Annotated in this window: 226 protein-coding genes (2 of these 226 only partly in view); 123 read left to right on the top strand and 103 right to left on the bottom strand. The window is 56.6% G+C overall.

Annotated elements, in window-relative coordinates:
• Window positions 1-139, bottom strand: the 5' portion of a protein-coding gene (locus CU100_RS21500) for a hypothetical protein (protein WP_146141887.1). It extends 53 nt beyond the left edge of the window; the window shows 139 of its 192 coding nt (coding positions 1-139); its start codon is at window positions 137-139; its stop codon lies off the left edge, out of view.
• A gap of 239 nt (window positions 140-378) precedes the next feature.
• Between CU100_RS21500 and CU100_RS21495 the strand changes: the two genes are divergently transcribed.
• Window positions 379-1,311 (top strand): cell wall hydrolase, encoded by a 933-nt coding sequence (locus tag CU100_RS21495; protein ID WP_245419156.1) that lies wholly within the window; start codon window positions 379-381, stop codon window positions 1,309-1,311.
• A gap of 30 nt (window positions 1,312-1,341) precedes the next feature.
• On the opposite strand, the gene CU100_RS21490 is transcribed toward CU100_RS21495, so the two are convergent.
• The 5 genes from CU100_RS21490 to CU100_RS21470 all read right to left on the bottom strand — a co-directional run bounded on the left by CU100_RS21490 (window position 1,342) and on the right by CU100_RS21470 (window position 5,226).
• Window positions 1,342-1,734, bottom strand: coding sequence for a DUF930 domain-containing protein (locus CU100_RS21490; RefSeq protein ID WP_106718601.1), 393 nt, complete (start codon window positions 1,732-1,734; stop codon window positions 1,342-1,344).
• A gap of 100 nt (window positions 1,735-1,834) precedes the next feature.
• Window positions 1,835-2,527, bottom strand: a complete 693-nt coding sequence (locus CU100_RS21485; RefSeq protein WP_106718600.1) for a hypothetical protein — start codon at window positions 2,525-2,527, stop codon at window positions 1,835-1,837.
• A gap of 17 nt (window positions 2,528-2,544) precedes the next feature.
• Window positions 2,545-3,135, bottom strand: a complete 591-nt coding sequence (locus tag CU100_RS21480; RefSeq protein ID WP_106718599.1) for a protein-S-isoprenylcysteine O-methyltransferase — start codon at window positions 3,133-3,135, stop codon at window positions 2,545-2,547.
• The gene (locus tag CU100_RS21475; protein WP_106718598.1) at window positions 3,132-4,322 is read right to left on the bottom strand and encodes a hypothetical protein; all 1,191 of its coding nucleotides are present in this window, start codon (window positions 4,320-4,322) and stop codon (window positions 3,132-3,134) included. Before CU100_RS21475 ends, CU100_RS21480 begins: the two co-directional genes overlap by 4 nt.
• 142 nt (window positions 4,323-4,464) lie before the next feature.
• On the bottom strand, window positions 4,465-5,226 hold the full coding sequence (locus CU100_RS21470; RefSeq protein ID WP_106718708.1) for a 3-hydroxyacyl-CoA dehydrogenase: 762 nt from the start codon (window positions 5,224-5,226) through the stop codon (window positions 4,465-4,467).
• A 324-nt stretch (window positions 5,227-5,550) separates the two neighbouring features.
• On the opposite strand from CU100_RS21470, the gene CU100_RS21465 reads away from it, so the two are divergent.
• The 6 genes from CU100_RS21465 to CU100_RS21440 all read left to right on the top strand — a co-directional run bounded on the left by CU100_RS21465 (window position 5,551) and on the right by CU100_RS21440 (window position 11,187).
• A complete protein-coding gene (locus tag CU100_RS21465; protein ID WP_106718597.1) occupies window positions 5,551-7,158 on the top strand; it encodes an ABC transporter substrate-binding protein in 1,608 nt (535 codons plus the stop codon).
• A gap of 113 nt (window positions 7,159-7,271) precedes the next feature.
• Window positions 7,272-8,276 (top strand): ABC transporter permease subunit, encoded by a 1,005-nt coding sequence (locus CU100_RS21460; RefSeq protein ID WP_106718596.1) that lies wholly within the window; start codon window positions 7,272-7,274, stop codon window positions 8,274-8,276.
• A gap of 24 nt (window positions 8,277-8,300) precedes the next feature.
• A complete protein-coding gene (locus CU100_RS21455; protein ID WP_106718595.1) occupies window positions 8,301-9,212 on the top strand; it encodes an ABC transporter permease subunit in 912 nt (303 codons plus the stop codon).
• Window positions 9,213-9,214: 2 nt separating this feature from the next.
• The gene (locus CU100_RS21450) at window positions 9,215-10,069 is read left to right on the top strand and encodes an ABC transporter ATP-binding protein (RefSeq protein ID WP_106718594.1); all 855 of its coding nucleotides are present in this window, start codon (window positions 9,215-9,217) and stop codon (window positions 10,067-10,069) included.
• Window positions 10,066-10,899 carry an ABC transporter ATP-binding protein gene (locus CU100_RS21445; RefSeq protein ID WP_106718593.1) on the top strand — a complete coding sequence of 278 codons (834 nt, stop codon included), beginning with the start codon at window positions 10,066-10,068 and terminating at the stop codon, window positions 10,897-10,899. Before CU100_RS21450 ends, CU100_RS21445 begins: the two co-directional genes overlap by 4 nt.
• A gap of 27 nt (window positions 10,900-10,926) precedes the next feature.
• A complete protein-coding gene (locus tag CU100_RS21440) occupies window positions 10,927-11,187 on the top strand; it encodes a hypothetical protein (RefSeq protein WP_106718592.1) in 261 nt (86 codons plus the stop codon).
• A gap of 7 nt (window positions 11,188-11,194) precedes the next feature.
• On the opposite strand, the gene choV is transcribed toward CU100_RS21440, so the two are convergent.
• The 3 genes from choV to CU100_RS21425 form a co-directional block, all read right to left on the bottom strand.
• On the bottom strand, window positions 11,195-12,238 hold the full coding sequence (choV, locus tag CU100_RS21435; RefSeq protein WP_106718591.1) for a choline ABC transporter ATP-binding protein: 1,044 nt from the start codon (window positions 12,236-12,238) through the stop codon (window positions 11,195-11,197).
• A complete protein-coding gene (gene choW, locus CU100_RS21430) occupies window positions 12,235-13,077 on the bottom strand; it encodes a choline ABC transporter permease subunit (protein ID WP_106718707.1) in 843 nt (280 codons plus the stop codon). Before choW ends, choV begins: the two co-directional genes overlap by 4 nt.
• A gap of 80 nt (window positions 13,078-13,157) precedes the next feature.
• Window positions 13,158-14,099 carry a choline ABC transporter substrate-binding protein gene (locus CU100_RS21425; protein WP_106718590.1) on the bottom strand — a complete coding sequence of 314 codons (942 nt, stop codon included), beginning with the start codon at window positions 14,097-14,099 and terminating at the stop codon, window positions 13,158-13,160.
• 189 nt (window positions 14,100-14,288) lie between these two features.
• Here CU100_RS21425 and CU100_RS21420 point away from each other — a divergent pair, with 189 nt between their 5' ends.
• From CU100_RS21420 to CU100_RS21395, 6 genes are all read left to right on the top strand, one after another.
• Window positions 14,289-14,897, top strand: a complete 609-nt coding sequence (locus CU100_RS21420; RefSeq protein ID WP_106718589.1) for a thymidine kinase — start codon at window positions 14,289-14,291, stop codon at window positions 14,895-14,897.
• A 120-nt stretch (window positions 14,898-15,017) separates the two neighbouring features.
• Complete coding sequence (locus CU100_RS21415) at window positions 15,018-16,106, top strand: coiled-coil domain-containing protein (RefSeq protein WP_106718706.1); 1,089 nt, start codon at window positions 15,018-15,020, stop codon at window positions 16,104-16,106.
• A 3-nt stretch (window positions 16,107-16,109) separates the two neighbouring features.
• The gene (locus tag CU100_RS21410) at window positions 16,110-17,261 is read left to right on the top strand and encodes a hypothetical protein (protein WP_106718588.1); all 1,152 of its coding nucleotides are present in this window, start codon (window positions 16,110-16,112) and stop codon (window positions 17,259-17,261) included.
• Window positions 17,262-17,300: 39 nt separating this feature from the next.
• A complete protein-coding gene (locus CU100_RS21405) occupies window positions 17,301-19,211 on the top strand; it encodes an AAA family ATPase (protein WP_106718587.1) in 1,911 nt (636 codons plus the stop codon).
• Window positions 19,211-20,494, top strand: a complete 1,284-nt coding sequence (locus CU100_RS21400) for a DUF6638 family protein (protein WP_106718586.1) — start codon at window positions 19,211-19,213, stop codon at window positions 20,492-20,494. The genes CU100_RS21405 and CU100_RS21400 overlap by 1 nt, the downstream gene beginning before the upstream one ends.
• Window positions 20,495-20,674: 180 nt before the next feature.
• A complete protein-coding gene (locus CU100_RS21395; RefSeq protein WP_106718585.1) occupies window positions 20,675-21,808 on the top strand; it encodes a DUF2333 family protein in 1,134 nt (377 codons plus the stop codon).
• A 19-nt stretch (window positions 21,809-21,827) separates the two neighbouring features.
• On the opposite strand, the gene CU100_RS21390 is transcribed toward CU100_RS21395, so the two are convergent.
• Complete coding sequence (locus CU100_RS21390; RefSeq protein WP_106718584.1) at window positions 21,828-22,289, bottom strand: Lrp/AsnC ligand binding domain-containing protein; 462 nt, start codon at window positions 22,287-22,289, stop codon at window positions 21,828-21,830.
• 109 nt (window positions 22,290-22,398) lie between these two features.
• Here CU100_RS21390 and putA point away from each other — a divergent pair, with 109 nt between their 5' ends.
• From putA to CU100_RS21350, 8 genes are all read left to right on the top strand, one after another.
• Window positions 22,399-25,491: a bifunctional proline dehydrogenase/L-glutamate gamma-semialdehyde dehydrogenase PutA gene (putA, locus tag CU100_RS21385; RefSeq protein WP_106718583.1), complete on the top strand. Its 3,093-nt coding sequence runs from the start codon at window positions 22,399-22,401 to the stop codon at window positions 25,489-25,491.
• Between the two features lie 98 nt (window positions 25,492-25,589).
• Window positions 25,590-27,269, top strand: coding sequence for a formate--tetrahydrofolate ligase (locus CU100_RS21380; RefSeq protein WP_106718582.1), 1,680 nt, complete (start codon window positions 25,590-25,592; stop codon window positions 27,267-27,269).
• A 234-nt stretch (window positions 27,270-27,503) separates the two neighbouring features.
• Window positions 27,504-29,687, top strand: a complete 2,184-nt coding sequence (locus tag CU100_RS21375) for an anthranilate synthase (RefSeq protein WP_183635467.1) — start codon at window positions 27,504-27,506, stop codon at window positions 29,685-29,687.
• Window position 29,688: 1 nt separating this feature from the next.
• Window positions 29,689-30,597, top strand: a complete 909-nt coding sequence (locus CU100_RS21370) for a cation diffusion facilitator family transporter (protein WP_106718580.1) — start codon at window positions 29,689-29,691, stop codon at window positions 30,595-30,597.
• Between the two features lie 19 nt (window positions 30,598-30,616).
• Entirely contained in the window at window positions 30,617-31,198 is a 582-nt protein-coding gene (locus CU100_RS21365) for an NUDIX domain-containing protein (RefSeq protein WP_106718579.1), read from the top strand.
• Window positions 31,199-31,483: 285 nt separating this feature from the next.
• Window positions 31,484-32,434: an alpha/beta hydrolase gene (locus CU100_RS21360; RefSeq protein WP_146141886.1), complete on the top strand. Its 951-nt coding sequence runs from the start codon at window positions 31,484-31,486 to the stop codon at window positions 32,432-32,434.
• A 297-nt stretch (window positions 32,435-32,731) separates the two neighbouring features.
• Entirely contained in the window at window positions 32,732-34,429 is a 1,698-nt protein-coding gene (leuA, locus tag CU100_RS21355) for a 2-isopropylmalate synthase (RefSeq protein WP_407070358.1), read from the top strand.
• A gap of 131 nt (window positions 34,430-34,560) precedes the next feature.
• The gene (locus CU100_RS21350; protein ID WP_106718703.1) at window positions 34,561-35,193 is read left to right on the top strand and encodes a hypothetical protein; all 633 of its coding nucleotides are present in this window, start codon (window positions 34,561-34,563) and stop codon (window positions 35,191-35,193) included.
• On the opposite strand, the gene CU100_RS21345 is transcribed toward CU100_RS21350, so the two are convergent.
• Window positions 35,190-36,122 (bottom strand): metallophosphoesterase family protein, encoded by a 933-nt coding sequence (locus tag CU100_RS21345; RefSeq protein WP_106718578.1) that lies wholly within the window; start codon window positions 36,120-36,122, stop codon window positions 35,190-35,192. The genes CU100_RS21350 and CU100_RS21345 overlap by 4 nt on opposite strands.
• Window positions 36,123-36,207: 85 nt before the next feature.
• Between CU100_RS21345 and CU100_RS21340 the strand changes: the two genes are divergently transcribed.
• Window positions 36,208-36,678, top strand: coding sequence for an NUDIX domain-containing protein (locus CU100_RS21340; RefSeq protein WP_106718577.1), 471 nt, complete (start codon window positions 36,208-36,210; stop codon window positions 36,676-36,678).
• 3 nt (window positions 36,679-36,681) lie between these two features.
• On the opposite strand, the gene CU100_RS21335 is transcribed toward CU100_RS21340, so the two are convergent.
• Window positions 36,682-37,659, bottom strand: coding sequence for a glutathione S-transferase family protein (locus tag CU100_RS21335; protein WP_106718576.1), 978 nt, complete (start codon window positions 37,657-37,659; stop codon window positions 36,682-36,684).
• Window positions 37,660-37,971: 312 nt separating this feature from the next.
• Here CU100_RS21335 and CU100_RS21330 point away from each other — a divergent pair, with 312 nt between their 5' ends.
• The gene (locus tag CU100_RS21330; protein WP_106718575.1) at window positions 37,972-38,484 is read left to right on the top strand and encodes a GNAT family N-acetyltransferase; all 513 of its coding nucleotides are present in this window, start codon (window positions 37,972-37,974) and stop codon (window positions 38,482-38,484) included.
• 3 nt (window positions 38,485-38,487) lie between these two features.
• On the opposite strand, the gene CU100_RS21325 is transcribed toward CU100_RS21330, so the two are convergent.
• Genes CU100_RS21325 through CU100_RS21310 form a run of 4 tightly spaced genes read right to left on the bottom strand, consistent with a single transcriptional unit; the run spans window position 38,488 to window position 45,322 of the window.
• Window positions 38,488-40,569, bottom strand: a complete 2,082-nt coding sequence (locus tag CU100_RS21325) for a hypothetical protein (RefSeq protein WP_106718574.1) — start codon at window positions 40,567-40,569, stop codon at window positions 38,488-38,490.
• 3 nt (window positions 40,570-40,572) lie between these two features.
• On the bottom strand, window positions 40,573-43,404 hold the full coding sequence (locus CU100_RS21320; protein WP_106718573.1) for a DUF4159 domain-containing protein: 2,832 nt from the start codon (window positions 43,402-43,404) through the stop codon (window positions 40,573-40,575).
• Window positions 43,401-44,315 carry a DUF58 domain-containing protein gene (locus tag CU100_RS21315; protein WP_106718572.1) on the bottom strand — a complete coding sequence of 305 codons (915 nt, stop codon included), beginning with the start codon at window positions 44,313-44,315 and terminating at the stop codon, window positions 43,401-43,403. Before CU100_RS21315 ends, CU100_RS21320 begins: the two co-directional genes overlap by 4 nt.
• Entirely contained in the window at window positions 44,315-45,322 is a 1,008-nt protein-coding gene (locus CU100_RS21310) for an AAA family ATPase (RefSeq protein WP_106718571.1), read from the bottom strand. Before CU100_RS21310 ends, CU100_RS21315 begins: the two co-directional genes overlap by 1 nt.
• A gap of 139 nt (window positions 45,323-45,461) precedes the next feature.
• Here CU100_RS21310 and CU100_RS21305 point away from each other — a divergent pair, with 139 nt between their 5' ends.
• From CU100_RS21305 to CU100_RS21295, 3 genes are read left to right on the top strand one after another with little or no spacing between them, the layout of a single operon-like run.
• Window positions 45,462-46,070, top strand: coding sequence for a DUF1285 domain-containing protein (locus tag CU100_RS21305; RefSeq protein WP_106718570.1), 609 nt, complete (start codon window positions 45,462-45,464; stop codon window positions 46,068-46,070).
• On the top strand, window positions 46,067-46,708 hold the full coding sequence (locus tag CU100_RS21300) for a CoA pyrophosphatase (protein WP_106718569.1): 642 nt from the start codon (window positions 46,067-46,069) through the stop codon (window positions 46,706-46,708). Before CU100_RS21305 ends, CU100_RS21300 begins: the two co-directional genes overlap by 4 nt.
• On the top strand, window positions 46,705-47,976 hold the full coding sequence (locus tag CU100_RS21295) for a CCA tRNA nucleotidyltransferase (RefSeq protein WP_106718568.1): 1,272 nt from the start codon (window positions 46,705-46,707) through the stop codon (window positions 47,974-47,976). The genes CU100_RS21300 and CU100_RS21295 overlap by 4 nt, the downstream gene beginning before the upstream one ends.
• On the opposite strand, the gene CU100_RS21290 is transcribed toward CU100_RS21295, so the two are convergent.
• Entirely contained in the window at window positions 47,977-48,159 is a 183-nt protein-coding gene (locus CU100_RS21290) for a DUF1059 domain-containing protein (protein ID WP_106718567.1), read from the bottom strand.
• 125 nt (window positions 48,160-48,284) lie between these two features.
• A complete protein-coding gene (hemF, locus tag CU100_RS21285) occupies window positions 48,285-49,199 on the bottom strand; it encodes an oxygen-dependent coproporphyrinogen oxidase (protein WP_106718566.1) in 915 nt (304 codons plus the stop codon).
• 154 nt (window positions 49,200-49,353) lie between these two features.
• Between hemF and CU100_RS21280 the strand changes: the two genes are divergently transcribed.
• Both CU100_RS21280 and CU100_RS21275 read left to right on the top strand, forming a co-directional pair.
• Window positions 49,354-49,629 (top strand): hypothetical protein, encoded by a 276-nt coding sequence (locus tag CU100_RS21280; RefSeq protein WP_106718565.1) that lies wholly within the window; start codon window positions 49,354-49,356, stop codon window positions 49,627-49,629.
• A gap of 216 nt (window positions 49,630-49,845) precedes the next feature.
• On the top strand, window positions 49,846-50,949 hold the full coding sequence (locus CU100_RS21275; protein WP_106718564.1) for an ABC transporter substrate-binding protein: 1,104 nt from the start codon (window positions 49,846-49,848) through the stop codon (window positions 50,947-50,949).
• Between the two features lie 51 nt (window positions 50,950-51,000).
• Here CU100_RS21275 and CU100_RS21270 read toward each other — a convergent pair whose 3' ends face one another.
• Window positions 51,001-51,492, bottom strand: a complete 492-nt coding sequence (locus CU100_RS21270; protein WP_106718702.1) for a tRNA (cytidine(34)-2'-O)-methyltransferase — start codon at window positions 51,490-51,492, stop codon at window positions 51,001-51,003.
• A 38-nt stretch (window positions 51,493-51,530) separates the two neighbouring features.
• Between CU100_RS21270 and CU100_RS21265 the strand changes: the two genes are divergently transcribed.
• The 5 genes from CU100_RS21265 to CU100_RS21245 all read left to right on the top strand — a co-directional run bounded on the left by CU100_RS21265 (window position 51,531) and on the right by CU100_RS21245 (window position 57,066).
• Window positions 51,531-53,378 (top strand): ABC transporter ATP-binding protein, encoded by a 1,848-nt coding sequence (locus CU100_RS21265; protein WP_106718563.1) that lies wholly within the window; start codon window positions 51,531-51,533, stop codon window positions 53,376-53,378.
• Window positions 53,379-53,650: 272 nt separating this feature from the next.
• Window positions 53,651-54,214 carry a ubiquinol-cytochrome c reductase iron-sulfur subunit gene (petA, locus tag CU100_RS21260; RefSeq protein WP_106718562.1) on the top strand — a complete coding sequence of 188 codons (564 nt, stop codon included), beginning with the start codon at window positions 53,651-53,653 and terminating at the stop codon, window positions 54,212-54,214.
• 21 nt (window positions 54,215-54,235) lie between these two features.
• On the top strand, window positions 54,236-55,534 hold the full coding sequence (locus tag CU100_RS21255; protein ID WP_106718561.1) for a cytochrome b: 1,299 nt from the start codon (window positions 54,236-54,238) through the stop codon (window positions 55,532-55,534).
• Window positions 55,535-55,554: 20 nt separating this feature from the next.
• Window positions 55,555-56,418, top strand: coding sequence for a cytochrome c1 (locus CU100_RS21250; protein WP_106718560.1), 864 nt, complete (start codon window positions 55,555-55,557; stop codon window positions 56,416-56,418).
• Window positions 56,419-56,520: 102 nt separating this feature from the next.
• Entirely contained in the window at window positions 56,521-57,066 is a 546-nt protein-coding gene (locus CU100_RS21245; protein WP_106718559.1) for an adenine phosphoribosyltransferase, read from the top strand.
• A gap of 2 nt (window positions 57,067-57,068) precedes the next feature.
• Here CU100_RS21245 and CU100_RS21240 read toward each other — a convergent pair whose 3' ends face one another.
• From CU100_RS21240 to lgt, 11 genes are all read right to left on the bottom strand, one after another.
• Window positions 57,069-57,542, bottom strand: coding sequence for a MaoC family dehydratase (locus CU100_RS21240; RefSeq protein WP_106718558.1), 474 nt, complete (start codon window positions 57,540-57,542; stop codon window positions 57,069-57,071).
• Window positions 57,539-58,009, bottom strand: coding sequence for a MaoC family dehydratase (locus tag CU100_RS21235; protein WP_106718557.1), 471 nt, complete (start codon window positions 58,007-58,009; stop codon window positions 57,539-57,541). The genes CU100_RS21240 and CU100_RS21235 overlap by 4 nt, the downstream gene beginning before the upstream one ends.
• Before the next feature lie 13 nt (window positions 58,010-58,022).
• The gene (ychF, locus tag CU100_RS21230; RefSeq protein WP_106718556.1) at window positions 58,023-59,126 is read right to left on the bottom strand and encodes a redox-regulated ATPase YchF; all 1,104 of its coding nucleotides are present in this window, start codon (window positions 59,124-59,126) and stop codon (window positions 58,023-58,025) included.
• A 12-nt stretch (window positions 59,127-59,138) separates the two neighbouring features.
• The gene (pth, locus tag CU100_RS21225; RefSeq protein ID WP_106718555.1) at window positions 59,139-59,864 is read right to left on the bottom strand and encodes an aminoacyl-tRNA hydrolase; all 726 of its coding nucleotides are present in this window, start codon (window positions 59,862-59,864) and stop codon (window positions 59,139-59,141) included.
• Between the two features lie 30 nt (window positions 59,865-59,894).
• On the bottom strand, window positions 59,895-60,533 hold the full coding sequence (locus tag CU100_RS21220) for a 50S ribosomal protein L25/general stress protein Ctc (protein ID WP_106718554.1): 639 nt from the start codon (window positions 60,531-60,533) through the stop codon (window positions 59,895-59,897).
• Window positions 60,534-60,735: 202 nt separating this feature from the next.
• Window positions 60,736-61,668, bottom strand: a complete 933-nt coding sequence (locus tag CU100_RS21215) for a ribose-phosphate pyrophosphokinase (protein WP_106718553.1) — start codon at window positions 61,666-61,668, stop codon at window positions 60,736-60,738.
• 144 nt (window positions 61,669-61,812) lie between these two features.
• Window positions 61,813-62,205 (bottom strand): hypothetical protein, encoded by a 393-nt coding sequence (locus CU100_RS27365; protein WP_245419153.1) that lies wholly within the window; start codon window positions 62,203-62,205, stop codon window positions 61,813-61,815.
• A gap of 316 nt (window positions 62,206-62,521) precedes the next feature.
• On the bottom strand, window positions 62,522-63,673 hold the full coding sequence (locus CU100_RS21205) for a M24 family metallopeptidase (protein ID WP_106718551.1): 1,152 nt from the start codon (window positions 63,671-63,673) through the stop codon (window positions 62,522-62,524).
• Between the two features lie 2 nt (window positions 63,674-63,675).
• Window positions 63,676-64,470, bottom strand: coding sequence for a peptidoglycan editing factor PgeF (gene pgeF, locus CU100_RS21200; protein ID WP_106718550.1), 795 nt, complete (start codon window positions 64,468-64,470; stop codon window positions 63,676-63,678).
• A gap of 72 nt (window positions 64,471-64,542) precedes the next feature.
• Window positions 64,543-65,622, bottom strand: coding sequence for a class I SAM-dependent methyltransferase (locus CU100_RS21195; RefSeq protein WP_106718549.1), 1,080 nt, complete (start codon window positions 65,620-65,622; stop codon window positions 64,543-64,545).
• Window positions 65,619-66,470 (bottom strand): prolipoprotein diacylglyceryl transferase, encoded by an 852-nt coding sequence (gene lgt / locus CU100_RS21190; protein ID WP_106718701.1) that lies wholly within the window; start codon window positions 66,468-66,470, stop codon window positions 65,619-65,621. Before lgt ends, CU100_RS21195 begins: the two co-directional genes overlap by 4 nt.
• A 167-nt stretch (window positions 66,471-66,637) precedes the next feature.
• Here lgt and CU100_RS21185 point away from each other — a divergent pair, with 167 nt between their 5' ends.
• The 3 genes from CU100_RS21185 to CU100_RS21175 all read left to right on the top strand — a co-directional run bounded on the left by CU100_RS21185 (window position 66,638) and on the right by CU100_RS21175 (window position 68,298).
• A complete protein-coding gene (locus tag CU100_RS21185; protein WP_106718548.1) occupies window positions 66,638-66,955 on the top strand; it encodes an accessory factor UbiK family protein in 318 nt (105 codons plus the stop codon).
• Between the two features lie 478 nt (window positions 66,956-67,433).
• Window positions 67,434-67,934: a type III secretion system chaperone family protein gene (locus CU100_RS21180; protein ID WP_106718547.1), complete on the top strand. Its 501-nt coding sequence runs from the start codon at window positions 67,434-67,436 to the stop codon at window positions 67,932-67,934.
• Between the two features lie 25 nt (window positions 67,935-67,959).
• Entirely contained in the window at window positions 67,960-68,298 is a 339-nt protein-coding gene (locus tag CU100_RS21175) for a tRNA-binding protein (protein ID WP_407070357.1), read from the top strand.
• Between the two features lie 74 nt (window positions 68,299-68,372).
• On the opposite strand, the gene CU100_RS21170 is transcribed toward CU100_RS21175, so the two are convergent.
• The 3 genes from CU100_RS21170 to CU100_RS21160 form a co-directional block, all read right to left on the bottom strand.
• Window positions 68,373-69,944 (bottom strand): GMC family oxidoreductase, encoded by a 1,572-nt coding sequence (locus tag CU100_RS21170; RefSeq protein ID WP_106718545.1) that lies wholly within the window; start codon window positions 69,942-69,944, stop codon window positions 68,373-68,375.
• 42 nt (window positions 69,945-69,986) lie between these two features.
• Window positions 69,987-70,559, bottom strand: coding sequence for a gluconate 2-dehydrogenase subunit 3 family protein (locus CU100_RS21165; RefSeq protein WP_245419151.1), 573 nt, complete (start codon window positions 70,557-70,559; stop codon window positions 69,987-69,989).
• A 97-nt stretch (window positions 70,560-70,656) separates the two neighbouring features.
• The gene (locus tag CU100_RS21160) at window positions 70,657-71,052 is read right to left on the bottom strand and encodes a VOC family protein (protein WP_106718544.1); all 396 of its coding nucleotides are present in this window, start codon (window positions 71,050-71,052) and stop codon (window positions 70,657-70,659) included.
• A 219-nt stretch (window positions 71,053-71,271) separates the two neighbouring features.
• Between CU100_RS21160 and CU100_RS21155 the strand changes: the two genes are divergently transcribed.
• Window positions 71,272-71,592, top strand: coding sequence for a ribbon-helix-helix domain-containing protein (locus tag CU100_RS21155; RefSeq protein WP_106718543.1), 321 nt, complete (start codon window positions 71,272-71,274; stop codon window positions 71,590-71,592).
• On the opposite strand, the gene CU100_RS21150 is transcribed toward CU100_RS21155, so the two are convergent.
• The 3 genes from CU100_RS21150 to CU100_RS21140 form a co-directional block, all read right to left on the bottom strand.
• The gene (locus CU100_RS21150) at window positions 71,589-72,884 is read right to left on the bottom strand and encodes an ATP-binding protein (protein ID WP_407070369.1); all 1,296 of its coding nucleotides are present in this window, start codon (window positions 72,882-72,884) and stop codon (window positions 71,589-71,591) included. The genes CU100_RS21155 and CU100_RS21150 overlap by 4 nt on opposite strands.
• Window positions 72,885-73,044: 160 nt before the next feature.
• Window positions 73,045-73,773: a response regulator gene (locus CU100_RS21145; protein WP_106718542.1), complete on the bottom strand. Its 729-nt coding sequence runs from the start codon at window positions 73,771-73,773 to the stop codon at window positions 73,045-73,047.
• A 29-nt stretch (window positions 73,774-73,802) separates the two neighbouring features.
• On the bottom strand, window positions 73,803-74,306 hold the full coding sequence (locus tag CU100_RS21140; protein WP_106718541.1) for a MarR family winged helix-turn-helix transcriptional regulator: 504 nt from the start codon (window positions 74,304-74,306) through the stop codon (window positions 73,803-73,805).
• 239 nt (window positions 74,307-74,545) lie between these two features.
• Here CU100_RS21140 and CU100_RS21135 point away from each other — a divergent pair, with 239 nt between their 5' ends.
• From CU100_RS21135 to CU100_RS21125, 3 genes are all read left to right on the top strand, one after another.
• A complete protein-coding gene (locus CU100_RS21135) occupies window positions 74,546-75,436 on the top strand; it encodes a branched-chain amino acid aminotransferase (RefSeq protein ID WP_106718540.1) in 891 nt (296 codons plus the stop codon).
• Window positions 75,437-75,570: 134 nt separating this feature from the next.
• Window positions 75,571-75,882, top strand: a complete 312-nt coding sequence (locus CU100_RS21130) for a hypothetical protein (RefSeq protein WP_106718539.1) — start codon at window positions 75,571-75,573, stop codon at window positions 75,880-75,882.
• Between the two features lie 113 nt (window positions 75,883-75,995).
• Window positions 75,996-76,637 carry an MBL fold metallo-hydrolase gene (locus CU100_RS21125; protein ID WP_106718538.1) on the top strand — a complete coding sequence of 214 codons (642 nt, stop codon included), beginning with the start codon at window positions 75,996-75,998 and terminating at the stop codon, window positions 76,635-76,637.
• Between the two features lie 48 nt (window positions 76,638-76,685).
• Here the strand turns inward: CU100_RS21125 and CU100_RS21120 are convergent, their stop codons facing one another.
• The 3 genes from CU100_RS21120 to CU100_RS21110 all read right to left on the bottom strand — a co-directional run bounded on the left by CU100_RS21120 (window position 76,686) and on the right by CU100_RS21110 (window position 78,864).
• Window positions 76,686-77,081 (bottom strand): BA14K family protein, encoded by a 396-nt coding sequence (locus CU100_RS21120; protein WP_106718537.1) that lies wholly within the window; start codon window positions 77,079-77,081, stop codon window positions 76,686-76,688.
• Between the two features lie 325 nt (window positions 77,082-77,406).
• Complete coding sequence (locus CU100_RS21115) at window positions 77,407-77,622, bottom strand: cold-shock protein (RefSeq protein WP_106718536.1); 216 nt, start codon at window positions 77,620-77,622, stop codon at window positions 77,407-77,409.
• A 375-nt stretch (window positions 77,623-77,997) separates the two neighbouring features.
• Window positions 77,998-78,864 carry a lytic transglycosylase domain-containing protein gene (locus CU100_RS21110; protein ID WP_106718535.1) on the bottom strand — a complete coding sequence of 289 codons (867 nt, stop codon included), beginning with the start codon at window positions 78,862-78,864 and terminating at the stop codon, window positions 77,998-78,000.
• 129 nt (window positions 78,865-78,993) lie between these two features.
• Between CU100_RS21110 and CU100_RS21105 the strand changes: the two genes are divergently transcribed.
• Complete coding sequence (locus CU100_RS21105) at window positions 78,994-79,695, top strand: HAD family hydrolase (RefSeq protein ID WP_106718534.1); 702 nt, start codon at window positions 78,994-78,996, stop codon at window positions 79,693-79,695.
• Here the strand turns inward: CU100_RS21105 and CU100_RS21100 are convergent, their stop codons facing one another.
• The 5 genes from CU100_RS21100 to CU100_RS21080 form a co-directional block, all read right to left on the bottom strand.
• Window positions 79,696-81,216, bottom strand: coding sequence for an ATP-binding protein (locus tag CU100_RS21100; RefSeq protein ID WP_106718698.1), 1,521 nt, complete (start codon window positions 81,214-81,216; stop codon window positions 79,696-79,698).
• Between the two features lie 241 nt (window positions 81,217-81,457).
• Complete coding sequence (gene uvrB, locus CU100_RS21095) at window positions 81,458-84,148, bottom strand: excinuclease ABC subunit UvrB (protein WP_407070368.1); 2,691 nt, start codon at window positions 84,146-84,148, stop codon at window positions 81,458-81,460.
• Between the two features lie 228 nt (window positions 84,149-84,376).
• Window positions 84,377-85,291: an HNH endonuclease gene (locus tag CU100_RS21090; RefSeq protein ID WP_106718532.1), complete on the bottom strand. Its 915-nt coding sequence runs from the start codon at window positions 85,289-85,291 to the stop codon at window positions 84,377-84,379.
• Between the two features lie 130 nt (window positions 85,292-85,421).
• Entirely contained in the window at window positions 85,422-85,679 is a 258-nt protein-coding gene (locus CU100_RS21085; protein ID WP_106718531.1) for a SemiSWEET family sugar transporter, read from the bottom strand.
• Between the two features lie 114 nt (window positions 85,680-85,793).
• Window positions 85,794-86,990, bottom strand: coding sequence for a mandelate racemase/muconate lactonizing enzyme family protein (locus CU100_RS21080; RefSeq protein ID WP_106718530.1), 1,197 nt, complete (start codon window positions 86,988-86,990; stop codon window positions 85,794-85,796).
• A 221-nt stretch (window positions 86,991-87,211) separates the two neighbouring features.
• On the opposite strand from CU100_RS21080, the gene CU100_RS21075 reads away from it, so the two are divergent.
• Entirely contained in the window at window positions 87,212-87,550 is a 339-nt protein-coding gene (locus CU100_RS21075; RefSeq protein ID WP_106718697.1) for an acyl-CoA thioesterase, read from the top strand.
• On the opposite strand, the gene CU100_RS21070 is transcribed toward CU100_RS21075, so the two are convergent.
• Entirely contained in the window at window positions 87,547-87,969 is a 423-nt protein-coding gene (locus CU100_RS21070; protein ID WP_106718529.1) for a VOC family protein, read from the bottom strand. The two genes, CU100_RS21075 and CU100_RS21070, sit on opposite strands and share 4 nt — an antisense overlap.
• A 279-nt stretch (window positions 87,970-88,248) precedes the next feature.
• Between CU100_RS21070 and CU100_RS21065 the strand changes: the two genes are divergently transcribed.
• On the top strand, window positions 88,249-89,439 hold the full coding sequence (locus CU100_RS21065; RefSeq protein ID WP_106718696.1) for a low temperature requirement protein A: 1,191 nt from the start codon (window positions 88,249-88,251) through the stop codon (window positions 89,437-89,439).
• Between the two features lie 8 nt (window positions 89,440-89,447).
• Here CU100_RS21065 and CU100_RS21060 read toward each other — a convergent pair whose 3' ends face one another.
• Complete coding sequence (locus CU100_RS21060) at window positions 89,448-90,446, bottom strand: extensin-like domain-containing protein (RefSeq protein WP_106718528.1); 999 nt, start codon at window positions 90,444-90,446, stop codon at window positions 89,448-89,450.
• Window positions 90,447-90,652: 206 nt separating this feature from the next.
• Between CU100_RS21060 and CU100_RS21055 the strand changes: the two genes are divergently transcribed.
• Window positions 90,653-91,003 carry a DMT family protein gene (locus tag CU100_RS21055; RefSeq protein WP_106718695.1) on the top strand — a complete coding sequence of 117 codons (351 nt, stop codon included), beginning with the start codon at window positions 90,653-90,655 and terminating at the stop codon, window positions 91,001-91,003.
• Here the strand turns inward: CU100_RS21055 and CU100_RS21050 are convergent.
• Both CU100_RS21050 and CU100_RS21045 read right to left on the bottom strand, forming a co-directional pair.
• Window positions 90,993-91,883, bottom strand: a complete 891-nt coding sequence (locus tag CU100_RS21050; protein ID WP_106718527.1) for a DMT family transporter — start codon at window positions 91,881-91,883, stop codon at window positions 90,993-90,995. The two genes, CU100_RS21055 and CU100_RS21050, sit on opposite strands and share 11 nt — an antisense overlap.
• Before the next feature lie 88 nt (window positions 91,884-91,971).
• Window positions 91,972-93,111: a PQQ-dependent sugar dehydrogenase gene (locus CU100_RS21045; protein WP_106718526.1), complete on the bottom strand. Its 1,140-nt coding sequence runs from the start codon at window positions 93,109-93,111 to the stop codon at window positions 91,972-91,974.
• Between the two features lie 278 nt (window positions 93,112-93,389).
• Here CU100_RS21045 and greA point away from each other — a divergent pair, with 278 nt between their 5' ends.
• From greA to CU100_RS21030, 3 genes are read left to right on the top strand one after another with little or no spacing between them, the layout of a single operon-like run.
• Window positions 93,390-93,863 carry a transcription elongation factor GreA gene (gene greA / locus CU100_RS21040; RefSeq protein ID WP_106718525.1) on the top strand — a complete coding sequence of 158 codons (474 nt, stop codon included), beginning with the start codon at window positions 93,390-93,392 and terminating at the stop codon, window positions 93,861-93,863.
• Between the two features lie 5 nt (window positions 93,864-93,868).
• The gene (locus CU100_RS21035) at window positions 93,869-94,930 is read left to right on the top strand and encodes a glycosyltransferase family 4 protein (protein WP_106718524.1); all 1,062 of its coding nucleotides are present in this window, start codon (window positions 93,869-93,871) and stop codon (window positions 94,928-94,930) included.
• Window positions 94,927-95,649 carry a glycosyltransferase family 25 protein gene (locus tag CU100_RS21030; RefSeq protein ID WP_106718523.1) on the top strand — a complete coding sequence of 241 codons (723 nt, stop codon included), beginning with the start codon at window positions 94,927-94,929 and terminating at the stop codon, window positions 95,647-95,649. The genes CU100_RS21035 and CU100_RS21030 overlap by 4 nt, the downstream gene beginning before the upstream one ends.
• Here CU100_RS21030 and CU100_RS21025 read toward each other — a convergent pair.
• On the bottom strand, window positions 95,646-96,116 hold the full coding sequence (locus tag CU100_RS21025; protein ID WP_106718522.1) for an Lrp/AsnC family transcriptional regulator: 471 nt from the start codon (window positions 96,114-96,116) through the stop codon (window positions 95,646-95,648). The genes CU100_RS21030 and CU100_RS21025 overlap by 4 nt on opposite strands.
• 260 nt (window positions 96,117-96,376) lie before the next feature.
• Here CU100_RS21025 and trxB point away from each other — a divergent pair, with 260 nt between their 5' ends.
• The 4 genes from trxB (at window position 96,377) to CU100_RS21005 (ending at window position 99,279) form a co-directional block, all read left to right on the top strand.
• Entirely contained in the window at window positions 96,377-97,351 is a 975-nt protein-coding gene (gene trxB / locus CU100_RS21020) for a thioredoxin-disulfide reductase (RefSeq protein ID WP_106718694.1), read from the top strand.
• Between the two features lie 59 nt (window positions 97,352-97,410).
• Entirely contained in the window at window positions 97,411-98,307 is an 897-nt protein-coding gene (locus CU100_RS21015) for a LysR family transcriptional regulator (protein WP_106718521.1), read from the top strand.
• 404 nt (window positions 98,308-98,711) lie between these two features.
• Window positions 98,712-98,960 carry an AbrB/MazE/SpoVT family DNA-binding domain-containing protein gene (locus CU100_RS21010; RefSeq protein ID WP_342588320.1) on the top strand — a complete coding sequence of 83 codons (249 nt, stop codon included), beginning with the start codon at window positions 98,712-98,714 and terminating at the stop codon, window positions 98,958-98,960.
• A 1-nt stretch (window position 98,961) separates the two neighbouring features.
• Complete coding sequence (locus tag CU100_RS21005) at window positions 98,962-99,279, top strand: type II toxin-antitoxin system PemK/MazF family toxin (RefSeq protein ID WP_106718520.1); 318 nt, start codon at window positions 98,962-98,964, stop codon at window positions 99,277-99,279.
• Between the two features lie 523 nt (window positions 99,280-99,802).
• Here CU100_RS21005 and CU100_RS21000 read toward each other — a convergent pair.
• Window positions 99,803-101,005, bottom strand: a complete 1,203-nt coding sequence (locus tag CU100_RS21000) for a pyridoxal phosphate-dependent aminotransferase (protein WP_106718519.1) — start codon at window positions 101,003-101,005, stop codon at window positions 99,803-99,805.
• 289 nt (window positions 101,006-101,294) lie between these two features.
• On the opposite strand from CU100_RS21000, the gene CU100_RS20995 reads away from it, so the two are divergent.
• Together CU100_RS20995 and CU100_RS20990 are read left to right on the top strand one after the other, a co-directional pair.
• Window positions 101,295-101,909: a glutathione S-transferase family protein gene (locus tag CU100_RS20995; protein ID WP_106718518.1), complete on the top strand. Its 615-nt coding sequence runs from the start codon at window positions 101,295-101,297 to the stop codon at window positions 101,907-101,909.
• Between the two features lie 87 nt (window positions 101,910-101,996).
• Window positions 101,997-102,671, top strand: a complete 675-nt coding sequence (locus tag CU100_RS20990) for a type 1 glutamine amidotransferase domain-containing protein (RefSeq protein WP_106718693.1) — start codon at window positions 101,997-101,999, stop codon at window positions 102,669-102,671.
• Window positions 102,672-102,757: 86 nt separating this feature from the next.
• Here CU100_RS20990 and CU100_RS20985 read toward each other — a convergent pair whose 3' ends face one another.
• A complete protein-coding gene (locus CU100_RS20985) occupies window positions 102,758-102,970 on the bottom strand; it encodes a cold-shock protein (RefSeq protein WP_106718517.1) in 213 nt (70 codons plus the stop codon).
• Window positions 102,971-103,303: 333 nt separating this feature from the next.
• On the opposite strand from CU100_RS20985, the gene CU100_RS20980 reads away from it, so the two are divergent.
• A complete protein-coding gene (locus CU100_RS20980; protein ID WP_106718516.1) occupies window positions 103,304-105,088 on the top strand; it encodes an ABC transporter ATP-binding protein/permease in 1,785 nt (594 codons plus the stop codon).
• 20 nt (window positions 105,089-105,108) lie between these two features.
• Here the strand turns inward: CU100_RS20980 and vapC are convergent, their stop codons facing one another.
• The 3 genes from vapC to carB all read right to left on the bottom strand — a co-directional run bounded on the left by vapC (window position 105,109) and on the right by carB (window position 109,313).
• Window positions 105,109-105,507, bottom strand: a complete 399-nt coding sequence (gene vapC, locus CU100_RS20975; protein ID WP_106718515.1) for a type II toxin-antitoxin system tRNA(fMet)-specific endonuclease VapC — start codon at window positions 105,505-105,507, stop codon at window positions 105,109-105,111.
• Window positions 105,507-105,740 carry a type II toxin-antitoxin system VapB family antitoxin gene (gene vapB / locus CU100_RS20970; protein WP_106718692.1) on the bottom strand — a complete coding sequence of 78 codons (234 nt, stop codon included), beginning with the start codon at window positions 105,738-105,740 and terminating at the stop codon, window positions 105,507-105,509. The genes vapC and vapB overlap by 1 nt, the downstream gene beginning before the upstream one ends.
• A gap of 87 nt (window positions 105,741-105,827) precedes the next feature.
• Window positions 105,828-109,313, bottom strand: a complete 3,486-nt coding sequence (gene carB / locus CU100_RS20965) for a carbamoyl-phosphate synthase large subunit (protein WP_106718691.1) — start codon at window positions 109,311-109,313, stop codon at window positions 105,828-105,830.
• Between the two features lie 325 nt (window positions 109,314-109,638).
• Here carB and ypfJ point away from each other — a divergent pair, with 325 nt between their 5' ends.
• A complete protein-coding gene (ypfJ, locus tag CU100_RS20960) occupies window positions 109,639-110,568 on the top strand; it encodes a KPN_02809 family neutral zinc metallopeptidase (protein WP_106718514.1) in 930 nt (309 codons plus the stop codon).
• Window positions 110,569-110,622: 54 nt separating this feature from the next.
• On the opposite strand, the gene CU100_RS20955 is transcribed toward ypfJ, so the two are convergent.
• Window positions 110,623-111,342, bottom strand: a complete 720-nt coding sequence (locus tag CU100_RS20955; RefSeq protein WP_106718513.1) for an aspartate/glutamate racemase family protein — start codon at window positions 111,340-111,342, stop codon at window positions 110,623-110,625.
• Between the two features lie 145 nt (window positions 111,343-111,487).
• On the opposite strand from CU100_RS20955, the gene CU100_RS20950 reads away from it, so the two are divergent.
• The gene (locus tag CU100_RS20950; protein WP_106718512.1) at window positions 111,488-111,952 is read left to right on the top strand and encodes an Lrp/AsnC family transcriptional regulator; all 465 of its coding nucleotides are present in this window, start codon (window positions 111,488-111,490) and stop codon (window positions 111,950-111,952) included.
• 300 nt (window positions 111,953-112,252) lie between these two features.
• Window positions 112,253-113,524, top strand: coding sequence for a TCR/Tet family MFS transporter (locus CU100_RS20945; protein ID WP_106718690.1), 1,272 nt, complete (start codon window positions 112,253-112,255; stop codon window positions 113,522-113,524).
• A gap of 34 nt (window positions 113,525-113,558) precedes the next feature.
• Here CU100_RS20945 and CU100_RS20940 read toward each other — a convergent pair whose 3' ends face one another.
• Together CU100_RS20940 and carA are read right to left on the bottom strand one after the other, a co-directional pair.
• Entirely contained in the window at window positions 113,559-114,032 is a 474-nt protein-coding gene (locus CU100_RS20940; protein ID WP_106718511.1) for a nuclear transport factor 2 family protein, read from the bottom strand.
• A gap of 23 nt (window positions 114,033-114,055) precedes the next feature.
• Complete coding sequence (gene carA, locus CU100_RS20935) at window positions 114,056-115,300, bottom strand: glutamine-hydrolyzing carbamoyl-phosphate synthase small subunit (RefSeq protein ID WP_170113915.1); 1,245 nt, start codon at window positions 115,298-115,300, stop codon at window positions 114,056-114,058.
• 234 nt (window positions 115,301-115,534) lie between these two features.
• Here carA and CU100_RS20930 point away from each other — a divergent pair, with 234 nt between their 5' ends.
• The gene (locus tag CU100_RS20930; RefSeq protein ID WP_106718510.1) at window positions 115,535-115,984 is read left to right on the top strand and encodes a GatB/YqeY domain-containing protein; all 450 of its coding nucleotides are present in this window, start codon (window positions 115,535-115,537) and stop codon (window positions 115,982-115,984) included.
• Between the two features lie 157 nt (window positions 115,985-116,141).
• On the opposite strand, the gene CU100_RS20925 is transcribed toward CU100_RS20930, so the two are convergent.
• On the bottom strand, window positions 116,142-117,038 hold the full coding sequence (locus CU100_RS20925; protein ID WP_170113914.1) for a LysR family transcriptional regulator: 897 nt from the start codon (window positions 117,036-117,038) through the stop codon (window positions 116,142-116,144).
• A gap of 151 nt (window positions 117,039-117,189) precedes the next feature.
• On the opposite strand from CU100_RS20925, the gene CU100_RS20920 reads away from it, so the two are divergent.
• Window positions 117,190-117,843, top strand: a complete 654-nt coding sequence (locus CU100_RS20920) for a hydrolase (RefSeq protein ID WP_106718688.1) — start codon at window positions 117,190-117,192, stop codon at window positions 117,841-117,843.
• 282 nt (window positions 117,844-118,125) lie between these two features.
• Here CU100_RS20920 and CU100_RS20915 read toward each other — a convergent pair whose 3' ends face one another.
• Window positions 118,126-118,662, bottom strand: coding sequence for a DUF1003 domain-containing protein (locus CU100_RS20915; protein ID WP_106718508.1), 537 nt, complete (start codon window positions 118,660-118,662; stop codon window positions 118,126-118,128).
• 111 nt (window positions 118,663-118,773) lie between these two features.
• Between CU100_RS20915 and CU100_RS27000 the strand changes: the two genes are divergently transcribed.
• On the top strand, window positions 118,774-118,938 hold the full coding sequence (locus tag CU100_RS27000; protein ID WP_170113913.1) for a hypothetical protein: 165 nt from the start codon (window positions 118,774-118,776) through the stop codon (window positions 118,936-118,938).
• 21 nt (window positions 118,939-118,959) lie between these two features.
• Here the strand turns inward: CU100_RS27000 and CU100_RS20910 are convergent, their stop codons facing one another.
• Window positions 118,960-120,630, bottom strand: coding sequence for a Na/Pi cotransporter family protein (locus CU100_RS20910; RefSeq protein ID WP_106718507.1), 1,671 nt, complete (start codon window positions 120,628-120,630; stop codon window positions 118,960-118,962).
• 364 nt (window positions 120,631-120,994) lie between these two features.
• On the opposite strand from CU100_RS20910, the gene dnaG reads away from it, so the two are divergent.
• Together dnaG and rpoD are read left to right on the top strand one after the other, a co-directional pair.
• Window positions 120,995-122,962: a DNA primase gene (dnaG, locus tag CU100_RS20905; RefSeq protein WP_106718506.1), complete on the top strand. Its 1,968-nt coding sequence runs from the start codon at window positions 120,995-120,997 to the stop codon at window positions 122,960-122,962.
• Window positions 122,963-123,275: 313 nt separating this feature from the next.
• The gene (rpoD, locus tag CU100_RS20900) at window positions 123,276-125,303 is read left to right on the top strand and encodes an RNA polymerase sigma factor RpoD (RefSeq protein WP_106718505.1); all 2,028 of its coding nucleotides are present in this window, start codon (window positions 123,276-123,278) and stop codon (window positions 125,301-125,303) included.
• A gap of 110 nt (window positions 125,304-125,413) precedes the next feature.
• Here the strand turns inward: rpoD and CU100_RS20895 are convergent, their stop codons facing one another.
• Together CU100_RS20895 and CU100_RS20890 are read right to left on the bottom strand one after the other, a co-directional pair.
• Window positions 125,414-125,938: a TIGR00645 family protein gene (locus tag CU100_RS20895; RefSeq protein ID WP_106718504.1), complete on the bottom strand. Its 525-nt coding sequence runs from the start codon at window positions 125,936-125,938 to the stop codon at window positions 125,414-125,416.
• Between the two features lie 121 nt (window positions 125,939-126,059).
• On the bottom strand, window positions 126,060-128,078 hold the full coding sequence (locus tag CU100_RS20890; protein ID WP_245419149.1) for an OmpA family protein: 2,019 nt from the start codon (window positions 128,076-128,078) through the stop codon (window positions 126,060-126,062).
• Between the two features lie 269 nt (window positions 128,079-128,347).
• Here CU100_RS20890 and CU100_RS20885 point away from each other — a divergent pair, with 269 nt between their 5' ends.
• Together CU100_RS20885 and CU100_RS20880 are read left to right on the top strand one after the other, a co-directional pair.
• Window positions 128,348-128,803 carry a YcgN family cysteine cluster protein gene (locus CU100_RS20885; protein ID WP_106718686.1) on the top strand — a complete coding sequence of 152 codons (456 nt, stop codon included), beginning with the start codon at window positions 128,348-128,350 and terminating at the stop codon, window positions 128,801-128,803.
• 107 nt (window positions 128,804-128,910) lie between these two features.
• On the top strand, window positions 128,911-129,252 hold the full coding sequence (locus CU100_RS20880) for an antifreeze protein (protein WP_106718503.1): 342 nt from the start codon (window positions 128,911-128,913) through the stop codon (window positions 129,250-129,252).
• A gap of 52 nt (window positions 129,253-129,304) precedes the next feature.
• Here CU100_RS20880 and CU100_RS20875 read toward each other — a convergent pair whose 3' ends face one another.
• A complete protein-coding gene (locus tag CU100_RS20875) occupies window positions 129,305-130,036 on the bottom strand; it encodes an SIMPL domain-containing protein (protein ID WP_106718502.1) in 732 nt (243 codons plus the stop codon).
• Window positions 130,037-130,183: 147 nt separating this feature from the next.
• Here CU100_RS20875 and CU100_RS20870 point away from each other — a divergent pair, with 147 nt between their 5' ends.
• From CU100_RS20870 to CU100_RS20860, 3 genes are all read left to right on the top strand, one after another.
• Entirely contained in the window at window positions 130,184-130,477 is a 294-nt protein-coding gene (locus CU100_RS20870) for a hypothetical protein (RefSeq protein WP_106718685.1), read from the top strand.
• A gap of 141 nt (window positions 130,478-130,618) precedes the next feature.
• Window positions 130,619-131,935, top strand: coding sequence for an NAD(P)H-dependent oxidoreductase (locus CU100_RS20865; protein ID WP_106718501.1), 1,317 nt, complete (start codon window positions 130,619-130,621; stop codon window positions 131,933-131,935).
• A gap of 182 nt (window positions 131,936-132,117) precedes the next feature.
• Complete coding sequence (locus CU100_RS20860; protein ID WP_146141885.1) at window positions 132,118-132,477, top strand: hypothetical protein; 360 nt, start codon at window positions 132,118-132,120, stop codon at window positions 132,475-132,477.
• A 5-nt stretch (window positions 132,478-132,482) separates the two neighbouring features.
• Here the strand turns inward: CU100_RS20860 and kynA are convergent, their stop codons facing one another.
• On the bottom strand, window positions 132,483-133,322 hold the full coding sequence (kynA, locus tag CU100_RS20855; protein WP_106718499.1) for a tryptophan 2,3-dioxygenase: 840 nt from the start codon (window positions 133,320-133,322) through the stop codon (window positions 132,483-132,485).
• A complete protein-coding gene (gene kynU, locus CU100_RS20850; RefSeq protein WP_245419147.1) occupies window positions 133,319-134,587 on the bottom strand; it encodes a kynureninase in 1,269 nt (422 codons plus the stop codon). Before kynU ends, kynA begins: the two co-directional genes overlap by 4 nt.
• A 123-nt stretch (window positions 134,588-134,710) precedes the next feature.
• On the opposite strand from kynU, the gene CU100_RS20845 reads away from it, so the two are divergent.
• The 4 genes from CU100_RS20845 to CU100_RS20830 all read left to right on the top strand — a co-directional run bounded on the left by CU100_RS20845 (window position 134,711) and on the right by CU100_RS20830 (window position 138,397).
• A complete protein-coding gene (locus CU100_RS20845; protein WP_106718498.1) occupies window positions 134,711-135,685 on the top strand; it encodes an ABC transporter substrate-binding protein in 975 nt (324 codons plus the stop codon).
• A gap of 161 nt (window positions 135,686-135,846) precedes the next feature.
• Entirely contained in the window at window positions 135,847-136,629 is a 783-nt protein-coding gene (locus tag CU100_RS20840; protein ID WP_106718683.1) for an ABC transporter ATP-binding protein, read from the top strand.
• A 3-nt stretch (window positions 136,630-136,632) separates the two neighbouring features.
• Window positions 136,633-137,544, top strand: coding sequence for an ABC transporter permease (locus tag CU100_RS20835; protein WP_106718497.1), 912 nt, complete (start codon window positions 136,633-136,635; stop codon window positions 137,542-137,544).
• A gap of 19 nt (window positions 137,545-137,563) precedes the next feature.
• Window positions 137,564-138,397: an alpha/beta hydrolase gene (locus CU100_RS20830; protein ID WP_106718496.1), complete on the top strand. Its 834-nt coding sequence runs from the start codon at window positions 137,564-137,566 to the stop codon at window positions 138,395-138,397.
• Between the two features lie 76 nt (window positions 138,398-138,473).
• On the opposite strand, the gene CU100_RS20825 is transcribed toward CU100_RS20830, so the two are convergent.
• The gene (locus CU100_RS20825) at window positions 138,474-138,740 is read right to left on the bottom strand and encodes a helix-turn-helix domain-containing protein (RefSeq protein WP_106718495.1); all 267 of its coding nucleotides are present in this window, start codon (window positions 138,738-138,740) and stop codon (window positions 138,474-138,476) included.
• Between the two features lie 265 nt (window positions 138,741-139,005).
• Here CU100_RS20825 and CU100_RS26635 point away from each other — a divergent pair, with 265 nt between their 5' ends.
• Window positions 139,006-139,188, top strand: coding sequence for a hypothetical protein (locus CU100_RS26635; RefSeq protein ID WP_146141884.1), 183 nt, complete (start codon window positions 139,006-139,008; stop codon window positions 139,186-139,188).
• A gap of 43 nt (window positions 139,189-139,231) precedes the next feature.
• On the opposite strand, the gene CU100_RS20820 is transcribed toward CU100_RS26635, so the two are convergent.
• Window positions 139,232-139,873 carry a 3-oxoacid CoA-transferase subunit B gene (locus tag CU100_RS20820; RefSeq protein ID WP_106718494.1) on the bottom strand — a complete coding sequence of 214 codons (642 nt, stop codon included), beginning with the start codon at window positions 139,871-139,873 and terminating at the stop codon, window positions 139,232-139,234.
• A 1-nt stretch (window position 139,874) separates the two neighbouring features.
• Complete coding sequence (locus CU100_RS20815) at window positions 139,875-140,597, bottom strand: CoA transferase subunit A (protein ID WP_106718493.1); 723 nt, start codon at window positions 140,595-140,597, stop codon at window positions 139,875-139,877.
• Window positions 140,598-140,676: 79 nt separating this feature from the next.
• Between CU100_RS20815 and CU100_RS20810 the strand changes: the two genes are divergently transcribed.
• Window positions 140,677-141,264 carry a PAS and helix-turn-helix domain-containing protein gene (locus tag CU100_RS20810; protein WP_245419144.1) on the top strand — a complete coding sequence of 196 codons (588 nt, stop codon included), beginning with the start codon at window positions 140,677-140,679 and terminating at the stop codon, window positions 141,262-141,264.
• Here CU100_RS20810 and CU100_RS20805 read toward each other — a convergent pair.
• Both CU100_RS20805 and CU100_RS20800 read right to left on the bottom strand, forming a co-directional pair.
• Complete coding sequence (locus tag CU100_RS20805; RefSeq protein ID WP_106718491.1) at window positions 141,250-142,374, bottom strand: Fic family protein; 1,125 nt, start codon at window positions 142,372-142,374, stop codon at window positions 141,250-141,252. The two genes, CU100_RS20810 and CU100_RS20805, sit on opposite strands and share 15 nt — an antisense overlap.
• 68 nt (window positions 142,375-142,442) lie before the next feature.
• A complete protein-coding gene (locus CU100_RS20800; RefSeq protein ID WP_106718490.1) occupies window positions 142,443-143,657 on the bottom strand; it encodes an ROK family transcriptional regulator in 1,215 nt (404 codons plus the stop codon).
• A gap of 182 nt (window positions 143,658-143,839) precedes the next feature.
• Here CU100_RS20800 and CU100_RS20795 point away from each other — a divergent pair, with 182 nt between their 5' ends.
• The 6 genes from CU100_RS20795 (at window position 143,840) to CU100_RS20770 (ending at window position 150,023) form a co-directional block, all read left to right on the top strand.
• Window positions 143,840-145,078, top strand: a complete 1,239-nt coding sequence (locus CU100_RS20795; protein WP_106718489.1) for an extracellular solute-binding protein — start codon at window positions 143,840-143,842, stop codon at window positions 145,076-145,078.
• Between the two features lie 167 nt (window positions 145,079-145,245).
• Window positions 145,246-146,127: a carbohydrate ABC transporter permease gene (locus CU100_RS20790; protein WP_106718488.1), complete on the top strand. Its 882-nt coding sequence runs from the start codon at window positions 145,246-145,248 to the stop codon at window positions 146,125-146,127.
• Entirely contained in the window at window positions 146,127-146,972 is an 846-nt protein-coding gene (locus CU100_RS20785; protein WP_106718487.1) for a carbohydrate ABC transporter permease, read from the top strand. The genes CU100_RS20790 and CU100_RS20785 overlap by 1 nt, the downstream gene beginning before the upstream one ends.
• Entirely contained in the window at window positions 146,969-147,991 is a 1,023-nt protein-coding gene (locus tag CU100_RS20780; RefSeq protein WP_106718486.1) for an SIS domain-containing protein, read from the top strand. The genes CU100_RS20785 and CU100_RS20780 overlap by 4 nt, the downstream gene beginning before the upstream one ends.
• Before the next feature lie 5 nt (window positions 147,992-147,996).
• Window positions 147,997-148,932 carry a PfkB family carbohydrate kinase gene (locus CU100_RS20775; protein ID WP_106718485.1) on the top strand — a complete coding sequence of 312 codons (936 nt, stop codon included), beginning with the start codon at window positions 147,997-147,999 and terminating at the stop codon, window positions 148,930-148,932.
• Window positions 148,929-150,023, top strand: coding sequence for an ABC transporter ATP-binding protein (locus CU100_RS20770; RefSeq protein WP_106718484.1), 1,095 nt, complete (start codon window positions 148,929-148,931; stop codon window positions 150,021-150,023). The genes CU100_RS20775 and CU100_RS20770 overlap by 4 nt, the downstream gene beginning before the upstream one ends.
• Before the next feature lie 79 nt (window positions 150,024-150,102).
• Here CU100_RS20770 and CU100_RS20765 read toward each other — a convergent pair whose 3' ends face one another.
• Together CU100_RS20765 and CU100_RS20760 are read right to left on the bottom strand one after the other, a co-directional pair.
• On the bottom strand, window positions 150,103-150,477 hold the full coding sequence (locus CU100_RS20765; RefSeq protein WP_106718483.1) for a YbaN family protein: 375 nt from the start codon (window positions 150,475-150,477) through the stop codon (window positions 150,103-150,105).
• A 162-nt stretch (window positions 150,478-150,639) separates the two neighbouring features.
• Window positions 150,640-151,332 (bottom strand): antifreeze protein, encoded by a 693-nt coding sequence (locus tag CU100_RS20760; protein WP_106718482.1) that lies wholly within the window; start codon window positions 151,330-151,332, stop codon window positions 150,640-150,642.
• A gap of 475 nt (window positions 151,333-151,807) precedes the next feature.
• On the opposite strand from CU100_RS20760, the gene CU100_RS20755 reads away from it, so the two are divergent.
• Window positions 151,808-152,743: a hypothetical protein gene (locus tag CU100_RS20755; protein WP_106718481.1), complete on the top strand. Its 936-nt coding sequence runs from the start codon at window positions 151,808-151,810 to the stop codon at window positions 152,741-152,743.
• Between the two features lie 37 nt (window positions 152,744-152,780).
• Here the strand turns inward: CU100_RS20755 and CU100_RS20750 are convergent, their stop codons facing one another.
• Window positions 152,781-153,245: an Lrp/AsnC family transcriptional regulator gene (locus CU100_RS20750; protein ID WP_106718480.1), complete on the bottom strand. Its 465-nt coding sequence runs from the start codon at window positions 153,243-153,245 to the stop codon at window positions 152,781-152,783.
• 105 nt (window positions 153,246-153,350) lie between these two features.
• On the opposite strand from CU100_RS20750, the gene CU100_RS20745 reads away from it, so the two are divergent.
• Window positions 153,351-154,046, top strand: a complete 696-nt coding sequence (locus tag CU100_RS20745) for a LysE family translocator (protein WP_106718479.1) — start codon at window positions 153,351-153,353, stop codon at window positions 154,044-154,046.
• Window positions 154,047-154,530: 484 nt separating this feature from the next.
• On the opposite strand, the gene CU100_RS20740 is transcribed toward CU100_RS20745, so the two are convergent.
• Both CU100_RS20740 and CU100_RS20735 read right to left on the bottom strand, forming a co-directional pair.
• On the bottom strand, window positions 154,531-154,926 hold the full coding sequence (locus CU100_RS20740) for a VOC family protein (protein WP_106718478.1): 396 nt from the start codon (window positions 154,924-154,926) through the stop codon (window positions 154,531-154,533).
• A 115-nt stretch (window positions 154,927-155,041) separates the two neighbouring features.
• On the bottom strand, window positions 155,042-155,716 hold the full coding sequence (locus tag CU100_RS20735) for a FadR/GntR family transcriptional regulator (RefSeq protein ID WP_106718477.1): 675 nt from the start codon (window positions 155,714-155,716) through the stop codon (window positions 155,042-155,044).
• Between the two features lie 255 nt (window positions 155,717-155,971).
• On the opposite strand from CU100_RS20735, the gene CU100_RS20730 reads away from it, so the two are divergent.
• From CU100_RS20730 to CU100_RS20705, 6 genes are all read left to right on the top strand, one after another.
• Window positions 155,972-156,961, top strand: a complete 990-nt coding sequence (locus CU100_RS20730; RefSeq protein ID WP_106718476.1) for an ABC transporter substrate-binding protein — start codon at window positions 155,972-155,974, stop codon at window positions 156,959-156,961.
• Window positions 156,962-156,968: 7 nt separating this feature from the next.
• Complete coding sequence (locus CU100_RS20725) at window positions 156,969-157,808, top strand: ABC transporter permease (RefSeq protein ID WP_106718682.1); 840 nt, start codon at window positions 156,969-156,971, stop codon at window positions 157,806-157,808.
• Between the two features lies 1 nt (window position 157,809).
• Window positions 157,810-158,616, top strand: a complete 807-nt coding sequence (locus CU100_RS20720; RefSeq protein ID WP_106718475.1) for an ABC transporter ATP-binding protein — start codon at window positions 157,810-157,812, stop codon at window positions 158,614-158,616.
• A gap of 5 nt (window positions 158,617-158,621) precedes the next feature.
• Complete coding sequence (locus tag CU100_RS20715; protein WP_106718474.1) at window positions 158,622-159,374, top strand: ABC transporter permease; 753 nt, start codon at window positions 158,622-158,624, stop codon at window positions 159,372-159,374.
• A complete protein-coding gene (locus CU100_RS20710; RefSeq protein WP_106718473.1) occupies window positions 159,374-160,081 on the top strand; it encodes a fumarylacetoacetate hydrolase family protein in 708 nt (235 codons plus the stop codon). The genes CU100_RS20715 and CU100_RS20710 overlap by 1 nt, the downstream gene beginning before the upstream one ends.
• Before the next feature lie 116 nt (window positions 160,082-160,197).
• Window positions 160,198-161,031, top strand: coding sequence for a sulfite exporter TauE/SafE family protein (locus CU100_RS20705; RefSeq protein WP_106718681.1), 834 nt, complete (start codon window positions 160,198-160,200; stop codon window positions 161,029-161,031).
• Between the two features lie 38 nt (window positions 161,032-161,069).
• Here the strand turns inward: CU100_RS20705 and CU100_RS20700 are convergent, their stop codons facing one another.
• A complete protein-coding gene (locus tag CU100_RS20700) occupies window positions 161,070-161,975 on the bottom strand; it encodes a LysR family transcriptional regulator (protein WP_106718472.1) in 906 nt (301 codons plus the stop codon).
• 99 nt (window positions 161,976-162,074) lie between these two features.
• On the opposite strand from CU100_RS20700, the gene CU100_RS20695 reads away from it, so the two are divergent.
• From CU100_RS20695 to CU100_RS20630, 13 genes are all read left to right on the top strand, one after another.
• Entirely contained in the window at window positions 162,075-162,941 is an 867-nt protein-coding gene (locus CU100_RS20695; RefSeq protein ID WP_106718471.1) for an SDR family NAD(P)-dependent oxidoreductase, read from the top strand.
• Window positions 162,942-163,203: 262 nt separating this feature from the next.
• Window positions 163,204-164,529, top strand: a complete 1,326-nt coding sequence (locus CU100_RS20690) for an ABC transporter substrate-binding protein (protein ID WP_106718470.1) — start codon at window positions 163,204-163,206, stop codon at window positions 164,527-164,529.
• Between the two features lie 103 nt (window positions 164,530-164,632).
• Window positions 164,633-165,592, top strand: coding sequence for a carbohydrate ABC transporter permease (locus tag CU100_RS20680; RefSeq protein WP_170113912.1), 960 nt, complete (start codon window positions 164,633-164,635; stop codon window positions 165,590-165,592).
• Window positions 165,589-166,542 carry a carbohydrate ABC transporter permease gene (locus tag CU100_RS20675; RefSeq protein WP_106718467.1) on the top strand — a complete coding sequence of 318 codons (954 nt, stop codon included), beginning with the start codon at window positions 165,589-165,591 and terminating at the stop codon, window positions 166,540-166,542. Before CU100_RS20680 ends, CU100_RS20675 begins: the two co-directional genes overlap by 4 nt.
• A complete protein-coding gene (locus tag CU100_RS20670; protein WP_106718466.1) occupies window positions 166,539-166,745 on the top strand; it encodes a hypothetical protein in 207 nt (68 codons plus the stop codon). Before CU100_RS20675 ends, CU100_RS20670 begins: the two co-directional genes overlap by 4 nt.
• A 3-nt stretch (window positions 166,746-166,748) precedes the next feature.
• Window positions 166,749-167,846, top strand: coding sequence for an ABC transporter ATP-binding protein (locus CU100_RS20665; protein WP_106718465.1), 1,098 nt, complete (start codon window positions 166,749-166,751; stop codon window positions 167,844-167,846).
• Window positions 167,839-168,846, top strand: coding sequence for an ABC transporter ATP-binding protein (locus CU100_RS20660; RefSeq protein WP_106718464.1), 1,008 nt, complete (start codon window positions 167,839-167,841; stop codon window positions 168,844-168,846). The genes CU100_RS20665 and CU100_RS20660 overlap by 8 nt, the downstream gene beginning before the upstream one ends.
• A 64-nt stretch (window positions 168,847-168,910) precedes the next feature.
• The gene (locus CU100_RS20655; protein WP_106718463.1) at window positions 168,911-170,569 is read left to right on the top strand and encodes a dihydroxyacetone kinase subunit DhaK; all 1,659 of its coding nucleotides are present in this window, start codon (window positions 168,911-168,913) and stop codon (window positions 170,567-170,569) included.
• The gene (gene dhaL / locus CU100_RS20650; protein WP_106718462.1) at window positions 170,559-171,173 is read left to right on the top strand and encodes a dihydroxyacetone kinase subunit DhaL; all 615 of its coding nucleotides are present in this window, start codon (window positions 170,559-170,561) and stop codon (window positions 171,171-171,173) included. The genes CU100_RS20655 and dhaL overlap by 11 nt, the downstream gene beginning before the upstream one ends.
• Window positions 171,170-171,571 carry a dihydroxyacetone kinase phosphoryl donor subunit DhaM gene (gene dhaM / locus CU100_RS20645; protein WP_106718461.1) on the top strand — a complete coding sequence of 134 codons (402 nt, stop codon included), beginning with the start codon at window positions 171,170-171,172 and terminating at the stop codon, window positions 171,569-171,571. Before dhaL ends, dhaM begins: the two co-directional genes overlap by 4 nt.
• The gene (locus CU100_RS20640) at window positions 171,568-171,912 is read left to right on the top strand and encodes an HPr family phosphocarrier protein (protein ID WP_106718460.1); all 345 of its coding nucleotides are present in this window, start codon (window positions 171,568-171,570) and stop codon (window positions 171,910-171,912) included. The genes dhaM and CU100_RS20640 overlap by 4 nt, the downstream gene beginning before the upstream one ends.
• Window positions 171,913-171,978: 66 nt before the next feature.
• Window positions 171,979-172,389, top strand: coding sequence for a hypothetical protein (locus CU100_RS20635; RefSeq protein ID WP_106718459.1), 411 nt, complete (start codon window positions 171,979-171,981; stop codon window positions 172,387-172,389).
• A 276-nt stretch (window positions 172,390-172,665) separates the two neighbouring features.
• Complete coding sequence (locus CU100_RS20630; protein ID WP_106718458.1) at window positions 172,666-173,670, top strand: dihydroxyacetone kinase subunit DhaK; 1,005 nt, start codon at window positions 172,666-172,668, stop codon at window positions 173,668-173,670.
• Between the two features lie 253 nt (window positions 173,671-173,923).
• Here CU100_RS20630 and CU100_RS20625 read toward each other — a convergent pair whose 3' ends face one another.
• Complete coding sequence (locus tag CU100_RS20625) at window positions 173,924-174,775, bottom strand: sugar phosphate isomerase/epimerase family protein (RefSeq protein ID WP_106718457.1); 852 nt, start codon at window positions 174,773-174,775, stop codon at window positions 173,924-173,926.
• A 328-nt stretch (window positions 174,776-175,103) separates the two neighbouring features.
• Here CU100_RS20625 and CU100_RS20620 point away from each other — a divergent pair, with 328 nt between their 5' ends.
• Genes CU100_RS20620 through CU100_RS20605 form a run of 4 tightly spaced genes read left to right on the top strand, consistent with a single transcriptional unit; the run spans window position 175,104 to window position 178,911 of the window.
• On the top strand, window positions 175,104-175,991 hold the full coding sequence (locus tag CU100_RS20620; RefSeq protein ID WP_106718456.1) for a sugar phosphate isomerase/epimerase family protein: 888 nt from the start codon (window positions 175,104-175,106) through the stop codon (window positions 175,989-175,991).
• 58 nt (window positions 175,992-176,049) lie between these two features.
• Window positions 176,050-177,219 (top strand): mandelate racemase/muconate lactonizing enzyme family protein, encoded by a 1,170-nt coding sequence (locus CU100_RS20615; RefSeq protein WP_106718455.1) that lies wholly within the window; start codon window positions 176,050-176,052, stop codon window positions 177,217-177,219.
• 2 nt (window positions 177,220-177,221) lie between these two features.
• Window positions 177,222-177,920 carry a FadR/GntR family transcriptional regulator gene (locus CU100_RS20610; protein ID WP_106718680.1) on the top strand — a complete coding sequence of 233 codons (699 nt, stop codon included), beginning with the start codon at window positions 177,222-177,224 and terminating at the stop codon, window positions 177,918-177,920.
• Window positions 177,921-177,936: 16 nt separating this feature from the next.
• Window positions 177,937-178,911 carry an NAD(P)-dependent oxidoreductase gene (locus tag CU100_RS20605; RefSeq protein ID WP_106718454.1) on the top strand — a complete coding sequence of 325 codons (975 nt, stop codon included), beginning with the start codon at window positions 177,937-177,939 and terminating at the stop codon, window positions 178,909-178,911.
• Window positions 178,912-178,992: 81 nt separating this feature from the next.
• Here CU100_RS20605 and CU100_RS20600 read toward each other — a convergent pair whose 3' ends face one another.
• From CU100_RS20600 to CU100_RS20570, 8 genes are all read right to left on the bottom strand, one after another.
• Window positions 178,993-180,069 (bottom strand): ABC transporter ATP-binding protein, encoded by a 1,077-nt coding sequence (locus CU100_RS20600; protein WP_106718453.1) that lies wholly within the window; start codon window positions 180,067-180,069, stop codon window positions 178,993-178,995.
• On the bottom strand, window positions 180,069-181,178 hold the full coding sequence (locus CU100_RS20595; protein WP_106718452.1) for an ABC transporter ATP-binding protein: 1,110 nt from the start codon (window positions 181,176-181,178) through the stop codon (window positions 180,069-180,071). The genes CU100_RS20600 and CU100_RS20595 overlap by 1 nt, the downstream gene beginning before the upstream one ends.
• Entirely contained in the window at window positions 181,175-181,378 is a 204-nt protein-coding gene (locus tag CU100_RS20590) for a hypothetical protein (protein ID WP_106718451.1), read from the bottom strand. Before CU100_RS20590 ends, CU100_RS20595 begins: the two co-directional genes overlap by 4 nt.
• The gene (locus CU100_RS20585) at window positions 181,375-182,334 is read right to left on the bottom strand and encodes a carbohydrate ABC transporter permease (RefSeq protein WP_106718450.1); all 960 of its coding nucleotides are present in this window, start codon (window positions 182,332-182,334) and stop codon (window positions 181,375-181,377) included. The genes CU100_RS20590 and CU100_RS20585 overlap by 4 nt, the downstream gene beginning before the upstream one ends.
• A 1-nt stretch (window position 182,335) precedes the next feature.
• Complete coding sequence (locus CU100_RS20580; RefSeq protein ID WP_106718449.1) at window positions 182,336-183,241, bottom strand: carbohydrate ABC transporter permease; 906 nt, start codon at window positions 183,239-183,241, stop codon at window positions 182,336-182,338.
• Between the two features lie 157 nt (window positions 183,242-183,398).
• On the bottom strand, window positions 183,399-184,709 hold the full coding sequence (locus tag CU100_RS20575; protein ID WP_106718448.1) for an ABC transporter substrate-binding protein: 1,311 nt from the start codon (window positions 184,707-184,709) through the stop codon (window positions 183,399-183,401).
• A gap of 114 nt (window positions 184,710-184,823) precedes the next feature.
• Complete coding sequence (locus CU100_RS26630; protein WP_146141883.1) at window positions 184,824-185,072, bottom strand: hypothetical protein; 249 nt, start codon at window positions 185,070-185,072, stop codon at window positions 184,824-184,826.
• A complete protein-coding gene (locus tag CU100_RS20570) occupies window positions 185,069-185,710 on the bottom strand; it encodes a TetR/AcrR family transcriptional regulator (RefSeq protein ID WP_170113910.1) in 642 nt (213 codons plus the stop codon). The genes CU100_RS26630 and CU100_RS20570 overlap by 4 nt, the downstream gene beginning before the upstream one ends.
• 97 nt (window positions 185,711-185,807) lie before the next feature.
• Between CU100_RS20570 and CU100_RS20565 the strand changes: the two genes are divergently transcribed.
• From CU100_RS20565 to CU100_RS20550, 4 genes are read left to right on the top strand one after another with little or no spacing between them, the layout of a single operon-like run.
• The gene (locus CU100_RS20565) at window positions 185,808-187,004 is read left to right on the top strand and encodes a Tm-1-like ATP-binding domain-containing protein (RefSeq protein WP_106718446.1); all 1,197 of its coding nucleotides are present in this window, start codon (window positions 185,808-185,810) and stop codon (window positions 187,002-187,004) included.
• A 15-nt stretch (window positions 187,005-187,019) separates the two neighbouring features.
• Window positions 187,020-187,862: a phosphoenolpyruvate hydrolase family protein gene (locus CU100_RS20560; RefSeq protein ID WP_106718445.1), complete on the top strand. Its 843-nt coding sequence runs from the start codon at window positions 187,020-187,022 to the stop codon at window positions 187,860-187,862.
• Between the two features lie 26 nt (window positions 187,863-187,888).
• Window positions 187,889-188,302 (top strand): cupin domain-containing protein, encoded by a 414-nt coding sequence (locus CU100_RS20555; RefSeq protein ID WP_106718444.1) that lies wholly within the window; start codon window positions 187,889-187,891, stop codon window positions 188,300-188,302.
• A gap of 57 nt (window positions 188,303-188,359) precedes the next feature.
• Window positions 188,360-189,523, top strand: a complete 1,164-nt coding sequence (locus tag CU100_RS20550) for a M24 family metallopeptidase (protein ID WP_106718679.1) — start codon at window positions 188,360-188,362, stop codon at window positions 189,521-189,523.
• A 188-nt stretch (window positions 189,524-189,711) separates the two neighbouring features.
• Here CU100_RS20550 and CU100_RS20545 read toward each other — a convergent pair whose 3' ends face one another.
• From CU100_RS20545 to CU100_RS20535, 3 genes are read right to left on the bottom strand one after another with little or no spacing between them, the layout of a single operon-like run.
• Window positions 189,712-190,545 carry an alpha/beta hydrolase gene (locus tag CU100_RS20545; RefSeq protein ID WP_106718443.1) on the bottom strand — a complete coding sequence of 278 codons (834 nt, stop codon included), beginning with the start codon at window positions 190,543-190,545 and terminating at the stop codon, window positions 189,712-189,714.
• 23 nt (window positions 190,546-190,568) lie between these two features.
• Window positions 190,569-192,050 (bottom strand): NAD-dependent succinate-semialdehyde dehydrogenase, encoded by a 1,482-nt coding sequence (locus CU100_RS20540; protein WP_106718442.1) that lies wholly within the window; start codon window positions 192,048-192,050, stop codon window positions 190,569-190,571.
• Window positions 192,051-192,073: 23 nt separating this feature from the next.
• A complete protein-coding gene (locus tag CU100_RS20535; protein WP_106718678.1) occupies window positions 192,074-193,300 on the bottom strand; it encodes an iron-containing alcohol dehydrogenase in 1,227 nt (408 codons plus the stop codon).
• Between the two features lie 130 nt (window positions 193,301-193,430).
• On the opposite strand from CU100_RS20535, the gene CU100_RS20530 reads away from it, so the two are divergent.
• The 5 genes from CU100_RS20530 (at window position 193,431) to CU100_RS20510 (ending at window position 198,410) form a co-directional block, all read left to right on the top strand.
• Complete coding sequence (locus CU100_RS20530; RefSeq protein ID WP_106718441.1) at window positions 193,431-194,138, top strand: GntR family transcriptional regulator; 708 nt, start codon at window positions 193,431-193,433, stop codon at window positions 194,136-194,138.
• Window positions 194,139-194,203: 65 nt separating this feature from the next.
• Window positions 194,204-195,727, top strand: coding sequence for a sugar ABC transporter ATP-binding protein (locus CU100_RS20525; RefSeq protein ID WP_106718677.1), 1,524 nt, complete (start codon window positions 194,204-194,206; stop codon window positions 195,725-195,727).
• Window positions 195,724-196,716 carry an ABC transporter permease gene (locus tag CU100_RS20520; protein ID WP_106718440.1) on the top strand — a complete coding sequence of 331 codons (993 nt, stop codon included), beginning with the start codon at window positions 195,724-195,726 and terminating at the stop codon, window positions 196,714-196,716. Before CU100_RS20525 ends, CU100_RS20520 begins: the two co-directional genes overlap by 4 nt.
• Window positions 196,717-196,773: 57 nt before the next feature.
• A complete protein-coding gene (locus tag CU100_RS20515; protein WP_106718439.1) occupies window positions 196,774-197,724 on the top strand; it encodes a substrate-binding domain-containing protein in 951 nt (316 codons plus the stop codon).
• A gap of 98 nt (window positions 197,725-197,822) precedes the next feature.
• Window positions 197,823-198,410 (top strand): DJ-1/PfpI family protein, encoded by a 588-nt coding sequence (locus CU100_RS20510; protein ID WP_106718438.1) that lies wholly within the window; start codon window positions 197,823-197,825, stop codon window positions 198,408-198,410.
• A gap of 198 nt (window positions 198,411-198,608) precedes the next feature.
• On the opposite strand, the gene CU100_RS20505 is transcribed toward CU100_RS20510, so the two are convergent.
• On the bottom strand, window positions 198,609-199,517 hold the full coding sequence (locus tag CU100_RS20505) for a LysR substrate-binding domain-containing protein (protein WP_106718437.1): 909 nt from the start codon (window positions 199,515-199,517) through the stop codon (window positions 198,609-198,611).
• A 110-nt stretch (window positions 199,518-199,627) separates the two neighbouring features.
• Between CU100_RS20505 and CU100_RS20500 the strand changes: the two genes are divergently transcribed.
• Entirely contained in the window at window positions 199,628-200,335 is a 708-nt protein-coding gene (locus CU100_RS20500) for a glutathione S-transferase family protein (protein WP_106718436.1), read from the top strand.
• A gap of 163 nt (window positions 200,336-200,498) precedes the next feature.
• Here the strand turns inward: CU100_RS20500 and CU100_RS20495 are convergent, their stop codons facing one another.
• From CU100_RS20495 to CU100_RS20485, 3 genes are all read right to left on the bottom strand, one after another.
• A complete protein-coding gene (locus CU100_RS20495; RefSeq protein ID WP_407070367.1) occupies window positions 200,499-201,476 on the bottom strand; it encodes a L,D-transpeptidase family protein in 978 nt (325 codons plus the stop codon).
• 131 nt (window positions 201,477-201,607) lie between these two features.
• Window positions 201,608-202,813: an MFS transporter gene (locus tag CU100_RS20490; protein WP_106718435.1), complete on the bottom strand. Its 1,206-nt coding sequence runs from the start codon at window positions 202,811-202,813 to the stop codon at window positions 201,608-201,610.
• 61 nt (window positions 202,814-202,874) lie between these two features.
• Entirely contained in the window at window positions 202,875-203,864 is a 990-nt protein-coding gene (locus CU100_RS20485; RefSeq protein ID WP_106718434.1) for an AraC family transcriptional regulator, read from the bottom strand.
• Window positions 203,865-203,955: 91 nt separating this feature from the next.
• Between CU100_RS20485 and CU100_RS20480 the strand changes: the two genes are divergently transcribed.
• Together CU100_RS20480 and CU100_RS20475 are read left to right on the top strand one after the other, a co-directional pair.
• Complete coding sequence (locus tag CU100_RS20480; RefSeq protein ID WP_106718433.1) at window positions 203,956-204,546, top strand: TetR/AcrR family transcriptional regulator; 591 nt, start codon at window positions 203,956-203,958, stop codon at window positions 204,544-204,546.
• Window positions 204,547-204,616: 70 nt separating this feature from the next.
• A complete protein-coding gene (locus tag CU100_RS20475) occupies window positions 204,617-205,243 on the top strand; it encodes a hypothetical protein (RefSeq protein WP_106718432.1) in 627 nt (208 codons plus the stop codon).
• Window positions 205,244-205,512: 269 nt separating this feature from the next.
• On the opposite strand, the gene CU100_RS20470 is transcribed toward CU100_RS20475, so the two are convergent.
• Window positions 205,513-205,905: an ester cyclase gene (locus CU100_RS20470; protein ID WP_106718431.1), complete on the bottom strand. Its 393-nt coding sequence runs from the start codon at window positions 205,903-205,905 to the stop codon at window positions 205,513-205,515.
• A gap of 345 nt (window positions 205,906-206,250) precedes the next feature.
• Here CU100_RS20470 and CU100_RS20465 point away from each other — a divergent pair, with 345 nt between their 5' ends.
• Entirely contained in the window at window positions 206,251-207,123 is an 873-nt protein-coding gene (locus CU100_RS20465; protein WP_106718430.1) for a lipid kinase, read from the top strand.
• 106 nt (window positions 207,124-207,229) lie between these two features.
• Here the strand turns inward: CU100_RS20465 and CU100_RS20460 are convergent, their stop codons facing one another.
• From CU100_RS20460 to CU100_RS20410, 10 genes are all read right to left on the bottom strand, one after another.
• Window positions 207,230-209,143: an adenylate/guanylate cyclase domain-containing protein gene (locus tag CU100_RS20460; RefSeq protein WP_106718429.1), complete on the bottom strand. Its 1,914-nt coding sequence runs from the start codon at window positions 209,141-209,143 to the stop codon at window positions 207,230-207,232.
• A gap of 285 nt (window positions 209,144-209,428) precedes the next feature.
• Window positions 209,429-210,178, bottom strand: coding sequence for a response regulator transcription factor (locus CU100_RS20455; protein WP_106718428.1), 750 nt, complete (start codon window positions 210,176-210,178; stop codon window positions 209,429-209,431).
• A gap of 322 nt (window positions 210,179-210,500) precedes the next feature.
• Complete coding sequence (locus tag CU100_RS20445) at window positions 210,501-210,731, bottom strand: hypothetical protein (protein WP_106718426.1); 231 nt, start codon at window positions 210,729-210,731, stop codon at window positions 210,501-210,503.
• A gap of 185 nt (window positions 210,732-210,916) precedes the next feature.
• Complete coding sequence (locus tag CU100_RS20440; protein ID WP_106718425.1) at window positions 210,917-212,284, bottom strand: FGGY-family carbohydrate kinase; 1,368 nt, start codon at window positions 212,282-212,284, stop codon at window positions 210,917-210,919.
• Entirely contained in the window at window positions 212,281-212,595 is a 315-nt protein-coding gene (gene rhaM / locus CU100_RS20435; RefSeq protein ID WP_407070366.1) for an L-rhamnose mutarotase, read from the bottom strand. The genes CU100_RS20440 and rhaM overlap by 4 nt, the downstream gene beginning before the upstream one ends.
• A 5-nt stretch (window positions 212,596-212,600) precedes the next feature.
• Window positions 212,601-213,602 carry an ABC transporter permease gene (locus tag CU100_RS20430; protein ID WP_106718423.1) on the bottom strand — a complete coding sequence of 334 codons (1,002 nt, stop codon included), beginning with the start codon at window positions 213,600-213,602 and terminating at the stop codon, window positions 212,601-212,603.
• Complete coding sequence (locus tag CU100_RS20425; protein WP_210280547.1) at window positions 213,599-214,600, bottom strand: ABC transporter permease; 1,002 nt, start codon at window positions 214,598-214,600, stop codon at window positions 213,599-213,601. Before CU100_RS20425 ends, CU100_RS20430 begins: the two co-directional genes overlap by 4 nt.
• A 9-nt stretch (window positions 214,601-214,609) precedes the next feature.
• Window positions 214,610-216,130, bottom strand: coding sequence for a sugar ABC transporter ATP-binding protein (locus CU100_RS20420; RefSeq protein WP_106718674.1), 1,521 nt, complete (start codon window positions 216,128-216,130; stop codon window positions 214,610-214,612).
• Between the two features lie 66 nt (window positions 216,131-216,196).
• Entirely contained in the window at window positions 216,197-217,192 is a 996-nt protein-coding gene (gene rhaS, locus CU100_RS20415; RefSeq protein WP_106718673.1) for a rhamnose ABC transporter substrate-binding protein, read from the bottom strand.
• Window positions 217,193-217,242: 50 nt separating this feature from the next.
• Window positions 217,243-218,052, bottom strand: coding sequence for a DeoR/GlpR family DNA-binding transcription regulator (locus tag CU100_RS20410; protein ID WP_106718422.1), 810 nt, complete (start codon window positions 218,050-218,052; stop codon window positions 217,243-217,245).
• Between the two features lie 220 nt (window positions 218,053-218,272).
• Between CU100_RS20410 and CU100_RS20405 the strand changes: the two genes are divergently transcribed.
• The 6 genes from CU100_RS20405 to CU100_RS20380 all read left to right on the top strand — a co-directional run.
• The gene (locus CU100_RS20405) at window positions 218,273-220,369 is read left to right on the top strand and encodes a bifunctional rhamnulose-1-phosphate aldolase/short-chain dehydrogenase (protein ID WP_106718421.1); all 2,097 of its coding nucleotides are present in this window, start codon (window positions 218,273-218,275) and stop codon (window positions 220,367-220,369) included.
• 25 nt (window positions 220,370-220,394) lie between these two features.
• The gene (rhaI, locus tag CU100_RS20400) at window positions 220,395-221,687 is read left to right on the top strand and encodes an L-rhamnose catabolism isomerase (protein WP_106718420.1); all 1,293 of its coding nucleotides are present in this window, start codon (window positions 220,395-220,397) and stop codon (window positions 221,685-221,687) included.
• Window positions 221,688-221,831: 144 nt separating this feature from the next.
• The gene (locus tag CU100_RS20395; protein ID WP_106718419.1) at window positions 221,832-223,361 is read left to right on the top strand and encodes an ABC transporter substrate-binding protein; all 1,530 of its coding nucleotides are present in this window, start codon (window positions 221,832-221,834) and stop codon (window positions 223,359-223,361) included.
• Between the two features lie 85 nt (window positions 223,362-223,446).
• On the top strand, window positions 223,447-224,388 hold the full coding sequence (locus CU100_RS20390; RefSeq protein WP_170113909.1) for an ABC transporter permease: 942 nt from the start codon (window positions 223,447-223,449) through the stop codon (window positions 224,386-224,388).
• Window positions 224,388-225,257 (top strand): ABC transporter permease, encoded by an 870-nt coding sequence (locus CU100_RS20385; protein WP_106718418.1) that lies wholly within the window; start codon window positions 224,388-224,390, stop codon window positions 225,255-225,257. Before CU100_RS20390 ends, CU100_RS20385 begins: the two co-directional genes overlap by 1 nt.
• A 2-nt stretch (window positions 225,258-225,259) precedes the next feature.
• Window positions 225,260-226,417, top strand: partial view of an amidohydrolase/deacetylase family metallohydrolase gene (locus CU100_RS20380; protein ID WP_106718417.1) — the 5' portion only. The gene runs 69 nt beyond the window's last position; only the first 1,158 of its 1,227 coding nucleotides appear in the window; the start codon lies at window positions 225,260-225,262; its stop codon lies off the right edge, out of view.

The raw sequence follows: 226,417 nt of genomic DNA, 5'->3' as shown, positions 1-226,417 counted from the left end.
CAAGAAGATCGAGATCGACCGGACCGATCGTGCAGAGGACAGGTGCTACGTCTTCAACCGGAACTTGCAACGCCATCAATTCGACGAGCGCTGCCATAACTGATTCGCGGGTGTCGTAACGGACAGAGTGATTGCGCATGAGCATGCCTGTCGAGCTTGTTCGATTGGATAAAGTTTAAGGTACAGTCGGTAAACAAATTCTTAATTCTGACATTATTGAAATTTTTTTGCTGTTATGAAGCAGAAAATAAGCCCATAATTTCAAAAGGATGGTAAACTCCTCCATCATATTAGTTATGCCTGCCATTCTTTGGCCCCAAATCGGATCATTCTGTCAGCAACTTCACCAGCAGGAAAAACAGCGATGAGAATTGCTTCGTGATCGGCTTCGGTAAGTGGAAGATCCACTCAGTCGTGTGTATCGTTGCGGCCGCGGGTCTTATCAGTGGTTGTACTACGAGCCAGAACACGAGCAAGCTCTCGGCCGGTCTCACAAGCCATTCCGGTACCAGCAAATCAACTTCATACGCCTATACGCCCAAGGACAAGGAGTGCCTTGAACGGGCGATGTTCTTCGAATCGAACCGCTCCAGCAAGGAAGGTCTGATCGCGGTAGGTACCGTTGTCATGAACCGCCTCGATTCCGGCAAATGGGGCAACTCGATTTGCGGTGTGGTTGGACAGAAGAACCAGTTCGCGCCTGGAGTATTGACACGGCCAATGCGTTCGGCAGCATTACCGGACGTGCAGGCGGCCGCGGATGCCGTGCTCAAGGGCGAGCGTAACCCGAGAGTAAAAAATGCAATGTTCTTCCACACCGCTGGTCTGAAATTTCCATACAAGAACATGCATTACACGGTCGTCGCGGGCGGTAACGCCTTCTACGAAAAGCGGGACCGATATCACTCTGCCGATATCGCATCTAACGATGCGAGCCGTGCAATAGCTAACGCCTACATCGCCAGCACGAGAATGGCTGGCGGCAACGTGCAGGTCGCGAGCGCTGCTGCGCCGACCGCTGCGACCATATCTACGCCGACGTCCGGCCGTGTTGTGAAGGACACAGGCCAGCAGCCGTTCCTCGTTGCCCAGGCGGACCTGCCTTCGCCGCCGCGGATGGCGTTTGCCAGCGATAGGGTAGCGGTGCCAATCGATCCGCCGGCTCAGGCTATGGAATACACGGCTCCGTCTCCGGTAACACAGCCTGCACAGGCGGCTTCGGGCAACGGCGTACTCGCGTATGAGGCGCCGACTGCAAAGAAGGTCGACGCAATCGGGCAGATGCTGCTGGCGCAAGATCGGCCCAATTGACTTAACTGAATGTTGAGCGTCCTCGAAGGTTTATTCGGACACAAGATAGTGATGCGACCACTCACTATGGGGGACGATCTGACCAATCGAATATTGGAACGATGTTACCGTCATATGATCGGGCGAGGTCGCGCAGGTGTAAGACAGGTGATACCACTCGCCTTTGCTGCGGAAAGCCGCGCCTGTCGAGCGGATCTTGTCACCTTTGATCGTGGGCTCCTCAAAAGCATAGGCGACGAGTTCATCGGCAACCAGCCTGGGTGGATCCTTGTGGATACGTTCCATCGCCTCGAGATCACATCGTTGTTCCAGTCGTGTCTGCGGATCAAGCCTTTTCAGTTCTTCCGCAGCGCCGCTGTCCATTGCAAGCGCCGGATTTGCCAGAACGACCGGCAGCAAAAGCATGGCGCTCAATATTCTCATCGTGCAAGCTCTCATGTGAAGGTGGCGTGATTCAGCCGCCTTGATGCCGAAGCCGCATAGATATCAAGTGGATTGGGACCAAATTATGAAAGGCGGGGAGTTAGCTTGCTGGCTTTCGGGCCCTGTCCCCGTTTGCGTCGATATAGGCATAAATATAGGAGAACGATGGTTGCGTTCGGTTTGCGGGCTCCACCAGACCCGCAACATTGCCCAGCGATGCCGCGTAGTTGTTGCAGTTGTATCCGAACATCCGCCACATGGGGGGGCTGGCAAGGTTCGCGCGGACCTTGCCCAGCAATTGCTGATATTGTGCTTCGCTCAGGGATACCCGGTAGGCGGCGTTGGCTGAAAAGTGGCAGTCGGAATAGCTTGGTTTCAGATCCGCAGGTATGGGTACTATGGCGCCACCATAAAGCCCAACCAGACTGCCTTTGGGGAAGAGACCGATATATTGGCGGGTTACAGGGTCGCCACTCTGATCGAGCCGACCAAAAACGACGAAAAGGTGACCGCTTGGCAAGCCGGGCGAAAAGCGTTGACGGAATTCGATATAGGCGGGATCACCGCGCCTCGTGCGGTTGGCAGTGAGTTTGGCCGCCACGCCGCCGGGATTGCCGTGAACGGCACAACTGAGATCGGGGATCTCCGGTGCATAGGCCGAAATCAGAGCCGTACCGACCGGTGCGTAGGCGGAAACCGTAGTTGTGCTCGTCGGTGCGGACACCGATTGACATGCCGCCAGCGCGAGCGCGGTAGCATTGGCGGCGATGGCTTTTGAAAATCCTGAAAACAAGGTCAGCTTCTCTGTGGTCAGTAGATGTAGGGCAGGACACGCCAGGTGTGGGTGCGATATTGGCTATACTCTTCGCCGAAGGCCTCCTGCATCATTGCCTCTTCAGGACCTATGCGTGAAAAGAACAGAAAACCGAAGCCGAGGAGACCAGCCGGCCCGGCCACATAGTTGGGCAGCAGCAGGGCCTGGGCCAAAGCCATCAGCCAGAACGCGCTATACATCGGATGACGAAGGCGTTTGTAAATTCCGGTGGTGACGAGCTTATGGTCCTGTTTCAGCTGAAGCGACACCGACCACATTTTTCCAAGCGCCTTGTGCGTGAGACGGAAAAGAATCAGTGCCGATACGCCCGAGACGGTCCCGAGCGCGAAAAGCCAAGGGCTGGGGGCGTAGGAGGCAAAGGCGGGCTGTCCCGTGAATACGTAGACCGCAGGAAGGATGCCGAGCCCCATAAGTGAAATCCCGAGCCGGATTGAGTCAGCGCCCTTCTTCCGGTCGACGCGCAAACTGGACTTTCGAGCCCGCCGGTCGAATGGACGACGCAGCACGTACCAGCCGATGACGTGGAGGAGCCAGAACAGCTTGCCGGCGAACACCAGTGAAATCATGTGGTTGCCGTTCCGGCGATGTTGAGCTTTGCCGTGGGAACTGTCGTCCGGTCGCAGCGCAGACCGCCCCGTGCGGCGACATCTGCAAATAATTCCGGACCGCATAAAATGGCGTGCCATGAATAATGGGTGCGTTTCTCGACACCGAAAACAAACTGGCGATGGACCCGAAAGAAATCACGCTTGATAGCTTTGTATGCCTCGTCGCATAGCTGGTTGCGAAAACGCACCCTTACGAGGATTGGCGACGTTCCGCTTTGAATCCCGAGGTCCCGCACGGGGTCGGACTGGTAAAAATTCATTGGGTCCGTCAGTGACTGAACGTCGATCCAGATGGTCCTGCTGTCCGCTACCGTTTCGACGCTACGGCGCAGCGACCGGGCGGCGGGGTGCAGGGCAACCTTCAACAGGCTGGAACCGACGGTGAGAAGTCCGCAGCGTCGAGAACTGTCTTTCTGGAGGGCGGCGTCCAGAAGCGGGATTGCACAGACTGCGCCGAGGCTATGTGCTGCCACGACGATCTCTGTTTCAGGCGGCGCATCGTTGATCCGGGCTGCAGCGTCGGCAATAACCCGGTCGAGTTTCCGCATCACATCTGGTCGTTTCCCACGAGCCATGTCGCGGGCAAATGTCCAGTCGTCCATCAAGAGCAGGAAGTGAAATTTCGACGCTGCGACCCAAAACAAAAGTACGGCAACAATGACCGCAACAAGCACGCCAACGGGCACGCCGTTATAAATAGACGCAAACTTGCCGGTGCCCGCTGCCGCGGCGAGTACGACACAGCAGATCAGTAGCGGATAAATGAAAAAGAGAGCGTAGCGCCAGCTCGTCGTAACGAACCGGAAGAACGCGCCTGTGGCCACGAAATCGACGAGTGCCAACAATCCGCTTGCCAAGCGCCGCAAGGGGTTTCTGGAGGCGTAGAAGAGCGTGATGTCACCAAGGCCGTAAAGGATGAAATCGGTCGTGGCGGACCAACCTTGGCCCGTCGCGTGAAGGCTGAATTCGCCAGTTGCAACGGCACCGTCGGTCGAAGAAAGGCGAAGAGGCTCCGACTCGGTCACCGACATGTCATATACGGGCGCAGTCTTGGCGGCCTCGCGTATGAAGCGCCGATGGTGAGCCTCCACGGGCATATGCTCAAACCCTGGCAACAACACGACCAGACGATTGATATTGGACATCTGCTACCTTTTTCACGATCGGTTCAATCGGTGTCAGTGGTCTGTGACTACTCAAAAGGAATTTAGATGACCGACGTTAACAGAACATCGCCGGCACGTAAAAGTTGCAACCACAAATTCCATTTGTGCGTCAACTTGCCTCTTATTTGGGGGTCATGCGGATAGCGCCATCGAGACGAATGGTTTCACCGTTCAACATGGGATTTTCAATGATGTGCAGCGCGAGCGCGGCATATTCCTCCGGTCGGCCAAGCCGCGACGGAAACGGGATTGAAGCAGCAAGCGAATCCTGAACGTCCTGGGGCATGGCGAGCAGCATTGGCGTTCCAAAGATGCCGGGGGCGATCGCCATAACCCGAATGCCGAACCGCGCAAGTTCGCGCGCCGCGGGCAAAGTGAGACCGGCTATACCCGCTTTTGAGGAGGCGTACGCTGCCTGACCGATCTGACCGTCAAATGCGGCTACCGACGCTGTGGAGATTATCACGCCGCGTTCGCCCGTTTCCAGTGGCTCGAGCTTTGCGGCGGCGTCGCTGACGAGCCGAAGCATGTTGAAAGATCCGATCAGATTAACCTCGATTACGCGTCGGTAGAGTTCGAGGTCGTGAGGTCCGTCGCGGCCGACGATACGCCCTGCGTTGGCGATACCGGCACAGTTTACGAGTATGCGCGGTGCACCGAGTTTTTCCGTGATGCGTGCGACTGCCGCCTCGGCATCGCCTGCATTGGCCACGTTGCAACTCAGTGCGAGTCCGCCAATCTGATCGGCGACCTGCTGCGCCGCGTCAAGATTGATATCAAGAAGCGCAACTTTGGCGCCTTTTTCCGCCAGTGCACGCGCGGTGGCGGCTCCCAAGCCGGAGCCCCCGCCCGTCACAATCGCTATTTGTTCCTCGATGTTCACCATAATCTCCTTGTGCTGGGTTCCTGGCTTCTTGCACGGGTCAGGTTATTTCACCATCCTACTACAGCTTTTTTCTGCAATGAGCACATCAGCCATCAGGGCTACGCGACTGGACATACTGGATGCGAGTGGACGGATTTTCAGGGATTTTCACCTTTTTTATAGAATCTATCGAGGATTTCTCCGGAATCCGGTATTATGGGCCGTTCCCTGGGTTGACTGCGAATAAATCTGCTTGCATTGCGACATGGCAAAGGCTTCCATGCGACCTTCGTTGTAGGCATGGGAGCCTGCAACACAAAAAAACCTCTGAAGGTGGAAAAAATGAATACCTACAAGAAACTCCTTGCGGCGACAGCGCTCGCAATGCTGACAGGTGGGCTGATGGCGGGTGGAGCCGCGGCCAAGACTTTCGTATATTGCTCGGAAGCATCGCCGGAAGGCTTTGATCCAGGACTCTATACCGGCGGCAATACTTTCGATGCCGCGGCACATACGGTCTACAATCGTCTGCTCGAGTTCAAGCCGGGAACGACCGAGCCTGAGGCAGGTCTGGCCGAAAGCTGGACGATTTCAGATGACGGTTTGCAGTACACGTTCAAGCTTCGTCCTGGCGTCAAGTTCCAGACAACCGAATGGTTCACACCGACGCGCGAACTCAACGCCGATGATGTGGTCTTCTCCTTCGAACGTCAGTGGAAAACCGACAATCCCTGGCACAGCTATGTCACAGGGACGTCGTGGGAATATTTCGCAGGCATGGGGTTCCCCGAGTTGCTGCAGTCGATCGAAAAGGTCGACGATATGACTGTCAAGTTTACGCTCAAGCGCAAGGAAGCACCGTTCCTCGCCAATGTGGCCATGCCCTTCATCTCCATTCTTTCGAAGGAGTATGCCGACAAGCTGCAGGCTGACGGCAAGATGAACGAAATGAATCAGAAGCCGGTCGGCACAGGTCCATTCACTTTCGTCGCCTATCAGCAGGACGCGGTCATCCGCTACAAGGCCAATCCGGACTATTGGAACGGCAAGCAGAAGATCGACGATCTGGTTTTCGCAATCACGACGGAAGCATCGGTACGATATCAGAAGCTCAAGGCTGGCGAATGCCACTTGATGCCTTACCCGAACCCCAGCGACGTGGCCGCAATGAAAGCGGATCCAGAGCTGAAGGTAATGGAACAGGAGGGCCTGAACGTCGCCTACCTAGCCTACAACACGCTTGTACCGCCGTTTGACAAGGTTGAAGTGCGCAAGGCCCTCAACATGGCAATCAACAAGAAGGCGATCGTCGACGGCGTATTCCAAGGGCTGGCAACACCTGCCAAAAACCCGATCCCGCCGACAATGTGGTCCTACAATGATGCGGTCGAGGACGACAAATACGATCCGGATGCAGCCAAGAAAATGCTGGAAGACGCAGGCGTCAAGGATCTTTCCATGAAGATCTGGGCGATGCCGGTTGCCCGTCCTTACATGGTCAATGCCCGTCGCGCTGCAGAACTGATGCAGTCCGATCTGGCGAAGATCGGCGTCAAGGCCGAGATCGTGTCCTATGAATGGGCGGAGTATCTCGACAAGTCCAAGGCAAAGGACCGCGACGGCGCCGCTATTCTTGGATGGACCGGCGATAATGGCGATCCCGATAACTTCCTCGACACTTTGCTTGGATGCGACGCTGTCGGCGGTAACAACCGCGCGCAGTGGTGCAACAAGGAATTCGATGAACTGGTGACCAAGGCCAAGGAAACCACTGATATTGCCGAGCGTACAAAGCTGTACGAGCAGGCGCAGGTGGTCTTCAAGAAAGAAGCTCCCTGGGCAACGCTTGATCATTCGATATCGCTGGTACCAATGCGCAAGGGCGTCGAGGGCTTCCACCAGAGCCCACTTGGCGATTTCGCATTCGACGGTGTTGATATCACCGAATAATAGCGGCTAACTGAATATGAGGGTGCCCGCTGGACGGGCGCCCTTTTTGCTTCCGCGAAACAGGTCAGAATACCGGAAGACGCAGCCGCGAAAAAGCGGCAAGAAGGTACGGAATGCTCAGATTTATTACGGGACGCGTAGCGGTCATGGCCCTGACTTTCGTCGGGGTATCGATCATCGCCTTTTCTTTTATCCGCATGTTGCCGGGTGATCCGGTTGCGCTGCTATCCGGTGAGCGAGTGATGTCTCCGGAACGTCATGCCGCGATCTCGCATGCGCTCGGCTTCGACCGCCCGATCGTCATCCAGTATCTGGACTATCTATGGGGCGTGCTCCGGGGTGATTTCGGGACCTCGATCGTGACCAAGCAGCCGGTCCTTGATCAGTTCTTCCAGCTTTTCCCGGCAACACTTGAGCTTTCGCTCTGCGCCATAACCTTCGCGGTCCTGCTCGGGATCCCGGCCGGGGTGTTCGCGGCGATCAAGCGTGGCTCTTTCTTCGATCAGGCAATCATGGGAACTGCGCTGATAGGTTTCTCGATGCCGATCTTCTGGTGGGGCTTGCTCCTGATCATGCTGGTTTCCAACACCTTGCACTGGACGCCCGTTTCAGGACGAATTTCGCTCTTGTTCTTCTTTCCGCCGGTCACTGGCTTCATGCTGATCGACTCGCTGATCTCGGGTCAAGCAGGAGCCTTCAAGTCCGCGGTCAGCCACCTGGTTTTGCCGACAATCGTGCTCGGCACCATCCCGCTTGCTGTCATCGCGCGCCAGACCCGCTCTGCCATGCTCGAAGTCTTGTCGGAAGATTACGTTCGCACCGCCCGCTCGAAAGGGTTGTCGCCGTTTCGCGTCATCGGGGTGCATGCACTGCGAAACGCCATGATACCTGTGGTCACAACCATCGGCTTGCAGGTTGGCGTCATGCTTGCCGGTGCAATCCTGACGGAGACGATTTTCTCGTGGCCGGGTATCGGCAAATGGCTGGTCGATTCGGTCAGTCGCCGTGATTATGCGGTTATTCAAGGCGCTCTACTCATCATTGCTGCCACTATCATGTTGGTCAATCTGGCTGTCGACTTGTTGTACGGCCTGATCAATCCGCGCATTCGGCACTAGCGCCAAACCATTTGAGGATAGATCATGGCCGATACAACTGTTCCAGGTGGCACATCCACCGAGTCCTCGCTCTGGCGACGGATAGCTGAGTTCTGGTATTACTTCTCCGAAAATCGGGGCGCTGTCATAGGCCTCTGCTTCTTCGTGCTTTTGGTCATCATCGCTCTGCTGGCGCCATTGATCGCGCCGCACGGGCCGGCCGACCAGTATCGCGACGCCGTCCTGGTGCCTCCCTACGGACAAGAAGGCGGTAGATTGACCTTCCTGCTTGGCACGGACGCGGTGGGGCGAGATATTCTCTCGCGCTTGATCTATGGCGCCCGCTATTCGTTGTTCATCGGCGTCATCGTCACCACTATCGCACTCATCGGCGGTATCTTCCTTGGCGTGATCGCCGGCTATTTCCGTGGCTGGGTCGATTCAGCCATAATGCGCCTGATGGACATCATTCTTGCCTTTCCTTCGCTGCTTCTGGCGCTCGTGCTGGTTGCCGTGCTCGGACCTGGCCTGGTCAATGCGATGATCGCCATCGCGCTGGTGTTTCAACCGCATTTCGTTCGGCTCACGCGCGCCGCTGTCATGTCGGAAAAGACGCGCGATTATGTTATCGCAGCAAAAGTTTCTGGTGCGGGGCATTTACGCCTCATGTTCAAGACAATCCTGCCCAATTGCATGGCCCCTTTAATTGTGCAGGCCACCCTTTCATTTTCCAATGCTATTTTAGACGCCGCAGCGCTAGGGTTCCTTGGCTATGGCGCGCAGCCCCCTACTCCCGAGTGGGGTACGATGCTCGCGGACGCGCGTGAGTTCATTTCGAGTGGCCATTGGTGGGTCGTAACCTTGCCTGGTCTTGCAATCCTGATCACGGTGCTTGCGATCAATCTCGTCGGTGACGGTTTGCGCGACGCGCTCGATCCAAAATTGAAGAGGAGCTGATCATGGCGCTTCTTGAAATCAAGAATCTCTCTGTTGGCTTCGACACCAGCACTGGCCAGTTCATGGCCGTGCAGGGGATCGATCTTTCCGTGGACGCTCGCGAAGTACTGGCGATTGTCGGAGAGTCCGGTTCGGGCAAGTCGGTGGCAATGCTAGCGGTCATGGGCCTGTTGCCGAAGGCGGCGACGGTGACGGCAGACAGCATGATATTCGACGGCCATGACATGTTGACCATGAGTGGCAAACAGCGGCGCGAAATAATTGGCCGCGACGTCGCGATGATCTTCCAGGAACCGATGGCAAGCCTCAACCCCTGTTTCACAGTTGGTTTCCAGTTGGAAGAGGTTTTGCGCTTCCATATGAAGATGGACCGGCCGACACGGCGCAAGCGGGCGATCGAACTATTCAAGCAAGTGGGTATCCCGGCGCCGGAAGAGCGGTTGAACTCTTTTCCGCATCAAATGTCCGGCGGGCAGTGCCAGCGTGTGATGATCGCCATAGCCATTGCCTGCAATCCGAAGCTGCTGATCGCTGATGAGCCAACGACGGCTTTGGACGTGACAATTCAGAAGCAAATTCTCGATCTTCTCGTCAGCCTGCAGGCAAAGCACGGCATGGGACTGATCATGATCACGCACGATATGGGCGTGGTTGCGGAGACGGCCGACCGTGTGATTGTCCAGTACAAGGGTCGGAAAATGGAGGAGGCCGACGTACTTTCTCTATTCGAAGCACCGAAGAGCCCCTATACGCGCGCACTTCTTTCTGCGCTGCCTGAAAACGCCACTGGTGACCGTCTGTCGACTGTGGCCGATTTCATGAAGAATGAGGCGGCCAGCGCGGGAGTTGCACCATGAGCGAGATCGTTCTTGAAGGGCGCAACATCGTCCGTGATTATCACGTTGGTGGCAGTCTATTTGCCAAGGCCAAGGTTGTTCACGCGGTCAAAGATGTCAGTTTCACGCTGGAGAAGGGCAAAACTCTTGCCATTGTCGGCGAAAGCGGCTGCGGAAAATCGACCCTCGGGCGAATTCTCACATTGATCGATCCGCAGACTTCCGGGGAACTGCTGATCGACGGAAAGCCGATCAATATCGCCAAAGACCGCATCACTCCCGAGATGCGGCGCAAGGTGCAGATCATCTTCCAGAACCCCTATGGCTCACTTAACCCGCGCCAGAAGATCGGCGAAGTGCTTGGTGAACCATTGTTGCTGAATACGAACAAAACCGCAGCGGAACGCCGGGAACTTGCCATGCAGATGCTGGTAAAGGTTGGTCTCGGCCCCGAACATTACAACCGCTATCCGCACATGTTCTCCGGTGGTCAGCGCCAGCGTATCGCTATCGCACGCGCGCTTATGTTGAGTCCGAGCCTGCTTGTCCTGGACGAGCCAGTTTCCGCGCTCGATCTGTCGGTTCAAGCACAGGTTCTCAATCTGTTGGCCGATCTGCAGGATGAATTCGACTTGACCTACGTCTTCATCAGTCACGATCTTTCGGTGGTACGATATATCGCCGATGAGGTGATGGTGATGTATTACGGCGAGGTGGTTGAGTACGGAACCCGAGAGGAAGTATTCTCCAATCCGCAGCACAGCTATACAAAGACGTTGTTTGCAGCGACGCCGAAGTCCGATGTGGAAAGCATCAGGGCAAGGCTGGCGAGGAAGAAGGCGGCCGCCTGAGTTCTCACCAATTGCCAGGGAGACAGCATGAGCAAGAACCAGCCCATTTCAACGGCGCCCAAGGATGGCAGCAAGATACAGGTGTTCTGGACCGACGAGGACGGACAGGAAAATCAGTCCATCGGGCAATATCGTTCGGTGGACCGGCTAAAAGCTGGCGGCGGCGAGTGGGACGAGACGGATGCAGGCTGGTGGATATTCACGGATTCCCAAACGCAGAAGAAAGTTTCGCCGCATTCGTGGCAACCGGCCGGCAAGACCGGCGATGAGGATCCGGAAGAAGACTAGCGCCCGTCTAGTGCTTCTGGTGCTTCAACAGTCCACGCACGATATCGTCGGCGGAAATCATCCCGAGTATCGCACCGTTTTCGACGACGCCCACATCGCCATTGTTTTTTGCGACGGCCTGCATGATCTCCCGCACCGGAGTTTGCGGGCGCGCGGTTGCGGCGAAGGGCCGGCCAGGGGGGCGCGTTCTGTCAAGCGGCACCATGATATCCGCAGCAGTGAGGACGCCAAGCGGATTCATGTTGGCGACGAAGTCGGCAACGTATTCGTCGGCCGGATTGAGCAGGATGTCTTGCGCAGTCCCGCACTGGATGATCCTGCCGCCTTCCATGATGGCGATGCGGTTGCCAATCTTCATGGCCTCGTCAAGATCGTGGCTGACGAAGACGATGGTCTTCTTCAGCCGCTCTTGCAGGCTTAGTAGTTCGTCCTGCAGCCGCGTCCGTATCAATGGATCGAGAGCCGAAAAGGGCTCATCCATCAGCAGAATGGGTGCACCGGTTGCGAAGGCGCGCGCAAGTCCAACACGTTGCTGCATGCCACCGGAAAGTTCGCCTACCTTGCGTTTGGCCCAGTCCTTCAGATTGACCAATTCGAGCTGTTGCTGCACAGCCTTCGCGCGCTCTTCCTTTGACACACCCGAGAGCTCCAGGCCAAACCCGACGTTCTCTTCGACGGTTCGCCAAGGCAGGAGGCCGAATTGCTGGAAGACCATCGATACAACATGCTTGCGCAGGTCTCGCAGGGTCGTCTTGTCGGCCTTGCCCACGTCGATGGAGCGTCCATTGCTATGGACGACGACAGCGCCACGCGAGATAGGGTTGAGACGATTGATAGCGCGTAGGAGAGTTGACTTCCCTGAACCGGAAAGGCCCATCAGAACAACTATCTCGCCTTCGGCGATGGTAAGGGTGCAGTTGTGAACGCCAAGTACGTGACCTGTTTCAGCCTGGATATCTGAGCGGCTTTTTCCTTGATCAGCAAGGAACAGTGAACCATCGGTCTTCTTGCCGAAGATAATGCAGACATTATCCAGTGTGATCGCGGTCATTCACCTGGCTCCTTGCCGGGACGGAATATACGGTCGAGTATGATGGCGACGACCACGATAACGAGGCCTGCTTCAAAGCCGAGAGCTGTGTTCACGGAGTTCAATGCCCGTACGACGGGAACACCGAGCCCGTCCGCTCCAACAAGCGCCGCTATGACCACCATGGAAAGCGACAGCATGATCGTTTGTGTGAGCCCGGCTAGGATTTGCGGCATGGCGTAGGGTAGTTCAATCTTCCACAGCAGCTGTCTGGACGACGCACCAAATGCCTCTCCTGCCTCGATCAGGTGGCGGGGGGTGGACGAAACGCCAAGATGGGTGAGGCGAATTGGTGCGGGTAGCACGAATATCGCCGTTGCGAGCAGTCCGGGGACCATTCCAATCCCGAAAAAGACGATGGCGGGTATGAGGTAGACGAAGGTAGGAAGTGTCTGCATGAGGTCCAGGACGGGACGGATCGCGGCATAGAACTTCGGACGATGCGCAGCGATGATGCCGATTGGAACGCCAATGCCCATGCACAGGATGCACGAGGAAAGAACGAGCGTCAGGGTTTCCATCGTCTCCTGCCAGTATCCCTGGTTAAGGACAAAGAGAAAGCCGAGAACAGTAAGGATCGTGACGGCGATGGAGCGCCGCAAAGCATAGGCGATGGCTGCGAAAATCACGATCATGATCAAGGGATGCGGATACTTCAACACGAACATGAGGCCGTCGATGAACGCTTGCATGACAGCCGCCAATCCATCGAAAAACCCGGCGAAGTTGGTGGTGAGCCAATCGACAAATGCCTTTGCCGTCCTGCCAACAGGAATCTTGTCTTGCGTTAACCACTCCAAGCGGACCATCCCCTCTGTACTATAAGTGGAAGACGTCCGGCCGATGGGCCGGACGGTACTTATCTTAATGTAACAAGGTGCTAAAGTCCCATCGACGACTTGACCGCCGGTAATCCTTCCTTGCCATCGAAAGTCGTGACGCCTGCGAGCCAGGTGTCAAGGATCGCCGGATTGGCCTTCAACCATTCGTTGGCTGCCTTAGCGGCATCCTCACCATCGTCGAGGATCTTCCCCATGATCTCATTTTCCATCTGGAGGTTGAACTTGAGATTGGTCAGGAATTTGCCGACATTGGGGCACTCGGTCGTATACCCGGCACGGACGTTGGTGTGAATGACAGCGCCGCCAAAATTGGGTCCGAACACATCATCACCGCCCGACAAATAGGCAATCTTGAAGTTCGAGTTCATCGGGTGCGGCTCCCATCCAAGAAAGACGATCGGCTTTTCGCTTTTCGTTTGCTTGGCTACCTGAGCCAGCATCCCTTGCTCGGACGATTCGGCCAGCTGGAAATCCTTTAGTCCGAACTGATCTTTCGAGATCATGTCGAGGATGAGACGATTGCCATCATTGCCTGGTTCGATGCCGTATATCTTGCCGCCGAGCTCGTCCTTGAACTTGGCGATGTCCTTGAAGTCCTTCAGCCCCTTGTCATGAAGATATTGCGGAACTGCAAGCGTGTACTTCGCGCCTGTCAGGTTGGGGCCGAGGTCGTCGACGGTCTTGTTATCGAGGTACGGCTTGATATCGGCAGACATCGTCGGCATCCAATTGCCGAGGAAAACATCTATGTCCTTCTTGCCGAGAGAGGCATAGGTCACCGGCACGGAAAGGACCTTTGTGTCAGTGGAATAACCCAGCGCCTTCAACACTTCGCTTGCCGTTGCCGTTGTAGCTGTGATGTCAGTCCAGCCAACATCTGCAAATCGGACAGTCTTGCACGACTCGGGTTCCGCAGCGAATGCTGTGCCTGCGCAAAGAACCAAAGCCAAGGAAATGGTAAGTTTGGATAGAGCTTTCATCATAGTTCTCCCCTTCCGGTTTTTACCGGTTTTTCAATGTCATGAACCAAGCACCAATCGAAAGCGCATTCAAGCATAGGCGCGCATAAATCGGGTCAAATAGCGACAGTTGTTGATATTCCACCAAAAGCAGCGGGAGACCGCATTGCGAGGGTTCATGCGATGGGCCAACTCTGATTAAAGCGTCTTATGGCAAAACTTTATTTCAGTTATTCGGCGATGAATGCCGGAAAGTCCACTCTGCTGCTGCAGGCTTCTCACAACTATCAGGAGCGTGGCATGCGCACGATGTTGTTTACAGCCGCGCATTATGCCGAAAACGGCGTCGGACGAATCACCTCGCGGCTCGGCGTCAGTGCGGAGGCGCAGCTTTACCGCGAAAACGACGATTTGCTCGCGCTGATCACCGAAGCGCAGCACAAGAATCGCCTGAGTTGTGTCTTCATCGACGAGGCACAGTTTCTGACAAGGGATCAGGTCTGGCAACTAGCGCGTGTTGTCGACCGGCTCGACGTGCCGGTGATGTGTTTTGGCCTGCGTACGGATTTTCAGGGGAAGCTGTTTCCTGGTTCCGCTGAACTTCTGGCGATCGCCGACACGCTGCGTGAAATCAGGACGATTTGTCATTGCGGCGCGAAGGCGACAATGGTGGTGCGTCACGGTTCGAAAGGGGAGGCCTTGCTCGAGGGCGATCAGGTTGCGATCGAAAAATCTGTCTACGTCTCGCTCTGCCGCAAGCACTGGGAAGAAGAGACCGGGCGCATTGATCCGCGTCAGCCCGGCGAACCTCAAACATAGAAATCTCTACCTGCGTTGGCGACATTGAACCTGTCACCTTTTCGGAGGCTTTTTTTCGCAATGGTACGTGTCTATATTCGACCGGCGCGGCAGATCATTTTTACAATCAAGGGAACCCACATGGCGAGTTTGCAGAACTTCGATTCCGAGATCGAGAAGACCAGGACGATGGTCGACGATATGCGGACGAAAATCGATCAGTCGACGGTTGTTCTCGACAAATTCGCCAAGGCCGACGAGAAGATCGGCGCGTCGGATTTCGATATAGAGAATGCCCGCATTGAGGATGTTTTGCGCCAGCAGAAAGTAATGGAGGGCAATATTGCAGAACTGATAATCGGGCTTGAGGACGCGACCAACGTGTTCGGTTCCGAATTCGAAAGCATGAAGGGTTATTCGGGTTGGGAAAAGTTTATCGGGGTTTTCTCTAAGCAAAGAATGCAACGCCTGCGTTCGGACCGCGTCCGCAATATGTCGCTTGCGGGCAACCTCCAGGAGCTTCTCTCGAAGTCGGATCGTATCGTCGGAATTTTGAAAGAGCAAAAGGCCGTACTGGATGAGCGCTACAAGACATCCGAGGCGAGCCTTGCCACCGTTATCGAACGCCGCAAGTCCACGATAGCAAACCTGGAAGCCACGCAAAAACGCATCGAGGAACTTAACCCCCTGTTGCTGGATATCGAGAACAGGATCGCGGCGTCGACAGATCAGAGCACGCGCACGGAGCTTGAAGGGCAACGGTCAAAGCTCGCAACAGAATATAACGAGCGGCAAGCCAAGGAACAGGAGCTTCTTGCGGAGAGCCAGACGCTGGAACGCTACACATCCATGTTCCAGACCTTCGTCGATTCACTTAACAACCAGATCGCGGCGCAGAGCACGCTGATAAACAAATTGTCGATCGACACTGAGCAACGCATTGTTCTTTACAAGGCGCTGGAAGATTCGTTGAAAACGGCAGCACAACAGGATGTGGCGCACAAGATCAACACGCTTGGAAGCAAGGTCGATACTGCGGCCGAAGAAACAATGGCAGGTGTTGGAGCAGCTGCTCAGAAACACATTGGCGATCTGCTCGAGATGCACGAGAGAAACATGGTCAGTTCACAGGACATCCAGCGCCGCAAGAAGCTGGCAGATGATGCTTTCTCGCGCAGGTTCTCGGAAGTACTGAAAAAGCATAACTCGGCCGACTACGTGAAGAGCTAATCCATGCCAGGCAATGCAGATCAGACGGCGGCGGAGCGTTATTTCAGCTCCATAAGTGCTGCATTGGACGGTCTCGGCGACTTTTTGGCCAACCAGGACTCGCCGCTCTACAAGCATGATCTGGTCGCGCAGACCGTTTCCGAATATTTGCAGCGCCTGAATGCGTCGTTCGAATGCTGGCGTAACAGGCTTGGTTTTGCCGAGCGCTTTCGCATATCGAAGGCAGAAAGCGGTTTTCCCATCTTCCAGAATGTTCTGGAACTGGAGAACGACAAGAAGGATGCGTCCACCCGGCTTGCGGCCATTCCGCCAGCAAACGCACTTCGCGGCGAAATGGCAGATTTTATTCTACGCAATCGCGAGTTCCCCCGCGCTTTGCAGAAATCGATGGCGGAACGGATCTATCTGGAAACTGTCGACAAGGGCGAGGTCTTCTCGCCTTTCCTGCTGCCGACGACTATTCGCGTTTCGGTTAATCCCAAGACGGGGCGACCCTTCTACGTGGTGCACTGGGGCGCATTCGATGGAGCTTCCAACCTGCCATTGATCTATATGGCCGTCATCGAGGATTCATCGGAATCCATGGTTGAGGCGCTGGTGGTCGAAGGCGCCAAGCTTAACAACAAGGTCAAAATCCCATTGCCAGTTGGCGGTCTTCTGAACCCGGACCTCGCACGCAGGTTCGACGACTTCGCCGCGAAAAATTCTGCGTACTCACTGTCTCCCGTCACTATCGCCACTGCACTCGACCAGGATTTTCCGGAGCTGCATCCCAAACAGCTACGCCGGATCGTTCTCGGACCATTCTATACGGCTGGTATTACGGAGCATAATCAGAAAGTTGCGGATGTCCTGGAGAGGGTACGCAAGCCCGAGGATGCTTGGCTTCTGACCTGGACGTTGCAGGAGGTTTTCTCAACGGCCGAACGGCCCGGCAAGCGGGGGTTATGGTCGTCGGAGCCGGCGCGCGAGGAGTTTCACATCAACACCGATGACCTCGAAGCCGCAAGACAGGGCGTCAGTCACTATGAGCAGCATGCCCTCGTACCGCATGAGGCCTATCAGGCTCTTTACGCCTCGGGTGATGCCGCAAAGATTTTCACGGGATTTAACACCCATATCCTGTCCAATGGACAGGTCATCAGCGGCATTTGAGAAACAGATACGGCCGAAACGGCCGGAAAGGGCTCTAGTATGGATGTCGGTCTGACCACGCTCGATGAAAAGGACATTGCCAAGCATCTAGCCGTCGCACAGGCAATGGTGACGAGATTCGTCTCGCTGGATAGTGGCGATGCCAAGCCGGGGGCGGAGATCGCAGGAACAGGCAGGCGTTTTGTCTCAACTGTCTCAACGGGGGGGCTGCGAAAGACGCGCGAGGTAGAGCTTGCCAAGACCATCGGCGCGGTGCGTCCCGACGACCAGATGATGTCCATTGCCCAACACACATTGCTTTACCGGGCGCGTCGTGGCGCGGCAGTTGCGCTGGCAGTCGCCGATCTCTTCGGCCGCCAGAGCGATCTTGAAGCTCTGATGCGCCGCAATGCCTCGGCGCCGTTGCAGGGCGAGGAGGCAAGTCATTTCAAACGGCTTCTTTCTGCCGCGTCATACATAGCCGCTTTTTCCCTCGCCGCTTACCTTGCCCAGATGATCGAGGCAGATTCTGAGCCTGCCAATGATGTCAGAGAGCCGGATTATGTATTCGATACTGCGCAGGACGCCTTGAAGTCGGTGATTGCAGGTCTTGATCGCGCAATTTCGGGCGCAGCCGATGAACAAGTGATGCTGTCGCGTGCCAAAGCATTTTCCGCACTTGCAATCGAAGGGCTTTTGCAGCGCAAGGGGCGGTTCGACGGGCTCGGAAGTTTCGAAGACACCCATCTGCGGCTCGACAGTGACGACTTTACGCTGGATGGGTTCGATGTGGCGCCCTCCAAGAAGCGCACACCGCTGGTGATGACCTTCAAGAAGCCGAATGAGGTCGTTGGCAACCATATTGCCAAATATCAGGCGCTCAAGCTCTCGAAAATGCTGATGGCCTACGATTTCGACCGGCAGCTCAATCCATTCGTCGAATTAGGTGGTTTCCTGTTCACGTTTATCGGCGATGGCGCCCCCGGTACTGGCAAAACGACACTGATCCAGATGATTGCAGGCCTGGTCAACGACTATTGTCAAATTGCCGGCTACGCCTTCCATTACGAGAATTTCGGGGTGGACCAGATATCATCCTATCAGGGCAAATCCGGACAGAACTGCAAGCAGTTCGTAACCAATGTGCTCAATCCGCGCGTGATCGGGTTTGGCACGATCGACGACATCGATCAGGTGGCGGCAAAGCGCTCGGACGACCGCGCCTCCTCGGGCCAGCACGAGATTACGGGTGTGCTGATGGAAGCCTTTTCCGGCGCATCGACAGTCGTGCGAGGCAATTGCTCGTTCGGGATGTTTTCCAACTACCCCGAGAATGTCGACGATGCCTTGAGGCAACGCGCCGGTGCGCGCTGGCTGGTCGATGGTCCGCAAACTCGCGATGATTACATTGATATTTTCGCGCTGCTTGCCGGCAAGAACCACAAGATACCGCTCGGGGACCACAAGCTTTTCGAAGCGCAGCAGATCGAAAGAGCGGTGGAGACGGCGTATGGCGAATTGTCGAAGCCGCAGGAAGATGGACTCAGGGCTGTCTACGACCGCTTCATTGCCGAAAACGGGGAGCCGAAGACGCTGTCCGATATTGGTACTTACCTGCATATGATCAAGGAGCGTGAGCCGCGCTTCACCGGCCGCGCCATCAAGAACGTCACCGACGCCATCAAGATGCGAGCAATGGATGTAGAACTGCCGGATGAATGGTTCGAAAAGCCGGAAACCTTCATGCACAAGAGCTACGATGACAAGAAAGCGATGATCGAGCAACTTCGAAAGCCCTTTACGATGGAGATGGTGCTGCAGGAGACGAACAGGTATGCAGATTCGGAATTCCGCTACGCTGACAAGTCCGACGATGCGGCCGTGGATAAGATGGTGCGGGACGCCAGATTGCGCGAACGGGCGGTGCGGGAGGTCGAAATGCTCAAAGCCAAGGGTCAGTGGGACGTCTGATGGAGCTTCTTTACGAAAGCGAGCTGATCTATGGGCGCTTGCTGGCGATCGACCAGCCGCATCTGATCGAGCGCTATAACCGCGCGCTGAAGTCCTTTGGCTTTCCCGCGACCGAACTGCAGAAGTTCAACATCGACAGGACAGGGTTCTCGCCGGAAATCGCTAGGGAACTGAAAGACCCATCCTATCTCGACCCGAACGGGGTCAACCGCAGGTTTATCATTCTGACGCCCGCGCAGGCGGATTTGCCGGTCGTGCACACGCAATTTTCCAATACTTCGCAGCTGATGTACGAGTTTTTTGCCAGCAATTCCCGTGCCATAAATGCGCTGACGATCAAGGACGTGATTTACGGCGAGATTGAAGACTCCGTCTCGGTCGTCAACGACATCGAGGACCTGCTATCGATCAATCAGGTTGAGTTCCGGGTGCTTTCCGCGCAGAACGTCATGGGGCAGGCGGCGGAATTGCGGTTGCTGGTCGATCGACTTCAGGACGAGCCTGACGCCTGGCGCAACGACGAACTCATCAACCGCATGGTGGAACTCGCCAAGGTGACGGGGGATATCCGGGCGAATTCTCTAGTGCCGGATAAGGTCATATTCCGGCACAACGCATTTTGGACAAGCCATTTCGGCGGCCTCTTCGTCTTCGTCGATGATAACACGACGACAGTTATAGGTGATCCCGCTGCGCCGGGCTTCCGTCGGTCGCGCCCGTGGCAGGTGAACTATATCTCCATCAAGGATGCCGACCAGGTTTTTCAGTTTCTGAGCACAACAGGGCGCATCGAACTGCCGCGCGCCTCCTGGATCGAGCAATCCGGCTATCTGGAAAACCGCGGCGAGATGATCATTCGCCATCTGATCCAGTCGCTGGAGCCCAATCGCGATCTGACCAACATCGATCGCATCTGGCTGCAAACATGGATTCACGCCAATGCCAGCCTCATCAATCATGACGGCACATGGCCGTTTCTCAATGCGGTAAAACGCGAGATTGGCCAGACCGGGCAGCTCAACATGGCGGAGATCGATCCGAAACGCCGGTTTCTTGTGATACGCGCCTTGCCACGCCACCCGGACGCCTGGCTCGTCAATCATTTGATCAGCGACTTCGTGCCATGGGATTTCCTCTCACGCTATGTCTTCAACAAGCCGGGATTCTACGCGGATTATCAGGGCTGGAGCCCTCCCTATCAGGCCCACGTCGTCGATACTCTGAAGACGGTTTATTTGAAGGACAAAGAAGGGCTGCGGAAGCGGTTATATGGGCTGGCTTGAATGTAACGGCGTTAAGGCTCGTACCGTTGATACGTCCGTTGTGGTGCATTAATCGGGGGTCTATGGAACGACCAAATCTCTATATCGCAGGAACACGTTGTCGATTTCCCAAAAACAACCTATTTGACGAGGAGAGGCTGAGAAGCCTGCCCAAGGACTTGAACAGTAACGAGGAACAGGATGCTCGAGCCCGTGATCAATTTTTTCAGCAGGATTTTCTACTATGTCGGGCGCGGTATCGGCTTTGTTATCGGTATTATTCTGTGGCCCTTCATGTGGGCGGGAAGCTGGTATGTCCAACGCAGCCTTATTCTGAAGGCAGTTCTCGGCCTCGCATTGCTCGTGTGGCTCGGTCTGTACGGCTACTTCTTTTACACGACGCAGGTCTGGAAGAACTTCAACCCCGATTACATCACGTCGTACAATTTCAAGAACCTGACTGTTCCGGTGGGTGAGCCGGTTCCATCGCCAACACAAGCGGTCGATACAGGTGGAGCAAAGACTTGTGCACGCTCAGCTATCGTGCAGGTTACGGCCGACCTGACAGATTTCAACGTCAACCAGAATGCCTGGATTTCCTCCATGCTTCTGTACAAACTTGGGTTCTTCGGTGTCGATTGGGATAATACGCCTTTCCTTGACAACAAGGCATCCTTCCAGCGCGGCATCAACTCCGCAGTGCGCCGCACAGCTGTCGAACTGGTCGATACGCTTGGACGCGTCCGCGGTACGTCGCAGATCGATGCCGACCTGCAGAAAGCGCGCGGAAATCTCCAGTTTACCGAAGACGCGTGGTATTTCGGGGTAAACCCCTTTGGGCCCAAGACTCCTACGCCGAGTTACTACCGTTCGGCGGTGAGGGATTTGCGGACATTCAACACGAAACTTGAGTCTTGCAACGCCATTTTCGACGCACGAGCAGACAATCTCATTCAGTTCATCGACCGAATCGCCAACGATATCGGCGCAACATCTGCCATATTGAAGGACCGCTCGGAGAACAACAATTATGGCTGGTTCGATACGCGCGCCGACGATCGTTTCTGGTTCGCCTATGGGCAGCTATACGCGTACTACGGATTGATGAACGCGGCACAGGTGGATTTCAAGCAGGTATTGGATGAAAAGCACTTGATCCCGCTGTGGGATGCCATGGACGGCCAGCTTCGCTCGGCGCTGAACATCAAGCCGTGGATCATCGCCAATGGTAGCGAGGGCGGTTGGCTCTTGCCGAACCACTTGACGACAATGGGGTTTTATATTCTGCGCGTTCGTTCAAACCTCATCGATATCAAGCAGGTGCTGCAGCAGTAGTAAAGGAGAACCTGCCGGTCTAAACCGGCAGGCTCGACGTTTCCTTGACCTCTTCCATCACCGCATATGTGTGACTTTCCCTTACACCCGGTAGGGAAAGCAACATGTCGGAGAGAAAGCGCCGGTAATGTTCCATGTCGGCAACGCGTGCCTTTATCAGATAATCGAAGCCGCCAGCGACCATATGGCACTCCATGACGTCCGGGTTGCGGCGCGTGGCGGCGGCAAAGGTTGCGAAGACGTCCGGGGTTGTGCGGTCAAGCTTGATCTCTACGAACACAAGCATTGCGCGATCAAGCTTTTTAGGCGACAATTTTGCGGTGTATCCGAGGATATAACCATCGCGGGTCAGTCGCTTGACGCGTTCCGTGGTAGCGGTTTGTGACAGGCTGATACGCTCGGACAACTCAGTGTTTGTAAGGCGTCCATCCTTCTGCAGCTCGCGCAATATTCTGCGGTCGAGGCTGTCCAAATTCTTCATCGCTAAAATATTCCCTATATTTAGTTTTTTGCGCCAGTGAAACCGAATTCATTGGCGAGAATAACTACATGGATTAGATTATATGGAAAAATCAATAAGGGGAAGCCTGATGACCGTCCAGTTGCCATCTACCGGAAATTTTTCTGCGCCATATGCAGTCGACGACCAAAAGCTCGTGGCTTCGTTGCTCAAGTCGATTACATTGCCGGAGGAGGTCAATCGCCGCATCGATGCGCGGGCCAGTAAATACATTACGACGATTCGCAAAGAAGCGAGCGGCATTGGCGGTGTCGAGGATTTCCTGCGTGAGTACGGACTTTCGACCCGCGAGGGTCTGGCACTGATGGTGCTTGCTGAAGCTTTGCTTCGTGTGCCAGATGCGGCCACGCAGGACAAGCTCATCGAGGACAAGCTCAAGCAAGGTCACTGGTCGGAACATGAGCCGAGCGGCGATACGTGGTTCGTATCCGCATCTGCCTGGGCTCTGGGACTTTCGGCCAAAGTTATCAAGCCCGGTGAGACCCCAGAGGGCGTGCTTTCCTCGCTCGTCAAGCGGATCGGCCTGCCGACTGTGCGTACCGCCACCAAACAAGCCATGCGTTACCTGGGGCACCATTTTGTTCTGGGTGAAACGATCAAGGATGCGTTGAAACGCGCTGGTTCAAACGAAGCCAAAGGCTATCGCCATTCCTTCGACATGCTGGGCGAGGGCGCTCGGACGCGTAAAGACGCACGGGGTTATTTCAAGTCTTATTCCGATGCCATCGATGCGATTGGCCGCGCGACGGGAAACAAGAAGCTCCCGGATCGCATGGGGATTTCGGTCAAGCTTTCGGCACTGCACCCGCGTTACGTGGCCACGCATCACGACCAGGTCATGGCAGAGTTGGTGCCCGACCTATTGGCCCTCGCGCAAAAAGCGAAAGCTTACGACCTCAATTTCACTGTCGATGCGGAGGAGGCGGACCGTCTCGAACTTTCACTTGATGTCATCGACAGGGTCTTTGCCGATCCATCGCTTGATGGGTGGGACGGCTTCGGGCTTGCAATTCAAGCCTATCAGAAGCGGGCACTCGACGTCATCGAGCACATCGATCGGCTTGCCGCAAGGCACAACCGCACTATGATGGTTCGCCTCGTCAAGGGCGCGTATTGGGACACGGAGGTAAAGCGGGCGCAGGAACGTGGGCTCGACGATTATCCAGTCTTTACACGCAAGGCAGCCACGGACGCATCTTATCTTGCATGTGCAAAGCGCATGTTGGATGCGCGGCCGCGTATCTTCCCGCAATTTGCCACCCACAATGCCTTGACCGTGGCCATGATTCTGGAAATGGCAGGCGCCGACAAGAGCGGCTTCGAGTTCCAGCGGCTGCACGGCATGGGCGAAAGCCTCTACAAGCAGATCACAGAAAAAAACGACAAAATTGCCTGCCGAATTTATGCGCCTGTTGGCGGCTATCGAGACCTGCTTGCCTATCTGGTGCGCCGTCTCCTGGAAAACGGAGCGAATTCCTCGTTTGTTTCGGTTGTAGGCGACAATGATGTGCCGATCGCCGATTTGTTGGTGAGGCCGGCGGAAAAGCTCAATGATGGCCGGGGGTATCGACATCCGAATATTCCGTTGCCGGCCAAACTCTATGGCAAGCGCCCGAATTCTACTGGGATAGAACTGGGCGATCGCAAAGCCTTGACAGACCTTCTAAAGGGAATTGCCAAGGCGCGGACGGCAGTAACTGCGGTTCCGCTAGCTGCCAGAGTCAAAGTATCTGGCAAAGCGCAAGACGTGATTTCGCCGGCCGATGGTTCAGTTGTTGGGTCGGTTGTCTTCGCTACCGCCGATGAAGCTGCAAAAGCCGTTGATGTTGCTCGCGAAGGCTTCGCATCTTGGTCACGCGTGCCAGTGGAAACAAGGGCAAAAACGCTGGAGAAGGCTGCGGAACTTCTGGAAGATAACCGGCACTACCTCCTTGACCTTCTGTCGCGCGAGGCCGGCAAGACGATCGATGACGGCATCGCCGAAATTCGCGAAGCGGTGGACTTCTGTCGCTATTATGCCGCCGAAGCGCGCAGACAATTTGCCGTCGACAAGGTAATGCCAGGGCCGACCGGCGAGGACAACAAACTGCGCCACCGCGGTCGCGGCGCCTTCGTTTGCATAAGTCCCTGGAATTTCCCTTTGGCAATCTTCCTCGGGCAGGTGACGGCAGCACTGGCGGCTGGCAATACTGTCCTCGCAAAGCCGGCCGAACAGACCCCGCTTATCGCCTTCGAGGCAGTAAAAATTCTCCATGAAGCAGGTGTGCCGAAGGATGCTGCAATTTACCTGCCGGGCGACGGATCTGTTGGCGCGGCATTGACGGCTCATCCGGGGATCGCAGGGGTCGCATTCACAGGTTCGACCGACACCGCATGGGCGATCAACCGGAGCCTTGCTGCCAAGAAGGGCCCCATCGTGCCGTTGATTGCTGAGACCGGTGGACTCAATGCGATGATCGTGGACGCGACAGCGCTATCAGAACAGGTTGCCGACGATGTCGTCATGTCTGCATTCCGCTCAGCGGGACAACGCTGCTCAGCACTTCGTATCCTCTATCTGCAGGAAGATATCGCAGACAATATGCTTGAAATGATCGAAGGTGCAGCGAGGGAACTCACGCTGGGCGATCCTTCATCGCCATCGACTGACGTGGGTCCGATCATCGATGAGGCACAGCGCGAAATGCTGACAAATCATATCGCGACGATGCGGAAGACGCAGAAAGTGCGTTTTGCCGGTGAGGCTCCCGAGAGTGGCCTGTTCTTTGCGCCCCATATCGTTGAGCTTGATCGGCCGGAGGCGTTGGAACGTGAGGTGTTTGGCCCTGTGCTGCATGTCGTACGGTGGAAGGCGAGAGACCTTGACAAGGTGCTCGACCAGATTGCCTCGACGGGATACGGATTGACGTTCGGCCTACACACCCGCATCGAAGCGACGGTGACCAAGGTTATCGACCGGCTTGATATCGGCAACGTCTATGTCAACCGCAATACGATCGGTGCGGTCGTAGGTACGCAACCCTTCGGCGGTTCCGGCCTTTCCGGCACTGGTCCAAAGGCTGGCGGACCGGCCTATCTTGCGCGCTTTGCGCTCGAACAGGTCGTTTCGGTGAACACCGCTGCGGCAGGCGGCAATGCCAGCCTCATTGCCATGGGTGAGTAAGCGTTTTTCAAAGTTGCAACTGGGGATAGTCCTGCCGGGCTATCCCCATTTCGCTTGCAGGATGCTATTGACGTTCTTGAAGCATTGAGGAAACGTCTGTGGCTATCGTCCCATCCGATATCGAGATTGCGCGCTCCGCGGTGAAAAAACCGGTAGTGGAAATAGGCGCGAAGATCGGAATACCACCGGAACATCTCGTACCTTATGGACATGACAAGGCCAAGCTCTCGGCGGAATTCATCCAGTCGAGACGCGGCGCAAAGGACGGCAAGCTCATACTCGTAACAGCGGTAAGCCCAACGCCTGCCGGCGAAGGCAAAACCACGACGACAGTCGGGCTTGGCGATGGGCTCAACCGGATCGGCAAAAAGGCCATTGTTTGCATTCGCGAAGCTTCGCTAGGTCCCTGTTTTGGTACCAAGGGTGGTGCAGCCGGAGGCGGTCACGCGCAGGTCATCCCGATGGAAGATATCAACCTGCATTTTACAGGCGATTTCCATGCCATTACTTCCGCCCATAACCTGCTGGCGGCCATGATTGACAACCACGTCTATTGGGGAAACGAGCTCAATCTCGATACGCGCCGCATCACATGGCGGCGGGTCATGGACATGAATGACAGGGCATTGCGTGATATCGCGTCTTCACTGGGTGGTGTGGCGAATGGGTTTCCGCGAGAATCCGGCTTTGACATTACCGTTGCCTCGGAAGTGATGGCTATCCTGTGCCTTGCCAATGATCTGAAGGATCTGGAGGATCGACTGGGGGAAATCATTATCGGCTACCGCTTCGACAAGAGTCCTGTCTACGCTCGCGATCTGAAGGCGGATAAGGCAATGGCCGTTCTTCTCAAGGATGCGATGCAGCCCAATCTCGTGCAGACCCTGGAGAACAATCCAGCCTTCGTCCATGGTGGCCCTTTTGCCAATATTGCGCATGGTTGTAACTCAGTCGTGGCGACGACGACCGCTCTCAAACTTGCCGATTATGTCGTTACCGAAGCAGGTTTCGGCGCGGATCTCGGTGCAGAGAAATTCTTTGACATCAAATGCCGCAAGGCGGGCCTCAAACCGGCAGCGGCGGTCATTGTAGCAACAATACGTGCCATGAAGATGCATGGCGGCGTGGCTAAGGAAGATCTAGGCGAGGAGAACGTCGCTGCTGTAAAGTCCGGATGCGCCAATCTCGGCCGCCATATGGAGAATGTCAGGCAGTTCGGTGTGCCGGTGGTGGTCGCTATCAATCATTTCACTGCCGATACCGAGGCAGAGATTGCGGCTGTGAAGACGTTCGTTGCAACGCATGGTGCTGAGGCTGTCCTGTGCAAGCACTGGTCGGAGGGCTCCGCGGGCATCGAAGAACTCGCACACAGGGTGGTTGCGCTGGCGACGAGCGGTTCGGCGCAGTTTTCGCCGCTTTACGAGGATGAATTGTCCCTGTTCGACAAGATCGAAACGATTGTCAAGCGCATCTATCGGGGTGCGGAAGCCGACGCGGATGCCAGCGTGCGTGAGCAATTGCGTCAATGGGAAGCGGCCGGATATGGCCACCTCCCGGTCTGCATGGCAAAGACCCAGTATTCATTCTCAACCGATCCGCATCTGCGGGGTGCGCCGGTGAACCATGTAGTTCATGTGCGAGAAGTGCGCCTTGCCGCGGGTGCAGGATTCATCGTGGCAATCTGCGGTGAAATCATGACGATGCCGGGCCTGCCGAAGTCGCCTTCTGCTGAGCGAATCCACTTGAACGCAGAAGGGTTGATCGAAGGACTCTTCTAGACGTTCGTAGCGGCTCTGATTTTTGCTGTTGCAAGCGCAACAATGTAACGCTAACAATCACCCCATGAACACACACATTCTTTCAAATGGCTGGTGGTGGGCTCGCTGATAGCGGCCACGCAGCCTTTTGCATGTTTGTGAAAAAGGGACAGGGCCGCGACGGGTTTTCCGGGCGGCCTTTTTGTTTGACCCGTCGGACGCCCGCAACGCCAGATGCAACAAGGGAAATCGATGATGCATAGAATTGAGGGCGACGTTGAAATCTTCGACACCAAAGGTGGTGTCACGATTACGCGGTCACGTGTTGCAACTGCCTATGCCAGCGCGATCGACAGCTATGTCGATGCACTCGATGAGCGGCGCGGTGCAGTTTTCTCGTCAAATTACGAGTATCCGGGCCGCTATACGCGTTGGGATACGGCGATCGTAGATCCACCAGTCGCGATCACGTCGAACGGCCGGCATATGACCGTCGAGGCCTTGAACAGGCGTGGCGAAATCCTCCTCGTGCCGATCAGGCAGACCATTGCGACCCTGGAAGAGGTTTCGGTGAAGGCGGCGGGTGCAACCAGGCTCGAACTGGAGATTGCTCTGCCAAACCGCACATTCACGGAGGAAGAACGTTCACGCATTCCTTCGGTTTTCACCGTACTGCGTGCGATCGTCGGCCTGTTTTTTACGGAAGATGACGCCAATCTGGGTCTATATGGTGCATTCGGATATGATCTGGCTTTTCAGTTTGACGCGGTGCAGTACAAGCTGAAGCGCCCTGACGATCAGCGTGATATTGTTCTGTACCTGCCCGACGAAATTCTTGTCGTCGATCATCATGCTGCCAAGGCTTGGCTCGACCGCTACGATTATTCTTTCGGGGGCATGTCCACCGAGGGCTTGCCTCGCGATACGGTAACAGAGCCGTTCAGGCCGACAGATAAAATTCCCGGTCGCGGCGACTATAGTCCAGGCGAGTATGCGGAACTGGTCAAGAAAGCCAAGGATAGCTTCATGCGCGGCGATCTGTTCGAAGTCGTGCCGGGGCAGACATTCTATGAGCGTTGTGAAACCAAACCCTCCGTCATCTCGCGCCGCCTGAAAGCCATCAACCCGTCCCCATATTCATTCTATATCAATCTTGGCGACAATGAATATCTCGTCGGCGCCTCGCCCGAAATGTTCGTGCGCGTGGTCGGAAGGCGCATTGAAACTTGTCCTATCTCGGGAACGATCAAGCGCGGCGAAGACGCGATCGCCGATAGCGAGCAGATCATCAAACTGCTTAATTCGAAAAAGGACGAATCCGAACTGACGATGTGCTCGGACGTCGATCGTAACGACAAGAGCCGTGTGTGCGAGCCGGGTTCGGTCCGGGTCATCGGCCGTCGCCAGATCGAAATGTACTCACGGCTCATCCATACCGTCGATCATATCGAAGGCCGCCTTCGAGAGGATATGGATGCATTCGACGGGTTCCTGTCGCACGCTTGGGCCGTCACTGTGACCGGTGCGCCAAAACTCTGGGCCATGCGATTTATCGAAGCAAACGAGCGCAGCCCTCGCGCCTGGTATGGCGGTGCCATCGGCATGGTGAATTTCAATGGTGATATGAACACGGGTCTCACCCTGCGAACGATCCGTATCAAGGACGGCATCGCGCAGGTTCGTGCAGGTGCGACGTTGCTCTACGATTCAGTGCCGGAGGAGGAAGAGGCCGAGACCGAACTCAAGGCTTCGGCAATGATCGCGGCAGTTCGGGATGCCCACAAGAGCAATGTCTTGCCCGAGGAACGTGCTGTCGCACGAGTGGGAGAGGGACTGTCGATTCTGCTGGTCGACCATGAGGATTCATTCGTTCACACGCTGGCCAACTATTTCCGCCAGACCGGTGCAACAGTGACGACCGTGCGTACACCGGTCGCCGACGAAATCTTCGAGCGAGTAAAGCCGGATCTTGTGGTCCTTTCACCGGGGCCCGGAACGCCGGAAGACTTTGATTGCAAAGCGACAATCAAGAAAGCCCGCAAGCGTGACTTGCCGATCTTTGGTGTCTGCCTCGGGCTACAAGCGCTTGCGGAGGCATATGGTGGATCGTTGCGACAACTGCATGTCCCGATGCATGGGAAGCCTTCGCGCATCCGTATTACGAAGCAGGGCAAAATCTTTTCGGGTCTTCCCAAGGAGGTGACCGTGGGCCGCTACCACTCGATCTTTGCCGATCCTGTACGCTTACCGGACGGTTTCGTTGTCACCGCTGAAACGGAGGATGGCGTCATAATGGCTTTCGAGCACAAAAGCGAACCGATCGCGGCGGTCCAGTTTCATCCCGAGTCGATCATGACCCTTGGTCACAACGCCGGGATGCGAATGATCGAGAACGTCGTGGCGCATCTGCCACGACGGGTGAAAATACGAGCGGCATAGAATGGCGCAAGACACCACAGTTCAGCGCATTGCTTTCTGGTCAATCTTCATTGGAATGACTGTGCTCGCGCTGAAATATGGTGCCTACCACGTGACAGGCTCTGTCGCGCTCTATTCGGATGCTTTGGAATCCATCGTCAATGTCGTTGCCGCAATGGCCGCCTGGTGGGCCATCCGTGTCAGCTACAAGCCCGCAGACCAGAACCACCCTTTCGGCCATCACAAGGCTGAATATTTTTCTGCTGTGCTGGAGGGAGTGCTGATCGTCGTTGCGGCGCTGCTCATCCTGCGGGAAGTGTGGATTGCCTGGGAAACGCCCAGAAATCTGGCTCAGCCCTGGCTGGGCCTCGCGATCAATGGCGGTGCATCGATCATCAATGCGTTCTGGGCTTCGCTCCTCATCAGCCGGGGCCGAAAGCACAAATCTCCGGCGTTGCTCGCAGACGGCAAGCACATCATGACTGATGTGGTGACCTCGGCCGGCGTATTTGCCGGTCTTGTAGGTGCCGTCCTGACGGGCTGGACGATCCTCGATCCCATACTCGCGATCGTTGTTGCACTTAACATTCTCTGGCAGGGTTGGAATGTGATTGGCAACTCTGTTCAAGGCTTGATGGATATGGGTGTCGCGACCGAGGAGACCATGCGGATCCGCGATGTCATCTCGGCAAATGCAGGGGGCGCGCTAGAGGTTCATGACCTCAAGACACGTATCGCAGGGCGTGTGACCTTCATCGAGTTTCATCTTGTGGTCGATGCTTCGATGAGCGTGGGCGATGCGCACATCATCTGCGACCGCATCGAGAACGCGCTGATGCAAAATATACCCGATGCCAGCGTGGTTATTCACGTTGAACCCGACGACGAGGCCAAGCTACCTATCGGCACGGCGGCCATACCTTTTGCCTGAATTCCCCGGAGAATAGTCCATGAGTGATGCTCCTGTTCGCATGAAATCCGTCGAACTCCTTTCTGACAACTGGGGGACTCTCAAGAAGTACAGCTACGACTTCTTGCGTCGCGATGGGCGGAAGGAACCGCATACGCGAGAAGTCTACGATCGTGGCAATGGCGCTGTTGTTTTACCCTATGACCCGGAGCGGAACACAGTGCTGCTTACAAGGCAGTTCCGCTTGCCGGCGTTTGTAACGGGCCATACTCCGATGCTCATCGAAGCGTGCGCCGGGCTGCTTGATGATAATGACGCAGAAACGACGGCACGCAAGGAGACGGAGGAGGAGCTTGGATACCGCCTGCGCCATATCGAGCGCGTCTTCGATGTATTCATGAGCCCAGGCAGCGTTACTGAACGTCTGGTGTTTTTCGTTGCAGCGTATAACGCGTCGGACCGCATTTCGGATGGCGGCGGTCATGAAGGCGAAGGTGAGGATATCGAAGTTTTGGAGATGACACTCGACCATGCGCTCTCCCTGGTGCGCAAGAGCGAGATCGTTGATGCCAAGACCATCATGCTATTGCAGCATCTGAAACTGAACGGTCTTACCGGCTGATGTCAGTCCCATCGATGCATGGCGGCAACAATTGTAACGAAATGTTTCTAACGGTCATGATTTCGTTACAATCCTGTTGACATAGATGGCTCGCCGGGTGACATGTCATCCAGCAATGCAATTCTCCACAATCGACGCGACGCAAGGCGCACGTCAGGGGACCATAATTGGCGCCACGCAACACTTCCGTTTGGAAGAACGAGCGGCCAATGCGCAGGGCAGCGCCGAGCGGACGACCGCGGCTGTTTACAATCTTAGTTAACCTTAGTCTGCCAGGATTAACCTATGAGTAAACTATTTCTTTATGCACTTGTTGCGGGTTTCTCTGTCGTCGCGGCACCACAGATCGCCAGCGCGCGAAGCACTGCAGATTGTGAGAAAATCCAATCCGGTAAAGCGGAAGTGTTATCCAGTACCATTGATCCTCAGCCGGATGTCGATAAAAGTAGCGATGCCGACGCTTGTCCTGAAAAGGATCGGACGGTGGTGCAGCAGCCAACGGTAGCTGCACCAGTTAAGCTCGATACGACAGGCAGTGGCACTATTTTGAAGAAGGCAGTCAAGGGCGACATTCTTCCGCAAAGTGAAGGCTCGCTTCATGAAAATCTGGCGTTCAAGTATCGCGTGTATCGTCCGGAAACCCGGAACGGTGACACGATGGTGCTCATGCATGGCTCTGGACAGGATGAAACCAGCCTTGTTCCATTCGCCTCCAAGATCGCGCCCAATGCCACGTTGATAGCGGTGCGCGGGCGTGTTGTGCAGGATGGTTCGACTCGCTGGTATCGCCGGCTGACACCCGTCAGTTTCGATCAGCAGGACATTCGCTCAGAGGCAAAAGCATTCGCGGGCTTTCTCAAACAAGTCGCGCAGGAATATAAGTTCGATCCCAAACGCACGACATTCCTCGGCTATTCCAACGGCGCCAACCTGATCAATGCCGTGATGATGCTTTACCCCGACTTGGTGCAACAAGCCGTACTCCTCCGTTCGATGCCTGTTTTGAGGGAATCGACTGAGGCTAATCTTGCGAATGCCCGAGTATTGACAGTATCCGGCGCTTCGGATCAGCTCTACGCTCCCTATGCGTCTGCGCTCGAGGACCTTCTTCGCTCCCACGGGGCGCGGGTTGAAGCGCGTTCGATCAAGTCTGATCATGGGCTTGGCAAGGATGACGTTAGAGTCGTCAGTGAATGGCTGTCGGGCGGCGCCACAGCTCAGCTTAAGAACAACTAACTTCAAAGCCCTCTTGCGTCGGGCTTTGCAGTCGTTTAATTGTCAGACCATGAAAACGCGCCAGACCTTCAAGTCTTTTGCTCAGCCCGCTTCCGCGGACGCGGCCAAACGCGCATTTCTCCTTCCGCTTCTTCTTAACCTTACTGGCGATCGCCGGGCTCGTTAAGAGGAGCGTCCGGCGGTCGAATTCGCCGCCAGGCAGTCGCTCCTTATTCCCTTACAATTGACTGTAACGCCTAAGAAGAGTGCCAGGATTGCGCCAAATTTGATGCGCATCGGGCCGGAAACGAGAACCAGATGACCAACATGATTCAACGGAACATGGGCATGCCCTATGCGGCCAAGAAATACGAACCTTACCCCATCGTCGATCTGAAAGATCGCCAGTGGCCCTCGAAGCGTATCGAGAAGGCGCCAATCTGGTGTTCCGTCGATTTGCGTGATGGCAATCAGGCGCTAATCGACCCGATGGGGCACGACCGCAAGGTGCGCATGTTCGCGCTGTTGCTCGATATGGGATTCAAGGAGATCGAAATCGGATTTCCTTCAGCCTCGCAAACAGATTTTGACTTTGCGCGCTGGTGTGTAGAGGAGGGCAACCCTGGAGAGGACGTTTCCCTGCAGGTGCTGGTGCAGTGCCGCCCGGAATTGATAACCCGCACCTTCGAATCTCTCGAAGGCGCGCACAAACCGATCGTGCATTTCTACAACTCTACCAGTGAGTTGCAGCGCCGCGTGGTATTCAACAAGGACGTTCACGGCATCAAGACAATCGCTACGGACGCTGCCAAGATGATCACGGACATGGCGGCAAAAGCCGGTGGCGGCTACCGCTTCGAATATTCGCCCGAAAGCTTTACCGGCACGGAACTCGAAGTGGCGTTGGAGATTTGCAACGCTGTGACGGAGATCGTCAATCCAACGGCCGACAACAAGTTGATTATCAACTTGCCCTCCACAGTCGAAATGTCGACGCCCAACATCTATGCCGACCGAATCGAATGGATGTGCCGCCAACTCGACAGTCGCGAAAATCTGATTATTTCGCTGCATCCGCACAATGATCGTGGGACTGGCATCGCCACAACCGAACTCGGCCTGATGGCTGGGGCCGACCGCGTCGAGGGCACGTTATTCGGCAATGGCGAGCGCACGGGAAATGTCGACATCGTCACGCTTGCGCTGAACATGTTCACCCAAGGGGTCGATCCTGAACTCGACTGTTCCGACATCAATCGCATGAAGGAGGTCTATGAGTATTCTAACCAGCTCGCTATTCCAGAGCGCCATCCTTATGTCGGCGAACTTGTCTATACAGCCTTCTCAGGATCACATCAGGACGCCATCAACAAGGGCATGAAGGCAATCAAACAAGCCAACAAGACACTTTGGGAAGTGCCTTACCTGCCTATCGATCCGCAAGATGTGGGGCGCAGCTACGAAGCGATCATCCGCATCAATTCGCAATCCGGCAAAGGCGGCATAGCCTATATTCTGCAAGCCGATTACGGACTGAACCTGCCGCGCGGCATGCAGGTGGAATTTCGTGACGATATTCAGCAGATCACGGATGAAGGCGGAAAGGAGGTTTCCTCGAAGCAGATTTATGAGCGCTTCCAGGAGCTTTACGTCAACCAACCTGACGCCCGTCTCAAGTTCGTCGATCATCACACCTATCCCGACACGGAGCGGAAGGGTGTGCGTGTGGTATCTGCTGAGATTACCGATCGCGGCGAAACGAAACGAATCGAGGGCAGGGGTACCGGCCCCGTGGACGGCTTCATCGATGCTCTCTCGCACTACCTGGGCATTAAGCTATCAGTTGCAAACTATTCGGAACACTCCTTGCAGCATGGTTCCGATGCGGCTGCCATCAGCTACATGGAAATTGAGCACCCTGGCGGCAAGATATTCGGTGCTGGTATCAACAAGAACATCGTGACCGCCTCGCTTGAGGGAATCGTGTCGGCAGCAAATCGCATCATCGGCAAGTGATGCAGGGGCCCCTTTTGGGGCCCTTCAGCCATTCGGGAACGAAATTCGCTGCGCCGAAGTTTTCTGATGAAACGGTCTGTCCAATATGGTTAATGATACTTATCCTGACGACAGCTTTGCTGGAATGGCCAATGAGTGAGTTGCGAGAAAAGATCACCCCGAAAGATGGCCGGCCCAAACTTGCTGATGCGGTAAGGGGCGCTCAGATTGCCGCAGCTGATCGAGGCGATGTCGTGGTTGACATGAAAGAGGCGGATCTGGCGCGGATTGAAATGCTTGCTCAGGATTTGAAACCTGTTTTCGACGAAGTGCCTGCGGATGATCTACAATGGGATTTTGCGATCTCGAAGGGGCAGCAGCCCAGATTGTGGATCGACTCTACCTCGCACGTCATGATGGGCCGCGACCGGCGAACATATCGTTTCGTCCGTGATACAAGGTTGGGGCGCATCGTGGTGGAGGAATCAACTGACGTCCGTCCGATATCGGACGCTGTGACCAATTATATCGCTGAACGCATCGTCGAACGGCAGCGATTGATGGACGGTGAGAGAATCAGCCTTCGGTCTGACACCGTCGTTCGATCCGCAAGCGAACATCCTGCGGTTGGGCGTTCGTCATCTCGAGGATCGATTATCGCGTCTGCACCTCGATCCATCGTCAGCGAAATCATCACTGTTTTTACCTGGTTCGCCATCGGGGCGCTGACCGGTGCAGGCGTGCTGCTGGCTTTGTTTTGGGATCGGTTATCACCGTACTTTTAGTTTTCGACCGGAGCCATGATTGCCCCGACCGCGAGCTCCTGTTCGCGAATTGTCCGGATAGTCATCTGATCATCGACCACCCCCCGCTCCAGCATGTGGCACGACCAGCCGATATTGGTTTTCTCGATAGAAAACAGGTTGAACGCCGCCGGCGGCTTGTGATTTCCCCCGAAGCTCTGGCTTGCTGAAGGAACGCAGATCACTGGTATTTTCCAGCCCGGACCGTCAATTTCGTAACGGGTTGCAAGGTGGGTATGACCATGGAGAACCAACTCTCCTCCATGCTGGCGCACCGTCCTTTGAAAAAGGCCGATTCCGAGAAGGCGCTTGTGCGAAGGCGCAGCACCCCGCACTGGAGGATGGTGAATCATTATTACGCGAAACAGGCCACTTCTTCCGGTCTCGTCGAGGATTTCACCCAGCTTGCGGGCCTGCCGCTCGCGTATGTCACCGGTCGCCATGAAAGGGGCCGTAGCTCGCGCCGAGGAAACCCCGATAAGAGCTACGTCGCCGCGGACACGAAGATACGGGAATTCTACTGGGTTGTTTGCACTTGCCTGCGCGTCGCCGAGCATCCAGGGCTGCCAGTAACGGCGGGTTTTTTTGAGCGCACCGGGGACATAAGCATCATGATTGCCTGGAACAACAGAAACGTTAGCGGGGTCCCCAAGCGTCTTGAGCCAGCGCTGTGCTGTCTCCAATTCCTCGTCCAGGGCGAGATTGACGAGATCGCCGGTGACAGCAATATGATCGGGAGACTGTGCCTTCATATCGTCCACAAGAACATCCAGTGTACCGCCGGTCATGGAGCCCTTGCGGTTAGATCGCCAGTTGATATAGCCAGTAATGCGTTTGGAGATCAATTCGCGCAAAGTCAGCGCGGGCAAAGGCGACAGGTGTATGTCGGAGATATGAGCGAGACGGAACATCAACCCGGTTTTATGAGACAATCGGCGCGGAATCCAGTGCTAGAACAGTCGCATGCCGGAACAGTTCTGGCCAAGGTCATGCAGAATGGCTGAAAAACCTTCGAAATGGCGTCATCGTCTGTTTCATACATATTTTCTGCTCCGCCGACCGATGACGCTAGGAGCGCGGGGCGTGGTGATCGATGAGAAGGAACAGTCGGTTTTCCTCATTCGTCATACCTATGTTCCGGGCTGGCAGTTTCCCGGCGGCGGCGTCGAAACAGGCCACACGATCGAGCAGACGCTTGAAAAGGAGCTGATGGAGGAAGGCAATATCGAGCTGACAGGAAGGCCTGAGCTCTTTGCCATCTATCACAACGCCCACGCTTCGCGCCGCGACCATGTCGCGCTTTACGTCTGCCGTTCTTTCCGCCAGACGAGCCCTTTCATCGCGACCAGGGAAATTGCCGACGCTGCTTTCTTCAAACTCGACGCTCTTCCCGAGGGTACGACACCATCGACGCGGAAAAGGCTCGCGGAAATCTTGGATGGTGCGGAGGTTCCACTCGACTGGTAGCAGTCAGAAGCGGTCGCGATCGTGCGGGGCCGAGTAGTCGAGGTCCGGCCCTACCGGAATTATCCCGGTCGGATTGATGTTCTTGTGGCTGCCGTAGTAGTGAGCCTTGATATGCGTCAGGTTCACCGTAGCTGCGACCCCTTGGACCTGATAAAGTTCGCGTGTGTAATTCGACAGGTTTGGATAGTCGCTGATGCGCTGACGATTGCACTTGAAGTGGCCGACATAGACAGGATCGAAGCGCAACAGAGTGGTGAACAGGCGCCAATCAGCCTCCGTGATCCGATTGCCGACGAGGTAGCGTTGCCGGGATAGTCGTTGCTCGATCTGGTCAAGCGTAGTGAAGAGTTGGGTAAACGCTTCTTCGTAAGCCTCCTGCGTCGTGGCGAAGCCCGCCCGGTAGACGCCATTGTTGATGTTTGGGTAGACCAATGCGTTGATCTCGTCGATCTCCTCTCGGAGTGCTTCCGGATAGAAATCGAGGGAAGCATCGCCATAGTCATCGAACGCCGAATTGAGCATGCGGATAATTTCTGCAGATTCATTCGATACTATGGTGTTTTTTTGTTTGTCCCAAAGCACCGGTACTGTGACTCGGCCTGAATATCCGGGATCGGCACGCGTATAGACATCATGTAAGCGTTTGTAACCAAAAAGATGATCCGCAGTCGCTCCGTCCCTCTCGTAGAATGTCCAGCCTTCTCCTCCCATGTAGTGGTCCACGACCGATACCGAGATAACATCCTGCAATTGCTTCAGTGCCCGGAAAATCAGTGTGCGATGTGCCCAAGGACAAGCATAGGAAACGTATAGGTGGTAGCGCCCGGGCTCTGCTTTGAACCCCGCGCTGCCGGTGGGCCCGGCAGCACCGTCGATGGTCACCCAATTGCGGAACTGCGACTCAGCGCGGATAAAACGACCATTGCTGTCCTTTGTATCATACCACTGGTTGTGCCAAATGCCGTCAATCAATAGTCCCATGATGCTGCTCCTGAATCACGCACCAGCTGCGGCGCGCGTGCCTCTTCGTTAGTATACTTATGCGCAATTTTTCTCAGATCCATGACCGCGGGGTGAACAGAGTGTCATGTTTTGATTGGCAGAAAGGATTTTCGGTTTACGACGCTTTCGTTTGATGTTACGCGGATTGAAAGGGAGAATTTTGTGACAGGAATCTTGTTCATCCGACGATGAAACCGGACCGGCGCTTGGAACAAGCGGCGGCATTCCTTGTATTGGCCAAGACCAACCTGGTCCAGCCTATTGTCTACTCCTTTGAAAAAAGACCCCAGCATGCTTACCCATGTCGTGACCTACGCACCCGAAGAAGCAGTCCATGACGCTGCCATAGAAGACATCAACAAGGAAGCTTTCGGGCCAGGCCGCTTTGCCCGGGCTGCTTACCGGATCCGAGAAGGCGGCCCGCATGACCGTAGCCTGTCTTTCGTGGCGCTCATTGGCGAGCATGTGGTCGGATCGGTGCGGCTTACTCCGATAACCATTGGAGTTGCTGCGGCGATGCTGCTTGGGCCGCTGGCAGTCCGTCCTGCGTGGAAAAAACAGGGTATCGGCGCAGCACTGATGCGCACCAGCATGGATGCGACTCGCTTGGCAGGCCACCGTCTCGTCATTCTCGTTGGCGACGAACCCTATTATGCTCCTTTCGGCTTTCGTGCGATCTCGGGTCACCAGATCGAGATGCCGGCGCCGGTCGATCCTGCACGATTTCTCGCTTGTGAGTTCACACCGCGCGCACTGGAGAATGTCCACGGACGCGTGCGTCATGCAGCAATGAGCGAAGGCTGAACGTTATTTGCCTTCGCGGTACCACATACCGCCGAGTACCAGAATCATTGCAGCCAGACCAAGAAAACCCGAAAATAACGGCAACCGGTCGACGCTTTTTAGAACGGTTTCATTCGTTGGGCGGAGGCCGATCCAGTTGTCGCCACTTGCGCTGGCCATACCGCGTGAGGCAACGATGTTCGGGACCTCGATCCCGCTCTGATCTGCCGTTACGCGCAGCCGGCGCGTACCGCCCCCTGTCTCACGTGCGAGCGGATCAAGTTTGGTGGTCGTCGAAACATTGTCGCTGAATTCCGGTGCATCGACCGGACCGACATGGGCGAGCGTTGTCAATTCGCCATTGGCAACCTGGTAAAGACCGATTTCATCAGTCGTTACGGAAGCTGTAAAGACTCCCGGCTCTGTCTCGGTAAGCGGAATGGATCGCGTCTTGCCGGATGGCGTGATTATACTGGCAGGATTGGCGGTCTTCTGCATGGTCTGCCGCCGAATTTCGAGATTTCGGCCGCTGCCGTTTGCTGTCAGCGCCTCTTCTTCCAATTCCGGCTCTTTCATGAGCCAGTGCGCGATGCGCCGGTAAAGCGCAGCATGCGGGCCGCCGCCCTCGAAGCCTCGCGCCCATAGCCAGCCCTGATCGGAAAGGAACATCCCGACGCGGCCTTCGCCAACGTGATTAAGCACCAGCAACGGTTTGTCGCCGGCGTCCATGACCGTGGTGCCTTCAGGCTGATTGACATCGATGACTCGGAACCAGCGGCTCCAGCGGGGCGGCTCTTGCGTGCTGCCTTCGAGGCCGCGCGTCACGGGGTGACGCTTACCCAATTCGCTCAGGCGTGGATAAAAAGCTTTATCTTCGATGTTGCCGGTAGGGGTAGCGGGCAGTACGGACAAAAGGGGCGTATTCGCGATAGACATGTTACCGGCATATTCGGGACCCGCGGCGATAAGCAGTGCTCCGCCTTTTTGAACGTAGTCGTTGATATAATCATAATAGAGCAGCGGCAGCACGTCCCGGTGCTGGTAGCGATCGAAAATGATGAGATCAAATTGTTCTATTTTATCGACGAACAGCTCCCGTGTCGGGAACGCGATCAACGAAAGTTCGTTGATCGGGGTCGAATCCTGCTTCTCGGGAGGGCGCAAAATCGTGAAGTGTACGAGGTCAACGGACGCGTCAGACTTCAGGAGGTTGCGCCATGTGCGCTCGCCATTGTGCGGCTCGCCTGAGACAAGAAGAACGCGGAGATTTTCACGAATACCATCGACCATGGCGACGGCGCGGTTGTTCACTAGCGTCAGTTCATCGGGCACCGCGTCCACGACGATCTCGACAATGTTGATCCCGGCGCGCGGCAGTGTGACCTCAAGCGGCATCTCTTGCCCTATAATGGCGTCCTGGCTGCTTACCTCATTGCCGTTCACACGAACCTCGACGCGCGCCCGGGCTCCGTCGGCCTCGCCTGCTGCGGTGACCTTGTATGTCATCTGCTGCGGTTTACCCGTCAATCCGAAACGTGGGGCGCGAACAAACTGAATACGCCGGTCGATCTCACTTGGAGTTCCGGTAATCAATCCATGCACCGGAGCGTTGAACCCGAGGCCGCCTATATTGGCCGGGATGTCGTGAACCTGACCGTCGGTTATCATTATGGCGCCGCCGATGCGCGTGGGTGGTACATCGCGCAATGCGCCGTTCAACGCCTGGAACAGGCGCGTCGAGGTTGCGTCATCGTTCTCCGTTGGGCGTCCAGTTTCAACTGTTCGAACTTCGAACTGCGGCAGGCGTCCGAGCTCGGATTGAACCTCCTTCAGGGCTGCATCAGTATCTGCCGTGCGATCGCCGATAGCCTGGCTCTGGCTCCGATCAGCTATTACCGCAACAACGCTCTTCACCGGTTCGCGTTCTTCATTCACGACAATCGGATTGAACAGTGCCATACCAAGTGCGACCACGGCCAACAGTCGGACCAGGCTGCCGCGCTGGCGGAAATAGATCCCGGCCAAGGTCAACGCAATGAGCGGCACCAGCAAAAGTACCAGGAGGGTATCTGAAACGAGAGGCTGGAAATCAAGAGAAAGGTACATGTTCTAGTTTCCCAGCCGTTGCAGGAGGTCCGGAACGTGTACCTGGTCAGATTTGTAGTTGCCCGTAAGCATGTACATGACGATATTGATGCCCGCCCGGTATGCGTAAACACGTTGCATCGGGTCATTGGGGATGGTCGGATAAAGCGGTGAGCCTTCGGCGTTTGCAGCCCATGCTCCAGCGAAATCATTTCCCGTTATCATGATGGGCGTGACACCATCGCCGGCACGTACTGGTCGGTCGGCGCGGGGTTCGGCGGGCTGCGATGCCTGTACCCACAAGGGACTGCCACGATAGCGGCCTGGAAAATCTTGCAAGATGTAAAAAGATTTGGTCAGCACGTGGTCGCTGGGAACGGGCTCAAGCGGTGGTATATTGAGCCCGGAGAGGATGTCGCGCAGTCTTTGATTGGCTGGCGTGGTGGAATTGTCGAAGCTGACAGCTGCGGCATCCTGGTCGCGCGTATCGAACAAAACAGTTCCGCCCTGCTGCATATAAGCATCAATTTTGGCAATCGCCTCCGGCGCGGGCATTCTGGCTGCAGGGTCGACGGGCCAGTAGATCAAGGGGTAGAAGGCGAGGTCATCAGTTGCCGGGTTGACTCCGATCGGTTCACCCGGTTCAAGCGCCGTACTGTCTGAAAGGGCCTTCGAAAGGCCAAGCAGGCCCGCCTTGCTGACATCGTCCACCGCTCCATCCCCAGTGATGACGTAGGCGAGGTGGGTTACATTCACCGCGTCCAGAATAGATTGATCCCCGGGTTTCTCATCATTGTGCTGGGCAAAAGCGGGAGACGGTCCAAAGACAAGAAAGGCCGGTAAAAGGAGTACTGCGAGTGAGGCCGCTGCAGCGGTGCGATAGCGGCGGCGCAAATGACCGCCCAACCAAAGGATTGCGATCGCATCGAGCGCCAGCAACAGCGCTGCCAGGGCGAGAAGCGGGCCGCGCAGTGGCAAGGATTCATCCACGGCGTATCGCGCGGTCGTCACGGGAAACTGCAATTCAGGCCGAACCAAGGGCGTTATTTCGCCGTCTGGCTTGAAGAGATTCAATGCCGTCATAGCGTCCTCGACACCATAAAAACCAGGAGGATTGTCGAAAGTAACCTGAGGACTTGCACCACTTTTGAGGAGTAACGGCTTGGTGTCGCCTTTTGGCGGCGTCAAAGAGCCGTCCGCGGCCAATGTAAGATAGGGCGGCAGAGCCCGTGAGCCACTAGCGCTATTGTCATTCGCCAAGGGACCAGTTGCGTTCGACAAGGAAACGAGGCGGTGCAGCATGTCGACAAAGCTTCCGCTAATCGGAAGGTTCGACCACGTTGCCTGAGGCGTAACATGAAATAGAACCAACTGACCGCGTTCTCGTGTCTCTCCGGTCACAAGGGGAGTGCCGTCGGCAAGATTGGCCCAGCTCTTGTCGTAAAGATCCGATGATGGTTCCGCCAATACCTGCCGCGTTACCGTTACGTCCTGAGGGGTGGGAAGTCCGGCGAAAGGCCCATTTTCTGGAAAAGCTGCAACGGGTTGCGATTCCTTCCATGACAGAGTGCCGCCCAATGAGCGCTCTCCCTTCCGCAACGTGACTGGCAGCAGCGGATCCTCGTCGCTGTTGCCGGCGAGGCGCGGACCTGCGAAGCGGATCAGCGTTCCGCCCTTGTTGACCCAGTCGCCCAAGGCTCTCTCTGCCTCTGGAGGAAGCTTGCCGATATCGGCCATAATGACCACAGATGGCTTTTGTTCAAGAAGTTCAGGCACAGCGCGTACGAGCTCAGGACTTCTGGGCCGGAGAAGATCCGCAAACGGCTCTAAAGCCCTTGAAATATAATAGAGAGGCGAGAGCAGGGGCTGCGACAGATCCGCCTCTGATCCGGAAAGCAAGGCAACCCGCCTGCGTTTGTTGTTCTCGTCGATGAGATAAGTCGCCCCTGCTTGCGCAGTGCCGTCGACGCGCAAAGTGTGGAAGTCGTTGCGCAATTCATAGGGCGCATTGATAACGGCTTCCGCTGTTGTCTCGCCCGCAGCGAAAACAAGGCCCGTTTCAGCGATCCTACGGCCTTTTTCATCGAAGGCTCCGATCGTGATGCCGTTCTGACCTCGGTCATCGCTGGCGCGAACCGCACGGACAGTCAGCCCGTTGGCATTGTTGATGGTCTGACGCAGGGCGACCAATGATGTTATCGAAGGCTGGTACCAGAGCATGGAGCCGACGTTTAAACTCTCGAGCGACTTGATGGCGTCGGCTGCCCGGGGCGTATCAACGCCATCGTTCAGGTAGGCAATTCTTGTGCGGGGAGCGTTCGCCAATGTCGTTTTCAACCGTGCGAACGCCGCTTGCCGGTCAACGGGAATTGAGCGCACCGCCATGGCCCGCACCCGCTCAAGTGCAGTATTGGCATCGAACGGGCCGATATCGGTATTGACCTTTTCAGCCGTGCCTAGGATGTAGATCAGCGCTCCAGACTTTTCCGCATCGGCAATCAGCCGCTCGGCCGAATCCTTGCGCGCGGTCCACTCCTCATTTGAGGCCCAGCCATTGTCGAGAACGATTGCGACCGGGTCGTTGCCGGTCAATGTTTCGGCACGCGGATTCCATACCGGCTCCGACAGCGCGAATATGACGGACGCTGCAAGCAATAGCCGAAGCAGCGTCATCCACCATGGAGTTTTATTGGGTGTCTCTTCCTTCTTCAGAAGCTGCGCCAAAATCTTGAGAGGCGGGAATATTTCCGTAACCGGCCGAGGAGGGGTAACTCGTAGCAGCCACCAGATAATCGGAAGGGCGATTAGTCCGGCGAGGATAGCGGGAGCTCCAAAGGCCAAGGGCAGTGCATTCATGCGCCGTTCCCTTCATAGCCGATGCTCGCAGTCATATTCATGTGAACCGACACGAGTGCATCGGAAGCCAGACGATCGGTACGGTTCGCCGTGTAGCTCCAGCCGAGACGTCTGCAGAAGTTGCTGATTGTTTCGCGCCGGGCATAAAATAAGCGCCGATAATCCTCCGCGTAGTCCTCAGCTCGCCCGAACGTTAGCGATTCACCTGTTTCCGGATCAAGAAATTCGGTTCGCCGCTTATAGGGGAAATCTTCTTCAGCTGGATCATAGACCTCTATGAGGTGTGCGCGGGCGCCTGCCTGAACCAAACGCTGAAGAAGAGCCAGCGTATCTTCGACAGGCTCGAGAAAATCGCTGACAAGCACTACATCGGAAAAACGCCGCACTTTGCTAAAATCGGGCTGTGGCTGCAGAGTAGACGTGTGGGCGAGCAACGTTGCCAGACGCTCGGCGCCGTTTCGAGCAGAGATAGGATCCGTAACGCCCGGGAACCCGATGCGCTCACCACTGCGCGACAAAAGCTCGCACAAAGCCAGCACTAGTACGAGCGCGCGGGATTCTTTGGAAACAGGCGCGTGTTCTGACTTGTAGAGCATGGAAGGGGAAGAATCGGCCCACAGCCACACTGTGTGGGCGGCTTCCCATTCCTGATCGCGGATATAGGTTCGGTCGTCACGAGCAGAACGACGCCAATCGATACGCGAGATCGCCTCGCCCTGAGCGTAAGGTCGGAACTGCCAGAACGTTTCACCAACGCCGCTCTTGCGCCGGCCATGCCAGCCGGTGTTGACGGTATTCAGAATGCGGCGTGCTTCAACGAGGAGGTCAGGTAGCAGAGCAGCGCGTTGACGGGCTCGCGCAAGAGAGTCTCCCGTCTCGGCCCTTTGAACCTGCGCGCCAATTGCTGCCATCAGAGGGCAACTTTGGTGAGATTGCCGATAACATCGCGAATGTTCATTCCGTCGGCACGCGCGGCGAATGTCAAGGCCATCCGGTGCTGGAGCACAGGTTCTGCGAGCGCTTTCACATCGTCGACTGATGGGGCAAGACGCCCATCGTAGAGCGCGCGGGCGCGGGCACAAAGCATCAAGGCTTGGCTCGCGCGAGGACCGGGGCCCCAGGAAATGAATTTCTTCGCAATATCGTTGTCTGCTCCGGGCCGGGCAGAACGGACGAGTTTGAGGATGGCATCAACCACGCCTTCCGGTACTGGCATGCGGCGGATCAGCTGCTGCATATCGCGGAGGCGTTCCGCGTCAATCGTCTTTTCTGCCCTGGCATCGGATGTGCCGGTCGTTTCAATCAGCACGCGGCGTTCGGCTTCGAGCTCGGGATAAAGAATATCGATCTGCATCAAAAAGCGATCGAGCTGCGCCTCGGGCAACGGATAGGTGCCTTCCTGCTCCAGCGGGTTCTGCGTTGCCAACACGTGAAAAGGTTGCGGTAAGTCGTGCCGCTCGCCTGCAATCGTGACATGGTATTCCTGCATGGCCTGCAGGAGCGCCGACTGCGTTCTAGGTGAAGCGCGATTAATTTCGTCCGCCATGAGCAATTGAGCAAATATGGGGCCCTTCACATAGCGGAAATACCGTTTTCCATTGTCGTCCTGTTCCATGACTTCGGAACCAAGAATGTCTGACGGCATAAGGTCCGGTGTGAACTGTATGCGGCGATCGTCGAGCCCCAAAACGGTCCCGAGCGTTTCCACCAGCTTCGTCTTCGCCAAGCCTGGAACACCCACGAGAAGAGCGTGTCCGCCCGCGAGCAATGCGACGAGCGTGCGTTCTATCACACTCTCCTGACCGAATATCACAGTCCCGATGCCCGCCTTGATCTTTGCTATATCTGCAAGGGCTCTCTCTGCCTCGGCAATCATTGCCTTGGGATCTGACGGTACCTCAGGTTTGATCATGGTCATCGGGTCACCTCACCACTGGTATCTGTTCAGAGTCTGCCTTAGATGACTCTAGCTAAAAATAACTCTAAGTCACTATGACATGCTGACAAGCAGCCCAACGTTGACTATTTCGTGACGTGTAGAGAAATAAGGTCGGTTCATGACACAGCCAGACAGCAGTTTGCACGCTGCCACGGGACTCGAAGCACTCGTCTCTCGTGCTGTTACCGGAACCAAGGGTTTACCGCCCGTTGACAAGTGGAATCCTCCCTTTTGTGGTGATCTCGACATGGAGATCAGAGCAGATGGTACCTGGTTCTACATGGGAACTCCGATAGGGCGACAGCCGCTTGTGCGCTTGTTTTCGACCGTCCTGCGGAAGGACGCTGATGGACGGACCTATCTGGTAACACCTGTCGAGAAGGTTGGTATCCGCGTCGAAGACGCGCATTTTCTGGCTGTCGAGCTTAATGTTTCCGGTGAGGGTGTTGAGCAGGTGATGACGTTTCGCACAAATGTCGGTGACATAGTCGAGGCGGGTCGGAGCAACCCGCTGCGCTTCGTTATCGACGATGAAAATGGTGGGTTGAAACCCTACATATTGGTCCGGGGGCGGCTTGAAGCACTGCTTGCCCGGCCAGTCATGTATGAACTCATCGCCCATGGCGAGGAAATAGATGTCGACGGAACGCCAATGTTTGCGCTCCGCTCGAAAGGCGAAGTGTTCCCGATTATGGCGGCAGGTGAACTGGAAAAGCTGACCCGATGAACCAGATCACACCATTGGATGAAGGTTTTTCCGCCCGCGCCTTCGCGAGGCGCGTAGCGCTCAAGGGTAAGGAATCTCTGGACCGGGACCACGGAGATCATCTGCTCAATCCCGAACTTGATGCCCTCATATCGGCCAATCCGCTACGTGACGCGGCGGTGCTCGTGCCGATTGTGGATCGGGGCGATGAGGCGGGCGTGATACTCACTCTCCGCAATGCAAACATGCGCAAGCATTCAGGGCAGGTTGCCTTCCCAGGTGGCGCGATCGATCCCGAAGATGATTTTCAGCCGGAAAAAGCTGCGCTGCGCGAAGCGCATGAGGAGATCGGGCTTGAAGGGCGCCACGTAGAAGTCATCGGGCGTTTGCCGCGCTATCTGACCACCACAGGCTATTCCATCACGCCGGTTCTCGGCCTTGTGAAACCTCCTTTCGACCTTGCGCCGAATCCTGATGAAGTTGCCGATGTTTTCGAGGTTCCCTTGTCTTTCCTTATGAACCCGGAAAACCATCGTCGCGAAAGCCGGGTTTGGCAGGACAAGGAACGGTTCTATTATACGATGCCATTTGGCGACCGCTTCATCTGGGGCGTGACGGCCGGTATTATTCGGACACTTTATGAAAGGCTCTATTCTTGAGCAGTACTGTTTCAATTGCCGGCAAAGCTGACTGGCTTGAAGACCCGTCGTTGCAACGGTTGCTATCCGCGCTCGCTGCTGACGGCGAAGCCGCGCGCATCGTGGGTGGCGCGGTCCGTAACACTCTCTTGGGGCAGGAAGTATCTGATATCGATATCGCGACGACCTGTCCCCCCGGCGAGACATCACGACGTGCGGCAGTTGCCGGCTTCAAGGTCGTGCCAACTGGCATTGATCATGGGACTATCACGGTTGTTGCAGATGGAAAGGCCTTCGAGGTTACCACCTTGCGGGCTGATCTCGAAACCGACGGGAGGCATGCAGAGGTGGCCTACGGCCGCGACTGGCATGCGGACGCGTCGCGGCGAGATTTCACCATCAATGCATTATACGCTGACGCCGATGGAACCGTTGTCGATCTCGTAGGCGGACTTGCAGACATCGAGAGCCGCACACTGCGTTTCATCGGAGATCCCGAGCAGCGAATTCGAGAAGATTATCTACGCATCCTGCGCTTCTTCCGTTTCTTCGCATGGTATGGACGCGGCAGACCCGAAAGCGAAGGCTTGAAGGCCTGCGCGCGAATGAAGGACGGCCTGACGCGACTTTCCGCAGAACGGATCTGGACAGAACTGAAGAAATTGCTGTCGGCGCCGGATCCTTCGCGCGCGCTGTTATGGATGCGGCAAGCTGGCGTTCTGACAGTCGCTTTGCCGGAAAGCGAGAAATGGGGCATAGACACGATCCATGCATTGGTAAAAGCCGAACAGGATCTCAAGTGGGAAGCGGATGCGCTCCTTCGCCTTGAAAGTATCATCCCGCCACAGCCTGACCGTATCGCAGATATCGCGGAGAAGCTCAAACTGTCCAATAGCGAGCGCGGACGGCTGGAGGCCTGGGCGGCAACGACATCGCCTCAGCCGGATATTTCCGAGCCGGCTTTCGCCAAGATATTATACCGCTGCGACAAACAGGGCATGCGCGACCGCCTTCGGCTTGCGCTGGTTACTGCACGTGCCGGGGCGCTCAACGACGATGCGGCCATGAGGAGAGCAGGCTACTTATCCAAACTGCTCGACTATCTGGAGATTTACGAAAAGCCGATATTCCCGATCTCCGGAGGAGATATTGTCGCTGCGGGTTTCAAAAAAGGGCCAGAGATAGGCGCAGTTCAACGCGCCCTGGAGGATGAGTGGATTCGATCCGGTTTCACCCTCGAGCGGGATAAATTGCTGAACAAAATTCCCGAGTATGCGGGAAAGGCCTGATCAGGCGGCTTGGCCCTTGGAAGGCACAATATTCGCCTTGATGGTTTCGAGCATAGACTCGCGGATGACCTGTTCGCCGTGCGTGTCCCGCAAGTGCTCGGTTGCGCGGCGAATGATTTCAGAGTCGGTGTCGTGGCGTGTGTGCCACTGGCACCCGGGGACAATGCAATCGAGTTCTCTCATGGCGTTTCTCCCTGTTGTGAGCTCGCAAAAGAAGCGTGCCCGGTTCACAACAGCACGGCGCATCAGCCGCACCAAGCGGGTAGCATAACGCATGAAGGATCAGATTGATCCCCCGAATGTCGTGGTCAGGGCCATTTGACCGTAGGCGGCATCGATGAAAGAATGGATTCGACGTTCCCACCGGTTTTCAGCCCGAAGATTGTCCCACGATCATAAAGCAGATTGAATTCAACATAGCGCCCGCGGCGTACAAGCTGCTCCTGGCGGTCGGCATCTGTCCAGTCCAGATTGAAATTCTGCCGCACGAGATAGGGATAAACTACGGAGAAGGCTCTTCCTACATCGCGCGTAAAGTTGAAGTCCGCAGCGTAGCCCCCGGTTTCTTCCGGAGAATGCAGCCAGTCGTAGAAAATTCCACCCGTCCCACGTGGTTCCTTGCGATGAGGAAGATAGAAATATTCGTCGCACCACGACTTGAATTTTTCGTAGTCGGCGGACGTCGAATGCTTGTCGCAAACAAATTTCATCGCCTTGTGAAATGCCAGCGTGTCCGGGTCGTCCTGGGATCGCTTTCGCTCGAGAACAGGCGTCAGGTCGGCGCCACCCCCGAACCACTGCCTCGTTGTCACAACCATACGCGTATTCATATGCACTGCCGGGACCAAGGGACTTTGAGGATGAGCAATCAAAGAAATGCCCGATGCCCAGAAGCGTGGGTCCTCGTCGGCTCCTGGAATCTGTTTGCGGAACTCCTGCGAGAACTCGCCATGCACTGTAGAGGTGTGAACACCAACCTTTTCAAAGACGCGGCCGTGCATCAGCGACATAACGCCCCCGCCGCCCTTTCCCTCGTCACGCTGCCAAGGCGTCTGTTTGAAGCGGCCCGGTTCCCGATCCGAGAGTGGCCCTTGCAGTTCGTCTTCAAGCTGCTCGAAGCTGGCGCAAATCTTGTCACGCAATTCCATGAACCAAGCAGTGGCTTCGGCTTTTTTCTCATCGAGCGCATCGGGAAGCGCGGCGGGAATGTCTGGACGATCCATTGCAAAGAATCCTTTTTCGCCCCGACATTATCACATCAACGCGGAGCCAAAAGGAAGGCCCTGCCGCTCATTCCTCACATCCTTGAAAAAATGACTCGTTTTCCGGCCACACAGTACATAATCTAATGATTGTAGGGTTCAGTGAGGGATAGATATGGTCTCCAAAGCCCCCCGGTCGCAATACCCGAAACCGCCGCTAGACGGTTTACGCAGGAGATTGAAGGAAAGCCGCGAAGGCTCATCCAGCCAGCAACGCGGTGCATTCGTTCGTGAGAGCTTCAAGTTGCCAAGGATCGCGGCCAGGGAAAAGGCTCGCGAGTGGTTCGAACAATATCCTAAAGCGGCCTATTGGACGGAAATCGAAAGCTGGTACGAACGTCCGGGCGACATCATAGAGTTCACGATGCGTCGCCTGCCGAACGCCGAGTGAACGAAAAAGTACCGTTTCAACAATAAAATTGATGATATTTCGCAAGGAATTGATCTATCCCGCGATTTAGAGGCCAATTCCAAAAATAAATAAGTATTTTCGATCGTTTTGTAGGTTTTAGCCTTGTTCACGGCTGACAGGCATTTTCAAAGCCAGTAGAACTTTCCCAGCACCGGAGAATCGTCCGGGACGCATAAGAAATCCAAGGAGGAAACAATGCGCTTATCGTTGATCTCTAGCGTGGCATTAGCTGCCGTAGTGGCTATGACGTCGTTTGCGAAGGCAGACATCGTCGTCGGCATCATAGCGCCTGTGACTGGACCAGTTGCGGCTTATGGGCTGCAGGTGAAGAACGGCGTCGAAAGTGCTGCAGAAGCCATCAATGCCGCCGGCGGTATCAAAGGCGAAAAGATCGTGACGAAGGTCTTCGACGACGCGGGCGAACCCAAGCAGGGTGTGTCGGTCGCCAATCAGGTCGTGGGGGAGGGTATCAAGTTCGTAGTTGGTCCCGTTACCTCGGGCGTCGCCATGCCGGTGTCGGACGTACTGGCTGAAAACGGCATCGTTATGGTTACACCAACGGCCACCACGCCGGATCTGACGACGCGTGGTCTTGAAACCGTGTTCCGCACCTGCGGCCGCGATGATCAACAGGCTGATGTCGCCGGCAAATATATGCTGGACAAGTTCAAGGATAAACGCATTGCCATTGTCTATGACAAAACACCCTATGGGACGGGTATTGCCAATGGGTTGAAAGCCGTACTCAACAAAGGCGGGGTCACCGAAGTGGTGTTCGAAGGCATCAACGCTGGTGAGAAGGACTACAGCGCGCTCATTACCCGCATCAAGTCCGAAAAAGCAGACGTGATCTATTTCGGCGGCTACCATGCCGAGGGCGGGCTTATTGCACGTCAGTTGAACGATCAAGGCATCAAGGCTCAGCTCGTCGGCCCTGATGGCTTGTCGAACACCGAATATTGGGCCATCGGCGGAGAAGCCGCGGCAGGCACATTGTTCACCAACAGTGCCGATCCGACCAAGAACCCTGCAGCATCGAAGGTCGTGGAAGCGCTCCAGGCCAAGAACATTCCGGCCGAAGCCTTCACGCTCAATGCCTATGCCGCTTTGCAAGTCATCGCAGGAGGCATAGAAAAGGCCGGTTCGGCTGAGCCAACCGAGGTTGCAGCAAAGATCAAGTCGGGTGAAGCATTTCCGACAGTGGCAGGCGACCTCAGCTATTCCAGCACAGGTGATCTGAATACACCGGCTTTTGTCTTCTATAAATGGGAAGGCGGCAAGGCCACCCAGATCGACTGACAAGGACTGCTTGGAAAGGTGATCCGCCGGCCAGCAATGGCTGGCGGATTGTCAGCGGAGGCAAGAAAACTGCCTTTGAGCTTCGGCCGTGGCAATTGCTGCTGAAAGCGCCAGATTGAGTGAACGGGCACCGGAAACCATGGGGATGATCAGCCTCGCGTCTGCGGACTGGTGAACGTCCTCCGGAACACCTGCTGATTCCCTGCCAAACAGAAGAATGTCGCCGGGCTTGAATGTGAACTGTGTGTAAGCCTCTGCTGCCTTGGTGGAGAACAGCAGAACTCGGCGTTTCTCACCGAGCCGCCATTCCTGGAACTGCCGCCAATTGGCGTGACGGGTCAGGGTTGCCTGTTCAACGTAGTCCATGCCGGCTCGCTTCAGCGCACGATCAGAGATGTCGAAGCCAGCCGGTTCGATGATGTCTACGCCAATGCCAAAGCAAGCCGCCATGCGCAGTATAGTGCCCGTGTTGCCCGGGATGTCAGGCTGATAGAGTGCGACGCGAAGGTCGCCATGTGATGAAGTCAAAGATATATTCTCCATGAAGTCGACGCCGCCGACAGTGCCATGAGGTTTTAACAATGTTTCGCTGGTTTGAAGAGAGGCTCGAGCCATTTCCCCCCGCAGAACCGGCTGAGCCGCCAAGGACTCTTGTCGCATTTTGCTTCCACTACACCCAGGGGGCTTGGCGGTGGATCGCCATTATGGCTGTCTGCACGGCGTTGATCGCTGTGCTCGAAGTCTCGATGTTTGCTTTCATGGGCAATATCGTCGATTGGCTTTCCAGTCATTCGCGCGAAACATTCCTGGCAGATGAAGGGCTGAAACTCGCTCTCATCGCAGGCGTGGTGCTGATCGTGATGCCCGGTGTCGTGCTACTGGATTCGCTGATCATTCATCAGACTTTGCTCGGGAATTATCCAATGCGCATCCGCTGGATGGTGCATCGGTACCTTATCCGGCAGTCCATGACTTTCTTCCAGGACGAATTTGCCGGACGCGTTTCAACCAAGCTCATGCAGACATCGCTGGCGGTTCGGGAAACCGTCATGAAACTGCTTGACGTTCTTAACTACGTCATTGTCTATTTCACCGGGACGTTGATCATTGCAGCTGCGGCGGACCTGCGGCTCATGCTGCCTTTCGTCATCTGGCTTCTCGTCTATATCGGCCTGCTTCGCTACTTCATCCCCAAAATTCGCCTGGTTTCAGAACGGCAGGCAGACGCGCGTTCCACGATGACTGGCAGAATTGTCGACAGCTATACAAACATCGCGACAGTGAAGCTGTTTTCTCACTCCAAGCGCGAAGAAAGCTATGCGCGAGAGGGTCTGGAGAATTTTCTTACAACCGTTCACCGGCAGATGCGGCTGGTGACGAGCTTTCACTTCTCTCTTTATGCAATGAACTGTCTGCTGCTTTTTTCCGTCGGTGGCATCGCCATCTGGTTGTGGCTCGGTTCAGCGATCTCGGTTGGTGCCGTAGCGGTGGGTATCGGCCTGGTTCTTCGTCTCAACGGCATGTCGCAATGGATCATGTGGGAGATGTCGGCTCTGTTCGAGAACATAGGAACCGTCGAGGATGGCATCACTTCCATCTCCTTGCCTCGTCTTGTCCCGGACGCGCCAAACGCACCGGAACTCAAGGTAACTGCCGGCGCGATCAGGTTCGATTCGATCGGCTTCCACTATGGCAAGGGCGCCGGTATCATCGACCGTCTGTCACTCGACATTCGCCCCGGCGAGAAAATCGGCCTGGTGGGGCGATCCGGTGCTGGCAAATCAACCTTGGTCAATCTATTGCTGAGGTTCTATGATCTTGAAAGCGGACGCATACTTATCGATGGGCAAGACATTTCGAAGGTCTCACAGGATTCGTTGCGCGCGCACATAGGAATGGTGACCCAGGACACATCGCTCCTGCATCGGTCGGTCCGCGACAATGTGTTATATGGTCGTCCTGACGCGTCCGAAGAAATGATGTTGCGAGCTGTGACAAATGCCCAAGCCGATCGCTTCATCGAGGAACTCTCCGATGCCAAGGGCAGGCGCGGCTTTGATGCTCATGTCGGCGAGCGAGGCGTAAAGCTTTCCGGCGGGCAGCGCCAGCGGATTGCCATTGCCCGCGTTATGCTCAAGGATGCTCCTATCCTCATCATGGACGAGGCAACGTCAGCGCTCGATTCGGAGGTGGAGGCGGCGATACAGGACAATCTCTATCGGCTCATGCAGGGGAAAACTGTTATAGCGATTGCGCATCGGCTATCCACCATTGCGGCCCTTGACCGGCTCATCGTGATGGACAAGGGGCAGATTGTCGAAAGCGGAAGCCACGAGCAACTCATCGCCGCCAAGGGAATTTACGCCTCGCTGTGGGCGCGTCAATCAGGCGGATTTTTGGGCGTCGATGACCAGGAAGCCGCGGAGTAGCTGGGATAGGGTTTTTGACATGCATTGCGGTGATATCTGACAGCTCTGTCCCGCTCAATCGGCGTGCTTTGAAGGGCATGACCTGTGTAGCGGCATATCCCTGCGACATCCTGCCCTTGTGACGCTGTCAGGCTGGACAAGCTCAAGCGACATGCTTAGAAACCACGCCATATGTTGGGGATTCCGCAGTGCTCAGTTCTTGGGCCAGTCTTCTATTGTGCTGACAAAACGGAGTCTTCTGCTGCGTTGTTATTCGGAAAGGAACAGGCCCCGTGAGCGCACACGATACGACCGAGCCGACACGGCGTGACTTCCTCTATATTGCGACTGGTATGGCCGGTGTGGTCGGTGCGGGAGCTTTTGCCTGGCCATTCATCGATCAGATGCGGCCAGACGCGTCGACCTTGGCGGTCTCGTCCATCGAAGTTGATGTTTCGGCTGTTCAGCCCGGCATGTCACTGACGGTGAAGTGGCGTGGAAAGCCGGTCTTCATTCGCAACCGGACGCCGCAGGAAATTTCTGATTCAAAAAACACCCAGCTGAGCCAATTGAAGGATCCGATCGCTCGCAACGCCAACCTGCCGAGCGACGCGCAGGCAACCGACGCGGACCGTGCAGCTGCCAAGGACAAGGAAAACTGGCTGGTAATGATTGGTGTATGCACCCATCTCGGCTGTATTCCGCTTGGTCAGCAGGGAGAGTTCGGCGGTTGGTTCTGCCCTTGCCATGGTTCGGTATACGATACTGCCGGACGCATTCGCTCGGGCCCGGCGCCGGAAAATCTACCAGTCCCGCCACTTACTTTCACTTCCGACACCGTCATCAAGATCGGCTAAGGTTCCACGGGGAGACACGACATGAGCGGTGGACATTCATCCTATACGCCGGGCACCGGCATCGAGAAGTGGATCGACGCGCGACTGCCATTGCCGCGCCTGGTCTATGATTCTTTTGTCGCCTATCCAGTTCCGCGCAATCTGAACTATGCCTATGCATTTGGTGGCATTCTGGCGATCATGCTGGTTTCACAGATACTGACCGGCGTGGTTTTGGCGATGCATTACGCTGCGGACGTCGGGCTGGCATTCAACTCCGTGGAAAAGATCATGCGCGATGTCAATTCGGGCTGGCTCCTGCGGTATCTACACTCGAACGGCGCATCCATGTTCTTCCTGGCGGTGTACGTACATATCTTCCGCGGGCTTTATTATGGCTCCTACAAAGCGCCACGCGAACTGTTGTGGATTCTTGGAGTGATCATACTCCTCCTGATGATGGCGACCGCCTTCATGGGTTATGTCTTGCCATGGGGACAGATGTCCTTCTGGGGTGCAACAGTCATCACTGGATTTTTCACGGCATTCCCCGTTATAGGCGACCCGATCCAGCAGTTGCTCCTTGGTGGCTTTGCCGTGGACAATCCCACGCTCAACCGGTTTTTCTCGCTGCACTATCTGCTGCCGTTCATGATTGCAGGTGTTGTTGTCCTGCACGTATGGGCCTTGCACGTCACTGGTCAGACAAATCCTACTGGCATCGAGGTCAAATCCAAGACCGACACTGTTGCCTTCACGCCCTATGCGACCGTCAAGGATGCATTTGGGATGGTGATTTTCTTCATCCTCTTCGCCTACTTTGTCTTCTATCTACCGAATTACATGGGCCACCCGGACAATTACATCCAGGCTGACTCTCTAAAAACGCCTGCTCACATCGTCCCTGAATGGTACTTCCTGCCGTTTTACGCGATGCTGCGCGCGATCACCTTCAACATCGGGCCGATCAACTCCAAGCTCGGCGGCGTCCTGACGATGTTCGGTTCGATCGCAATCCTGTTCATTGTGCCGTGGTTAGACACATCGAAGATACGTTCTGCTGTCTACCGCCCTTGGTATAAGCTGTTCTTCTGGCTCTTCGTCGCCAATGCCATCATGCTTGGCTGGCTGGGATCGCGTCCTGCCGAGGGCTTGTACACATTGTTCTCCCAGCTTGGCACTGCCTACTACTTTGGCTTCTTCATTGTCCTGATGCCGCTCCTTGGTCTGATCGAAACACCGCGGCGCTTGCCCAACTCGATCACCGAAGCGGTGCTTGCGAAAACCAGGAGTGGCGGCCAACCGGCCGGTGTTGCGGCCGCTCCGGAAACCAGGGCTTGAGAATCGTGAAGGGCTCAAACATGAAAAAACTCCTCCTCGGTCTCGCTGCTGCCGGCCTCGGTGTTGTGCTGGCGCTTGGCACCGTGAATGCTGCCGAAGAAGCACACAATGCTGCTGAACCAACGCATTTCCCGATCAAAGAGCCGGAAGAGATGCAGTGGTCTTTTGCCGGTCCATTCGGTCACTACGACAAGCAGCAGCTACAGCGCGGTCTGAAAATCTACAAGGAAGTGTGCTCTGCTTGCCACTCGATGCATATGGTCGCTTTCCGTTCACTTGAAGAACTTGGCTATTCGGAAGCTCAGGTGAAGGCTTTTGCCGCCGAGTACGAAGTGCAGGATGGCCCCAATGCCGAGGGTGAAATGTTCACTCGCAAGGCACTTCCATCCGACTATTTCCCCTCACCATTTCCGAATGCGCAGGCGGCAGCTGCAGCTAACAACGGTGCTGCGCCGCCTGATTTCTCTCTCATTGCCAAGGCGCGCGCAGTTGAACGCGGCTTTCCGCGTTTCATAACCGACATTGCCACGCAATATCAGGAAGGCGGTCCTGACTACATTCACGCCCTCCTTACCGGCTATGGTGAGACTCCGCCCGAAGGTATGCAGATACCCGAGGGTACGCACTATAATCCCCATTTTATCTCTGCTAAGTCGCTTGCGATGGCACAGCCTCTGCAGGATGGCCAAGTGACCTACGATGATGGCGCACCGCAAACCCTGTCTCAGTATTCTCAGGACATCGCAGCGTTCCTGATGTGGGCTGCAGAACCGCATCTGGAAGAGCGCAAGAAGACGGGTTTCCGCGTCATGGTCTTCCTTATCCTTTTCGCAGGTCTGGTCTATGTGGCCAAACGCAGGATCTGGGCCGACGTCGAACATTGATCGACGGAAGATGCCGAGTTTGAAGGGGGCGCGCTGCGCCCTTTTCTTTTGAAGGCAGATTATTAGATTATCGTGTCTATCGACGGTATGAAGGATTGAGAGATGGATTCAACGCTGAAGCAGACGCTGTTTGAGGCTATCCGCAACATTCCTGATTATCCAAAACCCGGTGTTATGTTTCGCGACATTACGACTTTGCTCGGTAATGCACGCGCCTTCCGGCGGGCGGTTGATGAGCTGGTGCATCCTTATGCTGGCGGTAAGGTGGATAAGGTGGCGGGTATCGAAGCGCGAGGCTTTATCATCGGCGGGGCAATGGCACACCAGCTTTCCTCCGGATTTGTGCCTATACGCAAGAAGGGCAAGCTCCCGCACGATACGGTGCGAATTGCCTACAGTCTTGAGTACGGTATCGACGAGATGGAAATGCACCGAGACGCCATTGTGCCTGGCGACAAGGTCATACTGGTGGACGACCTTATTGCAACCGGCGGTACCGCGGAGGGGGCAGTGAAGCTGTTGCAGCAAATGGGTGCGGATATAGTCAGCGCTTGTTTCATCATTGATCTGCCGGAACTCGGCGGCCGCCGAAAGCTCGAAGCTCTAGGCGTGAATGTTAGAACTCTGATTGCCTTCGATGGCCACTGACCTTATTCCGGCAGCGCAATAAGTGCCGCACTATCGAATTCCAGCACCTTTTCGTCCCGCTGATTATAGGCCGCCGAGTACATTTGCATCATGGACCACCCAGGACGGGACTTAAGTGCTCGGACGTTCTTTATAGTACGTGTGAAGCGGATCGTATCGCCGGCGTAGACTGGCTTCAGCCATTTGAGATTTTCAAAACCGGGAGAGGGCCCGAATTGTGGCGGCTTCTCGCCGCGCGCCATAGCGGCCTTGACCACGGACTTCATGTCCTCGACGTTCAGCCGCATCCAGACCGCGGTGGTATGCCAGCCAGAGGCGCAAAGTGCCCCGAAATTACTCTTCCTGGCAGCTTCAGGATCGACGTGAAAGCGCTGGGGATCGTACTTTGTGGCAAATTTGACGATCTCGTCTGCCGTGAACGAGTATGTGCCGAGGTCACGTTCAACGCCGATAAATTCTTCGATCCATTCGTTCATATCGAAGACGGCTCCCGCAGAGAAAACATCGCGGTGTGCTCCAGTTCGCAAACGAGCACATCGTTCTGGTTGAATAGGGCATGATGCAGCTTGACGAACCCCAACGACGGTTTGGACTTGGACAGCCGTCGCTCTAGGATCGTCGTCTTGCCGATGAGTGTATCACCGGCAAGAACCGGTTGTTTCCACTTCACGTAATCAATCCCGGGAGCGCCTTGCGACGTTGAATCCAGAAGGTACGCGTCACACAGCATACGCATGAACATGGACACCGTGTGCCACCCAGAGGCGGCCAGGCCTCCGAGAATGCTGGCCTTTCCTGCTGCTTCATCAAGATGAAAAGGCTGCGGGTCGAACTGGGTGGCGAAATCGATGATCTCTTCAGCCGTTACGAGCTTGGCTCCCAGCGGCCAATCACTACCGGGAACGAAATCCTCATAGGCATAGCGCGGAGAATGCTCTCTCATGTAACGCCTGACGTTAAGTGTTGAACCTGAAAAGCATGATGTCTCCATCTTGCACGACATATTCCTTGCCTTCGTCGCGCGCCTTGCCAGCTTCCTTCGCAGGTACTTCGCCGCCGAGCGCAACATAGTCCTGATAGGCAATCGTCTGGGCGCGAATAAAGCCCCGTTCGAAATCCGTGTGGATAACGCCCGCCGCCTGTGGCGCCTTTGACCCGCGTTCTACAGTCCAGGCGCGCGCTTCCTTCGGACCAACCGTGAAATAGGTAATTAGGTGAAGCAATCTGTACCCTGCGCGGATGAGGCGGTCCAGCCCGGGCTCATCAAGATTCATGGCTTCAAGATATTCCTTCGCCTCTGGCTCCGGCAGTTGCGCGACCTCAGCTTCGATGGCCGCAGAGATCGTTACGGTCTCGGCGCCCTGGCCTGTAGCCATCTCTTCTACAGCCTCAGTATATTCATTGCCTGTGGCTGCATCCTCCTCTGCAACATTGCATACGTAAAGCACGGGCTTGGAGGTCAGGAGGTTCAAATCCTGTAGAATAGCAAGGTCCGCTGCAGAAATGCCGTTCAACATAAACCGGACAGGTTGGCCGTCTTGTAACAGCGCCAGCGCCTGTTCCATGACAGGCAGCACGGTCAGCGCCTCCTTATCCTTGCTGCTCGCACGCTTGCGGAATTGGACAATGCGACGTTCCAGACTTTCCAGGTCCGACAGCATGAGTTCGGTTTCGACGGTCTCTGCATCGGAAACAGGATCGATACGCCCCTCGACATGGGTGATGTCGTCATCTTCGAAGCAACGCAGGACGTGGATAATCGCGTCGACTTCGCGAATATTGGCCAGGAACTGATTGCCCAGACCTTCGCCCTTTGAGGCACCACGTACAAGACCGGCGATATCAACAAAGCTGATGCGCGTGGGCACGATATTGGCAGATTTGCCGATCTTGGCAATCGTCTGCAAGCGGGGATCTGGTACGGCAACCTCACCGGTATTCGGCTCGATCGTACAGAACGGATAGTTTGCAGCTTGAGCAGCAGCAGTTTTGGTCAAGGCATTGAAAAGCGTCGACTTACCGACATTGGGCAGCCCAACTATGCCGCACTTGAAACCCATAATATGCGATCCTTATTCTTTCTTGCCGAAAAGTTTGTTCAGCATTTCGGCCATGGGGCCGGATTTTGGAATGGCGATAGCAGGTTTTTGGCTTCTCGCCTGTCGGATGTGACTTTGGCCCGTAGATTTTGAAATCAGCTTTTCAGCCTTTTCCCGATCAAACTTGCTGCCTGTGCCGACAGCCAGCGAGACGCGGTTCATGAAACCAGCATCGTCCTTCTTGGCAAGCAAACCCGCATTGGCTGCAATTGCATCGAACAGCGGTTGCAGCCATTCATTGTCTGACTTGGCAAAATTGCCGAGTACATGGTTTGTGACCATTTCCTTGGCGCCCGGATGACCAATGCCGATACGGACGCGGCGATAGTCTTTTCCGCAGTGGGCGTCAATTGATTTGATGCCATTGTGCCCGCCGGAGCCACCGCCCGTCTTTACACGCACTTTGCCAGGCGCCAGATCAAGCTCATCATAAATGACAACAAGATCGTGCAGGGCGAGCTTGTAGAAGCGCATTGCTTCACCAACAGCTTGGCCCGAAAGATTCATGAAGGTCTGCGGCTTGATAAGAATGGTTTTTTCGCCGTCGATGGTCCCGTCGGCGATGAGGGACTGAAACTTCTTGGTCCAGGGAGAGAAGCTGTGGCGGCGATGTATTTCATCCGCCGCCATGAAGCCGATATTGTGCCGGTTGGCAGCATATTGGGAGCCCGGATTGCCAAGACCTGCGATGAGCAGCACGTGCCTAGCTCCCAATATCAAAGAAGACGATTACTCGCCTTCTTTTTCCGCAGGTTCAGCGGTTTCGGCTACTGCTTCAGTCGTCTCTTCCTCAGCGGCGAGAACAGCGGGAGCCGCAATCGTAGCGATGGTGAAGTCCCGATCCTGGATGACCGATGTTACGCCCTTTGGCAGGGTAACGGCGGAGATGTGAATCGAATCGCCAATTTGCGTGCCAGTCAGGTCGATGTCGATGGCGTCCGGAATGGCATTGGCCGGGGCATGAAGTTCAATATCGTGACGTACGATATTGAGAACACCACCGCGCTTGATGCCTGGCGAAGCTTCCTCGTGAAGGAAATGGATCGGTACATGCACGTTTACGACCGACTTGGCCGTTACGCGCAGGAAGTCGACGTGCACTGGCTTGTCACTGACAGGATCAAGCTGGAAGTCCTTGGGAAGGACCTGGATCGACTTGCCATCCAGAAGGATATTGGCAATCGTCGTCTTGAAACCGCCGCCGTGAATTTTGTAGTATAGCGTCTTGTAGTCGAGGGTGATCGAGACTGGTGCCTGCTTGTCACCATAGATGACAGCTGGCACTTTACCGTTGCGGCGAATTTCCCGGGAGGACCCCTTACCAACCCGTTCGCGCGCCTCGGCCTTGAGCTCGTATGCTTCGCTCATGGCATTTCCTTTCGAGGTTCAAATCTGGAGTGTTCTTCGACTGCCGTATCGGCTGTTGAAAAAACATGAAGCGGTCGCACGCTCATCCGAACCGGATGAAATGACCGCTCCATTCCGCGTTGCCTCCAAGGGTGTCTACGCGGATGGCGGCTCTATAACGGAAAGCAGACCGATGTGCAAGTTTGTTGCTGGCGTTTATGGCCTAGTCGAACAGGCTGGATACGGATTCTTCCGATGCCGTGCGCGAGACAGCCTCGCCGATGAGATCGGATATCGACAATACGCGTATGTTGGCAGCAGCCTCGATCGCAGGGGTTGGTTGAATGGAATCTGTGATTACGAGTTCCCTGAGCTTGGAACTTGTGATGCGCGCGACCGCTCCGCCTGAGAGTACACCATGGGTGATATAGGCGGTAACGCTGGTGGCGCCCTTTGCAAGAAGCGCCTCGGCAGCATTGCAAAGAGTGCCGCCGGAATCGACAATGTCGTCGAACAACAGGCAGTCTTTGCCGCGCACGTCACCGATTACGTTCATGACCTCCGACTCTCCCGGACGATCACGGCGCTTGTCGACGATAGCAAGCTGTGCGTCGATGCGTTTGGCAAGTGATCGCGCACGCACCACGCCGCCTACGTCGGGCGAAACGACCATGACATTGGATTTGCCATAATGTGCACGGACATCGCGCGCGATAACCGGTACGGCGTAGAGATTGTCGGTCGGTATATCAAAGAACCCCTGAATCTGCCCTGCATGGAGGTCAAGTGTAAGGACCCTGTTTGCGCCGGCTTCCGTGATCAGGTTGGCAACGAGCTTGGCGGAAATAGGCGTGCGCGGTCCGGGTTTGCGGTCCTGCCGCGCATAGCCGAAATAGGGAAGGACGGCTGTGATGCGCTTTGCCGAGGAACGGCGGAACGCGTCGATCATTATCAGCAGTTCCATCAGATGGTCATTTGCCGGAAATGACGTCGACTGCATGACGAAGACATCCTCGCCGCGCACATTCTCTTGAATTTCGACGAAGATTTCCTGATCGGCAAAGCGCCGAACGCTCGCCTTTCCAAGCGGAATGTTGAGATATTTGGCCACAGATTCGGCAAGAACCCGATTGGAATTGCCCGCGAAGAGTTTCATTCCGTCTTTTCCCCACGTCTTTTTCAGAGCGTAGCCAATTAAAGGATATGGCGGGCCTTTTACTGCGCCTGACGCAGTTTGCAAGCCGGCAGCCGGGATTCATGTGCAGTTGAGCCGGATTATCGGCTTAACCGTGTAAATATGTCACGTCTTGGCGCCGGAAACCCAAGCCAGATATCCTTGTATGGCCTTATCTGCGATACCTTCCATAACCTTCGCGGGGACAGTACTCCATGGGTCGGCTCCCCCTCCCGGAACTTTCTCCTGCCCCTGTATGCGGTGCAGGCGTGTGCCTGCAGGATCGAGCACGTCCCAGACGTAGATAATCGTTGTCTGATTGCCGTCAGGAAGCGCGGAAAAATAGCCCTTCATGATGTGAGTATTGTCTGTTTCCGCCGCTGTGCCAAGGGTGATGCCTTTTTCCTTCGCAAGAGCGGAGAGACGCTGGGACAGGGGTGTTGCTGCAGCTATCGGCGCTCCAACGATCGGCGCGAACCGCAGCTTTGCAGTGCGCTGTGTGGCACCTGATGGCGCCATCTGAGCTGCTCCAGCCGCTGTAGTACTCGCACCTGCCGGTGCCGGGGTTGGAGCACCCGGCGTGGCTGGCTGCGTGGTTGTGGCAGGGGCCGGCGTCGACGGGGCGCCTGCGGCAGGAGCTGCCTGACTCGGTTGCGTCGGTGGCAGATCTGCTTTGGTCACACCAATTGGGGATTCTGAACTATTACATGCCGTTAGCGAGAGACCGGCCACCAATGCGAATACGCACGTCAGCAAATTGCGAGACTTCATCTTGAACAAACCCCGTAATGGGTCACGCACGCGCCCATTTTACAAACAGAAACAGACCAAAGTTTTATTTTACGATCAAGTCAAGTGATTGGCGCGAGAGCGGTTCCGCCTGACCATTGGTTGTAAGATATGTTCGGCCCAGAGTCATCGCCGTCTGACTGTCGGAATCCATGATGATCATATGCGCAAACAGGGTCATGTCCGGCTGTATACGTTCCGGATTGCCTGAATAAAACATGGGCATGTCCATCCATGATGGCGTAAAACGGGCACCGACTGAGTACCCGCAGGCATTGAGCCGGTGCTTGGTCAGTTCATGCGCCTCCATCACCTTGGCATGTGCATCGAATACATCCCCAAAGGTGAAGTCGGGCGTCATCGCAGCTTCAACTGCCTCAAGCGCTTCGTGGGCGGCGTCATACAATTCCTGATGCCGTTTCGATACCTTGCCCGTAAGAACAGTGCGCATCATGGGCGCATGATAGTGACGATAAACACCGGCCCATTCCAGCGTCAGCTGATCCGCTCTTGTGAGTTTACGCCGTCCTGACTTATATCGGCAAAGAAGTGCATCATCGCCCGAGCCGATTATGAACTCGTTGGCAGGGTAATCTCCGCCGCCAGCGAAAATCGCCGATTGCATCGCTGCCAGGATTGCGCCTTCGTCGGCGCCAGCCTTAATGATTTTCAGCGCAGCATCCAAGGCCTCGTCACTCAGTTCCGCAGCCCGGCGACTATAAACGATTTCCGCGGGGCTCTTTAGGAGGCGCAATTTGTCGACGACACCCGATATGTCGACAAGGTGTCCAAAAGCGGTGAGCTGTTCGTCGAGTTTACGTCCATTGGCGGCCGTTAGTCCGTGTGTCTGGTATTCGATACCTATGCGGCAGCCCAGCAAGTCGAGATCGTTGAGGAGTTCGCGCAGATCGGCGGCAGGATTCGCGTTGTCGCGGTCGGCCCACACGATGATGTTTTCGATATTGGATGTCTGCCGCGCCTGTCTCAAATCGGCGGAACGTGTCATCAGCACGTTGCTGCCGTCAGCCTTGACGACGAGGCACTGGAAGAAGCAGAAGCCGAATGTGTCATAACCCGTCAGCCAATACATGCTCTCCTGGGCAAACAGCAGGACTGCATCAAGCTTCTGCTCGGCCATCACCATCATCAGCCGGTCACGGCGCGCGTTATATTCTTCCGGTTCGAAATGAAGGGCCATATTCATTGCTCCGTGATCATGATCGCTGATATCTGGCGGCCGTAGTCGGCTTCCTTGCGGTGAGTGCTGCGGCGGTAGGAGAAAAACAGCTCCTCATCCGCATAGGTGCATGTTTGGAGGCTCGATGCTCTTACTCCCGATCGTTCGAGACGAGTGGTTATAAATGACCACAGGTCGAACATTTTGTGATCCTCTTTGGCGGAGTCACGAAAGAAAGTCCGGTAGGAAAGATTCGCATCAGCGAATTGTTCATAGAACTCGCTGCCAACCTCGTAATTGTCTGGCCCGATCGTTGGACCCAAAACAGCCTGTATGCGGTCGCGACGAGCGCCAAGGGCAATCATCGCGTCGATTGTGTTCTCGAGAATCCCGCCAATTGCACCACGCCAGCCCGCATGTGCTGCTCCGATTATTTTCGCCTCTGCATCGGCAAAAAGAACGGGACCGCAATCTGCAGACAGCGCTCCGATGACGACGCCCGGGGTAGCGGTCACCATAGCGTCCGCTTTTGGCCTCTCGCCTTCAAGCGGCCCCGTCACGGTCATGACGTCCGCAGAATGAACCTGATGGACCGTAACAAGGTGCGATAATGGCGCTCCGAGTGTTTCCGCCACACGCCTGCGGTTTTCCCGAACGCGTCCCGGATCATCGTTTGAGCCGCTGCCGACATTCAGGCCACGATAGATGCCGTCCGATACACCGCCCTCGCGCGTAAAAAATCCATGGGCGATACGATTGTTCTCAGGCGATCCCAGCAAGGCTGAACGCAGTGGAGCTGGTTTGTCTGGTGTAGTCATGTGGGACGCCTTTCAAGGGAGCGGATGGTGGTTGAGCAACCGAACGAAGTCAATTGCAAGAATCTGCGGTTCCTAGTTTGAGGCGAAGGGGAAAACATGTGTCGCTGTATCGGCCACGCATAGCGTTTTAAACAAGGTTCCCATCTGTTCCGGGGCGGCCAGGCGTTCCACGTCAAGTCGAATTTTATCCTGCACCTCGACGGATTTTCTCCGGCCCAGCGCGCCTGCACGATCAAGCAAACCCATGGCAAGGAGGAACTCGCCTTGTGTCATCGCGCCGGTCTTGCAGCCTTCGGCCCTGGCTGCCAGCGCCAGACTATGGAAATCCACGTGGGTTGTAAGATCTGCGGCACCCGGAATGTGAAGCACATCGACCGCATTGTGGCGGCTCAGGGCCTGTAGAGTATCTCCGAAACCCTGATGGAGATGTCCATAGTCGAAGACAAGCGCCGCTCCTCGATCCCGATGAATGCGCGCAGCGATTTCATGCATGAGTGCGTCGCGAGCTGGAGCTACTTCGAAGATGCTGCCTTCGGGCGCAATGTCGTTGCCGGGTGGAAGGCCCTCGTCGATAGAGCCGCTGCCTACAGCGAAGGTAAGATTCATCTGTTCGTCAAGTGCGATCACGCGTTCGGCAAAGCTGCCGTTCGTCTTGACGAATTGGCGAGAGGGTATGGCATCGAAAAGCTCATTGGCGATCAAGATGAGAGGACCGGAGCCAACATCGTTGAAGTGCTTCTTCCAGATTATCGAGGTTCCGTGCTTTGCCAGTATCGCTTTTTGTATTTGCTCGAGCCGGCCGCTGATCTCTACCAAGTAAATCCTGGCAGCCTGGGTAAAATTCGGCGCAATCTTGTTGGCGGCCCGCAACAGGTCCTTCATGAGCGTACCGCGTCCAGGACCGATTTCGCACAGTACAAACTCAGCTGGCGAACCGAGAGCTTGCCAGGTATTCACGCACCAGACACCGATGAGTTCACCGAATATCTGACTGACTTCGGGCGCTGTGACAAAATCGCCGTCTTTGCCGAACGGTTCTCGGTTGGTGTAGTAGCCCTCGTCACGGTCGAACAGACACATTGCCATGTAGTCGGCAACGCTGATCGGACCAGTCGCTGCGATTTGCCGGATAATGCGCTCCTTGAGCTTCATCGTCCTGTCGCAACCTCCGGATTGCGCGCAGACAGAATGAATGTAAGTCCGACCAGCACCATGGGCACTGAAAGTACCATTCCCATCGTCAACCAGCCACCATAGAGATAGCCGAGTTGCGCATCCGGTTCGCGGAAAAACTCGACAAAAATTCTCGACAGGCCATAGAGCATGACGAATGTGCCACCGATGAAGCGCGGGCATTTTAACTTGCGGCCATAGAAAATCAAAATAGCCAAGATGGCGAACAGCACCAGGCCTTCCAACGCAGCCTCATAGAGTTGGCTCGGATGACGTACGAAAGGACCGCCGGTCGGAAAGACGATCCCCCAGGGCACATCTGTCGGGCGGCCCCACAACTCGCTGTTTATGAAATTGGTCATGCGTACCAGTCCGAGGCCGACAGGAACACCCGCAGCTACTATATCAAGCATACTATAGACATTGATGCGGCGAGATCTGGCGAAAAGTACCATGGCCAGGATGGTGCCCAGCATGCCCCCGTGAAACGACATGCCGCCCTCCCAGACTTTGAAAACATCCAGAGGATGGGCGATATAGCGGGCAAAGTCGTAAAACAGGATGTAGCCGATGCGACCGCCCAGCACGACGCCGAGCGCAGCCCACATGACGAAATCGTCAAGGTCAGTAGGCTTCATCGGCGGTGTGTTGTTGGCCCAGAGCCTCGGGTTGCTGACAAGCTTCTTCGCATACCACCAGGCGAAGAGGATACCGGCGACATAGCCAAGGCCATACCAGTGGACGGACAGCGGACCCAATGTAAAGATAACTGGATCTATATTGGGGAATGCGATCGCGGCAAATGTTGGCAGCAGAATTTCGCTCACGAGGCACTCCATTATCGCGATTCAATTTTGCGGGACCATGCGCGAGGGCAGGAACAGCGTCAAGTTGGTCCAGCGGTAACATTTGCGCGTCACCTTCAAGCGCCAACTTGCTTGCAATCGTCTGGCGTGACGATTATCTGATTGGAAAATGAGAGAGGTGTCCGGCCATGAACAATGGATCCAACCGCGTTCTTGATGAACTGGCAAAGCTCGTAACGGATGCAGCGGGTGCCGCTCAGGGCGTACGACGTGAAGTCGAGACAGCCTTCCGGGGCCAGGCAGAACGTCTGTTGAATACAATGGACGTCGTCCAGCGCGAAGACTTCGAAGCTGTTCGCGAAATGGCAATTCGGGCGAGAGCGGAAAACACGGCGCTTCTGGCAAGGATAGAAGCTTTGGAGGCTTTGGTCGGAAACAAGTCCCAACCCGCCAAGACTGCCAAATCATCGGCTGCAGGCAGCCGTGCCAAGAAAGATCCATCGTAAAACAACGGGTTTAAACTGGCGATTTGCGGCCGGTATTTCGTGCATCGCGCAGCTGTAGTGCCTGCACTATCATGCGTTGGTTGGCTCGCGCAATGAATTGCGCCTGGTTACCGAGGACATTCTGTTCTGTTTTGCGCTATCCCCAAATTAAATCTTAAGTATTTATCAACAGGTGAAAATCGCCGAAAATCGTTTTCTTAGAGTCAGTTAAAGCCTGCTCGTGAATCAAACTCGCAACTTCTGTCCACATCCATTCCTGTCATTCGACCAAAAGGGGGCTGGCGCTGGGACTCAGCATCAATACACTGAAAACACAGCATGATTCGTTTCGGCGATCATGCAGCGGTTAACAAGCTCTTAACCGCGAACCGGCGGATGCGTTCTATCAGCCGGTGAGTTTTCAAGCGTTTGGTATCTTTTGGGTGGGTTCGCTGTGTTCCCGCAGCTTCATACGAGATTCGGTTAGCAGGTATTGGCAATGAGCCTTCTGGAAATAGAGATTGCGCGCGATTTACACCCGGTCGATGTGATCGAGCATGTAGCCAACGCAAATGAGTGGGCTTTCGAGCGCACCGGGGAAGATGAGATCGCCATTACCGTTGAGGGTAGTTGGACAGATTACCAGATATCCTTCTCGTGGATGGAAGATTTCGAAGCGCTGCATCTGGCTTGTGCTTTCGACATCGCTGTCAGCGAGCCGCGCGTCAATGAAGTGATGCGTCTGCTGTCTTTGATTAACGAGCAACTTCTCATGGGGCATTTTGATCTCTGGCGACAGGAGGGCGCGGTCATGTACCGACAGTCACTACTGTTATCCGGAGGTGCCGAACCGACGAGCAAACAGGTTGAGGTCTTACTATCGAGCGCGCTGGACGCCTGCGAGACATATTTCCAGGCCTTCCAGTTCGTTGTCTGGTCGGGTTCAACGGCGCGGGAATCACTCGACAGCATCCTGTTCGAGACAGTAGGTTCCGCCTGAGGCAACACAAGCCAGGACCAGTATTGTGCCGACAATCACGTTCAATGATTTCGAGAAAGTGGACATCCGCGTCGGCACGATCGTAGAAGCCGAGACGTTTCCTGAGGCGCGCAAGCCGGCTTTCAAGCTGAAGATCGATTTCGGTCCTGAGATCGGCATTAAAAAATCGTCAGCTCAGATTACCCGGCACCACAAACTCGAAGAATTGGTGGGTCGGCAAGTGATGGCGGTGGTCAATTTTCCACCGCGCCAGATCGGCCCCTTCATGTCGGAAGTGCTGACGCTTGGCTTTCCAGATGAAGAAGGTGCCGTTGTACTTGCTTCAGTCAGCAAACCGGTTCCGGATGGTGGCAAGCTCTTCTAGGAAACAGAACCATATCGCCGCCATGAAATGCTGCGATATGGTTCCGCGGTCGTGCCTCCGGGAGGATCTAAATCTCATATCGTCTTGGCTGACATCTCCTTGGCTATGTAGTCGGCCTGCCTGATCGCGAGACTGACGATTGTAAGCGTGGGATTCTCAGCTCCTCCGGTCGTGAACTGACTACCATCGGATACGAACAGGTTGGCGACGTCGTGGCTCTGGCCGAACTTGTTGACGACTCCATCCTTGGCCTTCTCGCTCATGCGGTTCGTGCCAAGATTATGTGTTGAAGGGTAGGGTGGTGTCGGGAAGACACGCGTTGCCCCGACGGCTTCATAGAGTGCCTTTCCCTGCTCATAAGCGTGATCGCGCATGGCGATATCATTCGGATGATCATTGAAGTTCACGTTTGCTATGGGAAGGCCATACTTGTCCTTCTCGTTCTTATTGAGGGTGATCCGGTTGTCTTCCTGCGGCATGTCTTCGCCCACGATCCACAGGCCAGCCATGTTAACGTATTGATCGAGTGCCGATGTAAAGGACCGGCCCCACCCGCCGGGGTCGAGGAATGCTGCCATGAACGGCAGGCCGAGCGACAATGTTTCCATCTCATAGCCACCGACAAAGCCGCGGGATGGATCGTGACGGGCTTCGTCGCGGATGATGCCAGCCATTGTCGTTCCACGATACATGTGAACCGGCTTTTCGAAGATGCCGTATACCGACCCGGTGGTGTGGCGCATGTAGTTGCGGCCCACCTGACCCGATGAATTGGCAAGGCCATCAGGAAACATGCTTGTTGCAGAGTTGAGCAGTAGGCGTGGGCTTTCGATGGAATTTCCAGCAACAGCGACAACGCGTGCCTTTTGCAACTGTTGCTTGCCATCCTTGTCCACATATACAACGCCGGTTACCTTGCCGCTCTTGTCGTGCTCGATCTTCTGAGCCATGGAGTTGGGGCGTACTTCAAGCTTTCCGGTTTGTTCCCCTTTGGGAATTTCCGTATAAAGGGTTGACCACTTTGCGCCCCACTTGCAGCCCTGGAAGCAGAAGCCGGTTTGTTGGCACGACATGCGACCATCGCGCTCAGCGGTATTGATCGCCATATTGCCCGTGTGGCAATCCTTGTAGCCAAGCTTGTCAGCGCCGGCCTTGAGAACCTTGAAATTGTTGTTACCCGGCAACCCGGCGATGCCGTTGGTACGGGTAACGCCCATCTTGTCCTCGGCCTTGGCGTAGTAGGGTTCAAGGTCCGCCAGGGTAATGGGCCAATCGAGCAGACTTGCGCCTTTAACTTTGCCATAGTGAGTAAGTGCCTGAAACTCATGGTCTTGAAACCGGAGAGAGGCCCCTGCCCAGTGGGTCGTGGATCCGCCGACGGACTTGACTATCCATGCGGGGAGATTGGGGAAGTCCCTGGCTACTCGCCAATCACCTGATGTGGTTCGCTTATCGACCCAGGCAAGCTGGCCGAAACTGTCCCATTCATTGTTGGTAAACTCTTCGTACTCGTGGCGGGCACCGGCCTCGAGTATAACGACGTCAATGCCTTTTTGAGCGAGTTCGTTGCCGAGCGTTCCGCCGCCCGCGCCAGAACCGATGATGACGACAACACTATCGTCCTTGAGATCATAAGGTGCAGCCATGGTTTCCTCCCACTAGCCAGAAATATATTCGTCGCTTACGGCCTATAGCCATTCGATATCGCTGAAGCCGCGGGCGATATAGCCGCCCTTGGAATAGGACTCTCCCTCGTAACCAAATAGCGGCCAGATCTCCTCCTGGTTATAAAGACCGGTGACGAGCCCGCCTCGAACGGTTTGGAAGAAAGGCGTGTCTTCGACTTTCCGGAGAATCGCCAGCCGGTCATCCTCCCATCCTAGACCGATGTAGCCACCCTTGCCGGCGCGCTTGTCGAGATCGGCAATGCCGTCTTCGATCAGCTTCTTGGTCTCGGCGTCCTCACCCGCTTTCGCGTCGTAGGGCTTGACTGCGATGGCGTAGAAGCGGTCAGGGATATGATCGTGGGGATAGATATCCCTCGCCAACTGAATCAGCGTCACCATTGTTTCCGGCTTGAGATTGGATGTGTCCAGACCCCAAGCGAATTCCGGATGAATGATCGAACTGCCGCTTATGACGAGGATGGCGCCGAGGCCAACTGTGCCGCCCTTCAAGAGGTCGCGTCGCGATAGCCGGTGTTTGTCGTTGGGCTGCGGCGCATCTCGTGTCGCCGCCTTGCGGTTGAAGATGGTAACCATAGAAGTTCCTCCCTTGCTTGCTATCGGCGTCCGGCGAGCATTGCCGCCGAACGTCCTTGCTGGCTGAATGGCGTTCCTCCAACGCCGCTGGCCGATATCACAAATACCGGCCCTGCCGTTGTAGAACCTCGATTTTGTAGCCGTCGGGGTCCTCAACGAAGAAGAAGCGCGCGAGCAACGTGCCGTCGCGCTTGAATTCCACAATATCGCGGATCTTGAGCTGCTTTGACTTCATGCGTTCATGTTGCGCGTCCAGATCGTCGACACTGAAAGCAAGATGGCCGTAGCCGTCGCCAATGTCATAGGCTTCGGTGCGCCCTTTGTTGATCGTCAGTTCAAGTTCGAAGCTTGTCTCGCTATTGCATAGATAAACGAGGGTGAAACTGTCGAAATCGAGCCTTTCCGCTACGTCCAAACCGAACGCTTCCTTATAAAACGACCTGGACTTCTCCTCGTCGAGAACGCGGATCATGGAATGAATGGCTTTTGCCAACAGCTCCTCCTAACGAACGATATGCCACCTGAAAACTAGTGTTGCAGTGTCAGGGCTTGTCGGCGATTATGAGCGTGGGAGAACAGAAGTGGTGGCAATCGGCTACCACACCGCAATACGGGCGGAATATTTTCGCTCATGATGCACAGATGCGCAAAATACCACTTTTGCGCGCTGGTAGCGACCATAATCGGGGAAAGCTGAAGGGAGGCTTTTGGAATGTGTAAGGTATTTGCAGAACAGGATCCGCAAGGCTATCGGCAGATCAATCGTTCTGTACGCATAGGCGGACATTCGACGAGCATTCAACTCGAGGCGACGTTCTGGAAACTACTCGACGAGATTGCCGAGAGCCAGAATATGACCACCCCCAGGTTCATTTCCACTCTGTACGACGAGGCACTGCAGGCGCAGGGAGACATTCCAAATTTTGCCTCCATGCTCCGCACGACGTGCGCTCTCTATCTACGTGGCGTGCAGACCTGTGCTGAAACAGTTGTCGTGAAGAACCCGCCGCTTGTCGGTGAACATGCTGCTTAGGCCGGAATTCTGACAATCGCCCTCAAGCCACCAGTGGGACTGTCATCAAGAATGATGTCTCCGCCGTGACTGCGGGCGATGTCAAGTGCTATCGCGAGGCCTAGCCCCGTACCACTTGAATCCTGATTGCGTGCTTCGTCCAGCCGAAAGAATGGCTTGAACACCTCCTCGCGCATTTCCTTCCGTATTCCCGGGCCGTCGTCATCGATGATTATGGTAAGCCATCCTTCCCGGTGATCGGCGGCCACTGAAACATTCCTGGCATAGCGGAATGAGTTAGACACCAGATTGGAGATCAGTCTTGAGAACGCGTTTGGGCGGACGTGAATTTCGGGTTTGCCGCGAATTTTCGAGGTAAAGCCGCGCTTGAGCAAAATGCCCTCCTCCTTCAACTTCGCGAAAAGCCGCTCCAGATTGAAGGTGCCCGTCTCCTCCTCGGCCTCGCTGCGGGCGAACGCCAAATAGCCTTCTAGCATCGATTGCATATCGTCGATGTCCTGCTCCATGGCCTCCGTATCCACCTTGCTGCCGACGAGCGCCAATTGGAGTTTGAAGCGCGTCAGAATGGTACGTAAGTCGTGGCTGACACCGCTTAGCATCGTTGTGCGCTGCTCGATCTGCCGTTCGATACGTTCGCGCATGACAATAAAAGCTGCGCCAGCCCTGCGTACTTCCTCGGCGCCGCGCGGCTTGAAATCGGGTGGTCCGGAGCGCCCCTTGCCGAAGCTATCGGCGGCGGTGGCAAGCTGTTGGATCGGTTTGATCTGGTTGCGCAGAAACAGGATGGCGATGGCGAGCAGGACAAGTGCCGAACCAGCCATCCAGACGAGAAATATCAGCGTGTTCGACGCATAGGCCTGGCTGCGGCGGGCGAAGACCCGCAGGACCTTGTTGTCGAGTTGTATTCGGATTTCCACGAGATCGGAATCACCGATCGTGTCGATCCAGAACGGCCGGTTGATCTGCCTCGTGATTTCCTCACCGAGGATACTGTCGAGAATCGAGAAAAATGGCTTTGGTCCAGGCGCCGGCAAAGGATCGGGGGGCAAGATCGATATGTTCAGCGATAATCTCTCGCGTGCAATCCGGATCAGGTTTTCATAGGCCGGGTCCTGCGGATAGGTTTCCATCAGGTCTATGACGCCGGCAATGTCGCGCACGACAGCCGTTGACAGGCGTTGCGTTACCGTCTGCCAGTGCCGTTCCATGAAAACAAAAGCGATCAGCGACTGAAGTAAAACCATAGGCGCAATGATGATGATCAACGAACGCGCGTACAGCCGCTTGGGCATCCAATGGGCGAGCCAGCGGGTGAACTTTCGCCAGGGAGCAAGCAATGTGCTGCGCCGACGTCGCCAGTGTCGCTTCCTGATTGCCAATGCGCGCTTTGCGGTGTCTGCCGGTGCCATATATCCAGTATCCGCATGCGCATTGAAAATGGAAGACGGATCGCTACTCCACGCTGAGTTTATAACCGACGCCACGCACCGTCTGCAACCAGACCGGATTGGCTGGATCATTCTCGATCTTGCGGCGCAGGCGGTTGATCTGGACGTCGATCGTCCGCTCGCCGACATCGCCTTCCTGACCGGTCAATTCGTGCCGTGGAACTGTTTCGCCGGCGCGGGCGGCGAATATCGCCATGATATCTTGCTCGCGATCTGTCAGGCGGATCAATTCGCCGGAACGCTTTAGTTCGCGTTTTGCTATCACAAACGTGTAGGGTCCAAAAACTATCTGCTCGATCTTTGCCTGCGTTGCCGGAGCACCGCGGCGCAGAATATTGTTTATGCGCAGGATCAACTCACGCGGATCAAACGGCTTGGGCAAATAATCGTCGGCACCCGCTTCGAGACCCGCTATCCGGCTGTCAGTTTCTGAAAGAGCCGTCAGCATCAGTATCGGAACATTCTTTTCCTGACGCAATGCCTGGGTAAGCGCAACTCCGCTCTCGCCAGGCATCATCACGTCGAGGATCAGGAGGTCATAGTCGATCCCGGTGAGCTTGCGCCGCGCTTCATCTGCGTTGGCAGCCACCGTAATGCGAAAGCCGCTGCCTGTCAGGTATTGCGACAGTAGATTTCGAATTCGGGTGTCGTCATCAACAATGAGCAGGTGCGGTGCGTCGTCTGAAAGCGGCAGTTCATCGCTTACCAATGTGTTTCCCCTTTGCGCGGACATTTGCGTCCTCCTTCTCCTCAAAATGAATTCTAGCCTGCCTTTGGCAGGCTGTCGATCTGTTGCCACTGGCCCGGATTTACCATTGCCCTGAGGAAATGCTCGATCACAGCTCGATTGGAAACGTCGATCTGCTCCAATGCACTTGTAATGCGGCGTGATTGCGGTGCTGCGAGCTCCAGCGCCAGTGCGCGTCCCTTGGGCGTCGGATAAAGTTCCCGCTGTCTCCGATCGCGTGGCCCTGGTACCTGCACGACATGCTCAGTATCGATCAGTTGCTTGAGCACGCGCGCAAGGCTCTGTTTGGTAATTTGCAGAACCTCGAGCAGTTCCGCGACCGTCATTCCCGGCTTGCGATTGATGAAGTACAGTACGCGATGGTGCGCCCGTCCGAATTCAAGTTTCTCCAGGATCATATCCGGATCGGCAGTGAAGTCGCGATAGGCGAAGAAAAACAGCTCGATAATGTCGAGTTGGCTTGCATCGGTTCTCGTCAGGGCTGTCTCAATATGGCGCTCTGGTGTATAAGATTTCATACAGGGTTCCCGCTCTTGTCTGAAATATGTCAGGTTTATTGACTTAATTTTAGACTGCTGATAATTTTTGGCAAGCTATTGGCCACGCTTTGAACTAATTGAAAAGCCACTGGGCGTTCTGAGATATTTCTCGTCCGCTTGTTGGTAGCGTGGCAATGGTACACCAATTGGCAATCGGGACCAGTTGGCGGAGACACCGTCCCGCAAAATTATCAGGAATCCAACGCCTGGAGGAAAACATGGCATCCGTTCCGTTTGATCAGCTTGAAGGTTACATCTGGATGAATGGCGAATTCGTTCGCTGGACGGACGCAAGGATCCACGTGCTTACTCATGGCCTTCACTACGCCAGTTCCGTTTTCGAGGGCGAGCGTGCTTATGGCGGCGAGATATTCAAGCTCAACGAGCATACCGAGCGTCTACACGAATCCGCCCGTATTCTCGGCTTCAAGATACCCTATGACGTTGAAGAATTGAACGATGCATGCCGCAAGCTTTTGGCCAAGCAAGGTTTTCAGGACGCTTATGTCCGTCCGATTGCATGGCGCGGGAGCGAGTCGATGGGCGTGTCAGCCCAGGCCAACAAGATCAACGTCGCCATCGCGATCTGGCAGTGGCCGAGCTATTTTGACCCTGCTCAAAAACTGAGGGGTATCAGGCTGGACATGGCCGAATACCGCCGCCCTGATCCAAGGACCGCACCTTCAAAGTCCAAAGCGGCCGGTCTTTACATGATCTGCACGATCTCCAAACATGCGGCGGAAGCCAAGGGCTATGCCGACGCGCTGATGCTGGACTGGCGCGGGCAAGTCGCCGAAGCAACTGGCGCCAACGTATTCTTCGTCAAGGACGGCATTATTCACACGCCCGTGCCCGATTGTTTCCTCGACGGCATCACACGCCGGACGGTAATTGAGCTGGCCAAACGCCGCGGCTATGAAGTCGTCGAGCGGGTGATAATGCCAGAAGAACTTGTTGATTTCGAGCAGTGTTTCCTTACAGGAACGGCTGCCGAAGTCACGCCAGTTTCGGAAATCAGTCGGTACCGCTTTACTGTTGGCGAGATCGCAATCAATCTGATGAATGATTACGCATCGGAAGTAATGCCGAAGAAAGCTGCAGCCGAATAATCTTGAATTAGAGCGAAGATGTGAGCTTGATACGCCTGCCAGCAGGTATCAAGTTGTTTGACATTGATTAAAACTTAGTCATCATGACGCTGGTCAGGCATGAGTCTGGCTTGAAACGTTGACGGGGTACAATCATGGAAGCGCTTCTTCCTATTATTATCCAGCTAATATCGGGTGGTGTCGGCGGAAATATTGTCGGCGGTCTTCTGAAAAACCTGAGTCTCGGAACAACCGGAAATACCGTTGCTGGCGGAATCGGCGGCCTTATTGGCGGTTATTTGACGCAATTCCTCGGCGCAGGCGGTGCCGAGATGGTAGCAAATGCTGCCGCTTCGTCTGGACTGGACATTGGTTCCATCATCGGTCAGGTGGCAGGTGGCGGTGTCGGCGGCATCATTCTTACTGCGATTGTAGGCTTCATCAAGAATTCGATGGCAAAGGCCTGATCCGAAAGCACCGAAGTCATTATTTTGAGGGCGGCTTACTGGCCGCCCTTTTCATTTGAGCATAGCGTATACTAAATGCGTTGACGACAATTTCAGAGCACAGGATTGGAACGATGGGACAATTGCAGGCTGGTATCATTCCCGTCACGGCTTTTCAGCAGAACTGCACGATCCTTTTTGACAGCGATGACAAGCATGGGGTGCTGGTTGATCCGGGCGGCGATCACGACAAGGTCTTGAGCGCCATATCGTCCAACGGGATCACTATAGAAGCGATCTGGATTACTCACGGCCACATTGATCACGCTGCCGGTGCGATGGACATGAAGGACGCGCTTGGCGTTGACATCATCGGCCCAAACGAGGCCGATCGTTTTTTACTGGAGAGCCTCGAGTCGAAGGCACTGAAGTACGGCGTGAGGGACGGCGTCCGCAACTGTACGCCGGATCGCTGGCTCAATGACGGCGATTCCGTATCATTCGGATCGCACGTTTTCGAGGTGTTGCACTGTCCCGGCCACGCCCCGGGCCACGTGGTCTACTTCAATCGGGCCGCGAAATTTGCCCATGTTGGTGACGTGCTGTTCAATGGCTCTATCGGGCGGACCGATCTTGAAGGCGGCGATCATGCTGCATTGATCAACTCGATCAAAACCAAGCTGCTGCCGCTCGGCGATGACATAGGGTTCATCTGCGGACATGGCCCAGGTGGTCGTTTTGGAGAGGAGCGGCGCACCAACCCCTTTCTGAATTAGGCATGAAGGAAGCCGCCGGTTTACCGGCGGCCCAAACGCAATTGATAGTCAATTGGCGTTGCAGAAATAATCACGCCCGTCATACCCGCGGAATGTTCCTGTCTCGGGGTTGAAGGAGCGATATCGATTTGCGCAATAGCGATACCAGCCGGGGGACCAGGGCTGGGCTCCATCATAGTAGCGGGGAGCGACTTCGCGATAGACGCGAACCGGACGCCGATAATAACCATCGTCATAGTCCCGGTAAATCGGCTCTGCCGGCTGAGCCAGAGCGCCACCAATCAACGCGCCTGCTGCCAAGCCAATGGCGCCAGCAGCGAGAGCATCGCCGCCGTCATAGTGACGATGGCGGTAGTAGCGGTCCGCCGAAGCCGGCGTGAGAGAAACCATCGCTGTAGCAACAGCCGCAGTTGCAAGCACTGCGATCTTCAAACCTCTGTTCATTTGTGCCTCCTTTGAAGCATTCCTTGGCGGACGTCTTTCAGTTCGCCTGATCGTTGGCTGGTTTTCACGGACTCCAGCGTTGGATCTGTTCTATTCAATTCAGAATGAATGCAGGCTGAACGGAAATCGTTCCGCAACCATTCCATAGGTGAGATTCTCACAGAATTTCAGCAAATCGGAGGCAAGAAAACGGCGCGATTAAATCCAGCAGCCGTTATCCGCAAACATCCTCGACCAAGGCGGCGGAGCAGACCTCGCCACGGCAGGTGGGTGAGACATGATCCCCGACTTTGTGCCGGGGATTCTGGCGGCTTTTGCCGCTGGATTATTCAGTCACCGCGATATTGACGGCCTTCGGGCCCTTGCCACGGCGATCAGGCTCGGTATCGAAGGAGACCTTCTGATTGTCTGCGAGACCTGTTAGTCCGGATGCCTGAACTGCCGAAATATGAACGAAAATGTCCGCTGCGCCATCATCCGGCTTGATAAAGCCAAAGCCTTTTTCACTGTTGAAGAATTTGACCGTACCGGTCTGTGCCATGCTCAGTTCCTTTTCCTTACTTACCGCGTTCCCCTCCGGGTTTGCGGGATTGGTAGTGCCGTTTTCAGTAGATACTTCCAACGGAGATCATGCAGGCAGTTCTCGAATTCAGGAAAGGAGCCGATCATCGCCAGGATTACTCCGGGCCCGGTATTATTGCGGTTCCGGCGCGCCGTTCTTCCAGTCTTCCAGTGTTCGCAAATGCCCGAACGCTTTGAGACTGCTAGAATAAGTGTTTTTTGGCAAGCAAAAGTTTTTTTTCAGCGCTTGTGTCTATATAGATTGCTTTGCAGCCTACACACTTGGACGTAGAATTGCGTGCACTTTGCGCGGCGGGCAAGTCGTTGAAATCAGGCTGTCGCGTTGATCACAAACCTATCTGTTGCGTAGCACGATGCACGCGCCACCTGCGCTGTGAAGCTGCGAACAGATTTGATTGGCTTCGCCGCGGGTATCCGCGCCAATCCTGACGGCATATATCCCACGCCTGCCCATTGCGGTTCTATTTCGGCTGATAACCGCTTCATGCTTGTCAAGAATAGCCGGAAACGCCCTGCGCAGACGTTGAAGTTGGCCGACAGCTGCCGAACGGCGAAAATTTCCGGCGATCTGTATGCCCCATGGTTTAGGTTTTATCTGAGCCATTGCAACGGTTGCGAAGCGGACTATCGGTAATTTCCTGCACGCGGTGTCGAAGTCGAGCTTGGCGTTCAGTGGCTGATTTGAGATTTCGGTTCCGGCTGCAAAATCATCAGCGGACTTACCGGTTATATCGAGTACATATTCCTCCGTTTCCAAGGGAAGGAAGCCGCCGCTCGCCAGCCATTTGGAGACGCGGCCAGGACCCGCATTGTAGGCCGCTGCGGCAAGCCCCCAATTGCCGAACGTCCCACGCAGTTCCTTGAGCAATGCGGCCGACGCAGGGAGAGCTTTTGCGAAATCGAAAGGATCATCGAGGTTTCGTTCTTTCGCGGTTCCGGGCATGAATTGTGCGATGCCCTGCGCGCCGACCGGGCTGATTGCCTGGGCGTCGAAACGGCTCTCTTTCCATATGAGCCTGGCAAAGAAATCGCGTGGTACGCCGTGTCCATCGGCATTGGTTGCGATGGCCACGCAAATTTGGCTTACTGTTGGTATGGGCGGTGTTGCCGGTACGGAAACGGATGGGTTATCAGCCGGCAGGGCCTGTTTTGCTGTCGCCAGTACAAGAGCAACGATGCCGAGTTGTCTGAGCCAATACACTCTTCTGCCGTTCCCATGTAGTCAGCGAAAGTAGCTGCGATGATCCCATCGTTTCCATATCATGGTATGACTTTCGGATGCATTACCATGTCCTCCCCCTTCTGAACCGCGATTTTGAGAAGTAACCATATGTCTGCAAACATCACCACTATAGGATTTGATGCCGATGACACGCTCTGGCAGAACGAGCAGTTTTTCCGGATGTCGGAAAGGCATTTCGCCGAACTGCTTGCTCCGCATGCCGATACGACTGACTTATCGAGCAGGTTGCTGGAAGTGGAAAAGCGAAATCTTGATCTCTACGGCTTCGGTATAAAGGGTTTCACGCTTTCCCTGATCGAAACGGCGGTTGAAATAACCAATGGCCAAGTGCCGTCTTCGGTTCTTGCAGAAATTCTGGCTGCCGGTCGCGAGATGCTACGCCACCCGGTCGAGACCTTGCCCCATGTGCAGCAAACCCTGGAGCGCCTGAACGAAGACTACAGGCTCGTCCTGATTACCAAGGGAGACTTGTTCGACCAGGAGCGGAAGCTGGCGCAATCGGGTCTGGGTGAGTTCTTCGATGCGGTGGAGATCGTAAGCAACAAGGATACCACGACCTACGAGCGCATCTTTCAGCGCCATGGAGATGGTCCAGCTCGAAGCATGATGATCGGCAACTCGCTGAAGTCCGATGTGGTGCCTGCAATCGAAGCGGGTAGTTGGGGTGTGTTTGTTCCGCATGAACTGACCTGGGTGCTCGAACACGTCGAAGCGCCGCTGACTGCACAGCGCTTTCGCCAGATTGAACATCTGGGCGAATTGGTGCCGTTGCTGGAAGAAATAGGTTGATTATTCGGCCGCTTGGGGCTCCTGCAAGTCCCCATCCGGGCCGTTCGGATCGCCTGCGGCCGTTTCACAGCCAAGATCGGGAAATGCGACCACACGATTACCGGTAAAATCGGTGCGTACCACAATGAGCCCCTGTTCCTCGAAGTAAGTAAGAAGCCGTCTCGCCCGTCGCGCCGAATGGGTACCATAGGCGCGAGCCAGTGTCGCGTCCGATGGGCAAGCGGCACCTTTGACTGCAGCCTGTGCGACGATAAAGAAGACGCCCTGCACGTCGTCCGGCAGGCTCGTGGAAAGTTCGAGTGCCCTCTGCCACGGCGCACCTTGTGCGGTTTCTCCGTCAATTCCAGCACGTGCGACCGCAAGATTGCGACGAAACGCTGGCAAAGAAAGCGGATCACCCTGTATCCTGCGAATGCGGCAACGAACGAGAAAGTCCTGATAGAGAACCGCATCCGTGCGGAAGGATGCATCCGGGTCGTTTAGCATGTCATGCATGACTGCATCGATCATGCCATTACGCTCTGCCTCGTCGATTTCGGGGAATAGTGATGGTGGGGAAGATACTGTCTCAGCGACGGCCGCTTTCGCCTGGTTCAATTGATTCAAAATATCTGCCGTTGGCGTAGGAGCGGGCGGTGGGGGAGTTCGACGCACGGCTGCGCGGCGCTCCTCCGGCGCTGGCGTGAATATCAAGTCGCGGGCGTCTTCGCCTGGCTGCGGCAGTGGAGTGAGCTTCGGGCTTGCCGAGCGGGCAGACGTCTCGACCGGGCCGATGGTTACCGCCAAGGGCCTGCGCGACAGCGCCGGGCCAAGCGCAACGAAATGGCCGCGAGCAAGATCACGGAACTGCTCGGCCTGTCGCCGCTCCATTCCGAGAAGGTCCGCAGCGCGCGCCATATCTATATCGAGAAACGTTCGGCCCATCAGGAAATTCGATGCTTCAGCCGCAACATTCTTGGCAAGCTTGGCGAGGCGTTGCGTCGCGATAACTCCAGCGAGGCCGCGCTTGCGGCCACGGCACATCAGGTTGGTCATGGCGCCAAGCGAAAGCTTGCGAGCTTCATCGGATACTTCGCCGGCAACGGCAGGTGCGAAGAGCTGTGCTTCATCCACAACGACGAGTATCGGATACCAGAAGTCGCGCTCGGCATCGAAAAGACCTCCGAGAAAGGCTGCAGCGCATCGCATCTGCTGCTCGACATCCAGCCCTTCCAGATCGAGCACGACGGAAACGCGATGCTGGCGTATGCGCGCGGCGATACGGGTGAGTTCGCTCTCGGTTCGTGCGCCATCGACGACCACGTGGCCGTATCTGTCAGCTAACGTAACGAAATCACCTTCCGGATCTATGACGCATTGTTGTACCCATTGTGCACTTTGTTCGAGCAAGCGGCGCAGCAGATGCGATTTACCCGAGCCGGAATTACCCTGAACGAGAAGGCGTGTTGCCAGCAGTTCTTCCAGATCGAGCATGGCTTTTGCGCCGGCCGGCGCCGCTCCCATGTCGATGTCGACCTTCATCATCGCTCCAGACGTTCAAAATGATTCTGCGCTCAGGTGACGCGGGAAGTTCCTTAGCATTGTTTGCTTTGTCGCGTGGTGGATATGCGCTGCATTCCCGGGAAACTCACAGCTGATTTCGGTCAACCGCCTGCCACAAGCTGTCTGGCCCGGTTCACCAACCAAGCCGCCAATCACGCCGAATTTTCCCGACGATTCCTCGCCAAGCTTGTTTCGACTCTGGGAAACCTACCGACGGACTTCAACGCCCCGGACGTCCGGTCTTGCCCGGACGGCGCTTCTTGCGATCTCCAGCGTCCTCGTAAGAGCCGGCACCCGTACGCTCGCGGCGAACGATCTTCTGATCGTTGCGGTTGGTGCCCGTGAAGGCCGGTTTTTCAGGAACGTGGCCGATAACCGGCTTTTCCGTACGCCCGACCGTCATCTCATCAAGCGTATTCTTGCGAAAAACGCCCGGGCCGAGCGGGCGCGTGCTATCGCCACCCATCTCGTCCAGATGCGGCTTGCGGAACAGCGCCGGGTCTTTGTCGTTCTCGTCGGCTGCGACCCGGTGCATAGCTCGCCCGGCATTGTGCCTGCCCTTTGTGCGACCTGTGACCGGGCTTTCCAACTCGACCTCCCGTGCCATTGGATCGTCCGAGATTGCCAGTTCCATTTCGCGCAGGCGCTTGATCTCGTCGCGCAGCCGGGCCGCAACCTCGAAATCGAGATCGTCCGCAGCATCACGCATCTGCTTCATCAGGTGTTCAAGATGGGCCCTCAGGTTATTGCCCATCATCGCGCCTTCTTCGGCAAACTCCGAAATGTCCGCGCGGACGTGATCACGCTCGTACACGCTATTGAGAATATCTCCGATATTCTTCTTGATGCTGGCAGGCGTGATACCGTGTTCGGTATTATAGGCCTCCTGCTTCTCGCGGCGGCGGTTCGTTTCCGCCATCGCCCGCTCCATGGAGCCGGTGATCTGATCCGCATAGAGAATGACCTTGCCGTCGATATTGCGTGCGGCACGCCCTATCGTCTGTATCAGGGATGTTTCCGAACGCAGGAAGCCTTCCTTGTCCGCGTCGAGAATCGCGACGAAACCGCATTCCGGAATATCGAGGCCTTCGCGCAGCAGGTTGATACCCACGAGTACATCGAACGCGCCGAGGCGCAGGTCGCGCAGAATCTCGATACGCTCCAACGTGTCGATATCGGAATGCATGTAGCGGACACGAATACCCTGTTCATGAAGATATTCGGTCAGATCTTCAGCCATTCGCTTGGTGAGGACCGTTACGAGCGTGCGATAACCCTTCGCGGAGGTCTCGCGAATTTCCCCAAGGACATCATCAACCTGGGACTTGGCCGGGCGCACCTCGACTGGCGGATCTATCAGGCCGGTGGGACGAATGACCTGCTCGGCGAAGACGCCGCCGGATTCTTCCATCTCCCATTTGCTCGGCGTCGCCGACACCGCAATCGTTTGTGGGCGCATTGCATCCCATTCCTCGAAACGCAACGGACGATTGTCCATGCAGGAGGGCAGGCGGAAACCATATTCCGCGAGCGTCGCCTTGCGCCGAAAGTCGCCTTTATACATCGCTCCGATCTGCGGAACAGTGACATGGCTTTCGTCAATGAACACCAGCGCGTTGTCTGGAATATATTCGAACAGCGTGGGTGGCGGCTCACCGGGCTTGCGCCCCGTCAAGTAGCGTGAATAGTTTTCAATGCCAGCGCAGGAGCCTGTCGCCTCGAGCATTTCAATATCAAAGGTGCAGCGTTGTTCAAGCCGTTGTGCTTCCAGCAGCCGGCCGGCCGCGTTCAACTCGACAAGTCGATGCTTCAATTCTTCCTTGATCGACTTGATTGCCTGATTGAGTGTGGGGCGAGGGGTCACATAGTGCGAGTTTGCATAAATCTTCACCGAGCGCAGATCGCCTGTCTTTTGCCCGGTGAGCGGATCGAACTCGGTGATGGCTTCAATCTCATCGCCGAACATGGAAATACGCCAGGCGCGATCTTCCAAGTGGGCGGGGAATAGCTCTATGGTATCGCCGCGAACCCGGAATGAGCCGCGGGTGAAGTCCATGTCGCGGCGCTTGTATTGTTGTGCCACCAGATCGGCGAGCAATGCGCGCTGATCTAGTCGATCACCAATCTTCATCTCGAAGGTCATTGCGGTATAGGTTTCGACCGAACCGATACCGTAGATGCACGATACCGAAGCGACGATGATCACGTCATCACGTTCAAGCAGTGACCGGGTGGCCGAGTGCCGCATCCGGTCTATCTGCTCGTTGATCGAGGATTCCTTCTCGATGTAAGTGTCGGAGCGCGGTACGTAAGCCTCAGGCTGGTAATAGTCGTAATAGGAAACGAAATACTCCACCGCATTGTTCGGAAAGAACGATTTGAACTCGCCATAGAGCTGCGCAGCAAGTGTCTTGTTGGGGGCCAGGATCAAGGCGGGACGCTGCGTCTCCTCGATGACTTTCGCCATGGTGAAGGTCTTGCCGGACCCGGTCACACCAAGCAGAACTTGGGTCTTGTCGTGATCGTTTATACCCGACACCAGATCCTTGATGGCGGTTGGCTGATCGCCCGACGGCACAAACTCTGTTTCCATCCGAATGGAAATACCACCTTCGGATTTCTCCGGACGCGCCGGTCGGTGCGGTTGCCACGCGGTTCCGTTCTTGAAGAGCGGATTGCCGCTTTCAATCAGCGCTGAAAGCGCAGCAACGGTAGCGGTTGCGCCGCCCGGCATGATGCTTCCGGCATCTTCAAGATTGATATCGAGACCTGCTACCGGATTGAGTCCAGCCGCAGCGCGCGTCTTCGGGTCAGTCGAGCCTCCGATCGACGTGCCTCGCGAAGTCCGGGAGGCGCTCGATTCTTTGCCCGAAGCCTTCTTGGCCTTCGCAGGTTTTACGGGCGCTTTCATCGTTTCTTGGGTGATCTGGTTCGCCCAATCGCTTATCGAGCCGGATAGCGGAGTGCCTTCCAGTTCAGACTGCGGCGCCTCGCCGAAACCATCTGCGTTATATTTGTCAGGAGATTTAGCCATGGGCTGAATATGGTGGGAGTCCGCGGAAATGGAAAGGCCCGGTCCCCGAAAAGTCGTTTGGCCAAAGATCTGCTCCTGACATGAGGCTGTCAGGAGAAATCGCCGTTACCCGAGGAATATGTGCTCACGATGGTAGCGCAGGAACTCTGGGTGGGGGAAATAACTGTTATTCCTCGGCAGATTTATCCTTCCCGATTCGTTGAAAAGTGCGTCGATCTTGGGTTCGTCATATTGCGACGATTTCAGGATCCGATAGTCCGGGCCGATGGAGATCAGGCCATTGTCGAACATCCAATGTATCGATCGAAACAGTGGCATTCCATTGTTGAGGGAGTCGGGACCGCCGGCCTCTATGGGTTTGATGTGAGCGCATTCCATTTCGAAGTTTCCATCGGGAGCCTGCATGGATATGCCCGTCATCGCGCATTTCATATTGTAGGCTTTGCCTACCCGTTGCCTGAAAACGCGATCACGGAAGGCTCTTGATGTCAGGATGCGGTCGCGCTCCAGCGATTCCGGCGGATCTTCGGCAAAGCCATAGTTAGGCGACACCACAGGTTGCTCCCCTTCCTCGATCCAGTTTCTATTGAAACCTGCCCTCTCGATTTTGCTGAACTCTTCGTTCGTAAGGGCGCGAACCTGTTGCTGTATCGTATGGGAATTCATCCTGCCGTCCGACTGCACCATGTTCCGTTCGAAGTAAATCTTCTTGTCGAGCAGGAAGTCAGGAACGCTGAATGGCACCGCCTCTTCAAGTTCCAGATACTGTTCGAGGCTTGCTTCGCAATATCCGGGATCGTCTTGCAGGGGATGTATGGACGTGACGCGTGCCGTCGCGAAATATCCGGTCGATCCTATGACGCGGGTACCTGCACGAGGTGCGGGTTGGTAATATATGATCCAGTCGTCGAGCGCGTCCCGAACGATATTGAGATACTTATTGCGGAAACGATAGCGTTTGACGTGTCCTTCAGGTCCCGCGTCTTCTTCCGTTAACTTGATTTGAAATATCGCATGCATAAAGCCAGAAGACCACCCGTTGAATCGCGAACCGGCTCAACATGGCGGCATCGCTGGGGAAGCGAAACGCATTCGAAATTGTATTTTTCAAGTTCCGGTTCAATCTACAATGGCAGACGGTGGTCTATCGTCATCCATAACGCAGCTTCAGGCCAAGGATGGTCAGAATTAAGAGCAGCGTTACTCCATTCGCTGCCATGACCGGCCAGGAACTGATCATCATCCCGTAAAACAGCCAGAGAAGAACACCCAGCGCCAGCGAAACGTTCGTTACGAGCGAGATACTCGCGGTCTCGCGATGCCGGACTATTTTAACGATCTGGGGTATCCAGCACAGCGTTGTAATAGCGGCAGCGAGGCTGCCAACGAGTTCAATATGGATCGGCACGGATGGGCACTTTCAAAGGAATGGGTCTAAACTGATAATTGGCGATATTCGCTTCAGAAATATAGCGGAATCATGTTCGTGCGAGCGGGTTGCGCAAATTATTTGGACATGCGCTCAGACCAACAATGCATCGCGTCCCATGTTGAGATGGAGGTCATGACCCTCGTAGGCATTCGCTTCGGCAACGTCCTCATTCAGTTCAATGCCGAGGCCAGGTTCGGATGATGGAATGACATATCCATTTTCCCATCGGATCGGCTTTTTCAAAATTTTGGCGTGGAAGCCTCCGAAGGCCTGAATACATTCGAGAATGAGAAAGTTCGGGCTACAGGTCGAAATTTGGATATTGGCGGCGCCGACGATGGGCCCGCAATAGAGATGGGGCGCGATCTGGGCGTGGAAGGTCTCTGCCATTCCGGCGATTTTCTTTGCTTCCAGAATGCCCCCGACCCGTCCAAGATTCATCTGCAGGATGTTCGCGGCACCGTTTACCAGCAAACGCTGAAACTCGTATTTCGTTGTCAGGCGCTCACCCGAAGCAATCGGGATCGACGTATGCTGTTGGACATAGCCCATATTTTCCGGCATATCCGGCGGCACCGGCTCTTCCAGCCATAGAGGATCGTAGGGCTCAAGACGTTTTGCGAGGCGGACAGCGCTGCTCGGCGTCATCTGGCCGTGGGTCCCGAACAAGAGGTCAGCCCTGGAGCCGACGGCTTCACGAACGAGCCGCGCGAATTTCTCGCCGAGATCGAGTTGTTCGAGCGACAGCTGACGTGGATCGAACGCGGTATACGGCGCCACCGGATCGAACTTCACCGCCGTGTAGCCTTGCGCGACGTACTCTGCCGCCCGCTGGGCAGAGGCTTCGGCGTCCCAGTAGATGGCCGACGTCTCGCCCAGTTCCGGTTTGGGATAGATGTAGGTGTAACTGCGCAGCCGCTCATGAACCTTGCCGCCGAGCAATTCATAGACCGGCTTGCCGGCTTCCTTGCCGATAATATCCCAGCAAGCCATTTCAAGTGCCGAAACTGCTCCCATGACAGTTACGTCGGGCCGCTGGGTGAAGCCGCCGGAATAGGCGCGGCGAAAGAAACGTTCGATATGGTGCGGGTCCTCGCCGATAAGCCAGCGCTCGGCTACGTCCTCGATCACCTTGCGCATTACCTGCGGGCTGACGGTGGAATTATAGGCCTCGCCATAGCCGGTCACGCCGGAGTCCGTCGTTAGCTTGACGAAGAGAAACCACGTTCCACCAAACGATGGCGGCGGATTGCCGACAACAAAGGTTTTGACATCTGTGATCTTCATGACGCCTCCGGACGTTGGTACAGAAGGAGACTAGGCCACACGCGGCGTCATGCGAAACCACGCAACGACCCGCAGTGTCGGGTTTCCGACAGTTCCCGGTGCGGCCCCTTCCCAAATCGCCCGCTGCAAAGCATCATGCAAAAGATCCTAAAGATACATGGAGGCTTGAGTTGAGTGAACAAACCAAACCTATCGGCGAATTGACGCTGCGTACTCTGGCGATGCCCGCCGATGCGAATGCCGCGGGAGACATCTTTGGCGGCTGGGTCATGGCACAGATGGATCTGTCTTGCGGCATCAGGGCGGCAGAACGGGCAAGGGGGAGGGTCGTGACCGCTGCGGTCAAGGAAATGGCCTTCGCAAAACCGGTCAAGATCGGTGACACGTTGTGCGTCTATACCCATATCGATCGTGTCGGACGAACATCCATAACGTTGAAGGTGGAGGCCTGGGCGCAACGCTACCTTTCTGATCTGATGGAACGCGTTACGCATGCCGATTTTGTGATGGTCGCTCTCGACAGGGAAGGCAAGCCCACGCCAGTTCCCGGCGAGCGCTAGAGCTGGCTGCCGATCATGTACTTGTCCCAGAAGCCTGCCTCGGCGTCGATCTGCTCGACGACGTCGATCCAAAGACCGGAGGGATCATGAAAGCCGAAACGACGCTGCCCGAATGGCTCGTCCGTCAGCGGATATTCGATTTTCAGGCCGGAAGCGCTCATCTTTTCAAACGCCGCCCGCGCATCGTCCACCTGAAGTTCAAAGCACATTCCGCTCCCGCTGAAGGAGTCCGAGCCGGGTGGAGACGACGGGTGATCGGGTGTCATGAACGCAATGGACGCGCTGCCGTCTTCCGCTGAAAGCCAGCAAAACCAGGTACTATCGAAGCCACTGACGAATCCAAGATGCTGGATCCAAAAATCTCGGCAGGCTTCTTTGCGCGGTGTAATAATAATAGGATATCGGTCGGTAAAGGCCATATGCTCGTCCTGGGTGTTGTTGAGACGGCATTAGACAGGAGGGGCGGGGAGGTTTGCAAGTGGCGTTTGGCAGGAGAAAAATAGGAATAAGTTCTCAGCTGAGAACTTGCGGCCGTCAACTGTCGGGGAGATGCGTTCAGCGAGAACTGCAATCATCCGCCTGGGAAAAACGCGCGTTTCCGGTCGAAAAACGTTTCCGTTTGCAGGAAAAGCCGTGCCATTTTTGGCAAAAGTTACGCCATTTTGAGCAAAACTCACATCAAAAATAAAGGCAAAAACGTGGCTTTTTTTGGAGCAATTCAAGACTACTCGCGCAAGCGCAACGAGGAGGACAGCGCGAAAGTCGAGTTCGTCGAATTGTTTTTCGATCTCGTCTTCGTCTTTGCAATCACGCAGATTTCGCACTTGCTTCTGCACGATCTGAGCCTGAAGGGCGTCGCCGAGAGTTCGTTGCTTCTTGGGGCAATCTGGTGGGTCTGGGTCTATACGATGTGGTGCACGAACTGGCTTGACCCGTCGACCCCGCCGGTTCGGATCATGCTGTTCGTGCTGATGGCGGCCGGGCTTGTCCTTTCGACGTCGATTCCAAATGCCTTCGGAGCACGCGGACTGGTATTCGCCTGCGCTTTCGTCTTCATGCAACTTGGCAGGTCGCTTTTCATGGTCTGGGCGTTGCGGCACCACAACGAGTCCAATTTCCGCAATTTCCTGCGAATCACGATTTGGCTCATAGTATCGGGCTCGTTCTGGATCGCCGGTGGCTTGAGCGATCTAGAGTCCCGGCTGGTACTCTGGGCTCTCGCGCTGGGCATCGAACTGATCGGACCGGCACTGGGCTTCTGGACCTATGGTTTGGGGGCATCCTCAACGGAAGATTGGGATATCGACGGCGATCACATGGCGGAACGGTCCGCGCTTTTCGTCATTATCGCGCTCGGAGAATCCATCCTTGTCTCCGGAGAGACTTTTGCCGGCCAGGAGTGGAATCTGACCTCTTTTTCGGCGTTCCTGACAACTTTCGTTGCGTCGGTCGCCATGTGGCTCGTCTATTTCAACATTGGGCAATCGGTTGCCCATGAAAAGATCGCCGAGACCGACAATCCGGGGAAGATTGCACGCTTCGCCTATACCTATGTGCACATTCTGCTCGTGGCAGGGATCATCGTCGTTGCCGTGTCCGACGAACTTATCCTTGCGCATCCCGAAGGACACGCCGATGCCGCGACTATCTGGACGTCCGTCGGCGGCACTGCTCTGTATCTGATCGGCAACCTGCTCTTCAAATATTACATCGCGGGAAGGCCGCCGCTGTCGCATATGGTCGGGCTCGGGTTGTGTGCGATCGTGGCATTTTTTGCGGATGAATTGTCGCCGCTGGTGCTAGGAGCAATCACCAGCGGTATCTTGATCGTCGTAACAGTCTGGGAGTTTTTTGGCCGCGTCGAGGCGGATCATCCCGTCGAGGATTAGGCAGCGCCCTAACGGCAGGCGCGACGTCCATTGCGCCGCTGCATCAGATCAAAGTGGAAATGCGTACCGTGGAACCTGTCATAACCGGGCCCAAGAACCGTCGTGAAATAGTCGCAGGCATCCGAACGGACGGTGTTTAACAGGCCTCGCTGGCGGAAAGCGAACCAGCCGGGCTTTTGCACCTGAATAGCCTTGCCGTTGTTGAGAGTGATCCTGGAAATATCCAGCGCATTGCCCTTGGAATGTTCGGACATACTGCGTCCACGCTGACTGCTCATGGTGCGGCAGGAATAACTTGATGCCTGATGGATAGTGTTAATGCCAGAGAGATAGCGCAGCCGGGTCGACGGCGAGAGATCCCCCTTGACCCAGCGGGCAAAGGCCAAGGTCATCTGGCAGTTCAAGGTCGCGCTCGGTTTCAGCCTGATGCGGCCGCTGGAGAAACCGCTGACGGTCAAAGGATGGTCAATCCGGCAGACTCCTCCATCGTTGATTGGATCGCGCTCTTGAAAAACAACGCCAAGTTGTTTGAGTTGGGTCCGGCATGCGGTCTCGCTGCCTGACATGGCGAGCCTGGTTTCCCCGCGCGCAATAGGGTCGCGAATACCGCCCGAATAGCCATAGCTTTCCGCGTCGTCGGAGGCCGGTTCGGATTCCGGCAAGGAGTAACGCTTCGGCTCCGCGACCTGCGGCGCTTCCGGCACGACAATCGTGTCCGGCTGCTGGTCAGGTGCTTGCGCTACGTCTGACGCGGAGAGAATCTCGGGCTCCTGGGCAGCGAACTCCCCCGGCTCGGCGCTAGCCCGTAACTGGTTCTCCTCGGCGACACCGTTGCTCTCTTCGCTGGCGAGCGATTGGCTGGCCACGGAAGTATCTGAATCGCCAACGTCGGCCATGGGCCGCCGCACATCGCCCATGCCGCATGCACTGAGCGCTGTGGTGGTGCACAGAATAACAGCCATAGATAAACGCCTGAGGCGTGTAGCGGACGACAACGCACTACTCATGTCACCACATCCCCTTTGCCTCGAAAAGGCACAGGCGCCTAAAGATAGTGACAAATTGTAAAGGAATGGTCAGCGCCGGTGTTAAGACCTACGTCGAAAATGTGATCCGCTGGCCCGTTGCTCCCGGATTGATTTTGCTGCAATCAGCCAAACCATTCGCTTCTTCTTCCTTCCTCCTCCATTCCCCTTCCTTCCGGATACCCATCATGACGTCTCTTCTATCGCCATCGCTTCTGCCGATTTTTCTTCTTGTTGCCTCGAATGTCTTCATGACCTTCGCCTGGTACGGCCACTTGAAATATCCCACCGCACCACTTGCGCTCGTGGTCTTCACCAGTTGGGGTATTGCCCTGATGGAATATTGGCTGGCCATCCCCGCCAATCGTATCGGTCACACGGTCTATTCGACTGCCGAGCTCAAGACCATGCAGGAGGTCATCACCCTTGTCGTGTTCAGCGTATTTTCTGTTTTCTATCTGAAAGAGGCGTTCACCTGGCAGCATGTCGCCGGGTTTGCCTTGATCGCCGGCGGAGCCACGTTGATCTTCAAGGCCTGACCCTTGCCCGGCTGCGCAGAGCGGGAATCAACTCCACGGCGATCATCGCGAGGAAAATGAGCGCACATCCCACCGAGCCCTGAAGAGACAGGCGTTCGCCGAGCAGCATCGCACCGAAGAGAGCTGCAAACAACGCCTCGGAAGACAGCATGATTGCGGCTTGCGGAGCGGTTGTGAAGCGCTGACCCACGGCTTGAAGCGTGAAACCGATGCCTGAGGAGATGACACCGGCGAATAGAATTTCCGGCGCTGCCGCCAGGATGGAGAAGAGTTCGCTGCGCTCGGTGAACGACGTGGCTACAAGCCCGAGAACTCCGCAGACCATGAACTGAACAAAAGACAACATGATGGGCCTGCCGCTTTTCATGCCCAACCGGTTGATGAAAATGATCTGCAGCGCCCAGAAGACGGCACATGCAACAATCAGCCAATCTCCGATCGTAAGGCCGTCGAGATGTCCTCCAGACAATAGGAAAATGCCTGCGAGTGCTGCCAAGGCGCAGGGCCAGACGATAGGGTGCGGCCATTGCCAAAACAGGATGACGGCAAGAAAAGGCACCATGACCACGTATAGTCCGGTCAGAAAGCCCGCATTGGTGACGGACGTGGTTTGCATGCCTATCTGTTGCAGTGCGGCTCCCGCAAAGAGCAGGACGCCTATGAAAAAGAAGCCGTTATAGTCGGCGCGCGTGAGCTTCACCGGCGCTGCCCTCGCTTCTCGAAGTGCAAGCGGGATGACTGTCAGGGCGGCGAGAAAGAAGCGCAGGCTGACAAACATGAACGGCCCCACACTGGCCATTGCGCTGGATTGGGCAACAAAACCAAAGCCCCAAATGGCTCCCGCGACAAGCAGCAATATATTGGCGCGACCATGCGTCATGAGAATCCCGCAAGAAGTTTCGCGGTCAACTCCGAGCCCGCATTCACCGGTCTCTAGCGATTGTGATCGAGCGCATCAAGGGTGGAAATCAACCGGCGCGCGTCAGCCGGATGATTTTGCCTTCGCCTTCGTCGGTGAGCAGATAGATCGAACCATCGTTCGCTACGCGCACATCGCGAATACGACCAAACGCGCCCTTCAGCATCCGTTCTTCGGACTTGATCGCGCCTTTGTCATCGCGGTCCATACGCACGAGCATCCGGGCCTTGAGCGCGCCCAGAAGAAGATCGCCCTTCCACTCGGGGAACATGGCACCATCGTACACTGCAAGACCCGAGGGAGCTATGGACGGATCCCAGTAATGGAGCGGTTGCTCGTAGCCTTCCGCATGGGTCCCAACACCGATTTTTGCGCCGGAATAGTCGACACCGTAAGTAATGACAGGCCAGCCGTAGTTTTTGCCGGGTTGGGGTTGGTTGATCTCGTCCCCGCCCTTGGCCCCATGGTCGACGATCAACGGGGAATCCGTTACGGCATCCCAGACCAGACCTTGCGGATTGCGATGTCCCTTGGACCAAATTTCGGCCAGCGCCTGTCCGCCGTCGGCAAACGGGTTGTCGGAGGGCGCACTTCCGTCAGCATCGATGCGAAGAATGGACCCCGCCTCGTCCTTGAAGTCCTGCGAGCGCTTCATGGTGCCCTGGTCGCCGATCGTGACAAAGATCTTGCCGTTGGGCGCAACGAGAATACGCGAGCCGAAATGCGACCATCCCCTGGTGCTTTGCTTTACCGATAGCAGAACCTTGACGTTTTCGAGTTCGGCTCCATCAGCATCGCGGGCCAGCCTGGCGCTCGCCATCACTGTACCGACACCATCCTGCCGAGGTTGCGTGTAGCTGAAATAGATCGTCCCGCTCTTGGCGAAGTCCGGCGCAAGCGCCACATCGAGCAAACCGCCTTCACCCCTGACAGCCACCTTGGGCACATCGGCTACGGGCCTGGATACTTTGCCATCCCTAACGATACGGATCTTCCCACCGCGCTCCGTTACCAGCAGTGCGCCATCGGGAAGAAAGGCGAGACCCCATGGATGATCGAGGCCGCTGGCGATTGTCTCAGCCGATATCGTGACCGTTTGCGTCTTGAAATCTTTCGCCAGTGCCAATGACGCGAACGACGACAGGGCAGCGAAGGTGATGACTGACGTAATGCGCAATAGCTGGTTCATTGACGACATTCCTCCTCGGCATCCGCTATTATTGTGCATGGTTTGCTGATCCGGTCGTCTCACAGTGGTGTGAATGGGCTACGCCGGGGTTTGGCCACCGGAACAAATCTTGCCGTGCGACATTTTCCACTTTGTTCGTGAAATCGCTGGAAACAGTGCTATATTAAGTCACGAACGACTGAACGGTTCCGGAGTCTTGGACTTCGGCGACCGTTTTCTTTTTGTGTTGAGGGGCACCGGCCGGTGCCGTTCGATAGTTGACTACGAAAGGAGAGGGCATGGAAAAGGTCCCGATGACTCAGGCTGGATTCGACAAGCTCAAGGAGGAGTTGCGCTGGCGCCAGCAGGAAGAACGTCCACGTATCATTGCGGCTATTTCGGAAGCGCGCGCCCATGGCGACCTTTCGGAGAATGCCGAATACCACGCCGCCAAGGAAGCCCAGAGCCACAATGAAGGCCGGGTCGGCGAGCTTGAGGATTATACGGCACGCGCCGAAATCATCGATATTTCCAAGCTGTCAGGCGACAAGATCAAATTTGGCGCCACGATCCAACTGATCGATGAGGATACGGAAGAGGAAAAGGTTTACCAGATTGTCGGCGATCAGGAAGCTGATCCCAAGGCGGGCCGCATCTCGATTTCCTCGCCGATTGCGCGCGCGCTGATTGGCAAGAGTGAAGGCGAGACGATCGAAGTCAATGCACCCGGTGGTGCGCGATCTTACGAAATCATCGGTTTCAGGTTCGTCTAGACTTCGTGCGGGATCCGCTGAGCAGCGTCGAGGTGATCGCTCCGAATTTCAAGCGCAAGCTTTCGGGGGTCACCTCGACTATCGTTCAACTCGTTCCGGTCCAGCGGGCCCAGGGCCTGAAAATCGTGACCATGGGTCCGGGCCTTCCGGCCGACCTTCCCAATATGGGATGGCTGTCGCTGCCCGGTCTTTGGTTCAGGCCGAAGAACAGGCCATTCCGCATTTGGCACGCCCGTCGCAACATCGAGATGATTGCCGGTATTGTCATGCGCCATGTGCTGCGCATGAAGCTCGAGCTTTTGTTCACCTCCGCTGCCCAGCGCGATCACAGGCCTTTCACCAAATGGCTGATCCGCCGCATGCATGGCGTGATCGCAACAAGCGGCAAATCCGGCAGCTTTCTGCAGGTGCCGCATACGGTGATCATGCATGGCGTCGATACGGAAAGATTCCATCCGCCACGGGATGAAGAGGACAGGTTTGCCGCCTCCGGGTTACCAGGGCGCTATCTTGTCGGCTGCTCGGGGCGCATTCGTCCGTCGAAGGGCACGGATCTGTTCGTTGATGCGATGATCAACCTGCTGCCGCAATACCCCGACTGGACAGCGGTCATGACCGGCCGTACGACCGTCGAATACAGAAGCTTCGAGCAGGGCTTGCGCGACAGGATCATGAAAGCCGGGCTTCAGGACCGCATCATATTCCTCGGCGAGGTGCCGGATGTGCGTATCTGGTATCGGCGCATGGCGCTTTACGTTGCACCATCCCGCAACGAGGGCTTCGGCCTCACGCCGCTCGAGGCCATGGCGTCGCAAACAGCCGTGGTTGCGAGCGACGCCGGCGCTTATTCGGAGATGATCGAGCCCGAAACCGGAATTGTCGTTCCTGCCGGAAACGGACCGGCACTAGAGCAGGCAGTTGCGTGCTATCTTGCCGATCCCGCCCTGTGTGAAGAGGCGGGCAAGCTTGCGCTGGTGCACGTTTCCCGCAACTTCCCGCTGCAGAAGGAAGCCGAACGCATCCGCGAGGTTTACGAGCAGCTTTTCGCGCGCGGATCGAGATCGTGAAGGTTGAGGCCTTCATCATCCATCTCAAGCGCGCGGCACGTCGCGGCGAACATGCTCGCGGATTAGTTGGCCGATTGGCCATGAAAGCGCAGATCCTCGATGCAGTCGATGCCCTTGACATGGGCGAGGAAGATATTGCCGCTGTCTACACGCGATCTTTGCACAGACCCCGTTATCCCTTTGAACTCAGGAAGTCCGAGGTCGCCTGTTTTCTCTCGCATCGCAAGGCTTGGCAGGCAATCGTCGACAGGGGACTGGATGCCGGCCTTGTCATCGAGGACGACGTCGATGTGGATGGCGGTTTCGCTGCACAGTTGCAACTGGCGATCGATATGGTGCAGCCGCAAGATTACATCCGGTTCCCGCGCTGGCCGCGTGGCGAGGCGGGCCTGCAAGTGGCGCGCAGAGGTGAGGGCAGCATCATTCATCCAGAACTGCCCGGACTTGGAATGCAGATGCAACTCGTCGGACGCGAAGCTGCCATCGCGCTCCTTGCTGCTACGGAACGCTTCGACAGGCCGGTGGACACGACGATACAGATGACCTGGGTGCACGGCGCCCGGGTTTTGTCAGCGCGACCGATCACCATTCGCGAGATCGATCTCGGCGGGTCGGTCGTTCAGGGCAAGAACAAGACGTTCGGCGGGCGGCTGAGGCGGGAGATCCTGCGTCCCTGGTATCGCGTGAGGCTCTACGTCTACAATAAGATGCGGCGTTAGAGCACCATAAGCGGTTCGTTCTTGACCGAACGGATCGTCAGCGACGTGCGGACGGAATCCACATTGGGCGTCGATGTCAGTTCTTCGATGACAAAATTCTGAAACGTGCTCAGATCGCTTGCAACGCAGTGCAAGAGAAAGTCCGACTCGCCGGAGACCATCCACGCCCGGCGCACGAGCGTCCAGTGCTTGGTCGTCTCGGCAAAACTTTTCAAATCTGCATCAGACTGGCGGTGCAGGCGGATCATGCAGAATGCGACGATGTCCTGGCCCAGAATGGCGCCATTCAGGATTGCGCGATAGCCCAGGATGATGCCTGCCTCTTCGAGTTTGCGTACACGGCGCAGACATGGCGGTGCCGATATGCCGACGCGTTCTGCCAATTCGACATTGGTTATGCGGCCATTATCCTGCAATTGTTTCAGGATTTTCCAGTCGATCGCGTCGAGCTCGGCCTTCAAAGGCATGTTTTGTCCTGTCCCAAGAGAATTGTGGCACCATAAGCGATTCCCCGCGCTGTGTAATCACATCGCGCGATGGTTGCAAACAGCTTCGGCAAATGGCCCGGAAACGCCGCTGTTCCGCCACAAGCTGTGGCTAACCCGGCTATATTGAGCCAAGACCTTGCAACGAAGGGTGCTCAACCACTACTTTATAGTCATTGAAAGGGCATGGCCGTTCATGCCATCTCTTGTATGTCGAACAGATATCACTTCAAGGTATAGTCATGTCACAGCGCCATGTGCCCGTTCTTATCATCGGTTCCGGTCCCGCAGGTTATACTGCGGCGATCTATGCGGCCCGTGCAAACCTGAAGCCGGTTATCGTCGCAGGTCTTCAGCAGGGCGGTCAGTTGATGATCACGACCGACGTCGAGAATTATCCCGGCTATGCCGATCCCGTCCAGGGCCCGTGGATGATGGAACAGATGCGGATCCAGGCTGAGCACGTGGGTACGGAAATCGTTCATGACATCATTACGGAAGTCGACCTATCGGTACGGCCGTTCCGGCTGATCGGTGACGGTGGCACGCAATATACATGCGATGCGCTGATCATTGCGACGGGCGCACAGGCCAAATGGCTTGGCATCGAAACAGAACAGACATTCATGGGGTTTGGCGTCTCGGCCTGTGCCACATGTGACGGTTTCTTCTATCGCAACAGGGACGTTGTCGTTGTCGGCGGCGGCAATACTGCTGTCGAGGAGGCGCTGTATCTGTCGAATATAGCCAAGTCGGTGACAGTCGTGCATCGCCGCGATCACTTCCGCGCTGAGAAAATCCTGCAGGACCGGTTGTTCAGTAAAGAAAACGTCAAAGTCATATGGGACAATGTGATCGACGAGATCACCGGGACAGAAGCCAAGGCACCCATGCCGGCATCGGTCTCGGGCGTTCGGCTGAAAAATGTGAAGACCGGTGAATTGACGGAGCTCGAAACGCACGGTGTTTTTATCGCTATTGGCCATGCGCCGGCGGTCGAGCTTTTCAAGGGGAAGCTCAAACATAAGCCGAATGGCTACCTCTGGACCGCTGCCGATTCAACGGCGACTGATGTGCCCGGCGTCTTTGCCGCTGGCGATGTTACCGATGATGTCTACCGTCAGGCGGTCACCGCTGCCGGCATGGGTTGCATGGCGGCGCTCGAGGCCGAGCGTTGGCTGGCTGCTCAGGAACCGGTGCGTCAAGCTGCCGAATAGTAGCCATCGAGTGGAACCGGTCCCGATATGTGCGGCCGGAACGGGGGAGAGACTGCGCGATGTCGCTTGATTGGGACAAATTGCGAATATTCCATGCTGCTGCGGAGGCAGGGTCCTTTACCCATGCCGCCGAGACGTTGCATCTGTCGCAATCAGCCATTTCGCGTCAGGTTAGTGCTCTCGAGCAGGACGTTGGCGTGCCCCTGTTTCACCGGCATGCCCGCGGCCTCATCCTGACGGAGCAGGGGGAGGTACTTTACCGCACTGCGCACGAAGTCCTGATGAAGCTCGAGAATGTCCGCTCACGCCTTACCGAGAGCAAGGATCGGCCATCGGGCAAATTGCGGGTGACGACGACTGTCGGTCTTGGCTCTGGCTGGCTGATTGAGCGCGTGCAGGAATTCATCGAACTTTATCCTGAGGTTCAGCTGCAACTGCTTTTCGACAATGAAGAGCTCGACCTGACGATGCGGCACGCGGATTGTGCAATTCGTCTGCGCCAGCCACAGCAGCCGGATCTCATCCAGCGGCGGCTATTTACAGTGCACATGCACGTCTATGCGTCGCCGGCCTATATTGCGAAATATGGCAAGATCGAAAATGTCGAGGAGATCGACTCCCACCGCATCGTCAGCTTCGGCGAGCCCACTCCATCCTATCTCACCAATTTGAACTGGCTGGAGATCATTGGGCGGTCGGATGGCAATCTCAGACCGGCCGTTCTGCAGATCAACAACCTTTTGTCCATCAAACGCGCCATCCAAAAAGGCGTCGGTATCGGCGTATTGCCGGATTACATGGTGGAGAAGGATTCGACACTGGTCCGGCTATTGCCGGAAATGGAACTGCCGTCATTCGATACGTTTTTTTGTTATCCGGAGGGAATAAAGAACGCTGCCAAATTGCACGTCTTTCGAGATTTCCTTTTCTCCAAAGCACGTACATGGTCCTATTAGGACGTTATTTCTCTTCTTTCTGAAAAGATTTTCTTTCGACGTTTGTCGCACGCAAGAGCATCGCTTTGCCTGCATCACGTAGGCAAGGGTCTAAGATTCCAATATCTGCCGCCAGTCCGCCGGTATGCGCCGGGTGCATGGGTGCGTTGCACAATTGATGGTTGCGAGAGCAAGCTAAAGGGCTCATATGCAGGTCACTTGCCGGTGCGTCTCCTCCTCCCATTGCGCGCCCGCAAGTGTTCCCCTCTGGAGGTATCGCCGGAAACGGCACCTTCAAAACTTAAGGCCGGGCAATTGTCCGGCCTCTTTTCTTTTCAGGGGTATGTTCAGATGTCCGCTGCATTTTTGAATGACGCCATCCTCGATCGGTATGTTGCAACAAAGTTGTAACAGGAGACCAGCAAATGCGAAGTGCTGTCCGGAAAATGGGAAATTCCTCTGGAGTCATTATTCCTAAACCGTTCCTTATCGAAATAGGGTCTCAACCAGGCGACGAAGTGGGTTTGCTTGTTGAGGATGGTCGCATCATTATCACCCTTGTCCGCGGTGCGCCGCGTGCTGGCTGGGCCGAAGATGCGAAAAGGATCGCAGAAAACAACGATGACGCCTTGTGGTGTGGCCGGAATTCCCCAATGAAGACGACAGCGAGCTAAAATGGTGAATCGCGGCGATGTGTGGCTCGTCTATCTCGACCCGACAATCGGCAGCGAAATTCAGAAAATCCGCCCTTGCCTTCTAATTTCACCGCCAGAAATGCATGATCATTTGCGCACGGTGATTGCTGCTCCAATGAATACGGGCAGCCGTCCAGCCGGCTTTAGAGTGGCTCTGCGTTTTCAAGACAAGGACGGCTTGGTGCTTCTTGATCAAATCCGCACGATTGACAAGCAGCGCCTTGTAAAAAAGCTGGGGCAGGTTTCCAGCGCTACGCTCAACACTATTCTTGCGAAGCTCAGAATGGTGTTCGAGTAGAAAAGGGGGTGATCAGGCGCGGTGGGCATACTCTGCCTGAGAAGGGTTTCCAGAGGCAGGCATGAAAGGCTCTAGTCTTCGTTTCTGCGAAGTGCCTGGATCAATCTGTGTCTTGGCTCGATGTGCTCATGAAGCACACCCAGAATAACCACTTCCTTTTCACCGCTGGTGTCTTGCACCTCTTTGAATATAGCAGGTGAGAGGCGCTGTGCCGTCGGTTGGAAACAAGTTCCAGATGCAAAGACCTGAAGCCTTTCTCAAGTCTTCGCGCGCGCTCGTCGAGGCACGGTGTGGGTCATCGGCGATCATCTTGATGCCATCACTGATGATTTTGGAGTATGTCTGAACCTGTTTGGCACCAAAGAGCTTATTTGTGCTTCTCAGTATCTCAGTTATACGGCGTCAGATTTACGTTCATGGTAGGCATGGTGGCCACCTTTACGCAAAAATCTAGGGCATTGGCAAAATTGTCAATGCCTCGCTGTGTCAGTTGGCTACCCGATTTTCAACCCTACAGAACGTGTCAGCGAAGGTTGGCGCAGAAACGCTGGATGCGCTTGCCGGCTTCTTCAAGATTTGCATCCGAGGTTGCGTAGGAGATCCTGAAGTTTGGTCCGAGGCCGAATGCCGATCCATGCACCGCTGCGACCGCTTCCGTGGACAACAGCTCGCTGACGAAATCCTCGTCGTTCTCGATGACCTTGCCGGAAGGAGCAGTCTTGCCGATCGCTGCTGCGCAGGAAGGATAGACGTAGAAAGCTCCTTCGGGCTTTGGGCATTCTAGTAAGTTGGTCTGGTTCAGCATCGAGACTATGAGGTCACGCCGGCCTTCAAAAGCTTTCTTGAAAACCGGCAGATGCTCCTGCGTTCCGTCCAGCGCTTCGACCGCCGCCCATTGCGAGATGGAACTCGTCCCGGACGTCTGTTGACCCTGCACCATGTCCATCGCCTTGATGAGCTCGATTGGACCAGCCGCATAGCCGATGCGCCATCCGGTCATCGCATAGGCTTTCGACACGCCGTTCATGGTCAGCGTGCGGTCGTATAGATTGGGCTCGACCTGGACAGGCGTCACGAACTTGAAGTCGCCATAGGTCAGGTGCTCGTACATGTCATCGGTCAGCACCCACACATGGGGATGGCGGACGAGAACGTCGGTGAGCTTCTTCATTTCGTCCCAGCTGTAGGCTGCGCCGGACGGGTTGGAAGGCGAGTTCATGATGATCCATTTGGTCTTCGGCGTGATGGCACGCTCCAGATCCTCGGGCTGCAACTTGAATTCGTTGGCCTGAATGGCGGACACGATGACGGGTGTTCCACCGCATAGGGAAACCATCTCCGGGTAGCTGACCCAGTAGGGCGCAACGCATATCACCTCATCCCCGGGGTTCAGTGTAGAGAGTAGTGCGTTATAGATGACGTGCTTGCCGCCGGTGGAAACGATCGTCTGGCTCGCCTTGTAATCGAGCTCGTTCTCGCGCTTGAACTTGCGCACGATCGCTTCACGCAACTGCGGAATACCCGACACCGGAGTGTACTTGGTTTCGCCGCGCCGGATGGCGGCAATGGCCGCTTCCTTGACATTGTCAGGCGTGTCAAAATCAGGCTCGCCGACGGAAAGCGAAATGACATCACGGCCCTCTGCTTTCAGATCGCGCGCTTTCTGGGTGATCGCAATCGTTGCGGAAATCTTCACACGGGAAAGGGCGTCGGCGAGGAATGCCATGGTATCGTTCTCCTGAAGCAGGTTTGATTACCGGTAGACGGTTTGCGAGCCTGCTATGTCGCAATGGTCATCGAATCGCAAGCAAAAGCATGCGTGCGAGGCTTCACAATACGAAGTTTCTATGCAGTTGGCATCTGATGCTGGAATCATCAGCGGCGGTGGCGTGATGCTTCAATCAAAATGATTGGACTTGTCGCCCTGGAATTGGGAATAGTCGCCCGCAATTCAACGCTGCTGCGTCTGTCATGCGTCGCTTTCATCGCATGGCGCAGTCGAGGAGACCGCTACCATGCCAAAGCTTTATTCACAGCCTGATTCCGGAAACTGCTACAAGCCGCGGCTTTTGATGGCGAAATTGTCCGTGCCTTTCGAGCACATTTCGATTTCTTCAACCGATGGTTCAACACGCAAACCGGAATTCCTGGCTAAGAATCCAAATGGCAAGGTGCCGTTGCTCGAGTTCGATGATGGGCGACTCCTGGCGGAGTCGAATGCCATTCTTCTGCATCTGGCAGAAGGCAGCCGCTTTGTGCCCGAAGACGCCTACGAGCGCGCTCTGATGTACCAATGGCTGTTCTTCGAGCAATATACACACGAGCCGAACATTGCTGTGCGCCGAGCGCTCCTGGTCTATCCCGAGCGGGCAAAGGATGCGACGCCGGAACGGCTGGCAGCAACGCTGGAAGGCGGTAACAAGGCACTGCTCGTGATGGAGCATCAGCTGCAGAAGACACCATATTTTACCGGGAGCACGATCAGCGTCGCCGATATTGCGCTCTATGCCTATACGCATGAGGCCAATCGCGGCGGATTTGATCTGTCGGCCTACCCGTCGGTATCGAAATGGCTAAGCCGCGTTGCTGGCGACGAAGGCCACGTTCCGATCACGTGGCTTGGTAATTGACGCGGCCTACCGGATCTGCGCGGTTGATTCCGGTGTTCGTCAACATCATATGACGAATGCTGAAGTTCAATGTTCGAGGACCGTTTTATGAAAATTCTTATTGTACTTACTTCTCACGATCAGCTCGGAGAAACGGGGAAGAAGACCGGCTTCTGGCTGGAGGAGTTCGTCGCACCGTATTATACGTTTCTGGACGCGGGCGCGACGATAGTTGTGGCTTCGCCCAAGGGTGGTCAGCCGCCGCTCGACCCCAAGAGCGACCTGCCTGAAAGCCAGACCGAGATGACCGAGCGCTTCGCCAGCGACGAGGCTGCGAAGAAGGTGCTTGCCAATACTGTATTGCTGAACACGGTCAACTCGGAGGACTTCGACGCGATTTTCTATCCGGGCGGTCATGGACCCTTGTGGGACCTCACATCGGATCCGGCGTCCATTCGGTTGATCGAGGAGTTTTACAATGATGGCAAGCCAGTCGGTGCAGTTTGCCATGCACCGGCAGTGCTTCTGAAGGTGAATATCGACGGGCAGCCGATCGTCAAAGGCAGGCGCGTCACCGGATTCACCAATAGCGAGGAAGAAGCGGTCCAGCTGACTGATATCGTGCCATTTCTGGTCGAAGACGAACTAAAGCGCCTTGGCGGCCGTTATGAAAAGGTTGATGACTGGCAGGTTCTGGCAATTGCGGACGGTCATCTTGTGACCGGTCAGAACCCTGCCTCATCCGCTGCCGTGGCCGAGGAGATTCTGAAGCTCTTGAAGTGAGAGCCGACGGAAATAAAAAGGCGGGATAAATCCCGCCTTTCTTAAGTTATGTGCGTTCAGAAATCAGACGATTCCCGTGTGCCGTATCAGCCGGCAACGCTGAGGTTGTCAGCTGACGACTTGCCCGAACGACGGTCCTGCACGATTTCATAGTTGACCTTCTGGCCATCATTGAGACCGCGCAAGCCTGCGCGTTCAACAGCGGAGATGTGGACGAATACGTCTGCACCGCCAGTATCAGGCTGGATGAAACCGTAGCCCTTGGTGCCGTTGAACCATTTCACTGTTCCCGTAGCCATGGGAAATTCCTTTCAGAGATATAAGACAGGCAGCAAGCACATTTGCGGCCCAGGGAATCGAACCTATGCAATGGAGTTCATCAGGAAGCGCAACGGGTTACGCAGGTCGCAAAGTCACTCGACCGATAAAATCGATGCGATTTACATATGACAGAATTTGCTCCGAAACAAGCGTTTTTCAGACAGGTTTATGAGCCCGGTTAAGTGCAACGGGTTGTGCTGGCCAATTTTGGCCCTACATTGCCTGTTGAATTCCAGCACATCGCCCGACGTGTTTTCATAGTAGATGCTAATGTGAACTGGCCGAATCGCGGTCGTCCACGGGGGAGACTCATGGCGGAGCAGAAACAGAGTCGGTCCACAGCGACCACCGTCCCGGGCGAAGTGGAAGCCGGACTGCTCTCCCAATTGCGCGTGATATTGGACATTTACTGGATATCGCCGGTCCGCAACCGGCTGATACTCATGATACTCGGCGTCGTCAGCATCATCATCGTAACGTCGGCAGGTCAGGTACTTTTGAACCGGTGGAATGTACCCTTCTACGACGCGTTGTCGCGACGCGACTTTCCGGCATTTGTCGACCAGCTGATGGTATTCTTCGCCATCGCTTCGGTTCTGCTCGTCTTCAATGTCGCGCAGACCTGGTTGAACCAGATGACGCGCCTCAAGCTGCGCGAAGGGCTGACACGTGATCTTGTCGGCGAATGGCTGGAGCCCCGTAGGGCATTCAAACTGTCCAATTCCGGACCGATCGGCGTAAACCCGGATCAACGTCTCCATGAGGATGCGCGGCACCTGTCGGAAATGTCGACGGATCTGGGCTTCGGTCTGTTGCAGGCCTCGATCCTGCTCGTGAGCTTCGTCGGGGTGTTATGGACATTTTCGAGCGGATTTGTGTTCAACGTCTACGGATACAGTTTCTCTATCCCTGGCTACATGGTCTGGGCAGCCTTCCTCTATGCTGCGTCCGCGTCCTGGTTGAGCTGGCTCGTTGGCCGCAAGCTCATCAAGTACAACGCCGATCGCTACCAGAAGGAGTCCGAACTGCGTTTCTCGCTGATGCGGGTCAACGAACATATCGATGCGATCTCGCTTTATAGGGGCGAGGCTGACGAGAACCGCCGGATAGGGTTTGATATTGATAGCCTGCTCGCTGCAATCCGCTTGCTGGTAACGGCTCTCACACAGCTGACATGGGTCACGTCGGGCTATGGCTGGATCACCATCGTCGCGCCCATTCTTGTGGCAGCGCCTGTCTACTTCGCGGGGAACTTGTCTTTTGGCGGATTGATGGCGGCTATCGGGGCCTTCAACCAGGTGCATGATGCCCTGAAATGGTTCGTCAATAATTTCGGCGCCATTGCCGACTGGCGCGCGACACTCTTGCGTGTCACTTCATTCAGGCAGGCAGTGCAGGCCACCGACATCAAGAACAGCGTCGAACAACGGATCAAGTTCACGCAGTCGGAGACGAACCAGATCGTTCTCGACAAACTGAAGATCACCGCCCCGCGCGCGACAGTACGCTTGAAGGAGAAGAAGGCAGTCGTGAAGGAAGGCGAGCGTGTGTTGATTACCAGCGAGCCCGGGATTGACAGAACCCTGCTCTTTCGAGCCATGGCCGGCCTCTGGCCCTGGGGAGCAGGGACTGTCAGCCTGCCAGCGAATACCAATATTCTTTTCATGCCGCGCCTGCCTTATTTTCCTCCCGGCAGCTTGCGCGAGGCGATGTCCTATCCTGTCGGTAAGGAGGGATTCTCCGATGAGGAGCTGGTCTCGGCGCTACACGAGCTGGGATTGACACGGCTCGAACCGATGCTTGACTTCAGGGCACGCTGGGACAGGGAACTGAGTGACGATGAACAGCAGTCTCTCGCTTTCGCAAGGCTCAAACTGCATAAGCCGACCTGGGTCGTCATCGACGAGGCGCTCGACGGGATGGAGAGCGATGCCTATGAACGGGTTACAGCCGTGCTGCGCGACGACCTCGCCAAATCAACTGTTGTGCACATCGGGCGTGAGGACAAGAATGATCATGTCTTCTCAAAAGTGCTGCATTTCGTCAGTGATCCTTCCGGGCATGGGCTGGAAGAAGAAGGGTTGCAGGGCGTTTGAATGGTCGGATTGTGGGACGGTTAAATCCAATTCTCGGTCAAGACCCCGGGCATGCGTATAAATTCGCGCATATTGTTGGTCACAACAACCAGTCCTTCGCTGCGCGCGTGACCACCTATCTGCATATCATGCGATCCGCACGGAGTTCCGGCTCGTTCAAGGTCTGCACGTATCTGTCCGTAGTGCACTGCCGCAGCTGCCGCGAAAGGCAATATTTCGAGCCGGCTGACGAAGTGTTCGATCGCTTTCAAATTTTCAATGGTGCGAGCTGATTTCTCCGCTCCATAGTGCATTTCGCCGAGTGTGATGCTGGATATGCATAGCTGTTCCGCGAGAGCATTGAATTTGTCACGCAATTGAAGCGGATAACTCTTCATTACATAAATGCAGATATTTGTATCCAGCATATACCGTAGCATCAAAGCGGCTCGCGATCTTCGATTACAGGCTGTTCGCGTTCACTCATAAAGTCGTCGCTCAAACGCGGTCCCTGCGTAAAAAGATCATCCCAACGCTTGCCTTGAGGAACCACAAGACGACCCAAGCCGATCTTAAGGATATCCACCTGGTGCACGTCTTCGGGAAAAGCGACTGCTTTCGGCAAGCGGACGGCCTGACTGCGATTGGTCGTAAAAACGGTGGAGCTAGTCATGGTGAATCCTATGTACATCCCAGTGGGATATACATAGGACAGAGCTCGGAAAATGGCAAGACGACGATGTCCTTGCTTGGCAGAACGTCAGAGAAAATAATCCTGCAGCGGCCTGACCTCCAGCGAACCGGCTTTCAGTGCAGCGATGGCTTCGGCGACTGCGTCGGCTCCTGACAGAGTTGTATAGTACGGCACCTTCTGCATCAAAGTGGCACGGCGGAGCGATTTCGAATCCGAGATCGCCTTGGCACTATCGGTAGTATTGAACACCAGCTGCACCTGGCGGTTGCGGATGGCGTCCTCCACATGCGGCCGGCCTTCCTGCACCTTGTTGATCTTCTGGGCTTCGACACCGTTTTCGCCAAGGAAGCGGGCGGTGCCACCAGTTGCAAGAATCTTGAACCCCAACGCGGCCAGACGTTTTACCGGTGCGAGGATACGTTGCTTGTCCTCGTCACGCACCGATACGAACAGCGTTCCGTCGCGCGGCAGGTCGACGCCGGCACCGAGCTGCGACTTGGCGAAGGCCAAGGCATAATCGTAGTCGAGCCCCATGACTTCGCCGGTAGAGCGCATTTCCGGTCCAAGCAGGGTATCGACGCCTGGGAAGCGGGCGAACGGGAACACTGCCTCCTTGACCGCAATATGTTTGCGACCCGTGTTGGAGGGCTTGCCGCCATAATGTGCCAGCGCTTCCTCCAGCGTCTCGCCAGCCATGATGCGCGCCGCAACCTTGGCGATCGGGGTTCCGATGGTCTTGGCGACGAACGGGACGGTGCGTGAGGCGCGCGGATTGACTTCGAGCACGTAGATCGTGCCGTCCTTGATCGCATATTGCACATTCATCAAGCCGACGACGTTAAGCGACTTCGCAAGCGCAGCTGTCTCTTTTTCCAATTCGGCGACAGTCTCGGTTGAAAGCGAGTGTACCGGCAGCGAACAGGCACTGTCCCCGGAGTGAATACCGGCCTCCTCGATATGTTCCATGATGCCGGATATCCAGGTGTCCTTCCCGTCACACAGGCAATCAACATCCACTTCGATCGCCTCGCTCAGGTAGCGATCGAACAGAAGCGGGTTTTTGCCAAGCAGCGTGTTGATCTGGCCGGTCTTGTCGTTCGGGTACTTTTGCTTGATATCCTCCGGTACAAGCTCCGGCACCGTATCCAGCAAATAACTTTGCAGGCCGCGCTCGTCGTGGATGATCTGCATGGCGCGACCGCCCAGAACATAGGACGGGCGAACGACCAGCGGGAACCCGAGTTCACCGGCTATGGTGCGTGCCTGCTCGACGGAATAGGCAATGCCGTTCTTTGGCTGGGTGAGATCGAGCTTGATCAGGAGCTTCTGAAAACGGTCGCGGTCTTCAGCAAGATCGATAGCATCGGGCGACGTGCCGAGGATAGGAATTCCAGCTTTTTCCAGAGCGTCAGCAAGCTTCAGCGGCGTCTGGCCGCCGAACTGGACGATCACTCCATGCAGAGTTCCGGCCGTTTGCTCAACACGCAGGATTTCCAGAACGTCTTCAGCCGTCAGCGGCTCGAAATAGAGCCGGTCCGACGTGTCATAGTCGGTTGAGACAGTCTCCGGATTGCAGTTGATCATGATTGCTTCGTAGCCAGCGTCACGCAGCGCGAATGCAGCATGGCAGCAGCAATAGTCGAACTCGATACCTTGGCCGATCCGGTTCGGGCCGCCGCCGAGAATGACGACTTTCTTGCGGTCCGAGACCTGAGCTTCGGAGGCAGGGGAGCCTGCAAACGGTGTTTCATAGGTAGAGTACATATAGGCGGTCGGCGAAGCGAACTCGGCAGCGCAGGTATCGATGCGCTTGAAAACCGGGTGCACCTCCAGTCTATGACGCAGCTTGGTGACTTCGCCGGGATCCACTCGGGCGAGGCTTGCAAGGCGAGCATCGGAAAAACCCATGCCCTTCAGCATGCGCAGGTTCTGCGCATCCTTTGGCAGCCCATGTTCGCGAACGCGTTCTTCGGTGGCGATGATCTCCGCCATCTGCTCCAGGAACCATGGATCTATCTTGCAGCCTTCATGGACCTCCTCAACGGAGAGTCCGAGCCGCAATGCCTGGCCCACCATCCGCAGACGATCGGGCGTCGGCACGCCGATGGCAGCGCGAATGGCATTGTTATCGTTGCCTTCGCCGAGGCCAGGAATAGCGATTTCATCCAGGCCAGTCAGACCGGTTTCGAGACCGCGCAGCGCCTTCTGCAGTGATTCCTTGAAGGTTCTGCCAATGGCCATGACCTCGCCAACCGATTTCATCGCCGTTGTCAGCGTTGGCTCGGCGCCGGGAAACTTTTCGAAAGCAAAGCGTGGGATCTTGGTGACGACATAGTCGATGGAAGGTTCGAATGACGCAGGCGTGGCGCCGCCGGTAATATCGTTGTCGAGTTCGTCCAACGTGTAGCCGACGGCAAGTTTCGCCGCAATCTTGGCAATCGGGAAACCCGTTGCCTTCGACGCGAGAGCGGACGAACGCGACACGCGGGGGTTCATTTCGATGACAATCAGACGGCCATTTTCCGGATTGACAGCGAACTGCACATTGGAACCGCCGGTTTCCACGCCGATCTCCCGCAGCACTGCGATCGAGGCGTTGCGCATGATCTGGTATTCCTTGTCCGTAAGGGTCAAGGCGGGGGCGACAGTGATGGAGTCCCCGGTGTGGACGCCCATGGGATCCACATTCTCGATCGAGCAGATGATGATGCAATTGTCCGCCTTGTCACGGACAACTTCCATTTCATACTCTTTCCAGCCGAGGACCGACTCTTCGATCAGGACTTCGGTTGTGGGGGATGCATCAAGACCGCTGCCGATGATTTCGTAGAACTCGCTGCGGTTATAGGCGATGCCGCCACCCGTGCCGCCCATGGTGAAAGAGGGGCGGATGATCGCGGGAAGCCCAACATGGTCGAGCGCTGCGCCAGCCATGCCCAGCGCATGCGAGACGTAGCGCTGTTTGCGGTCGCCTTCGCCGAGTTGCCATTCGGTCTCGAGCTTGTCCAGGGCGGCGTCGAGCTCGGGGCCGGAATATTTCGCCTTCACAGCTTCGCGCTGTTCCTGGTGCAACTTGCGGTCGAGGTCCTTCACCTCGGTCGCGTTGGCGAGCATCGATTTCGGAGTTTCGAGACCAATCTTTGCCATGGCCTCGCGGAACAACGCACGATCCTCAGCCTTGTCGATGGCCTCGGCGTTGGCGCCGATCATTTCGACGTTGTACCGATCGAGTACGCCCATGCGGCGGAGCGACAGGGCGGTATTGAGAGCAGTCTGCCCGCCCATCGTCGGGAGAAGCGCATCCGGGCGTTCCTTGGCGATGATCTTGGCAACGACTTCGGGGGTAATCGGCTCAATATAGGTCGCGTCGGCCAATTCCGGGTCGGTCATGATCGTCGCCGGGTTGGAGTTGACGAGAATGACCCGGTAACCCTCTTCCTTGAGTGCCTTGCAGGCCTGCGTACCTGAATAATCGAACTCGCATGCCTGGCCGATGATAATCGGTCCTGCGCCGATGATCAGGATAGACTTGATGTCGGTGCGTTTTGGCATGGTAAAAGTCCTATCGATAGCGGGCTGCACAAAAAACCGCACGGTTTTGACCGTACGGGCAGGCATAAAATTCCAAATGCGAGGCTAAGGCTGCCTTATAGGCAAAGGAAACGCATTGCGTAACCCCAAAAACACAGGTTTCGAAGGTTTTCAGCAGCAATTCACGACAGGAACTATCTCATGCATTAATCGGTCACGAAAATTGATTATGGATCGAACGCAGCCGCACGTTGAAAAATAGCAGCGCGCATGAAACAAATGACGCACTACACTGTTGAAAATACATTGCACCGGCGTCGGCCGGTCGACAAGCGGGAGGCGGGAAATGCGTTGGCGGGGCCGCAGGCAGAGTGACAATGTTGAAGACCAGCGCGGCGAGGGTGGCGGCTTTCCCGGCGGTATAGGCCGCGGCGGCGGTTTTCGTCTTCCGGGAGGCACCGGACTGCGGACGGCGCGGGGCGGCGGCTTTTCGGGCATCATCCTCCTTGCGGCTATATTCCTGTTCCTGAAGTTCTGCACGAATATCGATCCAATGCAGATTCTGGTCGATTCCGGTGGCGGTGGCGGTCAGCTGGTACCAGGCCAGAGCCAGTCGCCAGACGGTACTGCGGTCAGGAACGATGAGATGACGCAGTTCGCACGAACCGTACTTGCCGAAACAGAGGATGTCTGGAGTGGAATATTCCAGTCCGAGGGCCAGACCTACCCGGCGCCGACAATGGTATTGTTCAGCGGTCAGGTCCGCTCGGCCTGTGGCTTTGCCAGCGCCGCATCAGGACCATTCTACTGTCCTGGCGACAGGAAGCTCTATATCGACTTGAGCTTCTATGACGAGCTTGAACAGAAATTCGGAGCATCCGGCGATTTCGCACAAGCCTATGTATTGGCGCACGAAGTGGGTCATCACGTACAGAACCTGATTGGCGTTCTTCCGAAGTTCAATGCCATGCGCCAGAACATGGGCGAGGCCGAGGCAAACGCCATGTCGGTTCGCGTCGAACTTCAGGCGGATTGCTTTGCCGGCATCTGGGGTCATTTCACCAAGCAGCAAGGCATACTTGAGGTTGGCGACCTGGAAGAGGCACTCAACGCCGCCCAGCAGATTGGCGATGATAATCTGCAGCGGAGAACGCAAGGCTATGTCGTTCCTGAAAGCTTCAACCATGGGACTTCAGCGCAACGCGCCAACTGGTTCAAGCGCGGCTTCGACAGCGGCAAGCTGGAAAACTGCGATACGTTCAGCGGGAATATTTGAGCCTTTCTCTCCCACAAGGGGGAGAGACAAGAGGTGCAGTGCTATTTCCCTCGATCAACCCGCATTCTGCTCGCTCATACGATCGTCCAGTGCATGGGCGACCGCGGCACGGGAGTGAATGGTTGTCGAATCGAAGATCGGCAGCGCAACGTCGTCGTCGGGCAAGGACAGGCAAATCTCGGTGCAGCCGAAAATGACGCAATCGGCTCCGGCATCCTTTCCGCGCTGGATAATCTTTTCCAGTGCCTGACGGGACTCCGGCCTGACTACTCCGCAGCAGAGCTCGTCAAAGATGACCGAATGCACCTTGGCGCGGTCGAGTTCATTGGGAACGACAAGGTCGATACCGAACTTTTCGCGCATGTAGTCTGCGTAGAACCCATGCTCCATCGTGTAGCGCGTGGCCAGAAGCAGTGGTCGCTTCATGCCCGAAGCCTTCAGGACACTGCCTGTCTCGTGCCGGATATCGATGAGGGGAACATCGATGGAGGCGGCAACTTCGCCGGCCACGAGATGCATCGTGTTGGTGCAGATCAGCACATTATCCGCGCCGGCACGTTCAAGCCGCTTTGCCGCATCGGAAAGAAGGGCTGCGGCGTCGTTCCAGCGGCCGCCTTTCTGCAAGGCGACTACTTCGGAGAAGTCCAGCGACTGCATGGCGATCTTCGCCGAAGTCAATCCACCAAGCCGGCTCCGCACCATTTCATTGATCTGACGGTAGTAGACCGCAGTACTCTCCCAGCTCATCCCGCCAATCAGTCCAATAGTGCGCATCTGCAAGTTCTCCAGGTGATTTGAGCAGGATAATAAGTCGATCGAAGTGCGAATTGTTCTCAAAGTTTGCGAGAGTGTCTTGCATGCGCGCAATTTATGTTCGTACTAGTCGATATGCGCGCTGAATAATTGCGGGAGAACGGGAATGCTGGATGATCGTGACCGGAAGATTCTGGTTTTGCTGCAGGAGGACGCGGCCCTCGCGGTCTCGGATCTGGCTGAGCGAGTGAGCCTTTCAATCTCGGCCTGCTCCCGCCGTATCCAGCGCCTGGAGGATGAGGGTTATATCGCGCGACGGGTCGTGCTTCTGGATCGCGCGCTGGCGGGGCTGCCGACTACGATGTTCGTCATCGTACGTACTGCCCGCCATTCCGCTGACTGGCTCGAACAGTTTCGCGAGGCCATTATCGATGTCCCGGAGATCGTCGAGGTGCATCGCATGACGGGGACGTTCGATTATATCCTGAAGCTCGCCCTGCCGCGTGTCGAAGCCTATGACGACATCTACAAGGCGCTGATCGAGAGGGTCGAGTTTTTCGATATCTCTGCCTCTGTTTCAATGGAAACGTTGAAGGCAACGACCACACTCCCCACGCGATACGCGCGCTAGATTCAGGTGATGCCGGCCTGCAAAAAGCGTTTTTCTCCGCTACCGGAGCTCACATACTTTAACTACGCTCCGATCCGGTTCTCGAAAGCCACCATTTTCGGCGCGACCCGACCTGAATCCCGAGCCTCTGATTGCGCAAGATTTGACAGGGTCTGTCAGTTGCATTCGTCGTAGTATCAGGTTGAGGTGGCGGAACGGCTCAATTTCTGACCGTGTTCACTTATTGTTTCGCCGTATCGGGTGCGTTGGAACGATTTTCCACACAATCCCGGTATGGCGACGTTTTTGCGAGTTTTTCCGATGATTGATCCCTTGCTTGCCAAACGCGGCTTGACGCTTGTTTTCACGATCCTGCTTCTGGACATTATCGGCATCGGTATCATTGTTCCGGTTCTGCCCGAATATCTGGAGGAACTGACCGGGGCTGACGTGGGAAATGCCGCCATCTATGGTGGATGGCTGCTGTTTGCCTATGCCGGCATGCAGTTCGTCTTTGCGCCGCTGATCGGCAACCTTAGTGATCGCTTTGGCCGCAGACCTGTGCTGCTGACTTCGGTTATAACCTTCGCATTGGACAATCTGATCTGCGCGCTCGCGCCGAACTTCGCTATTCTGCTGATTGGCCGAATCCTCTCGGGAATCAGTGGCGGCAGCTATTCGACGGCATCGGCCTATATCGCCGATGTCAGCACGGACGAAAACCGTGCGAGGAATTTCGGGCTGCTGGGTATCGCGTTCGGCGTCGGGTTCATTCTCGGACCAATAATCGGTGGCTTTCTCGGCGAGTTCGGGCCGCGTATTCCGTTTTATGGGGCGGCGCTGATCTCGTTTCTCAATTTCGTCGCGGCCTATTTCTTTCTTCCGGAAACACTTCCTGCAAGGGACCGGCGAAAGTTCGAATGGCGGCGCTCGAATCCACTCGGCGCACTCAAACAGATGCGCCATCATAAGGGGATTCTCTGGCTCGGGTTGGTGTTCTTCATGTTGACGCTCGGTCATATGTCCTACCCGGCCGTATGGGCATATGTCGGCAGCTACCGTTACGGCTGGAGCGAAAGCGATATCGGCATCTCACTGGGCATCTACGGCCTTTGCAGCGCCATCGTCATGGGCATTGTCCTGCCGCGGCTCGTATCGAGATTTGGTGAATGGCGCACAGCCGTCATCGGTCTCGCGTTTGCTGCCCTCGGTTTTTTTGGCTATGCCAGTGCCTGGCAGGGGTGGCTTGTTTATGTCGTCATTGTCGCCACCTGCCTAGAAGGGGTCGCCGATCCGGCGATGCGCAGTATCGCTTCCGCCAAAGTGCCTGCCTCCGAGCAGGGGGAGCTACAGGGTGCGCTGACCAGCCTGTTCAGCATTACCAACATAATCGGGCCGCTGATCTTCACCCAGATATTCGCGATGTTTACCCGGCCGGATGCATCCATAAAGTTTAGCGGCGCGCCCTACGTGCTTGGCGGGATCTTCGCACTCATCGCGCTGTTTGTGTTCCTCCTGCGTGTGGAAAAACCTTCGCTTGCCGAAGAAGGAGGTCTTGCGCCGGGCGCTTTGGCGCCAAACGAGGCGAGTTAGATCGGGCACGAGCGTCGGGGCGGGCCAGCTCAGGCTATAGTCCCAAATCCGACAGGCCCGGATGATCAGCCGGGCGAGGTCCGGAGCGATCCCAAAGAAACTTGCGCTCGGTTTCCTTGATCGGGAGATCGTTGATGCAGGCGAACCGCTTGCGCATCAGGCCGTTTTCGTCGAATTCCCAATTTTCGTTGCCGTAGGCGCGAAACCAGTTACCCGAATCGTCATGATACTCATAGGCAAACCGTACCGCGATGCGATTATTTGTGAATGCCCAAAGCTCCTTGATCAGGCGGTAGTCCAGTTCGCGATTCCATTTGCGCGTGAGGAACGCAACGATGGCTTCCCGGCCCTCGATGAACTCCGCGCGGTTGCGCCAGTAGCTGTCAACAGTATAGGCGAGGGACACCCGTTCCGGGTTGCGGCTGTTCCAGCCGTCTTCGGCGCCGCGCACCTTTTGCACGGCTGTTTCGAGCGTGAATGGCGGCAGCGGCGGGCGTTGTTCCGGCATTGCAATCTCCTCTTGCGGACTGGTCAGGCAGCGTGTTCCCGTTCAGGAACTGGTTCAAGCCCCTTGCTTTTGCGGATCAGGTTGAAGAATCGCTGGAACAGATAGTGGGAATCCTGCGGGCCGGGCGATGCTTCAGGGTGATGCTGGACGGAAAAGACCGGGCGTCCCACGACGCGCAACCCGCAATTGCTGCCATCAAAGAGCGAGACGTGCGTTTCCTCGACGCCGTCCGGGAAGGACGCCGCGTCGACGGCAAAACCATGGTTCATCGATACGATCTCGACCTTGCCTGTCGTGTCGTCGCGTACCGGATGATTGGCGCCGTGATGGCCCTGATGCATCTTCTTGGTATCGCCGCCAAGTGCCAGAGCAAGCATCTGGTGCCCGAGGCAAATACCGAAAACCGGTATATCGGTCTTGATAAGGTCCTTTATGGCCGGAACGGCGTACTGTCCGGTTGCTGCGGGATCGCCGGGACCATTGGAAAGGAAGATCCCATCCGGCTTGTAGGCCAAAACGTCTTCTGCGGTTGCGGTGGCAGGAACGATGGTGATCTTTGCCCCAAGTCCGGCAATCAGGCGCAGGATATTGCGCTTGATACCGTAGTCGATGGCCACGACGTGAAATTCAGGTTCGGTTTGCTGTTCAAAACCTTCGTTCCAAACCCAAGGCTTTTCCGACCAAACGGAACTCTGGCCAGATGTGACGTCTCTTGCCAGATCGAGGTTCAGCAGGCCGTGCCAAGCCGCAGCGCGTTTTTTCAATTCCGGAATATCGAACTTGCCGTCCGGATCGTGCGCGATAACAGCATTGGGAGCACCCTTCTCCCGGATGAGAGCTGTCAGGGCACGCGTGTCGACGCCGGCAAGCGCAATGACACCGCGCGCTTTCAGCCAATGATCGAGGTGGTCGGCGGCGCGGTAGCTCGAAGGAGCCGTAATGTCTGCCTTGAAGATCGCGCCAACCGCACCAGCGCGATTGGCGGGTGTCAAATCCTCGATGTCTTCCTTGTTGGTGCCTACATTGCCGATATGCGGAAACGTGAATGTGACGATCTGGCCGGCATAGGATGGGTCGGTGAGAATTTCCTCGTATCCGGTGAGGGCGGTGTTGAAACAAACCTCCGCTTCGCAGACGCCCGTCGCGCCGACGCCTTTGCCTTCGATGACAGTGCCATCGGCAAGGACGAGCACTGCGGTTGGCCTCAGTTCGCTCCAAGCTGCGCTCTTTGGTTGAACACCGGCGTCGGTCGTCATTGTATTGGTCATGCGGAACTCCTGAACCGGGTTTGCATCGTTGTCCCTGGCCGGCATTGAAAAAAGCCGTTCAATAATCCATATGGACATGGCTGAACGCCGTGGTGGTTGGACTTCCCCACAGCAGCAACAACAAAAATGTCTGGCTAAGACTTAGTCCATAAACAAAGCCGCGCCTCCGGTCAATTGCGAGACGAGAAACTGTCGCGAAAATTCGAAGTACGCGTAAAACAGGAGCACCGAGCCATGCGCGACACAATCGCAACGGCACTCAACACAGCCATCAAGGCACAGGACAAGCGTCGCGTGCCGACGCTGCGCCTCATCATGTCAGCAATCAAGGATCGGGATATCCTCAATCGCGGGACAGGCAAGGACGCTGCCAGCAGCGATGAGGTGAGCTCGATCCTGGCCAAGATGATCAAGCAGCGCGAGGAGTCGGCGAAGCTTTATGAAGATGGCAGCCGCCCGGAACTCGCCCGGCAAGAGCGCGAGGAAATCGAAATTATCCGCGAGTTCATGCCGGCACAGTTGGACGATGCGGAGATTCGCCGGGTTGCCAAGCAGGTAATCGACGAAATCGGAGCAAGCGGCCTGCGCGACATGGGAAAAAGCATGAATGTGCTCAAGGAAAGATATGCAGGCCAGATGGATTTCGGCAAGGCGAGCAGTATTGTGAAGGACCTGCTACAGTAGGCAGCTATTCATCCATCTTTAGCGATTAGCAGAAATCCGACTCGTTTGCGAAGTGAGGCTGACTCGATCCGGCGAGAAAGCCGATTTCAGGCTCATTTTCACAGGCTCCGGCTTTCGTTATCCCTATCGTGATGCAGACCATCCTAGCAAGCACCACTCAGACGGCCGCTGGCCCAGCGAGGTGTGGAGGTGGTTCGCAATACTCGATCAGCAGCTCGGTGAGGACCTGTATTTTCCGTGCGGGATGCTGACCTGGCGGGCGGATGACATATGCACCTGCCGGAGGGGGTGGATAACGCGTCATGACCGGCACAAGCGCGCCCGAAGCTATATAGTCATGAGTAAGACAATCGGGCAGGTAAGCAATCCCGAGCCCTGCTGCCGCGGCGGCGACCAGGGCAGTGCCATTGTCGGCTTTAAAACGCCCCTGTGGACGAACCGTGATGATCATGTCGCGATCCATGAGTTGCCAGGCTTCGGTGCCCTGCATAAGAGCCTGGTGGGCGGCGAGTTCCTCCGGCGTTTCCGGCGACCCATGCGCTTTGATATAGTCGGGGCTCGCGACCAACTTCCCATAGATCGGTCCGACGCGTTTTGCGATCAAGTTGGAGTCCTGAAGATAGCCAACTCGTATCGCACAATCGTAACCCTCCGTGATGAGATCGACAAAGCGATCACTGTAGCAGGTGTGGATTTGGAGCTGGGGGTGGCGCCGTGCCATTTCCGCGAGGATAGGGCCGAAGTGGTTCTGTCCGAATGAATACGGGACAGCAACCCGCAAGCGGCCGCGAAGGTCGCCAGCGGGTAGGATAGTTTCCTTGGCAACATCGATCTCGGCGCAAACTCTTGCTGCATAGTCCCGGAACGTCGCCCCGGCCTCAGTGAGAGCAGCCCCTCGGGTCGTTCGTGCAAGAAGCTGAACACCAAGTTCCGCCTCAAGCCGGAATAGGCGACGGCTGACGATCGACTTGGAGACGCCGAGCCGGAGCGCGGCGGACGAAATCCCCCCAGCATCAGCAACATCTACGAATGTCCGCAACTCTTCGATGTCCAATTCAGTGTTCCCCATTTCGCGACACAGCTTGCCACGATGAGACACTACCGCATCGCGATTAGGAACGGCAATGTCCCTTTTAGACGATGTCGCCGCTCGCGCATGTCTCCAGGAAACCAATGCCACTCACATGGCAGCAAAGGATGCAATAATGACGTTTCGCAATGGTCTTGCTTCGCTTCTCCGTCCCGAAGACTCGGTCCTTGTTCTGATCGACCACCAGCCTTACCAGCTGACGAATCTGAACAGCCACGATCCGCAGGCGGTGGTCAACAATTCGACTGCTCTGGCGAAGGTTGCCAAGGCATTCGGTGTTCCAACCATCCTGACAAGCGTCATCGCCGAGCGCGGCGGCCTGATCTTCCCGCACATCACCGACGTGTTCCCCGGCCAGGAGGTGATCGACCGGACATTCATCAACACCTGGGAAGACAAGAAGGTGGTGGACGCAGTCAAGGCGACGGGTCGCAAGCAGCTGATCATCGCCGGACTGTGGACCGAGATCTGCGTCGCTATGCCGGTGATCCAGGCGCTCGGCGAAGGCTGGGATGTGACTGTGATCACCGACGCCTCGGGAGGCACCTCGGTCGAGGCCCATGAGGTCGCTATCCAGCGCATGATCGCGGCTGGCGCGAACATGATGACCTGGCTGGCTTTAGCGTCGGAATGGCAGCGAGACTGGGCCCGAACCGAGCACGCCGCAGAGTTGACTGATGTGCTCAAGCAGCATGCCGCAGGTAGCGGCATTGCGTTCCTGTGGGAACAGCAACTGCTTAACACGCCGGTACCTGGCAGCGCAGGATGATGATTTGAGCGGGGAGGGGCAGAGGTTTTTGAGCGACGCGTTGCGAAGGGATTTCTGTCAGACGGTCGGCCAGACCTTGGTTAGTGGCTACACCATCACGTGAGAATTTGCATAGCTCTTATGCAAGATTGGGCATAGCCACAGTTTTGAGCGATGCTATTATGACGATGTTGGGTTCTTTCCTCCCAGATTCCCCAACATTGAATGTACTGCACCTCCTCCCGCGGTACATTTACAATCAGGACCGCTGCACCTCCTCCCGCAGCGGTCCTTTTTTATTAGTCAGTCGGATTTTTCGGTCGGCTGCTTCTGGGTTGCAAGTTCCTCGACCGCTTCAGTCAAGGTCACAACTTCCTTTTCCCGCATCTGGTCGATCTTTTGATGGAGAAGCTCGATCTTCTCGTGCAGCAATTCGATCTCGAGTTCAGCCTTGATATTGATGCGGTAGTCATTTTCCGCTTCCCTGCGGTCTATATCCTGCTGGCGGTTTTGGCTCATCATGATGAATGGAGCGGCATAGGCCGCCTGGAACGACAAAGCCAGGTTGAGAAGTATGAAGGGATAGGGATCCCATTGACGCACATAGGCGGTGACGTTCAAGATAATCCAGACGAACAGTATGGTTGACTGGATGATGATAAAGGACCACGACCCCATGGTTGCGGCAACCGTATCGGCGATCCTTTGTCCCCGGGTGAGCTGATTTTCGATGTCTGCCGGCTTGATACTGCGGTCCCGGCGGCGGATTGATCTCAGATGGTGCAGCAGCTTCCGCTCCGTTTCCCACAATCCCTTCTTCACTTCCTCGACATTGGTCATTGTTCGATACCGATCTGTTGCTGGGCAGCCTAGTTGATTTGTACAGGTGAAATAGCAGCCCGGGAACTCGATTGCTCCTCATCGCGTTCTTGTTTCCATATGGAGGCGCAAATGAAGTTGCACGGCTGGACTACAATCACTGGAATCATGGCGGGGTTGGCTGTCGGCGCAGGCGTAGGCGAAGCGATGATGGGAAACATGCTGTTGGGTTTGCTCATCGGTTCAGCTATGGGCGCCTTCATCGGATCCAACGATCGCATTCGCCGCGATTATTAAGGACAGCACACGCACCGCATGTCAGCTGTGCAATGCCCGCAAACGCGTGGTGTTCAACAAGCCCTGCTCTTCAAGGACAGGATAGGCCATGGCGGCCAACAGGGAGTTTACCTGCTTCAGATCGCGGATTGTATCGAGATGGATGGAGCTGGTTTCGACGCTGCGCGTGGTGCCTTCACGCAGGCGCCTGAAATGACGTTCGCTACTTTGCTTTTCCAGATCACGCAGATGGTCTTTTTCAAGCACCAGTTGATGCGCCGTCTCGCGATCGCGTGACACCAGTACGTTGAAAGCCATGCGGGCATTGGTAAGTACCTTGGCGTGGAAATTGCTGAGTTCCAGCCACCCTTCATCGGTGAACTTGAGTTTCCGGTCCATCTTCTTCTGAACCAGCGCGATCATGTTGCGCACGATGATATCACCGACCTGCTCGAGCTTGACGCAGGCTCCGAGGAGTTCCTGCGCACGTGCGACTTCAAAGTCGGAAAGCGGCTTGGCGGTCAGTTTGGCAAGATAGAGCTTGATGGCTGCATGCTTGCGGTCGACCTTGTCATCAAGGGCCGAAAGTTCATCGATCCGCTCCTGTACCGGATTTTCGTAGAGACCGATGATGCCGCGCAACATGATTTCCACTGTCTCGCACACGCGCACGGTCTCGCGAGTGGCGTTGGCCAAAGCAAGGCTGGGCGTGTCGAGGACGCTTTCGTCGAGGGCGCTGAGTTCCGCATGATCCAGCGGGCGCGATTGTTCTGTGGGAGCATTGAGCGCAACCACAGCCTTGGTGGCCTTGAGTACCAGACCGGAGAGGGGGACGCCCGCCAGCAAGATGATCACATTGAAAAGGATGTGCCCGTTGATCACCTGATCGGCGGGAGTGGAGCCGAGGAAACCAACAGACGGCTTGAAGCTCAGATAGAGGATTAGAACAACTACCGAGCCCGCACCGCGCATCAATAAATTGCCCATGGGGACGATACGTGTTTGCGGCGCGGCATTGCGGGTAAGAAGCGGAGCGATAAAGGATGAGCCAAGGTTAACGCCGAAGATCATCACGATGCCGAGTTCCGGTTGAATAAGACCGCGCGAGGCAAAGGTGACCAGCAACAACACAGCAGCGATGCTGGAATGGAACAGCCATGTCATGACCGCTGCAATCAGGAACGCAGTAACCGGATCGGTGTTCAAATAGCCGACAATCACCGGAAGCAATTCGCTGTTGCGCAAGGGCTCGGTTGCCTGACCGGTCATCTCGAGTGACAGCACCAGGAGGCCGATGCCAACGAGTATGCGCCCGATCTGCCGCCAGTTGCTGCGCTCGGTCGACATGAAGATCACCGTGCCGGCAACCAGGCAGAAGGGGACCAGCAAGGTCAGATCGAAGCTCAGGATCTTGACGACCAGAGCCGAGCCGACTTCAGCGCCGCGCACGGCCATGAGCCCCGCAATGCCGCTGACGAAACCCGACCCAACAAACGAGCCCACAAGAAGGCTCACCGCGGTCGAGCTCTGCAGGGCGATGGAAAGCATCAGTCCCCACAGTACCGCAAGAACCGGATTGTGGAGGACGCCGCGAAGGCTTTGGCGCATGCGCTCGCCGTAGGCGCGCTCGACGCCTGTGCGGACCATGCGTGTCGCCCACAGCAGAAGCGCCACTGCGCCTGCCAAATGCAACAAAATTGCGGAACCGTTCACTTATAATGATCCTGACGCGGAGGAGATATTCGGTAATGCAATGGCATCATTTTAGTTGCGACCTCTTAAGATAAGATATCAATCAAAAAGCGAAAAAAATATGTTCCGGCTAAGAAAATCCGTGTCGCTTTTGGCATATTGTTACAGATTTATGACAAACAGCTACTCCGTTTAAAATCGTTTGCCGGCTTTGTAAAGCGATTGCATTCACAATCACCGCCATTCATTCGATGAACGGGGGATGACGCGCTTGCAGGACTTCCGTCTAGCTCTTATCTGGTGCAGTATGGGTCCGGCTTGCGATGTGAAATCCGGGCTGCCAAATCTGATATCCGAGCGATAAGTATCAAAGACGAAAAGCAGCATGCGATTTCCGCCGTCCTTTCTCGATGAGATCCGGGAACGTGTACCGATCTCCAGCGTGATCGGAACACGCGTTTCATTCGACCGGAAAAAGACGAACGCGCCCAAAGGTGACTTCTGGGCGTGTTGCCCGTTCCATGGCGAAAAATCGCCGAGCTTCCATTGCGAGGATCGCAAGGGCCGGTATCACTGCTTCGGTTGTGGCGTGACTGGCGACCATTTCCGCTTCCTGACCGAGCTGGAAGGGTTGAGCTTTCCCGAGGCCGTTCAACGTGTTGCCGACATGGCGGGCGTGGCGATGCCGGCCCGGGATGCTGAGATGGAAATACGCGAGGCAAAACGCGCCACGCTCTACGATGTCATGGAAATGGCGACCAAGTTCTTCGAGGACCAGTTGCAGGCGGCCGGTGGGGCGAAGGCGCGTGCTTACCTTCGGGAGCGGGGCTTGAGCGCTGCAACGCAGCACGCCTTTCGCCTGGGCTATGCCCCGGAGAGCCGGAATGCGCTCAAGGAACATCTCGCGACGAAGAACGCCACCAAGGATCAGATCGAGGCGTGCGGGCTTGTGGTCTATGGCGACGACAAGCCGGTTTCCTTCGATCGCTTTCGTGATCGCATCATGTTTCCGATCGAGGACATGCGCGGCCGTATCATCGCTTTTGGCGGGCGAGCGCTCGCGCCGAACGCCATTGCGAAATATATGAATTCCAACGAAACCGAGCTCTTCCACAAAGGCAGGATTCTCTTCAACGCCCGCCGGGCCCGCAAGGAAGTCCAGCCGCAAAACGGACAGCCCGCCAAGGCCGTGATCGCGGTAGAGGGCTATATGGATGTCATTGCCCTGGCGCAGGCCGGCTTTGCCCAAGCCGTCGCGCCGCTCGGAACCGCATTGACGGAAGACCAGCTCGATCTTCTGTGGCGCATGTCGCCCGAACCCATACTCTGTTTCGACGGCGACAACGCGGGCATCAAGGCGGCACACCGGGCCATCGATCTCGCCATGCCCGCGTTGAAGCCCGGCTTCTCGTTGCGGTTTGCCGTTCTACCCGAGGGCAAGGACCCAGACGATCTGGTCAGGAGCGGCGGTTCTCAGGCTTTCCAGGCGGTGCTTGATGATGCGCGTTCGCTCGCAGACATGTTCTGGACGCGCGAGACAGCCAGCGGCGTCTTCAATACGCCCGAGCGTCGCGCCGAACTCGAGGCGCGGCTCAAGCAAATGACCGCACTCATCGGCGACGAAAACGTGCGGCGTCATTACGCGCAGGACGTGCGCGAGCGTATCCAGCTATTTTTTGGCTCCGGCCAACGCGGCAATGACCGGCGCAACAATGGCGAGCGCGGCAATGGACAGGGTGGCTTTGGCCAGCAAAATGGATTCGGCCAGCGGGGCAGGAGTGCGACGAGTGGCCGCCTGGCCGTGTCGGACACTCTGGCGAGGTCGGGGATGGTCAGGACCACATCTGCCGCACCACCGCTGCGCGAGACCGCAATCCTGATGACGTTGTTCAATCACCCGCGGTTGATCGAAGACGATTTTGAAACGATCGTCCGTCTCGAATTCAGTCATGCGGACCTGAAGCGATTTCACGAGGCTATGCTCAATGCGATGGCAGAACATCATGTCGCCACCGGCGTTGAAATGCGCAAGGCAATGGTCGACACCAATCACGGCGCCTTGATTGAAAAACTGGAGTTAGCGACTAGGCGCGCAAGGATATGGACCGCCACGGCGGAAGCCGCCGAAGAGGATGCACTGGAAGCCTTAAAACAGGCCATTCACTTGCATCAGCGCGCGAGCACACTACATAAAGAGCTGAAAGTAGCTGAAACCGCCTTGGCGAACGAAGCCACCGATGAAAATCTCAATCGACTGCTTGATATTCAAAACGATATTCGCAATGCACAGGCAACTGAAGCACTGATCGAAGGGTTTGGAATACCTTCCGGGCGCTCGGGTAAGGGGTTTTGATGAATTGATTCGCTTTTTTGGGCCGAATCAGTTGAGTCGGGGTTGACGTAGGTCAATAATGGCGGAATCAGAGTGCGCGAATTAAAAGATATTTCGTTGACGTTTGCGGGTAAAGCGAAAAAACCGGCAAATTCGGCAGATATTCAGCGTGACGGAAAAACAAGGTTAATCCGCCATTAACGGGATTTCGGCTAGTCGATCATTCATACCTTGATGATGTAGGGGAACCGATGCGCTGCCGCGCTCGTTGGTCCCATGCACAAGCAGAGCGCCCATCAGGAAAAAAAGCGGACACCGCTTGGAGACACAGAATATGGCAACGAAGGCAAAGGAAAACGAGGAAGTAGAAGTCGAGCGCGAAGGCGCGCCGGACGGACCGCTTCTCGACCTTTCCGATGACGCTGTCAAGAAGATGATCAAGCTCGCGAAAAAGCGCGGCTATGTGACGATGGATGAGCTCAATGCAGTTCTGCCATCCGAAGAGGTCACTTCCGAGCAGATCGAAGACACGATGGCCATGCTGAGCGACATGGGGATCAATGTTGTCGAAGACGATGAGCAGGACGCCGACGCGGAAGAAACCGACAACAGCGCCGACGAGGAGAGCGATGCTCGTGAACTCGCCGAGTCGACCGGCACTGCTGTAGCGCCCACAACCACGAAGAAAGAACCGACCGATCGCACCGACGATCCCGTCCGCATGTATTTGCGTGAGATGGGTACGGTCGAGCTATTGTCGCGCGAAGGCGAAATCGCGATTGCCAAACGCATCGAGGCCGGCCGCGAGACCATGATTTCAGGTCTGTGCGAAAGCCCGCTGACCTTCCAGGCTATCATCATCTGGCGCGAGGATCTGAACGAGTCGAAGATTTTGCTGCGTGAGATCATCGATCTGGAGACCACGTATGCCGGTCCCGAAGCCAAGCAGGCGCCGGTGATCGAACGCGTGGAGGAAGATAAGCCGGCCACGGCCAATGATCGGATGCGCAGCCGCCGCGACGACGACGACATCACCAATGTCGGCAGCGATGCGCCTGTCGAGGAAGACGACGACGAGGACGATGAGGCAAATCTGTCGCTTGCGGCAATGGAAGCCGAGCTTCGCCCGCAGGTCATGGAAACCCTGGACGTCATCGCCGATACCTACAAGAAGCTCCGCAAGTTGCAGGATCAGCAGGTGGAAAACCGCCTGGCGGCCTCCGGGTCGCTGTCGCCAAGCCAGGAGCGCCGCTACAAGGAACTCAAGGATCAGCTGATCAAGGCAGTCAAGTCGCTGTCGCTGAACCAGAATCGTATCGATGCGCTGGTTGCACAGCTATACGACATCAACAAGCGCCTTGTTCATAATGAAGGCCGCCTGCTGCGCCTTGCCGAGTCCTATGGCGTGCGCCGTGAAGACTTTCTCAAGGAGTATCAGGGCAACGAGCTTGATCCGAACTGGTTGAAGGCGGTTTCCAACCTGACGACACGTGGTTGGAAAGAGTTCACCAAGAACGAAAAAGACACCATCAAGAACCTGCGTACCGAAATCCAGAACATGGCACAGGAAACCGCGATTTCGATTTCGGAATTCCGCCGTATAGTCAATCAGGTACAGAAGGGCGAACGCGAAGCGGCGCTTGCCAAGAAGGAAATGGTCGAGGCGAACCTGCGTCTCGTTATTTCCATCGCCAAAAAGTATACCAATCGTGGTTTGCAGTTCCTGGATCTGATCCAGGAAGGCAATATCGGCCTGATGAAGGCTGTGGACAAGTTTGAATACCGCCGTGGTTACAAGTTCTCGACCTATGCGACCTGGTGGATCAGGCAGGCCATCACCCGCTCGATTGCCGATCAGGCGCGCACGATTCGTATTCCGGTACATATGATCGAGACGATCAACAAGATCGTCCGGACATCGCGCCAGATGCTGCACGAAATCGGCCGTGAACCGACACCGGAAGAGCTGGCTGAAAAGCTTGCGATGCCGCTCGAAAAGGTTCGCAAGGTGCTGAAGATTGCCAAGGAGCCGATTTCTCTCGAAACTCCGGTCGGCGACGAGGAAGATTCGCATCTCGGCGATTTCATCGAAGACAAGAATGCGCTGCTGCCTATCGACGCTGCCATCCAGGCAAACCTGCGCGATACGACGACACGGGTTCTTGCTTCGCTGACACCGCGCGAGGAGCGAGTGCTCCGCATGCGGTTCGGCATCGGCATGAACACCGACCATACGCTTGAAGAGGTTGGCCAGCAGTTCTCGGTGACACGCGAGCGTATCCGCCAGATCGAAGCCAAGGCGCTGCGCAAGCTCAAGCACCCGAGCCGTTCAAGAAAATTGCGGTCCTTCCTGGACAGCTGATATTCGTTGCAAGGTTCGCTTTTGGCTCGCGCCCCGAATATCAACAGGACCAACATGCAAATACAAAAGCCCGGCTTGCTGCCGGGCTTTTGTATTTGATCACTTTGTGATCACAGAGATGGTTCATCGTCCTTCTTGCCGCTCTTGTCCTTGACCATCAACCGGTCGATATAGGCGAGGAAGAGGGCCGAGAAAACGAAGGCCAGGTGGATCACAGTAAACCAGGTGAGCTGTTCCGTGGTGAACTGGGTGAGGTTCAGAAATACCTGCAGCAAATGGATCGAGGAGATGGCGACAATGGTCGACGCAACCTTGATCTTGAGCGATCCCGCATCGATCGTGCCGAGCCAATGCACTTCGTCGGCCTGATCGAACCGGCTCACGAAGTTCTCATAACCTGAAATGATAACCATCACGACGAGGCTGGCGACCAACGCTGCATCAATCAGGCTGAGCATTTTCAAGATCGTATCCGTTTCGTTGAGAAAGGCGACCTTTGCGATAAAGTCGATGAGTTTGCTCGCGAACGAGAAAGCATAAATGGCAAGAGCTACAGCGAGACCGAGGTAGAAAACCACGAGAAGCCAGCGAGAGGCGAGGATGATGTTTTCGACGAAAATTTCAATGCGTTTCATAAACAGGGGTCCGGTTGAACAAACGGGGCAGGGCACAAATAGCTAAAACCTGGTCGAACTCCAAGGAACTAATAAAAAAACCCGGACCGAGGCCCGGGTTTTTCTGCGGCGAGTACCGGTATCAGTTGCTGGCTAGGGGGGCGACCAGCGGTGTAATGCGGCGAATCGCGACACGCCGGTTGTCCTGTTCGGGTCCGTCAGATTTGATCTTCAGGAACTGTTCGCCATAGCCTTGTGTAGCCATGTTCTCCGGTGGAATATCGAAGACATTGGTGAGAGCCTGAGCCACAGATTCCGCGCGCCTGTCCGAGAGGACGAGGTTTGCCTGGTCGGAGCCCACGGCGTCTGTGTGACCCTCGATGAGGAAGGTCTCGCCCGGGTTCTTCTTGAGGATCTGAGCCATCGCCTTGGCCACGCTTTCAATATGGCCGATCTGGTCTTCGCCGACATCTGCCGAGCCGAACTGGAATGTGATGGTATCAAGGTCTACGCGCCGAACCTTGTCGCGGATCCGAGCCGAGCGCCTGACCTCATCGATCGAATATATCCGCTCGACACGTTCGACAGGTGGCTGTTCAAAGAAATCATACACTTCCTCTTGAGGCGCATCATCGGCATCGAGAATATAATCACGAACCGGAATGCTGAGTGCCAGGGGCGGCAGGTCATCGCCGGGATCGCGCCATTCCAGACGCTCTTCTCGGTCGTAGTCGGGCGTGTATGTCAACAGGATCTCCCGACCGTCTGGCATGACGCGTGAGCGCCTGATCACATCGCCGTAACGATTGCGGATCGTGACAATCTGCACGCCGTTGTCGCGGACGATGATCTCGCGGGTCCGGTTGCGGGGCAAGTCTTCGTAGTAAATGTCTTTAGAGTCGCGTGCCATACGCGGCCGGTCCGAGCTCTCGACGTAAACACTGTTGTCGATGTTGACGACAGTCCGGTCTCCGAATTTCTTGACCACCTCCACGTCGCCTGGACGTTCATCAGGCCTGCGTTCCCTGGTACGGGTGCCCTTTTCGGTCAGCACAGGTTCGATCTTGACTGGAGCAAGTTCCTGCTGGACGTCCGCATCGCTCTTTGGCGCGGCCGCGGCTGTTGCCGGCTGTTGAGCAGCCGATTCTTGATCAGGGGCCTTGGCTGCTTGCCCTTGCTTTGCTTTTCCGCTGCCTTCACCGGCAGGAGCCTGTTTGGCACTGTCCAATACCGGCGCGGCGTTTTCAGGCAGCGGCGAAGCTTCTTGCTGTGCAGCTTTGCCAGTAGCAGGGTCAACAGGTTTGAGCTCCCTGGTTGCGGGTTCCGCCGCTGTTTCGCCGGCTGGCTGTTCTGCCGTAGCTGGCGGTGTTTCTTTCAGCGCCTTGTCAGTCTCCTTCTTCGCTTCTTCGGCAGCTTTGTCGGTTTGCTTGTCCGCTGCCTTCTGCGCGCTGTCGGCTTTCTTGCGGGCTTCCTCCTCGGCAGCCTTCTGGGCTTCGGCCGCCTTGTCCGCTTCCTGCTCGGTGGCTTTCTTCACCTTCTCCGTTTCCTTGGCGGTTTGCTCCTCATTGGCCTTTGCGGCATCGGATTCCGCCGCCGCCTTCTTCCGCGCTTCCTTTTCTACGGCTTTCTGCTGCTCGGCAGCTTTGTCAGCTTCGGCTTCGGTGGCGCGCTTGGCCTTCTCGGCCTCCTGCGCGGCTTCCTTTTCGGCTGACTTGGCTGCCTTCGCCTCGCTTGCGGCCTTCTGCCTTGCTTCTTCTTCTATTGCCTCCTGCTGCTTTGCGGCCTTGTCGGATTCGGCATTCGCAGCACGCTTGGCTTCCCGGGCTTTCTCCTCGGCTTCGCCTTCGGCGGCCTTGGCGGCTTGATCGGCCTGGCGTTTCGCCTGCTCTTCGGCCTTGCTCTGTTCCTTGGCTGCGGCGTCCGTTTCCTCAGAAGCGCGTTTCTGGGCTTCTTCTGCGCGATTACCGCCCTTGTTCTTTCTTAGCTCCTCGACGGGTTCTTCACCCTGAGGCGCTGCCTCTTCCGCCTGTGCCAGCATCTGGGAGGGTACGTTGCTGTTAGAGGAGATGAAGGGCCGGTTGATTGGCGCCTGTTCTGCCATTGCCGCCGGTGAAGAAAAAAGAATCGCCGTCGATGCAAAAAAGAGTGCTGTCCGTTTCATGTTCATCCCTGTCTCGCGTTTCTTATTGTTGAAACACGTCAAATGTTTGTGATCGCAACCTTGTTCCGCTGATCGGACCGATTGTCTTGCGACCTCGGGTAGCATGAGCGAGGATTGCAGGGGCAGCCTGTATCCCGAGTGAAGACGATGTTCATCCAGCGTTCATGTTGAAAGCGTTTCGCTCGCTGTCCGGGAAGCCGGACGCATCAATATTATTGCAGGAGCCGGTAAAACATGGACGTGGCGCTGCGCGGGATGTATTTGAGCGCATGCACCAAAAACCGTTCTGGAAAACCAAGATGCTGGACGAGCTGAACCGCTCGGAATGGGAGAGCCTATGCGATGGCTGCGGGCGCTGCTGCCTTCACAAGCTGGAAGATGAAGATACGGAAGAAATCTATTTCACGACAGTCGCTTGCACCTTGCTGGATGCGGGCACGTGCCAGTGTTCAGACTATGTACATCGCAAGAAGAAAGTGCCGGATTGCGTGTTCCTGACGCCGGAAATCGTCCGGACTGTCGATTGGCTGCCAGAGACATGCGGCTACCGTCTGATCGACGAGGGGAGGGACCTCTATTGGTGGCATCCGCTGGTTTCAGGAAGCCCAGATACTGTTCACGAAGCGGGTATATCCGTGCGTGGCAAGATCACTGCGTTCGATCACGAAATGAAAGAGGACGAAGATTATTTTGACCACATGATGCGGGATGAACTGCCATCCTGAACGCTGCATGAATGTGGCATTGGGTATTTATTCATAACATGTGTGAAACAAAGGCTGCCTGTCCGGCGCTTTAACAACCTTCCGGACAAACAATCAGGAGAACCCTCATGGCTAGTCTTTCACTCAAATTGTTGGCCGTCGGTGCTGCGATCAGCATCGGTGCGATCATTGGCGCCAACACGTCGTTCGCGGCCCCGGCAATCGCCTCGCCGGTCATTGTCCAACATGGCATAAGTTCGGCGCCGCTTGTCGACGTCCAATACCGCTACGGCCATCGCCCGTACCGCGCTTGCACACCTGGCCAGGCTGCCAACAAGGCAAGCCGGCTGGGTATCCGCAACCCGAGGGTCGTCGTGAGGCGCAATGTCGTGCGTGTGTCTGGATGGAAGCGCGGCCTGCGTACTTCGGTTGTGTTTGCCCGCGCTCCAGGCTGCCCGATCGTTCGTTAAGCTTCCACGATCAAAGAAGGGTGCCGCCCGGCACCCTTTTTGTTTTGCAGCATCAGTTCGTCAATTCGAACGTGACGTTCACGTTCACACTATAGGTGTTTTCACCTGCAGCAACTGGAACCGAGTCGGCTGGCGCAGCGGCCATCATTTTGGATTGGACCATCGGCATCGGGCGAGGACTAAAAGACTGCTCACTGATCTCGATCACCTTGCCGAGGCTGACGCCGGCAGCTTCCGTCAGGGTTTTTGCCTTGGCCAATGCGTTTGCAACGGCATTCTTGCGTGCTTCTTCAATGACCTCTTCGGGTTTGTCATTGGTGAAAGTGAGATTGCCACCCTGATTGACGCCAAGGGTCACGGACTGGTCGAGGATGTCGCCAACCTTCTTCAGGTCGCGCACGCGTACGGTCAATGAGTTGGACACGGCGTATCCGACAATCTTCGGTGCTTCCGGCGGTTGTGTATTGTCCTTGTTGTCTGGGTAGACGTAGCGCGGTTCAATATTGAAACCAGACGTCTGCAGGTCACGATCCGCAACGCCTGACTTCTTCATGGCATCCAGCACCTTTGCCATGGCTTGATTGTTGGCGGACAACGCTTCGCGCGCGGTCGGTTTTTCCTGCAGGACTACCATTGAAACGATCGCCATGTCTGGCGCTGCTGCCGCTTCGCCTTCTCCGGTCACAACAATGCGCGGACGCGGCGCCTCGTCTGCCAGCGCGCCGAAAGGCATCGCGGTCATCGTAGTTGCCGCGAAGGCAAGGCAAAGTAATTTCGATGTCATGGATATCTCCCCGAATAAGATGAAAGTGCTGCGTCGCAGGTGATTATGGGTGGAATAGGGCAAAGAGCCGATCTTTCGGTGCCGGCGCCATTTTATGCATCCAAACAGTTTCTGAGGCGTTTCCGTTTGCAACTTAAGGAGCATCTCATGACTGGCAAAGAACCGAAGAACCGCCCTGAGAACATCGAGCCACAGGATCCGACAACGCGGACCCCAATCGAGACGCAGGATTGGGACGACATTGGCGCGGAGGAGGTGGAAGTGCAAGCCGACGACGAACTCGCAATCCTTGGCGAACGCCGGGTCGAGCCGGCAGATACCGGACTTTCCGAGGATGACGACGATAACGCATATCAGGAAAGCGACGAAGCCCTGCCGGAAGATGAGGAGGAGGCCGAAATATCCCGCGATCCGGAACGGGAAGGACACCGCTTCGAGTGACGTCGCCCAGTCTGCGCTCGCAGCTGGTGCGAGGTTATATGACTGCACATAGGTCTTGACTAAAATACAAATGTTCAATATTCGATGTCTTGATTGAACAGCGCCGGGCATGCCCCAGGGGCTGGCAACCGGGAGGCATTGATGGCTACGAATGTTGCATTGACGGGATTGGCGCGGGACATGCAGGCGCGGGCGGATACGGGCCGTCCGATCCGCATCGGCCTGATCGGTTCGGGCGAGATGGGCACGGACATCGTCACGCGGGTGGCGCATATGCCCGGCATCGAGATCGGGGCGATTTGCGAACTGAACCTTGCGGGTGCGCTGAAGGCCGTGGACATCGCCTATCAGGAGGAAGGCCATTGGCGCGAGGTGTCGAATGCACCGGCGCTCACCGCGGCAATGGAAGCCGGCAGGATCGCCGTCACCGATGATGCCGATCTGGTGCTTGACAGCGATCTGATCGACGTTGTCATCGATGCGACCGGGGTTCCGGCGGTCGGGGCCGAGATCGGCCTGAAGGCGATGGAACGCGGCAAGCACCTCGTCATGATGAATGTCGAGGCGGACGTGACCATCGGCGCCTACCTGAAGAGCGAGGCCGACCGGCTCGGCGTCACCTATTCGCTCGGTGCCGGCGACGAGCCGTCTTCGTGCATGGAACTGATCGAGTTCGTCTCGGCCATGGGCCATCCGATCGTTGCCGCCGGCAAAGGCAAGAACAATCCGCTCAACATCGATGCCATACCCGACGATTACGAGGAAGAGGCCAGGCGCCGCCACATGAATGTGCGCATGCTGGTCGAGTTCGTCGACGGCTCGAAGACCATGGTGGAGATGGCGGCGATCGCCAATGCCACCGGGCTCGTGCCGGACAGGCCGGGCATGCATGGTCCGGCGGCAACGCTCGACCAGCTGTCGAAGGTGCTCGTGCCGGAAAAGGATGGCGGCGTGCTCTCGAGGGTCGGTGTCGTCGATTATTCGATCGGCAAGGGCGTGGCGCCGGGTGTGTTTGTCGTTGCCGACATGTCGCATCCGCGCATTTCGGAGCGCATGGAGGACCTGAAGATGGGCAAGGGTCCCTATTTCACCTTCCACCGCCCCTATCACCTGACCTCGCTGGAGGTGCCGCTGACCTGCGCGCGCGTCGTGCTCTACGGCAAGGCCGACATGGTGCCGCTGGCCAAGCCGGTCGCCGAGGTCTGCGCCGTCGCCAAGAAGGACCTGAAACCCGGCGACCGGCTCGATGCGATCGGCGAATATTGCTACCGCGCCTGGATCATGACGGCGGGCGAGGCCCGCCAGGCGGGTGCCATCCCTTGCGGCCTGTTGCAGGGCGGCAGCGTCACAGCGCCGATCCGGAAGGGCGAACTCATCACCAGCGCCAATGCCGCCCCCGCGCCAGGCTCGAAGATCGTCGAGCTGCGCGCGAGGCAGGACAAGCTGGTTTATGGGTGAGCTGTGGTTTCGCCCGCGTGACGATTAAATCATTGTGCAAACAGAATAGCTTAAGCCGGGAATGGCTTGAGCGCAGGCCGGGAAATAATCCTGTATAAAACCTGCTTCTCCTTGAAAAAGACCGGTTGTCAAACAATATTAATGTTTGGTTAACGCCTTCGGTCTTGATGCAGGAGCACGCGGTGCCAGCATATCAGGTTAAATTCGCTTATCTGACAAAGTACAGACAGACGCGCCACCTTTATCACCAGCTTGTCATTGCCGATGACGAGGCAAGTGCACTCGCACAGGGACGGCTCATGATGAACAGGCGGTCGCCCAACGCACGCATCGTGCATGAATCCTGCGTGCTGCGTCCCGACAGTTCCGAAGTCGAGAGTGCCACGGCGCAAGGCTGGACCCTCAATGACAATTGGTGGTCACGCCCCATCAAGCCTGACGATGATCTTGCCGCAATCGCCGAGCACGGGTTTGCGCATAGCAACCATATTCACGCCAAATCAGCCATGGATTGCGTCGCGATAGACAAGCGTGCCGCCTGAAGGCCCTAGAGGTTGGTTCTCACGCTCCACAACTCCGGGAACAGCACCACTTCCAGCATCTTGCGCAGGTAATTGACGCCGGACGTTCCGCCGGTCCCTGACTTGAAGCCTATGATGCGCTCGACCGTCGTCACGTGGTTGAAACGCCAGCGCCGGAAGTAATCTTCAAAATCCACCAACTTTTCCGCCAGTTCATAGAGCGGCCAGTGTGCTTCCGGGTCGCGGTAGACCACCAGCCACGCCTCGCGAACACTGTCATTTGGCTGATAGGGCAGCGACCAGTCCCGGTCCACCAGCGACTTGTCGATAGCAAGACCCTTGCGGGCCAGTAGCCGGATCGACTGATCGTAAATGCTCGGTGCGTGCAGAAATGCGGCCAGCCAGGAATGGATATCAGGCTTGTGCTCGTGCGCGCGCATCATCGCCGCATTCTTGTTGCCTGCGAGAAACTCGATTGCCCGATACTGGAATGACTGGAACCCGGAAGACATGCCCAGCGCTTCACGGAAGGTCGTATACTCGCTTGGCGTCATTGTCCTCAAGACATCCCATGCGGAGTTCAGCTGGTCGAGAATACGCGAGACGCGCGCCAGCTTTTTGAAGGACGGCGCCAGATCGTCTCTGGCGATGTGCTCGCAAACGGATGTCAGTTCGTGAATAACCAGCCGCATCCATATTTCGGACGCCTGGTGCTGAACAATGAACAGCATCTCGTCATGCGCCTGGGACAGCGGTGTCTGTGCCGTCAATATCTTGTCGAGCTGCAGATAATCGCCGTAGGACATGCGTCCCTTGAAGGCCATCTGCGCGCCTTCGCTCTCAGGGTCATAGGGTGTTCGGGTCACGTGACGGCTCCCCTGACGTGATATTCAGGTTGGTCCCAGGTGCGCGTCTCAAGAATCTGCTTGAGAATGGCCGCAGCCTCTGACACTTCCGCAAAGCTCAGATAGAGCGGTGCCATGCCGAAGCGGATGATGTCAGGCGCACGGAAATCTCCAATGACGCCTCGTGCGATCAACGCCTGCATGATGGCATAGCCATTGTGGCAGGAATAGGAAACCTGGCTCCCGCGCAGGTGAGGATCGCGCGGGGTGGCGAGCTTCAGCCCGAATTCCTCCGCATATGTATCGATTTCCTGAATGAAGAGATCGCACATCGCCACCGACTTGGCGCGCACCGTCTCCATGTCCACGTCGTCCCACAGCGCCATCGCCTCGTCCATGGCGACCATGGCAAGGACGGGCGGCGTTCCGCATAAATATTGCTCGACACCTTCGGACGGTCTGTAATCGGCGTCGAAATCAAACGGAGCGCGGTGCCCGAACCAGCCGGAAAGCGGTTGGCGGAAGCCACCCTGGTGACGGGGATTGACGTAGAGAAAGGCCGGGGCTCCAGGCCCGCCATTGAGATATTTGTAACCGCAACCGATCGCGAAATCAGCCTGCGCTCCGGTCAGGTCAATTGGCATTGCACCGGCTGTATGGGCAAGATCCCAGATGACAAGTATGCCCTTCTCATGGGCGCTCTTCGTGAGCGCAGCCATGTCGTGGCGATAGCCATTGCGATAATTGACGTGAGTCAGCATCAGCACGGCCACATCTTCATCCAGCATGCCCAGGATATCTTGGGGGGTATCGGCAAGAACCAGCCGGTGACCCTTGCCAATCTGTTTGGCCACGCCTTCCGCAATGTAAAGATCGGTCGGGAAATTCTCGCGCTCCGAAACGATCTTGCGGCGATCCGGATTGAGGTCGAGGGCAGCCGACAACACCTTGAACAGGTTGATCGACGTGCTGTCGGTCGCGACGACTGTTCGCTCCTCGGCGCCGATCAACCGGGCGATTCTTTCGCCGACACGCTGCGGCAGGTGCACCCAGTCAGCACTGTTCCAGCTGCGGATCAGTTGCTCGCCCCACTCCTCGCTGATCGTCTTCGCTACGCGCTGGCGAACGGATTTCGGCAGCGCGCCGAGGGAGTTGCCATCAAGGTAAATGACGCCTTGCGGCAGTTCGAACCTGTCGCGGAATGCGCGCAAGGGGTCGTCGCGGTCGGCTCGGGCCGGGTCGATCTTGTTGGCAGTGCTGTCCATTTCGTCTTTCTTGTCATCCATGTTGTCCGGCCGATTCAGCGGCTTTGCACAAGTCGCTTAACGACTACAATTTACTTTGGTATGAACTTGTCAATATAACCAGACCCAGCTCGATAGCAGGGCATGAAAAGGGAGGATTAAAGAATGATCGGCACAAAATATGTGGTGCGGACGGCGCTGGCCGCGGTACTCGGCATGGGACTCGGGCTTGGGACTGCCTCGGCCGAGACCAAGATCGGCATTGCACAATTCGGCAAGCACCCACAGCTGGATGAAACGGTTACCGCATTCAAGGCAGAGCTGACCAAACTCGGTGTTGCGGATGCAGTCTACGATGAATTGCAGGTCAATTTCGATGCGACTTTGATCCCGCAAATGGTCACAAAGCTCGTTTCCAGCAATCCAAAACTCATCCTTGCCGTTACGACGCCGGTGGCCCAGGGCGCACGCCAGATCGTCGGCAATTCCGCTACGCCAGTGGTATTCGCTGCGGTCACCGATCCGGTTGCGGCCAAGCTCACCCCCTCATGGGACGCGGGCGATACCGGCATGACCGGCGCGTCCGATCTTCAGGACGTGAACTCGGTGGTCAAGTTCGTCAAGAAGCTGTTGCCCGATGCCAAGCGTCTTGCGTATCTCTACAACCCCGGCGAAGACAATGACGTCGCGGTGCTGGCGCTGATCAAGGAAGCCGCCAAGGCCGAAGGGCTGGAACTGGTGGAGGTCGGTCTCGACAACACCAATGATATTCCCATCCGCGTCAGTTCCCTCGCCGGGAAGGCCGATGTCATCTATGTTCCAGGCTCCAATCTGGTCCAGCCTGCTGTTCCGGCTGTCGCCGCCGCGGCGCTCAGCGTAAATATTCCGATCGTCAATGCCTCGGCACAGGCGGTCCGCGATGGCCTTGTCGCCGCAGCCTTCGAAGTCTCCTACACCAAGGTTGGCCAGAACGCGGCCAAGCTCGCCTCGGAGATCATCGCCGGCAAGTCACCGGCAAGTCTTGCGCCGATCAAGCCGACCTATGAGGACCACACAGCGCTCATCAACGAGGCTGTTCTGGCAAAAACCGGTCAGAAAGTGCCGGATAGCCTCAAAGATTGCGAATGTTTCGCGAAATAGGCCTTCTCCTTTAGCCTGCGAACATGTAGTTCCTGCGCCAGCTATTCCAGGAAAGCCCAAAGCGGTTTTTCCGTCCGGAACAGCGTGAAAACAAAGAAACTGGCGCGGGAACTACAACGCAAGCTCTGCTCTGGTTTGAGGGCTTACACATGACAAAAGACATGCTGTCCGTGACGGGCGGCACCAAGATTTTCTATGGCGGCACGCTGGATGAGCGCCGGGCGCTCGACGGCCTCGATGTCTCGCTGAAGCCCGGAGATTTTTGCATCGTCATCGGCAGCAATGGTGCCGGCAAGTCGAGCTTCCTCAATGCCGTCTCCGGCAAGCTGCCGCTGGATTCCGGCCGTATCACGATTGACGGCCAGGATGTCACCAGGCTCAACGCCCATCGTCGTGCCCAGTTCATTGCCCGCGTGTTTCAGGATCCGATGATCGGTACGGCACCGACGATGACTATTGGTGAAAACATGCTTCTGGCGGAGCTGCGCGGCAAGCCTCGCGGCTTCTCCTACGGGCTCAGCGCCGCGCGCCGGCAGAAATACAGCCAACAGCTGGCGGAACTCAACCTTGGATTGGAGAAACGTCTCGACATGCAAGTCGGCCTCCTCTCGGGTGGCCAGCGCCAGTCCTTATCTCTTGTCATGGCGGTGTCGACGCGGCCGAAGCTCCTGCTTCTCGATGAGCACACCGCGGCTCTCGATCCGCGCACGGCAAAGCTGGTGATGGATACGACCGTGCGGGCGGTGGAGGCGCTGCAACTGACGACGCTGATGGTCACGCACAACATGGAGCATGCGATCAGGTACGGAAACAGGATCATCATGATGGACGCCGGCAAGGTTCTGGTGGAAATTGGCCAGGAAGAGAAGAACGGCATCACGGTTGCGGATCTGATCGAACGCTTCCATACCAAATCCGACGCTATCGCGTTGCAGGGAGCCTGAGCCGTGGACGTTTTCACCAGTTTTTATGGCCTCATTCCCGTCACCATCGCTCAGAGCCTGATTGTCTCTTTTGTGGTCCTCGGCGTCATGCTGCCCTTCCGCATTCTCAATTTTCCCGATCTGACCTCGGAAGGCGCCTTCCCGCTGGGGGGCTGCGTCTGTGGCACGTTGATCTCGATCGGCATCAATCCTTTCCTCGCCTGTTTCATTGCGCTGCTTTGCGGTTTTGCTGCGGGATGTACGACGGCGTTCATTCACCTGCGTTTCAAGATCAACACATTGCTCGCCGGTATCCTGGTCATGACGATGCTCTACAGCATCAATCTGCGCATTATGGGCCGCACCAATATTCCGCTTTTCACCTACGACACGGTCTTTACCATTCTCGCCGGACCCTCCGCCAACTTTCCCTGGACCAAGATCCTGATTGTCGGCTTGCTGATTGCGCTCGTCGTTGGCGCGATGCTCTATTTCTTCATGTCCGAGAAGGGTACCGCGATGCGTGCGGTCGGGGCGAGCCCCGATATGGCCGAGGCACAGGGTATCAATGTCGGCACGGCGACCATAATCGGCGTTGGCGCGGCAAGCGCGCTTTCCGCGACCGGCGGCAGCATCATGGTGCAGACGCAGGGCTTTGCTGACGTCAATATGGGTTTTGGCATTCTGATCAACGGTCTGGCGGCGTTGATCATCGGCGAGGCCATTACCGGGCGGCAGACGATATTCCGCCAGGTCCTCGCGCCCGTCATAGGCTCGCTTGTATACTATCAGCTGATCTCGTTCTGTCTGACGCTTGGCCTCGCGCCCGCGGATCTCAAGTTCGCAACCGGCGCGTTCGTGCTCTTGATGTTGGCCTTGCCGAACCTGCGCAGATCGAGTGGCGGCATTCAGATAAGGGAAAAGATCCGGGAATAGGGATCGGATCGGGGGAAACATGCCTGCGACTGCACCTATCGACTGGGACGACGCCTACTCGAACTTCGCCTATATTCCAAATGGCTTCGAGTATCCGGCAAAATGGTTGGCGGAGGCCGCTGCGTTTCGCGCGGAGATGCACGAGGAAGGGTTGTTGAAGACCGACCTTGAATACGGTCAGCATTCACGCAATCGGCTCGACCTTTTCATGCCGCGGGGTGATCTGCGCGGTCTTGCCGTCTTCGTCCACGGTGGTTACTGGATGGAGGATTTCGACAAGTCTGCGTGGTCGCATCTGGCACGAGGTGCGATCGCCCATGGGTTCGCCGTTGCCATACCCTCCTATGCGCTCTGTCCACAGGTGCGCGTCAGCGATATCACAGTGCAGGTCGGGCTTGCCATCACTCGTGCCGCCAGCGAAGTGGCCGGGCCGATTCATCTGGCCGGACATTCGGCCGGCGGTCACCTCGTTGCCCGTATGGCTACGGTGACATCGCCGCTGAACCAGGCGATTCGCCACCGTATCCGCAAGATCGTGCCCATCTCGGCGATCGCGGACATGCGCCCGCTGATGAAGACGGAGATGAACGCCACATTGCACCTCGACGCCGTGGAGGCGCGGCTGGAGAGCCCTGCCCTTCTGGAGCCACAGGAAAATATCGATGTAACGGCCTGGGTGGGCGCCGGGGAAAGACCGGAGTTCCTGCGGCAGACTGCGCTTCTTGCCAATATCTGGTCAGGCTTCGATTGCCGTGTGGATGCGGTCGAGGAGGCCGGAAAGCACCATGCCGACGTCATCGAAGGTCTGGTCGATCCCGATCATCAACTGACGCGAACGCTGCTTTGCCTGTAGCGCTGAATCAAAAAGCCGTCAGAGTTGGGATTTCACTCTGACAGCTTTTTGGATGCCGATTTATCAAGAGGTTGGTTCAGGCGCTAAGGCGATTGGGTTCCTCGGGAATCATCGCGTTGCTCGGGAGGCCAAGCGCATGTGCAATGCGTTCCAGTTTGTGCGGATCCGTGTTCTGCCCGCTCTCGATCGTTTCGATTTCCAGGGATGTCAGGCCGCATGCAACGGCAAGATCCTCGATCGAATATCCGAATTGTTCGCGAAATGCCCTGACAATATTTGTACCATTGGCAAGCGCCATGGAAATGTTTTCTGGCAATGAATAGTCGCCGGCGGTTTTGTTCATCGCTTTGCTCCTAACGTGAAAGGTTTAGTTAACAAATCGGAAGGCAGAACTTATACGTCCGTCGCTTCGGATCAACCCCTTTATGTCACTTCACATAAAACGTGATCGCAAATGTGGACAAGACCCTGCCTTAATGTAGCACCAGATTTCGGTAAGCTGTTTAGAATGCGGATCGCCAACCCGACCAATTACTGAAGAATATCAGTGGATTGTTACGCAACTGTGTCGCGCGTAGCTGACCATATATAGGAGCGATGCGAGGAAAATGAAGCCTCACTTAAAAAAATACACGCCTGCTCTGCTTCTGGTGGTTCTGGCGTTTGCCGGTACGTTGTCCGCTTGCGCGCGGGTCTATTACGGCTCCTTCCGGTATGACGCCACGTGCGTCGATCATGATCCTCGCTATCCGGAAGATGGGCCGGTTTGCGTGGTCAGGAAAACGCGGTAGTCGCTGGCAGATATTCAGGTCCGCCAGCGCCGTTCGTTGCCGATCAAACCGCGACGTCGAACACGGCCTGCGTCTTGGCTTTGATTTCCTCGACAGTCACTCCCGGCGCGATCTCGATGAGTGTCATCTTCGGGTCGCCCCGTCGCTCCACCGTAAAGACGCCGAGATCGGTAATGACCAGATCCGTAACGCGCTGCCCGGTCAATGGCAGTGTGCATTCTTCCAGGAGCTTCGCCTCGCCCTTCGCCTCGTGCTCCATGACTACGACGACCTTCTTGACGCCGGCGACAAGGTCCATTGCGCCGCCCATGCCCTTGACCATCTTGCCCGGAACCATCCAGTTGGCCAGGTCGCCATTGCGCGCAACCTGCATGGCGCCAAGAATCGAGAGATCGATATGCCCGCCACGGATCATGCCGAAGCTGTCGGCGCCGTTGAAATAGCTTGTCGTTGGCAACTCGGTAATCGTCTGCTTGCCGGCATTGATCAAGTCGGCATCTTCCTCGCCCTCATAGGGGAAGGGTCCCATCCCCAGCATGCCGTTCTCGCTCTGCAGCTGTACGCTCATTCCCGTCGGGATATAATTGGCAACGAGCGTCGGAATACCGATGCCGAGGTTGACGTAGAAACCGTCTTCGAGTTCCTGTGCGGCCCGTTCGGCCATCTGATCGCGTGTCCAGGCCATGTCAATTTACCTCATTTGCAGCGACAAGACGCGGGCGGGTCGTCCGTTGTTCGATATGTTTGGCCGGGTTCGGCACATGCACGATCCGCTTGACGAAAATGCCGGGCGTATGGACCTGATCGCCATCGATGCTGCCCGCATCGACCAGATATTCGACCTCCGCTACCGTAAATCTCGACGCCGTCGCCATGATCGGATTGAAGTTGCGCGCGGTCTTGCGGTAGACGAGGTTGCCTTCGGTATCGCCTTTGAAAGCATGAACGATGGAAAGGTCGGCGAAGAGGCCGCGTTCCATCACATAGGTTTCGCCGTCAAATTCGCGCACATCCTTGCCTTCGGCGATGATCGTGCCGACGCCGGTCTTGGTGAAGAACGCCGGAATGCCCGCGCCCCCGGCACGAATGCGTTCAGCGAGCGTTCCCTGCGGATTGAACTCCAGCTCGAGTTCACCAGAGAGATATTGCTGGGCAAACAGCTTGTTCTCGCCGACATAGGACGAAATCATCTTGCGGATCTGCTTGGTTTCAAGCAACACACCGAGACCGATGCCATCCACACCGGCATTGTTGGAAATGACGGTCAAATCCTTGACGCCGGAATCGCGGATCGCATAGATCAGCGCTTCCGGGATACCGCACAGGCCAAAGCCGCCGGCCATGATGGTCATGCCGTCAAACAGCACGCCGTCGAGTGCTTCCCTGACGTTTGATTGAACTTTTTTCAAGAACAGTCTCCCATTTCTCTATCCTCTGCAAGAAGCGTATGGCTTGTCCTGTCGTGGCAGATAGTCGTATTAATACTGCATGACAGCACCCGACTTATCCAGTTCCCCCAGTATTGAACCCGGAGGCGGGAAACTGTTCCGGCTGACGGACCTGCCCGTGCCCATGGTCTATGCCACGCACCGTATCATACGCGATTGCAATTTCGAATTCGCCGGTACTTTCGGCTATGAAAGGCATGAACTGATCGACCAGAGCTTTTCAAGACTCTATCCAAAAATCAGGGATTTCGTCCGGACGGGTGAAATGTGGCGCACGAACTTTGCGGGCGGCAAGGTCTACCTCGACGAGCGCGTCATGCAAAGGCGTGACGGTTCGAGCTTCTGGTGCCGGGTGCGCGGTCGCAGCCGAAATCTGGGCGATCCGTTCGGCGAAGCGCTCTATTGCTTCGAGCCGATGAACCGGGCGGTTGCCGGCAATGCCAGCCTTATTTCCGACCGGCAGAGACAGGTGCTGACGCTCGTGTCGCAAGGCAAGACCAACGCGCAGATCGCAGAGGAGATCGGCCTGTCGAAGCGCACCATCGAGGCGCACCGCGCCCGCATCATGCGCGCCTATTCCCTGCGCAACAGCGCCGAGCTCATCGCCTGGTTTTCAAGCCTGCGTTAGTCGGACACTATCAAGATCAAGGCGATAGCGTGTGTGTCTTCGCTCTCCCGTCCTTGTCAGGGCTCCTTTGGACACCAGGTCGGCCAGGTCTCTCGTCGCCGTTGCGCGAGAAGTTCCGGTGATGCTGATGTAGTTTTCGGCGCTGAGACCGCCCTTAAACCCGCCGAGCCCTGCGCGAAACATGCGGGCGATGACTTTTGCCTGCCGCGGGTTGAGTTGCCCGCTCATCCGGTCGTAAAACTTGGCCTTGACGATATAAAACTCCACCCGCTTCAGCGTCGTGCGCTGAGCTTCCAGCACAGTCTCGGCAAAATAGACCAGCCATCCGGTGATCTCGTTGGTTTTGTTGCTGCGTTCAAGCAAGTCGTAATAGGCTTTGCGTGCCCGCTGGATCGTATAGGCCAAGGCGATGAGGCTGGGCTGGCCGAGGTTCTGGGCAAGAGACTTTTCAGATATTGCCCGGCCGATACGGCCATTGCCGTCTTCAAAGGGATGTATGCTGACAAAGTAGAGATGCGCCAGCCCGGCTCGGGTGAGCGCCGGCAGTGCCGTCTTCCCCTCGGGCGCCGTCGCGTTGAACCAGCTTGTGAACGCCCTCATCTCCTGCGAAACGCGCGTGGAGGGCGGAGCTTCGAAATGGATCGTCGGCTTGTCGGCACGGCCTGACACGACCCGCATCGGCTCTTCATGCGTGCGATAGGTTCCAATCTGGATGGCATTGTTCTCTCCAGCCATCAACATCTTGTGCCAGTTGAACAATATATCGTCCTGAAGCGGATCGGCGAACGTCCGGTAAAGGTCGACCATCATCTCGGAGATGCCGTGCTCTGCGGCGGGAACACGCCGATCGTCCGCCGCCAGACCGAACTGTTGCCGTAGCGACGTCTGCAGGCTGTCGCGGTTGAGGAATTCTCCTTCGATCTCGGAAGTTTTCAATGCCTCATCGCTGATCAGCTCGATACGCAGCGTGTCCCGATCATCGATACTCACATGGCGGAAAGCACCGAAGAATTCGCCGGAGTGCAACAGGAACTGGCGCTCCAAAGGTCCGAGCGCCATCGCGTCCCAGGTGAAATTTGGCCAATCGGCCTGCTGCCAGTTCCAGATCATGAGTTATAGGCTGCCTTTCTATAACTCACATAAGCGCATTTTGTGAGCTATAGCAATGTGTCTATGCCTCATGCCGTCTTGAGTATCGCTGAAAATCGCGGGTCGAAAGCGCGCGCGATGGGTTCCGCGGCTGCACCGAGTGCGGCTGACCAGGGATCCGCGAGCCCTGCCTGGAGCCTTCGCTCGGGATAGCGCCGGGCGCGCTCGGCAATCGAGGGCAGCAGCGGCTCGATCTTTTCGACAAGGCGGTCGATCAGCACGCGCGGGGCGCCTCCGCACAGGATGATCGTCTGCGGGTCGAAGATCGATTCCAGCACCTGCACAGTCCGGCGCAGGCGCTCGGCCACATTGTCCATCCACTGCTCCAGCTTCGGACCGCCACGAAGCACCGCGTCGGTAACCATGGCGAAAAGCTCAGGCTCCGATGGATCGAGATCGAGCAGTTTGCACAATGACGCCATGGAGGCATAATGCTCCAGCGGTTCCACATCGCTATCGTCGCCCGGCGCGAGCAAGAGTATCATGCCGATCTCGCCGGCATTGGAATGCGCGCCGCCGTAAAGTTCCCCGTTGAGGATCAATCCCGTGCCGAGACCATAGCCGAAATAGATGCAGATCACATGGTCAAGCCCATGCGCTGCGCCAAGCAGTCGTTCGGCGGTGGCGGCAGCGGATGCATCGTTCTGCAGCGCCACCTCGAGGCCCGTCCCCTTGGCTATGCTGTCGACCAGCGGAAAGTTCTGCCACGCAGTCATCATCCAGGGATCGTCATAGAGCGTGTTGATGCCGAAGGGCCCAGGCATGGCGATGCCCAGTCCGACCAGCCGATCGCCTGCCCCTGGGATCTGCGCCATAAGCGCTTTGCGCGCCCGGGCCAGGAGGTCGAGAACCACCACCACGCCCTCCGCCGGCCCGCCCGCAGGCAGCTTCGCTTCCATCTGGACCAGAACGTCTCCTACCAGATTGACGATGACGGTGCGGGTCACGTGGCGGTCGATCTGCAAGCCGATGGCAAAGGCGCCTTCCGGCACAAGCTGGTAGGGCGTTGCGGGCTGCCCCCTCCCCTTGCGTACGCTGGCTTGCGAACGGACAAGACCGTCCCGGGCCAATTCGTCGATGATGTTGGAAACGGCTTGCGGGGTCAGTCCCGTGGCGCGCGCAAGATCAGCCCGCGACAGCGCACCATTGACGCGCAACGCATCGATCATGATGCGTCGATTATGTGCGCTTGCACCGCCCAGATTGGTGCCGCTCTTCGCCCGTATCGATCGTGTGCCGTCCATTCGCAATCCCTCTTGACACCAGAAGAATATTCATCAACTAATAAGTCAAGCGAATTGATTTAATAAAAAATCGATCAGGGGAATGTGAGCTGGGACTTCGCGCACCGCGATGAAGAAGCTCTCGATTGCAAAGATCAGCTGTCTGTCCATCACGGCCAGCCGCTGCCAAACAGGAGGTAATCATGTTGAGATCCGTGCAGGCCGCGCTTCTGGGCGCCACAATTCTCGGAGCGGCCTTGGCATCGCCAGCTCACTCCGAAACCAAGATCAACGCATTGTTCATGGCCCAGGCAGCCTATAGCGAGGCTGATGTCCGCGCCATGACCGAGGCCTTCACCAAGGCGAACCCGGATGTGACGGTAAATCTGGAATTTGTCCCCTATGAAGGTCTGCACGACAAGACTGTCCTCGCTCAAGGGTCAGGCGGTGGCTATGATGTCGTTCTCTTCGATGTGATCTGGCCGGCCGAATATGCAACCAACAAAGTCCTTGTGGATGTAACTGACAAGATTACGCCGGAAATGAAATCCGGTGTGCTTCCTGGTGCCTGGACCACCGTTGAATATGACGGCAAGCGCTATGGCATGCCTTGGGTTCTCGATACAAAATATCTTTTCTACAACAAGGAAATCCTGGAGAAAGCCGGCATCAAGTCGCCGCCGAAGACCTGGGCCGAACTTACCGAGCAGGCCAAGACCATCAAGGACAAGGGCTTGCTTGCAACGCCGATCACCTGGAGCTGGTCACAGGCGGAAGCTGCGATCTGTGATTACACCACGCTCGTCAGCGCCTATGGCGGCAGCTTCCTCAAGGACGGCAAGCCAGTGTTCCAGTCGGGCGGCGGTCTTGATGCGCTCAACTACATGGTGGACAGCTACAAGTCTGGTCTCACCAATCCTAATTCCAAGGAGTTCCTCGAAGAGGATGTCCGCCGTGTGTTCCAGAATGGCGAAGCGGCCTTCGCCCTCAACTGGACCTATATGTACAACATGGCCAATGACCCGAAGGACAGCAAGGTTGCCGGCAAGGTCGGTGTCGTTCCTGCACCTGGTGTTGAAGGCAAGAGCACCGTCTCGGCTGTCAACGGTTCGATGGGCCTCGGCATCACCACCACCAGCAAGCATCCGGACGAAGCATGGAAATACATCTCGTTCATGACGTCGCAGGCGACGCAGAACCAGTATGCCAAGCTCAGCTTGCCGATATGGGCATCATCCTATGATGACCCGGCAGTCTCGAAGGGCCAGGAAGAATTGATCGCCGCCGCAAAGGTAAGTCTGGCTGCAATGTACCCGCGTCCGACAACACCGAAATATCAGGAACTTTCGACAGGATTGCAGCAGGCTATCCAGGAAGCCCTGCTCGGTCAGGCCGCTCCGGAGGACGCGCTGAAAACGGCCGTCGAAAACAGCGGTCTCTGATGCCATGACGGGATGCCGTTTACTCCTTCCCCTTGTGGGAGGGGGCGGGGTCTCCGTTTTCTCGGCAATCAAGGGATGAACCCCTCGCGGCTTCGCTCCGCCCCTCCCCACAAGGGGGAGGGTCAGGGGCAGCGCCTTTATGACAGCAATAGTGCAGGCTTCATTTCATGACGAGCACCTGGATCACCACCCGCGCATGGCTCCTGATGCTGCCGCTCCTGATCGTCATGGTTGCGGTTATCGGGTGGCCGCTCGTCGATACAGTGCGCCTGTCCTTCACCGATGCGAAGCTCGTTGGCACCCAAGGCAGTTTTGTTGGGCTGGACAATTATGTGAAAGTCCTCTCCGGTTCCAATTTTCAGCGAACGCTGATCACCACGTTCTGGTTTGCCGCCCTGTCTGTTTCCCTGGAAATGATCATCGGCGTGCTTGCGGCCCTGCTTCTCAACCAGCAATTCTACGGACGTTCTATCCTGCGTGCTCTGATGATCCTGCCTTGGGCGCTGCCGACTGTCGTCAATGCCACGTTGTGGCGGCTGATTTATAATCCCGAGTACGGCGCCTTGAACGCGATGCTGCTCAAGTTCGGCCTCATCGATTCATACAGGTCCTGGCTGGGCGAACCCGGCACTGCCCTCGCCTCCCTTATCGTCGCCGATTGCTGGAAGAATTTCCCGCTGGTGGCTTTAATAGCGCTCGCCGCGCTGCAGGCCGTGCCACGCGATATCACGGCTGCGTCGATGGTCGATGGCGCGGGTGCCTGGTCGCGCTTCCGTTTCGTCATCATGCCCTATCTTGCAGGCCCGCTGATGGTGGCGCTCGTGCTTCGAACCATCGAGGCTTTCAAGGTTTTCGACATCATATGGGTCATGACGCGCGGCGGTCCGGCCAACAGCACGCGGACACTGTCGATCCTCGTCTACCAGGAGGCCTTTTCCTTTCAGCGAGCGGGATCGGGAGCTTCGCTGGCGCTGATCGTCACCCTGCTCGTGACAGTGCTGGCCGTGGCCTATGCCGCACTGATCCGCAAAAGTGCAGGAACTTCGTAATGGAACGCCGCAGCCTCACCGCAACCATACTCGTCCATCTCGCCGCTCTATTGCTTCTCGTCGTGATCCTCGCGCCGGTCGTATGGCTGTTCGTCATGAGCATTTCATCAACCCCGGACCTTATCGCCAAACCGTTGCACTGGTGGCCCGATACGGTCGATCTGTCCCGCTATGGTGTCCTGCTTTCTTCGGTCGCCAACAGCGCCGGCGAAGCCTTCGTTGCCTCGCTGTTCAACAGTATCAAGGTGGCCGGCATGGCGACATTTGCCGCCCTCGCCGTCGCGATACCCTCAGCCTGGGCGGTGTCACGCACGCCATCGGTTGGCTGGTCGCTCTACGCGGTCATCGCCACCTATATGCTGCCGCCGGTGGCATTGGCCGTGCCGCTTTACATGACGCTCGCCTGGGCCGGCCTCCTCAACAACGTCTTCGGTCTCGCGCTGGTCTACCTGACGATCCTCGCGCCCTTCACCACCTGGCTGATGAAATCGGGCTTCGACTCGATCCCGCGCGAAATCGAAAGCGCCGCAACCATGGATGGCGCCCGGCTCGATCAGATCCTGCGGATGATCACTCTGCCGCTCGCCGCGCCGGTCATGGCGACAGCGGCACTCTTCGCGTTCCTGCTTGCCTGGGACGAATTCTTCTATGCCTTGCTGTTCACTTCGGACCAGCGGGCCAAGACCCTGACCGTGGCGATCGCCGATCTGGCGGGCGGACGTGTCTCGGACTACGGACTGATTGCCACGGCGGGTGTTCTAGCCGCCCTCCCCCCGCTGGTCGTCGGTCTCTTCATGCAGCGCGCCCTGATCGCGGGGCTGACAAGTGGCGGCGTCAAAGGATGAGAATGTCTTCGCAAATCAACAAACCCGTCGGCCTCATCGCCATCGAGAAAGAAATGGCGCGGCAGAATGCCGATGCGATTTCCTCCTTCGAGGCTGCCGCGCCGCTTGCCGTGACCATCGCGCAATCATTGCGCAGAACCGGGCGTCTCCTGCTGCTCGGCATGGGCGGTTCGCACGCGGTCGGTCGTGCGGTCGAGCCGCTCTATCGCAGTCTCGGCATCGATGCCGTAGCACTGCCGCTGTCGGAGCAGCTCGGTCAGCCGCTGCCGTTAGCCGGCAAAACAATACTCCTGACCTCCCAGTCGGGTGAAAGCGCCGAGGTCCTGCGCTGGTTTTCTGAAGCTGGCGTGCCGTCCGGCACGTTCGGCCTGACGCTCGAAGGCGGTTCGACCCTCGCCCGCACCGTACCTTCGCTGGTCGGCGCCGGCGGCACGGAGCAAGCATTTGCGGCGACACGCAGCCTTACTGTCAGCTTCGCCCTGCATCTGGCTGTCTTGAGTGCCCTCGGCGAAGACCCGGCCGAAGCCCTCGCCATTCTGCATTCGGAACAAAGGCCAGACGTCGGTGCCGCAGTCGCCGCATTGGCAAACGTATCGGCCGTCGTCACCTCCGGTCGTGTCATGCACGGTGTCGCGGAAGCCATCGCGCTCGGGCTCACCGAACTTTCCCGCGTACCGTGCTTTCCGCTCGAAGGCGGGCAGTTGCGCCACGGACCCATGGAGATGCTCGGCCCGAACGTCGGCGTCGTCCTGTTCCGCGCCAGGGACGCAACCTCGCCGCTCGTGGCGCGCATGGCGCTTTCGGCACGGGAAGCGGGATCGCCCGTCGTCGTGTTCGACGCATCCGGGGATGTTCCCGTCGAAGATACCGACACGATCGATGTGGGCAGGGCAAGCGGCATGGCGGCAATTTTCTCCCTCCTTCCGGCGGCCCAGCATTTCATGCTTGGCTTTGCGGGTGCACGCGTCAAAGAGCTGGGTACGCCCGTGCGCTCGTCCAAGATCACGCGGGACGAGTGACAGCGATGAAACCCCTCGCCGTGATCGGAAACGTCAATGTAGACCTGATTCTCGGTCCGGCCGACCCTTGGCCGACCCCCGGAACCGAAATCATGGTCGAGTATGACGAACTGCGTGTCGGCGGATCTGCCGGCAATGCGGCTCTCACCTGGGAAGGGCTTGGCCTCGACTTCCAGATCGCCGCCAATGTAGGCAATGACCAGTTCGGCGAATGGCTGCGGCAGGGTTTCGGCAAGCGTTCGGAACGCTGGCCGGTTGCGCCCGTGGGCACGACCCTTTCCGTGGGCATCACCCATCCGAATGGCGAGCGCACTTTCTTCACGACGCGAGGTCACATCGCAGCTTTGTCTTGGCCCGACGTCATCGCAGCCCTCGATACCGGGCGGCTGAAGGGTGGAACCGCCATCCTTTGCGGCTCCTTCCTGACCGACGCTCTGGTTGCGCAATATGACGCCCTGTTCGACTGGGCGAATGCCAATGATATTCGCATCGCACTCGATACCGGCTGGCCGATCGATGGATGGACCGACGCCAATCGGGAGAAGGCACGGCGTTGGCTGGCCCGCTGCCATATCGCGCTGTTCAACGAAGTCGAGACGACGCGCCTTGCCAATAACGTCGCGCCTGCTGAAGCCGCGCATGCGCTGAAGGCCCTCATGCCAGACGATGCTATCGTCGTCGTCAAGCGAGGCCCCGACGGAGCATTGGCAGTCGGCCCGGATGACAAGCTCGTCTCTGTCGCCGCGCCGCTCGTGGCGGTTGCCGATACGATCGGTGCCGGTGATGTCTTCAACGCCGCCTTCCTGGCCGCACTGGCAGACGATCGGTCGCTCGGCGAAAGCCTCGACGCCGGCGTTCGCGTTGCATCCAGGGCCATCTCGACCAATCCGCGCCGCTACGACGGCGGGCAACAGCAGACACCGCCGGAGAAACCTCGATGAGCGCCCTCGAGCTAGTCAATGTCCACAAGCGCTTCGGCGCCGTCGAAACGCTGAAGGGCATCGATCTGTCACTCGCCAGTGGCGAGTTCCTCGTCCTCCTCGGTCCTTCCGGCTGCGGCAAGTCCACGCTTCTCAATATCATCGCCGGTCTTGCCGAGGCGACCGGAGGCGATGTGCGCATCGGCAATCGTTCCGTCACCGGCGTTCATCCGAAAAACCGCGATATCGCCATGGTGTTCCAGTCCTATGCGCTTTACCCGAACATGTCGGTTGCACGAAACATCGGCTTCGGCCTTGAGATGCGCAACGTTCCTGCCGCCGAGCGCAAACAGGCGGTCGAAAAGGCGGCAAAGATCCTGCAGATCGAGAACCTGCTCGACCGCAAGCCATCCGAACTTTCCGGCGGACAGCGGCAGCGCGTGGCCATCGGCAGGGCACTGGTGCGCGATCCGCAAATCTTCCTTTTCGATGAGCCTCTCTCCAATCTCGATGCGAAACTGCGCATGGAGATGCGCACCGAGCTGAAGCGCCTGCACCAGATGCTTGGCACCACGATCGTCTATGTGACGCATGACCAGATCGAGGCGATGACGCTCGCAACCCGTATCGCCGTCATGCGCAACGGCCAGATCGAACAGCTTGCCACTCCGGACGAGATCTACAATCGCCCGGCCACACGCTATGTCGCAAGCTTCGTCGGTTCACCGCCGATGAACATGCTGGATGCAAGGGTTGCCGATGGCGTCGCCTATGTCGATGGCTCCCCCGGCGGCATCCCCCTCCCCCGCGAGTTCCGGGACAATGCCGCCAGCGCCCGCGACGTGATCATTGGCATCCGGCCCGAAAGTCTGACACTTGCGTCCCGGGATGGCGGCCTTGCCATCGAGGCAGAAGTCGACGTGGTTGAACTGACTGGTCCGGAACTTGTCGTGACTTCCACAATCGGCAACCAGCGCCTCACGGCAAGCCTGCCCCCGAAAACCCGTATCGCCGTTGGTGCGACGCAACGTTTCGACGTCGACGCGAGCGCATTGCACATTTTCGACAAGGCAACCGGCCAGCGCATCCAGAGGGTTTCAGGTGCTGGTTGAATGGCGCTTCCTCTCCGAATCCTCGGGTTTGATCCGAGAATGATGAGAGATGGTGCAGTCAAACCCTGGAACCCTTACGTTAGGCCGTCAGGCTCGGACGGGTTAAAACGTAAGCAGCGCAGGCGATGAACAAGACTGCGACCACTCCTCCAAGCAGAGGTGACGGACGGGCGAAATACATGAACGTGGCGTAGCCCGATGCCATGCCTGCGCATGCGATCCATTTTACGCGTACAGGGACAGCGCCGTGCTCGCGCCATTGCACAAGTGTCGGACCAAACACCGGATGTTCAATCAGCCATTTTTCAAAGCGCGGTGACGACCGGCTGAAGCACCAGGCGGCGGCGATCAGAAAGATCGTCGTCGGCATGACAGGCAACAGGACGCCGATAAATCCCAGCGCCACCATCACCCATCCGAGTGCGAGATAAAATGTCCGCTTGGTGCCGTTCATACCGCTAGTTCCCACCTGGTAGTGGCAACGGTTTATATGGCCGGATGCAGAATGTCAGCCTCTGTCTTCAACCACTGAAATGATCCTGCTGCAAAGCCGGCAAAACGCCCGGACCAACCATCCGGGCGTTTCATTGTGGTTCCGGTGGGCTTGAAGTTTATCCTATTCGGACTTCAGGCGCGTGTTGCATGCGCTCCAGTACTGCGGCCATGTCATGCCGCGGGTCTTGTTTCCTGCCTTGGCCTGCTGCCATTGATCACCGCACTCGCTGATGCGCGCTCGGAATGCCACCTGCGCTGGTGACAGGGCCTTGCCGTCGGAGCTTGTCGTTGCCTTGGCCACCTGCGTCTTTGTCATCTTGCTGGTGGAAGCTTTTGTCGGTGCGGGTTCATCAGGAACAGTTGCATCGGAGTCGTCGGATTTCAGACTGTCGCTGCAGCTGGAAAGAAACTGCGGCCACTTCTGTCCATTGAGCGTGCCGGCCTCCTTGGCTGCCTGATATTGGGTACTGCACGCCTTGGTCACGGCTTTCGCCGACATGCCGCCGCTGCTGGCGGCAGCTGTTGTCTGTGCCTTGGCTGGCTTTGCTGCAGTCTCCTTTGCCGCCTTCTTGGCAGGTGTCTTCGCCGCGGGCGCCGCTGCTTCGGCGTCGTCATCATCTTTAAGCTTCGCACTGCAAGCCGAAAGAAAGTCCGGCCATTTCTGTCCCTTGAGTGTGCCGGCCTCCTTGGCCGCCTGGTATTGCGTGCTGCATGTCTTGGTGACGGATTGGGCCGATGCAGGCAGCGTAAGGAATGCCAGGCTTGCGCCGGCTACCACCGTCGCGGCAAATAGGTTGAAACGAAACTGGTTCATCGTGATCTTCCTTGCGATAGTGTTCACGTTTCCTTCGGCGACGCACCATGCGTCCCGTATGGCAATGCCGCGATGGCTCTGTCCGTTCGGGTAGATTGCAGATGTGTAGCTTCTCCGAAGCATCGCTCTGGAGTTGCAATGAGATGTGGCTGAAAGTGCTTGGGATCAGCATGTGAAATAGCGCATCAAATTAACCAGTGACCAGCGACCGATTGCATTGCACCGGGAAGATGCCGTGTTCGCGCAATGATTGCAATAGGGCAAGCTTTGCTACCAGAAGTATAGGCGTCGGCCCGTTCGACCCTTTGAATTAGCCGAAGTAAGTATGTCCTCCTCCGGGCCGTTCCACTAATAGGCCTGTATTTCCCGCAGACCCGGTCAAGTACCATCCCGGACATTCAAAACGGGCGCGCTCCCCAACCTTCTGTTGGACGGAGCGTTGGGAAGTCAGGGTTGACTTGAAGGGGGAACGAAAATGGCAGGCGTGTTTATTGATTCCAGCCTGAACGATGAGGAACGCCGCCGCAGACTATACTCCGGAGATATCTTCATTTCATGTGCCACGGACACGACCAGAGAGCTGATTGCCTTGGCGAAGTCCATGCTGAATGATGCGTTCGCACCGCATGATCCGCGAACGATACACAAGCACATGACGCCGGAAGAAGTTGCCAGCATTCTTTCCAGGATGAAACCGGCATTCATTCACCATCCCGAGTGCAAGCGCCTTATCCCGTTGATCATGCAGGAGAGCGGCATCGACCTCGACAAGCTCTATTTCGACGTACCACGGATGCGGTCGGCCTATCCTTCGCATTTCCTGTCATCGGGCATTGCCTACGCGTTCCATCCGCACCGTGACACATGGTACTCGGCGCCGATGTGCCAGCTTAATTGGTGGCTGCCGATCTACGAGATCGATCCCGAAAATGCGATGGGCTTCTACCCGGATTATTTCAATGAGCCGGTGAAGAACAATTCGGAGATCTACAACTACTACGAATGGAACAGCAAGAACCGCGCGACAGCCGCCCAGCACGTGAAGAGCGATACGCGCGAACAACCAAAGCCGCAACAGGAGTTGAATTCGGAGTCGCTGCGCTATCTTCCACCACCCGGCGGCATCATCATCTTTTCGGGCGCTCAGTTGCACGAAACCGTACCTAACACGACGGACTTTGCCCGCTACAGTATCGATTTCAGGACTGTGCATATCGACGACGTCGTTGCGCATCGCGGGGCGGTCAATCTCGACTCGCGCTGCACCGGAACGACCATGCGCGATTATGTCTGTGCGGCGGATGGGCGGCCCCTCCCCGAGGAGATCGTCAAATTGTACGACGATGGTACGGCAACCTCGGACAAGATCCTGCGCTTCGGCGACCGGCTCGCTGTGAGTGCTGCGGAATAGTCACGTTCAGGCGCAGTCTGGGTAGGACGGCCGTGTATCAGATAGGCAGTGCGTAGGACTGCTTGACTGTTTGGCTTGGCACATCGGTCTTGACGTTCTGGATGCCGTTTTTGCGCGTGAGGTGTGTGGCCTGGAATTGCCGATACTCATCCAGACCGGCTACCACCACGCGCAGCAATGCATCGCTCTCCCCGAGCATGATGTAACATTCCACCACTTGGGGCAGCCCCTTCATGGCGGCCATGAAATGGTCGATGGTCTCCGCATCCTGAGCCGTCAGCCAGACCCGCGCGAACATCGACAGCCCGAGGCCGACCTTGGAGGCGTCAAGCACGGCGACATATCGGTCGATGACGCCCGACTCCTCAAGTAGTTTGACCCGGCGCAGGCAAGGCGAGGGCGACAATCCTACTTCCCGAGCGAGTTCAATATTCTGCAAACGCCCGTCACGCTGGAGCGCGCGGAGGATGCGCCTGTCGATGTCGTCCAACTTGGTTGGCATTCAGTTCGACTTTCTCAGATAGGTTTGGTTTCTAATGCCGATACTGCGCATTTAATTGGCATCAACGCAACCCAATTGCTTGATCCCTGCTCTAGAATTCCATCCATGGAAGCAGGAACAGTATTTTTCTTCGCCGCGACGGTGTTGCCTTTGATTTGCACGCCTGGGCCGGACATGCTGTTTGTGACATCGCAAGCTTTGTCAGCGGGAGCCGCCGCCGGTCTCCGCGCCACGGCTGGCCTCTGCCTCGGCTACACCGTGCACTCGGTTCTCGTCGCCATCGGCGTTGCGGCACTGGTTGCCGCTTCTCCGCTGCTATTTGCGGCACTACGCTGGATGGGCGTCGGATACCTGATCTATCTCGCCTTCATGCTGGTACGATCAGCGATGAGTACGGGACGTCCCGAGACCTCGACCGAGCCAACCGGACGCCAGATCCTGCGTGGCCTCATGACCGCGCTTCTCAATCCCAAGGGGATGATGATCTATTTTGCGATCCTGCCGCAATTCATGACTGGCAACATCAACCCCGGGTTCCAGGCATTCTTCCTGTCGGCAATCTTCATTTCCCTATTGGCGGCGGTCTATTCAGGCCTAACCATTATCATTGCCGCGCTGGGAACCCGAGAAGCTCTCGGCGATCGCAGTCGCAGGTGGATCGAAGCAATAGCCGGCGGCCTGTTGATGGTGGCGGCAGGACGGCTTGCGATCGGCGAGGCGGGGCAGGGGCCGTGGTTTTTTTCGGCACGCTCACGCGCCAGCACACCCGATGTTCTGTGGAGGGAATCCACCAATAGTTAAGCCGTTGATATCGCGTTAACCATGAAATCAATACGGAAGTTAAATAGAGGTTGGATTCCGCTTGTGCGATCCTGATCGGACCCGAGCCCGGCGACGAAGCATTTCTTTTATCTGTCGCTCGGTCAAATCGCTCGAAGTGCGAAGGCCCGACGTTCTCACGACATCGGCCTGGCTGTCAACGATAATGTCGAGGTCTATGCCGGGCTTTCCGGGCAGCAATTTGCCATGGTCGGAGATCCGTACTTCGTGGATAACTTTTGATCATTCTTGCAGAAGAAATGGCGAAATTGGCACAAGAACTGCGAGGTGAGGGGGTGTTTTCGCACCATAATAGGACCCGTTGGGCGAAGGAATTGCGTTCCGGAATGCCTTAAAGTTCTCAGCTGAGAACTTTTCTCGTCTATTTGAGAAGATTGGCGTACCCTAAAAAGTTCTCAGCTGAGAACTCGCGCACCGGGGTACCCCTTTGTCAACGACCTCGTCCTCACCATGTGATCTGAATGAAATCAGCCGATTTATTGGCAGGGCCGTGGTAAACGGCCTCCACGTTGTTCCCGTCGGGATCCAACAAGAAGGCTGCATAGTACCCCGGATGGTAGTGCCGCTCGCCGGGAGGGCCGTTGTCCCGGCCGCCGGCTTTCAAGCCAGCTTCATAAAACCGCTCCACCGTTTCGCGATCCGCAGCCTGAAAGGCAAAGTGAACGCTCGTTGCGGACTTGCCTGAATCGACCCACAGCTCATCGGCAAAAAAGTACTCGCCTCCATCCGTTATCTGAATACCGAGAACTCTGAGGACCGCTTCGTAGAAGCGCTTGCTTGCCGCTAGGTCCGATGAGTGCAGATGCAGGTGATCGATCAGACGTCCGCGTTTGAGTTCCATCATCCGTTTCCTTCCCATAGGATCTGCGAAAACATATATGCGCCGATCTATGATTTTCTCGAATATAGCAGGGGCAGCGAGCGAATTGAACCGCTTGCATATCCGCCGCCGCTTCTCAACGCATACCGCGCATATGGCTCTCGACGCTGCGAAGATGTCGCCGCATGGCATCAGCCGCCATGACGCCGTCGCGATCCGCGATCGCTTCGACGATCTGTTGATGCTCTGTGAAGCTGTGATGATCGGCAGGCGGGCGAACGGGCGTCTGGCGCAGCCGGCCCCAGGTGACGGCGCGGCGCACGGCGTTCAACGTGTCCAGAAGTCCGAGCAGCAGGGAATTCTGCGATGCTTCGCCGATCGTCCGGTGCAGCCGGTTGTCCCACTGTTCATACTGCCGCCATGTCGGCGCCTGTTGCGCCTTGATCATGCAATTGCGAATCTCGGCGATTTGGACGCCGGTCGCGTTGAGGGCAGCGCAGCGTGCCACCTCCGGCTCGAACGCAATGCGCGCCCCCATGACTTCGAGCGGGTTGGTGCGCTGAACCATCGCATTGATGTCGGCAAACGTATCGATAGGGCGGTCGCCGAGGAATGTTCCCTTGCCAACGTGCCGCCATACCGTCCCCTCCGCCTGCAAGGTCGCGAGCGCCTTGCGCAGCACCGCGCGACCAACGTCGAGCGATTGCGCAAGTTCACGTTCAGGAGGCAGGCGCCCGTCGTCCGGCAGTTCGATATTCGCAAGGAAGTTCTTCAGCTTTCCCAGCACATCGGTGTCCAAGTTCTGATCCATGATGCAAACCAATTGATGATTGGTTTATCCAATAATCGGCTACTGTGTTTCTGTCAACCGTAAACCCTCTCGTTCAAGATCGGGCTTTCCTTCATAGAAACGCCAGGAAAATCTGAAGGAATAACGCATTGCTTGTCGCTTACCAGCGTTCTCTCCGCCAAGTTTCCCGGAAATATAAGTTGACATATGCTGGCATTAATGAATGATTGGTTTGCAATTGGGTTCTGGGAGGGACACAAATGTCGGGAGGAAAACATGAATATCCTAGCTAGGAAAATCCGGGCGTCGGCTTCTGCTGTCGCCATCTGCTTCGCAGTCGCTGTTTCGGGACAGGCTTGGGCAGATCCAATGCGCGTCGCCTTCGGTGACATCGCCACGGTAGAATCGCTTCATCTGCTTGCCGCCTTTGAGCGCGCCAGGGAAAAGGGCGTGGACGTTCAAGTCACCTTCTTGAAGAGCGAGGATATTGCGGCTCAGGCGGTGGTCAGCGGTCAAGCAGACATCGGCGTCGGAGCGCCATACGCTCTGCTCCAAAAGGTGAAGGCGCCGATCCGCATCTTCATGCAACTGAGCAAGCTGCAGTTCTACCCCGTCGTCAATACCGAGTTCTACAAGAACTGGAAGGATCTCGATGGCCAGGAGATCGCCGTCCACTCGCGTGGATCCGGCACCGAGGCGATAATGCAGCTGATGGCCGAGAAGAACGGCATCAGCTACTCCAGCATCTCCTACGTCCCTGGCGCGGAAGTGCGCACCGGCGCACTGCTGCAGGGAAATGTGAAGGCGACGATCGTCGACTCGTCCGGCAAGCGTGTGTTGGAAGACAAGGCCCCCGGCAAGTTCGCGTTCTTGCCCATGGGCGACGTCAGCGCGACCGACGAGGCGCTCTTTGCAAACACAGATTACCTTTCCGCCAATGCCAAGGACGTGGAGATTCTGGTCGAAGCCATCCTGACGACCTGGCGGGAGGTCGCAGCCGATCCAAAGTCTGTCACGGCTCTCAAGGAGAAGTACAAGCTGCTCCCGGACGCAACGCCTGAGATGGTGGCCGACATAGAGCCGTATTTCGCAGAATCCGCACCGAACATGCCGCTCAATGGTGGCGGAGGGGCAGCTGCAAAGGATGATCTCGAGTTTTACACGGTCTCCGGCGCACTTGAAGGGGATGCAAAGGATCTCAAGGTTGAGGACTTCTGGGATCTATCGGCTCTAAATAACGTCCTATCCAGGATCGGTACGAAGTAAGATGCAGATGAGCGTTTCCCCTGCCAAACTCCGTGACGGGATTGGCGCCCCGAAAGAGGTGCCACCTACCGTCCTCGAAAAGATACAGTCCTTTGCCGACGAACGGCGATCCTTCTGGATCGTTGTCTCGCTCACACTGCTCTTCGCGTCCTGGGAAATGGCCGGTAGGATCCCCATAAGCTTTGCCTTTCCGACATTTCTTGAAACCCTCTCGGCTTTCGGCGAGATGGTGGCCGATGGAAGCATGCACAAAGCCTACCTCATCACCCTACAACCGCTGGTAATGGGTGTCCTTGTTTCGGCGCTGGTCGGTATTGGCCTCGGTGTTGCCATGGGCCTTTCCGACAAGGCTGAATGGCTCCTGGCGCCAGTCTTCATCGTCCTGCAAGCTGCGCCGATGGCTGCGCTCGTACCGCTGGTTACTTTTGTCTACGGCATCGGACTGACAGCAAAAACGCTCGCAGTGATCATGCTCGCGCTCCCCGTGATCGTGCTGAACTCCTATAAGGCCGTGCGTCACGTCAATCCGTCACTGGTGGACATGTGCCGATCTTTCCAGGGCTCGCGTGTTCAGCAGATATTCAAGATTATCATTCCCGACGCCTCACCGGTCCTGTTCGCAGGCCTTCGTCTCGGCATAGCTGCCGGCTTCATCGGCGTCATGCTGGCCGAACTGCTGATCACGCCGACCGGCATCGGCGATCTCATCACCTATCACCGTTCGGTCGCCAATTACGCCCATATGTACGCCGCCGTGGCCTCTATCATAGCCGTGTCAACGCTGACGCTTGCCGGCTTGCAATATGTTGAAACGCACCTGCTGCGTCCTGAAAAAAGGAGAAAGTGACATGGCCAATTCCGCTTTGGCACGCAGCGGCAGCGTGAAGGCCGCCTCCAGCAACGATGCCGTTGTTCAGGTTCGCGATGTCTGCAAAAACTACGGCGACATTGAAGCGTTGCGCGGCATCAACCTGGAGTTCGAGCGGGGCAACCTGACCACGCTTCTTGGCCCTTCCGGTTGCGGGAAGACGACGCTTCTTAAGATTATCGCCGGCCTTGTACCTGCGACGTCAGGCGAGATTCGTGTCAACGGTCGTGCCGTCACGGCACCGGGTCCCGAGCGTGCCTTTGTTTTCCAGGATTTCGCACTGATGCCCTGGGCGACGGTGCTGCGCAATATCGGCTTCGGCCTTGAACTCAAGGGGGTGACCGCTGCGGAGCGGGATCGAACGGCCCGCCGCTACATCGAGCAGGTGGGGCTTGCAGGCTTCGAGCAGAAGTATCCGCATGAGCTCTCGGGTGGCATGCGTCAGCGCGTCGGCATCGCCCGCGCCTTCGCTGTGAACGCGGACGTACTTTTGCTGGACGAACCTTTTTCCGCCGTCGACGAACAGAACCGGCGCAAATTTCAGGAGGATTTGCTCAGGTTGGTCGAACTGGAAAAGAAAACATTCATCTTCGTGACGCACTCGATCGAAGAAGCGGTCTATGTTTCCGATCGAATTGTCCTTCTTTCTCCGCGTCCGGGCCGCGTGTCGCAGATTATTGACCCGATGATCGATCGTACAGCCTCTCCCGATGACATTCGCCGCGACGCCGTTTATCTCGATGTGGTCGAGGAAATCTGGCAGGGGCTACGGCAGTATGCGGAGTAACGACCATGACTTTGTTCGGTAGACGCATTCCCATGATGACTTCGCTGATATTCTGGCTGCTCGTCTGGGAGATCGTCGGACGCCTTGAGGTCATGTTCCTCATCCCGCCGATCACCTCCATCGTTGCTGCAGGCCTCAACCTCGTGCAGACCGCTTCTTGGCAGAGCGCATCGCTCATCACACTGCGCGCCTTCATCTACGGAATGGCCCTTGCCATTGTCGTCGGCGTGCCGCTCGGGGTTCTCATGGGACGGGTGAGGGTGATAGACAACATCTTCGGCCTCTGGGTCAACATGTTCGTCAGTGCGCCCTTGTCGGCATTGGTTCCGATCCTGATGATCCTGTTCGGCATGGGCGAAACGACCGTCGTGGTAACGGTCTTCCTGTTCGCGGTCTGGATCATCGTGCTGGATGCAAGAGCCGGAGTCATGCAGGCGCCGACGTCGCTCATCGAGATGGGACGCAGCTACGGCGCCTCGCGCTGGACTATCTTCACCAAAATCATCCTTCTCTCCGCATTACCCGAAATATTAGCCGGCATCCGGATCGGCCTCATCCGCGGAGTAAAGGGTGTTGTCATCGGGCAGATACTGGTCTCCATCATTGGCTACGGGGAGCTTTTCGAGCTCTATTCCCGAAGCTTCGACATGGAGCGTTTCTGGGCCCTTACCATGCTGCTCTTCGCGGCGGCGATGCTGCTGTCGGCAGGGGTGGAACACTTTGAAAAACGCATCGAATACTACGCAGGAGTGCGATAATGAACGAAATGCCTCAATTGAAGAAATACGTCATCACGCCGGCACCGGTGCCGACATTGGCAGTCGCCGGAAGCGATGCGCTCTTTCCGATCCACCGCATCTATTGCGTCGGGCGTAACTTTGCCGATCACGCTATTGAAATGGGGCATGATCCCAATAAGGAACCACCCTTTTTCTTCCAGAAGAACCCGGATTCCATCGTCCCGTTGGGCCAGGACTTTCCCTATCCCAGCGAATCGAACGACGTCCACCACGAGATCGAGCTCGTCTTGGCGCTGCAGAAGGGTGGCGTCAACATTACCGTCGAGAACGCATTGGACTGCGTCTATGGCTATGCAGTCGGCCTCGATATGACGCGTCGCGATCTTCAGGGGGAGGCCAAGAAACTCGGCCGACCATGGGAAACCGGAAAGGCCTTCGAAGCGTCGGCTCCATGCGGTCCATTGCACCCGGTCTCGGAAGTGGGCCATCCCACCCAAGGTGCCATCTGGCTCAAGGTAAACGGCGAGATACGTCAGAGCGGTGATCTTAACCAGATGATCTGGAAGGTGCCGGAAATGATCGCCTATCTATCGCGCCTCTTCGAACTGAAAGCAGGCGACCTTATCTTCGCGGGAACACCCGCCGGAGTTGGCGCCGTCGCAAGGGGTGACGAGATGGTCGGGCACGTCGCTGGCGTAGACGACATAAGTTTCCGCGTCGCCTGATCTGGAACGGCCTGTCGCCCGACCATTTGCCAACAAAGAGGGTGCGCTTCGGCGCGCCCTGCCTTCATGCACAGCCCTTCTGGGCTCATGTCCTCACTTCATTTCCGGGACTCCCGATGCCTGCATCGCTCATGCTGTTGATCATGTTTGCCCTCGTTCTTGGGCTTGTTGGTTGCATATCCGGCTTCCTGGCCGGTCTTTTGGGCGTGGGCGGAGGGATTGTCGTTGTACCCGTCCTCTACCTTGTGCTTGCCGCGTTCGATGTCGATCCAGCCCTGAGGGCACATATCGCCGTCGGCACATCACTTGCCACCATCATTCCCACATCTATGCAGTCGATCCGGGCTCATAAAGCCAAAGGCGCAGTCGATCGCGATCTCTTGATGATCTGGGGGCCGTTCGTTGCCGTTGGCGTGCTGCTTGGCATCGTCATCGCTTCCTATGCGACTGCGACGGTGCTGACTGCCATCTTCGGAATCGTTGCCGCGCTCGTGGCGATGTATATGCTCTTCACCCGTGAGGGTTGGCATCCGGTGAAGGGGCTGCCCGGTCGCCGGGGGCAGGCGGGTATGGCAACGACCATCGGAACGATCTCGACTCTCATGGGTATTGGTGGCGGCACCTTGACGGTACCAGCACTCAGCATCTGCAGCTATCCGGTGAGACGCGCCGTTGGCACGGCCTCGGTAATCGGCCTTATTATCGCAGTTCCCGGAACATTGGGCTACATTGTCAACGGCTGGGGCAAGGCCGGGCTACCGGCGTTCTCTCTCGGATATGTCAATATCGGTGGGCTCGTCGCTATCGTTCTCACAAGCATGTGGTTAGCGCCGCTCGGCGCTCGCACGGCACACTCCGTCGAGCCGCGTACGCTGCGCCTGCTGTTCGGCATCTTCCTTGCGATTACCTCTACGAAGATGCTGTTTGACAGCTACCGCATTCTTTCGTGAGGCGGAGCATCCGATCAGAGGGCACAGCAGGTAGGGCCTCAAACACGGCAGACTTTCCTCGCAATATCGATCAACGCACGCAGCTTCGGCTGATTTTGGGCCCGTCGCGGAAAGTATAGGAAGAGCCCTGGAGTGGTGGGCAGGTACGGCTGCAGAACGCCGACAAGGAGTCCAGCCCGAAGCTCCGTTTCTACTGCAATATCTGCGACGTATGAGAGGCCGAGACCCGATGCGGCAAGCGAGACAAGGAGGGCTCCATCGTTGACGACAAGGCTGCCCGGCGGATCGACAGAAAGAGAACGGCCGTTGCGTTCGAACTCCCATCGATAGATTGCGCCAGACGTCGGAAAGCGATAGCGAATGTTTTCGTGCGCAGCCAAGTCTTCCGGGCTCTGGGGCAAGCCATGTGTCGCCAGATAGGAAGGACTGCCAACGACCGACCACATGATGTCGCGGGTAAGTCTCACGCCAATCATGTCGAGCTCGACATATTCGCCAATCCGGACGCCGGCATCGAAGCCGCGCCCGAGCAAGTCGACCGCCGCGTCCTCCACGGCGATCTCGATCCTGATTTTCGGATGCTCACGCCGAAGAGCAGGCACCACCGCGTCAACGAAGAGGGGCACTGCCATCCGAGGTACCGTGAGGCGTAAAAATCCTGATGGTTCATCTTGCGCGGATCCCGCAGCGTCGACAGCCTCGGCAATGTCGGTAGCCGCCGACTTGACGCGTGACAGCAGCGCCGTTCCCGCTTCGGTCAATCGTACGTGCCGTGTGGTGCGAACGAATAGGGCAACGCCAAGCTTCGCCTCGAGCGCCTTGACAGCTTGGCTTATAGCCGCAGGAGAAACACCGAGATGTGCCGATGCTGGTGTGAATCCGCCCGATTCTGCGACGGCAAGGAATACGGCGAGACCGGAAAACGGATCATGGATTGTGCGCATGATTATAAAGGTAACCTAAATAGTATTGTAAGATAAGGCCCGTTTCTTGGCACAATGAAGTGAGCTAGCATGGCGCATTTCTTTTCTAGGAGATAGAAGATGACAACCATATCTGGCAACACTTTCGCCCTGGCTCGGCGACAGGTCTTGAAAGGCATTTTGGCAGCAGGTGCCGTTACCCTGCCGGACACCATCACACCCGCAGCGGCGCAGATACCCGGCATTCTTGCTGGAAAAGTCGTAATTATCACCGGCGCCACCTCCGGTATCGGTGCGGCAACTGCCAAGGCGTTTGCACTTGCCGGCGCTCGCGTCGCCTTCAACGGTCGGCGGGAGGCGCTTGGACGAACGGTTGAGGCAGAGATAAGCAAAGCGGGCGGCGAGGCTGTATATATCAAGACGGATATACGTGATGCCGGCCAGGTCGAACGTTTCGTATCGGATGTCATCGAGCGTTATGGCAGGCTTGATGTCGCGTTCAACAATGCCGGCATCGACCTGCCGCCTGCCCCTATTGCCGACACCGATATTATCGGTTTCGATGACCAGATCGCCACCAACCTGCGTGGAGTGTTCGTCTCGATGAAATACGAGATACCGCATCTCGTGCGTTCAAGCGGCGCCATGGTCAACATGGCCTCCATCGGCGGTCGCCACGCCTTCCCGAACATTGTCGCCTATGGTGCGTCGAAAGCCGCTGTCATTCACATGACGCGGGCGGCCGCCCAGGAATATGGCCGCAATGTACGCATAAATGCTATCGCTCCGGGCGCGATCGAGAGCCCCATGTTGGAGCGTGTGCGCCGTGACTGGAACGTCAGTAACGAGCAACTGGTCGCACCCTATCCGATGCGGCGGGTCGGTACCCCGGAGGAAGTTGCAGCTCTGGTTCTGTTTCTCGCCAGCAATGAAAGTTCTTACTTGAGTGGTCAAGTCATCGGAATCGACGGCGGTGATTTGCCTTAGCACAGGCAATAGTCTCCCAAACAATCACGCCAGTGGCGGTCCCGTCCATTCCAGCACCAAGTCGACGACGTTTTTTCCCCTGAAGCCATGTGGTCGTTCGTGCGGTGTGCGCTGCAGCAACGATTCATGCTTGAAATGTTCAGTAGATGCGTTCATGCTAAACAAGATTACTCAACACGGCGCAGAGATCGTGTGAGGACAAGGGAACAAAGGATGATGTCTAAAAGCGGCGCGGTGTCGCTTGTGTATCTGGGAGGAATGCATGAAAACGATAAAGCAGGCCCTACTCGGGGCAACTTCGGCGCTGATCTTGTTAGGCGCAGCGCCGAACCTGGCGAAGGCCGATGAATTGACCCTCTGCTGGGCGGCCTGGGACCCCGCCAACGCACTTGTTGAGCTGTCCAAAGATTTTACTTCTCAAAGCGGAACGACAATGAAGTTCGAGTTCGTGCCCTGGCCGAATTTCGCCGACCGCATCCTCAATGAACTCAATTCAGGTGGCAAGCTCTGCGATCTTCTGATTGGCGACAGCCAGTGGCTCGGCGGTTCAGCGGAAAACGGTTATTACGTGAAGCTCAATGATTTCTTCGACAAAGAGGGGATCAAGATGAGTGATTTCGCCGATGCAGCGGTCAACGCCTATGCAACATGGCCGAAAGGCACGCCAAACTACTGGGCGCTTCCGGCAATGGGCGATGCCAATGCATGGTTTTACCGCAAGGACTGGTTTGGCCAGCCTGAAATTCAGGCCGAATTCAAAAAGAAGCACAATCGTGATCTGGCAGCCCCAACGACCTGGGATGAACTGCTGGAGGTCGCCGAGTTCTTCAATGGCCGCGAAATTGACGGGAAGAAGGTTTATGGCGCCGCGATATTCACCGAGCGCGCTTCCGAAGGCATTACGATGGGCTCGACATCGGCTCTATATCCCTATGGCTTCAAATATGAAAATACGCCGGGCAAATATGACATGGAGGGTGCTGTCAACTCTCCGGAAGCGATAGCTGGGCTTGAAGCCTACAAGAAACTCTACAAATGCTGCACGCCGCCCGGATATACCGACGCCTATATGGGCGAAAGCCTCGACGCATTCAAATCCGGACAAGTGGCCATGGCGATGAACTGGTTCGCCTTCTTCCCTGGCCTCTACAAGGACGAGAAGGTCGGCGGAGACAAGATCGGGTTCTTCGTCAACCCGAAAGAGAAGGTTGCGGCATCGACGCTGGGCGGGCAGGGAATTTCCGTCGTCGCCAACACAGACAACATGGATGGTGCTCTTGCCTATATCAAATGGTTTGCGCAGCCGGACGTTCAGAAGAAATGGTGGTCGCTTGGCGGATACGCCGTGCACAAGTCAGTCCTGAACGACCCTACTTTTACGGAGAGCCAGCCGTTTGCCGCCGACTTCCTGGTAGCCATGAACCAGGTGCAGGATTTTTGGCAGGAACCGTCCTACGCCATCCTTTTGCAAGCTATGCAGAAGCGCCTTCACGACTATGTCGTTGCCGACAAGGGCACAGCGAAAGAGGCGCTTGACGGGCTTGTCAAAGACTGGACCGAGGTCTTCAAGGACGACGGCAAGCTCTAAAGCTCCGGCGCCTCAGACGACCCGGTGCTGCAGTGACTGCCCGGATCTGAAAACATGCCGGGCAGTTTCTTCAAATGCGATACTTTGAAATTCAGGTGAGTCCGTGACAGATACAAGTTCCACCAGTTTGGGTGAGGCTGTTGCCCGTGCCGCGCCCGCGCCCATAGCTTCGAGAATCCGTGGCCTATCCGATCGTTCCATGGCTTGGCTCTTCATTACCCCGGCCATTGCGTTGCTGTTGGCCGTCAACATCTTCCCGCTCATATGGGCAATCTACCTTTCCTTTACGAACTTTCGGGCGAACCGGCCCAATGCTGCACTCGAGAATGTTGGCCTTAGCAATTATAGCCGGGTGCTGAACGATCCGAACACCTGGCAGGCTATGCAGACAACCGCACATTTTGTCTTCTGGACGATTCTGCTGCAGACGCTTATCGGATTTTCTCTCGCTTATCTGATTGATAGGAAATTCCGCGGTCACGCATTCTGGACGACCATCATCCTTGTTCCGATGATGCTGTCGCCAGCCGTCGTCGGCAATTTCTGGCGATTTCTTTATCAGCCGCAGATTGGCCTTTTCAATCACATCGTGTCTTTCCTGACTGGAATTCCGCCGTCCTCATTCGAAATGCTGGGTTCGGTTCGGCTTTCACCCTGGGCGATTATCATCGTAGATACCTGGATGTGGACGCCCTATGTCATGCTGATCTGCCTGGCCGGTCTGCGTTCGATTCCCGACTATATCTATGAGGCCGCTGAGGTGGATCGCGCTTCGCTCTGGCGCCAATTCTGGTCGATCACGTTGCCGATGGCGCTGCCTTTCATCATGTTGGCGATACTTTTCCGTGGCATCGAAAACTTCAAGATGTTTGACATGGTAACTCTTCTGACGGGCGGGGGCCCGGGTTCAACAACCGAAGTCGCCTCGATCACGCTGAAACGCGAGGCATTTGAAAGCTGGCGGACCGGCCGCGCTTCCGCCTTCGCCATTATTCTGTTCGTCGCGGTGTTCGGTCTTGCCAACATCTACGTGAAAGCCCTCAACAAGGTGAAACAGCGATGAGCTCTGTCAGCACTGCCCACTCTGTCGTCGAGCCGAGCCGGACATCAAAACGCATCGCTGCGTCCATCGTCATCATCTATGCTGTGATCACGATGATCCCGCTGCTATGGATCGTTCTGACGAGCTTCAAGTCTCCGCCGGACTCCATTAGCTACCCGCCGAAAATCGTATTCCAGCCAACCCTTGAAGGTTATTGCAACCTATTCACAACCCGCACACGGCAAACTCCGGACTATATCGCTTCGCTAGGCGAACCTACGAGTACCTGCGATGAGATTACGCGCAGTCGCAACATGGTCATCGCCGGGGCTTCAAACTACTGGCCGCGCTTCCAAAACTCGCTGGTGATCGCCTTTGGTTCGACGTTCCTCGCGGTTTCCCTTGGAACGTTTGCAGCTTACGGTTTTTCGCGTTTCAAAATTCCGCTGGCCGAGGACCTCTTGTTCTTTATTCTCTCGACGAGAATGATGCCGCCCATTGCCGTCGCAATCCCTATTTATCTGATGTATCGGCAGCTTGGCCTGTCTGACACGGCGCTTGGCATGATCCTGCTTTACACGGCTGTAAACGTCTCGCTGGCCGTCTGGCTCCTGAAGGGTTTCATCGACGAAATTCCGCGCGAATACGAAGAGGCAGCCATGATCGACGGCTACACGCGCATGCAGGCGTTTTTCAAGGTCGTCCTGCCGCAGGCGACCACGGGCATCGCCGCAACGGCCATCTTCTGCCTCATCTTTGCCTGGAATGAATACGCCTTCGCGGTGCTCTTGACATCCGGAGCAGCCCAGACTGCTCCGCCGTTCATTCCGACCATTATCGGTGAGGGCGGGCAGGACTGGCCGGCAGTCGCTGCCGGTACGACGATCTTTGTCGTACCGATCCTGGTGTTCACCATCCTCCTGCGCAAGCAGCTGTTGCGCGGTATCACTTTTGGAGCTGTACGCAAATGACGGTACAAAGACCGGCTCCCGCAAAGCCCAAGCGACCGTTTTTTATCAGACGCGGTCCCATGGAAAACATTGCGACTGGCCTGATCGGCCTTGGATTCCTGATGCTGTTCCAGCCCTTCCTCCTGATCTTCTACACTTGGTCGCTTGTTACGCTGCTGGCCGGAACGATCATGTTCATCATCGTTTCAAAGTTCCCGGAGTAGGCGATGGCAGAGATCAGAATAGAAAAACTTCGCAAGCAATTCGGCGCCTTCAGCGCCGTGGAAAATTCGAGCTTCGTTGTGCATGACGGCGAATTCCTCGCGCTGCTTGGCCCGTCGGGCTGCGGCAAGACAACAACGCTGCGGATGATCGCGGGACTTGAACTGCCCACCGACGGCAAGATATTTCTTGGCGGTGAAGACGTCACCTTCAACCGGGCGAGGGAGCGGGATATCGCGTTTGTATTTCAGCTCTTTGCGCTTTATCCGCACATGAATGTACGTAAGAACATCGGGTTTCCATTGCTTGCCCAAGGTGTTGCCAAAGCAGAGATCCGCGCACGCGTCGAGGAAACGGCGAAGCTCCTGCAGATAGACCATATTCTGGACAGATCGGTGTCGGGGCTTGCGGGCGGCGATCGTCAGCGGGTGGCGCTCGGAAGGGCAATCGTCCGGCGTCCCAAGTGCTTTCTTATGGATGAGCCCCTAGGCACGCTGGATGCGGAATTTCGCGATCTGATGGTTCGCGAGCTGCGCGAACTGCACAACAGGATCCGTGCCACTACGGTCTATGTGACACACGACCAGTTGGAGGCAATGGCGATGGCCGATAAGATCGCAGTGATGAACCATGGGGTAATCGAACAATTCGGCACGCCCCAGGAAATCTACAACCGCCCGGCAACCATGTATGTGGCTGATTTTATCGGTTCGCCGCCAATGAACTTCCTGCGGTTTACGGCAGGCCTGCAAAAGGGCACGCGATCCGTCGTGGTCGATGGCGTTGAAATTTCCATGCCTGAAATCCACCAGGATCTGGCAGAAGGCGAACTTGCGCTTGGCGTGCGGCCTGAAGATATAAGCTTCAACGATGCTTCGCCCTTGCGCGGTGCAGTTTTTGGCAGCGAGTATCATGGGACTAACCAGATCGTCGCGGTGGAGATGGGCAAGGGACTTGTCAAGGCCCGGGTGCCGGCCGACCAGAACTTCCGTATCGGCGAAACTGTCGGGCTTGAACTCAATCGCGAGAAACTGTCCCTTTTTGACTGCACCTCGGGCAGGTCAGTTGCGTCATCCCGCTTTGTGGAGCATCGTCATGGCTGAAGTCATCCTGCAAGGGATCAACAAAAATTTCGGTGAAACCCCTGCCGTTTCCGATCTGGATCTGGTGATCGCCGACGGGGAATGCGTGGTGCTTCTAGGACCCACCGGAGCCGGCAAGACCACTACCCTGCGCCTGATTGCCGGGTTGGAGCGCCCCGATCATGGCCGCATTCTCATCGGCGGATACGATGTGGCGAAGGAAGCGCCGGCGGGCCGAGATGTCGCATTCGTCTTTCAGCAATATTCGCTTTATCCGCACCTGTCGGTCTACGACAACCTAGCCTTTCCCCTGCGGTCGCCGGCACGCCGTCTCGACAAGAATGAAATCGACCGGCGGGTGCGGGAGGTCGCACGGATGGTGCGCATCGACCACAAGCTTGACAACCGCTCGACCCGTCTTTCTGGAGGTGAAATGCAGCGGGTCGCCATCGGCCGGGCGCTTGTACGCCGCCCTGCAATCTATCTCATGGACGAGCCGCTTTCCTCGTTGGACGCCAAGCTTCGCGCCGATCTCAGGCTGGAACTCAAACGTATCCAGAAAGAACTCGGTTCAACGCTTCTTTACGTGACACATGATCAGATCGAAGCCATGACAATGGCCGATCGCATCGGCATTCTCACTGAGGGGCGACTGGCACAAATTGGAACGCCACGAGAGATCTACAGCAATCCGGCCAATGTTCATGTCGCTGCACGTCTTGGTCAGCCGCACATCAACCTTTTTCCGGCTAACCTTCTTCCGGACAGCAAGATCCCGGCAGGTACACAAACAATCGGGGCGCGGACCGAACATCTGGACATCACGCTAGGCGGACATGTCAATGCACACGTCGCTTGGGTGGAGCATCTCGGAGACCAGAATCACCTGCATATACGGCTCGGCGACTGCAAGCTGACCACCTTGGCCAATCCACGTCTGCCAGTAAAGCCGGGAGATCCGATTGGCCTAGCGCTCAGGAATCCTCTTTATTTCGGTGCGGATGGAAACAGGGTGGTTTGAGGGATTACCGCGATCCGAATGGTTTGTTCAACACGTGTAGAAGACGAAAGACTGGAAAATGCCCATGAAACATTTTTTCAACCGCAGGGAGAACATTGTCACCGAGGCCCTCGATGGTCTTTTGCTGACCAGTCGTCCGGGAATGCTGGCGCGACTGGACAGCTATCCGGATATCAAGGTCATTCTGCGGGCGGACTGGGATAAATCCAAGGTCGCCGTCATATCAGGCGGAGGTGCGGGGCACGAGCCCTCCCACGCCGGGTTTGTCGGAAGGGGCATGCTGACGGCCGCCATATCGGGCGAGATTTTTGCCTCTCCCAGCGTTGATGCGGTGCTTACAGCGATCCGTGCAGTCACGGGGCCGAAAGGTTGCCTGCTCGTCGTCAAGAATTACACCGGAGACCGGCTGAACTTCGGACTTGCCGCTGAAAGAGCGCGGGCAGAAGGATTCAAGGTGGAAATGGTGATCGTCGCCGATGATATCGCCCTTCCCGATCTTCCTCAGCCGCGCGGTGTCGCGGGGACGCTCTTCATTCACAAGATCGCAGGTTTTCTCGCCGAACGTGGCGATAGTGTTGAAGATGTAGCTGCATCTGCTGCCGCAGCGGCCGGCGAGATTGTCTCGTTGGGTGTCTCGCTGTCAACATGCTCGATCCCGGGCCAGGTTCAGGAACAACGTCTCGGCGCTGACGAGGGCGAACTTGGCCTTGGTATTCACGGCGAGCCAGGCGTCGAGCGCTTCGAGCTGCAGGAGGCCGGAAAAATAGTAAGGATCATGGCGGAGCGGCTCGCGGCAGCTCTGCCTGGGGCGGGCGATTATGCGTTGCTAATCAACAATCTTGGAGCTGTTCCGCCCCTGGAAATGGGCCTCATTGCCCATGATGTTCTTGCGTCTTCACTTGCGGATCGCGTGAGACTGGTGATCGGGCCCTCGCCAATGATGACAGCGCTCAACATGAACGGATTTTCGTTGTCGCTCATCAAGCTCGATGCAGAACGTGAGACGGCGCTTGCCCACCCCGTCGACCTTCGGGCGTGGACTCCGCCAGTGCCACGACATGGCCTGAATGTACTTCCCGTGCCCGAAGCTCCGATTGGGAACTCCATCGCGGTAGCGAGCCACGATCCGTTGACCGAAGAATTGGTGACCGGGATATGTCAACACCTGATATCGCTCGAAACGGAGCTCAATCATCTGGATGCCCGCGCTGGAGATGGCGATACGGGATCGACGGTCGCAGCCGGGGCACAAAGTGTACTTGCCAAGGTAAAGTCGTTGCCGCTCGCTGACACCGCCGAAACATTGGCAGCGATCGGCAGAATTTTGGCCACCAGTATGGGTGGATCAAGCGGCGTTCTGCTCTCAATTTTTTTTACGGCAGCCGCCAAGGAGATGACGGAGACGGGCACTCTACCGACCGCTTTGCTTGCAGGTCTCGACCGCATGACTTTCTACGGCGGCGCCAGGCCGGGTGACAGAACCATGGTCGACGCCCTTGATCCGGCATTGCGAGCCTTCGCGGCAAGGGGGCTCTCCGACGCTGCCCGATCGGCTCGTGCGGGCGCCAACGCCACCATGGAAATGACCAGGGCAAATGCTGGCCGCGCATCATATGTAGGAGCAAGAGATCTCGCCGGTGTAGCCGACCCGGGAGCTGTGGCCACCGCTGCTGCTTTCGAGACTGCGGCAAAGCTGATCGACGGTAGAGTCGGTGCAGACTGATCGCGCGCTGATCCTTGGGCTGATTGAAGCGTGCCACGACGCCATCACGATCCATGCTGATGATCTGTGTGAGCTCGATCGGGCCATCGGCGACGGAGATCACGGAACGAACATGCGGCGCGGCTGCGAGGCGGTATATCTTGATCGTGAAAGGCTTTGCTGCCTGGCGTTGCCACAGGCAATCGAGCTGATTGGCGTGGCGCTTGTCATGAGTGTTGGCGGCGCGGCTGGGCCCTTGTACGGGACCTTGCTGATAGAGCTGGGGCGGCGGCTCAGCATATTGGAGAATGAGGGCGATTTCGCTCTGATCTTCGGCGAAGCAATCGAAGCAGTGGCCAGGCGCGGACGCGCCGGTGCAGGTGACAAAACATTGCTTGACGTTCTTTACCCCATTCAGGCTGAAATCATGCGGCGATCGACCCTGATCAACATAGCCAAAAGGGCAGTTTTGTCTGCTGAACTGACGGCCGATATGAAAGCAATGCGCGGACGTGCTTCGTTTCTTGGGGATCGTTCCGTTGGCCATATCGATCCGGGCGCATCAAGCTGCGCTCATCTGACAACGGCCATCTGCCGCTACTTGGAGGAGTACCGTCCGGCATGAAGGGCAAGTTTACAAATGTGGGTATCGTGATTGTGTCGCACTCGCCACTGGTTGCGAAGGGCACTGCCGACATGGTGCGGCAGATGGTTGGCGACCGCGTGCCGCTTTCATGGTGCGGAGGCAATCCAGAGGGTGGTCTCGGAACCAATGCAGCTGGAATTCTTGCCGCCATAGAGGCAGCGTGGTCCGATCATGGGGTTGCCGTGTTCGTTGATCTCGGAGGCGCGGAGACCAACAGCGAAATGGCAATTGAAATGCTGGGCGAACCCCGTTCCCGGCTAGTTGCCATCTGCAATTCACCCTTGGTCGAGGGTGCAGTCATTGCTGCGGCCGAGGCGTCAGGTGGGGCTCCGCTCGCCAAGGTTGTGGCTACAGCCGAGGAACTCTCACCCTCATGAGCGACAAACGGGATGCGAGGATAAGTCAGGTCGATCGCGCCATGGCGCAGCGGCAGACGGAAATCGAAGTCGTACACGGTACTGGGTTGCATGCCCGTCCATCCGTCATCTTCACGCGTCTTGCCAAATCTTTTCCCTGCACCATAGAAATAGAAGTGAACGGAAACAGCATCTGGCTGAATGGCAAGAGCATTGTGAAAGTTATGGGAGCCAATATCCGGAAAGGTTCCGTTCTGAAGATTCGAGCCGACGGAATTGGTGCGGCAGAAGCCGTCGCGGCGTTGAAGCAACTGGTCGAACACAATTTCGACGAGGGCAAAGTCGAAGGCCGAAATGCCTAGCGTGCCTGCCCCTACAGGATTGGAGTTTAGCGTAGCCCACTGCTCGCCGCCTGGTGGAGAATTGGCATGACACGGGAAGTCACTGAAGATCCCGTCGTGGCCTACAAAACTATTCTGGCTCAGATCATCGACAATCGCCCCTCAGGTACCCGACAGCGCCTTGCTGTGGCGCTGGGCAAACACCGCAGTTTTGTTACCCAGATTACAAGCCCAACTTATTCCACACCATTGCCTGCCCGCCATCTGGCGACGATTTTTAGAGTTTGTCACTTTAGTCCAACCGAGCAGGAAGAGTTTGTGGCGGCCTATGATGCCGCGCATCCGGGAAAATTGCCCGAGTCCGGCGGTTCCGACGGACTGAGATCGCTGTCCCTAATAGTTCCGGACCTTGGAGACGAAAAGAAAAATCGACTGATGGATGAAGCGATCACAGATTTTGTCCAAAAGATCGCAACACTTTTAGGAAATTCAGACTAGGGCAGGGGCCAAGTTTGATAGGGGCGAAATGCCAGAAATAGACGAGGACAGGAGGGAAGGTCTTGTACTCTGTTCAAGCTCCAACGTTGGAGCACTCTCAACATGCGGACGATATTGCCTACACATGGGCAGCATCGTCTTTGATCCTTGCAACCCGGCAGACGCTCTCTACAATTCGACGAGATCGTTAGTCATGATCCTGGTATCATCTCAGAATGGCTTGGTCATGACCGCTCGCGCGATGCTTGAACAATTCGATGCCGGTGGAGGGGCATGATGAAGAAATTCATGAACAAGGCCGAGTCCATGGTTGCCGAAAGCCTCGAAGGTTTCGTTCTGGCCCACGATCGTCTGGTTATGTTCGGCTCGGCCCGTAAGTTCGTCAGGCGGCGGCATCTTACGCCGGGAAAAGTTGCGGTCATATCGGGCGGAGGAGCGGGTCATGAGCCAATGCATGTTGGCTTCGTGGGACCAGGCATGCTGGATGCGGCCTGTACCGGTCATATCTTTACCTCTCCGACGCCTTACCAGATTATTGCCGCCGTCGAAGAGACGGACACGGGAGCGGGATGTTTGCTGATCGTGAAGAATTATGACGGGGACTTGATGAACTTCGAAATGGCTGCGGAGGCGGTGACGGGGCGGCATCGTACCGAAACAGTCGTTGTAAGCGACGAAATCGCGGTGCAAGGCGCGGGGCGAAGCTCCGGCAGGAGGGGCGTCGCCGGTACTCTCGTCGTGGAGAAGATTCTCGGTGCGGCTGCTGAGGCTGGTATGGACTTGGTTGGATTGAAGGCACTTGGTGACCGTTTGAACAAGCGGATTCGCACGATGGGCGTGGCGCTTGGTGGCGTTACCGTTCCTGACACTGCCCGGTCCACCTTTGTGCTGAATCCGGACGAGATGGAAGTCGGAGTCGGGATACACGGCGAACCGGGGCATTCCAGGCAGAAACTGGTCGATGCCAACACTATCGCTCGCATGATCTGCGATAACATTCTTGCGGACATAGAGCTGCAGAACTCCGACCGTGCGTTGATTATGGTAAACGGATTCGGAGGTACGCCGACGCCAGAACTCTATCTCATTTACAATATTGTCCGTCGGCTGTTTGAAGCCAGAGGCATCAGCGTAGCGAGATCACTGGTGGGAACTTACGTGACCTCGCTCGATATGGCCGGTCTCTCCGTGACGTTGTCAATGTTTGACGAGAAAGGGCTGCGTTTTTGGGACGATCCTATTTCGACAGCCGTGTTGCAGTGGGGTTGCGCGAAGCACTGAGCACTGCATTGGAGTTTGTGCGACCTTTACCAGCAGGCTCTTGTCCTAAGTGCTACGCGCTGAATTGATCGTGCCTGCCATGACGCGTCTTTTGAGAAAATTGCCATGGCGGAGGCGCACCCTCGCTCGCTGCCAGGGACAGCTCGCTAAACCAAAGAACGTTGCCTATTCGGCTGCTTCCGCATCTCAAGAGGCTCCTGCGGCAGTTTCCTGGCAACCTTCAACTTTGAAAAGAAAGTGGCTGCGGTCTGGTTCATGCGGCCGCTTGCCATCCATCGCGAATGTGGCGGTAGCCTTCCCGATAGACCGCTTCCGGCGTCTCGGAAAAATCGCGCCAGACTTTTGTCGCGGCGGCAAGCTCCTTGAGCGCCCGACCGAAGGCCTCGATCGTCAGCCAGCCGTCATAGCCGCTTGCGCGCAGCGCTTGGAATGTTTCCGCCCAGGGAATGTTGCCACGTCCTGGCACGCCGCGGTCGTTCTCCGAGATATGGACATGAACGATACGGTCGCTATTTCGCATGAAGGCGCCGATGGGGTCGGCCTCCTCGATATTGCTATGAAAGGTGTCGTACATGGCGCGGATATTCGGATGTCCCACAGCATCGATGTGAGCCGCGAGTGCGTCCATCGTGTTGAACAGGTAACATTCGAAGCGGTTCAACGCCTCAAGTCCGATCGTGACACCGTGTTTTGCCGCATAATCACCAATGGTACGTTGCGAGGAGACCGAGCGCTTGAGTTCCGCGGGGCTCGGCCCGCTTCCGGAGAATTGGCCGAGCGTCGAATGCAGCGGTCCGCTCAGCGTCGTGGCGCCTAGCGCATTGCTGCAGTCAATTGCCCATTTCATGTAGTCGATCCCGCGTCTGCGTGACGCTACGTCGGGCGCTATCAGGTTCATCGAGGGGTCGCCCATCGCAGAAACGGCGGTGCGTTCCAGGCCGATTAAGTCTAGAAGGGACGCCAGTTTGCGATAGTCATCGCTTGTGCCCGAAAAGACTGGAATCTCGACACCGTCAAATCCGGTGGCCTTGATGTCGCGCAACAATGCCTCATGCTTGGAGCTGACATTCGTCGTCCACAGGAACATGCACATTCCGACCTTCATGATTTCACCCCTAGAACGCGCCGACCCAGTATTCTGATTTGCCCTGAACTGGTAATACCAAATCGACGAGCTGGTCAATCCAATTCGCAGAGACTTTTCTCTAGCCTCTTGGACAAAGATCAACAACACAGGCGTCAATTCACGGTGCAACTGACCGCATTGCCATTTCTCTCCCCATCTTGCCGCGGGTTAGAAATTGCGCTAGAGCTTCAAATAACCACCAATTGGCCAAACCAGATTTCCAGAGCGAGGCGGAGCTGGCCAATGACGAATTCACTATTGGCCGACCGCTGGCGGTCGAGCGAGTTGCAACAGTCTGGGAGGACCCATGCATCTTTCGACACATAACTGGATGCGGGCAGAACCGCTCGCCGTTACGTTAAAACGCATAAAGAAGTATGGCTACGAGAGCATCGAGATATCCGGAGAGCCGGCACAGTACGACGTCAAGGAGACCCGCGCTCTGCTCAAAGAGTACGGCATCCGTTGCTGGGGCGCCGTCACACTTACGCTTGGCGAACGCAACCTTGCCGCCAAGGACGAGGGCCAGCGCGCAAAGTCAGTGGACTACGTCAAGAGCGTCATCTCGATGGTCAGTGAACTCGATGGTGAGATCGTCACACTCGTGCCGGCAACTGTTGGCAAGGTAGTTCCAGATGGGACGGAGGAAGAAGAGTGGAAGTGGGTGGTTGATGCCACCAAAGAGTGTTTTTCCCATGCCCAAAAGAAGGGCGTGCGCATTGCGGTTGAGCCGCTCAACCGTTTCGAAACCTATTTCTTCAATCGTGCCGCCCAGGCGTTGGCGCTTGCCGATGCCGTCAGCCCCAATTGCGGTGTTTGCCTCGATGCCTTCCACCTTAACATCGAGGAAGATGACATGTATGAGGCGATACGGCTTACTGGGAAACGCCTTTTCGACTTCCATATTGCCGACAACACCCGCTTTGCCGCCGGGCTCGGTCAACTTGATTGGCCGAAAATCATCGCGACGTTGAAGGAGATCGGCTACGACGGCGCGGTGACGAACGAATTTGTCGCACCTGTTGACCGCACGCCGGCAGCGAAATATCCCGACATGGTGGAGCGTAACCCAGTCGACATCCCGCCGGAGCAATTGAAGTTCATTCAGGACCACGGCTCGAGCCTTCTCACCGAGAAGTTCTACGACGATCAGATGCGGATCACTGCCGAGACGATCCTGCCGCTGATCAAGTAATGAACGGAGTGGCACATGCCCGGCGGCCCGCGGGGCGTAAGGGCAGGGGACCCGACACATGCGCATCAAGACCGTAGAAGCCTGGTGGGTGAAGATCCCCATCCAGACGAGCCGCCAGCACCGCAGCGACTTCGGGCGGCTGACGACCTTCGACGCCGCTATCGTGCGTATCGAAACGAACGACGGCATCGTCGGCTGGGGAGAGGGCAAGAATGCCGCCGGCAGTGCAGGCACCTACGGCACGCTGGTGCATATGCTCAATTACGAGGTGGGGCCAAAGATCATCGGCCGTGATCCTGCCGACATCTCCGCCATATGGGAAATGCTTTACAATGGCGTACGCCATGAGATGGCGGCGATCTCGGGTCACGCCATGCCGGAGATCTCACGGCGCGGCCTGTCCGTCGCTGCGATCAGCGCTGTCGACATAGCGTTGTGGGACATTCTCGGCAAGTCGCTTGACGTTCCTATTTGGAAGCTTCTGGGTGGTCGCAAAGCGGACAGGTTACCCGCCTATGCCTCAGGCGGCTGGGAGAGCTCGGAACGGATTGGCGATCAGCTACGGTCCTATATAGCGGCAGGCGGCTTCAAGTCGGTCAAAATGCGCGTCGGCGCGATGGACCATGCGCCGCATGTCTCGGCTTCGCGGGTGCGGGCGGCTCGCGAGGCAATCGGCCCGGACGTTGACCTTATGGTAGATGCACATGGTACTTATACGGTGGCCGAGGCCAAGCGCTTCATCCAGATGGTCGCGGATTGCGACCTCGCCTGGTTTGAGGAACCGGTGATCGCGGACGACAAGCAGGGCATGGCGGAGGTGCGAGCGGCGGGCAACGTGCCGATCGCCGCGGGCGAGAGCGAGGCGACGCGTTTTGCATTCCGGGATCTTGCCATGTTACGGGCCGCCGATATATTCCAGCCCGATCCGGCGTTCTGCGGTGGAATCACAGAGGCCATGCGGATCAGTTCGCTCGCCAGTGCCTTCAACCTTCGGTTCGCGCCACATCTATGGGCCGGTGCGCCATGTTTCTTCTCGGGCCTGCACCTGTGCGCGGCTTCTCCGTCGAGCTTCGTGGTCGAATATTCGTTGGGCGCGAATCCAATGATTCATGATCTTGTCGAGGATACTGTGTCGGTCAAAGACGGTATGATAGAGATTCCCGATAAACCCGGCCTCGGCTTCACGATCAATCAGCGGTTCTTGGAGGCTCACGCACAAAGACAGTGATGATGAAAGAAAATTCCCTCCTCGCGGATCTCGCCGCATATCTGTTTTCAAATTCAAGCGGCAACGGCCGTACCCCTTCCGAGCGGGAGCTTGCGGAGCATTTCGGCGTCAGCCGCGGCCAAATACGCGAGGCGCTGGCGATCCTCGAAGCGATGCGTATCGTCGAGCGCCGCGCCAAGTCAGGGATCTACCTGACGACCACGGAAGTAAGCGTAGACGCCATGGCACTTTTTGCCCGCGCTGGGGTGCCGCTTGATCCGATTCTAATTTACGAGACGGTGGAGCTTCGCAAGATCCACGAGATCAGGGCCGCGGAACTCGCCTGCCTGCGGGCGACCGAGGAGAACTACCAGCGCCTGCGCGAGATACTGACCGCGTCCGAGAAGAGGCTGGCCGCGGGCGAGGGACTGGCGCGCGAGGACCGGGATTTCCATCTGGAGATCGTCCGGGCCACCAAGAATAGCGTCTTTTATCGCGTTTGCAGTGTCTACTACATGATGGGCGAGCAGCGTCTGCCGATTTATTTTAGTGAGAGCGCCCGCAGCCGCCGCTCGCATGAGGAACATATCCGCATTTACGAGGCGCTGCTTGCCCGCGACGGCAATCTCGCCCAGGCACTTATGAACGCGCATCTTCAGGGTGCGGAAAGTTATTGGAAGGGTCTCATCGGCGGGGCGGCGACAGCCGCCGCCTATGCGTGAGCAGCAGAGAGAGCCAATGAGCTTCATCTTTTCCACACATCCGCTGCATTCCGCCGCCGAGGCCATGCTTAAGGCCGCGGGCGAACTGCGCGTCGCCTCTGCCCCCGATGGAGAAACGTTGCTGCGAGAAGGTCACGGCGCCGGCATCGTCATAGTGCGCGCGCCCATCCCACCGGCCTTTTTCCACGATGCACCAGTCCTTCGCGCTGCCATCCGCCATGGCGCCGGACTCGACATGGTGCCGATGGATGCGGCGACCCGCGCCGGCGTGCTTGTCGCCAATGTACCTGCCGTCAATGCCTCGACGGTCGCCGAGCATGTCTTTCTCGTGACACTTGCACTGTTAAGACGCTTCCGCGTGATGGACCGGGAATTGCGGCAGGGGGGCTGGGCCACCGGGCGCAGCCAATCGGACGAGGCTGGGGACCTTGGCGGCCGTACAATCGGCATCGTTGGCATGGGCAATGTCGGCCAGGCGATTTTCCGGATCGCAAAGTTCGGTTTCAATCTGGAGGTGGTCGCCACGAGCAGGCTCGCAGAAGGCGTACCGGATGGTGCGCGTTTCCTGCCATTGGACGATTTGGTCGCGACCGCCGATATTCTTGTGCTCTGCTGTCCACTGACGCCGGAGACAACCGGTCTGCTTAATGACCGTCGCATTGGCCGGATGAAGCGCGACAGCATTCTGGTCAACGTTTCGCGCGGTCCAGTGATCGATGACGCGGCGCTGATCGAGGCACTGCGTGAGGGCCGCATCCGCGGAGCTGCGCTCGACGTTTTCACAACGCAGCCGCTGCCGCTAGGCCATCCGTATTTCAGCTTCGACAATGTTATCATCACTCCGCATATAGCCGGTCTTACGCAAGAGAGCATGATGCGTATGGGAACGGGTGCGGCAAGCGAAGTCGTACGGGTCTTGAAGGGCGAATTGCCCGTCAATTTACGCAATCCGGAAGCAGTCGAACACTATCGCCGCCGCTTTCCTGCTTAGTTTCGGGCGATGACAACAAGTAAAAAAGATGTCGACTTCATCGGACACTGTGACCGCCAATCTCCTTCCCGGTCAGACGGGTCAACTGGCGTGCCTCAGGCTGACGCCGGTCCGGCTGTCGAAGAGAACGACCTTCTCTGGATTCCACGAAAAACGAACCTTCTCCTCGATACGCAGCACCGCCTGCGCCGGTACCGTCGCTCGGATGAACTTCTCGCCTGTGCGCAGCGTGACAATCTTGGCGACGCCGTGATTCTCGACATCATGCACCGTCGCCTTACCAGCACCTCCGCTTTCGAGTTGCAGGTCTTCGGGTCGGATGCCGAAGGTTAGGGGACGTCCATCCGTCACGATTGCGTGACCGTTTGCGAAGGGAAGGCGGTATCCATCATCCGATACTGCTTCGCCGCCGGCAATCGTACCGTCGATCAGGTTCATCGGTGGCGAACCGACCGAGCCGGCGACGAACGTGTTGACCGGGTTGTTGTAGATTTCATGCGGTGTGCCCGTCTGTACGAGATTGCCGTTGTTCAGGACGCCGATCTTGTCGCCCATCGACATGGCCTCGATCTGGTCGTGTGTGACGAACAGGAAGGTGGCACCGAGATTCATCTGCAGGTTTTTCAGCTCGGTGCGCAGCGCCTCGCGCAGTTTCGCGTCTAGCGCGGAAAGTGGTTCGTCCATCAAAAAGACGCGCGGCTTGCGCACGATCGCCCGGCCAATCGAAACGCGCTGCATTTCCCCACCTGACAGCCGGTCCGTCTTGCGATCGAGCAGGTGCTCGATCCGCAACGTTCTTGCAACCCGGTCGACGCGTTCCTTGATCTCGGCGGGTTCAACGCGGCGAATAGGCGATTTCAACGGAAATTCCAGGTTCTCCCGCACAGTATAGCGCGGATAAAGCGAATACTGCTGAAGCACCAAGGCTACGTCGCGCTCGGCGGCGCCCCAGCTCGCGACGTCCCGCCCGTCGATGAATATCTGCCCTGCCGTCGGCTTTTCGAGACCTGCGATCAAGCGAAGTGTCGTCGTCTTGCCAGCGCCGGTCTGGCCGAGCAGCACGAAGAACTCGCCGTCGGCGATGTCGAGATTCATGTTCTGCAGCGCTGTGTGGTCGCCGAAATTCTTGGTAATGCCCTTGAGTTCGATATGCGCCATCAGAGTATGATCCCGAGCGACGAGCCAGTCGCCGTGTTGAAGAAATGCGCTTGAGCGGGGTCGATGCGTGCCCAGACAGACTCGCCCGGACCGGTCACGAACCCGCTCTTGGTACGGGCTCTGATCATCTGGTCGCCAACTCTCAGGTCGACAATATCGTGCGAACCGAGGGGTTCGATAATATGTGCCTTGACCGGCATAAAGCCTTCGCGGGCCTCGCGCGAGATGAGAACGCCCTCTGGCCGTACGCCGAGCGTCAGCTTGCCGCTCTCGGCATTCGCGTCCGAAAGACGGTTGACAAGTGTGGCCGGGAACTCGAAGCCGTTTGCCTCACCGCCGACCTGCACGCTTGCACGGCCTCCTGTCTCGCTGACATCTGCGTCGACCATGTTCATCACCGGGCTTCCAACGAACTGGGCGACAAAGATGTTGGCGGGCCGCGAGTAGACCTCTTCCGGCGTACCCACCTGCTGAAGTATGCCCTCGTGCATGATGACGATGCGATCTGCGAGCGACATGGCCTCCACCTGGTCGTGGGTGACATAAATAGTGGTCGAGCCTTGTTTGGTATGCAGGCGTTTGATTTCCGCCCGCATTTCTTCGCGTAATTTCGCATCAAGCGCGCCTATTGGCTCGTCCATCAGCATAGCTTTCGGACGCCGCACAAGCGCACGGCCGATCGCCACGCGCTGCATATCGCCGCCTGACAAGGCCGAAGGTTTGCGACCCAGCATGCCCGTAATGCGCAGCACGCCGGCGATCTCACGCACGGACCTGTCGACATCATTCCGGCTCATCCGGGTAGCGCGGAGCGGAAAAGCGATATTCTCGTAGACCGTCATGTGCGGATAGAGCGAGAAAGACTGGAACACCATGGCGATGTCCCGGTCGGATGCCTTGATATGTTGCACGGGCTGGCCATCGATCAGGATGTCGCCTTCATCAATGGTCTCGAGCCCGGCAACAGCGCGTAGCGTCGTCGTCTTGCCGCATCCGGATTGACCAAGCAGCACGATAAATTCATTGTCTGCGATAGCAAGATTGAGGTCCTTGATTACCTTGACCGCACCGAAATATTTATGAATTCCACGAAGTTCGATCTGCGTCATGACTCACTGCCTTCGGCTCGTTGCTCCGGCCGCGGAATCTTGGTCGCTACCATGAAGGCGATCAGTCCGATGAGCGTTAAAGTCAGCCCATAGCGATGGAGCAACAGGTTCCAGGGTTGGCACAACGCGATGATGCCGAAGATCATCAGGTACTGCGACCCGGGCTCCAGGTATTTCTGGTTCAGAGCGCGGAAGGTCATTTGCGGATGGCTCCAAAGCTCATGCCGCGCAGGAGATGATTCCTGAGCAGGAAGGTGAAGATGGCGACCGGTAGCAGGAAGAGGAAGGTGCCAGCGGCAATCACCGTCCAGTCCGGTAGGCCGGAGCCGACCTGGCTCGGAATGAAAGGCGGGGCAGTCTGCGCCCGTCGGTTCGTCATGATCAGCGCGAAAGCATATTCGTTCCAAGCCGTGATGAAGCAAAAGACTGCCGTGGCGGCAATGCCGGTGGCCGCTTCCGGGATGACAATCTTGAAGAAGGCTTGCATGCGCGTGTAACCGTCAACGAGGGCCGCCTCCTCGTATTCCTTAGGAATCTCGTCGATGAAGCCCTTCATCAACCAGACTGAGAAGGAAAGGTTGAAGGCGGTGTAGAGGATGATGAGGCCCCAATGGGTATCGTTTAAGCCGACGGCGCGATACATGAGGAACATCGGGATTGCCACAACGACGGGCGGCAGCATGCGCGTCGATAGGATGAAGAAGAGAAGGTCGGCTTCGCCTTTTACCTTGAAACGCGAGAAGCCGTAAGCCGTAAAGGTTCCCATGCCAACGGCCAGTACAGTGGACGTGATGGCGACGATCAGCGAATTCATGAAACGGCTCGGGTAGCCAGACGGCTGCACCTCACCGCGGCCGGAACGGACAATCTTCTCACCGCCGTCGAATACCATGCGCTCCCACCAGGGCGCGGCGGAATATTCTTCTGGCGTTGGCGCTGTGCGCAGTTGCGAACGCTTGGTGAAGAGCTTCACGAAGGGCGAGATTTCCGGCTGGAAGAGCACGGTTGGCGGAATGGTGGTGGCGAGATTGCGCGGCTTGAAGGCCGTCGAAGTGATCCAGTAGATCGGCGCCAGGAAAATGAGCGTGATGACCAGCACGGCGGTAATCGCGACGCGGTTCAGCGCACGTTCGGAGCGGGTTTGGACGGCAGCCATCTCAGCGCTCCTTCACCTTGTTAAGGTACTTGACGTAGATATTGGTTATGGCGAGCACCATGATGAGGACGATGTAGGCGAGTGCGCACGAGCGCCCCGTTTGCCATTCCTGGAACGCCATCTTGTAGAGCCGGATCGAGATCACTTCCGTCGTCGGTTGGCTCGTCAGAATGTAGGCGAGATCGAAGGTCTTGAAGGCTTCCATAGTGCGAAAGATGATGGCGATCATCAGGATCGGCGCCACAAGCGGCAGTGTGATGCGGAAGAAGGTGTAGAATGGCCCCGCCCGGTCGATCGCAGCTGCCTCGTAAAGATGCTTTGGCACGGCCGAAAGGCCCGCGAGCGATAGCAGCATTACGAATGGCGACCACATCCAGATGTCCGTGATTGCAACAGCATAGAGCGCCATGTCCGGATTGGACAGCCACTCGAATGAACCCAGTCCGAGCGCATAGTTGATGATGCCGAAAGAGGGATCATAGAGCAGTTTCCAAAAGAGGCCGACGACCGCCATGGAAAGCATCATCGGCAGCAGCAGCAATGTCGTCAGTAGGCCCTTGAGTGGTATGTCGCGGTTGAGCAGCATCGCCGTGCCAAAACCGACGATCACCTGGCCGCTCACCGAGATGATCACGTATTTGGCCGTAATGGCGAAATTCGCCCAAATGAAGGGATCGTTCAGCAGCTCTCGATAATTGCGCAAGCCGACGAAATTGGCTGGCGCGTTGGAGGATGCGCGGAAATCGGTAAAGGAATAGCCGAGAGAGTAGATCAGCGGAAAGATGTTGAAGACAATCAAGAACAGGATCGTCGGGATAATGAATAGATTGCGGATCCGGATGTCGCTCATGCCGCGGGATGCAGCAGGCGATTTCGTGTCGAGCGATGTCATGACTGCGGTAGCCAATACTCTCCTCCTTCGAGAGTTCGGCGCCGGATGCCAGAATGAGCATCACGATGCGCGAAGTTAATGTCGGGCGCCGTGCCCGCTCGAACCGCACTTTTCAGCGCGGGCATGCAGAATAAAGGGAGGGAGCAGGGCCCCCTCCACAGGAACCCACGTGTTATTTGTTGCGTCCGTACTTCGCGAACGTCGCATTCCAGTCTGCTGCCAGCGCGTCGAGCGCGTCCTTCGCAGTGCCTTGTCCGGCGGTAACGAAGGGATAGATGCGCTGGTTCATCTGTATCAGCAGTTCGGCATATTCAGGCGTCGCCCAGAAGTCCTTCACCTTGAACATTGTCTCGTAGAAGGCCTTGTTATAGGGTGTAGCGTTCTGGAATTCGGGCGATTCAAGCACCTTTGCGCTTGCCGTGTAGCCCCCGAGTTCAGCCCAGCGCTTCTGTGTCTCGTCCTTGATAAACCATTCGAGGAATTTCATGGCCTCTTCCTGGTTGTCCGAGTAGGAAACGACCGAGATGCCCTGACCGCCAAGCGCCGCGAATTGATCGCCGTTTGGACCTGCCGGATTGGCAAAAAAGCCGGTGACCTTGGCGTTAGGGTTGGATGCCTCATTCACCAGGGCCGGGAAGAAAGCGAAGTAGTTCATGCTCATCGCCGCCAGGTTTTCGGTGATCGCCTGGTTGTTTTCGACGAAGAAGGTCTTGGCCCAGCCCGGAGGCGTAAAGCCGTAGAGCTCTCGATACATTTCGAGCGCCTTGACGTTCTTCTCCGAATTGACGATGCCGTCAACCTTGTAGCTCTGATAGTCACCGAGCTCGCCTCCATAAGAGAATATCGCGTTCTCGACACCCATTACGAGACCGTCATAGGAGTTGTCGGTATAGATCGCGATACCGTACCGCTTTTCGTCAGGGCGGTGAAAGAATTCGGCAATGTCGCGCATTTCCGCCCAAGTCTTGGGCGGGGCCAGATCATAGCCGTACTTCGCCTTGAAGGCCTGCATCTCCTTTGGGTCTTCGAACCAGTCCTTGCGATAGGACCAGCCGACAGCATCGCCTTCAGCCGGAATCGACCAGTACTTTCCCGAGTTTGATGGGTATTCGGAGTAATATTTCACCGTTGCAGGCGCCATGACTTCTGTCAGCTTATGCTTGTTGAAGAAGTCGGTTAGATCGACGTAATGTCCGGATTCTGACGCTGCACCGATCCACTGGCTGTCGCCAACCACCATGTCGTAGGCTGAACCCTTGGAGTTGAACTCAGTAAAGGCCTTGGTCTGGAAGTCGGCCCACGGCGTGGTCTCCACCGTAACCTTCACACCGGTCTGAGCCTCGTATTCGTTTACGAGCTCCTGGAGATAGTTTGCCGGATCCCACTCGGCCCAGAAGATTGTCAGTTCCTGGGCTTGTGCAGACGTTCCGCAGGCCCACATCAATCCGACACCGGCCAGAAGACCGGTTATAGTTTTGCGCATAACGTTTCCTCCCATTTATGCACGTTTCCCGCTTTGTTGCGGGCCTCCCGATCTGATTTCCTCATGGGTTCCGTTGTGCGCCGGGTCCTCCCGACCTTTGCGCCATTTAAGATCTCAAGTCGGATGCCAGTTCGTTAATCTGGTATTACCAAATGACAATGTCGTCAAGAGCGACTTCTGACGAAGCTTGCGCCAGAACTGTTCTTTAAAGTGACCGATGTAGCGGACAATAGCGGATATATCTGCGCATTTCCTGTCGCACAGGCTGTTGAGCCCTGGCCGATCCGCACAACGGATCCAACGCGCATCAATCAAACTGGTCCAACCACACATTGCTAAATCGCATTGAATTGTAAATTTCATCCCTGGCCTCCCGCCTCGCGGACCGCCGCTTGGACGAGCGCATTGGCGGCCCAAACGGCAACCGAATGCGCCCGATCGGATGACAGGCCCCAGATATCCTTCAGCACGATCAGCACCTCCACGCCGAACACAAGGGAGAGCGCCTGTGCGAGCCGCTCCCGGGCCTCAGGCGGCACGGTTCCCTGCAAAGGCGCAGTAGCGCACCTCAGGAGATCAATACGGTGGCCACGCGTGAACAGCGGCTCGTTGCCGAGCGTGCCAGCTTGGCGCTGTGCCCATTGGTCCAGCGATAGTTTTAACGCCGCTTTGAATGTGGCTTCGAACTCGTCGATACGCGGCATCGCCGTCGCTAGCAGATCGGTGACGCGGGTACGTGCATCCGGACTGTCGGACGACCAGTCGAGTATTGGACCCAAAGCCTCGTCCACAACCGCATGCACGAGCGCCGCTTGGCTGGGAAAATAGCGGTAGGCCGTTGCGCGCGACACTTCGGCAGCCTCGGCGACTTCGCTTATCGAGGGCGTGATGCCCGATTGCATAAGCCGGGTGGCGGTGTCGAGCATCAGTTTTCGCGTGCGGGCGCGTGGGCCTCGCTCGGCGGTTCTGGCGGTTTCGTTCGGTTGACGTGAGACTTCCATATCTTTATGATACTCGCGTCTCATAAATTTGCAAGAGCTTCCCAAGTTCTGTGGATGGAGACAGGGCGGTGATGACTCGCCTCGTCGCGGAGGAGAAATGAAGCACATCTACGTGGTTGGTACGGCTGACACGAAGGGCGAAGAGCTGGCTTACCTGGTTTCCTGCATCGAGACGGCGGGAGGCACTGTGCTAAGTGTTGACGTTGGCACGCGCCCGCCCGGGACGTCCTTTGATGTGAATGCCGAGACAGTTGCGGCTTACCATCCGCATGGCGCTGCTGCGGTCCTTGCGTGCGATGATCGGGGCAGGGCGGTAGAAGCGATGGGTGTTGCGTTTTCCCGTTTTATCGTCGAGCGCCAAGACATCGCTGCAGTCATCGGTATCGGTGGCGGCGGGGGCACTTCGATCATCACCGCGGGGATGCGCCAATTGGCGCTCGGTCTGCCAAAGATCATGGTCTCCACGCTCGCGTCGGGAGATGTCGCTCCCTATGTGGACATTTCCGATATTATCATGATGCCGTCCGTAACTGACATGGCGGGCCTGAACCGGCTCAGCCGGGTCATTCTGCACAATGCGGCCCAGGCGATTGCGGCAATGGCCAGCCAAGCTGCGAAAATGACAGCGTCGAAACCAGCACTAGGCCTCACCATGTTCGGGGTAACGACATTTGCCGTAACCGCAATGGTCGAGCGCCTCAGAGCCGATCACGATTGCCTCGTCTTTCACGCCACCGGCACGGGAGGGCGCACACTGGAGAAGCTTGCCGATAGCGGATTCCTCTCGGGCGTACTCGACATTACGACTACCGAGGTTTGTGACCTGCTTCTGGGGGGTGTCCTGCCTGCCACAACAGACCGTTTCGGCGCGATAGCCCGCACCGGCTTGCCTTATGTAGGCTCTCTGGGTGCCCTCGACATGGTGAATTTCTGGGCTCCTGAGACGGTGCCCGCACAATATGCCGGGCGGCTGTTCTACCGACACAACCCGAACGTCACACTTATGCGCACGACGTCCGTAGAATGTGAGCAGATCGGGCGCTGGATCGGAGAAAGGCTCAATCTCTGCCAGGGTCCTGTGCGCATCCTCATCCCCGAAAAAGGGGTCTCGGCCCTCGACATCGAAGGTAATGTATTCTTCGACCCGCAAGCCGACGCCGTTCTTTTTAACGCGATTGAGGAGACCGTGAAGCCGACTCCGGCGCGACGCGTCATCCGCATACCGATGCATATCAATGACCCGCAATTCGCAGAGGCCGCCGTAGCAGCCTACCGCGAAATCGCCAACCCCTGAGAGTCAAGAGAAACGATGCCAGCCATACCTCGCAAAATCATCCTCGAAAAATTTCACGGCATGATCGCAGCCGGCGTGCCAATTGTCGGCGGCGGCGCTGGCACGGGCCTCTCCGCCAAGGCCGAGGAGGCAGGTGGCATTGACCTCATCATCATCTACAATTCGGGACGCTACCGCATGGCAGGCCGTGGCTCGGCAGCCGGCCTGCTGGCTTATGGCAATGCCAATGAGATCGTCAAGGACATGGCGCTCGAGGTGCTGCCTGTTGTGAAGAAGACGCCGGTGCTTGCCGGTGTAAATGGCACGGATCCCTTTATTCTAATGCCGCTCTTCCTCGCAGAATTGAAGGCGATGGGTTTTTCCGGTGTGCAAAACTTCCCCACAATCGGCCTCTTTGACGGCCAGATGCGCCAGAGTTTCGAGGAGACGGGGATGGGCTATGCACTGGAGGTCGAGCTGATTGCGGCGGCCCATGCGCTCGACCTGCTGACAACGCCTTACGTCTTCAACCCGAGCGAGGCGATCGACATGACGGTTGCCGGTGCCGACATCGTTGTGGCGCATATGGGGGTGACGACAGGTGGTACGATCGGCGCAATCTCCGGCAAATCGCTTGACGACTGCGTCGATGAGATCACAGCGATTTCCAAGGCAGCGCGCTCCGTACGCAGCGACGTTATCGTGCTCTGCCACGGCGGACCGATCTCTACGCCGCACGATGCGCGCTACATCCTCGAACGTTGCCCTGATTGCAACGGCTTCTATGGCGCAAGCTCGATGGAGCGCCTGCCGGCCGAGGCAGCGATCCGCAAGCAGACGGAAGATTTCAAGGCGCTCGCCATCGGCGCGATCGTCTGACAAAAGACACTGGAGGAGAGCGTTTCATGACAAGAGACAAGTACTTCATCTATCCGAAGGATGTGAGTGCATTCGGATTCGACTGGGGCAAGCTGTCACTGACCGTGGCGCCGGAGGTCAACGGCGCCGACCGATTTTCCGGCGGTGTCGTCGACTTGCCGAGTGGCGAAGGCCATGCCCGCCACAATCATCCGGGCGCGGAAGAAATCATCTTTGTCATTTCCGGGGCAGGCGAGCAGATGGTGGAGGACGAGAACGGAAACCCGATCACGAGACAAGTCGGCCCCGGCTGCACGATCTATATCCCCGAAAGCCGCTTCCATGCGACAAAGAATACCGGTGCAGGGCCCATGCAACTCTTCGTCGTCTATTCGCCGGCGGGTCCGGAGCTTGCCCTCCGCGAACTGCCGGATTTCCGCCAACTGCCGGTCGGCTGCTAGATCCCGACCATGTATTCTTCTGGAGAAAAACCTGTGAACATCAATGCAGAGGAAACAATGTACACCGTCGCGCCGTTCGATACCGCCAAGCTCGACCGGCTCATGGAGGAGGCAGGTATTGACGTCATCGTCGCCACCTCCAAGCACAACACCCAATATCTGATGGGCGGCTATAAGTTCATCTTCTTCGCTGCAATGGATGCCATCGGCCATAGCCGGTACTTGCCCATAGCAATCTATGAGAAAGGTGCGCCAGAGCATTCGGCCTATGTGGGCAACCGAATGGAGGGTGGAGAGCACCAGAACAATCCGTTTTGGACGCCGACCGTGCACACCGCAACCTGGGGCACGCAGGATGCCGCTGGACTTGCCGTCGAGCACCTGAAGACGATCGGCAAGGCCGAATGCCGTATCGGCATAGAGCCAGCCTTCTTGCCGTGCGACGCACGAGACTTGCTCGCCTCGCGGTTGGAAGGCGCGCGGTTCGCCGACGCCACACATGCATTGGAGCGGCTCAGGGCCGTGAAAACGCCGGGTGAACTGGTAAAGCTGAGACGCGCTTCCGAACTGATCACCGACTCGATGCTGGCAACGATCGCGGCGGCAAGGGTGGGCTCGACGAAGAGGGAGATCATTGAACAACTGCGACGGGAGGAAACGAACCGGGGCCTGCATTTCGAATATTGTCTGCTGACGCTGGGATCCAGCCACAATCGAGCCGCCTCATCCCGGGCCTGGGCCGAGGGCGAGATCCTTTCAATCGATTCCGGCGGCAACCATGACGGCTATATTGGTGACCTCTGCCGCATGGGCGTGCTTGGCGAGCCGGACACGGAACTGGACGACCTTCTGGCCGAGGTTGAGTCCATACAGCAGGCGGCTTTCTCCAGGGTGAGGGCAGGCGCGCCCGGCAGTGAAATGATTGTGGCGGCGGAATCCGCGCTTAAAGCCTCGCCATCGGCTGCCTTCACCGACTTCTTCTGCCACGGCATGGGTCTCGTCAGCCACGAAGCCCCATTCCTGATGACGAACCACCCCGTTACCTATGAGGGCATCGACGTCGACAGGCCATTGGAAAAAGGTATGGTGATCTCAGTCGAGACGACTATGCTTCACCCAAGGCGAGGCTTCATCAAGCTGGAGGATACGCTTGCCATTACCGACGGCGGTTATGAGATGTTTGGCAATCGTGGCCGCGGCTGGAACCGAGGTGCTTCGTGATTTTGGATTTCGTCAGAAAGAAAGCCGGATAGACGTGTACCCGATTCTTGAATTGGATTTCTGCTCAAGCCTATGCGGATATACTTCGTTGGATAGGGCAAGCACCACTTAGTAGGTGCAATCAACCGTGACTCTGCGCCTGCTAACGCCGCACTCCCGCGAGCAACCGTAGAGCCCGGCCGATTTTTTCAGGCGATCCGTTTGGAACAGCTACGAATTAGTTTGCCCAACAGTATGCCCGCCTCGCTGTCCGCGACACCGAGGTCGCGCACGCCGCTCATATGGTTCGCATCGTGAAGCTTATGACATGCGACCGAGAGGCCTTGGCCGCTGAGAAGACTTGCAAAGTTGGAAGCTTGACGATGAAACGGCTCAGTCTCGCGCTCTCCGACAAGAATTGAAACTGAGACACGCGGATCGTAGCGGTGGGTTAGCGGCGTGAAGTCCCTGACCTCTTCAGCTGTAATCGCTATCTCGGGCTGGAGGAACGACGATTGCAGCGGCTTTAGATCATATAGACCGCTAAGGAGCAAAGCACCGCATATACCCGAACTTGCCATGGCGTCGTTGAACAGGAACGCGCACAAATGCGCTCCGGCCGAATGTCCGCTGATCGTGAGGTGCTGCGGATCTCCGCCATAGGTAGCGATATTTTGCTGAACCCAGAGTTTTGCCCTTTGTACCTGATCGACAATAGCTGCCATGCGAACAGCCGGCATGAGGGCGTAGTTAATTATGACTGCGATGGCCCCAGTTTTTGTTACAGTTTCAGCAATAAAGGAAAAATCTTCCTTCGAGAACATGCGCCAATAGCCCCCATGGATGAACATGTGGACCGGACTTTTGAAAGTATCTTCGTTCGGAAAAAACAGGTCGAGCTTTTCAGAGGAATCGGTGCCATAGGCAATGTCGCCTATCATCCTCAGACTGGAACGGCTTGCGTCGCTTCTTACTATGTAATCGCGCATCTGATCATCGAAGTCAGGTACATGATCTCGCGTGCGAAACGGATCGAGGTGCATAGATTTATCCTTGTTGCAGGCGCTCAGAATGTGGCCGCGATGTACTTTGCCTCCAGAAATTCCAAAATTCCATGTTGACCGCCCTCGCGACCGAGACCACTCTGTTTGACCCCCCCGAATGGGGCTGCAGGATCGGAGACGAGCCCACGATTGAGCGCGATCATACCCGCTTCGATCTGCCGTGCCATTCGCAGCCCCCTCGCTAGGTCGCTGGTAAAGACATACGCCGCAAGTCCATACTCTGTATTGTTGGCGTTCGCCACGACCTCGTCTTCAGTCGTGAATTTTGTGATGGCAGCAACAGGCCCAAAAATTTCTTCGTGCGCCATTGCGGCCTGTGAGGGAACGTCAGCAAGCACTGTCGGTGGGTAAAAGAAGCCCTTTGAACTGGGCTTTATCCCGCCGCAAAGCACGCGTGCCCCGCCTTTTACCGCATCTGCCACCAAACGTTCAATTTTCTCGACTGCGGCCGGGGTGATCATCGGTCCGCACTCGGTTGCCGGATCAACGCCATTGCCGACCTTAAGCGCCGACATACGCTCCACCAATCCCCGGGTGAAAGCCTCATATATCCCTGCCTGCACATAGATGCGGTTGGCGGCCGTACATGCTTCGCCAGCATTGCGCATTTTTGCTATCATCGTCCCGTCGAGTGCGGTCTGAAGCTGAGCATCGTCAAACACGATGAGCGGTGCATTGCCGCCAAGTTCCATCGAACAATTGATGACGCTTTTGGCCGCTTCCCCAAGCAATTGACGTCCCACGGCAGTTGATCCGGTGAACGAGAGCTTGCGTACACGCGGATCTGCGAGCATGGCGGCCGTGACTGGCCCCGGATTGGAGGTCGTCAGGACGTTTACCACACCGGCAGGCACACCCGCATCCTCATAAAGTGTAGCAAGGGCATAGGCTGTCAACGGTGTTTCGCTTGCTGGTTTGAGGATGACCGTACAGCCTGCGGCAAGTGCCGGCGCTATCTTCCGCGTCGCCATTGCGGCGGGAAAATTCCACGGCGTGATGAGCACGCAAATGCCAATTGGCTGGTAGTCGACAACAATTCTATTGGCACCTCCCGGAGCAATACCGAATTCTCCGCTGATCCTGACTGCTTCTTCCGAATTCCAGCGAAAAAATTCTGCGGCATAGGCGACTTCGGAGCGCGCATCCCGCAAGGCCTTGCCGTTCTCCAGCGAGATCAGCATAGCGAGCATTTCGGATCGTTCGATCATCAATTCATAGCAACGGCGCAATATCTCCGAGCGCATCCTCGGTGCTGTGTCGCGCCATCCCCCAGCAGCATTCGACGCGGCGCTTACCGCCCGCGCCGCATCTGCCACGGTTGCATCCGGCACGTGCGCCAGCACAGCTTCGGTGGATGGATCAATCACAGTGATCGAATTTCCACTCCCGGAGGGACTCCACTTGTTGTCGATGAACAGCCCTTGCGAAAGTGTCGCTAGATCAAGGTTTGATGGAATGGAACTGGTCGTAGTGGCTATATTCATGGCTTCGATCCTGATAGGCGGGTTTAAAATGCGGCAGCCGATAGGTCGCCGCTAAAAGAAGCCCTGATCAGCCGCTTCATGGAGGCAAGATCAATCGGGCGGGGATTATTCTTGATGAGCCGCTCGATGCCGACAGCCTGTTCGGCAGTCCAGTCAAGCCTGTCTTCATCAAGGCCAAGCGCAGCCAGGGTCGGAGTTATGCCAATCGCCGAAAAAAGGCGGCCAACTTCGGCGATGGCCGCATCGGCAAGATCATCGGTCGTTTTTTCAGTTGCATCAACGCCGAGCGCAATAGCGATCTTTGACATTTCGTCGGTTGAGCTGGAGCGGTTGTACATCATGACGTAAGGCATCATGGTGGCAACGCCCATTCCATGCGCGGTGTGGGTCAAGGCGCCTGCCGGATACTGGATGGCGTGGGCAGCAGCTGTTCCGGCAGTTCCGAAAGCACAGCCCGCGGCAAGGGCGCCCATCATCACATCCGCGCGTGCGTCTTCGTCAGCACCGTTCGCACAAGCCTTCTCAAGACTTCGGCCGAGAAGCTCGATGGCCAGCAGTGCGAAATGATCCGTCAGTGCGCTTTTGCCAATGAAGACGTGGTTTTGGGGAAGATCAGGATCGCCGGGTCGCCGGAACGCCGTGTAGGCCTCGATGGCGTGGGTCAGCGCGTCGGCACCGGCAATGGCTGTCAGGCCCGCAGGACATGTCATGGTCAGTTCCGGGTCGCAAATGGCAGTGGCGGGAATCAGATACGGGCTCGATATGCCAACCTTCAAGGTCCGATCAGGATCAGATATGACGGCAACCGGAGTAACCTCAGATCCTGTTCCGGCTGTCGTGGGCACGGCGATGACCGGAAGGGTGGGGCCGGGCACCTTGAACTCTCCATAATAGTCTTGAAGTTGTCCGCCATGGCTGAGCAGGAGCGCGGCGCATTTTGCCATGTCGAGGCAGCTACCTCCGCCCATGCCGATCACAAGGTCTGGCTGAAATGAGCGGGCCTCTGCAACGCATGTGGCGACCGAATCGCGAGGCACGTCCGGTAGAACCTTGTCGTGAACAAGAACCTTCAGGCCCGCTTCTCGTAGGCCTTCCATCATTTCCAAAAACGGCCGCGTTCCAGCAAACCTTTCGTCAGTGCATACAAGGGCACGGGCGCCGAGACGTGCTGCTACTCGCGCGAGCGCCATACGCTGTCCTTTGCCAAATAGGATTTCGCCGGGCAGGCGGATGGCTGCGAAAAGGCTCATAAGAAGTTTTCCTCCGCTCTTGCGACGACACGTCAGCGTCTGCATCTTGGAATATAAAATCGTATAGGATATAGGATTGTATTCGGTCAAGCATCGTGCTAGTGCTTGGCCATTGTCAAGAGGCAAAAGCATGCGCAGCACGATTTCATCAAATACCAAACCATTGCGTAGCGGGGGCGAGGCTATCACCATTCAGCGTTCCCCAAGCCTGGCGGATGAAGTCTATGATGTGATTTTTGGGCAATTAATGGCCTTAAAGATCGCACCTGGATCCCGCATTACTGTCGATAATCTAGTGCGAGAACTGAATGTCTCGCACACACCGATCCGTGAGGCTCTCGGTCGCTTGGAGGGGGAGGGCCTTGTCAACAAGGCGCATCTTGTCGGCTATAGCGCTGCGCCGCAAATTTCGAGGCGCAAGTTCGACGAGCTGTACGAGCTGCGGCTGCTGTTGGAACCGGATGCAGCCAAACGCGCCGTCGCAAACATGAGTGAGACGGGGATGAAGGAACTCCAGGAGGCAGCCGGAGTCATGTTCCGCCGTGACGGCACTGACGAGCGGGTTCGCTATTCGACGTTCGCCAGACAAGACGCAATATTCCACGACAAAATTCTGGATCTGGCCGGAAATCAGCTCATTCGCGAAACGCTTGCGCATCAACATACGCACTTTCACATCTTTCGCCTGATGTTCCACTCCCGTGTGACAGAAGAAGCGCTCGACGAGCACGATGCCATTGTGACGGCACTTTCCAGCGGCGACGCCTTCGGTGCCGAGCAAGCCATGCGGAATCACATCCTTCACTCACGCGACCGGCTGCTCGAGGCGTTCGATTGATGTCTGGTGTAGCGAATGGGAAAACTGAGGCGGTCGCCCCACCTCACTCTCTAGTGGTTGAGGCCATGCCAAGACCAGTACTGGAAGCCAAGGGTCTCGCCAAGAAATATGGGCAAGTTTCCGTCCTTTCAGATGTCACACTCGATATACGGGCTGGTGAAGTACATGCGATCATTGGGGAAAACGGCGCTGGCAAGTCCACATTGATGCGGCTACTTTCCGGCTATGTGGAGCCGACGTCAGGTTCCCTGTGGATGGATAGTGCTGAGGTCGTCTTTCCAAAGCCAGCCATGGCGCAGGCGAGCGGAATTGTCCTCGTCCATCAGGAGATCCTGCTTGCTGAGGCCTTGACGGTGGCCGAAAATCTGTTTCTTGGCCGTGAACTGACGCGCAATGGCATCATCGATGACCGAACCATGCAAAGGATTACGTCGTCCAAGCTCGCTGAAATCGGCTGCAGGGTCTCGCCATCGGCTCTGGTAAGAGACATTTCGTTGGCGGACCGGCAACTGGTTCAGATCGCCCGTGCACTGCTGGATAATTATCGCCTGGTGATTTTCGATGAGCCCACTGCGGTTTTGACGAGCGATGAGGTCGAAACCCTCCTGGCAATTATCGTGCGGCTCAAGAACCAAGGCATCGCCATCCTTTACATCAGCCACAGGCTCGACGAAGTCCAGCGTCTTGCCGACCGTGTCACGGTGCTGCGTGACGGCAAAATGATCGGCACATATCCAGGCAGGACGCTTAGCCAAATGGACATGGCCAATCTCATGGTCGGCCGCGAGCTCGCCACTCTCTATCCAAAAAAGAGCATACGCTGCATCAGCGAACCAATGCTGGAAGTAAGTGGCGCAACAGTCCCGGGATTCGTGAGCGACATATCCTTTGCTGTCCATAAGGGCGAGATACTCGGATTTGGCGGCATGATCGGTGCAGGCAGGACCGAGCTTTTCGAAGGGATATTGGGACTTCGCCCAGGCACGGCGAAACTCCGCCTGCGAGGAGAGTCCATCCATATCAGAAAGCCGCTCGATGCCATTGAAGCAGGAATTGGCTACCTCACCGAAGACCGCAAAGGCAAAGGGTTGCTTCTCGGGGAACAGCTTGCGTCCAACCTGACCTTGTCCGCCCTGTCGCGGGTTCATCCTCACCGCCTTCTAAGAAAAAGCAGGGATCGCGAAGCCTTGGTCCATGCGGTCGATACCTACGACATCCGGCTCAAAAGCTACAGTCTTCAGGCTGGACAACTCAGTGGTGGCAATCAGCAGAAGCTTCTCCTGGCCAAAGTTCTTCTGACCAATCCATCCGTCGTTATCATCGACGAGCCAACACGTGGGATCGATATCGCCAACAAGGCGCAGATCTACAGCTTCATTCACAAGTTGGTGGAAACAGGCAAAGCCTGCATCGTCATTTCATCCGAAATGCAGGAACTCATCGGCATTTGCGACAGGATTCTTGTGATGCGGGAAGGCCGCATCAGCGGTGAAGTCACAGGTGCGGACATGACCGAAAATAAAATCGCGCTTCTGGCCACCAGCAACGTCAGCATGAGCAAGGAATTCCAGGGGGTGAGGCACACATGACCGACATGACAGCAATCGGCTCGATCCAGCATGAACCGCAATTCAAGATCAACTGGGTCGATGCTGGCCCCTTCATCGCCCTAGCGGCGCTTTTACTTGTCGGCTTTCTCGTCAACCCGGAGTTTCTTTCGGCCAATAACATCGCCAATGTTGTAACGCGAAGCGCTTTCATCGCAATCATTGCCGTTGGTGCCACGTTCGTTATCTCTTCCGGTGGGCTGGATCTCTCCGTCGGCTCCATGGCGGCATTCGTGACCGGTGTAATGATCCTCTCCATGAATGCCTTGGCGGCAAACCTTGGAACCAGCGCAATAATTGCCGGCATCGGAATCGTGATGCTTGCCGGCGTTCTATGTGGATTGGTCAATGGTGTGATCGTGACGGTCGGTAAAATTGAACCATTTATCGCCACGCTCGGTACCATGGGAATTTTTCGTGCGCTGATCACCTACCTGTCCGACGGAGGTTCAATTCCGATCGACCGAAGCCTGCGCGATGCTTATCGCCCCGTCTATTTTGGTAGTTTGCTCGGAGTGCCTGTTCCTATCGTCATTTCCATAGTCGTTGCGGTGGCTGCATCATTCATCCTTTACAAGACAAAGTATGGTCGCCGCTGCGCCGCTGTCGGAGCGAATGAAGATGTGGCCCGCTATTCGGGTATCTCGGTGACGAAAGTGCGCACGATCGCCTACGTTATCCAGGGCGCCTGTGTTGCCATTGCTGCGATCTGCTACGTTCCTCGTCTTGGTGCCGCGACGCCGACGACTGGCCTGCTGTGGGAATTGCAAGTGATTACCGCCGTTGTCATCGGTGGAACAGCACTTCGGGGTGGAAAGGGCCATATATGGGGTACTGTTGCGGGGGCGGTCATTCTCGAACTGATTGCCAATCTGATGGTGCTCTCAGATTTCGTATCGGAATATCTCGTAGCTGCCGTTCAGGGCGTCATCATTATCATCGCCATGCTCATCCAACGTTTATCAAGATAACACCGCGTCTGGACCACGCGGCGTATGTTCTTTTTGGTCCACTTCTGGGAGGAAAATATGTTTAGAACTAAATGGGTCGCCGCGCTCGCCTTGGGTTCGGTTCTTTTGGCCACTCCGGCACTGACGCAGGAAAAGAAAACGATAGCGGTTTCGATACCAGCCGCCGATCATGGCTGGACGGCCGGTGTTGTCTACCATGCAAACGCAGCGGCAAAGGAGATCAAGGCAGCGTTTCCCGACGTCGATGTTATCGTCAAAACATCACCTTCAGCCGCCGCGCAAGTGAGCGCCATCGAGGATCTCTCGGCCGGTCGGAAGATCGACGCACTGGTCATCCTTCCACATAGTTCGGAAGAACTGACGACACCCGTCAAGGCGATCAAGGACACCGGGGCCTTCGTGACTGTGGTCGATCGTGGCCTGAGCGATGCGAGCATTCAGGATCTCTATGTTGCAGGCGATAATATCGCCGTTGGCCACACCACGGCTAGATTCCTGGTCGATAAACTGGCAGGCAAAGGCAACCTCGTCGTGCTACGCGGCATTCCAACGGTCATCGACGACGAGCGTATCAAGGGTTTTCAGGACGGCATCGCCGGATCGGACCTTAAAATTCTCGATATCCAGTATGCCAACTGGAACAGTGACGAAGCATTCAAATTGATGCAGGACTATCTTGCCAAATACCCGCATATTGATGCGGTTTGGGCGAACGATGACGACATGTTGCTTGGCGTTCTCGAGGCGATCAAGCAGTCCGGCCGCACTGAGATCAAATACGCGCTCGGCGGCAACGGCATGAAGGAAATCGTTGAAAAGGTTATTGCCGGCGACAAGGTCACGCCGATTGAGACACCTTACCCACCATCCATGATCAAGACAGCAATCTATATGACCGCGGCCCAGTTCGTCGGTCAGGCACCTGTGCGTGGAACAGTGAAACTCGATGCTCCACTAATTACTCAGGCAAATGCAAAGGAATACTATTTTCCCGATTCTCCTTTCTAAAACTTACCCGGCCAAGGCAGCACGACGAGCTGTCTTGGCCCTATCATTCATCGAACTGGACCTAAAAGGGAGCCAGACAAACCTGCAGAGGAACGAAAATGCCAGCCAAAAAAATACTGATGCTGACCGGAGAATTTACCGAAGAATATGAAATCTTTGTCTTCCAGCAAGCCATGGAAGCCGTCGGCCACACCGTTCACGTCGTTTGCCCTGACAAGAACGCAGGCGACATCATCAAGACATCCCTTCACGATTTCGAGGGCCATCAAACCTACACTGAAAAGCTGGGACACGACTTCGTCATCAACAAGACATTCTCCGAGGCGAAGCCTGAGCAATATGACGCCGTTTATTGCGCAGGTGGTCGCGGGCCGGAGTATATCCGCACCGACAAACGCGTTCAGGCGTTGGTGCGGCATTTCCACGAGGCAAAAAAGCCCATCTTCACGATCTGTCACGGAGTCCAGATACTGATCGCCGTCGACGGCGTCGTTCGTGGGAAAAAAGTAGCGGCACTTGGCGCTTGCGAGCCCGAAGTGATGCTGGCGGGTGGTACCTACATCGACCTCTCTCCAACGGAAGCCTATGTGGACGGCACCATGGTCTCGGCAAAGGGCTGGACGGCGCTGGCCGCGTTCATCCGGGAGTGCCTGAAAGTTCTCGGTACCGAAATTCGCCATAACTAGGTTTTTAAAGCCGAACAGGAGTGTCTGTCGGCCGGACATTAGGGGGCCGGCATTCCTCCAGGCCTCGGCAAGCCGGTGGCATGAGCAGAACACGAAAATCACTGCGCAGCAGGCGCGGGATTTACGAGGCGATTTTTTGCCAAGACCAAGAGAAGCAATCGTTGACCAATAGGTTAGCGTAACCTGGCGCGCAGACGGCTATGGCATAACGGAGACAGCCTTTGTCAGGATACCGACTACGGCCTTCACAGCGGGTAATTGACCACGCCTGTGCGGCGTCAGGATCGTCGTGGTGATTGCTCCTTCCGTCCAGCCGGGGAGCACATGAATCAACTCATTTTGTCTCAGGCTCGGGGCCGCGATGGATTCAGGCAGACGTGCGATCCCAAGCCCCGCCTTAGCTGTCTGAAGCAGAACGCCCGCCTCATTGGCGCTCAGGCAAGTCCGCGGTGCGATTTGGACCTGCTGTCCCGACTCATTGCGAAGACTCCAGAGCGCCGATGCGGAACCGGAGTCGATGCCCGCGTGATTGGCTAGGTCGATGGGGTATTGCGGTAGCCCGCGCTGCGCGAGATATGCCGGCGAGGCCACGAGGATGATCGGTTCGACGGACATTCGTCTTTGCATCAGTGTGGAGTCGGGCAAGGGCGTTATGTGACTGCGTATCGCGATATCGAAGCCTTCGTGGATGATGTCGACGAACCGGTCTGTTACATGAAGGTCCACATATATTCTGGGGTAAGCTTCAATCAATGCAGGAAGCCGCTCGGCGATCAAGAACTGAGCGACCGGCACCGAAGCTGTGATTCTGACCTTGCCGATAGGCTCCGCCAGCCGACGCCGCACCACTTCTTCAGCCGCATCGGCCTCGATCAGCGAAGCCTTCGCGTGCTCGTAAAACTCCTGCCCCACCTCGGTAAGCGTAAAGCTACGCGACGTTCGGTGGATCAGGCGGGCGCCGAGATCGGCTTCAAGCTCGGCCACCCGCTTGCTGACCGTCGATTTGGGAGAGCCGATCAGGCGTGCTGCGGCTGCGAAACCGCCGCTGTCCACGGCCCGCACAAAATTTCTCAGGTCATTGAGGTTAAGCACGTTCTCACCGTCCATGCATGTGGACTTTAGGGTGGGATGTAACGGACTTCTCACCTAAAGTCCATGCATGCATCTTCTCCAACGAAGGAATTGCCCTTCACCAAGACGTTGCACGGAGAACTGATATGATACCCACCCTCTTTTACGGCGTCCCTTCGGGATGCTCATTCGGCTCGATCGTAGCGCTGGAATGGTTAGGCGAACCCTACCGCCTGTCGCGCGTTGAAATGCCTGCCGATGTGACAAGCGAAACTTATCGTCGCATCAACCCTGTCGCCGAAACTCCGGCACTGATGCTCGGCAACGGCCGAGTCATCAGCGAGAGCATGGCGATCATGAATCATCTTGGTTGGCTCGGTATCGGGAAGGGACTTGGATTTCCGCAGGGTTCGGATCAATTTGACCTTTTTAATCAAGTGTTGGCTTATCTTAACACCAGCCTCTTCAACGGCTTTTCGCCACTCTGGTATGCGCTGGAACATGAGAGCGATGGCAGCTCCAAAGACGCGTTGAGGACCTACGGCGCCACCCTGCTAGCTAAGGCGCATGCTGATCTGGAGGAAATGCTTCGGGGTAAGAAATGGCTGTTGGGCGAGCGGCGTACCCTGGCTGATGCTTATTTCGCGGGGATCGCGCGGTGGACGAAGTACCACGATGTGCTTGACCGCCGCGACTATCCAGCTGTCCAGAATCTATTTGAAAGGCTTGAGGACGATCCAGGCGTGCGGTTCGCACACGCCATTGAGCGAGGCGAAAAAAGCATCTCCAACGGCGGGTTTCGCGGCGAGGTCTCCCTGAAAGACGCTCTGCATCTGCGACAGCAGGCTTCGTGAGACCCTTGTATCCGCTGGCACTCGTGCTGGCGGATTTCTTTCTGCCTTCTACAGAGATGACCAACCCGTGTCTTCTTGGAACGTGTCCAGATAGCAAGCAGTAGCAAGAAGAAGCTCCGGGGGTCGTTGCCGCCGGCAGAAATTGCTGTAAAAGCAGCAACGCCTAGTTGGTGAATCTCACAATAACCCCGGGCTTCACCATTCCAGCCAACTCCTCGGCGTCCCAGTTCGTCAGGCGAACGCAGCCATGTGATTCTACCTTGTCGATGAGCTCAGGATCAGGCGTTCCGTGAATGCCGTATGTTGGCTTGGTTAAATCGATCCAGACACTTCCGACCGGTCCGTTGGGGCCCTTGGGGATCGTAAGGATCTTGTTGTTCTTCCCTTGCTTGAAGTTGACCATCGGGTTGTACCTAAAAACGGGCATACGTGCGACGCCCTTCACCTTGTGCGTACCCCTAGGCGAAGGATTGTCTTCGCTGCCCACGGTAGCGGGATAGGCCGCCAGGATAACACCCCGATCATCGTAGGCGGTAACGAGCCCAGCCGACTTGTCGGCTTCGATGCGGGCCACCTTTCCCTGGAGCGGCGCGCCCGGCATGGTCACCTGGAGTGTTGCCCCAGGGGCGTAATCCGAACCTGGATTCAGTGCGTTCAGCAAGTTGGAATGCATGTGAAAACGCTCCGAAATTGTTTCAGCAACGCTGGTGTATCCCAAGCTGGGCATTCTTGCCTTTTCGCCGTAGTCTTCCGGGATGCGGTCCACTAGACCTTTCGCGTCGTCGGCCGTGACCGTATAGGTTTCGATGATCGGGCCGCCCGTCTCCAGCCTACTGACTACATCGGGGTCCATTGCGCCGTCGGCAGGCAACCCCTTCATCTTTTCGAAGCTGGCCACCGCCTTTGTAACGTTCCTCCCATGAACACCATCGATCACGCCCGGCGATATACCGGCGCGGTCTAGAAGAACCTGAAGACGGACAATCGCAGGATCCGGACCCGCTGAGGGTTCGGCCGCGTGTTCCTCCGATATGGTCGCTAGGGACGCAGAATTTATCGCGTCGGGCTTGATCTCAACGGCTTCAGCGACGATGACTGAACCGATCAGGAAGAATGCTGACATTACGGCGAATACTTTCATGTCTGGTAAAATAAAGTCGCGCTGAAGATGTTCCACGAAGAATAGTCGTTCCAAGTACGCGGACGCAGGCATTTTTCGAGAGCGTCGGGCGACCTTTCCACAAAGTCGCCCGCCCGCACAGTAGTATGGGCCTAGCTGCGGGGCTGTAGCAGCGCCAGCACTGCTGTCGATGCGGCAAGTATTGCAGTAAGGGTTAAGGGGCCCGTCGCGCCATAGGTGTCGACGACATAGCCGCCGAGTACCGCGCCAATGGTTATGGCGACCTGAAAAGAGGTGACCATCAGGCTGCCCGCTGCTTCCAAGGCGTCAGGCGCTGCGCGAGAAAGATTGGTCGGCAGCACCACCGGTGCCATGCCAAATGCGAAGCCCCACAGCGTAGCAAAGACAAAGGCAACGCCAATGTGCACGCCCCAAAGTACCAAAGCCAGCGCCGCAAACGCCATCAACACGGCGGTTGCCACGAGGGCGATGCGGATATTGGCATCGGCCATGCGGCCACCGGCAATATTACCGATCACTGCGGCGATACCAAATCCGAGCAGCGCCAAGGCAATCGGACCAGTCGTAAGGAGCGTAACCTGTTCCAGGAAGGGGCGCACATAAACCGAGCCAGCAAAATGCCCCGTCATGAGCAAAAGGATTGCAAGCATGCCCAGTTGAATGCCACGCCGCCGTGTCAACCGAAGGACATCGGCAAGACTGTTGCTTGTCGTAGCAGGCAAAGTCGGCAGACTGAGTAACTGCAGGAGCATAGCAAGGGCGGCGAGCCCAGCTGTCATAGCCATGGCGCTGCGCCAACCCAACCAGTCGCTGATCAATGCACCCATCGAAGGCGCGGCAATGGTGGCGAGCGAGACGCCGAGGGTAACGATCGCCATGCCTCTGCCGGTCGCACTGGCGCCCACCAGCCTGGCCACGACGGCAACCGAAAGTGCCCAAAAGGCACTGAGGGCGATGCCCAACCCGGCCCGGCCTAACAATAACAGCCAGAAATCGGTTGCCACCGCAGCAAGAATATTGGAACCAATTGCCAAGGCGCTGAGACCTACCAGCACCGTCTTGCGATCAAGCCGACCGATGAGAACATTGCTCAACATGGCCGTCACGGCTCCGACCGACGCGGTGGCCGTGACGACTTGTCCGGCAGTCCCCTCGCTGATTCCGAGATCGCGCGCCATTGGCGTCAATAGGCCTGCTGGCAAAAACTCCGCTGACACAAGCGCAAAGCTGGTGGCCGCCATTGAAAGGACCGCGAACCAGGTCGTCGAGTTCCATGCAACTGGCGCAGCATCAAGGTCTTTTGTCTGATCATGCAACTGTAATGTTGTGTCCGTCATTGCGCTATCTCCAAGGTTCTGGAGAATATTCATAGACGACTCGTACCGGATGATATGTATCTTAAAATCCGAAATCTATGTCTGATCGTCCGGGAATTGTGCGTCGCACAACGCCAGGCGACACATTGGTGATGCGTTTGAACGCGCGAGCGAACGACGCCTCGGACTCATAGCCCAAACGGGTGGCGACCTCGGCAACCGACATGCCGCTTTGCCCCAACAGGTCGCGAGCGAGCTGCATGCGCAGGCGGGCGAGGTATCGAGCCGCGCCTTCCCCTAAAACTGCACTGAAACGCTCGGCGAAAATAGAACGCGATTGGCCTGCCAGGCCGGCGAGGCTTTCAAGGGTCCAGTTATGGCCGGGGTCCCGGTGCATGGCTGCCAGGGCGCGGCCTATATGCGGGTCGCGGATGGCCGCCAACCAACCCGTCGTCGTGGCTCCAGTGCAATTGACCCAACAGCGGATGAGCCGCGCTGTGAGCAGGTCCGCCATTCGTGACAAGATGGTGGCGCTGCCCACCTGCGGTTGCGCGGCCTCAGCAGTCATAGCGGCGAGCAAGGGCCGAACGATCGGGTCATTTCCGGCAACGTCGCAGCCCCTGATGATTGGCGGCATCAAACTGATCAGGGGGTTAAGTGCACAGGCGCCCAAGGCCATGGAGCCACAGAACAAGGTGCTGGTCGCGCCCGTTCCCTCCCGCACGACCTCGCAGACGTTGCTCCCCAACTTGGTCACCTGACACCCTTCAAGCGAGTCACCAACGACATCCGGCGCACTAGCCAACCGGTGACCGATCCCTTGCGGCAGGAGCACCAGATCGCCATCTTGCAACTGCTGCCAGCCTTCTACTTCTGTATGGATCCAGCATGGACCTTGGCTAACAAAGTGAAAACGAAGCAACGGTTGCTGCGGGAAAATAATGCTCCATGGGTGTCGGAGCTCGCAGCGGCCATAGTTGACGCCACTTAAGCGAAAGTCCTGTAGGACCTCGCTTAGTGCATCTATCGGGATACGTGACGACGAAGAATGTCTGGACGAATGGTCAAGCATTTAGCCAAGATAGATGCCGATCATCCGGCAAGCAAGTGCGTCGTTCGGATTTTTGGTTTGACTTCCTTCCTACTAGAAGGTAGACACAATTATGAGCAATCTCTTGACTACATCTGATGCAATCCTGGCTTCTGCGCGATCATTGATAACGAGCGGAGGGTATAACGGCTTTAGCTACGCCGACATTGCTGACGCCGTCGGTATCCGTAAGGCCAGCATCCATCACCACTTCCCAACCAAAGTCGATCTGGTCCGCACCCTTGTAAAACAATATCGTTGTGATGCCGAGAGTGCCGTGTCGAGTCTGGAACAGAACATTCAAAATCCGCTCGATCTCCTAAGAACTTACGCGGACCACTGGGCCCAGTGTATCGAAGACGCGAGTAGGCCTTTTTGCGTATGCGCTCTCCTTGCGAGTGAGCTACCCGTATTGCCGCCGGAAGTCGCAGCCGAGGTAAAGGCCTTTTTTTGTTTTGCGTCAAACTGGCTGACTTCAGTCATGGAACGGGGCTCCAAAGAGGAGGGCCTGTATCTGTCAAACGAACCTCGGGTCGAAGCTGAAGCATTCATGGCGTCGGTGCACGGGGCCATGCTATCGGCGCGAGCATACGGAACTCCGAAAGTCTTCGCCACCATTCTGGCGCCCACCCTGACGCGGCTGTCTACGAGCGTCACTCACTAAAATCGGACCAATCAGCTTTGTCGGAATGATCGCTCGGATTTAAACTACCAACTAGTAGGAAGAACGCAAAATGACTAAGAACTTTATGACCACACTTATCTTGGGGCTATCCGCTATGTCAGCGGCTACCCTGCCGTCGACAACATATGCCGAGAACAAGCCGGACGAGCAGGTCCACATCCGGGGCAGCATAGCCAGCTTTGATGGGTCCACTCTCAAGGTGAAGACGCGCGAGGGAGATATCGTTGGGATTGCCCTCGTCAATGGTTGGAAACTCTCCAGTGTGGCAAACGCAAAGGTGACCGACATCAAGCCCGGCGACTTCGTTGGGATAGCCTCCCTGCCGAAAGCAGGCGGCGGTGACGGCGCACTCGAAGTGCTCATCTTCCCGCCGGAACTGAAGGGCACAGGGGAGGGCAGCTATGGCTGGGACCTTAAACCCAACAGCAGCATGACCAATGCTACCGTTGCAAATGCGGTCAAGAACGTCGACGGCCGCGCGGTCACTGTTTCGTATCACGGAAAGGAAAAAGAGATTTCGATTCCTGACGGCACGCCCATAGTGACCTTTGCTCCGGCGACAAAAGATGATCTTGTTTCCGGCGCCGCGGTCTTCGTGCCTGCCGAGAAGACTGCAACCGGGACGATTGCTCACCAGGTCCTTGTCGGCAAGAACGGCGTGGTTCCGCCCATGTGAGCCACGTCGTCGCCGGTCGTTCGGCCGCCCCCACCGGTTCGACCGGCGACGACCGAAGAATCATGCCTGCTTTTGATTGACGGACGAAGGCGCTGTCACGTCAGCAAAGACACCGTTCTTGATTTCCGAACTATCTTCATCACTGCAATCCGCTGATCCGGGTCTCGCTCGCTGACCACGCTTTGCCCCTAACCTCTACTCTTATGGATGCTGGGGAATGTCGTTGCTTAGCAGCTATTGCCATAGCTCGCGCTGCCGGACCTGGAGGGTCATGGTCGAAGTTGAATTTCGATGGCGGCTTTGTCTATCACCGACCAAACCTCGTTGATCCGCTGATCCTGGAAGTCATAGAAGACATTCTCGCAAAAAACGACCTTACGGCCATTCACGGGCAGACCGAGAAACTCGCCTTTGGGCGTAACGTCGAATAGAAGCCTGCTCGCGATACGGGGCGGTTCGGAGACGAGTATCTGAATGTCGAAATGCAGGTCGGGAATTCGCTCGAAGTCGTCCTCGATCATCCTGCGATAGCCTTGCAGGGCCAACCGTCGGCCATTGTGCCGTACCTCCTCGTGAACGAAGCGGCCAAGTGACGCCCAATCCTTCGTGTTGAGACAGGAAATGTAGTCGCGATAGATGGCAGCAAGATCGTCTGTGGTCATGAGATTCTCCACCGGGTACTTGACTGAGACAAGGTGTAGCTTTGCCTAACAACACCTACCAATGTGCCGACACACGGCAATGTCTTCAATAGTTCGATCGACCTCACTGTGGTCATGTTCCGGATGAGCAATGCGCTAAACCCGCCATATGCGTTGTGCCTGCCCCGAATGACTGCTTTCTCATCGAGAAACTCCGCCGGCTCGAAATGCAGCTCATGTTGAACAGGATTGGCGTTGAATGTTTATGTTGCGGCGCACATATAGTGGCGATGACATTAATCCCGTTACACCGTCTTTTGCTATCTGTCGCTCCTTGTCTAAAGCCTTTGAGGCGAGGAGAGTGGCATGAATACAAGTAGCGCGCTCCTTCTGGTCAATCCGAACTCAAGGCGAGGCAAGGAAAGTCTCCCGGTTGTTCGCCAACATCTATCACGAGCGGGTGTCGCCTATCTTGAACTGCCACCCGAAAGCGCAGAACTTCCTTCCAACGCAATAGCCCGTCTCGCCGGTCGTGTGAACAGTGTTATCGTTGGTGGGGGGGACGGCAGCTTGAACTCAGCTGCGAAAGGGCTGCTCGATACAGGGCTTCCACTCGGTGTTCTTCCGCTGGGGACTGCAAACGATTTTGCACGAACCATCGGTCTTCCCTTAGACCTCGCGACTGCCGTAGACGTCATTGCCAAAGGCAAAACGGCAACCATCGATCTTGGCGAAGCGAACGGTCACCCCTTTTTCAATGTCGCCAGTATTGGCTTCAGCGCCGATCTGGCAATGTCGCTTACCGATAAAGCCAAAAAGCGATGGGGCAAGCTTGGATATGCGCTGGTGGCTGCCAAGCTCCTCGCAAGCTCTCGACTTTTTACCGCAACATTGGATCATGACGGAAAAATCGAGGAACTGCGGACGTTACAGGTAGCAGTTGGTAACGGCCGTTTCTATGGCGGGGGAATGACTGTTCAAGCGGATGCCACTGCGACCGACGGAATGCTCGACTTCTACAGCTTGGAAGTCGACCATTGGGGGAAGCTTCTTAGGCTCCTTCCGAGTTTGCGCAAAGGGACCCATGGTGAATGGGACGACGTCCGAGCTTTTTCCACCAAGGATCTTACAATCCACACAAGCAAACCACGTGCTGTGAACCTGGATGGCGAATTGAAGACCGAGACCCCGGTAAGATTTAGGATTCGTGAGAACGCCGTTCCAGTTTTCGTGCCCTGAATTCGGTAGGGTCGGCGGGGAAGTCATAATGTCTAACTCCTCCCACTGCAGCAGCTCCGCGACCAACATACCGCTGAGAGATAATTCCATGAATGTCAGGATGCGCTCATGATGGTGTTCGCTCACGTGTAAGATTCGATCTGGCAGCGGTTTCCGGCGCCTTGGCACGGGCGAGGTCTTGCAGGAAGCGGTCCATGAGGGGTGAGGTTCCGAAGCGCCGGTAGTCGCGTTCGGCTGCCAGCGAAAACTTAGGATTGCTCTGCACCAATCGCGCCATCGCGACTTGCGCTTGCGCCACCTCGCCCCGACCGGCCAACAATGCGGTGCGGATGAGGAGGCAGTTCACCTCCTGTGGCGCACGTAACAGGCACTCCCTGATGACGTTGTCGGCCTCATCAAGGCGACCAGCGGCATAAAGCGCCTGACCGTGAACGTAAGTGTAGTAGTCCGGTGCAATAGGATGCAGGCGCCGCGCCCGCTCGGCATGACTGACAGCGTCGCGATAGTCTCCGAACCGGACTTGAGCCTTTGCGAGCGCCATCAAACTGTCGGGATCGTTGGGATTCAACTCCACCGCCCGACGCGCAGCCTGCATGGCGCCGGAATAATCACCGCTGGCCGAGAGACCGAAGCTCAATACCTGGTAGCCGATAGCCAGATTAGGATCGAGACGGATTGCTTGCCGCGCCTCGCTCAATCCCATTTCTACGTCGGCCATCGTGGCACGACCGCTGACGGTTTGCATCATATCCACAATGTAAGTCATCGCGAGATTAGCTCGCGCCACCGCGTATCCTGGATCCAACTCTAGCGCACGGTGGTAAAGCAGCCGTGCGGCAAGAAGCGCTTCGGCATCTTTCGCCCCATGTTTGTATCGGTTTCGTGCCTGGAGAACGAGATCATAGGCTTGCAGATTTTGCGGAGGCCGCTGGGCAGCTTCAGCAACTTCGGATTCGCGAACATACGAGACGAGGTGCGAGACGATCTCGCTAGTGAGTTCGGTCTGGACTGCAAAGACATCAGCAACATCGCGATCATAACTGCGGGACCAAAGATGGGCCCCACTGCGGGTATCGATCAACTGTGCCACGACCCGAAGCTGGTCGCCCACTCGCCGCGCGCTACCTTCTACGACGTAGCCAGCACCCAACTTTTGCCCCACTTCGCGAATATCGGTCGCTTGGCCGCGTAACGCAAATGTGGAATTGCGAGCGATCACCTGGAGTTCGGGAGTTCGTGCCAATTCCGTTATGACATCCTCCGTAAGCCCATCGGCAAAATAGTTCTGCTCGGCATCACCGCTCAAATTGTCGAACGGGAGCACAGCAACCGATGGACGCCCATCCACGCTTGTCGTACCGGAAAGCCATGCGACCTTATCGGCGATGGCGCCTGTCATCCCCACAAATCCAGGCGCTTGGATCGCCGCCATCACGAGCAAAAGAGCGGCCGTTCCAAGCGCGTAGGGCATCAGCCTCCGCAGCAGATGCCGCACGCGCGGGGACCGGCTCAATGCTAGAGCCTCGTTGCCAGATAACTTAACTGTATAAACTTCAAGTTCCTGAGGAATGTTTTTGACGTGCCGGCGTCCGATTTTGCAAAAATGCTCACTACGGCTTCGGTCCGCGCTTCGCACGACCGCCTCACTCACAAAAATACTTCCGGGCTCCGCAATGGTTTCCAGCCGCGATGCGACGTTGACGCCATCGCCAAACACGTCGCCATTGTCTTCGATCACGTCTCCAAGATTTATACCCAGACGCAGACGGAAACGTCTCTTGGCAAAGCCGGACTGAATACCAATGGCGGCATCAAGGGCTTCGTTCACACTTGGAAATGCTGCGAGAAACCCATCTCCCGTACTCTTGAAAATCCGCCCACCGTGACGCTCGACCGATGGTTTGATTACGTCCTCGAGGACTGAGCACAGTTCCGCATAGGTCGCTGCCTCATCCTCGGCCATGAGGCGGCTATACCCAGCAATGTCGCCGGCTATGATTGCAGCGAGCTTCCGTTCCACGTTCGACCCTCATACTCCGCGCCCAAGGATACTACTTAACGGCAACTTCAGCTACTCACAGTTCGGTGCGTAGGAATTCTCTTCCCGCCCTCCTAGTTTACACAGGGTGCGAAAGCTGCGCTGCTTGACTGGTTCGTTCGGCTGATCTTCTTTCACGATCCCGGCCCAATCGGGTACGACTAACGCATGCGGTGTTGGCCATCGAAAGGCCCTCCCACTAGTGGGAGGGCCAGATGCAGGAACGGCCCCCGTCGCCCCTACGTTATTCGATCGCCGGAAGGCGCGCTAAACCATTTCGTCAAACATGGCGGCGTTGATCTTGTAAATTGCTTCTGTCCGGTTCGTTGCCCGAAGCTTTTTGAGTATATGACCTACGTGAACTTTCACCGTATTCGGAGCGAGGTTGAGAGCATATGCAATCGTCTTGTTTGCCTTCCCCTGTCGCAGGGCCTCGATAACGTCTTGTTCGCGTGGTGTGAACATCAGCTTTCGCTTGGGCTGGCGGCGCCTGGTTCCCAGCAAACGTTGCATATCTTGCAGGCTTTCAGCGGCGATGAAAACGCCTCCGGAGAGAGCCATCGATATAGCTTCCATACACACGGACAATCCGGCATTGGCAGGCAGGCAACCACATGCACCTTGCTCAAGAAAACTCTGGACTTGTTGAAGCCCGCATCCTTCTGCTCTAATTAGTACCGGGACTTCGGGAAATCTTTGGACCAAAGCTTCGATATCGCAAGAAATCAAATTGTCTCCCGAACTGATCTCGTCGGTGCAGACAAGAATGACTGAAAGCTCCGCCGCCTCGCGCGGTTCAATCTCTTCTATCGAACCGTATGTGCACGTGCGCAGCCCTAGCCGGTGCGATAGAAGCCCCCATTGAAGGTTCTGTCGAGCAAGGATTCGCCCATCGATGATGGCAAGGCGTCGCTGTGGACGAAGCTCGGTTGATGCAATACCGAACTCTGAGCGGCCCCTTCCAGCACCTCCATTGATAACGGCGTTTGCTATTCGTTCGTATACAGTTCCCGACATTTCCTTACTCCCAAAAAGCCTAATGAGTTGGCTCACATATTTAGCTGCACCAAGTTTGGCTGTTGCCGTTTCGGGCGCGGCCGATTCTCGCCGAGCGTTCTATCAAGAGCTGCATTGCGGGATAGGAGAGTTTGATTACTCCTCCGCTGCTTCGAAGTGCGCCGATGTCTGTCAGGCGTTTGACCGTTTGGCCGTCTATTCGCCGGATTGTTTCGCCCCGCGACAGGCGGTTCAGTGCATTCCATTCATCTATGGAGAGTTCACTCATTCGAACCATGTCCCTCGAGCTCCGATCGCAAGTTGTTAAGTGATGCCTGTGCGCTCATCGAAAATTGCGCGAGCTGCCGCGCTGCTTAGGATATCGCTGCACCAAGCTGTTCATGATTGGACACGGCACAAAAGTTGGCTTGAGCAATGGAGCCAGAATCAAGGCGTGGATGACCCCGATCTCCTTCCCCATAAACGCCTTGAAGCCCTTGCAATCAAAGCGCCAGTTGGCTGGTGAAATCGGCTGGTTGATCAGGTTTGCAAATGCTGTGAGACCTTGTGACATCGTTTCCTCCTAAATCCACTGAGTTCCATGAACGTTCTATTCCAGTCTCGTTCTCAGGTACGGGACCATTGTTGGGATACTAAGGTAGAGGCGTCTCCCGATCGCTTTGCGGTCGTCAGAGCAGCGTCAAAAGTGAGGAAAACGTAAAAAGGACCCGCGAGCGGTTGGGCCTCAGGCTCGCGTCTTCATTTGCGAGCGAGGTTATCCCGCCAACTCTGTACATAGATATCAAACGTGCCACTCAAAGGGGCTACATCCTGCGTGGTGATGTTAAGTGGATACTGAGCTCCGGCAAGCAAGGCCGCGCCGAGGCTGGTTCCTGTTGTGCCGGGAAGAGCAATGACCTCGCGACCGGTCAGAGACCGCAACGCGGACAGGTAGGTTCTGTTGCGGGAAAACGGCCCTTCAACGATCGTCGTGCCGGATGCACCGATCAACTCAAGGCAGGTATCTGTCATCAACGCCGTATAAAGCGAGGCAGCAGCATTGAGGTCGGTGGCTGACCTCGATCCATCATTCAGACAGATAGATTGCAACGTAGGGTACGGCCCGGACCCCTGTACGACACTCGGCAGTATCATAAACTGATTTCGGATCACCCGGTTCAGCGTATCAGCATCCGGTTCGAGAGCACTGCCGCCGGTCAAGAGATCGAATTCGCGTCCGCCCATGAACCGTGCCGATGGCACCGCCTTCCCATAGGCATCGACATTGGCAAGCGTATCCCGTGCCGGGTCGAGCTGATCCAACCTTCCGCCGACCGCAAAAGACACCACCCAGGTTCCGGTCGATACGACGGAGAAGGGCGATGTACGGCTGATCAGATGCGGCAGCAGCGACGCGTTGGAGTCATGGATGCCGCAATGAACCGGAATTGCCTTCACCACACCGATCTGGCTGGCGAGCGGCTCACGAAGATCACCGATACGGTCGAACGCAGAGCGTATCGGCGCCATCAAAGGACGAAGCTCAAGCGTATCGACAAGACTGGAATATTTACCCTCTTGCGGGTTCCATAGATCCGTATGGCAACCAAGGGAGGTAACTTCGTTCGCGGCAACGCCGGTCAGGCGCCAAACCCAGTATTGTGCGTAGGTGACGATGGTCTTGGCTGCGGAAAATTCAGCCGGAAACTGCGTCTTCTGGTAATGGATTTGCGCACCGACATTGAGGCCCCCGGAGAGAAGCGGCGAGCGGGTCTCCGCGAAATCCGGCCGCAAGGCAGCATAGGCTGCGCGCACCTCGCCAGGATAGACATGCTCGTAGTCGATGACCGGCATCGCCAGATCATTGTCGCCCAGCAATGCGGCTGCCGCGCCATGTGCGGTGACAGAAATTGCATCGAAGCCCGGCGATTGGGCAAAGATTGTCAGTGTATCGACAAAAAAAGCCCACAGCGCCTCAATGTCATAATGCGGATACAGCCCGTTCTGGATAACACGGTTCGCCATACTGCGCGCGGCAATCTCGGCACCAGTCATCGCATCGACGACAACGACCTTGGCGTTGGTCTTACCGACATCGATGACGGCTATCCGGCGATTATCGCTCATAGCAGATGGAAGAGCATTTCGAGATCTGTCTGGACTGGAGAATTGTCTGGATTGGTGGCCATGATATCTGCCATATAGGCCCACCATATCTTCATGAGCGGATGATCGGGCAGAGTTTGCATCGTGTGACCAACGGGTCGGGTCAACACGCCAAAAAGCGTATTGGTGACACGGTCCAAATGAATTGAATAATCGCTTACGCCATGCTGTTGTAGGAGATCCACGAGTTCCGGCCAGATTTCGTTGTGACGGCGCCTGTATTCGGCTTCCATCCCGGGATTGAGTGTCATCGTGAAAGCATATTTTTCCATCGCGCTCATGCGGACTTCCTGTGACGGAACTGACGAATGACGACCGGCAGTGTAATGGTGACGATCAAAAGCAGGCCGATGAAGATCGACATGACAATACCGGGAACGTTCAGGAGGCCCAGTCCGAAGGTAACGAGCCCCATGACGAAGGCAGCAATAACCACGCCGCCGATGGTTCCGGCACCGCCAAGGATCGACACACCGCCAAGGACGACCATGGTGACGATCTCGAGCTCCCAGCCCTGTGCGATCGACGGCCGGGTGGACCCGAGGCGCGAGGTGAGGCAGACGGCCGCGATGCCGGACATCAGGCCGGTCAGGAGAAACAGCGTGAATTTGATGCGTTCGACACGAATACCGGAGAAGCGTGCGGCAAATTCATTATTGCCGATGGCATAGATCCGGCGGCCAAAATTTGTCGCATGCAGCAGGATCGCGAAGACGATCGACAGCACGGCGAAGAGCACGAACTCGAAGGAAAACACCCAGAAGACATAGCCTTGGCCGAAATAGGCAAAGGAAGCCGGATAGCCCCCATAGGCCTTGTCGCCAAGGACGATATAAGCGATGCCGCGAAACAGGCTCATCGTGCCGATCGTGACGACGATGGAAGGCAGACGAAGTCCTGCAACGAGGATGCCGTTTGCCACGCCGCAACCGACACCAACGCCGATCCCGATAGCAACGAGGCCAGGCGTACCGATGCCCACCTGCGCTGCTGCGCCCATGGCGGTGGATGCCAGCGCTATGATCGCCGCGACCGAGAGATCGATCTCCCCGGAGATGATCAGCAGCGCCATGGCAAACGCTACCATGGCCTTTTCAGTAAAATTGAACGTGGCGTCGGAAAGATTCCACGCATTCAGGAAATAGGGCGAGGCGAGGGAATTGGCGATGAAGATCAGCACGGCGACGGCAAAAAGGAGTGCTTCCCAACTCCCAAACAGACGCGTTGCCGATGTGCCAAGCCGGTCCGGGATAAACCGCTTTTCAGGTATCGCGCTCATGCTGCCACCTCGATCTGTTCCGATGCGCCGCGATCACGCAGGATGATACGGCCGCGCCGCCGTTCCTGACGGGCATTGAAGATCACCGCGGTAATGATCACTGAGCCTGATATCGCCATCTGTGCAAAGGGCGAGATGTTGATAACTGGCAGCGCATTCTTGATGACGCCAAGAAACAGCGCACCGAGGACGGCGCCGGCGACCGAACCAATGCCGCCAAGCGTCGAGATACCGCCAATGACACAGGCGGCAACGGTATCGAGCTCGAAGCCTGCTGCGATATCAACATAGCCGACCGCGTAGCGCGACACCCAGAGATAGCCGCAGAGACCCGCGAGGGTTCCGGAGATGACGAACGCGAAAAAGCGGGTGCGCCCGACATCGATGCCGGCATAGACCGCCGCTGTCGGGTTGCCGCCAGAGGCATAGATCGCCCGGCCAAGAAACGTGCGCGACATGACGAGATACATTACGGCAACAATCACGATGGCCGTCCAGCCAAGGATGGGCAGGCCAAGGAAGAGCTGGCGCGGCGTCTGCAGGAAGGGCGCTGTCATCTGGTGCGCATTCACCCAGGCTCCCCCAGAGAGAACGAACGCCATGCCTCGATATATGGTGAGTGTTCCGAGCGTGACGACAATGGAAGGAATATTGAGCTTCCACACGAACATTCCGTTGATTGCGCCGAGAACGCCACCGATGCCGAGAGCGACAACGAGGATGAGCATGAGTGGCAGTTCCGGCTGGGCGGCATTCAACATACCAACCGCCATGCCGGTAAACGCCACATTGGCTGCGACGGAAAGATCGATGGATTTCGTCAGGATCACCGTCATCTGTCCAAGTGCAAGAATGATCAGGATCGACGTGTCATTGAAGATATTCGCAAGGTTGCCCGGCGTGGCAAAGCCCTGCGAACGGGTTGAAAACACGGCAAGCAGAATGGCGATGATGATCACCAGCAGCATCTCGCGAAATTTGAACAATTGCCTGATCATTTATAACCTTTACGCATTGCCTGTAGCGGCGCGGACCAGAGTTTCAGCATTCAGGTGCGAACGCTCGAAGATACCGGCCGACAATCCTTCACGCATGACCAGCACCCGATCCGACATGCCGAGAATCTCCGGCAACTCCGACGAGACCATGATGATGCTGAGGCCTTCGCTGGCGAGTTCACTGATGAAGGCGTGGACCGCAGCCTTTGACCCGATATCGATGCCCTTGGTCGGTTCATCGAGAATGAGAATTTTCGGCTGCGTCGCCAGCCATTTGCCGATGACGACCTTTTGTTGATTGCCCCCGGACAAGGTACCCACGGGCACGGAAAGTGCGGCAGCGCGCAAGTCGAAACGCTCCGCATACTTCCGTGCGAGGGCAAACTCCTCCGCCGCGCGCAATAAACCCAAGCGAGAAGTTCGTGTCAGTGAGGGCAGCGAAATGTTCTGGTAGATCGGGAGCTGCAATACCGCGCCATGGCGGCCACGTTCCTCAGGCACGTAGACTATACCGGCTTTGATGGCATCGCTTGGGGAGTGGATTGCGATCTCCCTGCCGTCGAGTTTCAGGCTGCCTCCAGAGGGCCTTGTGACGCCAAAGAGAGACTGGCAAATTTCGGAGCGGCCCGCGCCGACCAGACCGTAGATCCCGAAAATCTCGCCCTTTCTGAGGGCAAAGTTGATGTCGCGAAACTCGGTCGGATGTGTGTAGTTTTCAACCGAAAGCACCGTCTCGCCGAGAGGAATGTCCACTTTTGGGAAGGCATGTTCGATGGAACGGCCGACCATGAGCTTGACGATCTCATCCTGTCCAACACCTGCAAGTGCGCCGCTGCCAACCGCCTTGCCATCGCGGAAGACCGCATAATGATCGGCTATCTCGTAGACCTCATCGAATTTGTGACTGATAAACAGGATGGCCTTGCCCTGGGCTTTCAGGCGTTTGACGATCTGGAATAAATCGTCGACTTCCTTGCGTGAGAGAGCGGCGGTGGGCTCATCCATGATGACAATCCGCGCATCGACGGACAGTGCCCGGGCAATGGCCACAAGATGGCGCTGCGCAATCGAGAGATCCTTCAGACGGACACGCGGATCTATATTGCTCTCAAGTGAATGGAGCAAGGCCAGCGCCCGCGCGTTGACAGCTTTCCAGTTGACCAAGCCTAGCCTGGTTTTCGGTGCATGCCCGAGAAAGATATTCTCGGCGACCGACAATTCGTCAAAAAGCACAGTCTCCTGATGGATCGCGGTGACACCGAAATCCATTGCGTCCTGCGCATTTGCAAAGGCTACCGGCTTGCCATCGACCTGAATTTCGCCCTCCTCGGATGCGTAAATGCCGGTGAGGATTTTGACGAGCGTCGACTTTCCCGCACCATTCTCGCCGATCAGCGCCGTCACTTTGCCGGGGAACAACGAGATGTTGACATCGTTCAACGCCTTCACGCCAGGGAACGACTTCGAGATGCCACGCATCTCGAGAAGAGGCGTCTCTGACATTGGCTCGGGCGAGGTAATCTTGTTCATCAAATATACCGGAAGGGAAAAAATGCCCGGCAGAAAATCTGCCGGGCTGGCCACGAGACGTGCGGATTAGAACATCTTGGAGAACTGATCGATATTTTTGGCGTCATATACGAAGGGATCGGCCATGGCGGCTTCGCCATTGTCGCCGACCTTGATCTTGCCCATGCGTCCGGCTGCAATTTCGCTGCCGGGAGCACCGTCCGTCTCACCCTTGACCAGGCGATAGGCGATCTGGGTTGCCGAATAGCCGAGATCGATCGGGTTCCAGATAGCGAATTCCTTGGTCGCACCCGACTTGATCGCGCCGGCCATTTCAGAAGGAAGACCAAGACCAGTTACATAGACGTCGCCGATCTTCTTGGCATCGGCCACGGCTTGCGACGCGGCAAGGACGCCGACAGTCGTCGGCGCGACGATGACCTTCACATTCGGCTGCGAGGTCAGCAAGCCCTGTGCTTCGCGGTAACTCTTGTCGGAAAGGTCGTCACCATAGACGGTCGTCACGAGATTGAGGCCCGGGAAATTCGGCAGTTGCTTCTTCATTTCCTCGATCCAGGTATTTTGGTTGGTCGAGGTAGTCGTAGCGGAAAGAATGGCGAAATCACCCTTGCCGTCCTTCAGATGATCGGCGGCAAGCTGCAGGCACATCTTGCCGATCAGTTCGTTGGATGATGGATTGAGGTGCATGATGCGGCCATCCTTGGCGACGGCGGAATCCCACGAAATGACCTTGATCCCGCGCGCCATGGCCTTCTTCAGCGCCGGAATGACAGCGTCGGGGTCATTAGCGGAAATCGCGATTGCATTGACGTTCTGCGCGATCAGAGCGTTGATCACCTCGATCTGGCCCTCTGCCGTCGTCGATGTCGGGCCGGTATAGATGACCTCAACGTCCCCGAGCTCTTTCGCAGCCTCCTGCGCACCCTTGTTGGCCGCTTCGAAGAAGCCGTTGCCAAGCGATTTGACGACGAGGCCGATCTTGACGGTATCGGCATGCGCCTGCGATGCGAGCATGGCAAAGGCGAATGCCGATCCCAAAGCGAGTTGCTTCAAAAGTTTCATTGTCTGTCCTCCCAGAGATTGAGCTATATTGTTGGTCTTCACCGTTTCGATCATGCGACGGAAACGGAATTCCTTGATTTTTCCTGACTTACGCTTGCGATGATGAGTTTAACGCCTGCATTCTCGACCATTTTTCGGTCCGCATCCAAAATGCCGTCATCGGTGATGATGGTAGCAACGCGCTGCAACGGACAGAGGATGAGACTCGAGCGGCGAGCGAACTTGGTCGAATCGACGAGCAGGACAAGCTCATCGGCCTGATTGATCAGTTTCTGCTCGCCTTGAATAATGAGCGCGTCGGATTCCATGACTCCAAACGGGCCAACGCCCTGCGAGCCCATGAACATGCGCTTTCCGTAGAAGTTACGCGTCACATCATTGTCGAAGGGCGAAAGGATGATGCTTTGCTCGCGGTAGATCGCCCCGCCCGGCACAGTGACCGAACTCTTGGAATTCTTCACCAGATGCTCGGCAATCGCGAATGAATTGGTCATCACCTGCAACCGCCGCGACGCAAGGAAATGAACCATCTGGAATGTTGTCGTGCCGCCATTGATGATGATGGCATCGCCTTCTTCGCACAGCGCAACGGCCTCGCGGGCGATGGCGCGCTTTTTGTCGGCGTTTTCCGATTCGGAAACATGAAAGTGCCGTCCGGCGAGGGGCGTCAGTTGCGGTGGATGTACGGCTTCGGCGCCCCCACGCACCCGGCGCAGCTTGCCTTTGACATGGAGCGAGGCAATGTCACGACGGATCGTTGCTTCCGACGCTTCCGTCAGTTCGGCAATGTCCTGAATGGTGATGACCGGCTTTTCCTGAACAGCGCTCAGAATGATGCGGTGGCGCTCACGCTCGTGCATGCTTATCCTCCTCTTGTGATAATCTATGGCGCAAAAACGGCGCTGGTGTCAATCAACTTCAGTCAAATAGTTTCATATTGCACTGCACAATCGTAAGTTTATGATTGAAATTGACCGTTTATGATTGACAACAAAATGCGATCTGCTCCATAGCTAGGTGCAAATAGCAACGGCCGGACGATCTGTCCTGAGCTGGCAATTGACTTTTCGGGAGGCGAGTATGGCAGACAAGGTCCAACTTCTGGATAATCGTTGGAATGATCAAAAGGCCGCTGATCTGGATGAGCCGGGCAAGCTGCTTTACCGCTCCAATCTGCTGGGTGCCGACAAGCGCATTACCAATTACGGTGGTGGCAATACCTCTGCGAAAATCATGGAAACCGATCCGCTGACTGGAAACCCGGTCGAGGTGCTGTGGGTCAAGGGATCGGGCGGCGATGTCGGCACGATCAAGCTCGATGGTTTTGCCACGCTTTATATGGAAAAGCTGGAATCGCTGAAGTCCATCTACAAGGGCGTCGAGGAAGAGGATCGCATGGTCGGCTTCCTGCCGCACTGCACCTTCAACCTCAATAGCCGTGCCGCTTCCATCGATACGCCGCTGCACGGATTGGTGCCGTTTAAACATGTCGATCACATGCATCCGGATGCGATCATCGCCATTGCCGCGTCAAAAAACTCCCGGGAATTGACGCAGGAAATCTTCGGCGACGAGATCGGTTGGCTGCCGTGGCGCCGACCCGGTTTCCAGCTTGGTCTCGATCTTGGCGCCTATGCGGCTAACCATCCAAATTCAAAAGGTGTTGTGCTCGAAAGCCATGGTCTATTCACGTGGGCCAATGATGCCAAGGAATGCTATGAACTGACGCTGGACATCATCAACAAGGCGATTATCTGGTTCGATCGGAAAACAGCGGGAAAACCTGCCTTCGGCGGAGAGGTTGCCAAGAGTCTGAGTGCCTCCGAACGGCGTGCTCTTGCAGCAAAATTGATGCCGGAAATTCGTGGAAGAATCGGCGTGTCGGAGCGCAAGCTCGGTCATTTCGATGATCAACCGGCGGTGCTCGAATTCGTAAACTCAAACAATCTGCGCCCTCTCGCAGCTCTCGGTACCAGCTGCCCGGACCATTTTCTTCGCACGAAAATCCGGCCGCTTGTGCTCGATCTCGATCCGGCCAAACCGGACGCCGAAGCGGTAGCAGCATCGCTCGACAACGCTCTGCAAGCATACCGCGCCGATTACGCCCGCTACTACAATGAATGCAAGCACAACAATTCGCCGGCAATGCGTGATCCAAACCCCGTGATTTTCCTCATTCCCGGCGTCGGCATGCTGTCATTCGCCAAAGACAAGGCGACCGCTCGGATTGCTGGCGAATTCTATGTTAATGCGATCAACGTCATGCGTGGCTCCTCCCTGGTTTCCGAATATCAAGGCCTGCCCGAGCAGGAGGCCTTCGACATCGAGTACTGGCTACTCGAAGAAGCCAAGCTCCAGCGCATGCCGAAATCCAAGTCATTGGCCGGCCGAGTGGCTTTCGTCACCGGCGGCGCCGGCGGCATCGGCCGGGCGACGGCGGAACGGCTTTTGGGCGAGGGCGCCTGTGTGGTGCTTGCCGACATTGATGCTGAAGCACTGAAGACGGCGCATGACGATTTCGCCAAACGCTATACGGCGGACGCCGTGCGCAGCGTTCAGTTGAACGTGACGGATGAGGCGGGGGTGATCGCGAGCTACGCCGAAGCTTCCGTGGAGTTTGGCGGCGTCGACATTCTCGTTTCCAATGCGGGCATCGCATCCTCGGCGCCAATCGAGACGACTGAGCTTTCGATGTGGACGCGCAATATCGACATTCTTGCAACTGGCTACTTTCTGGTCTCACGCGAGGCGTTCCGGCTGTTCCGCAGGCAGAAGATTGGCGGTAACGTTGTCTTCGTTGCATCGAAGAACGGCCTTGCCGCATCGCCCAATGCAAGCGCCTATTGTGCTGCCAAGGCTGCGGAAATCCATCTCGCCCGCTGTCTCGCGCTGGAAGGCGCGGAAGGTGGCATTCGCGTCAATACGGTCAATCCCGATGCGGTGCTGCGGGGTTCGAAAATCTGGAACGGAGAGTGGCGGGAGCAGCGCGCCGCCTCCTCCAATCTGCAGGTTGACGAACTCGAGGAACACTACCGCAAGCGTTCACTGCTGAAGCTTAATGTGCTGCCGGAAGACATCGCCGAAGCGGTATATTTTCTTGCCTCGGATGCATCTGCCAAATCGACTGGCAATATCATCAACGTTGATGCGGGCAACGCGCAGAGCTTTACGCGTTAGTACTGTCCAGTCTCGGGAGAACGTCATGGCTGAGTTACATATTTCCGGTGAACTGATTGCGGCCGAAAACGACCGGCTGCTCGCTGCACACAAGAGCGACTACGAGGCGCTGGGCGCTCATCTCGCGCGACGCAACATCGATATCGATGCAATCACCAACAAGGTTGCGGAATTTTTCGTCGCAATACCGTCCTGGGGTGTTGGCACGGGTGGAACACGGTTTGCGCGCTTTCCCGGCATAGGCGAGCCGCGCGGCATCTTCGATAAGCTCGACGACTGTGCGGTGATCCAGCAATTGACGCGGACAACCCCGAATGTGTCGTTGCATATCCCTTGGGACAAGGCGGATCCGAAACATCTGAAGGCCCATGCCGATGCGCACGGACTTGGTTTCGATGCAATGAATTCGAACACATTCTCCGATGCGCCCGATCAGGCGCACTCCTACAAATATGGATCGCTCAGCCATGTGAATGCGGCGACGCGGACACAGGCAATCGAGCACAACATCGAATGTATCGAGATCGGTGCGGCGATTGGCTCGAAAGCCCTGACTGTGTGGATTGGCGATGGTTCCAATTTTCCGGGGCAGAGCAATTTCGCCAAAGCCTTCGAGCGTTATCTCGGATCGATGACGGAGATATATAAAGCGCTGCCTGATAATTGGCGCATTTTCTCCGAGCACAAAATGTATGAGCCGGCCTTCTATTCCACGGTAGTGCAGGATTGGGGGACAAACTATCTGATCGCGCAGACATTGGGGCCGAAAGCCTATTGCCTTGTCGATCTGGGCCACCATGCGGCGAATACCAATATAGAGATGATCGTTTCGCGGCTGATCCAGTTCAAGAAACTAGGCGGCTTCCATTTCAATGATTCCAAATATGGCGATGACGATCTCGATGCGGGTTCGATCGATCCCTATCGCCTGTTTCTTGTCTTCAATGAACTGGTCGACGCGGAAGATCGCGGCGTAGAGAACTTCCATCCCGCTCACATGATTGATCAGTCGCACAATGTCACGGATCCGATCGAAAGCCTGATCTCAAGCGCCAATGAAATTCGCCGGGCTTACGCTCAGGCTTTGCTGGTGGATCGAAAGGCATTGAGCGCTTACCAGGATGAGAACGATGCTCTGATGGCTTCAGACGCGTTGAAGCGCGCCTATCGCACGGATGTCGAACCGATCCTCGCGGAGGCACGCCGGCGATCAGCCGGAGCGATCGATCCTGTCGCCACTTACCGCAAGAGTGGTTACCGCGAATTGGTCGGCAAGGAACGACCGCTAACTGCCGCTGGCGGCGGCGGGATAATTTAATCGACGTACCTCTGTTAAAACAAAAGGGCGGCGCTTCATCGCGCGGCCCTTTTCTTTTTTGAATTGACAGTCCCGCCGCCATTTGTTCTTATTCTACTATAAAACACTATGATCCATTATAGTGGAATAACAAAGGGAACCGTCATGAAATCACTGAAGCTCGCACTCCTTCTTGGTTCAGCGCTGATTGCTGTTAGCCCCTCCGCTTTCGCTCAGACAAAAGGCGGGGTCATCAACGTCGCCACGATCGGCGAGCCGCCCACGCTCGATGCTATGGCCTCGACGGCGGATCTTGTCGGCATTGTCTCGCAGCATATTTTCGAAACTCTCTACACGTTCGACAAAAGCTGGAACGTCACACCACTTCTCGCTGCCAGTCTTCCCGAAGTTTCGGGCGACGGCAAAGTCTACACCATAAAACTTCGCACCGGCGTCAAGTTCCATGACGGCACGGATATGGATTCGACCGACGTCGTCGCCTCGTTGAAGCGCTGGACGGAAGTTGCCTCGCGCGGCAAGCAGACAGCCTCGATGATCGCTTCGATCGAAGCTGCCGATCCTGTGACTTTGAAAATCTCTCTCAACGCACCTTATGCCCCGCTCGTTTCGCTGCTGGCTTTCAACAATGCCGCCGCGATCATCCTCCCGAGCGAGAAGCAGCAGAACCCGATGACCGATCCGGTTGGTACGGGCCCATATATGCTGAAGGAACGCAAGGCTGACCAATACATCCAGCTGGCGCGTTTCGACGGCTACAAATCACCCGAGGGTGACGAAAATGGCTATGGTGGTGCGCGTCATCAATATCTCGATGAAATCCGCTTTGTTCCTGTGCCGGATGCCAATACACGTGTCGAAGGTGCGGTTTCGGGTCAGTTCGACTACGTCGACAGCCTTCCAGTTGAAGCCTATGATCGGCTGAAGGACCAGAAAACGACTGAAGCCGTTTTGCTCAAGCCATTCGGCTGGCCGGTCTTCGTCATGAACACCAGTACGGGAATCACCAAGAACCAGGATATCAGACTGGCAATTCGAGATTCGCTCAGCATGGAAGACATGATGGCCGCGGCCTTCGGCAGTACCGATTTCTATTCGCTCAATGCGTCTATGTACCCCGACGGATATAGCTGGAAGACGGATGCGGGCACCGAAAACGCTTATAATGTCGCCGATCCGGAAAAGGCTGCCGAGCTGATGAAGAAGGCCGGCTACAATGGCGAACCGATTCGCATCCTGACCAGCCGCCAATATGAGTTCCACTACAAGATGGCGCAGGTTGCCGCCGAGTATCTGAAGGCTGCGGGCTTCACGGTGGATATGCAGGTCGTGGACTGGGCAACGCTGACCCAGCGACGCGCCGACCCGAAGCTTTGGGACATTTATATCAGTCACAGCCCCTTCCTGCCGGAACCCGCTTTGATTGGCGCCATGTCGACCAGCGCGCCCGGCAATTGGGATACCCCCGCTCGCAAGACGGCCGTCGATGCCTTCAATTCTGAGGTCGATCCAAAGAAGCGCGTCGCACTTTGGGCCGAAGTACAGAAGGTGATCTATGCTGAAGTCCCGATCATCAAGATCGGTGATTTCAACGCGCTATCGGCAAAATCATCCAAGCTCGAGGGCTTTACGCCGGCGCCGTGGCCTTATTTCTGGAACGTCTCGCTGAAGCAATAGCGCAGAGTGCAACAGTCGCGGGCAGGGACTTTCCACTCCTGCGACCATTCTTCAGTAAAACTGCAAGAGAAAACGATTCGACCATATGCTCCGCTACATACTCCAACGCTTTATCGGCATGATCATCGTGATGTTCCTGGTGGTGACGATAGTTTTCGTCATCGTACGCGTCACGCCGGGTGATCCCGCTGCCGTGATGCTCGGGCCGGAGGCGACTGCGGCGGACATTACGGCGCTCCGTCAGCAACTAGGGCTCGATCAATCCATCCTGCTGCAATATCTCTATTTCATCGGCAATCTGTTCAAGGGCGATCTGGGACAGTCCATCTTTCTCAACCAGCCCGTACTCCAGGCGCTGGCCCAGCGCGCCGAACCGACCTTCTTTCTCACAATCTTCTCACTGTTGATTGCCAGCGTCATCGCCATTCCGATCGGCATCTATGCTGCATACCGGCGCGGGTCATTCTTCGATCAGGCAGCAACAGCGGTAGCGATGCTTGCCGCAAGCATCCCAAGCTTCTGGCTGGGACTCATCTTGATGCAGATATTCGCCGTACGATTTGGGCTGTTTCCGGTATCCGGCTATGGCGGGCCGGGAACATCGTTGATGGAACGACTTGGATACCTGGTGCTACCGGCGTTTGCGCTCGGCATCGTTTCCTCCGCGCTCATCATGCGTTTCACCCGCGCCTCTATGTTGGATGTGCTTGGCGACGACTATATTCGCACAGCACGTGCCAAGGGTGTGGATGAGCGCCGGGTCGTCCTAAAACATGCCTTCAAAAACGCGCTGATTCCGATCCTCACCGTGCTGGGTTTGACAGCTGCCGTGCTGATCTCGGGTGCTGTTGTCACAGAAACTGTATTTGGTCTTCCCGGTGTCGGCAGTCTCGTCGTGTCGGCGGTGTTGAGGCGGGACTACCCAGTCATCCAAGGCGCTCTGTTGATCATCGCTGCGCTCTACGTCCTCATCAACTTTGCCATTGATATGCTCTACCTCGTCGTCGATCCAAGGGTGCGCTACTGATGGCCGATATTGCAACCAACATCCCGACAAGCGAGCGCTCGAAGTTTTTCCGGATTTTGATACGGCGCAAGACCGTTCTGTTCGGCCTGATCGTTCTCGCCATCTTCGTGCTCCTTGCGGTCTTCGCGCCCCTGATCACACCCTATTCGCCCAGCAAATTGTCCATCGTCAACCGTCTGAAGCCGCCGAGCATGAAGTGGTTCTTCGGCACGGACGAATTCGGCCGCGACGTATTCTCGCGGACGATCTTTTCGGCGCGGTTATCCCTATTGGTCGGTTTCGCCGTGGTCGTGCTTGCATCGCTGATCGGTGTGACCCTCGGTATACTTGCTGGATATTTCCATAAGCTGGATGCGCCGATCACCCGCCTGATAGATGCGATGATGGCCTTCCCGGACATTCTGCTGGCGATAGCGCTCGTTGCAGCGCTCGGGCCGTCATTGACAACGGTTATCGTCGCCCTAAGCATCGTCTACGCACCACGCCTCGCTCGTATCGTTCGCGCCTCGACACTGGTCATCCGGGAACTACCCTATGTCGAAGCCGCCACATCGCTCGGAATTTCAACGTCGCACATCATGACGCGGCATATCCTGCGAAACCTGCTCTCGCCCATTTTGGTACAGGGCACGTTCCTTTTTGCCAATGCCATGCTAGCCGAAGCAGGTCTTTCATTCCTCGGCCTCGGGGTCAGCCCGGAAGTCCCCACGTGGGGCACGATGATCGCCTCAGGCCGTCAGTATATCGGAACGGCCGATTGGATGACGCTATTCCCCGGGATTGCCATCGTGCTTGCCGTACTTTCCCTGCAGATGGTTGGCGACGGTTTCCGCGACCTTCTCGACCCCCGTCTCAGAAAGGATCTCTGATTATGCCTGCCTCTTCTGCAACCGCCAATTCTCCAATCGAAGGGCGCTTGCTGCTGACCAATATCAAACCGGTTTCGTTCGGACCGAATACGCCTTCGTCCGCCATCGATATCCTGATCGACGCTGACGGCAGGATTGCCGAGTTTGGGCCTTCGCTGAATGTCCATGGCGATGTGCGCCGTGTCGACGGCAAGGGCGCATGGATTTCCCCGGGCTGGGTCGATCTGCACACACACATCTGGCATGGCGGCACGGATATTTCGGTGCGCCCGCAACTCTGCGGCGCCGAGCGGGGCGTCACCACCATCGTTGACGCAGGTTCGGCGGGTGAAGCCAACTTCCACGGATTTCGTGAATACATCATTGATCCGGCACGTGAACGTATCAAGGCGTTTCTAAACCTGGGCTCGATCGGGCTCGTAGCCTGCAATCGGGTAAGCGAACTCAGCGACATCAAGTCGATCGACATCGATCGTACTGTTGCCTGCGTTAATGAAAACCGCGATCACATCGTTGGACTGAAGGTGCGTGCCAGCCATGTGATTACCGGCTCCTGGGGAGTGACGCCGGTCAAAGTCGGTAAGAAGCTCGCAAAAATCCTGAAGATCCCGATGATGGTGCATGTTGGCGAACCGCCGGCGCTCTACGACGAGGTGCTGGAAATCCTCGGTCCGGGAGACATCATCACCCATTGCTTCAACGGCAAGGTCGGCAGCAGCATCATCGAGGACGATGATCTGTTTGAACTGGCGGCACGTTGTGCGGGTGAGGGGATACGTCTCGACATCGGACACGGCGGCGCCTCGTTCTCGTTCCGCGTGGCGGAAGTCGCGATCCAGCGCGGACTCCTGCCATTTTCGATCTCGACCGATATTCATCTGCGTAGCTTGAACTTCGCAGTGTGGGACCTAGGCACCACCATGTCCAAGCTGCTGAGCGTAGGCATGCCATTCGACAAGGTGGTGGAAGCAGTGACGATCTCTCCGGCATCGGCGATCAATCTGCCGACGGAGAACCTCCTGTCGGTCGGGACGCGTGCCGATTTCACCATCTTCGAACTCGCCGATTCCGATCTCACAGTCATCGACTCCATGGGTTACGAAGCAAGGCTCGACAAGTTGTTCGAACCACACTGGGCAGTCCTCGGTAATGAGCCAATC

It is taken from the genome of Phyllobacterium endophyticum (genome assembly GCF_003010935.1).
Taxonomy (GTDB): Bacteria; Pseudomonadota; Alphaproteobacteria; order Rhizobiales; family Rhizobiaceae; genus Phyllobacterium; species Phyllobacterium endophyticum.
This window is presented reverse-complemented; position numbering and strand designations above follow the sequence as displayed.

Excerpts from the sequence above, each read along its gene's own strand:
- CU100_RS21490 (WP_106718601.1), bottom strand. The coding sequence starts at position 1,734 with ATGAGAATATTGAGCGCCATGCTTTTGCTGCCGGTCGTTCTGGCAAAT.
- CU100_RS21480 (WP_106718599.1), bottom strand. The coding sequence starts at position 3,135 with ATGATTTCACTGGTGTTCGCCGGCAAGCTGTTCTGGCTCCTCCACGTC.
- CU100_RS21475 (WP_106718598.1), bottom strand. The coding sequence starts at position 4,322 with ATGTCCAATATCAATCGTCTGGTCGTGTTGTTGCCAGGGTTTGAGCAT.
- CU100_RS21465 (WP_106718597.1), top strand. The coding sequence starts at position 5,551 with ATGAATACCTACAAGAAACTCCTTGCGGCGACAGCGCTCGCAATGCTG.
- CU100_RS21460 (WP_106718596.1), top strand. The coding sequence starts at position 7,272 with ATGCTCAGATTTATTACGGGACGCGTAGCGGTCATGGCCCTGACTTTC.
- CU100_RS21455 (WP_106718595.1), top strand. The coding sequence starts at position 8,301 with ATGGCCGATACAACTGTTCCAGGTGGCACATCCACCGAGTCCTCGCTC.
- CU100_RS21450 (WP_106718594.1), top strand. The coding sequence starts at position 9,215 with ATGGCGCTTCTTGAAATCAAGAATCTCTCTGTTGGCTTCGACACCAGC.
- CU100_RS21445 (WP_106718593.1), top strand. The coding sequence starts at position 10,066 with ATGAGCGAGATCGTTCTTGAAGGGCGCAACATCGTCCGTGATTATCAC.
- CU100_RS21440 (WP_106718592.1), top strand. The coding sequence starts at position 10,927 with ATGAGCAAGAACCAGCCCATTTCAACGGCGCCCAAGGATGGCAGCAAG.
- choV (WP_106718591.1), bottom strand. The coding sequence starts at position 12,238 with ATGACCGCGATCACACTGGATAATGTCTGCATTATCTTCGGCAAGAAG.
- CU100_RS21425 (WP_106718590.1), bottom strand. The coding sequence starts at position 14,099 with ATGAAAGCTCTATCCAAACTTACCATTTCCTTGGCTTTGGTTCTTTGC.
- CU100_RS21420 (WP_106718589.1), top strand. The coding sequence starts at position 14,289 with ATGGCAAAACTTTATTTCAGTTATTCGGCGATGAATGCCGGAAAGTCC.
- CU100_RS21415 (WP_106718706.1), top strand. The coding sequence starts at position 15,018 with ATGGCGAGTTTGCAGAACTTCGATTCCGAGATCGAGAAGACCAGGACG.
- CU100_RS21410 (WP_106718588.1), top strand. The coding sequence starts at position 16,110 with ATGCCAGGCAATGCAGATCAGACGGCGGCGGAGCGTTATTTCAGCTCC.
- CU100_RS21405 (WP_106718587.1), top strand. The coding sequence starts at position 17,301 with ATGGATGTCGGTCTGACCACGCTCGATGAAAAGGACATTGCCAAGCAT.
- CU100_RS21400 (WP_106718586.1), top strand. The coding sequence starts at position 19,211 with ATGGAGCTTCTTTACGAAAGCGAGCTGATCTATGGGCGCTTGCTGGCG.
- CU100_RS21395 (WP_106718585.1), top strand. The coding sequence starts at position 20,675 with ATGCTCGAGCCCGTGATCAATTTTTTCAGCAGGATTTTCTACTATGTC.
- CU100_RS21390 (WP_106718584.1), bottom strand. The coding sequence starts at position 22,289 with ATGAAGAATTTGGACAGCCTCGACCGCAGAATATTGCGCGAGCTGCAG.
- putA (WP_106718583.1), top strand. The coding sequence starts at position 22,399 with ATGACCGTCCAGTTGCCATCTACCGGAAATTTTTCTGCGCCATATGCA.
- CU100_RS21375 (WP_183635467.1), top strand. The coding sequence starts at position 27,504 with ATGCATAGAATTGAGGGCGACGTTGAAATCTTCGACACCAAAGGTGGT.
- CU100_RS21370 (WP_106718580.1), top strand. The coding sequence starts at position 29,689 with ATGGCGCAAGACACCACAGTTCAGCGCATTGCTTTCTGGTCAATCTTC.
- CU100_RS21365 (WP_106718579.1), top strand. The coding sequence starts at position 30,617 with ATGAGTGATGCTCCTGTTCGCATGAAATCCGTCGAACTCCTTTCTGAC.
- CU100_RS21360 (WP_146141886.1), top strand. The coding sequence starts at position 31,484 with ATGAGTAAACTATTTCTTTATGCACTTGTTGCGGGTTTCTCTGTCGTC.
- leuA (WP_407070358.1), top strand. The coding sequence starts at position 32,732 with ATGACCAACATGATTCAACGGAACATGGGCATGCCCTATGCGGCCAAG.
- CU100_RS21350 (WP_106718703.1), top strand. The coding sequence starts at position 34,561 with ATGAGTGAGTTGCGAGAAAAGATCACCCCGAAAGATGGCCGGCCCAAA.
- CU100_RS21345 (WP_106718578.1), bottom strand. The coding sequence starts at position 36,122 with ATGTTCCGTCTCGCTCATATCTCCGACATACACCTGTCGCCTTTGCCC.
- CU100_RS21340 (WP_106718577.1), top strand. The coding sequence starts at position 36,208 with ATGGCTGAAAAACCTTCGAAATGGCGTCATCGTCTGTTTCATACATAT.
- CU100_RS21335 (WP_106718576.1), bottom strand. The coding sequence starts at position 37,659 with ATGGGACTATTGATTGACGGCATTTGGCACAACCAGTGGTATGATACA.
- CU100_RS21330 (WP_106718575.1), top strand. The coding sequence starts at position 37,972 with ATGCTTACCCATGTCGTGACCTACGCACCCGAAGAAGCAGTCCATGAC.
- CU100_RS21325 (WP_106718574.1), bottom strand. The coding sequence starts at position 40,569 with ATGTACCTTTCTCTTGATTTCCAGCCTCTCGTTTCAGATACCCTCCTG.
- CU100_RS21320 (WP_106718573.1), bottom strand. The coding sequence starts at position 43,404 with ATGAATGCACTGCCCTTGGCCTTTGGAGCTCCCGCTATCCTCGCCGGA.
- CU100_RS21315 (WP_106718572.1), bottom strand. The coding sequence starts at position 44,315 with ATGGCAGCAATTGGCGCGCAGGTTCAAAGGGCCGAGACGGGAGACTCT.
- CU100_RS21310 (WP_106718571.1), bottom strand. The coding sequence starts at position 45,322 with ATGACCATGATCAAACCTGAGGTACCGTCAGATCCCAAGGCAATGATT.
- CU100_RS21305 (WP_106718570.1), top strand. The coding sequence starts at position 45,462 with ATGACACAGCCAGACAGCAGTTTGCACGCTGCCACGGGACTCGAAGCA.
- CU100_RS21300 (WP_106718569.1), top strand. The coding sequence starts at position 46,067 with ATGAACCAGATCACACCATTGGATGAAGGTTTTTCCGCCCGCGCCTTC.
- CU100_RS21290 (WP_106718567.1), bottom strand. The coding sequence starts at position 48,159 with ATGAGAGAACTCGATTGCATTGTCCCCGGGTGCCAGTGGCACACACGC.
- hemF (WP_106718566.1), bottom strand. The coding sequence starts at position 49,199 with ATGGATCGTCCAGACATTCCCGCCGCGCTTCCCGATGCGCTCGATGAG.
- CU100_RS21280 (WP_106718565.1), top strand. The coding sequence starts at position 49,354 with ATGGTCTCCAAAGCCCCCCGGTCGCAATACCCGAAACCGCCGCTAGAC.
- CU100_RS21275 (WP_106718564.1), top strand. The coding sequence starts at position 49,846 with ATGCGCTTATCGTTGATCTCTAGCGTGGCATTAGCTGCCGTAGTGGCT.
- CU100_RS21270 (WP_106718702.1), bottom strand. The coding sequence starts at position 51,492 with ATGGAGAATATATCTTTGACTTCATCACATGGCGACCTTCGCGTCGCA.
- CU100_RS21265 (WP_106718563.1), top strand. The coding sequence starts at position 51,531 with ATGTTTCGCTGGTTTGAAGAGAGGCTCGAGCCATTTCCCCCCGCAGAA.
- CU100_RS21255 (WP_106718561.1), top strand. The coding sequence starts at position 54,236 with ATGAGCGGTGGACATTCATCCTATACGCCGGGCACCGGCATCGAGAAG.
- CU100_RS21250 (WP_106718560.1), top strand. The coding sequence starts at position 55,555 with ATGAAAAAACTCCTCCTCGGTCTCGCTGCTGCCGGCCTCGGTGTTGTG.
- CU100_RS21245 (WP_106718559.1), top strand. The coding sequence starts at position 56,521 with ATGGATTCAACGCTGAAGCAGACGCTGTTTGAGGCTATCCGCAACATT.
- CU100_RS21240 (WP_106718558.1), bottom strand. The coding sequence starts at position 57,542 with ATGAACGAATGGATCGAAGAATTTATCGGCGTTGAACGTGACCTCGGC.
- CU100_RS21235 (WP_106718557.1), bottom strand. The coding sequence starts at position 58,009 with ATGAGAGAGCATTCTCCGCGCTATGCCTATGAGGATTTCGTTCCCGGT.
- ychF (WP_106718556.1), bottom strand. The coding sequence starts at position 59,126 with ATGGGTTTCAAGTGCGGCATAGTTGGGCTGCCCAATGTCGGTAAGTCG.
- CU100_RS21220 (WP_106718554.1), bottom strand. The coding sequence starts at position 60,533 with ATGAGCGAAGCATACGAGCTCAAGGCCGAGGCGCGCGAACGGGTTGGT.
- CU100_RS21215 (WP_106718553.1), bottom strand. The coding sequence starts at position 61,668 with ATGAAACTCTTCGCGGGCAATTCCAATCGGGTTCTTGCCGAATCTGTG.
- CU100_RS27365 (WP_245419153.1), bottom strand. The coding sequence starts at position 62,205 with ATGGCGCCATCAGGTGCCACACAGCGCACTGCAAAGCTGCGGTTCGCG.
- CU100_RS21205 (WP_106718551.1), bottom strand. The coding sequence starts at position 63,673 with ATGGCCCTTCATTTCGAACCGGAAGAATATAACGCGCGCCGTGACCGG.
- pgeF (WP_106718550.1), bottom strand. The coding sequence starts at position 64,470 with ATGACTACACCAGACAAACCAGCTCCACTGCGTTCAGCCTTGCTGGGA.
- CU100_RS21195 (WP_106718549.1), bottom strand. The coding sequence starts at position 65,622 with ATGAAGCTCAAGGAGCGCATTATCCGGCAAATCGCAGCGACTGGTCCG.
- CU100_RS21185 (WP_106718548.1), top strand. The coding sequence starts at position 66,638 with ATGAACAATGGATCCAACCGCGTTCTTGATGAACTGGCAAAGCTCGTA.
- CU100_RS21180 (WP_106718547.1), top strand. The coding sequence starts at position 67,434 with ATGAGCCTTCTGGAAATAGAGATTGCGCGCGATTTACACCCGGTCGAT.
- CU100_RS21170 (WP_106718545.1), bottom strand. The coding sequence starts at position 69,944 with ATGGCTGCACCTTATGATCTCAAGGACGATAGTGTTGTCGTCATCATC.
- CU100_RS21165 (WP_245419151.1), bottom strand. The coding sequence starts at position 70,559 with ATGGTTACCATCTTCAACCGCAAGGCGGCGACACGAGATGCGCCGCAG.
- CU100_RS21155 (WP_106718543.1), top strand. The coding sequence starts at position 71,272 with ATGTGTAAGGTATTTGCAGAACAGGATCCGCAAGGCTATCGGCAGATC.
- CU100_RS21150 (WP_407070369.1), bottom strand. The coding sequence starts at position 72,884 with ATGCCCAAGCGGCTGTACGCGCGTTCGTTGATCATCATCATTGCGCCT.
- CU100_RS21145 (WP_106718542.1), bottom strand. The coding sequence starts at position 73,773 with ATGTCCGCGCAAAGGGGAAACACATTGGTAAGCGATGAACTGCCGCTT.
- CU100_RS21140 (WP_106718541.1), bottom strand. The coding sequence starts at position 74,306 with ATGAAATCTTATACACCAGAGCGCCATATTGAGACAGCCCTGACGAGA.
- CU100_RS21135 (WP_106718540.1), top strand. The coding sequence starts at position 74,546 with ATGGCATCCGTTCCGTTTGATCAGCTTGAAGGTTACATCTGGATGAAT.
- CU100_RS21130 (WP_106718539.1), top strand. The coding sequence starts at position 75,571 with ATGGAAGCGCTTCTTCCTATTATTATCCAGCTAATATCGGGTGGTGTC.
- CU100_RS21125 (WP_106718538.1), top strand. The coding sequence starts at position 75,996 with ATGGGACAATTGCAGGCTGGTATCATTCCCGTCACGGCTTTTCAGCAG.
- CU100_RS21120 (WP_106718537.1), bottom strand. The coding sequence starts at position 77,081 with ATGAACAGAGGTTTGAAGATCGCAGTGCTTGCAACTGCGGCTGTTGCT.
- CU100_RS21115 (WP_106718536.1), bottom strand. The coding sequence starts at position 77,622 with ATGGCACAGACCGGTACGGTCAAATTCTTCAACAGTGAAAAAGGCTTT.
- CU100_RS21105 (WP_106718534.1), top strand. The coding sequence starts at position 78,994 with ATGTCTGCAAACATCACCACTATAGGATTTGATGCCGATGACACGCTC.
- CU100_RS21100 (WP_106718698.1), bottom strand. The coding sequence starts at position 81,216 with ATGAAGGTCGACATCGACATGGGAGCGGCGCCGGCCGGCGCAAAAGCC.
- uvrB (WP_407070368.1), bottom strand. The coding sequence starts at position 84,148 with ATGAAAGCGCCCGTAAAACCTGCGAAGGCCAAGAAGGCTTCGGGCAAA.
- CU100_RS21090 (WP_106718532.1), bottom strand. The coding sequence starts at position 85,291 with ATGCATGCGATATTTCAAATCAAGTTAACGGAAGAAGACGCGGGACCT.
- CU100_RS21080 (WP_106718530.1), bottom strand. The coding sequence starts at position 86,990 with ATGAAGATCACAGATGTCAAAACCTTTGTTGTCGGCAATCCGCCGCCA.
- CU100_RS21075 (WP_106718697.1), top strand. The coding sequence starts at position 87,212 with ATGCCCGCCGATGCGAATGCCGCGGGAGACATCTTTGGCGGCTGGGTC.
- CU100_RS21070 (WP_106718529.1), bottom strand. The coding sequence starts at position 87,969 with ATGGCCTTTACCGACCGATATCCTATTATTATTACACCGCGCAAAGAA.
- CU100_RS21060 (WP_106718528.1), bottom strand. The coding sequence starts at position 90,446 with ATGAGTAGTGCGTTGTCGTCCGCTACACGCCTCAGGCGTTTATCTATG.
- CU100_RS21055 (WP_106718695.1), top strand. The coding sequence starts at position 90,653 with ATGACGTCTCTTCTATCGCCATCGCTTCTGCCGATTTTTCTTCTTGTT.
- CU100_RS21050 (WP_106718527.1), bottom strand. The coding sequence starts at position 91,883 with ATGACGCATGGTCGCGCCAATATATTGCTGCTTGTCGCGGGAGCCATT.
- CU100_RS21045 (WP_106718526.1), bottom strand. The coding sequence starts at position 93,111 with ATGAACCAGCTATTGCGCATTACGTCAGTCATCACCTTCGCTGCCCTG.
- greA (WP_106718525.1), top strand. The coding sequence starts at position 93,390 with ATGGAAAAGGTCCCGATGACTCAGGCTGGATTCGACAAGCTCAAGGAG.
- CU100_RS21025 (WP_106718522.1), bottom strand. The coding sequence starts at position 96,116 with ATGCCTTTGAAGGCCGAGCTCGACGCGATCGACTGGAAAATCCTGAAA.
- trxB (WP_106718694.1), top strand. The coding sequence starts at position 96,377 with ATGTCACAGCGCCATGTGCCCGTTCTTATCATCGGTTCCGGTCCCGCA.
- CU100_RS21015 (WP_106718521.1), top strand. The coding sequence starts at position 97,411 with ATGTCGCTTGATTGGGACAAATTGCGAATATTCCATGCTGCTGCGGAG.
- CU100_RS21010 (WP_342588320.1), top strand. The coding sequence starts at position 98,712 with ATGCGAAGTGCTGTCCGGAAAATGGGAAATTCCTCTGGAGTCATTATT.
- CU100_RS21005 (WP_106718520.1), top strand. The coding sequence starts at position 98,962 with ATGGTGAATCGCGGCGATGTGTGGCTCGTCTATCTCGACCCGACAATC.
- CU100_RS21000 (WP_106718519.1), bottom strand. The coding sequence starts at position 101,005 with ATGGCATTCCTCGCCGACGCCCTTTCCCGTGTGAAGATTTCCGCAACG.
- CU100_RS20995 (WP_106718518.1), top strand. The coding sequence starts at position 101,295 with ATGCCAAAGCTTTATTCACAGCCTGATTCCGGAAACTGCTACAAGCCG.
- CU100_RS20990 (WP_106718693.1), top strand. The coding sequence starts at position 101,997 with ATGAAAATTCTTATTGTACTTACTTCTCACGATCAGCTCGGAGAAACG.
- CU100_RS20985 (WP_106718517.1), bottom strand. The coding sequence starts at position 102,970 with ATGGCTACGGGAACAGTGAAATGGTTCAACGGCACCAAGGGCTACGGT.
- CU100_RS20980 (WP_106718516.1), top strand. The coding sequence starts at position 103,304 with ATGGCGGAGCAGAAACAGAGTCGGTCCACAGCGACCACCGTCCCGGGC.
- vapC (WP_106718515.1), bottom strand. The coding sequence starts at position 105,507 with ATGCTACGGTATATGCTGGATACAAATATCTGCATTTATGTAATGAAG.
- vapB (WP_106718692.1), bottom strand. The coding sequence starts at position 105,740 with ATGACTAGCTCCACCGTTTTTACGACCAATCGCAGTCAGGCCGTCCGC.
- carB (WP_106718691.1), bottom strand. The coding sequence starts at position 109,313 with ATGCCAAAACGCACCGACATCAAGTCTATCCTGATCATCGGCGCAGGA.
- ypfJ (WP_106718514.1), top strand. The coding sequence starts at position 109,639 with ATGCGTTGGCGGGGCCGCAGGCAGAGTGACAATGTTGAAGACCAGCGC.
- CU100_RS20955 (WP_106718513.1), bottom strand. The coding sequence starts at position 111,342 with ATGCGCACTATTGGACTGATTGGCGGGATGAGCTGGGAGAGTACTGCG.
- CU100_RS20950 (WP_106718512.1), top strand. The coding sequence starts at position 111,488 with ATGCTGGATGATCGTGACCGGAAGATTCTGGTTTTGCTGCAGGAGGAC.
- CU100_RS20945 (WP_106718690.1), top strand. The coding sequence starts at position 112,253 with ATGATTGATCCCTTGCTTGCCAAACGCGGCTTGACGCTTGTTTTCACG.
- CU100_RS20940 (WP_106718511.1), bottom strand. The coding sequence starts at position 114,032 with ATGCCGGAACAACGCCCGCCGCTGCCGCCATTCACGCTCGAAACAGCC.
- carA (WP_170113915.1), bottom strand. The coding sequence starts at position 115,300 with ATGACCAATACAATGACGACCGACGCCGGTGTTCAACCAAAGAGCGCA.
- CU100_RS20930 (WP_106718510.1), top strand. The coding sequence starts at position 115,535 with ATGCGCGACACAATCGCAACGGCACTCAACACAGCCATCAAGGCACAG.
- CU100_RS20920 (WP_106718688.1), top strand. The coding sequence starts at position 117,190 with ATGACGTTTCGCAATGGTCTTGCTTCGCTTCTCCGTCCCGAAGACTCG.
- CU100_RS20915 (WP_106718508.1), bottom strand. The coding sequence starts at position 118,662 with ATGACCAATGTCGAGGAAGTGAAGAAGGGATTGTGGGAAACGGAGCGG.
- CU100_RS27000 (WP_170113913.1), top strand. The coding sequence starts at position 118,774 with ATGAAGTTGCACGGCTGGACTACAATCACTGGAATCATGGCGGGGTTG.
- dnaG (WP_106718506.1), top strand. The coding sequence starts at position 120,995 with ATGCGATTTCCGCCGTCCTTTCTCGATGAGATCCGGGAACGTGTACCG.
- rpoD (WP_106718505.1), top strand. The coding sequence starts at position 123,276 with ATGGCAACGAAGGCAAAGGAAAACGAGGAAGTAGAAGTCGAGCGCGAA.
- CU100_RS20895 (WP_106718504.1), bottom strand. The coding sequence starts at position 125,938 with ATGAAACGCATTGAAATTTTCGTCGAAAACATCATCCTCGCCTCTCGC.
- CU100_RS20890 (WP_245419149.1), bottom strand. The coding sequence starts at position 128,078 with ATGAAACGGACAGCACTCTTTTTTGCATCGACGGCGATTCTTTTTTCT.
- CU100_RS20885 (WP_106718686.1), top strand. The coding sequence starts at position 128,348 with ATGCACCAAAAACCGTTCTGGAAAACCAAGATGCTGGACGAGCTGAAC.
- CU100_RS20880 (WP_106718503.1), top strand. The coding sequence starts at position 128,911 with ATGGCTAGTCTTTCACTCAAATTGTTGGCCGTCGGTGCTGCGATCAGC.
- CU100_RS20875 (WP_106718502.1), bottom strand. The coding sequence starts at position 130,036 with ATGACATCGAAATTACTTTGCCTTGCCTTCGCGGCAACTACGATGACC.
- CU100_RS20870 (WP_106718685.1), top strand. The coding sequence starts at position 130,184 with ATGACTGGCAAAGAACCGAAGAACCGCCCTGAGAACATCGAGCCACAG.
- CU100_RS20865 (WP_106718501.1), top strand. The coding sequence starts at position 130,619 with ATGGCTACGAATGTTGCATTGACGGGATTGGCGCGGGACATGCAGGCG.
- kynU (WP_245419147.1), bottom strand. The coding sequence starts at position 134,587 with ATGGATGACAAGAAAGACGAAATGGACAGCACTGCCAACAAGATCGAC.
- CU100_RS20845 (WP_106718498.1), top strand. The coding sequence starts at position 134,711 with ATGATCGGCACAAAATATGTGGTGCGGACGGCGCTGGCCGCGGTACTC.
- CU100_RS20840 (WP_106718683.1), top strand. The coding sequence starts at position 135,847 with ATGCTGTCCGTGACGGGCGGCACCAAGATTTTCTATGGCGGCACGCTG.
- CU100_RS20830 (WP_106718496.1), top strand. The coding sequence starts at position 137,564 with ATGCCTGCGACTGCACCTATCGACTGGGACGACGCCTACTCGAACTTC.
- CU100_RS20825 (WP_106718495.1), bottom strand. The coding sequence starts at position 138,740 with ATGAACAAAACCGCCGGCGACTATTCATTGCCAGAAAACATTTCCATG.
- CU100_RS26635 (WP_146141884.1), top strand. The coding sequence starts at position 139,006 with ATGAAGCCTCACTTAAAAAAATACACGCCTGCTCTGCTTCTGGTGGTT.
- CU100_RS20820 (WP_106718494.1), bottom strand. The coding sequence starts at position 139,873 with ATGGCCTGGACACGCGATCAGATGGCCGAACGGGCCGCACAGGAACTC.
- CU100_RS20810 (WP_245419144.1), top strand. The coding sequence starts at position 140,677 with ATGACAGCACCCGACTTATCCAGTTCCCCCAGTATTGAACCCGGAGGC.
- CU100_RS20805 (WP_106718491.1), bottom strand. The coding sequence starts at position 142,374 with ATGATCTGGAACTGGCAGCAGGCCGATTGGCCAAATTTCACCTGGGAC.
- CU100_RS20800 (WP_106718490.1), bottom strand. The coding sequence starts at position 143,657 with ATGGACGGCACACGATCGATACGGGCGAAGAGCGGCACCAATCTGGGC.
- CU100_RS20795 (WP_106718489.1), top strand. The coding sequence starts at position 143,840 with ATGTTGAGATCCGTGCAGGCCGCGCTTCTGGGCGCCACAATTCTCGGA.
- CU100_RS20790 (WP_106718488.1), top strand. The coding sequence starts at position 145,246 with ATGACGAGCACCTGGATCACCACCCGCGCATGGCTCCTGATGCTGCCG.
- CU100_RS20785 (WP_106718487.1), top strand. The coding sequence starts at position 146,127 with ATGGAACGCCGCAGCCTCACCGCAACCATACTCGTCCATCTCGCCGCT.
- CU100_RS20780 (WP_106718486.1), top strand. The coding sequence starts at position 146,969 with ATGAGAATGTCTTCGCAAATCAACAAACCCGTCGGCCTCATCGCCATC.
- CU100_RS20775 (WP_106718485.1), top strand. The coding sequence starts at position 147,997 with ATGAAACCCCTCGCCGTGATCGGAAACGTCAATGTAGACCTGATTCTC.
- CU100_RS20770 (WP_106718484.1), top strand. The coding sequence starts at position 148,929 with ATGAGCGCCCTCGAGCTAGTCAATGTCCACAAGCGCTTCGGCGCCGTC.
- CU100_RS20765 (WP_106718483.1), bottom strand. The coding sequence starts at position 150,477 with ATGAACGGCACCAAGCGGACATTTTATCTCGCACTCGGATGGGTGATG.
- CU100_RS20760 (WP_106718482.1), bottom strand. The coding sequence starts at position 151,332 with ATGAACCAGTTTCGTTTCAACCTATTTGCCGCGACGGTGGTAGCCGGC.
- CU100_RS20755 (WP_106718481.1), top strand. The coding sequence starts at position 151,808 with ATGGCAGGCGTGTTTATTGATTCCAGCCTGAACGATGAGGAACGCCGC.
- CU100_RS20750 (WP_106718480.1), bottom strand. The coding sequence starts at position 153,245 with ATGCCAACCAAGTTGGACGACATCGACAGGCGCATCCTCCGCGCGCTC.
- CU100_RS20745 (WP_106718479.1), top strand. The coding sequence starts at position 153,351 with ATGGAAGCAGGAACAGTATTTTTCTTCGCCGCGACGGTGTTGCCTTTG.
- CU100_RS20740 (WP_106718478.1), bottom strand. The coding sequence starts at position 154,926 with ATGGAACTCAAACGCGGACGTCTGATCGATCACCTGCATCTGCACTCA.
- CU100_RS20735 (WP_106718477.1), bottom strand. The coding sequence starts at position 155,716 with ATGGATCAGAACTTGGACACCGATGTGCTGGGAAAGCTGAAGAACTTC.
- CU100_RS20730 (WP_106718476.1), top strand. The coding sequence starts at position 155,972 with ATGAATATCCTAGCTAGGAAAATCCGGGCGTCGGCTTCTGCTGTCGCC.
- CU100_RS20725 (WP_106718682.1), top strand. The coding sequence starts at position 156,969 with ATGAGCGTTTCCCCTGCCAAACTCCGTGACGGGATTGGCGCCCCGAAA.
- CU100_RS20720 (WP_106718475.1), top strand. The coding sequence starts at position 157,810 with ATGGCCAATTCCGCTTTGGCACGCAGCGGCAGCGTGAAGGCCGCCTCC.
- CU100_RS20715 (WP_106718474.1), top strand. The coding sequence starts at position 158,622 with ATGACTTTGTTCGGTAGACGCATTCCCATGATGACTTCGCTGATATTC.
- CU100_RS20710 (WP_106718473.1), top strand. The coding sequence starts at position 159,374 with ATGAACGAAATGCCTCAATTGAAGAAATACGTCATCACGCCGGCACCG.
- CU100_RS20705 (WP_106718681.1), top strand. The coding sequence starts at position 160,198 with ATGCCTGCATCGCTCATGCTGTTGATCATGTTTGCCCTCGTTCTTGGG.
- CU100_RS20700 (WP_106718472.1), bottom strand. The coding sequence starts at position 161,975 with ATGCGCACAATCCATGATCCGTTTTCCGGTCTCGCCGTATTCCTTGCC.
- CU100_RS20695 (WP_106718471.1), top strand. The coding sequence starts at position 162,075 with ATGACAACCATATCTGGCAACACTTTCGCCCTGGCTCGGCGACAGGTC.
- CU100_RS20690 (WP_106718470.1), top strand. The coding sequence starts at position 163,204 with ATGAAAACGATAAAGCAGGCCCTACTCGGGGCAACTTCGGCGCTGATC.
- CU100_RS20675 (WP_106718467.1), top strand. The coding sequence starts at position 165,589 with ATGAGCTCTGTCAGCACTGCCCACTCTGTCGTCGAGCCGAGCCGGACA.
- CU100_RS20670 (WP_106718466.1), top strand. The coding sequence starts at position 166,539 with ATGACGGTACAAAGACCGGCTCCCGCAAAGCCCAAGCGACCGTTTTTT.
- CU100_RS20665 (WP_106718465.1), top strand. The coding sequence starts at position 166,749 with ATGGCAGAGATCAGAATAGAAAAACTTCGCAAGCAATTCGGCGCCTTC.
- CU100_RS20660 (WP_106718464.1), top strand. The coding sequence starts at position 167,839 with ATGGCTGAAGTCATCCTGCAAGGGATCAACAAAAATTTCGGTGAAACC.
- CU100_RS20655 (WP_106718463.1), top strand. The coding sequence starts at position 168,911 with ATGAAACATTTTTTCAACCGCAGGGAGAACATTGTCACCGAGGCCCTC.
- dhaM (WP_106718461.1), top strand. The coding sequence starts at position 171,170 with ATGAAGGGCAAGTTTACAAATGTGGGTATCGTGATTGTGTCGCACTCG.
- CU100_RS20640 (WP_106718460.1), top strand. The coding sequence starts at position 171,568 with ATGAGCGACAAACGGGATGCGAGGATAAGTCAGGTCGATCGCGCCATG.
- CU100_RS20635 (WP_106718459.1), top strand. The coding sequence starts at position 171,979 with ATGACACGGGAAGTCACTGAAGATCCCGTCGTGGCCTACAAAACTATT.
- CU100_RS20630 (WP_106718458.1), top strand. The coding sequence starts at position 172,666 with ATGAAGAAATTCATGAACAAGGCCGAGTCCATGGTTGCCGAAAGCCTC.
- CU100_RS20625 (WP_106718457.1), bottom strand. The coding sequence starts at position 174,775 with ATGAAGGTCGGAATGTGCATGTTCCTGTGGACGACGAATGTCAGCTCC.
- CU100_RS20620 (WP_106718456.1), top strand. The coding sequence starts at position 175,104 with ATGCATCTTTCGACACATAACTGGATGCGGGCAGAACCGCTCGCCGTT.
- CU100_RS20615 (WP_106718455.1), top strand. The coding sequence starts at position 176,050 with ATGCGCATCAAGACCGTAGAAGCCTGGTGGGTGAAGATCCCCATCCAG.
- CU100_RS20610 (WP_106718680.1), top strand. The coding sequence starts at position 177,222 with ATGAAAGAAAATTCCCTCCTCGCGGATCTCGCCGCATATCTGTTTTCA.
- CU100_RS20605 (WP_106718454.1), top strand. The coding sequence starts at position 177,937 with ATGAGCTTCATCTTTTCCACACATCCGCTGCATTCCGCCGCCGAGGCC.
- CU100_RS20600 (WP_106718453.1), bottom strand. The coding sequence starts at position 180,069 with ATGGCGCATATCGAACTCAAGGGCATTACCAAGAATTTCGGCGACCAC.
- CU100_RS20595 (WP_106718452.1), bottom strand. The coding sequence starts at position 181,178 with ATGACGCAGATCGAACTTCGTGGAATTCATAAATATTTCGGTGCGGTC.
- CU100_RS20590 (WP_106718451.1), bottom strand. The coding sequence starts at position 181,378 with ATGACCTTCCGCGCTCTGAACCAGAAATACCTGGAGCCCGGGTCGCAG.
- CU100_RS20585 (WP_106718450.1), bottom strand. The coding sequence starts at position 182,334 with ATGGCTGCCGTCCAAACCCGCTCCGAACGTGCGCTGAACCGCGTCGCG.
- CU100_RS20575 (WP_106718448.1), bottom strand. The coding sequence starts at position 184,709 with ATGCGCAAAACTATAACCGGTCTTCTGGCCGGTGTCGGATTGATGTGG.
- CU100_RS26630 (WP_146141883.1), bottom strand. The coding sequence starts at position 185,072 with ATGAAATTTACAATTCAATGCGATTTAGCAATGTGTGGTTGGACCAGT.
- CU100_RS20570 (WP_170113910.1), bottom strand. The coding sequence starts at position 185,710 with ATGGAAGTCTCACGTCAACCGAACGAAACCGCCAGAACCGCCGAGCGA.
- CU100_RS20565 (WP_106718446.1), top strand. The coding sequence starts at position 185,808 with ATGAAGCACATCTACGTGGTTGGTACGGCTGACACGAAGGGCGAAGAG.
- CU100_RS20560 (WP_106718445.1), top strand. The coding sequence starts at position 187,020 with ATGCCAGCCATACCTCGCAAAATCATCCTCGAAAAATTTCACGGCATG.
- CU100_RS20555 (WP_106718444.1), top strand. The coding sequence starts at position 187,889 with ATGACAAGAGACAAGTACTTCATCTATCCGAAGGATGTGAGTGCATTC.
- CU100_RS20550 (WP_106718679.1), top strand. The coding sequence starts at position 188,360 with ATGTACACCGTCGCGCCGTTCGATACCGCCAAGCTCGACCGGCTCATG.
- CU100_RS20545 (WP_106718443.1), bottom strand. The coding sequence starts at position 190,545 with ATGCACCTCGATCCGTTTCGCACGCGAGATCATGTACCTGACTTCGAT.
- CU100_RS20540 (WP_106718442.1), bottom strand. The coding sequence starts at position 192,050 with ATGAATATAGCCACTACGACCAGTTCCATTCCATCAAACCTTGATCTA.
- CU100_RS20535 (WP_106718678.1), bottom strand. The coding sequence starts at position 193,300 with ATGAGCCTTTTCGCAGCCATCCGCCTGCCCGGCGAAATCCTATTTGGC.
- CU100_RS20530 (WP_106718441.1), top strand. The coding sequence starts at position 193,431 with ATGCGCAGCACGATTTCATCAAATACCAAACCATTGCGTAGCGGGGGC.
- CU100_RS20525 (WP_106718677.1), top strand. The coding sequence starts at position 194,204 with ATGCCAAGACCAGTACTGGAAGCCAAGGGTCTCGCCAAGAAATATGGG.
- CU100_RS20520 (WP_106718440.1), top strand. The coding sequence starts at position 195,724 with ATGACCGACATGACAGCAATCGGCTCGATCCAGCATGAACCGCAATTC.
- CU100_RS20515 (WP_106718439.1), top strand. The coding sequence starts at position 196,774 with ATGTTTAGAACTAAATGGGTCGCCGCGCTCGCCTTGGGTTCGGTTCTT.
- CU100_RS20510 (WP_106718438.1), top strand. The coding sequence starts at position 197,823 with ATGCCAGCCAAAAAAATACTGATGCTGACCGGAGAATTTACCGAAGAA.
- CU100_RS20505 (WP_106718437.1), bottom strand. The coding sequence starts at position 199,517 with ATGGACGGTGAGAACGTGCTTAACCTCAATGACCTGAGAAATTTTGTG.
- CU100_RS20500 (WP_106718436.1), top strand. The coding sequence starts at position 199,628 with ATGATACCCACCCTCTTTTACGGCGTCCCTTCGGGATGCTCATTCGGC.
- CU100_RS20495 (WP_407070367.1), bottom strand. The coding sequence starts at position 201,476 with ATGAAAGTATTCGCCGTAATGTCAGCATTCTTCCTGATCGGTTCAGTC.
- CU100_RS20490 (WP_106718435.1), bottom strand. The coding sequence starts at position 202,813 with ATGACGGACACAACATTACAGTTGCATGATCAGACAAAAGACCTTGAT.
- CU100_RS20485 (WP_106718434.1), bottom strand. The coding sequence starts at position 203,864 with ATGCTTGACCATTCGTCCAGACATTCTTCGTCGTCACGTATCCCGATA.
- CU100_RS20480 (WP_106718433.1), top strand. The coding sequence starts at position 203,956 with ATGAGCAATCTCTTGACTACATCTGATGCAATCCTGGCTTCTGCGCGA.
- CU100_RS20475 (WP_106718432.1), top strand. The coding sequence starts at position 204,617 with ATGACTAAGAACTTTATGACCACACTTATCTTGGGGCTATCCGCTATG.
- CU100_RS20470 (WP_106718431.1), bottom strand. The coding sequence starts at position 205,905 with ATGACCACAGACGATCTTGCTGCCATCTATCGCGACTACATTTCCTGT.
- CU100_RS20465 (WP_106718430.1), top strand. The coding sequence starts at position 206,251 with ATGAATACAAGTAGCGCGCTCCTTCTGGTCAATCCGAACTCAAGGCGA.
- CU100_RS20455 (WP_106718428.1), bottom strand. The coding sequence starts at position 210,178 with ATGTCGGGAACTGTATACGAACGAATAGCAAACGCCGTTATCAATGGA.
- CU100_RS20445 (WP_106718426.1), bottom strand. The coding sequence starts at position 210,731 with ATGTCACAAGGTCTCACAGCATTTGCAAACCTGATCAACCAGCCGATT.
- CU100_RS20440 (WP_106718425.1), bottom strand. The coding sequence starts at position 212,284 with ATGAGCGATAATCGCCGGATAGCCGTCATCGATGTCGGTAAGACCAAC.
- rhaM (WP_407070366.1), bottom strand. The coding sequence starts at position 212,595 with ATGGAAAAATATGCTTTCACGATGACACTCAATCCCGGGATGGAAGCC.
- CU100_RS20430 (WP_106718423.1), bottom strand. The coding sequence starts at position 213,602 with ATGAGCGCGATACCTGAAAAGCGGTTTATCCCGGACCGGCTTGGCACA.
- CU100_RS20425 (WP_210280547.1), bottom strand. The coding sequence starts at position 214,600 with ATGATCAGGCAATTGTTCAAATTTCGCGAGATGCTGCTGGTGATCATC.
- CU100_RS20420 (WP_106718674.1), bottom strand. The coding sequence starts at position 216,130 with ATGAACAAGATTACCTCGCCCGAGCCAATGTCAGAGACGCCTCTTCTC.
- rhaS (WP_106718673.1), bottom strand. The coding sequence starts at position 217,192 with ATGAAACTTTTGAAGCAACTCGCTTTGGGATCGGCATTCGCCTTTGCC.
- CU100_RS20410 (WP_106718422.1), bottom strand. The coding sequence starts at position 218,052 with ATGCACGAGCGTGAGCGCCACCGCATCATTCTGAGCGCTGTTCAGGAA.
- CU100_RS20405 (WP_106718421.1), top strand. The coding sequence starts at position 218,273 with ATGGCAGACAAGGTCCAACTTCTGGATAATCGTTGGAATGATCAAAAG.
- rhaI (WP_106718420.1), top strand. The coding sequence starts at position 220,395 with ATGGCTGAGTTACATATTTCCGGTGAACTGATTGCGGCCGAAAACGAC.
- CU100_RS20395 (WP_106718419.1), top strand. The coding sequence starts at position 221,832 with ATGAAATCACTGAAGCTCGCACTCCTTCTTGGTTCAGCGCTGATTGCT.
- CU100_RS20390 (WP_170113909.1), top strand. The coding sequence starts at position 223,447 with ATGCTCCGCTACATACTCCAACGCTTTATCGGCATGATCATCGTGATG.
- CU100_RS20385 (WP_106718418.1), top strand. The coding sequence starts at position 224,388 with ATGGCCGATATTGCAACCAACATCCCGACAAGCGAGCGCTCGAAGTTT.